The sequence below is a fragment of the Pedobacter sp. GQ55 genome, assembly GCF_059758925.1.
The window spans coordinates 401,632-632,317 of the sequence record NZ_JCAXEI010000002.1 but is presented as its reverse complement, the minus strand read 5'-3'; the positions used below and the strand labels follow the sequence as shown (position 1 = coordinate 632,317).

Below are 230,686 nucleotides of genomic sequence, written 5' to 3'. Positions count from 1 at the left end.
CAGATGGAAAGAAGATTGTAAATGAAAAGGGCGAGAATGTATTATTAAGAGGTGTTGGTCTTGGGGGATGGATGCTTCAGGAGGGTTATATGCTAAAAATAAATAAAGAAGGTCAGCAATATCGTATTCGGGAAAGAATTGAAGAGTTAATGGGGGTCAGACAAACTCAGGAATTTTATGACCTGTGGCTTGCCAATCATACAAGAAAGATTGATGTCGATTCAATGAAAGCATGGGGCTTTAATTCAATCAGGTTACCAATGCATTATAACCTCTATACATTACCTATTGAAAAAGAATCTGTGAAGGGACAAAATACCTGGCTTGACAAAGGGTTTGCGATGACAGATTCTTTACTTTCATGGTGCAAGGCAAATCAGATGTATTTAATTTTAGATCTTCATGCAGCACCTGGTGGACAGGGAAATGATTTAAATATTTCAGATCGGGACCCCTCAAAACCGTCACTATGGGATAGTCAGGCTAATCAGGAAAAAACGATTGCTTTATGGAGGAAGTTAGCAGAGCGATATGCTAATGAGCCTTGGATTGGAGCATATGATATAATAAACGAGCCTAACTGGGGGTTTGAAGACCTTGCAAAAGATAAGAATGGGATAAACGAAAAAAAGAATGAGCCATTAAAGAAATTGATGATTGATATTACAAAAGCAATAAGAGAGGTTGATAAAAAACACATTATTATAATTGAAGGTAATGGTTGGGGTAATAATTATAATGGTATTCTCCCTCAGTGGGACAATAATATGGTTCTAAGCTTTCATAAATACTGGAGCTATAATGATCAGGCATCGGCGGAAAATATGATCAAGACAAGAGATCAGTATAATATTCCTGTTTGGTTAGGTGAGACAGGAGAGAATTCAAATGTCTGGTTTACGGAGGCCATTCGCTTATTTGAAACCAATAATATTGGTTGGGCATGGTGGCCACTAAAGAAAGTAGGAGCTAACAATCCAATGGAAATAAAATCTAACCTGAACTATAATGATGTTGTAGGTTATATTAATGGAAATGGAAATAAACCTAAAGAAAGTAATGTTTATAGTGGTTTAATGGAACTTGCTACATATGCAAGACTTGAAAATACTATTATTCATTATGATGTAATTGACGCAATGATACGTCAGCCTTTTTCTGAAGAAACCAAACCTTTTAAAAAGCATATTGTTGGAGAAACCTCTATTGTGAATGCAGTTGATTATGATTTGGGCAGAAATGGTGTTGCTTATTTTGATAAAGACACGGCAGACTACCACGTCTCTACCGGAAAATATACGGCAGGAAACAAAGGAAGGGTTTATAGAAATGATGGGGTAGATATTGCAAAAGACAGTACCAAATATGAATCTTATTATGTTAATAATATTGAATCAGGAGAGTGGCTTCAGTATACTGTTGACGTAGAGAAAAAAGGAATATATACTATTAAATTAAATGTGGCCTCTGATAACACGAAAGGAAGGATTTCTTTAGCATCTAATGGAGTCTCAATCGCAGAAGAGATTAAGGTATCCAACACCGGAGGATTAAAAACTTTTAAAACAATAGAAGTAAAGAATATTCCACTCAAAGCAGGAAAACAAAGTATAAAGATTTTGGCAGATACAGGTTATTTTAATTTTAATTACCTTCAATTTATTAGACAAATGTAATTGCAAATTAAATTATGAAGCGTAAAGGACGTTTACTCCTTGTGTTCAGTATCATAGCTGTTTTGGTGATTCTATTCTCCCAATGTATGGATACCTCCAAGAATATAAAAGCAACAGAAACATCCATTGCAGGTGCAAAAACATGTGTCCAATGTCATAAAGATGTTTCCAATTCTTATTTAAATGATGCTCATTATGCTGCTTCAAGCCCGGTAGAAACTAATAATCAGATCAACCTAGGTGCAGATTATGTTTATGAGTATGATAAAAACTTAAAAGTTGCCATAGAAAAAAGAGATAGTGGTACCTATCAGGTGGTTTATTTTAATGGCAAAGAAGATCTGGCTAAAAGATTTGATATTGCTATTGGCTCAGGTAAAAATGCTTATACCTATGCCTCATGGAGAGGGAATATATTAAGACAACTCCCGCTCTCTTTTTTTAAGCAAATAAATGGATGGGCTAACAGTCCGGGTCTGCGAACAAGCAGCCCGGATTTTGGAAGAATAATAGACTCACGGTGCTTAGAGTGTCATAGCTCCTTTATAGAAAGTAACAAGGCAAATAGTGGCAGTTTAATTGTTTCTCACGAAATGTTGAAATCCTCCCTTGTTTATGGAATTGATTGTGAGCGCTGCCATGGGCCAGCAGGTAAACATGTCGAATTCCATTTAAAAAATCCTGATGAGAAGGAAGCTAAATTTATGGTGCTTTACAAAACACTTACCAGGAAACAAAGAGTTGATGCATGTGGTATCTGTCATTCCGGTAATGATGCCGAATTACTGAAATCTACATTTTCTTTTAAACCAGGAGAGGATATTAAACAATATTACGCGCATGTTTCATCTTCTCAGGAATCCCAGCTCGATGTTCATGGCCAGCAAAACCAGATGCTAGAGGGGAGTAAATGTTTTACTAAAAGTAATTCGCTAGAATGTTCAACATGTCATAGCCCCCACGATCAGAACAAAGGAAGCTTAACATTGTATTCAAAAAAATGTATAAGTTGTCACGCCACCATAAAGCATACACAGAAAACATTGGAAAACGCTATGGTAAAAACCAATTGTATTGATTGTCATATGCCTTTAAAACCTTCCAAGGCAATTAGCTTTCAACAAGCTGGCATGTCAGAAGTAAGCCCGTATATGCTTAGGTCACACCGCATAACAATATATTAAGTGTAAAAATTTTGTGTCACGATTTGAATTATATTGTTAAATTTGTTTTAAGCAGACATTAAATTCATGGATTACAGGCTCTTATCTGATGACGAATTAATTGTTCTTTTCAAAGGAAGTTGCCAGCATGCGTTTAAGGAAATGTATTTACGGTACTGGCAAAAGGTATATCTGGTCGCTTATAAGAAAGTACACCATAAAGAACTTGCCGAAGAGTTAACACAAAATCTCTTTGTAGAACTATGGAGACGAAGGGAAACAGTAATAATAAATTCACTGGGGGCTTATCTTTTCGGGAGTTTAAAGTATTGTATCATCAATCACTACAAATCATTATTAGTTCAGGAAAACTATCACAATTACGTAAAGGCTTCTGCGAACTATGGAGTAGTAAATAATGCCGATTATCTATTGATGCTTAATGAACTCTCTGATGCACTGGCAAGAGGGATTGCACTGCTTCCAAAAAAAACTGCCGAGGTATTCAGAATGAGCCGAATTGAACACCGCTCGGTTAAAGATATATCTGAGCAGCTTCATATATCCGAAAAAGCAGTTGAATATCACATTACCCAATCACTTAAATCAATTCGGTTTTATCTTAAAGAGTACCTGTTTCTATTGGTTGCTTTTATTATGTTTCTATAAAATTCATTTTTTTTAAAAATTATTTTAGGGATAAGGGCTACTTAGCTTACATATAGTTTAAAGGCTATAAAAATGAGCAGAGAAGCATTTCATCTATTACTGGAAAGATACCTGCAAAACAGGTGTACAGATGAAGAAAAGGAAATAATTGAAAAATGGTATGGAATGCTTGATAAGCATGACATGGAAGATATTGCCCCAACCCAAATAAGTGCATTGGAGCAGAAACTGTGGGACAGAATACATGAAAGTGCCATCACAGAAGATGAAACTCCTGTTCGTAAGCTTAAACCTGAGCGCAAACTATCTAGAGCTTTAATAACTGCTGTTGCGGCCGTAATTTCAGGCTTTGTAATTATTATCGCCTATATATTCTTTAGAGTAGACAGTAAAAAACCTGAATTCATTGTTGCTGCAATTGCAAACAATATTAATTCTATTTCAAATAATACTGCTATACCCATGGTAGTTAGTTTGGAAGACGGAAGTGCTGTTACCTTGCAACCAAAATCTTTATTGAAGTATCCTAAACATTTTTCCAAAACTCTTCGTGAAGTCACACTTGAGGGAGAAGGCTTTTTTGAGATCAGTAAAAACCCAACTAGACCATTTCTGGTATACAACAGCAATGTAATTACAAGAGTTGTAGGAACCAGCTTTATCGTAAAAACAAATAGTACAGCAAGCGAAACCGAAGTAACGGTTAAAACAGGAAAAGTAATTGTTTCTCCAAACTCAGAGAGCCTTTCCTTTAAAATAGATGACCTCTTAAAATCAGGTAAAGGGGTGGTACTTACCCCAAATCAGAAAACTGTATATAGCGCCTCCGAAAATACATTTGCAACCACACTTGTTGATAAACCTTTACCAATAGCAAAAAATAATAAACAGCCTATAAAAGAGAGCTATTCCTTTAATGATAGCCGTGTTGCCGATGTACTAAATCAGCTTCAAAAATCATATGGGATTGAATTTATTGTGGAAGACAAAGAATTGTACAACTATACATTTACCGGCGACCTCTCCGAACAAAACTTATACAGCCAGTTAGATTTTCTATGTGAATCTATTCAGGCAACCTACCAGGTAAAAGAAACTAAAATAATCATCAAAGAAAAAAAATAAAACCTAAAAATCAACCAGAACTAAAAACCTAACCAAACCATCTTATGAAGAAAAGAGAATTTTACTAACCAAATGATCAAAAAAAAACTGACAATGTTGCGGGACATTGCCAGTTAAGAATTCTGTACGAAAAGTTTCATATTAACGAACAAAACTCCTAAAGTTATGAAAAAAAAGCGATTTGTTGCTTTAATAAAAACAGCAATGAGGATATCTATAGCCCAAATATTTCTTGTAGTTCTATTCACATGTGGTGCAGCAGCAAAAAATGCCGGTGCTCAGGGAATATTGAATAAAGAAATTTCCATCAGCATTAATGATGCTAAGATAACCGAGATATTAAATGAAATTCAAAACCAAACAAAAGTTAAATTTATTTATAGTCCGTCGGTAATTAAGTCTGAGCGAAAAACATCGGCAAACTATACCAAGAAACGGCTTGGAGACATCCTTGACGAGACATTAAATCCACTAAGTATCTTCTATAAGGTAATTGACAATAGAATTATTTTGTACGATAAAGATATGTCTAAGAAGATTCATGAACCCAATACCAATAAGGCTCCTCTTCCAATTAAAGGTAAGGTAACTTCAACAAAAGGTGAAACATTGCCAGGAGTAAGTGTCAAAGTAAAAGGTACTACAACAGCTACTATTACAGATGTAAATGGAAATTTTGCCATTAGTGTACCTGATGCTAATTCTGTTTTAGTTTTCTCTTATATCGGTTTTACATCAAAAGAAGTTCCGGTTAATGGCCAGAGCACTTTAAGTGTTCAACTTTTCGAGGAAGAAACTTCACTAGGCGAAGTTGTTGTTCTCGGATACTCAACACAAAAGAAAAAGGATCTTACAGGAGCTGTTTCTGTGGTGAATGTTGCCGACATGATTAAGCAACCCAGCCCATCCATAAATAACCTCTTGCAAGGGCAGGCCTCTGGGGTTACCATTTTGGGGTCCGGACAACCTGGAGAAGAACCTCAGGTGCGTATCAGGGGAGTAAATACTTTTGGTAATAACAATCCACTTTATGTGGTTGATGGTGTTCCAACGCTCAATGTAGCCGATATTAATCCGAATGATATAGAATCGATGCAAGTATTAAAAGATGCAGGATCGGCTTCAATATACGGATCGCGTGCGGCAAATGGGGTTATTGTAATCAGTACTAAAAAAGGCAAGGATAAAGTAAAGGTACAATACGATACCTATTATGGCACACAACGGCCTAAAACAGGAAACGTTTGGAATATTTTGTCGCCACAGGAAATGGCAAATCTGAAAAGACTTGCTGAAACAAATACGGGAGAAACTGAATTTGATGATCCACTATACGGAAATGGTCCAACCTACGTATTGCCTGATTATATCTATCCACTAGGAGCTAAAGAGGGAGATCCATCTGTAAATCCATCCTTGTATAATGTAAAACCATTATTTACCTCTGATGAAGAGTACAATAACTTTTACAGAATTAATAGAGCAAATAAAGCAGGAACGAACTGGTATGATGAAATATTTAATCCGGCGCCAATAACCAGTCAGAACATCTCTGTAAGTGGCGGTTCAGATCAGGGGAGCTATCTTTTCTCCGCAAATTATTTCAATCAGAAAGGAACACTCGATAGAACTTATCTAAAAAGATACACCGTGCGTTCTAATACTCAATATAACATTGGGAAATATGTTAGAGTTGGAGAGAACTTGGCTTATACCATTACAAATAATCCTAAAATAGACGGACTTAGTGGTGATAATGCGATAGGGCATGCTTTTAGAGAGCAACCTATTATTCCTGTATATGATATCATGGGGAATTTCGCAGGTGGTTATGGTGGGAAATTGGGTGATGCCTATAATCCAGTGGCCATGTTGTATCGTACTAAAGATAATAAGGCAACAGATAACAGGTTATTTGGAAATATCTTTGCAGAAGCAGATATTCTGCCTTTTTTAACACTTAGAACTGCATTTGGTGCCGATTCATTTTCAGGTGCATCCAGATCATTTGTTTTTCCTCAATATGAAAATGCAGAGAATACAACTAGTAACAGTTATGCGGAATCTTCAAATACTGGACTAGAATACACCTGGACAAATACCTTATCATTTAACAAAACTTTTAACCTACATAGTTTAAAGGTATTGGTAGGAACTGAGTACAACAAGAACCGGTATAGCACTATGAGCGGAAGTAACAAAGGTTATTTCTCATTTGATCCCGATTATACAAACCTTTCGAATGGTAGCGGCCCAATGGAAACCGTTAGTGAAAGAACCGCTGATGCCTTGTTCTCACTAATAGGACGTGTTGATTATGCATTTAATGATAAATACCTTATCGGAGCTACTATCCGTAGAGATGGTTCATCTAAATTCCTGAAAAACACTTATGGAGTTTTTCCTGCGGTAAGTGCCGCCTGGAGGATTTCGAAAGAAAGCTTTTTATCTGATGTGAAATGGATCACGGATCTTAAAATAAGAGGTGGCTGGGGTATTATGGGTAACCAGGTAAATGTTTCCGGTGCCAACTCCTTTACAACATTTGGTAGTTCAATTGGCCAGTCTTATTACGCAATAGGTGGCGGAAATGCTGTAGTTGCAGGATTTTTTCAAAATCAAACCGGAAATCCGGATGCCAAATGGGAGAAAAATGTAAACTCGAACTTTGGTTTTGATGCAACATTATTTGGTGGTGGTATAGAGATCTCTGCTGATTATTACCAAAAAAATGTTCGTGACCTTTTGTACAATCCGGAAATGATAGGAACTGTTGGCGCTGCTACTGTACCATTTGTTAACATAGCCCAAATGAAAAACGATGGTTTCGATATTTCATTAACCGGTCATAAAGATGTAGGAAGCGACCTTAAACTTAATGCCACCGCTACAATTACTACCTACCGTAATGAGATAAAAAAAGTATCTGGAGATGTAGATTATTACGATGTAGATTCAAGAAGATTTGATGGTAGTCGTATTATTCGTAATGCTGTAGGACACTCAGTTAGTGAATTCTTTGGTTATAAAATAGCGGGATTCTGGAATTCGGACACAGAAATTGAAGCTGCAAATACAAAAGCCCAAGCTGTTACTGGTGATCCAAATACTGTTTATCAGGATGATGTTAAAGCTGGCAGGTTTAAATACGCAGATGTAAATGGTGACGGAATGATTACAGCAGATGACAGAACCTTTCTAGGTAATGCAAATCCGGATTTCAGTTACGGGCTTAATCTTGGCGCCAGCTTTAAAAACTTCGACTTTAGTGCTTTCTTTTATGGTGTTCAAGGTAATTCGATTTGGAATCAGGTAAAATGGTGGACAGATTTTGTGCCTTCTTTTGGTGGGGCAAAAAGCCACATAGCTCTTTATGACTCATGGACACCCTCGCATCAGAATGCAAAGGCACCAATACAGGAAACAACCCAATCTTTCAGCACAAACAGTGTCCCTAATTCTTATTTCGTAGAAAAAGGATCATACCTGAGACTTAAAAACGTACAAATAGGTTATACGCTTGCTGCCAATAAGCTTCAAAAGTTGGGTGTAAATAGGCTAAGGGTTTATATCTCAGCGGCCAATTTATTTACAGTAACAAAATATTCAGGGGTGGATCCGGAAGTCGGAACCTCAAGTGAAACAGGGCAGCAAACAGCTTACGGGGTTGATGATGGTTCTTATCCAAGTCAACGGACTTTTTTACTGGGTTTAAATTTACAGTTTTAATTACCTAACGGTTTAAGAAAATGAAAAGATCAACATATATATTATTAGCTGTGCTGTTGTTTACAGGACAACTATTTTATTCTTGTAAAAAGGCTTTAATACAGCCGCCTCTCGGCTCATTATCAGAAGAGCTTGTTGCTAACAAAAACGGTGTAAATGGATTGCTAATTGGCGCTTATGCCGCTTTAGATGGTATGCAAGGTGGGGATGTTGCATTGGGTGGGGGCGATGCCTGGCAAGCCTCGCCTTCGAACTGGGTTTTTGGCTCTGTTGTAGGTGGCGATGCTTCGAAAGGAAGCGACGGCGCAGATCAGCCGGCTATTGATCCAATTGCCAATTTTTACTCAGGAGCAACCAATGCTTTTTATGATGGCAAATGGAAAGCATTATACGAAGGCGTAACACGTACAAATAATGTTTTAAAGCTGATGGCAAAAGCTACAGATTTGAGCGAAGCCGAACGTAAAAGTATTGGCGCTCAGGCACGTTTTTTACGTGGGCACTATTATTTTGAATTAAAAAAGATGTGGAATATGGTTCCCTGGATTGATGAAACCACAACTAATTTTAATCAGCCTAACAATGTGGATATATGGCCACAAATTACAGATGATTTGAAGTATGCTTATGATAATTTGCTTCCTGCTCAATCAGAAATGGGAAGGGCAAATAAGTGGGCTGCGGGTGCATATCTTGCCAAGGCTTACTTGTACCAGCATAAATATGAGCTGGCCAAACCTGTATTTGATGCGGTTATTTCACAAGGCCAAACCAGTTCAGGTTTAAAATATGATCTGAATAAGAATTTTGAAGACAACTGGTTGCCAAGCAGGGAAAATAATCCGGAAGCAGTTTTTGTAATCCAAATGGCTGCAAATGCAGATCCAACAGGGCCTTCAAATGCCAATAATGGTGATATGCTTAATTTCCCTTATGGGGATGGAAGCCCTTTTAGCTGCTGCGGATTCTTCCAGCCGTCAATAGATTTGGTAAACCATTTTAGGACAAACCCGGCTACAGGATTGCCATACTTAACAACCTTTAATAGTTTTCCTGTAAAAACAGATATGGGAGTAGAGGCTGGTCAGAATTTCACACCAGATGAAGGAACACTTGACCCGCGTTTGGATTGGACTGCCGGTCGTCGCGGTATACCTTATCACGACTGGGGAATTTATCCTGGTAAACCATGGGCAAGAGACCAAAGTTATGGCGGTCCATATGGACCAAAAAAGAACGTTTACTGGAGTGCAACTGCAGATAGCGATGGAGATCAGGGTACCTGGGCACCGGGAACGGCCGTTAACTATTCCATTATCCGTTTTGCAGATGTGCTTTTAATGGCTGCTGAATGTGAGGCACAAGTTGGAAGTTTAGGTAAAGCTCAGGAATACGTAAACAGGGTTAGGGTAAGGGCTGCGGATCATGAAAGCTGGCTTTTTAAATATAAAGATGATGAAGACCCGTCCGCGGGATTCTCTGATGAGCCAGCGGCAAATTACAAAATCAATGAATATCCAGCAGGAAATTTTACAAGTCAGGGTAAAGATTATGCCTTAAAAGCGATCTATTATGAAAGGAAAATAGAGCTGGCAATGGAAGGCCACCGCTTCTTTGATTTGGTGCGTTGGGGTATAGCCGATCAGGAATTAAATGCCTATTTTAGCTATCAGGGAAAAATTACATCTGACGTGAGGAATGGTAAGTTTGTTAAGGGCAAGAATGATTATTACCCAATACCACAGCGCCAGATAGACTTAAGCCAATCTAATGGTGCGCCGGTTCTAAAACAGAACCCAGGATATAATTAATCTGAACATAACCTAAAACAATGAACCAACCACAACGTTTTTTATCACTCGATGTATTTCGGGGCATGACAGTCTGTTTCATGATTATCGTGAACACACCCGGTAGCGGAGCAGAACCTTTTGCCATGCTGAACCACGCAGCATGGCACGGTTTTACACCAACCGATCTGGTATTCCCATCCTTCTTATTTGCTGTAGGAAATGCCATGAGTTTTTCTATGAAAAAGTTTACCCAGATGGAAAATTCAGCAGTATTGGCAAAAATATTTAAGCGTACACTGTTAATATTTTTCATAGGATATCTAATGTATTGGTTTCCTTTTTTCAGTTACAATGAAGGTGGAGGCATTAGTTTCTCGCCTATAGCGAATACGCGAATTTTAGGTGTTTTGCAGCGAATAGCGCTTTGTTATGGTATTGCGTCTTTGCTAATCCATTACCTGAGCACCAGAAGTGTAATCGTTATCAGCCTATTGTTTTTGATTGGCTATTGGGTGGCCTTGTTATTATTTGGCGATGCGACGGATCCATTTAGTATGACAGGAAATGCTGGCCAATACCTTGATTTATATGTGTTAGGAGATAAGCATATGTATCACGGCGAAGGTATAGCTTTTGATCCGGAAGGGATATTGAGTACCATACCTTCATGTGTAAACGTGATTATCGGATATTTTGCCGGTAAATTCATACAAGAAAAAGGAAAAGGATTTGAAACAATTTCGAAACTATTACTTGCCGGTGGCCTGTTAATATTAATAGCCATATGCCTTAACCCGGTATTTCCTATAAACAAAAAGTTGTGGACAAGTTCTTTTGTGTTGGTTACCTGTGGTTTGGATCTGGTAATTATTGCTGCTCTAATTTATGTTATAGAAGTAAAATCCCATACAAAATGGACAAGTTTTTTTACAGTTTTTGGGAAAAATCCGTTGTTCATTTACATTGTTTCAGAGGTGTTGTTAACCATCATAGGGGTGATCGTTCCTGGTTTAGATTTTAAGGAATGGATTAGTACTAAGTTTTTTCAGGTTATCGCACCCGGTCCTGTTGGTTCATTGCTTTTTGCAATTTGTTTTATGCTTACCTGTTGGCTGGTAGGCTATATACTCGATAAAAGAAAAATATACATACGCGTTTAGTTATCAAACAAAATGAAGAAATTCTGTATTCTAATTGCACTGCTTTTTAGTGGTTTAATAAATGCTTATGCACAATCGGCATCGCCATTTAAGATTAGTGACCTCCACATTACCAGAGAGGTCTTGAATAATATTGATGACAAGACCTTATCAGTATTAACCATTATTAATAATGGGAAACAAACATTACCTGCCGGGGGGTGGAGTATTTACTTTAACTCCAGACCTATGGAGGTTACCGGTGCCGACAGTCTTAGTGCTCAAATAAGACATGTAAATGGAGACTTATTTCGTTTGTATCCCTTAAAAGGTTTTGCTGCTTTAAAATCTGGTGCATCAAAAAAGATTCAAGTGCTCTCAACGGAGGTTAAAAATATTACAGACCTCTCATCAGGTTTTTATCTGGTGTGGGACAAAACCCCATCCAAAGGATATAATATCAATCATACAGATATAAATCCGGCTCAGCAGGTTGAAAAAGTAGAGGCTGAAGTGGCGGCTCATGCATTTAGCCAAAACAAACACATACAGGATATTCCTTTTGATAAACTGCCCAAAGTTTTTCCAACTCCTGTGTCATATAAAGAACAAGAGGGATCATTTAAACTAACCCCCGGAGTTTCAATAATAAGCGAAATGGAATTTGAGAAAGAGGCCGATCTATTTGCCGATGAATTATCAGCTATACTAGGTAAAAGACCTTCTTTTGTTCAACCGCCGGCTAAAAACACAATTGTAATTAAAAAAGGAAACGTAAGCGGTAGTGAGTCCTATAAACTAAGTGTTACACCAGAAAGTATAGTTGTAACTGCTGCTGAACCAGCAGGTGCATTTTATGGTATACAATCTTTAAAGACTTTATTCCCTTCCATATCTTGGGGAGCAATCCAAAAGGAAATTGCAGTACCTGCGGTCGAGATTGAGGATGCTCCCCGGTTTGGATTCAGGGGATTCATGATGGATGTAGGACGAAATTTTCAATCTAAAAAGGAGGTGTTGAAAGTTTTGGACGTGATGGCGCTTTATAAAATGAATGTACTTCACTTTCATTTAAATGATGATGAAGGTTGGCGATTGGAGATTGAAGGTTTGCCTGAACTAACAACAGTAGGCTCACAACGCGGTCATACTATTGATGATGGTAAAAATATTCTCCCATCGTACGGATCTGGATCTGATGTAGGTGTAAATTCTGGAAGCGGATTTTACACACGATCAGATTTTATTGAGATCCTTAAATATGCTACTGCAAGGCATATTCGCGTGATACCTGAGATTGAAACCCCAGGCCATGCCAGAGCCGCCATTAAGTCTATGGATGCCAGGTACGAAAGATTAATGAAAGCGGGTAAAAAGGAAGAAGCAGGGCGGTATTTGTTACGAGATTTGAATGATAAATCAATATATGAATCTGTTCAGGGATGGAATGATAATGTAATCAATGTGGCGCTACCATCAGCATATAATTTTCTTGAAAAAGTGGTTGATGAAATACGCATTATGTACACAGAAGCCAATGCACCATTGGCAACAATACACTTTGGTGGCGATGAAGTCCCGCCAGGAGTATGGGAAAAATCTCCTGCTGTAGCAAACTTGTTAAAAACGGATATTTCAATTAAAGGAGTTGATGAAATGTGGTATTACTATTTCAACAAGGTCAATAATATGCTTAAGGCAAAGCAATTGTATTTGTCGGGCTGGGAAGAAATAGGACTAAGAAAAGCACTGGTAAATGGAGAAAAGAAGATGGTGCTTGATGATCGTTTTGCTAAAGAGAATTTTCATGCCGATGTTTGGAATAACCTAAGTGGTAATGAGGATCTTGCCTATAAATTAGCTAATGCAGGATATAAAGTTGTACTCACTTGCGTTACAAATCTTTACCTGGATCTGGCGACCAACAAAAGTTTTAATGAAACCGGTCAGTATTGGGGTGGTTATGTTGGTGTAGATAAACCATATTATTTTGTTCCTTATGAACTATTCAAAAATTTAAAAGAAGATGAAAGTGGTAATCCTATTGATAAAAAGACATTGGAGGGGAAAACCACACTTACTGACATTGGAAAATCAAACATTGTGGGCATACAGTCGCCTTTGTGGAGTGAAATTATTAAAACCCCGGAAAGATTTGAATACATGCTTTTGCCAAAGTTGTTTGGTGTAGCTGAAAGAGCTTGGGCAAAAGATCCTGAATGGGCTACTGAAACAGATTCCCTAAAAAGTAAGGCAATGTATAACAAGGATTGGTCTGAATTTGTAAATATTATTGGCAAAAGAGAAATACCAAGGCTAAATCATTATTCCGGTGGTTATAATTATCGTATTCCAACTCCAGGGGTGGCAATTGAAAATGGTAGGGTGACTGCAAATGTGCAATTGCCTGGTTTTGTAATTCGATATACAACAGATGGAACAGAGCCGACAATAAATAGTAGTATTTACAAATCAGCTATTGATATAAAGGGAACAATACAATTAAAAGTATTTAATACCGAAGGCAAATCTGGGCGTTCGGTTAAAGTGCAAAATAAATAGGAAAGACAAGACAGTACAGGTTGCTTGTTAACTATTATAATTGGATATTTAATCAAGTTATGAGATTTTCGAAAGGCAGAATATTTATTCTGCCTTTCGAAAAATTCATTTTTTTGAGACCAAATATAAAATCTAATTATGTTACAGCACATAGCATTCTGGCTTTGGGATTTTTTAGGCCATCTGCATCCTTTAGCAGTGCATTTTCCTGTAGCGCTGCTTTTATTTGCTGCTATACTGGAGCTATTCACTTTAAAAAACTTTAACTCAAAATTACGTTCAGGTATTGATGCCCTCCTTATTGCAGGATCCCTTGGCGCCATTATTTCTGCTGCTTTGGGGTGGTTGCTGTATCGGGATGGAGATTATAGCGGCGATGTTTTAACGATGCACCAATGGATTGGATTTACAACTGCCGCACTTGGCGTTTTAACGCTTGCTTTTCTCTATCAAATCCGAAAAAAGGACAAGTTTAAACAAATTAAAGTTTACCGGGGCTTATTGTTTTCAACAGCAATAGGTGTTTCTGTAGCCGGACACTTTGGGGCTAATTTAACGCACGGAAGCGATTTCCTCTCCGGCACATTACCCTGGAGCAAGGATTATGAAACAAAGGGCTCAGATAATTTTAGTCTTGTTGCTTTAAAAAGTGATACGGTTAAACTTACAAAGAAGCAGGAAATAGAATTAAATACAGAAGTAAGGGCTATACTTGCGCATAACTGTTATAAGTGCCATGGTTCAGAAAAAGTAAAAGGAGATTTAAGGCTTGACGGGAAACACGTCGCTTTTAAGGGTGGTGAGAATGGACCTGTTATAGTGCCTGGAAATCCTCAGGAAAGTGAAATGTTTAGGCGTATTTCTTTACCTGCAGATCATAAAGATGTAATGCCCTCCAAAGGGAAAAAACTGCCTGAAAAAGATATTGAAATAGTTCGTTTTTGGATAAAAAAAGGAGCCCCGTGGCCAGATGACGGTACAAAGCAAAACGTTTTCAGAGTGGCTAAACTTGAACCTCGAAACCCTGTTCTCCCTGCACCATCAAATAATTTATCTAATCCTGTTGATTTATGGACGAACCAATATTTTGCTAAAAACAAGATTAAGTGGCCTTCATTGGTCGATGATCGTACCTATTTAAGAAGGATTTACCTTGATATCATTGGTCTATTACCTAGCCCGACCGATTTGGAATCATTTTCAAAAGATACAAGACCAGATAAAAGAGCCTTGTGGGTTAAAAAACTATTGAGTCTTGATAACGACTATGCATTGCATTGGCTAAGTTTCTGGAATGATGCTTTAAGAAACGATTATTCGGGAACCGGATACATTACAGGGGGTCGTTTCAATATTACTGATTGGTTGTTCAAGTCATTAAAAACGAATAAACCTTATGATCAGTTTGTAAAAGAATTAATTAGCCCTTCCGAAGAGTCAAAAGGGTTTATAGAAGGTATAAAATGGCGTGGAGTTGTTAATGCCAGTCAAAGAACAGAAATGCAGGCAGCTCAAAATGTTTCGCAGGTATTTTTAGGTCTTAATCTGAAGTGCGCTTCTTGTCACAACAGTTTTATCAGCGATTTAAAGCTGGATGATGCTTATGCTTTTGCCAATATTTTTGCAGATACAACGCTGGAAATTAATCGTTGTGATAAACCAACCGGAAAATATGTAGATGCCAGGATGCTTTGGAAAGAACTTGGTACTATAGACCACAAAGCCCCCGTTAAGGAGAAACGGAAACAGTTAGCCGAAAACCTAATTAAACCAGAAGATGGGCGACTTTATCGTACTATAATAAACCGGATTTGGTCGCAACTTATGGGACGTGGTTTAGTTGAACCAGTTGATGTTATGGACAATGAGCCATGGAGTCAAGATTTACTAGATTGGATGGCATTTAATTTTGTTGCCAACAAAGCTGATTTAAAAGAGCTGATTTATCAGATTACCACATCCAATACCTATCAACTCCCTTCGGTAGGTTTTAAAGAAGTGGCCCAGGTTAGCAACCCGAACTATAAATTTAAAGGAATGGTACGTAAAAGAATGTCGGCCGAACAGTTTACTGATGCTGTAAGCAGCGTGATAACTCCTGTTTTTGCAGATTCAAACATCAGATATAACCCTCAAATTAAGCCATCCTTTATTCGGGCTTCTTTGGTGGCAAACAATAGTTTCCTTACTGCTTTAGGTAGACCAAACCGAGAAACAGTAGCCACGAGCAGAGATTCACAAGCCAATTTGCTGCAGGCTCTTGAACTTACCAATGGCTGGAGGTTTAATTCCGTGCTTAAAAGTGGTGCCGAGCATTGGAAAACAAATTTTAAAAATACCGATTTGCTCATTAAAGATATATATCTAAAAACTTTAAGCAGGGAGCCGGTTCAGAAAGAAATTAAAATAGCCAAACAGGCTCTTGGCAAATCTCCTGGTGTGGATGCTATTCAGGATTTATTCTGGGCGATGGTACTGCTGCCCGAATTTCAGATTATCTACTAACCCGAATTATGCTTAAACTAACTATAATCTTAAAAAGATGAATTGGAATAGAAGAGATTTTTTGAAGAATACAAGCGCAGCAACTTTAGCTGCTATGGCAGCAGGTATTCCTCTTACCAATTTGCTGTCCTCATGCAATTCAAAAAGTAACCATGCAACTGCAGATACTGTTATTTTATTATGGATGGCAGGAGGGATGGCCCATACCGATACTTTTGACCCAAAGAAATATACACCCTTTTCCAAAGGTATGCAGGCAAATAGCGTATTGAGTACCTTTAAATCTGTACCGACCATTTTAGATGGGATTAACTTTTCTGAAGGATTGCAATCTATTGGAAATGTAATGGATAAAGGAACATTGATTCGGTCGTATGTAGCCGCTGATATGGGACATATTTTACATTCACGACATCAGTATCACTGGCATACTTGCTATAAACCGCCTCAATCCGTTTCGGCTCCTCACCTTGGATCTTGGATTGCAAAAGAATTAGGCCCATTAAATCCGGTAATTCCTGCTTTTATAGATATAGGGCAGCGATTTACCCTTGGCGAGGCAGAAGAGTTGAAGGCTTTTCATACTGCAGGGTTTCTAGGTAATGAGTTTGGCCCGTTTTTAATACCCGATCCATCTGCCGGATTAGAAAGCGTGCAGCCACCTGTGGGCATGTCCTCAAGCAGATTTGAAAAACGAAACAAACTGTACTACGATCTCATCAGTAAAAGTCCAATGGGTGAGTATGGCAGTGATTATCAAAAGGAATCCCTAAAAAGATCCATGGAACAAGCATATATCCTGTTAAAATCGCCCGAGGCCAAAGCTTTTGACTTGAGCCAGGAGCCTAAAGAAATATATGATATTTACAACACAGGAAAATTTGGGTTAGGCTGTCTTATGGCACGCAGGCTTACAGAGCAAGGGGCGCGTTTTATTAGTGTAACTACCGAATATGAGCCATTTAAAGGTTGGGATACCCACGACAATGGTTATACTCGTCTGATAGAGATGAAAAAGCAAATAGATGGCCCGGTAGCACAGTTAGTGAAAGATTTAGAGAAGTGTGGACGATTAGATCGTACCCTGGTTATTTTAGCAAGCGAATTTAGCAGAGATATGATGGTTGAGGGACGTCCTGATGCAAAAGTACAGGAGCAGGTAGAACAGCCGGATATTATACAAGATATAAAAAACTATGGCATGCACCGTCATTTTACTGATGGCTGTTCGATGCTAATGTTTGGTGGGGGTATAAAAAAGGGGAGTGTATACGGTAAAACTGCGGATGAAAGACCGTGTAAAACGATAGAAAATCCCATAGTCATAGATCAGATTCACCAAAGCATTTATCATGCACTTGGGATTGCTCCAGATACTAATTATTTGGTCGAAAAAAGGCCGTTTTATACCACCCCAGACGGTTTAGGTAAGCCCGTAATGGATCTGTTTTCCTGAAATTCATCAGTTTACAAGTTAACTGAATAAAAAACGCCCTGTTTGTTATTGCAAACAGGGCGTTTTTCTATTATTTTGTTAAAATGAAAAGTCGTCGTTTTGAACCCTTGTTCCAGCACCTTCGTGGTTCTCAGAGTATTCATAACGTTTTTCTACCACTTCCTGGTGACTTTTAATATAATCAACAGTTTCATTTAGTCCTTCAGCAAATTTCTCGAAATCCTCTTTGTATAAAAAGATTTTGTGTTTTACAAAAACACCATCTTCCAGTCTTTTTTTACTTTCGGTTAAGGTTAAGTAGTAATCTCCTGATCTTGTTGCTTTTACGTCGAAAAAATAAGTTCTTTTACCAGCTCTTACTTTCTTTGAAAAAACCTCTTCTCTCTCTTTGTTGTCAAATTCTCCCATGGTTGCTATAGCTCTTGGTTTTGGTTCGGGTAAATATAAAGGAATAATTACTAAAGTTCAAAATAGAAATTACACAGATTGACTTTCTTCTTCAAGTAATTGGTTCTGATACATTTCTGCATACGCACCACCTTTTTGTAATAACTGGTTATGAGTACCCTGCTCAATGATTTGACCATCATCAAGAACTAGAATTTTGTCGGCATTTTTTATAGTAGAAATCCGGTGAGCAATAAGAATGCTTGTCTTATCATTCATTATTCTACCTAAATTATTCAAAATCTCTTCTTCAGTTCTGGTATCAACAGCCGAAAGGCAATCGTCAAATATCAGGATCTTTGGTTCTTTGATCAGTGCACGGGCTATGGAAACACGTTGTTTCTGCCCACCAGACAAGGTGATTCCTCTTTCACCAAGCATAGTCTCAAATTTAAGCTCAAAATCGATAATGTTGTGATAAACGGCAGCATTCTTAGCAGCTGTTTCAACTTCATGATCATTAACCGTATCAAGACCAAAAGCGATGTTATTTTTGATGGTGTCAGAAAATAAAAACACTTCCTGAGGTACAAAACCTATCTGGTTACGATAATCTTGCAAATTAAGGTCTTTTAAGCTCTTGTCATCAATTATTATCTTCCCGCCGTCTACATCATACATCCGCATCAATAAATTAGCCAGCGTTGATTTTCCAGAACCTGTTCGGCCAATAATAGCCACGAACTGCCCTTGTTCAATTTCAAAGCTTACATTTTTTAAAGCTTCTATGCCGGTATCAGGATAAGTGAAACTTACATTCTCAAATCGGATATTTCCATTTATTGCTCTTTTTTCCTGGGTGTTAGAATTAATATCGGGCTTAAGCTGTAAAAATTCATTAATTCTTTTTTGCGATGCAGAAGCCCTTTGGATAAGAGTAGTTACCCAGCCAAGCATGGAAACAGGGAAGGTTAACTGATTAACATATACAATAAACTCTGCAATGTTTCCGGCTGTTATAGAACCATTAATCACCTGCTTTCCGCCCACATAAATGGTAAGAATAGTACTTAAGCCAACAAGCAGAAGCATGGTAGGGTAAAATAGTGCCTGCACTTTAACCAAACTCATGGCACTGTTCTTATAACCCTCACTCTCGGCCGCAAACACTTTTTTTGTATGTGTTTCACGAACATATGATTTTATGACCCTTATGCCCGAAAACCTTTCCTGTACAAAGCTAGACAGATTTGAAAGTTGCTCTTGTATTAGCTCGCTTTTCCGATTGATCATTGTGTTCACAAAATAAATTATGATAACCAGTGCCGGTAGTGGTAACAAACAAAAGATCGCCAGTGTGGCGTTAACAGAGAACATGGCGTAAATAACCAGTAAAAAGAGGACAGCCGTATTTATGGCGTACATAATTGCCGGCCCCACATACATCCTTACCCTATTCACATCTTCAGTGGCCCGGTTCATCAGGTCGCCTGTATTATTTCTACGATAAAAACCGAGACTTAGTTCCTGATAGTGTGCATAAATTTCGTTTTTCATATCATACTCAATGTGTCTCGACATAAGTATGATCGTTTGGCGCATAAAGAATAGAAACAGTCCCCTTAACAGGTAAAGCACCAAAACAAGTGCACCAAAGTATAGTAAACTGTAAGAGAAAATATCGTAAATAACCTCTCGGCGTTCAAATCCGTAAAACAAACCATAAATCTGGATGTTTTCGGTAATTAAATTGAACGCATGGCCGATAACCTGAGCTGGGATTACACCAAAAATATTTGATATAATCACGAAGAAAACTCCTGGAATAATCCACCATTTATATTTATAAAAGTACTTGTTTAAAAACCGGAGGTGTTTCATGAGGAGGTAAAGTTAGCCAAATGAAGATAAATTTTTTAAAGACTTTAGTTAAAACAATGTAAATAATGTTTTTTTGACTAGTTTTGCGGCTTATCTGATAAACAAAATTATATGTCTGGTAATAGTTCTATCGTAAATTCAGTTTTAGATCAAATTGGTGCCTCTGGGCATAAAAAGGTTGTTTATTGTAATGATCCCGATACCGGTTTAAAAGCGATTATTGCTATTCATGATACTACATTGGGCCCTGCAATAGGGGGAACAAGAATGTGGAATTATGCTACCGAAGCTGAAGCACTGGAAGATGTGCTCAGATTATCGAGGGCGATGACATATAAAGCGGCTATTACCGGCCTTAATTTAGGTGGAGGTAATGCTGTAATCATTGGCGATTCTTATAAAGGGAAATCAGAAGCTATGATGCGTAGCTATGGCCGATTTATCAAAAATCTAAACGGAGAATTTATTACTGCCGAAGATGTTGGTACCAATACAAGAGATATGGAATATATCCAAATGGAAACCAAACATGTTACAGGAGTTCCTGAGTCATTAGGAGGAGCAGGTAATCCGGCACCAACTACTGCAAAAGGGGTTTTTCTGGGTATTAAAGCCTGTGTTAAAGAAGTTTTTGGTACTGATATGCTTGCTGGTCGTTCAGTTGTGGTACAAGGCATAGGTAACGTTGGAGAGCACTTGGTAGAATTACTAAGGGCAGAAAATGTAGAGGTTTACATTAGCGACATCAATGAAGATCGTTTGCAACATGTAGCACGTACTTATAAGGCCAAACCAATTTCTGCAGATAAAATTTTTGGATTAAATGCCGATATTTATGCTCCATGTGCTCTTGGGGCCACTGTAAATTCAAAAACCATTGAAAAAATGAAGTTTGCAATTATTGCGGGTTCTGCCAACAACCAATTAGCTGATGAACAATTGCACGGTAAACTTTTGTTAGATAAAGGAATCTTATTTGCTCCTGATTATCTGATCAATGCCGGCGGTTTGATCAGTTGTTACTCTGAGCTTACAGGGTATGGAAAAAAACGTACAATGCAGCTTACAGAGAACATTTACAATGCTACACGCGATGTAATTAAAATGTCTAAAAAGGATAACATCCCGACAATATGGGCAGCTAACCGCATTGCAGAACAAAGAATAATAGATATAAAGAAAATAAAATCATCATTTTAATAAACAGGTAATTTACCACTCGTTCTTACATTCATGTTAAACAGAAGGCACTTAAGAATTAAAGCTTTGCAAAATATATTTGCTTGGCACATGACAGACAAAAGAGATTTAGCTTCAGCGAAGAAGGCTCTTATGCACAGTATTGATAATGTATATGAAATGTACATATGGATGCTTTCTCTTCTAGTAGAGGTTACGGAATATACCGGTGTTGATGCAATAGAACGTGCTAACAAGCACCTGCCTACTGCAGAAGACCTCAATCCGAACTTAAAATTGCAAAACAATAAGTTTGCGGTTACTTTAAAGAATAATCCGGATTTCGTTGCTGCTGTAAATAAATACAAAATCAACTGGATGTCAGATCCTGAATTTGTAAAAGCAATTTTCAACTCTTTGAAAGTTACCCCAGAATACACTGCTTATCTTGCAGATGAAGTAAATGATCTGGAAGAATCTAAAACCATTATCAAATACATCTTTAGAAAAATTATTCTTAAAAGCCATAATATTATACAGGCATTTGAAGATAAATTTATCAATTGGTCTGTTGATAAAGAGGTAATGCAGGGTATGGTTGCTAAAACCATCAAAAATTTTACATCAGAAGATGCATTTGCAAACAAGCTTACGCCTATTAGTCAGGATTGGGATGAGGATAGTAAATTTGTTGAAGATTTATTTATCTACACCCTTAGGAATGATAAAGATTATCAGGCGCTTATAGCAGAACGTACAAAGAACTGGGAGTCTGAGCGTATTGCTTTAATGGATACAATATTGATGAAGATGGCAATTTGTGAACTGCTAAACTTCCCCTCAATTCCGGTTAAGGTAACTATAAATGAATATCTGGATTTATCAAAAGATTACAGTACACCGAAAAGTAATTCATTTATTAACGGTATCTTGGATAAAATTATGGGAGACCTTAAAAGAACCAACAGCATTAAGAAAATTGGTCGCGGACTTATAGAAGAATAAAAATTTATGAAGAAAATTTTGTTATTGGCGGCAGTTGCTTTAACATTAGCATCATGCCAATCAAAAACTGACAAAAATGTTGATGCAGCTTCAGCTATTACAGACACTTCTGCAATTGCAGTGCGTGCTGATTCTGCTAAAGCGGAGGCAATCCGTCATACAGATGGACCAGTATTAACTTTTGAAACTAATAATTATTATTTCGGTAAAATAGAGAAAGGTGAAAAGGTCTCTTATAGTTTCAAATTCCGGAATACGGGCAAGATGCCGTTAATAATTACTGATGCTATTGCAACTTGCGGCTGTACCGTTCCTGAAATACCAAAAGCACCCATTAAACCAGGACAAGCAGGTGAGCTTAACGTTGTATTTAACAGCGCAGGTAAAATAGGCAGACAAGATAAAGTAGTTTCGGTTAAATCTAATGCACTAAACAGTGCAATTGAATTACACTTAACAGGAGAAATTAAAGAATAATATAAATTTATATAACAATAGTATGATATCAACAATAATATTGCAGGCAGCTGGTGGTAGCAGTATGCTAAGTACTTTAGTACCAATGGTGTTAATCATGGTGGTATTTTATTTTTTCATGATCAGACCACAGGTAAAAAAAGCCAAAGACCATAAAAAATTGGTTGAAGATTTAAAAAAAGGAGATAAAATAGTTACAACTGCTGGCATACATGGTAGAATTGTAGACATGAACGATACTACTTTCCTTATTGAAGTTGAAGGCGGTACAAAAATTCGTTTTGATAAAACTGCAATCTCTTTAGACGCAACAAAAGCAGCAGCTCCGAAAGCTGCAGAAGCTCCAAAGGCGTAGCCTAAATAATGTTTTTAAAGCCGCTTCTATCCGGAAGCGGCTTTTTTGTTTTATTTTTATCTAAGTTTGTTTACTTTACCATTATGCCGTTTATAAAGCTTACAAAAATAGAACGCAAACGCTTCCTGGTTTTAATTACCTGTTTATTATTGGCAATTGGAGCGTGGTTGTTAATGGCGTTAAATAATAAGTACGTTTACACGGCTAAGACAGTATTGGTTTATAAGAATTTTCCTCAAAAACGTGCTTTTCATGCGCTTCAGTCAGATACTGTTGATTTGCAGGTTGAAGGAACGGGATGGCAATTGTTGTTTGCACGCTTAAGGGTTAAACCTCAATCAATAGCCATCAATCTGGAAAAATTAAACAACCGTAATTTCATTCTTTTTTCTGAGCAATTGTTTAATGTTAACAGGCAGTTGGAAACTTCACAAAAGATAATTTCAGTAAAACCGGACACGCTTTATTTTGACTTTTCTGAAAGAACTGTTAAAAGAGTGCCAGTAAAATTGGTGTCTAATTTTAGTTTTGCAAAGCAATACGGTATCTCAGAAGATATTGAAATTACCCCTAAATATGTCACTTTATCAGGGCCTGAAGAGGAACTTAAAAAAATTAAAGATTGGCCAACCGACTCTTTAAAGCTTACGGACGCTCAAAATACAACTGTTTCAAGGATAGCTATGACGCAGAATAAAATGAAGAATGTAAGTATTTTTCCTACCAGTGCAGAGGTGAAAGTACCTATCGATGAGTTCACAGAAAAAACAATTGATCTGTCACTTAGAATCATAAATAATAAAGAGTATTATAGTATTAAACTATACCCGAAGAAGGTTAAAATTACTTTTTTGGTAGCCTTATCAAAATACCAGCAGATCAATGAGAACTTTATAGATGCTGTTGTAGATCTGGATGAATGGAGAGATCTAAAACACAATCAGCTAAGAGTTAAAATAACCCGCTTTCCGGATTATTGTAAATTGGTGAATATTGTTCCCGAGAAGATTGATTTTATAATTGAAAAATAATGTTAAAAGTAGGGATTACAGGAGGAATTGGTAGCGGGAAGACTACTATTTGCAGAATTTTTGAAACGCTGGGTATCCCGGTATTTTATGCCGATACCGTAGCTAAAGAAATTATGGTAAATGATGCCATTCTAATCCAAGGTGTTAAAGATACCTTTGGCAAAGAAAGCTATCTGCCTGGAAACATATTGAATAATAAGCATATCGCTGGTATTGTATTTAACGATGCGGGGAAGCTGGCAAAGTTAAACGCATTAGTTCACCCTGCAGTTTTTAGAGCATTCGATAGCTGGGCTATTCAATTATCTGAAAAGGTTCCCTATATACTTAAAGAAGCTGCTTTATTGTTTGAAAGTGGTTCTTACAAAATGTGCGATAAGAATATCCTTGTAACCGCACCATTAGAACTTAAACTAGACCGCGTAATGAAACGGGATGGGGTAACTGCCGATCAGGTTAAAGCAAGAATGGACAAGCAGTTTACCGACGAAAAGAAAATACAGATGGCTGATTACCTGATCAACAATAACGAAACAGATTCCCTTATTAATCAGGTAATGGATCTACATCAGCTGTTTCTCAATACCAAACCTTAATGATATTAGAAGATTTTATAGAGATCGATAAGACCGGTCTGTTTTGCAGGTATGGTAATTTTTATCTGGACCCAAAAGAAGCGGTAAAAAATGCAGTCATTTCGCATGCCCATGGCGATCATGCAGTTGGAGGTAATCACAACGTGTACTGTACTATGGCAACCTCATTATTTATGCATCATAGATACAAGAAGTTTGCAGGTGGAGAATTCAACATCATGGACTATCATCAAACTTTTGATGTGAATGGGGTTAAAGTAAGCTTTATTCCTGCAGGACATATTTTAGGCTCTGCTATGGTACTAATGGAGTACGAAGGTGTAAAGTATCTTTATACCGGCGATTATAAACTCCAACCCGATAAAACCTGTGAACCAGTGGAATTTGTAGAAGCAGATGTGTTGATAACTGAAACCACGTTTGCTGATCCGGAAACACAACACCCGATTGCCGAGGAAGAAATAATTAAGCTGAGCTCAACGACCAGTAATATTATGCTTGGGGCATACGCGTTAGGGAAATGCCAGCGTCTGATCAGTTTGATGAATGATTACTGTACAGAAAAAAGGATACTTGTGCACTATAGTATGTTGCCTTTTGTGAAAATATATGAGCAAATGGGAATAAATCTAGGTAAGTATGAGGTTTATGACCGTAAGGTAATGAAGAACAATCATACAAACATGGTTTATATGGTTCCTCCAATGGTTTTTAAGAGCTATTTTAAGGCAATTAACGTGATCAGGATATTTGCAACAGGTTGGAAACACCTTCAAAGTAACCATGAAATTCAATTGTACATATCAGATCATGCTGATTGGAATGATATAATTTTAACCATAGAAAAGGTAAAACCAAAGCAAGTTTGGACAAATCATGGCAATGGACAACATTTAAAGAAACATTACGAAAAAAGTTTGGTAGTGAAATTGCTTAACTGATGAAAGAAGGTGTAGATTATTACTTCAATGAAAATGGCTTTATGGTTTTTACAGAAGCTTATCACTTAAAACGTGGTTATTGCTGTAAAAATAAGTGCAAACATTGTCCATGGGGATTTGGAAAGCAAAAAATAAAAGCTACACCACCAAACAAATAAAGAACGGAAAGATGCAGTTGCAGAAAGAAACGCTTACTACAAAATTTGAGAGTATCCATCACCAGGCCATTGTAAACGTGTTGCATACCAGTAATTGGTGTACAGAGAAATTAAAGCAGACGATCCTACCTTTTGAGATTACTACTCAGCAGTTTAATATTTTAAGGATTTTGCGCGGGCAGAATCCTAATCCAGCCACCATAAATCTTCTGAAATCAAGAATGCTCGATAAAATGAGTGATACTTCAAGAATAGTGGATAGACTGGTGCAAAAAGAACTTGTTGTAAAAGAGTCAAACGCTGTAGATAAACGAGCCGTAGATATTAAAATAAGTGATAAAGGCCTGAAATTACTAGAACTGATGGATCAGCAAGTTAGTCTTTCTGTATTGATCTCATCAAATTTAACCGAACAAGAAGCCACAACATTAAATGATTTACTTGATAAAATGAGAGGCTAATGCTTTGTTAATGTGAATGAGCAGAGCTAAAATATCCAATTAATGCAATCGCTATACCACACAATACTGCAATCATTTTACGTTTTGATACTTTATGATCTACGCTCGATTCGAATAATATGGTAGTAGAAATATGTAAGAATATACCGATTACAATTCCCATAATCCTGTTGAAATAATTCTCAATACCGCCAATTGTCCCATTGCTAAGTCCGTAGCTTACATAAAATCCCAAGGGGGCCATTACAGCAAAAATCCCAATGTAAATAATGATATTACTCTTTTTAAATTGGTTTTGCATTAAAATACTGGCTAATGCAAAGGCAGCAGGGATGTGGTGAAGTGAAATCCCAAATATTAAGGCATTATGCTGATCTTTTGCCAAAGGCATTCCCTCCAGAAAGGCATGAAGGCAAAGACTAATCATAATTCCATAGGGAAATACCTGTGTTTCATGATGTTTGTGGATGTGACCATGCTCTACACCTTCAGAAAACTGCTCTAAAAATATCTGTAATAAGAAACCTATAAGAATAAATATTCCAATTTCCTGCGGATCAGAGCCACTGTATGCATCTGGAATTAAATGTAAAACAGTTATCGCAAATAAATAGGCACCACTAAAAGAGAGAATCAGTTTTAAAAGTTGGGATTTGTCGCTTTTAACTAAAAAAATGGCGGATCCTCCCAAAAATGCACTAAGAAATAGAATTAATACCTTCCAGATTTCCATTATAACTGTGGTTGTAGTTTTTTATAAATTTTTGATGTCAATAAGCCTATAAGCGTACCAAGTATTGCGCCTACCATGGTGTCAATAGGGTAGTGAACACCCACATAAATCTGAGAGAACGAAATAATAAATGCCCAGAAAAGTCCAATTGGTAGTATTGGCTTCCATCTGTCGTAAAATACAAAGATAAGAAATACAGCTATTGCAAAATGATTTGTAGCATGTGCAGAAGGGAAGCTATAACCACTTCCGCAAGGCACGCGATGAATGATGTCATTAGCCAGTGTTATTTCATTACAAGGTCTTATTCTTGCCACTGCAGGTTTAATAAGTCTTGATGAAACCATATCACCAATAGCAAAGGTGACAAGTAACATACCAATGATGTACCAGCCTTTCTTTTTATACTCAACAAATGAGAAAATAATAATGAATAAATATAATGGCGCCCAAAAATAACGATTACGCATTAAAGGAAGCAGCCAATCAAAAAATGGATTAGCGAGGCCTCTATGAATCTTAAGAAAAAGTTCTACATCAAATTGTTGTAAACTTTCTATCATGCTTTTTTGCAAATTAATATCAATCTGTCAGATTTGGTTTCATCAAATGGATCTAATCCATAACTGCCAAAGGTAGCTGCGATCTTTAATCCGCTTTTCTCAAACATACGTTCAAAATCTTGAAGAGTAAAAGCCTGTACACGTTCTTCGAACGCATAAGGTTTGTCTCTATGCTCAAAATTAATATGCTTAATAATTTTACCCTCGGCTACAAATTTATGCAGGTGGAATTCAATACCCTCTACGGTTTTTATCTCTTGCTGAGTGAGATTTTTAAGGATCTTTTGTGTATTGAAATAATCTATCACCAAAGTCCCATCTTCTTTTAAGCTTTTTCTGAACGCCTTCATGGCATTTATATGCTCCTTTTCCGTTTCAAAATAGCCGAAACTGGTAAATAGGTTCATTGCAATGTCAAAATAGTTGATAAAAGACAGTTTACGCATATCATGAACAAAGAAATGAAGGTTCTTTTGTTCAAATTGCTGGGCATATTTAATGCTTTGCTCTGATAAGTCAATTCCGGTTACATCATACCCTTTTTTATTAAGGTAAATTGAATGTCGGCCTCTTCCGCATGCGATATCTAAAATTCGGGAATTTACAGCTGGTTTCAGGTAAGCAGAAAGGTTATCAATTAAAAACTCTGCTTCGGCATCGTTACGCTGACTATATAGGATGTGATAGAAAGGAGAGTTAAACCAATATTGGAACCATTTTCGCTGCATAGAGCTTGTATTTTGATGTTTTAGAAAAAAAACAAACTTAGATAAAATTGTTATCATAAAACAATTTTATCGCTACCTCCTCCACGAAAATTTAAAATAGATCGCAAAGTAAATAAAGCGTAATTTTACGAATGCGTGGTGCTGCGTTAACCTGCTTTGCCTATTTTTTGTTATTTTTGGAAAAAAATAATCAACAAATTGACACTAATAAAATCTATTTCTGGAATAAGGGGGACAATCGGTGGTATTGCCGGTAATGGTTTAACCCCAATCGACATTGTAAAGTTCACTGCGGCCTATGGTTCATGGGTAATCAGTAAAACAAATAACAAAAGAATTGTCTTAGGCCGCGATGCCAGAATATCTGGCGAAATGGTTAATAACCTGGTTATCGGTACCTTGCAAGGCTTGGGTATTGAAGTAATAGACCTTGGTTTGTCTACCACCCCAACTGTTGAAATTGCTGTTCCAATGGAAAATGCAGGTGGTGGTATAATCTTAACAGCTAGCCACAATCCAAAACAGTGGAATGCATTGAAACTTCTTAATGAGAAAGGCGAATTTATTAGTGATGCAGATGGAAAGGATGTTCTGGAAATTGCGGAGAAATCTGAATTTGCATTTGCTGATGTTGATGATTTAGGTAAAGTGATAAGTAATGATACTTATTTGCAAAAGCATATTGACGTTATTCTTGCCCTGCCATTAGTGGATGTTGAAGCAATAAAAGCTGCCAATTTTAAAATTGCAATTGATTGTGTTAACTCAACAGGAGGTATATTTGTACCGGCTTTGTTAAACGCTTTAGGAGTTGAAACCGTTTATGAGTTGTATTGTGAACCTGATGGCCATTTCCCTCATAACCCTGAACCGCTTCCTGAAAACTTAACGGAAATCGCTAAAGTAGTACAGAGCAAAAATGCTGATCTGGGTATTGTTGTTGATCCTGATGTAGATCGTTTGTGCTTTGTTTGTGAAGATGGGTCTATGTTTGGTGAAGAATATACTTTAGTAGCGGTAGCAGATTATATCCTTAAAAATACACCGGGTAATTCAGTATCTAACTTATCTTCTACAAGAGCGCTCAGAGATGTTACCGAAAGTGCAGGAGGAACATATAACGCATCAGCAGTAGGTGAAGTTAATGTAGTTAACAAAATGAAAGCTACAAATGCAGTTATTGGCGGAGAGGGTAACGGAGGAATTATCTATCCTGAACTTCACTATGGTCGCGATGCTTTAGTTGGAATAGCATTGTTTTTAACTCATTTAGCTAAATTTGGCAAGTCTATTTCCCTGTTACGCAAAAGTTATCCTGAGTACTATATTTCTAAAAATAAAATCACATTAACTCCCGAAATGGATATTGACGCCTTGTTGGTAAAGGTTCAGGAGAAATATAAAAATCAGCCAAACAGTACAATAGATGGATTGAAAATTGAATTTGATAAGGAATGGGTACACCTTCGCAGATCAAACACAGAACCAATTATCCGTATCTATAGCGAGGCCGGATCTGAAACTGTAGCTGAAGGTTTAGCTGCAAAAATCATCTCCGACATCAAAGAAATATTAAAACTGAGCTAATGCAAAAAATGGAAAGAATTTATTTAGATAATGCCGCAACTACACCCCTGGATGCGGTAGTGATAGAGGAAATGGTTAAGGTGATGAATTCTTATTATGGTAATCCATCATCCATCCATGCCCAGGGACGTGAGGTACGCACATTAATTGAAAAGGCCAGAAAAACTGTTTCCGGGCTTTTAAATGCAACACCTGCAGAAATTTTCTTTACATCGGGAGGTACAGAGGCAGATAATACAGCCATCCGTTGCGGTATTGCTGCCTTTAATATAAAACATGCTATTACCTCTAAAATTGAGCACCACGCGGTAGAACATACACTTAATATGCTTTTAGAACAAGGCGTAATCGATAAGCTGAGCTTTGTTAATGTAGATGAAAAAGGTAATATCGACTATGACCATCTTGAAGAACTGCTTAAAAACAATGAACGTTCTTTTGTATCCTTAATGCATGCAAATAACGAATTGGGAACATTAACAGATATAGAAAGGGTAGGTGATATCTGCGAACAATACAATGCCATTTATCATTGTGATACTGTACAAACCATGGGACATTATGTGCACGACGTAAGAAAGCTGAAAGCTCATTTCATTGTTTGTGCTGCCCATAAATTACATGGTCCAAAAGGTGTTGGTTTCCTATACGTTAATCACGCTATAAAAATCAGTCCGATGATTTTTGGCGGTGCACAGGAACGCAATATGCGTGGTGGAACAGAAAATGTTTATGGTATTGTAGGCCTTGCAAAGGCTTTGCAAATAGCATATGCAGAAATGGAGGCACATCAACAGCATATGCAAGAATTAAAGACATATTTGAAGGATCGGTTAAGTAATGAAGTACCTGATCTCTTTTTTAATGGAGAGACTGAACCCCAAAAAAGTTTATATACGGTTTTAAACGTTTCTTTCCCAGCCATGGACATGGCTGATATGCTATTGTTTAATCTTGATATTAACGGCATTTCTGCATCAGGCGGTAGTGCTTGTTCATCAGGGTCTAATATTGGATCGCACGTGCTTACCGGTATAGCTGCCGATCCTAACCGCCCATCGGTAAGGTTCTCGTTCAGCAAATACAATACAAAAGAAGAACTAGATTTTGTTGTCGAGAAAGTGAAACAGATCGTGAATCAGAATGTGACTGCATAATTAACATTTTGAATATAAATTATTAAAAGCCATCCTCAAAAGATGGCTTTTTTTCGTAACTCTGATCTTTTATTATTACTTTGTTACCATTATCAACTAGGGAATCTTCATTTTATTATGTTTATTTGTGTGCTAAATCGTTTAATTTTTTAGAGTTTAATATGAAACGAACCACAACAGTATTATTTTCTATGGCTTTAACGATGATCTTCAGTCATCATTTAAAAGCTCAGGAGACCGAAACAATTAAAAAAGATGGTCTTACCCTTAATTTTACCAACCAGGATCCAACATTTGATCCTGCCCTAAAAAAGAGAATGATCGAAACGTTCTTTAAAGTTTACCCATTGCTTAGTCAGGAATATAATCAAAACACGAACAAGGAAGTCTATTTTGTGATAGATACAGCTTACGATGGGGTTGCAGCTACGGGGGCAGGAAAAGTAACTTATAGCGCAGCTTATTTCAAGAAATTTCCGGGAGATGTAGATGTGGTAACCCATGAGGTAATGCACATCGTTCAAAATTATGGACGTAGCAACGGACCGGGATGGCTTACCGAAGGTATTGCCGACTATGTACGTTATAAGTTTGGTGTTGATAATCCCGGGGCAGGTTGGGCACTACCTGAACTTAAAAGCACGCATACTTATAAAAACAGTTACAGAATTACTGCAAGATTCCTGGCATGGTTGGAAAATCACGACAACAAAGGAATTGTTAAAAAACTAGATTTAAGTTTACGCGATCATACCTATACAAAAGAAATATGGCAAAAAGAAACAGGTAAATCTTTAGATGACCTGTGGAAAGCATATTCAGAAAACCCAGCATTATAACCACATTTGATATTTTTTAACCATGATTAAACAATTTTTAACCGCCTCATTAGTTCTGGCATCCTCTGCGCTGTTTGGACAGACAGTGGGCAAAGTAACAGATCCTGTTGAATGGATTAATCCGCTAATGGGTACTGCAAGTAAACCAGATTTGTCTAATGGAAACACCTATCCAACAATAGCGTTGCCATGGGGAATGAACTTTTGGACACCACAAACTGGTAAAATGGGCGACGGGTGGGCTTATACCTACGATGCTGATAAGATAAGAGGATTCAAACAAACACATCAGCCATCTCCATGGATGAATGATTATGGTCAGTTCTCGGTAATGCCTGTAACAGGTAAAATGAGATTTAACCAGGATGATAGAGCAAGCTGGTATTCTCATAAATCTGAAACTGTAAAACCTTACTACTATAGTGTTTATTTGGCTGATGCTGATGTAACAACAGAAATCACTCCTACAGAAAGAGCTGCCCAGTTCCGCTTCACCTTCCCAAAAACAAATGATTCTTATGTAGTTATTGATGCTTTTGATAAGGGTTCATACATCAAAATAATACCTGGCGAACGTAAAGTAATTGGTTACAGTACCAGATACAGCCGAGGAAAACTTGAAAACTTTAAAAACTACTTTGTTATTTATTTTGATAAACCTTTTACATCTGCAAATGCATGGAGAGGGAAAAACCTTGCAAAAGATACATTGGAGTTACAAAGTGATCACTCAGGTGCTATCATAGGGTTTAAAACCGAAAAAGGGGAGCAGGTTAATATGAAAGTTGCTTCTTCATTTATCAGCTTTGAGCAGGCAGATATCAACCTGACAAGAGAATTATCAAACGATAGTTTCGAAACAACTAAACAAAAAGGAAAAGCGGTGTGGAACAAAACACTTAGCAAAATCTCTGTTGAAGGCGGAACTATAGATCAGGTTCGTACTTTTTATTCAAGTTTATACCGCACTTTATTCTTTCCTCACAAAATGTATGAGGTAGATAAGAGCAATAAGATAGTACACTATAGCCCATACACTGGCAAAACAGCTCCTGGTTACAGATTTGCTGGTACCGGTTTCTGGGATACATTCAGAGCGCTATATCCATTCCTTAACCTTGTTTATCCATCTATAAACAAAGAAATGCAAGAAGGTTTAGTGAACGATTATAAAGAGGGTGGATGGTTGCCTGAGTGGTCAAGCCCTAGTTATTCTGATTGTATGATTGGAAATAACTCTGCTTCCGTTGTTGCTGATGCCTACATTAAAGGTATGCGTGGTTACGACATCAATACATTATGGGATGCTGTAAAACATGGCGCTAATAATGAAGGTCCTGAAGCCACAGGTCGTCGTGGCGTTAAATACTACAATGAATTAGGTTATGTGCCTTACGATGTAAAGATTAATGAAAATGCGGCAAGAACATTAGAGTATTCTTATGATGATTTTGCCATCTATCAATTAGGTAAAGCATTAGGCAAACCTGCGTCTGAGATAGATATTTATAAAAAACGCAGTATGAACTATAAAAATCTGTTTGATCCTTCAACAGGTTTAATGCGTGGTAAAAATCAGGATGGTAAATTCCAGTCTCCTTTTAACCCATTCAAATGGGGTGATGCATTTACAGAAGGAAACAGCTGGCATTATTCATGGTCAGTATTCCAGGATATTGATGGATTATCTAAGTTAATGGGCGGTAAAGATAAATTTGTTCAGAAACTGGACTCAGTATTTACACTTCCTCCAGTGTTTGATGATAGCTATTATGGTGGGGTGATCCACGAGATCCGTGAAATGCAAATTGCCAACATGGGACAGTATGCTCATGGTAATCAGCCAATCCAGCATATGATTTATTTATATAACTATGCTGGTGCACCATGGAAAACTCAATACTGGGTACGTGAAACTATGGATAGAATGTATAAAGCTACGCCTGATGGATACTGTGGAGATGAGGATAACGGACAAACATCTGCATGGTATGTGTTCTCTGCTTTAGGATTTTATCCTGTAACCCCAGCTGTAGATCAGTATGTTATCGGAGCTCCATTGTTTAAAAAGATTACGCTTAATTTAGAGAACGGTAAAACAATCACTATCAATGCGCCAAAAAACAGTGCTGATAACAAGTATGTACAAACCTTAAAGTATAATGGCAAACCATATTCTAAAAACTGGTTAAGCCACTCTACTTTATTACAAGGTGCCACTTTAGACTTTGATATGTCTGAGACTCCGAATAAAGAAAGAGGCGCTAACGAGTCAGATTTCCCTTATTCACTTTCAACAGATACAGGCAAATAGTATTTGCTAAACAAAAAAGGCCAGGTAAATTTCCCTGGCCTTTTTTGTTATAGTATTTTTCTAGTTCTTCATCATTTTAAGGAAAGCAGCAAGCTTGGCTTTCATCATTCTGCGATCTACAATGAAATCAAGGAAACCATGCTCCAAAACGAATTCTGCCGTTTGGAAACCCTTAGGCAGATCTTTTTTTATGGTTTCTTTAATAACCCTTGGGCCGGCAAAACCGATCAAAGCACCGGGCTCAGCAATGTTAATGTCACCAAGCATCGCATAAGAAGCAGTTACACCACCAGTTGTTGGATCTGTAAGCAAAGATATATAAGGAACTTTAGCCTGACTTAATAGCGCAAGTTTTGCTGAAGTTTTTGCCATTTGCATTAACGAGAATGCAGCTTCCATCATCCGGGCACCCCCAGATTTAGAGATCATTAAAAATGGAACTTTATGTTTTATTGCGTGGTCAATAGAACGGGCAATTTTTTCACCTACTACTGAACCCATAGATCCACCAATAAAATTGAAATCCATACAAGCTATAATGATGTCTTCACCTTCTATTTTACCGTGAGCAGCTCTAATTGCGTCTTTTAAGCCTGTTTTAGTCATGCTTTCTACTAACCTTTCAGTGTAGGGCTTACTATCTGTAAAATTCAAGGGATCTCCTGATGTTAAATTTGAGAAAAGCTCCGTGAACTTATTATCGTCAAATAATACCTGAAAATATTCTTTAGACCCTATTCTTAAATGATAGTCACAATATTGGCAAACATATTTATTCTCTATTTGATCGGCAGTATGTAATGCTTTTTTACAATTCGGACACTTGTTCCATAAACCGTCTGGCGCTTCTTTTTTTTCTTCAGTAAGCGTACTAATACCTTTTTTCTCTCTTTTAAACCAAGCCATGTTATTTCTTGAAAAATGCGATTACAAAGAAACAAAAAAAAATTAGAACAGTTTAAGGATACTTTAGTTAAACGATCATGAGTACCCAAATCATATAAAAAATATATAATAACTCATGATCGCTTCATTACCAAGCCCAAACAATACGGTTTAATTGAAAATAATCCCCTTATTGGTTTGCCCAAAGTGATATTTTTCCTAACTTCGGCAGATATAAAATTATAAAAAATGAGTTTAAAAGGCTACAAGGGCGTAATTTACGGAGATGCCGTTCAGGAATTGTTTGAACAGGCTAAAAAACATCAATTTGCTTTGCCAGCAGTAAATGTTACCGGTACAAATACCATTAATGCAGTAATGGAAACTGCCAAAGCAGTTAATTCACCTGTTATCATTCAACTTTCTAACGGTGGAGCACAATTCTACGCGGGTAAAACATTAAATAATGATAACCTGAATGCTTGCGTATTAGGTGCAGTATCTGCAGCTAAACACGTTCATTTATTGGCTGAACATTATGGTGTTGCTGTAATATTACACACTGACCATGCTGCTAAAAAATTATTACCATGGATCGACGGATTGTTAGATCATGGCGAGAAATTCTTTGCGGAAACTGGAAAACCATTGTTTTCTTCACACATGCTTGACTTATCTGAAGAGTCTATCGAAGAGAACATGGAAATCTCTGCTAAATATTTAGCACGTATGGCTAAATTAGGCATGACCATTGAAATCGAGCTTGGTGTTACAGGTGGTGAAGAAGATGGCGTTGATAACAGCGATGTAGATAGTTCTAAATTATATACTCAGCCTTCGGAAGTAGCTTATGCTTACGAAGAATTAAGCAAAGTAAGTGATAAATTCACTGTTGCAGCTGCGTTTGGTAACGTTCACGGTGTTTATAAACCAGGTAACGTTAAATTACAACCAGTAATTCTTAAAAACTCCCAGGATTTCATCAAAGAAAAATTCAATATTTCTGCTGATAAACCTATTAACTTTGTATTCCATGGTGGTTCTGGTTCTTCTCAGGAAGAGATCAGAGAAGCTATTTCTTACGGAGCTATTAAAATGAATATCGATACAGATATGCAATGGGCAATGTGGGAAGGTATTTTAGATTACTATAAAGCGAATGAAGCTTATCTTCAAGCTCAAATCGGAAATCCTGATGGCGAAGATAAACCTAATAAAAAATACTACGATCCTCGTGTTTGGTTACGTAAAGGGGAAGAAGCCTTTGTTAAACGTTTAACACAAGCATTTGAAGATTTAAATTGCAAAGACGCAAGCGACAAATTATAATCCTTGGGTAAAAGTTACGAAGCGCTACAGGAATTATACTTGTGGCGCTTTTTTTGTTGCATTTAAAAGCTAAAAATAAATAGAAATCATGGACGCACTTCAGGTAATTAAGGTAAACAATCCGCAAGATTTGGATAAGGTATTTGCAATTAGAAAAACCGTTTTTGTTGAAGAACAGAATTGCCCTCCAGAGCTGGAATGGGAAAATGAAGATGTTTCTAAACATTTTCTGGCATTGTTAAACAACGAACCTTGTGGCGCATGTCGTTGGCGCAAAACAGAAAATGGATATAAATTAGAACGATTTGCTGTACTGAAAAAGTTCAGAGGAAAAAGAATAGGGCAGGCCCTGGTAGCAGCAGCCTTATCTGACTTACCTTCTGATGCAGATTACATTTATTTAAATGCGCAGTTGGATGCAATGAGGTTATATTCTAGATTTGGCTTTATAGCAGAGGGTGACCAATTTGAAGAGGCCGGTATACAGCATTACAAAATGGTTAAAAAGCACCATCACGCTTAGTAAGCTTAAGCTAATCCAAGGGGAAAAACCTGTTGTGAAAACAGAACAGCTTCCTGCCACTTGTCCATATTTAGGTTTAAGGCCTCATTCCTGCTTTCTAAGTAGGCAATAAGTTCTTCCGTAGCAAGATTACCTGTCAGGTCATCCGTAGCCATGGGGCAGCCTCCAAATCCTTTTAACGCACTATCAAATCTTCGGCAGCCGCTTTCGTAAGCAGCCTCAATTTTCTCAAAACGCGTGTTGGGTGTACTGTGTAAATGCAAGCCGATCTCTGTGTTTTCAAATCTCTTAACCAGGGGCGGCAAAATCGCTCTGATTTTTTCAGGAGAAGAAACGCCTGTGGTATCCGACAATGAAAGTATCTTCACGCCATTGGTAACCAGTTCATCTGCCCATTTTTCAACTATCTCCACATTCCAGTTATCTCCATATGGGTTTCCAAAACCCATAGATAAATAAACGACTGCTGTTTTACTATTTTTATCGCAAAGTTCAAGCATCTGTTTTACCGTGTCCATTGATTGGGCGATGCTTGAATTGGTATTTCTCTGTTGAAAAGTTTCTGAAATAGAAAAAGGAAAGCCCAGGTAAGTTATCTCATTGTGCACAATCGCTTCTTCAACACCACGTAAATTAGCTACAATAGCCAGGAGTTTAGAATTTGTAATACTCAAATCAAGCTTAGATAGAACCTCACGCGTATCCCGTAACTGAGGAATCGCTTTGGGAGATACAAAGCTACCGAAATCTATGGTATCGAACCCCACTTGCAAGAGCAGGTTAATATATGCCGCTTTAACATCAGTATCTATGAAATCATGAATACCCTGCATGGCATCACGAGGGCACTCAATAAGCTTAATTGCCTTTTGTTTCATCATTAACGGGTTTGGGTTCTACTACTTCAGGTTCTGGATTCCCTCTTAGAAACGGACGGATAATTAACCTTGTTCCCCGATCATAACTAAAATAGCTCCATACCCAATTCACAAATACCACCAGTTTATTTCTAAAGCCAACAAGTGTCATTAAGTGAACAAACATCCAGGTAAACCAGGCAAATATGCCCTGAAACCTAACCTTATGAATATCTACAACCGCTCTGTTTCTGCCAACAGTTGCCATTGCGCCTTTGTCAAAGTATTTAAAGGGTTCTGTGGGTTTGTTGCCAATAATATTGATCAGATTCTCCGCAAGCTGCTTCCCCTGTTGTATAGCCGCCGGTGCAACACCAGGATAACCATTAGGGAACTCTTCTGTAATCATTGCGGCCACATCTCCAATAGCATAAATATTATCATGACCGTCAACTCTGCTGATTTCATTAACCTTTACACGATTTCCCCTGACTACACATTGCGGATTTAATCCGTCAATTACTACTCCTTTTACTCCGGCCGACCAAATTACAGTTGAAGTAGGAATAATCCTGCCATCCACAAGAACTAGCTGCTTCCCGTTATAAGATTGAACACGAGAATTGGTCATAACAGTTACCCCAAGCTCGCCAAGAAACTCTTCAGATTTCTTTTGTGCCTGAACAGACATTGCTCCTAATAATTCGGGAGAACCTTCTATCAAGTAAATATTAACCTTTTTGAGGTCTAATTCAGGGTAGTCATTTTTTAAAACGTGTTTTTTAAGCTCTGCAATTGCACCAGAGGTTTCCACACCGGTTGGCCCACCGCCAACAACCACAAAATTCAACAATTCAGCTTCGGTAAGCTTATCTGTAGCGATTTGTGCAGATTCCAAATTTTGAAGTAATAAACTCCTAAGGTTTAATGCTTCAGGAATTGATTTCATGGGCATGGCATTGTGCTCAATCTCATCCTGCCCAAAAAAGTTACTGGTCGATCCCGTAGCAATTACAAGATGATCGTATTCAAAAATACCAATAGTAGTTTCTACCGCATTTTCAAGAGGCAAAACCTTTTTCACTTCAGTAACCCTAAAAGTTAGGTTTTTTTGGCCTTTAAAGATCTTTCTTAATGGGAAAGCTATTGAATCTGCTTCTAACCCCCCCGTAGCAACCTGATATAACAATGGCTGAAATGTATGGTAATTATGTTTATCGAACATAATTACTTCTATGTCCTTATTTCGCAGTTTCTTTGCCAGCTCAATGCCACCAAAGCCGCCGCCTACAATTACAATTCTGGGTTTGTTGCCTTTAGGAAAACGTTGTTCCATAAAAATCAATTTTGGTAAATATACATAACAAACAAAAAGGCACCCAAAAAGGGTGCCTTTAATTATCATTTGTAAGTAATTACTTATTTGTTTTTACCAAGATCGATAACGATAGGAGTAGAGATACATAATGATGAATATGTACCGATAATACGACCAATTAATAAAGCAAAGATAAATCCGCGGATACTAGCTCCACCGAAGATGAAGATTACTAGTAATACGAAGAACACAGTTAGTGAAGTCAAAATAGTACGACTTAAAGTACTGTTCAATGCAAAGTTGATTAATTTATTACGTTCCTCACCATGAAGATCTTCTTTACCGCTTTCTGCAAGTTTCTCACGGATACGGTCAAACACAACAACTGTCTCAGTCATGGTGTAACCCATTACCGTTAAGATGGCCGCAATGAAATCCTGACCAATCTCTAGTGAGAATGGTAATACACCATCTAAAATTGTGTAGAATGAAAGTACAAGAAGCACATCATGGAACAATGCGATAACGGCACCTAAACCATAGTTTAGTTTCTTAAACCTTACTACGATATAGAAGAACATCACTAAACAAGAGAATAGAATTGCTCCATATGCTCCGTAAACAATATCACTCGCAATAATGGGACCTACCTTTTCATTACTTTCAATAGTATACTTAACACCGGTTTTTGCTAAACCTTCGTGTAATGCTTTCTCAACTAATTTATCAGCACCCTGATCCTGATCAGTAATGTGGTAAGTAGTTGTGATTTTTAATTCATTATCAGCACCTGCAGTTTTAACGATAGTTTCTGATTCAGGGAAAGATGCATTCAGACTAGCTTTAACGTCTTCTGTGTGCATTCCTTTATCGAAGTGAACGATATAAGTTCTACCACCTTTAAAGTCGATACCAAGGTTTAAACCGCCATTTTTGAAGTAGAAAATAAAACCTAAAACAATGATTGCAGTAGAAATAGAGTAATAAAGTTTTCTATGACCAACAAAGTTGAAAGCAATGTTCTTAAATGCGTGGATAGTGTGTTTGTTACCAAACGTGATGTTAGATTTTTTATCTAAAAGGTATTCGAAAACTAAACGTGAGATCAATACCGCACAGAATAGAGATGATAAGATACCGATACATAACGTAGTAGCAAAACCTTGAACCGGACCACTACCGAAGATGTAAAGGATAGCGCCCAACACAAATACAGTAACGTTCGAGTCAATGATAGATGACATTGCATGTTTGAAACCTTCTTTGATAGCTACGGGAGTAGGTTTACCTAAAGTAAGCTCTTCTCTTACACGTTCAAATATAAGAATGTTCGCATCTACTGATAACCCGATTACCAGCACGATACCTGCAATACCAGGCAATGTTAACACCGCACCTAATGATACTAAAATACCCATGATAAAGAACAAGTTGATCACCAATGCAAGGTTAGCAACCCATCCAGCTTTATTATAATATAAAGCCATAAATACAAGAATCACAATAAATGCCAATACGAATGATAATAAACCATTGTGGATAGCAGCCTCACCAAGTGAAGGACCAACAACGAATTCACCAACAATTCTTGCAGGAGCAGGAAGTTTACCCGCTTTTAAGATATTTGCTAAATCCTGAGTATCGTTAACTGTGAAACTACCAGTGATAGAAGAGATACCGTTAGGGATCTCATTTTGTACAGTAGGCGCAGAGTAAACAGTATTGTCTAGTACAATAGCAATAGATTTTTTATTGTTTGGATCAGCAGAAGCTTCAGCAGTAATTTTTTTCCATTTTGCAGCACCCTCCCCAGTCATATACATGGTTACTTCGGGACGACCTTTTTGATCGTAATCATGACGGGCATCGCTAATCGCTTCACCACCTAAATCAGGCTTGCCATCAGAAGACAGAGATTTGATTGCGTACAATTCGAAAATCTTAGCACCACCAGATTGAGCAATGTCCATCGGTTTAACACTCCACATGAATTTGTAACTCTGAGGAATGATAGAAGCAATTTCAGGTCTTTTAAAGTAAGCGTTTACTTTAGCAGTATCTTTTTGAGCAACCCAACCAACAACTGGTCCTGGACGTAATGAAGGCTGTCCGTTCTGACCTTGGTAAGTAGGTACGTTTAATACAGAAAATAAAGGATTAGATTTTGCCAGGTCAGAGTTTTTAACTCCGGCCGAATCTTTAGTGTCCTTATTTTTTGCTAAACCAGCTAATTTACTTTCCGATTTAGCAGCAGTAGTATCTGTTGAAGTTTTTGAAGCGGCACTTGTGTCTGCAACTTTTAAAGTTGAGGCAAGTGTTTTATTGATGTTCTCCATCACCGGATACACCTCTTCGTTGTTATATACTTGCCAGAATTGCAATTCTGCAGAACCTTGTAATAATTTGTGAACCCTTTCTTTGTCCTGAACACCTGGCATCTCAATTAGGATACGATTAGTACCTTCTTGTTTCTGCATGTTTGGACTTACTACTCCGAAACCATCGATACGACTTCTGATGATCACGAATGAACGGTCAATAGCACTAGTAGCTTCTTTAGATAAGAAGTTTTTTACTTCCGAATTGCTGGCATCAGGTTTAAGAAGTTTAGAGTTGTCTTGATTAGAAAAGAAGTCAGCTAATTTTACGTTAGGAGAAAGTTTTTCAAATTCGTTAACAAATAAGTTAATGAAGTCTTTTCCGCCAGCGTTCAATTGAGTTTGAGCAGTAACCAACGCTTTGTTGAAATTAGCATCATCAGTATTTCCGGCTAAAGATTTAACCAGTTCTGATAACGATATTTCCATCGTTACGTTCATACCACCTTTTAAGTCTAAACCAAGGTTGATTTCTTTTTCTTTACAGAACTGGTAATTAAATCCAAAAAGAGGATATACCGGTACTGTTGCCATCGAATCTAAATAAGCTTTTTCCTTATCCAGGTCTCCTTTAGCATAAGCTTTTGCGTCTTTTTCAACTTTAGAAGTAACAAAGTTGAATGAGAGAGAATACACACAGACGATACCTAAAAGTATCGCCATAAATTTTATAAAACCTTTACCCTGCATTTGTTTGTAATTATTAGTCTATATGCTATATATTTTTTTAACAAGTCGGCAAATCTAATTATTTTTTTAATTAATAGGCCACGTTATGAAAGTTTTTATTATAGGCCTCCAACTATTTGCTTTAAAGATTGTTTAATACCGCTCAAGTGTCGAAAATGTGTAAGCTACTACATTTTTTTCATCAGGCTCATGATCTTCAGAATTTATTACTTTCCAGGTCTGTTTATCAATTTCCGGAAAGAAGGTATCTGCATCATAAGTCTGGTGTACGGTGGTAAGATAGATGCGATCAGTTTTGCCAAGTGCATACTCATAGATTTGCGCACCACCTACAATAAACACTTCTTCATCTTTGTCACAAAGTGCTAAAGCTTCATCAAGAGTAGTTACTACCTCAACGCCTTCAATGGCAAGGTCAGTATTTCTTGTAATCACGATGTTACGTCTGTTGGGTAGTGGTCTGCCAATAGAATCATAGGTTTTTCGGCCCATAATAATGGTATGTCCGCTGGTTATTTGTTTAAAATGCTTTAAATCGGCTGGTAAATGCCATAATAACTGATTGTTTTTACCGATGGCATTATTTTGGGCAATAGCTACTACAATTGAAACGATCATACTGCAACTACTCCTTTAATATGCGGATGAGCTTCATAAGCTTTCAATGTAAAGTCTTCAAACTTAAAATCAAAGATGTTTTTAACCTCAGGGTTTATTTCCATTACAGGCAATTTTTTAGGATCTCTGCTCAGCTGCAGTTTTGTCTGCTCAATATGATTGTTGTATAAATGAGCATCGCCAAGGGTATGAATAAAGTCTCCATACTCCAAACCGCACACTTGGGCAACCATCATGGTTAGCAGGGCATAAGAAGCAATATTAAAAGGGACACCTAAAAATATATCGGCGCTACGCTGATAAAGCTGACAGCTTAATTTTCCATTTGCAACATAGAACTGGAAAAATGCATGGCAGGGAGGAAGCGCCATATGTTCTACCTCGGCAACATTCCATGCCGATACAATGATCCTTCTGGAATCCGGGCTGTTTTTAATGGTGTTGATGATCTGCGCTATCTGATCGATATGTCCGCCGTCAGGTTTAGGCCATGAGCGCCATTGCGATCCGTATACAGGGCCTAAATTGCCGTCAGCATCAGCCCATTCGTCCCATATTCTTACCCCATTATCCTTTAAATATTTAATATTGGTATCCCCGGTTAAAAACCAGATCAACTCATGGATGATTGATTTTAAGTGCAGTTTTTTTGTGGTAACCATAGGAAAGCCTTCCTGCAGATTAAACCGCATCTGATATCCAAATACACTGATGGTGCCGGTTCCGGTACGGTCATGTTTTTGTGTGCCATGATCAAGCACATGCTGCATCAAATCTAAATACTGTTTCATCTGATTAATTTAAAAAGGCTAATTGTTACAAAAGTACATATTATATGGAATCTTTAAAGCTATAGTTCTACACTATGTTTTTGATTTTTGTAAGTTTGCCAGCCTAACAATAAACGCAAAAATCAATGCTTGCATTTGCTAATGCCAAGATCAACCTTGGTCTGTATGTAACTGAAAAAAGATCTGACGGATACCATAATCTGGAAACGGTATTTTATCCGGTAAAAATAAATGATGTTATAGAAATTACAGATGCTATGGAAACAACTTGTCAGATTAAAGGAATCGATATTCCAGGGATCATTGAGGATAATATCTGCCTAAAAGCATTTGAATTGCTTAATAAAGATTTCGATTTGCCAGCTCAGCAAATTACGCTGCTTAAAAATATCCCAGTTGGGGCCGGCTTAGGTGGTGGTTCATCTGATGCTGCATTTCTGATCAAGTTACTGAACGATAAATTTCAATTGAACTTAAATACCCATCAAATGGAAGATTATGCAAGGCAGCTAGGTGCTGATTGTGCTTTTTTTATTAATAATAAACCTGTTTTTGCAGAGGGGAAGGGCGATGAGTTTAGCGAAGTTAAAGTTGATCTTTCTGGCTACAAGATTGTATTGGTTAAGCCCCCAGTGCATGTATCTACTGCCGATGCTTATAGTGGAATTGTGCCTCATAAATCCGGTGTTTCATTAAAGGAGTTAATCCAATTGCAGTTAAAAGACTGGAAACCGAACCTGAAGAATGATTTTGAAAGCACTGTGTTTTTGAAATACCCGGAAATAGCTGCGGTAAAACAAGCACTTTATCATGAGGGAGCAATATTTGCTGCCATGAGTGGGAGTGGCTCGTCAGTTTTTGCAATATTTGAGGATCATGTTAGATTGCCCGAACTGGAAAGGAACAATAAGGTGTTTTATAACATTTAGTACCAAAGAACATATTTACAAGCATAAGATATTTACAAATGGAAATTAACCTGATACGTAAAAACAATAAATTTAATTTTGAAGCGCAGAATCCAAGCGGTCAAACTGTAGAACTGGATGCTAAGCCTGAAATTGGTGGAGAAGGTAAAGGTTTTAGACCAATGGAGATGCTGTTGATTGGCCTTGGAGGCTGCAGTGGAATTGATGTTGTGAATGTGCTAACCAAGCAAAAGGAACCCTTAAACGATGTTAAGATCAATATTAAGGCTACCCGTAAGGACCAGGAGATGCCGCCAATATTTGATGTAATAAACATACATTTTGATCTTTATGGTCCATTGAATGTTCAGAAAGTGGAAAGAGCACTTGCTTTAACTTTCGAAAAATATTGCTCAGTATCTAATATTTTAGAACGTTCAGCTACGCTGAATTTTACATACGAAATTCATCAGTAACGAAGTAGTGATGGCTGCCGTCATTTCAATAGCCCCGTCATCTCGGCGATAGGAGAGAATCTCTTAGCTATGCATGTTCAAGAGATCTCCTATTGTCGAGGACGGCTAATCTTCTAGCTAATATAATCGCGATCCTCATCGCTCAACGTTTTCTTGCGGTCTTCGGGTTTTATCGGGGTGTCAATCCTGTCGTAGGTGCTTAAAGTAGTCCTGGGTCTGCCGGCCCAATAGCCCAGTATGAATCCAACAAAGGTACATACACCCACTACCAGCAGTTTAGAAATTTCTTTCTTTACAAAAATGAAGTTAAACTCTACGGCGTCTGTATTTATCATTAAAAAGATGGTAATGATTGCTGTAAATGCGATGATGAAAATGGTTTTGGTCTTCATGACTTAAAAGCTATAGTTTAAAATTAATTCTAATATAGGATTTTGGTTATACACTTTGTTTACAAAAACACACCTGGCGCCCACATCCACTATCGGCTGATAACGCAGCAGGTTCATACTACTACGTAATTCGAAACCAAAAGTTTTAGGTTCTGCTAAATTTGTTTCTGTGCCAATGTTTTCATAATGGCAAAACATACCTGCCCTCAGGTTTCTGATGTATGCAAGCGGACCGATTTCTGCATCGGGGAAAACGATAGGGAAACGGTAGTTGAAAAGCAAAGTATTTCTTAGAACGCTTTTTGCCCTGATGTTACTGTAGCCATAAACAGTGTTTATTTCCTGGTCGTACAATCTTATGCCTGATGTATTTTGATAATTGAAATTGGCAAGGAAAGAGTGATTTTTTAGCAGACCAGGGAAATACAGAAATCCTTCAACGGCGAACAATCGGCCGGCAAGGTTGTCGTCAAATGGTTGGTGCATGTAAGAAATTCTCAATATCTGGGCCCATTTTGGTGCAATGTCTCTTGCAGCCTGTGCGGTGCTGTGGTTAAAGGTGAAATTATATTCCATCGGGAAAATTAATTTGCTGATGAAATTTTTGGGTAAGTTTTCGGGCTGGTACCTCTGGGTGTAACTGGTTAGTGCGTTAAATGAAAAGTTGTAAGTCTCATTTAGCACATTTAAGCTTATTGGAACTGATGCCTGGAGCTGGACGTTGTTTTCTCTCCAATCGCCCTGCAGAACGCCTGATTTTGTGTTATAGAAAGTTCTTCGGGGGCGGTTCCTGTAGGTGGCTCTTATGATTGGGTAAAAACTTTTTAAAGTAAAGCCTGCATTGTACTCGAATTTTTTCAGGTCACGGTAATAATCCACTCCTGCAAAAAAACCGAAAGTGTTAAGCAGGTTATCGGAATTTAGTTGTAGCCCGCCGCGGTACTCGTTTTCAATAACCGGAATTATGCTGTGTACATTGAACAGGTTTGTTAGCGCGTGGTATGGTTTTGAGGTATAACTGCTGTCTGGGATATTGTCGAAAACATTTGTTGTGTTCTCTTGTTTTTGGACGGCGCTGCCGAAATAAACGAAATTGTTATCGCCTGGGGGCTTTGGCTGTAGCGGCATCTCCGAAATTCCATAACCGCTTAGGGTGTAATTGTTAAAAATAATGGGAGTAGTGCTGTCGGCTTGAGTTGGATTAAAGGCGCCGTATTTAGAAGCGCTCAGGGCGCTTATCTTTTTTGAAACGGTATCTATGCTGTAAATGTTATCGATTCCGTTGTAGTGCGCGTTAAAAGCTATTCCTCGGTTAATGTATATCGGTCTGCTTATCTGCTGCTGTGTTTCCTTTATCAACTTCTCTGTTTTTTCTTCCTTGTCAGTTACCCACAAGGCTTTTCCTTTTTCGCCAACGCTAATGTAGGTGATTAGGTTTCCGCCGGCGTTGTAAGCTGGAGTTTGCAGTATCAGGTTTTCGGGATTAGGAATGGTGTTTAGAACTGCGCCTGTTTCTGCGTCAAGTTCTATCAGGTTACATTTGTTGCTCAGGTCAAATTTTACTGCGATTATTTTTTTTCCGTCGGCAGAAAGAGCAGGTGAGAAGATCCGGCTTCTGGTGGTTAATTTTTTTTGCTGACCGGTTTTCAGGTTGTAGCTGCAAATTACGCTGTAACTGCGTTGTCGATATCTTGGGTCGTAACGGATCTCATCCCAAACCACAATGTCGTTTGCGTAACTAAACCATGGCTGCTCCTGGTAGCCGATGCTTAGCAGTTTTGTTTCTTTTTTTGCGCTGTCGATTATTGTGAAGTGTGCTGTCTCTGCCTTGCTTTGTTTCAGTGCCAGAATTCTGCCGTCTTTGATTTTTACAGGGAGGAAGTAGTTGGTCGCAAATTTTGAATCGTTGTTCAGTATAGGGTAGTTTTCTGTTTTGGTTTTTTCAGATTGCGCTGTCCATTCTTTTTTTAAAGTTTCGGTTGTTTGGTTAAACCATTTTTTTGATCCGCTCTTGGTGAACTTTTTCAGGCTGTTTGAAAAGGGGTATAGCCTGACTGGCCTTTTGCGGATGTCGGTAAGCAGGCTGTCGAAAATATTTTTTCCAAATTCTTTTCTAATGTTCGATGCCATCAGGTAGCCGAGTTGGTAGTAACCGGGGGTGATGTCTTTTTCTGATCCAAAGCTGACTTTGCTGTATGAGAAATTTTTGCCTTCGAGCAAACTTGTTCGGTAAGGCATGATCCATGAAGGCTGTCTTCCGCGACCGGCATTTGTAAGTGAGGTTTCGGTGGTCACGGCATCGCCTTCAAAAAACCAAAGTGGTATGCTAACTCCGAACCAGGCGAAGTAAACATACTCTGGAAAGGGGTAGGCTTTTCCGCCTGTTAATTTGTCGTATTGAGCAACGTGTCTGAGCTCATGAACAGCAAGGTTATTTAGCCAATCCTGACTGTCGAATTGCTGAGGAGGAGTGGTGTAAAATTCCGATTTTTTTGGAGCAAGTTGAACGAAGCCATTTGCGACCACTCCACGATTTTGAAGGACCAGTGGGATAGTGGTTTTTTGCCTTCCAAGACTACCGCCAACACGGGGGTAAATATAGCCCAGAGTATTGGCCATTCTTTGGGCTTCTTTTTCGAGCTCGTCCGGAAAGATGATCCTGAAGCCAGATGCTTTTATTTGTCGCCATTTTACACTAAGTGGGTTTTGTTCTCCGCCAAAAAGTTGCGCAAAAGCAGTATGTGAAATTATACTTAATGTTAATGTTATTATAGATTTGATTATCAGTTTGTTGAACTCTTTATTTGATGTCATTTTTATGATTTACTAAAATAATTAGTATTTGTAAATTTTGGTTGGCTAATTTTGATGATTTTTTAATTTATGTATATGTATATAATTTTCTGATTATCAAATAAATATACTAATCAACTAAAGAACTGATAATTCTGATTTTTGTAAATTTTTAGCCTAGAAATGGAGGTTTTTGGATTTCTGGAGCTAATTAATTTCAGGTTGTCGGAATCTGCTGTTAAGGTACACTAATTAAGCTTAAAATCCAACAGAATTTATTTGTTAAAATTTCGTGATGTATACAGAAATGAGAAATATTCCGGGATAAAATACTTGCGAAATGTGTCGTGTGTTGAGGGAGAATTGACTTGAATTTGGGGTTTAAGACGCCCCTCCTATCTCCTGTTCGAAAAGGTGATTTGCTACTGTAAATTCTTTCTTTTTTTGTAGATAGGATAAAGGAAAACTGAACCTAAAATGAGTGCCGCCCCGAGGTAAAATCCGGACGACATTGCCTCTTTAGTTCCAAAGAAAATGAAGGCTAAAAGGATGCCATAAACAGGTTCAAGATTAGTGATGAGTGCTACCCTAAAAGCCGACAAAGTTCGCATCACAGATACGCCGGCAACGTATGCAAGTGCGGTGCAAATGGTGCCCAAAACGGTAAGGTAAATCCAGTCGGTCACGCTTAAATTGAACGCCTCGGTAAGTAAGCTTTGGTCGGCAAAACGATACAAAGTGATCCAGAAAAAGGCACCTGCAATCTCATAAAATCCAATGATTTTATGGTCGCTCTTTTGAACCAAAGTAGAATTTATGGTGGCAAATAAGCTGGATGCAAGGGCCGAAGTAAGCCCGAAAATGATGCCTAAAGTATACTTCGACTCGAATTTAAAGATCAGATATATGCCTAAAATGATGATTAAGCCGACGATGACATCAGGTATCAGGATTCGTTGTTTCTTTATTAGAGGCTCTAAAATAGCCGTAAAAAGGGTAAAAGAAGAGAGGCATACCAGCGTTACAGATACTGTAGAAACCTTGATGGCATGAAAGAATAATATCCAGTGTATGGCCACTATACTGCCGGTAAAGAAGAACTGTAAAAACTGCTTTTTGGTTACTTTAACACTGGTTTTGGTAGCCATAAAGTAGATAAACAGGGTTATGCTCGCTATCATTACTCTATACCATACCATTTGTACCGCATCTATTGATATTAATGCCCCCAGGATGCCCGTAAAGCCCCATATGAACACAGTAAAATGCAGGATTAATAGGTTTCTGGTTACAGATGTTTCTGATGTAACCGGGGTCATTATTTAGGCGCTTTTCTCAGTAAATAATAGCCCAGCAGACCAAAAAATATTGTAGGTGCCAGCACTGCAAATAGTGGAGAAGTGCCTCCTTTTAGAGAGAACATTTTGGCAAATTGGTTCATTACAATATACCCAAAGCTTAATAATATGCCTATTCCAAGGGGTAAGCCAACACCTCCACGAACCTTTCTGGAAGATAATGCAACACCTATGAGGGTTAAAACAAACGCAGAAAGGGGGTGTAGGTAGCGTTTATATTGCTCAAATAGTAGGTCATTCCAAATACCTGTACCTCTTATCTTTTCTTTTCTGATTTTATCTGATAACTCTTTGTTACTCAGGTTTTCAAATATATTGTCATAGGCTGAGAAATCATCTGGTCTCATATCCAATACAGTATCTTTAGGTTTTACTAATTCCCTTACAAAAGTCTCTTTAAGGCCATTAATATACCTTACAGAGTAGTTGGTTAGTTTCCATGATCTCTTTAAAGAATCGTACGATATTTCTTCTGCAACAAGCTTTTTTGTCAATACATCCCCTTTGAAATTATCTAATGAGAACCTGCTTCCTTTCTTTGTTTTATTGTCAAAACTATCCATGTAGATGTACGTATTTGCATCTAATTTCATGTGGATATTGTTCTTGCTTGGCGATGCATTCTTCTTTACGTAAGTATTCTCAAAGCTGTTTTTAAGCTGATTTGTATAAGGCAGAATGAAAAGATTAGAAGCTAGATTTAGTGAAAATATGATAAATGCTGATATGAAATAAGGTAAAAGGAAGCGGTTAAAGCTTACTCCACCACTTAGGATAGGCACAATTTCGGTTTGATCAGCCATCTTTGCTGTAAAGAAGATTACCGCAATAAAATTGATCAATGGCGAGAGCATGTTAACGTAAAAAGGGATTGAACCTGCATAATACAGGGTTACAACCTGCCAAAAAGTAAGGTTTGCGCTTAGAAAATCGTCTAGCTTTTCCGACAAGTCAAAAATAACGATGATCACTACAAATAAGGTCAGGGTGTACAGAAACGTACCCAGATACTTACTGATAATGTACCAGTCGATGATTTTAACCCTGTCTTTTAAGAAACTCATTTATAATTTATTCCCTAAGATAGTTACCATTTTGTTTTTCCATGCATAAAACTCACCTGCAATGATTTTTTCACGGGCTTGTTTAACCAACCAAAGATAGAAATGTAGGTTGTGCAAGGTAGCTATTTGTGCACCCAGGATCTCTTTTGAATGCATTAAGTGTCTTAAGTATGCTTTTGAATATACCTGGTCTGCATGCAGGTCACTCTCGGCCTCAATTGGCGAGAAATCATTTGCCCACTTCTTATTACCTATATTAATGATGCCATTTTTAGTGAAAAGCATACCATTTCTGGCATTTCTTGTAGGCATTACACAGTCAAACATATCTACACCTAACGCAATATTCTCTAAAATATTGATAGGAGTGCCTACACCCATTAAATAACGAGGCTTTTCGTATGGTAAAATATCACATACTATTTCAGTCATCCCATACATTTCTTCGGCAGGTTCACCAACAGAAAGGCCGCCTATTGCATTGCCCTCACGGTCCATAGATGCAATAAATTCAGCAGATTTTTTCCGTAGGTCTTTATAGACTGAACCCTGTACAATAGGGAAAAGTGTTTGGTTAAAGCCATATTTTGGCTCTGTTGAGTCAAAACGTGCACAGCAGCGCTTTAACCAGCGATGGGTCATGTTAATAGAAGATGCTGCATATTTATAATCGCAGGGATACGGTGTACATTCATCAAACGCCATGATAATGTCGGCCCCGATGGTACGTTGTATATCCATTGCATATTCAGGTGTAAATAGATGCTTTGAACCGTCGATATGTGAATTAAATGTAACGCCTTCTTCTTTAATTTTTCTTACTTTGCTCAAAGAATACACCTGATAGCCACCACTGTCGGTTAAAATAGGACGATCCCAGCCAATAAATTTGTGTAATCCACCGGCTTGTTCCAGTACATCTAACCCTGGTCTAAGATATAAATGGTAGGTGTTTCCAAGAATTATTTTGGCATCGATATCATTCTTAAGCTCTCTTTGATGTACTGCTTTAACTGTCCCTGCAGTACCTACAGGCATGAAAATTGGAGTTTGTATCTCTCCGTGATCCGTTGTAATTGTTCCTGCTCTTGCTTTTGAATGTATATCTTTTGCCTCTAAACTAAACTTCATCTGTGTATGTTTATTGTTTTTTGAATGGAGTAAGTTAGTGTGTAATCTTCCTCTACAAAAAATCAGGGCAAAAGTAGCAAAAAACCAGCTATTTACGGGCTAAAATTTTTATCAACATAAATGTGCATTACTGATTAAAAATGAGAAATTTGCCAGTTACAAAAATACATCGTGGAATTAACCTTAATTGAGAGTTGCCTGCTCGGCGCTTTAATCTTTTGCTTCTTAATACAGCTATATTTTAGCCTCTTTGTTCACTTAAAACTTGCGCTGGTAAAAGTCGATCCTATCCCCGAAACAGGTAGGAAGCCGCTAAGTGTTGTGATTTGCGCACGCAATGAAGTGAATAACCTTACAGAATACTTGCCTTCTGTTTTGGAGCAGAATTACCCTGATTATGAGGTTGTTGTTGTTAACGATAGGTCGTGGGATGGTACACGTGAATTATTGGAAACCTTTGAAAAACAATATAGGCACCTTAAAGTTGTTCAGGTAAATGAAGGAGAAAAGTTTATAGCCGGTAAGAAATTTGCAGTTACAATGGGTATTAAAGCAGCCATAAACGAATGGCTTGTTTTTACAGATGCCGATTGTTTGCCTGCCTCACAAGATTGGTTACTGGGTATGCAGCAACCTGCAAATGAGCATGTGGATATCCTTTTAGGTTACTCACCTTACATAAAAAAGAGAGGGATATTAAATGCTTTAATTCGTTTCGAGACATTTTTCACAGCAGTAAATTACCTTTCATTTGCATTAAAAGGTATGCCTTATATGGGGGTTGGCCGTAATATGGCATATAAGAAATCATTGTTTTTTAAGAAAAAAGGGTTTGCTGCACACATGCATATACCTTCGGGTGATGATGATCTTTTTGTAAACGCCCATGCAACCAGAAGTAATACAGCAATTTCTATTAATAAGGATGCTCATGTTTGGAGCGAGCCAAATACAAGCTTTGGTGCTTATCTGAGACAGAAGAAAAGACATTTTGGAGCAGGTAAAATGTATAAAGGAAAACATAAGTTCATCCTCTCGTCGCAGATTATTATTCAATTCCTGTTTTATGCTTTCTTTGTCGCATTGTTGTTCTTTAAGGCTACCTTATATATATCACTTGGTGTTTTTGTGTTGAGTATTATAATAAGGTGTTTTGTTTACCCACGCCTTTTAAAGCGATTAAGTTATGGTAATTTGAGCATTTGGTTTCCAGTTTTGGATATTCTATTGTTCATTTTTCTAGTGTTTAACGGCATTGTGTCTATATTTGTTAAAAAAGTACAGTGGAAATAAAGTCTACTCTAATACAGAAATATTTTAAGGAGCTAACTGATCAGCAGATAGCTCAGTTCGATCAATTGTACGAATTGTACAGTTTCTGGAATTCCCAGATCAATGTAATTTCAAGAAAAGATATTGATGAGTTATATGAACGCCATATCCTTCATTCGCTGGGAATTGCCAAATTTTGCATTTTCAAAGCAGGAGAACGAGTGTTGGATGTTGGTACCGGAGGTGGGTTTCCTGGTATTCCGCTAGCTATTCTTTTTCCCGAAACTCAATTCCATCTGGTTGATTCTATTGGTAAAAAGATTAAAGTGGTTACTGAGGTAGCTGCGGCATTGGGTTTAAAGAATGTTAAAGCGAGTCATTTAAGAGCTGAGCAGATTGCTGACAAGTACGATTTTGTGGTTTCCAGGGCGGTTACCAGGCTTATTGATTTTTATCCCTGGGTAAAAGGGAAGTTTAATAAAGACTCTAAAAATGCCATTCCTAATGGTATACTCTATTTAAAAGGTGGTGATTTAAAAGAAGAGATTGCTGAATCACAACTGAAAGCGGAATTATATCCGCTTTCAGCTTACTTTGAAGAAGAGTTTTTTGAAACAAAATACGTGGTTTATATACCGCAGTAAGGTTTAATTGGTAAGTCTGAAATCTTAAAGGGCAGCTTCCCTTTTTAGTTCTTTAAATATTAAGTCTGCATCTCCAACCCTGGCTACTAATCCTTTTTTATTGATAATAAGGTGCGTAGGGTATGTATTTATCTTTAAAATATTAGAAAGATAGGGTTCTTGATCGGGAACAACAGCATAGTCAAATCTGTTTTTTTTTAGAAAATCACGAAGGTTTTTTTTGTCGTCTAATGCAAGACTTACAAATAGAATATCTTTTCTGTTTTTATAATTCGCAACCAATTTGTTTAATCCTGGCATTTCCTGTCTGCAGGGAAGGCAAGCAACGAACCAAAATTTAAAGACCACTATTTTGCCTTTTGTGGATGCTTCATTGTATTTTTTACCATTTAGATCGACAAAATTAAAGTGAGGAAGTTTCTTTCCCTCTTTTTGATAATATTTGTAACGAGTTGCCCCATAGTCTTTAATGACAGCTCTAACGTCTGATTTTGGAAAGAGGCATTTTATAAAGTTTGTATATGATGGCCCCGTTGTTTGATATTAATCTTAGGGGAAGATAGCCGCCTGATGCTACTTTTTCTAAAAGCCGATCTTTAGTGATCGGCTTTAAAGTTTGATCGTAAGCAATGAAATCTTCTGATAATCTTAAGTAATCTCGATCATAATATAGCCAATGCATTACATCATCAAGAATTTTAGAAGGTTCAATAACTGGCTTTCCAACTTTTACTTGTTGCGCTTCCGCATGAATAAATAGTATTAGAAGTATCGAAGTACTTGCTAATATTAATTTTATTTTGGCTCTTGTGTTGATCATAAAGCTTTTTGATAAATCTATGAGGGGTTTAATCAGTTGGTTTTGCTTCGAAATTATTAGTACGATATCTAATTTCTCTTACGGTTTTGGCGCCTTCTTTTGTAGGTTTTCCCTCTAGTTTACTTGCTGCGGGGTTGTTTTTAGAAGGACCTAATTCGCCTCTACCAGCAAAAGTTGTTTTTTGCCCACTTATTACCTTAGCAGGTTCTCCATTCTTGCTATTTGAAACATTTTCGTCATTTACCCGAATGTTTATTGACTTTACCTCATCTTTCACTGGCTCAACAGGGGGTGGAGGAGGTGGTGGTACTGGTTTATCAGGAACTACAACTGGTGGCGGAAATTTTATTTTCTTAACTGATACAGCTTTTTTAGGAGCTTTGGGCGCATCAGGTGTTACTATTGGTGGTGGGAATTTTACTGTTCTAACTTTAGGCGGGGGTGGTACGACTGTGATTTTTGTTATCGGATCTCCTTTTGCTGTTTTAGATTTTGCATCTGATTTGATCCTAACTTTTTTAATACTCTCTACTTTTACTGGTTTTTCTAGCTTTTTTTTAATGTTTTCTACTTTAACTGGTTTTTGTTCCTGTAATACCGTTTTGGCAGACTCGTATTTCTCCGGATACAGGTCTATCATCGCATAATCTTTAGTAAACGCCATGGTGGATGCGCAGAGCATTCCTCCGGCAATTGGCAATGCAAACAGGAGTTTGAGCCGCGCTCTTCCCGTTGATTTTTCTTTGTTTAACATGTTAATTCTCCTTTTTAATATTGATTGATTGAATATTTGATTGGTAAGCTGATTGGGCACAATACCAAAGGAGTTTTGAATCAGAAACATCGCGTACTGATGTTTGTGGATGTCCTTATCTGTTGTGATGTCATCAGCGATGTATTCGTGCAGAAGTTTAATTTCTTTTTTAATGAAATAGGTAATGGGATTAAACCATGATACGATTTGAATGATTTCAAAGAAAATGATATCTAAACTATGTCTCTGCTGTATATGTACCATTTCATGTTTAAGAATGGTGTTTTTCTCCTGTACGGATGGATTTAAGAACAATAGGTTAAAAAAGGAGAAGGCAGCATGTGATTCACCTAGTTCTACGTATGTAATCTTTCCAGATTTCTGTTTTTTAGCGTTAATAGAAAGTAAAATGATCTTATATATACTCATTGCCATTTTTATCGCAAAAAATAAGGCCGTAAAGAGATAGCAATACATCAACAGATCGTTTACCGTAAGTGCGTTAGTTTTTTCGGTTACTGGTGCTAATTGAATAGCTAAGATCCTGACTTCCTTTTGATTGTTTAATAGATTATTTAGGTAGCCTACCTGCAAAAGTGGAATAATAAAAGCTATAATACTTGTTATAATAAGGTAATACCTATTTAAGGAATAGAAAGTTTCCTTATGCAAAAGCAAACGGTAGAACCCGTAAAACGCAGCTAAGTATAGATTAGCCTCCAGCAGATAGTACAACCAGTTCATCATTTCTTGTTTTTAAGTTTTTCAGCAAGTTGGATCAATTCGTCAAGCTCATCCATGTCCATGTTTTTCTCTTTTACAAGGAAGGATACCAGGCTCTGATAAGAATTTTCGAAGTAATTGTTCATTACTTTATCAAATGCGAAGTGTTTGTATTCGTCTTCAGTTATTATAGGAAAGTAGATATGGGTATTTCCAATTGCTTTATGATCAATAAATCCTTTGCCTTCTAATACTCTAATTACCGTTGATGCCGTATTGTATGCTGGTTTTGGTGGGGTCATTTTATCTATAACATCCTTTACCAAGCCCTCTTTTATTTCCCATAAAATTAGCATTACCTGTTCTTCCGCCTTTGTAAGTTCTCTCATTATGTATTAAATATTGTTGTTAATTAAAGTTACTACTATTTTTATAGTTTACAAACTATTTTTGTAGTTTGTTTTTAATTGATTGATTTACAGCTATATATTTTAGTGTGTTGGTTGGTAGGTAAATAAATATATAATTTAGCCCATGAGTTTAATCCACAAAATAGGCCTCACATTAAATGAGAGTATGGGGCATGTAACGGCCAAAAGTTTGCTGGAATATTTGGTAACGCAGAGGCTGTATTTAAAGCAAGTAGAAAAGAATTATTGCAAATTCCAGGAATTGGGCTTGCAACAGCAGATCAAATTCTGACTAATGACATTATTTGGGACGGGATGAAATAAAGACAAAAAACTGAGCAAACCCAATTGCTAATCGGACTCTCCAAATAAGAACAGAAAATTGTTGACCTTTTACAGGTATCGGATTTAAGGATCGATGACTGTCCATTCGGTCAGAAATTCCTCAAAGAGGCTCGCCATGCATTTGTTAAACCTTGAAATGCAGGGGATTCTGATTTCTTTACGAGGTAAAACATATAAATTGAGTGGTTAAGGTTTTGTGTTTACCTATATATTTCATTGTTTGTAAGTCTATTGGAGTACTAGATTAAAATAATATTCTATATTTTATGTTATTTCAATATTAAATTACGAATATTCATTTATAAATAAAATTCCAATCTTCAATCTGTATTTTTGTGTCATGTGGTACAACAATATTTTAGAAACCATTGGTAATACACCATTGGTAAAATTGAATAACATTACAAAGGATATTCCGGCTACGATATTGGCTAAAATTGAGACAACCAACCCTGGTAACTCAATAAAAGATCGTATGGCCGTTAAGATGATAGAAGACGCTGAAAAAAGTGGTAAACTGAAACCTGGCGGTACCATCATAGAGGGAACATCCGGGAATACCGGTATGGGGTTAGCTATGGCTGCCATTATAAAAGGTTACAAGTGTATTTTTACTACTACCGACAAGCAATCAAAAGAAAAGGTAGATGCTTTGCGTGCGTTTGGTGCAGAGGTAATAGTATGTCCAACTAACGTTGAACCCGAAGATCCAAGGTCTTATTATTCGGTATCTACACGTTTAGAGCGTGAGGTTCCAAACTCATGGAAGCCCAACCAGTATGATAATTTATCTAACTCGCAGGCCCATTATGAGCAAACTGGCCCTGAAATTTGGGCGCAAACTGAAGGAAAGATCACTCACTTGATAGTGGGTGTTGGTACAGGAGGCACAATTTCTGGTACCGGGAAATACCTTAAAGAACAGAACCCTAATATTAAGGTTTGGGGCATTGATACTTATGGGTCGGTTTTTAAGAAATATAAAGAGACCGGAATATTTGATAAAAATGAGGTCTATCCTTATATAACTGAGGGTATTGGAGAAGATTTTCTTCCTAAAAATGTAGATTTTGATATCATCGACCTTTTTGAAAAGGTAACAGATAAAGATGCGGCTTTAATGACCCGTGATATAGCACGCAAAGAGGGGATTTTTGTTGGTAATTCAGCAGGTTCTGCAGTTGCCGGACTGCTGCAATTAAAAGGTAAACTGAAGCCTGAAGATGTTGTTGTGATCATATTTCATGATCATGGCAGCAGATATATGGGAAAAATGTACAATGAGGATTGGTTAAGGGAGCGTGGCTTTTTGAAAGACGAAAAGCTTACTGCTGCTACTATTATCGATAAAAAAGACAAAACAGAAATTGTAACTATTGATTGTGAAAAGACTATTCTTGAAGCAATTAATACAATGCATATGTTAAATATATCGCAGATTCCTGTTACGCAAAAAGAAATGGTTGTTGGTAAGCTGGCCGAAGGTGATATTTTAAAGGCTTTAATGGAAAATCCATCACTTAAATCAGCTAAGGTTCAGGAGATTATGTCATCCGGATTTCCTTTTGTTGACCTCAACACATCAATTGACAGGATTTCTGCGTTAATAAATATAGAAAACAGCGCGGTACTGGTTGAGACTGAGGGAGGTAAGATTGAGATTATCACCCAGTATGATATTATTAATGCTATTTCTGCTTAAATAAGCAACCGAGACAAAAACCACTATACAGTAAAAAAGCCCCAATTGGGGCTTTTTTACTGTATAGTGTATATGCTAAATAGCATAATAAACTACAAAAAATTAGTGAGAAGGAGCAGAAGCTTCGATACGTTTAATTTGTGCACCTAATGCACGTAAACGAATGTCAATGTCTTGATAGCCACGCTCAATCTGCTCAATATTAAAGATGGTAGATTTTCCTTCAGCAGATAGGGCTGCAATTAATAAAGAAACTCCGGCACGTATATCAGGAGAAGTCATGCTGATACCTCTAAGTTTATATTTCTTGTCAATGCCGTTAACTGTTGCTCTATGCGGATCGCAAAGAATGATCTGGGCACCCATATCAATCAATTTATCAACAAAAAACAGTCTGCTTTCGAACATTTTCTGGTGAATAAGCACGTTTCCTCTTGCTTGTGTAGCAATAACCAACACAATGCTTAAAAGATCCGGAGTAAAGCCCGGCCATGGAGAATCGGCAATAGTAAGCATTGAACCATCTATAAATGACTCAATTACATAATGTTTTTGAGAAGGAATATAGATGTCATCACCTCGTAATTCAAATTTGATACCCAGCTTTCTGAATACATCAGGAATTACACCAAGCTCAGAATAGCACACGTTTTTTATGGTGATTTCAGACTCGGTCATTGCTGCTAAACCTATGAATGAACCAATTTCAATCATATCAGGAAGCATTCTGTGTTCAGTGCCACCTAGTTTTTCTACGCCTTCAATAGTAAGCAGGTTAGAGCCAACACCGGTGATTTTTGCACCCATGCGGTTCAGCATTTTACAAAGTTGTTGCAGGTAAGGCTCACATGCCGCATTATATATGGTAGTAGTACCTTTGGCAAGTACAGCCGCCATAACGATATTGGCAGTTCCTGTTACAGAAGCTTCATCTAATAATATATATGCGCCTTTAAGATTTGTAGCATCTACATTAAAAAACTCTTTTTTAGAGTCGTACACAAACTTAGCACCTAATTTTTCAAAGCCTAAAAAGTGGGTATCTAATCTTCTTCTGCCTATTTTATCGCCTCCCGGCTTAGGAATTGCAGCAGTACCAAAACGGCCTAAAAGTGGGCCAACTATCATGATGGAGCCTCTTAAGCCACCGCCTTTAGCTTTAAAAGCGTCGGATAAGAAGAATTTAAGGTCAATGTTTTTAGCTTCGAAGGTGTAAGTGTCTTTAGATAAGCGCTCTACGGTTACCCCCATATCGCCCAGCAATTCAATAAGCTTGTTTACATCTTTGATATCTGGAATATTACTGATGGTAATTTTCTGATCTGTTAATAAAACAGCAGCAATGATCTGTAAGGCCTCATTTTTTGCTCCCTGAGGATGAATTTCACCCTTTAACTTCTTTCCACCAATTATTTCAAATGCGTTCATACTACTGTTAAGGATCTAAATACTAAAATTGGTAAGAATTAATGTCTCTGCTTAGGGTTATTGTTACGTTGCTGACGGTTGTTATTATTTTGTCTGCCTTTATTGTTATTGTTGTTTCTACCGCGGTTGTTGTTATTTGTAGGTCTGCTTACAACAGGCTTAAATTCAACTTTGTTTAGGTTAACATTGTCATCCAGTTCAAGCTGACCACCAGATAGTTCACGTAAATTTTTGAAGATTGTTTCATCAGCTACGCTATCTTTATTCCAGGTAACATAGGCCATTTTCATGAAGTTTGCTATGCCTTGTACCATAGCAGCTCTGCGTTCTGGTTCATCAACAGCTTTAGCCTTTTCAATCATTACTTCAACTGTTTTGCCGTAATGCTTGTATTTGATTTTTTGCTGAGGATATCCAATGTGGTCAGGTTTTATTAAGGCTGCTTCAGGAGTAGGCTTAGGATAAGGGCTGTCCACATCTATTTGATATCCAGATATGATGTGTAAATGGTCCCAAAGTTTATGTTTAAAATCGGCAACATCGCGCAAATGAGGATTTAAGAATCCCATTAAGTCGATTACTGCTTGTGCATATTTATTGCGTTCTTCTCGATCGGGTAATTCAATAATGTACTTAACCATGTTTTGTACATTACGGCCATATTCGGCCAGAATTAATTCGTTTCTAGTGGTATTATAGTCGAAATTCATTTAATTTATTTCTATCAAGTAGTCGTTCAGGAATAACGGCTAAATTTCAATTTTTATATAATTCTCGTTATTGATTATTTATAAGCCTTATGATTCTCTGCCTAAGTTAATACAGATTTAGCAAATATATATCTTATTTAACAATTCGCAATTTAGCAAATTTTAATAATAACTGCTTATTACCCAGTCCCTGAAAAAATACAGTTGCTTTTACGTCAGGTAATGTACCTTCTAAGGCAACTATTTTACCGAAACCGAACTTTTCATGCTCCACATCCATGCCATTTTGGAATAGATTGGCGGCATCAGGAGCGAAACCAGGTGTTGGTACGTGTGCCTTTGGGAGCAATGAGGTAGTTTTCGGACGAGGGGCGGGGGAGCTAGTTCCTGTAGCTGTACCCGAACCTGAGCTTGACATTGCAGGTTTTGGTTTGCTAAAGCTATCCCTTTGCTGTGTCCAGCTTCTACGTTCGCCATCAAAACTGTCTTGTCCTAAATTGCTTTTAGCTGGTTTTACCACTTCAATTTCTAAATAGCGGGCATTAATTTCATTTATGAACCGACTTGGTTCACAATTGGTTAAAGTTCCCCAACGGTATCTGGAAGTAGCATAAGTTAAAGTCAGCTTTTTCTCTGCCCTTGTTATGGCAACATAAAATAATCGTCGTTCTTCCTCCAGGTCGGTACGCGAATTTAAACTCATTTGCGAGGGGAACAGATTTTCTTCTAATCCTACTACAAATACGTTTTTAAACTCCAATCCTTTTGCAGAGTGTATGGTCATTAACGAAACAGTTTCTTTATCTTTTTCATCCTGTCTATCGTCATTGGTTAACAACGCGATATCCTGCATAAAAATAGCAAGGCTTCTGTCTTCAATATCTTCACGCTCAGCAAATTCTTTGATACCATTTAGTAACTCCTGAATGTTTTCGTATCTGCTGCGACCTTCAATACTATCGTCAGTATGTAATTCTTTTAATATGCCTGAGTGCTGTGCAATATAGAGTGCGGTTTCGTACGCATCCAATTTTTTAGATTCTGCAGCAAAGCTTTGTATCAGCATGGCAAAATCATTCAATTGGTTTGCTATTCTTCCTTCTATATACTGTTGTGGACTGCATATTACCTGCCACATGGTGATGTCATGCTTATCGGCGGCAACTATGATCTTCTCAACCGTAGTATCACCAAGTCCGCGACGAGGGTAATTAATTACTCTTTTTATAGCCTCTTCATCACTAGGATTAAAGGTTAAACGGAAATAGGCAATTAAATCCTTTATCTCTTTACGTTGATAGAAGGAGAGGCCTCCGTATATTTTATAAGGAACATTTAGTTTCCTTAAAGCCTCCTCCATAGCCCTTGATTGGGCATTTGTTCTATATAGGATGGCGAAATCGTTAAACTTAAGTCCTTTTGAACTGCGATCCTGAACAATAGCTTCGGCAACCAGTTTACCTTCTTCGTTATCTGTAAATGCGCGCTGAACTTTAATTCTATCGCCAGCTTCATTGTCAGAAAATACATTCTTCTCCAGCTGATTTTTGTTATTTGCGATGATGCTGTTGGCTACCTCAACAATGTTTTGTGTAGAGCGGTAGTTCTGCTCTAATTTGTAGACCTGCAACTCAGGATAATCACGCTCAAAGTTTAATATATTCTGAATGTTTGCACCCCTAAAGGCATAGATACTTTGGGCATCATCACCTACAACACATATGTTTTGGTATGCAGCAGCCAGTTTTTTTACAATTGTATATTGCGAAAAGTTAGTATCCTGGTACTCATCAACCATTAGGTATTTAAATTTCTGCTGGTATTTATTTAGTACATCCGGATGGTTTTTAAGCAGGACATTGGTTTTGAAAAGTAAATCATCAAAATCCATTGCTCCGGCTTTAAAACACCGTTTAGTATATGTTTCATAAATAGAACCCATTAAAGGGCGTTTATTGCTGACATCTTCAGCCTGAATTTCAGCGCTTTGAAGATACTCTGAATAAGAAACCAGGTTGTTTTTAGCAGATGAAATCCTGTTGTAAACAAAGTTGGGGTTATACAATTTGTCATCAAGCTGCATCTCTTTTAATATAGATCTGATCAGACTTTTACTGTCGTCCGTATCATATATTGTAAAGTTAGATGGATACCCAATTTTTTCAGCTTCAACCCTTAATATCTTGGAAAATACAGAGTGAAAAGTGCCCATCCAGATGTTTTTTGCTTCTGGGCCAACTACTTTCATAATCCTCTCACGCATATCTTTAGACGCCTTATTGGTAAAGGTAAGTACAAGGATATTAAAAGGATCCACACCCTTTTCAATCAGGTGGGCTACTCTATATGTAATTACACGTGTTTTACCGGAACCAGCACCTGCAACTATCATTGCCGGGCCTTGTGTGTTTTCTACTGCTGCGCGTTGTTGGGGGTTTAAACCTGCTAAATAATCCAAAATCCGTTCCTGTTTCTGCTTTTAGGGTATAATATTTAAGATATAATCTTTTTAGGTTACAAAGCTACATTTTTTAGGAGTTGTTTCAAAAAGTATCTGGTACTGTTTCCAATTGTTGCAGAGGAAAGTTTATAGTATGAGCGATCTCGTCCTTTTAGATTTGACCAACAGTCTAGAATCTAAAAAACAAATTACATCCAATCTTTTTTGGAAACCTCGATCTTATACGTCCAATAGTTTACAAGACTTTTAATGTGAGTGTAGTTTCCATATTTGAAGTGAATTACACCGGCTGCGGTATGGATGATTAAATGCCCCGTGTCTGCAGCTTTATGCCAAAAATATTGTTTGGCAGTTATTGCCTGGATTTTATGGGGCTCAATGATCTCGTGTTCCACATCCCAGATCCCACTTTTTTTAATGATGAAATGCTCATCAACATATAATCTGTGGCGCTTGAATTCGAAATACAGCATTGTGCCAACCACTATTATATAAGGTACAACCATAAATAAATAGTTTCTGAGAAAGGGGAGGGCATAGCTGATTAACAATACAAATAGTAATATTGGAAACACAATCCAGATCATGGTTTGCAGAAAGATGAAACGGTAGTTTGGTTTTAGTTCTGCACCTTTTGTTGCTGCCCTACTAAGAATCATCTTTAAAACTTCATTACGCTCTATTTCGCTGCAACCGGGTATTTCAATGTCCGATTTTTTACTGTCTTCCTTATCAGCAGAATCAAATGAAGCCTGCTTAATTTTCATGTTCAGCAGATCGAATTTTTTCTGGAAATAATTCTGACTGTAGGCACTTAACTGAACTTTATTAGGAGTTAGCAATACATTTTTGTGCGTAAATAGGCCGGAACTGACAGCGAGCGCACCTTTTTGCTTAATGATTTTAAAGTTGAAATACTTTACAAATGTTCTGATGATGTTTGTTGCCAGGATGATAATTAGAGCAAATACCACCACAAAACACAAAGAGAAAAGGGTGATGCCTTTGCTGAGCATCTGAGTGAATTGTTCCCTTTCTATTTCCAACGCGTCTGTATAGTCTTTAAACAATTGGAAAGCTCCGAAAATAAAACCTGTTAATAATAACAAACTGGCTCCATAATTAGTGGTTATACCTATTTTAAGCAGTGTATTGGTGCTTAGTTTAAGAAGAGGCGAAGTGGACTCTACAACCTGATTGTCTGCTTGAATATTACTGGTTTCGCTCTCTGCCAGGTCACGACTCAATAGCTTTTGCTTAAGAATAGTCGCTGTAGCATGATCTATAGCTTTAATACTTGCTTCTTTCTTTTCGCTTCCAGCCGTGTCAATTTCCAGACTATACACCCCAACAACCTGCTGTAACAGGTTCTGATTTATATTTACCTGCTGTATTTTATTGAGTTGAATAGTGAGGGAGGTTTTGCTGAAAATGCCACTATTGATAATGAATTCTTGCCTCTTCTCGTCCAGAAAAAAAGTGAATTTTTGATAGCTGAAATAAGCAAATAGTGCCAGAATTATTGTTAACAAACATAAAAAAGCAATCAGTATCAGTGCCAGGTTGCCCGAATCTTTTGATTTAACTATAATTAAGATAAGAGGAAGTGCCAAAGCCCTAACTACCTTTTGAAAACTATTGGCAAACATGATAATAATACCTGAAGCTGATTGTTTTCTGGGCGCTGAAAAATCGTATGTTATATTAGGTTCTTCAGACATCGTTAATCAGCCTCATTTATCTGCTTCATGAGTAATTCTTTAATGCTTTTTGCATTGTCTATCTCAATTCCTGGAATATGTAAACTACCCGAGCTTCCTCCGGCAGTAAAAATTCTTAATTCGCCTAAGCCGTATATTCTTGAAAATAAGCCTTCGTCTAAAGCAATGTGTTGTATTCTGGAAAAAGGAACAATAGTGGTTGATAAGGCAATAATTCCGCTGGTGTATAGAATGTCTTTTTCTCGAACTGCAAATCCTCGTTTTTTAAAGCTGGCTCTGTACAAAATGAATAACAGGACTGCAAACACGATATAAATGCCAAGTAACACATACAGGTAAGCTCTTGCATTGGCATTAAGTATTAGTAGTGTAGCCAATCCAGCCGCTACGATAAATAGGAATAAAAAGATATTGATGAGCATTACATTCCAGTACTTGCTGTTTAGTGGGTTTAGATGTACTTCTTCATACTTGGGTAATGAATCTGTATTTATGGTTTCATTAGTGAATTCCGTCATTCCTGCTTTTTTGATGATGTACTGAACGAAGTTAGGGAATTATTTTTCTTGTCAACAATAGCCATCACAAAACAATCGAAGTATTGTTGCCTAAATAAATTTGAAATAATAGTTGCGACTATGTAACATAATAGTTACCTTTACCGTGAGAGCGTTAATTTAAGGGGGTAAGCAGAAATGTTTATCCCTTTTCTTTTTAATGCCATTCTAAAAAAGTATTTCAGCTAAGTATAAATAGAGTCTGTGAATACTACCAACTGGTATAATTTAATTAGTTTTGCTATCACTAAGTAAGGCCTATTTTCTGCAGAAAATTGTAAAAAATCCTAACATAAAGGTGCCTTTAAACTAACTTAAAATAAATTCGTAAAAACTAATTTGTTATGCAAGAAATCAAAAAATATGTTGAAGAAAACAAGCAACGCTTTTTAGATGAGTTGTTTGAATTGTTGCGCTTCCCATCGGTTAGCGCCGACCCAAAATATAAGGGAGATGTGCTGAAAACTGCTGATTATGTTGCCCAAAAACTTAAAGATGCAGGTGCCGATAAAGTAGAGATCTGTGAAACTGCTGGCTATCCAATTGTTTACGGAGAGAAAATTGTTGACGAAAGTCTTCCTACAGTATTAATTTACGGCCATTATGATGTGCAACCAGCAGATCCTTTGGAATTATGGAAAACGCCTCCGTTTGAGCCTACCGTGCGCGATGGAAAGATTTATGCCCGTGGTGCTTGCGATGATAAAGGCCAGTTTTACATGCATGTAAAGGCTTTTGAGTTGATGATGAAAACCAACACGCTGGCATGTAATGTGAAATTCATGATTGAGGGTGAGGAAGAAGTAGGTTCTGCAAATCTTGGCATCTTTGTAAATGCTAATATAGAGCGTTTGAAAGCTGATGTGGTATTGATTTCTGATACTTCAATGATCAGCATGGAGAATCCTTCAATTGAAACTGGCTTGCGTGGTTTAGCTTATATGGAAGTTGAAGTTGTTGGTCCGAACCGCGATTTGCACTCTGGTGTATATGGTGGTGCGGTAGCAAACCCAATTACCATATTGTGTAAAATGATTGCGTCCTTACATGATGAAAATAATCACATTACCATACCTGCTTTTTATGATAAAGTAATTGAACTTACAGATGCGGAGAAAACTGCTTTAAATGCAGCTCCATTTGATTTAAAGGAATATAAAGAGGATCTTGAAATTGCCGCTGAATGGGGTGAAAAGGGCTATTCTACACTTGAACGCACCGGAACCAGGCCTACTTTGGAGGTAAACGGAATTTGGGGCGGTTATATTGGAGAGGGTGCTAAAACAGTGCTTCCTTCAAAGGCAAATGCTAAAATTTCTATGCGCTTGGTACCTCATCAAAGTTCAGATGAAATTGCAGAGATCTTTACCAAACATTTTGAAAGTATTGCACCAGACTATGTTAAGGTTAAAGTTACTGCACATCATGGTGGTGAGCCAGTAGTTACACCTACGGATAGTATAGCTTACCGTGCTGCGGAGCAAGCCATTGTTGATTCTTTTGGTAAAAGACCTATTCCTACACGTGGTGGTGGAAGTATTCCTATTGTTGCTTTGTTTGAAAGTGCTTTAGGTATTAAATCTGTGCTTTTTGGCTTTGGTTTGGATAGCGATGCGCTACACTCACCAAATGAAAAGTATGATATTTACAATTACTACAAGGGAATTGAGACGTTGCCTTTGTTCCATAAGTATTTTGCGGAATTGAGCAAAAGATGATTAGCTTTTGACTTCGGTCTGCCTATTTAATAAAAACACCAATATTCCTTCTCTCCTCGGATTTAGAAGTAAAATCCGCATGTCGATCAGGAACATTGGTGTTTTTATTTATAGTGCTATAAATGCTTTATTGCCCACTTTACATTGTCTCTTTCGTGACAATAACAATTAGTCCTTTTCTGGCACTTTCATTGTATTCAGCAACAGCCTCATCGCCCTTAAATACACGGATTGTTTTTACACCCCTTGGGTATATTACCTCATCAAGTTTAAATGCGTCTTTAAGTCCCATTTTTGTTTTTTTGTAAGTAGTTTCTTTACCATCAACAAGTACCACAGGGTCTGTCAGTGGAGTTTCGGCGAGGTAATTCACAATTTTTCCTGCTTCTCCTTTAGTTTCATCAATGGCGATAAATGATGGCATTTGTGCGATGTATCCACCAAATAGCATGTTTTTTATTGTGCCATTTAATAATTCTTTTTCGCTTGGATATTTCTCTTCGTTACCGGCGTATATATAGCATTTGTAAAAGTGATAGGTTCCTTTTACCAGCGAGACTGTATCATTAAATTTGTTTAGATAGGTCAAATAATCATCCTGCCATTCAAAATTATCAGATTTTGATATTTTAAAATTACTAGTTTTCTTATTCTCATTAACATCAAAGGATATAAAAATCATGCCTTCTTTGAACTTTTGGCCACTGCCATTCTTTTTGAAATTACTGGCATAATCGAAAAGGTTTTCTGGACGATTCCGGCGCTGGGATTTTAACTCCATGACAGGTGAAACATTCTTTTTTTTCTTGCTTTTTTTTACTTTAGGGGCATAGATCGGTTCTATTTTGCGCTTTAAGTCTCCTATTGGCTTCAAGTCAGCGTTTGGGTAGTTTGCAATGATAGGAACTACCTTCTCTGTAATCTTATTGATGATTTTTGTTTCCGCACCGGTGGCCGACGAGAAAATAACCATACCTGCAAAAAGAGGTACTGAGAGCCCATACTTCAGTATGGCAACCTTGCGAGATTTTGTTTTGTGTAACATAATGATTCTCCTTTTTAATAATGATTGATTATAAAAACTGTTTGTTAATTGCTCAGGTTGGGTATCAAAAATATTCGAAACCAGCAAGAGCGCATATGCTGATTTATTTTCCAATGTTGAGGCGGCAGTTTCATCTGCAATGAATTCATGTATGTTTTTAATTGCATTTTTATAGAGGTAAACAACCGGATTAAACCAGTTCATTGCAGTAAAAAGCTCAAAGAAGATCACATCAGCAGAGTGCCATTGTTTTGCATGCACCAGCTCGTGTTTCATTATGGTTTCCTGGCCTTCTAATTCATTATCTACAAAAATTTTATTGAAAAAACTGAATGCCTGACCCTTATTCCCTTTCTTTAGAACTTTATTCAACAGATAGAGTTTTCTTAAAAAATTGACTAGAAATACCAGTGTTACTATTCCGTAAACGAGCCAAAACCATTCAGTGGAGGTTAATAAAGATTGTTTTTGAGCTTTTATAACTGTAAAGGTAATATTGTCTGTTTGTGGAACGGAAGTATTCACTATTTGAGCCAGCTGTTTTACTTGTTCTGTAACAAATAGCTCCTTTATCCAATCTGCCCGCAGAAGTGGAATAAAGAGTGCGAGTACTCCTGAACCCACTAAATAGAAACGGTTCAACCTAAAGAAAGTCTCATGGCGAAGTAATACAAAATAAAACAGATAAAAGAGAAGCAGGTACAGGTTTACCTGCAAAAGATAGGTTAGAGCGTTCATTTTTGGTCTTTTTTAAGGTTCTCAATTAGTTTTAGTATTTCATCAGCTTCCTTTAAGTCTACCTTTTCCTGTTTCAAAAAAAAGGAAAACATTTTCTCAACAGAATTATCGAAATAGCTATTCAATAATTTTCCGGCAGCAAAGCCTTTATAATCATCTATACTGATAATAGGGAAGTAGCGGTGAGTGGTGCCAAAAGCCTCATGATTTACAAAACCCTTGCCCTCTAATATTCTGATGATTGTAGATACTGTTGTAGTTGCAGGTTTGGGATCTGGAAGTTGTTCAATTACATCCTTTACAAAAGCTTGTTTCAGTTCCCATAATATTTGCATGATCTGTTCTTCTGCCTTGGTCAATTCTTTCATGATAGGGGATCGTATATTATATATGGTTAATGTTTAATTTCAATTCTAATTCAAAGTCTTAAGATATAGCTGTTTAGATTGTAAATCTAATATAGAACTAATATTTTAGTTGCGCAACTAAAATATTAGTTTCGTCAAATATTTTTTTTGCAATCCTTCAAAACTGACGATATAATGTATTTTTGTCGTATCATGCCACCAGCACAAAGAAAAACACCCGTTTCCCAAAAGACTTCTATTCCACGAAAAACTACCGTACCACGTAAAAAGGCCGTTCCCCGAAAAAGGCAAACAAAGAAAAAACCCTGGTCCATGCAAGTTAAGTTCATGCTTGTTGCTGTGCTGCTGGTTCTTTTATCTCCTTTTTACTACGCCTACATTATTAGGGGGTTTACATCAACATGGAGATGGCTAAAGGATTTGGGTGAGGATCCTGCATATCGTACATATCGCAGCTTTAATATTCGGATACCAAAGGATTACAACATACATGGTATAGATGTTTCTTATTATCAGGGTAAGATAGACTGGAAAAGGGTTAAGGCGATGGAAGAAGACGATGTACGCGTACATTTTGCGTTTATAAAGGCAACAGAGGGGATGCTTAGTGTTGATCCTTATTTTCAGCGAAATTGGCGCGAGGCTGCTAAAGTCGGTATTGTGTGTGGAGCATATCATTTTTTTAGACCGCAGAAATCGGGCAGCTGGCAAGCTAAGTTCTTCCTGCAAACTGTAAAATTCGAGGCTGGTGATCTTCCCCCTGTTGTAGATATAGAACAATTAAATGGTACTTCGCCTGCAAATATGCGAGCGCAACTGAAAGAGTTTGTTTCTTATATAGAGAAAAGAGAGCAGGTAAAACCAATTATTTATACTGGACTGTCGTTCTATAATGACTATTTGAAAGGGTATTTTGATAATTATCCTTTATGGATTGCCCATTATCATCAGCCAAAACTTAAAGTTAATGAGGCTACCAAATGGTTCTTCTGGCAACACTCTGATAAAGCAAGAATCTCAGGTATTAATCACGCAGTAGATTTTAATGTTTTTAAAGGTGACAGCACAACCTTTTCACAAATGTTGATTAAATAAAATCCTTTCTGTTAATGGTTAGCTTAAGTTATTTAAAAGAAAAATAACCACAGTTATAAATATATAATGAATCATTATTTCTAATATTACTAAAAATTATTTTTAAATATTGGGGGTATGCAGGAGCTGGTCATTCGCATTCGGGAAAATGAGGACGAATCTGCATTTAATGAGCTTTACGAGGGATATGCAAATAAGTTTTTCCGGTTCGCACAATCATTTGTGGGAGAGCGTGAGATTGCCGAAGAAATTGTAAATGATGTGTTGGTAAGGCTCTGGACTGAGCGTAAGGAAAACTTGCGCATCAAAAATATGCAGGTTTACCTTTATACATCAATAAAGAATGCATGCCTAAATCATGTGCGTAGCATTACCTCTAAAAAGAATAATGAAGTAAAGGTAACCGAAGCGTATTATTTTCATTTGTCGGTTGATCCATCCCAGATTCTGATCAGTAAAGAGTTGTCAGATAATATGCTGAGGGCTATTAATGACTTACCTGCTAGATGCAAACTCATCTTTAAAATGGTAAAGGAAGATGATTTGTCCTGTAAAGAAGTAGCAAGTATTCTTGGGCTTTCTGATAAGACAGTATTTGCGCAGTTATCCATTGCACTTAAAAAGCTTAATTCGGCAATTCATAGTAAGTAGAATTTCAAAAATATTTTTATTTCTTTTAGGAATATCGATACCCTCGCGTGTCTTTACCTTAGACACTATTTATATATATGATAAAATCCAGGTTTATTGAATTAATGGCCAAAAGCATATCTAAATCTTCCACACCAGAAGAATTAGCTGAGCTGGAGGAGTTTTTTATTCATTTTCCGGAATATAGAAAAATGCAGGCTTTTACAGATGCATTGACCACAGAGGAAAAGCAACCAGACACTTTAGTAAAACAAAAAGATATTAAGCAAAAGATTGATGGGCTTTGGGATAAAATCAGAACAGAGGAAAACACGATTACACCTATTAAAGAAGCTAAGATAAGTTCATTAATATATTGGAAGTGGATAGCAGCAGCGTTGGTTATGGGCATTTTAACTGTGTTTTTTTTCTATGGAAGAAAACCAGCTGTTCCGGATCAGTTTGCAGGTTCAGAAATGCACCGGATCTATGTTCCTTTTGGGAAAACCAGAGATTTGAAATTGTCTGATGGCACAAAAGTTAAATTGAATGCAGGGAGTACGTTTACTTATCCGGAAGTGTTTTCTGCTACAAGTAGAGAAGTGAGCCTGAAGGGCGAAGGTTTTTTTCAGGTAGAAAAAAATCCTAAAAGACCTTTTCTGGTTCATACCGAGAAGTTCATTGTAAAAGTATTAGGGACTGTATTTAATGTTAAGGCCTATACCACAGATAAAAAGGTTGAAACTACATTGCTTAGCGGAAAAATTCTGGTTGAGTTAAATGATAAGCCAGAAAAGAAGATTGTGATGCTGCCCAATGAAAAACTTACGGTAGCTAATGATCTGGAGCAGGGCGGAAATGCTGATAAAAAAGCAGCAGTACTGGAGTATCAGCTGGAGAGGCTGTCTGAAGCCAATACACAGGATGTTAAAGAGATTGCCTGGCTGAGCAATAAAATGATTTTTACGAATGAAAGTTTTGAAGAGGTAGGTAAACAGATTGAGAGACGATTTGATGTAAAAATGGTATTTGATAATGAAACCTTGAAAAAGGAAGAAATTAGCGGAGTATTTGAAGAAGAATCGTTGGAACAAGCACTCTCATTAATAAAAATGACCACTCCATTTAAGTTCAGAAGGGATAAAGGAGTAGTTCACCTCTCTGCACCATAAGAAAATAATTAACCGATAATAAAAACCAAATTAAACTAAAAAAATGAAGAAATTTTATCTAACCGATTCCTGAAAATCCACAAATAAATAAGGGAAGAATTGCAGTTCTTCCCCTTAAAAATCCGGATTTAATTCACAAGAGTAAGCGTTGTAATGGACTTACTCTATTCCTTAATTTTCAAAAACAAATGTAATGAAAAAGATTACAAAAGCTTTTGCGTGGCTTTATATGCAACCACCTTTTAAAATAATTTTGCTAATGAAAGGAGCATTATTACTAATTATGTTCACCTGTTTACAGGTTTCGGCGAATGTTTATTCTCAGGAAAAGTTCTCACTTGATTTAAAACAGACGGAAGTAAGCAACATTCTCACAAAGATTCAAAGACAAAGTAACTACCGCTTTTTTTACAATTACGCCAGCTTAAAGAAGCTGGGTAAAGTAGATCTGCAGGTAAAAGATGCGGGCATCCACGCCATTATGGATGCATTAATGGGCAGTAAATTGCCATATAAAATAGCTGATGATCATGTGGTAATCATCGGTGCGCCAGAAGCCCAGATTGCCATAAAAGGTAAAGTTGTAGATTCAAAAGGAGAGACGCTTATAGGGGTTAGTGTTAAATTACAAGGAACTAATATTGGGGCTACAACTAATGTTAATGGTGAATTTGTAATTAATGCTCCTGAAAACGGGGTTTTAGAGTTTAGTTATGTTGGCTATGAAAAACAGATAGTTAATATAGCCGGACAAACTAACCTGACCATTACTATGGTTGAAACGAATTCCAATTTGGATGAGATTGTAGTGGTAGGTTATGGTACCTCTAAAAAAATAGATGTTACAGGATCAATAGCCAGTATTAAAGGTAGTGACATTCAGAATTTACCCGTAAGTACAGTTGCCCAGGCATTGGAGGGCAGAGCGACGGGTGTTAATATTGTTCGTAATGATGGAACTCCCGGTGCTGCACCAAGTATCCGTATCCGTGGTACCGGTACTATAAATGATGCTAACCCTTTGGTAGTAATTGATGGAGTACCTTCAGGTAACCCTGACGCTTTAAGTGATGTTAACCCTAATGACATTGCTTCAATAGAGATATTAAAGGATGCATCTTCAAGCGCTATTTATGGTACAAGAGCTGCGAATGGAGTAGTTTTGGTAACTACTAAAAGAGGTAGTTACAGTCAGAAATTAGCTACTTCTATCAATGCGTATACGGGGGTTTCTAAATCAACCAAGTACATTGACTTGCTTACGGCTCCTGATTTGTATACACTTAAAAGGGAAAGATTTACTAACGATGGGGCTGCTATTGAAGCACCATGGAATGATGCGTATTATTCGACCCAGCGTACAGACTGGCAGAAAGCCATTCTGGGAAGCGGAAAAGTAAATAATATTGATCTTAATCTTCAGGGAGGCAATGAGGTTTCTACCTATTATTTTTCTACCTCTTTTTATGACGAAAAAGGAATCATCGACAAATCTTACTTTAAACGCTTTAGTACCCGCATTAATTCGGAGCATAAAATTAAACCCTGGTTAAAATTAGGGCAAAACCTGCAGGTAACTTATGGAGAAACCAATGGTTTTAATAATAATGATTCTCAAACGGGCCTTCTCTTTTCGGCATTGAGGTTTAATCCTGCAATTCCTACAATGAATGATGATGGAACATATGGAACCTCAAAAGCTTTTGCCAACCAGTTAGGCGATATCAATAATCCTTATTCAACCATTCAGCAGGCCGATGCTTACAACCGTAAATATAGGGCTATTGCCAATGTGTTTGCTGAGGTGCCAATTTATGCAGATTTAAAATTCCGCGCCAACTATGGTTTCGATGGTACAATTGGTCGCAGTTATTCTTTTAATATAGAAGACAGAATCCAAACAAGAGAAACAACAAGTTCAACATTAACACAGGCAGAGGCAGAGAACTACTCGCATTTACTGGATCTGGTGCTTACTTACGATAAAGTAATTAGCAAAAGTCATATCACTTTCACTGGTGGATATTCTTCACAAAGTTTTAGAGGAAGCTATTTCTCTGCTGGTAGAGTGGGGTATGATGATACTTCTAAAGACCAAAGGACTTTAAGGAAAGGAAATGCCTTTTTAACTGCCGATGGTAGTTATGATGATCCATCGGGTCTGGAATCTGTTTTTGCAAGGGGATTTTATGATTATGATGGCAGATTTTTAGCAACCCTGACCTTTAGAGCAGATGGTTCATCAAAATTTGCAGATGGAAATCGTTGGGGTTACTTTCCGGCATTCTCTTTAGGATGGAGAGTGTCTAATGAGAAATTTATGAAGGATGTGAGCTGGATAAGCAATTTAAAGATAACCGGGGGATGGGGTGAGCTGGGTAACCAGAATATACGTGGTTTCCAGTACGCGAGTTCAATAGTTGTTGGTAATACTTATGGAACAAATGGCTATACTTTTGGTGGTTTTGGTGTTAATGGTTCTGCAGTGACAATAACTGCTAATCCGGATATTACATGGGAACGTGCAGCAATGACCAACGTGAGTTTGGAGGCAGGCTTTTTAAACAATAAGCTAAGCACTACAATTACCTATTTTGATAAAAACACCAATAAAATGCTTGTGCCCGCTTTATTGATAGGAACAGCGGGAAGAGTAACTGCTCCTGATATTAACATTGGGAATATGAACAACCGAGGGATAGAAGCAGAGGTGAATTACCAATCGGGCGATAACTTTAAATACTCTTTTGGACTTAATGGCTCATTCATCAAAAATGAAGTAACTAAGCTTTATGGCGTAAATGCCTTTATTCCTTCTACAGTATATGGTCGTTCAAGTCAGGAAATTTCAAGAACCTATGAAGGTCAGTCTATAGCTTCTTTTTATGGATGGAAAACAGCAGGATTGTATCAAACTCAGGCTGAGGTTGACAATGATCCTTATTTGAAAAATGATTCAAGAAGAGGTGCTATTAAGCCAGGAGATGTGCGTTTTGTTGATATTAACGGAGATGGGATGATTGATGGAGGAGATAGGACCTATCTTGGAAATCCTAATCCAAAAGCAACTTTGGGTTTTCAAACTAGCCTGTCTTACAAAGGATTCGATCTATCTGCAAACTTAACAGGTGTATTTGGTGTGAGTTTGTATAATGCAGACAGGATGCAAGGCACTGATCCAACCTATTCTTTTAACCTTTATGCCGAAACATTAAATAGATGGACAGGGCCAGGAACAAGTAATTCAATACCAAGGATGTCACTTGATCGTGCAAATGAGAACTATCGTACTTCAGATCTGTTTGTTGAAAATGGCAATTACGTTAGCTTAAAGAATTTAACAATAGGCTATACACTACCTGATTTTATTGTGAAAAAGGCCACCTTCAATAGTTTAAGAATATATGTGACTGGCCAGAATTTATTCATGATCACCAATTATTCGGGTTATACCCCTGAACTGGGATATACAAATGGCAATAGACAAAGAGGTGTTGATGTTGCTCAATATCCATCTGTACGCTCGTTCACATTTGGTTTAACCCTTAAAATCTAATCTCCATGAAAACAAAATATATAATATGTACATGTCTATTTGTTGTGGCTTTTTCCACTGCATGTAAGAAAAATCTGGACCTCACTCAGAAAGGGGTTTACAATACAGATAACTATTTCAGAAATGAAACAGATGCTGTAAATACAATTTCTGGTATTTATAACTTATTAGCGCAGGAAGATTACATTTCTCATGCTGAAACTACATTTGATGTAGCATCAGATGATTACTGGCGTTCAGGAGATCATGCTGAGGATGAGGCAATAGAGAATTTGACTTACAATGCTTCAAATGCACAGCTAAATTTTAGCTGGACCTATAAATATGAGACGGTCAACCGCTCAACAAATGCAATTATCAACATCCCAAAAATCACTGATATTACTCCTGCCATAAAAGACCGTAGCATGGGAGAAGCTTATTTCTTCAGAGCGTTTGGCTATTGGCGATTAATGGTGATCTATGGTGATGTACCTATTGTTACTGAGGAAGATTATGCTAAAAGTAACTTCAATATACCAAAATCATCTATTGAGGAAGTTCGTAAACAAATAGAAGCAGATCTTTTGAAAGCCGTAGACCTTTTACCGGAAAACTATGGTGCCGCAGACTTTGGAAGGGTAAGTAAGGGTACAGCTTTAGGGTTGTTAACTAAATTGTATATGTATTGGGAAAAGCTGCCTGAAGCAATTACAACCGGCGAAAAATTAATAAACAACAGTAAATATGCATTGGCAGCTACTTATGCAGAGAACTTTACGAGGGCTAATAAAAACAGTACTGAGCTTCTGATGTCTGTACAGGGATTACAAAATGTAATGTCTAATGATTATACGATTTATTATATTCCAAGAGCTTGGGGAGGATACGGATTTAGCCAGCCATTAAAAGGACTCGCAGATGAATTTGAATTAAATGACCCACGTAAATCTGCCACATTATTAAGTGTAGGAGATAAGATAGATTTAGGGGATGGCAAAGGTGATACAGAATTTACCTCAGATCTGTCATCAACTGGGTTTAGCTTCCGTAAATATGCAGTGTTTTTCCCAGCTGGTTCTTCAGAAGGAAATGGTGTAGACCATAATTATGCAGTTCCTTTAATGCGATCATCCGATATTTATCTTTTAGTTGCTGAAGCAAAAATCCGTACTCAAGGGACTGGAGCTGGTGATGCATTGATTAACCAGGTTAGACGCAGAGCTTCAATGTTATTACCTCCTGTTGTAAATGCAGGAATGAAGGAATTGATCCATGAAAGGCGTGTTGAATTGGCAGGAGAAGGTGAAAGACATCAGGATTTGATGAGATGGGATAAAAAGAACTTAGTTGATATAGCTGCAATATATAATCTTGCGAAATCAAAAGCCCCGGTAGATCAGGGCAAAACAGTGACTTTTGTACGTCCTAAGCATTATTATTATCCAATTCCTCAAGTTGAAATAGATAAAAGTAATGGGGTGTTAAAACAAAATCCGAATTACTAATAAAATATATAATAGGGCTGTTTCTAGCACCATCGTCATTCTGAAATAAATTCAGAATGACGATGGACGAAATAAAGATTTATTTTGGGACAGCCCTTATTTTATATGTCTGAAATTAAACGAACTCATTTATGAAAGAAAGATTTACCACGCTGGATATTTTTAGAGGAATGACCATTTGTTTTATGATCATTGTAAATTCTCCGGGTTCGGGAGCCACACAGTGGGCTCCTTTAGATCATGCCGCATGGTTTGGTTTTACACCCACTGATCTGGTTTTTCCATCGTTTCTTTTTGCTGTTGGTAATGCATTGAGCTTTTCAAAAAAGAAATTTGAAAGTGACAGCAGTTTTTTGATGAAGATATTTAAAAGATCTGCTATCATCTTTTTACTGGGTTATTTAATGTACTGGTTCCCATTTATGCATAGAGACGATGGTAACTGGGTGTTTAATGCGATTAGTAATACAAGAATAATGGGGGTATTACAGCGTATAGCACTTTGTTATTTGTTTGGGGCGCTAATTGTTCATTACTGTTCAAAAAAATCTGCCTTGATCATTTCAATAGCCCTGCTTTTAGGTTACTGGGGATTTTTATTGCTATTTGGAGAACAAGGTCAGGAATACACCATGCTGGGCAATGTAGGTACTCGTTTGGATATTTTTATTTTGGGTGATGCTCATTTGTATCATGATAAAGGAGGACCAATTGCATTTGACCCCGAGGGCCTGCTCAGCACGTTAACAGGTATTGTTAATGTGATCGGCGGATATTTGGCAGGAGCCTATATTCAGGAAAAAGGAAGAAATTATGAGTCTGTGGCTAAGCTACTGTTAGTGGGTGCCTTGCTTATCTTTCTTTCATTGTTTTGGGGCCAATTTTTTCCAGTAGCTAAAAAGCTTTGGACCAGTTCATTCGTATTGCTTACAGTGGGTTTGGATCTGGTGATCATAGGAGTTCTTATTTACTTTGTAGAGATAAAGAAGATCAACTGGGGGAACAACTTTTTTCTGGTATTTGGGAGGAACTCTCTGGCTATTTATCTTTTGTCGGAACTCTTGCTGGTCGTTTTTCAGTTAATATGGGTAAAACCCGGGTTGAGTTTTTACAACTGGATCAACAATGTTTTTTATCAGCCTTTATTTCCCGGAGCTTTTGGAACACTGGTTTTTGCGCTGAGTTTTATGATGCTTTGCTGGCTGATTGGGTATATAATGGACAAAAAGAAGATCTATGTTAAAATTTAAGTATGACCTAAAAGTTATAGATTAGACTTTTATTTCTAATAAGGTTATGAACATCAGGAAAGCAGAACTTAAGGACGCCAGCGCTATTCGGATTTTAATGGAACAACTTGGTTATCCTACCGAAGAGGGATTTATTGCGAAAAGACTCATTGATCTTTCTAAATCATCTGATCATTGTGACCTTGTTTATGACCTGGAAGGAAAGGTGTTAGGTTTTGTATCCCTTCATTTTATTCCTCAAATAGCTTTTGAAGCTGACTATGCAGTAATTAGCTATTTTGTGGTTGATGATAATTCCAGAAGTATGGGAATTGGTAAAGCTTTAGAAGAGCATTGTACTGCATTAGCTATTGAAAGGAAATGCAAAAGAATTATGGTTCACAGCAATGCAAGGCGCACAGATGCACACCGGTTTTATTTAAGACAGGGTTTTGTTGAATATCCGAAAGATTTTGTAAAATTCTTATAGTCACTTAACGGGCTTTAATCATAAATCCAGAACAGCACATCTTTCTCTCCTGATTTAATTAGCCTATCTATTTTACGCATAGTTGCATTTGCAATTACTGGGCAGCCATAACTAACATTAAATAAAGGTAGAGGGTAGCTTTCAAAGGCAGGTACCGGTGTGTAAGAATGTAAAACTACGATCCTTTTAAACGCATTGTTATTTGTTTTTTCGAGGCCATGCATTTTATAATGGATATTGATCCCCCAATTGCTGTATGCCCTTTGGCCTAGTTTGTATTTGCCAAGTGAGGTGCAGTTACTTCCAATCTTATTACTGTAAACCGGTTTGTATGCTGTACTGCCACCGCCATTTCCATGAGCACAGATACCTTTAATAATCACTTCTTTTTTCTTGAAGTCATAAACAAAAAGACGGTTTTTGCCAGAATGGATACTCATATCAACCATGATACAATAAGAAGTATTCATTTTATGAGCTTTTGAGTATTTCAGTGCTTCGTTAATTTTACTTTCAAGCTTCGCATTACTGTTTAAAAAATGTTTGGTTGGTTCAGCTCTTCCTGATATAAATATGGCCAGGCCAATTAGAAGCAAGATTATACCCTTTTGTTGCATAGAATAAATATACGACTTTGCTTTAAATATGGGCACTGTTTAAGCCTTATCGGCCTTAATGGCATAGAGATTGCAGTTCTATTGTTTTGACTAATAAATTTAATAGGATTATGAAATTTTCCAGTTTAATACCGGTAGTACTGATAGCAGCTGTGGTTTCCCAGGGTTGTGTGAGTAACAAAAAGTATAACGATCTCCAATCTAGTTATGATCAATTAAAAGAAAAGACTAAGGATTTGAATCAGAAATATCAGTCCGGTCAACAGGAGCTCTCTGGAACAACATCACGAGTAAAGAGCTTAGAAGAGCAGATTGCCTCAGAAAAAGCAAACTCAGCTTCTTTGCAGGCCGCGCTTGATAAGTGCCTGAGCTCTACAAATCAAGGGAATGTAAATATCTCTAAATTGGTAGATGAGATTAATGCCTCAAATAAATACATCCAACACCTTGTGAATACTAAAAACAAAAGTGATTCACTTAATTTGGTGTTAACCAATAATCTTACGCGTTCGTTAAGCAGAGAAGAAATGAGGGATGTGGATGTAAAAGTACTTAAAGGAGTAGTTTATATCTCTTTGTCGGATAACATGCTTTATAAATCTGGAAGCTACGAAATCTCTGATAAAGCGGGTGAAACGCTAAGCAAAATTGCTAAAATCATTAAGGATTACCAGGGGTATGATGTATTGATTGAAGGTAATACGGATAACGTGCCTATTTCGCAAACAAATATTCGTAACAACTGGGATTTAAGTGCTTTAAGAGCATCATCGGTAGTTCAGTCGTTGCAGAATAATTATGGAGTAGAACCGAAACGCTTAACCGCAGGAGGTAGGGGTGAGTATAACCCAATTGCAGGAAACGATACGCCAGACGGTAAAGCAAGAAACAGACGTACGCAAATTATTATAACACCTAAATTAGATCAGTTTATGGAGTTAATCGGTAAAGCTCCGGAACAAGCTAAAGAACCTGTAAAAGAATAAGCAGAATAGTGTTATCAGATTTGCAAAAGATCGCAAATCAGAATAAAGAAGCATGACTTTACTAGGATAAATATTTTTATTTTTATCTTACGTTATTGTTCATGCTTTTTTTATGCCAAATGATAAACCAAATCAAGTCCTGCAGAGCCGTATCCTGTTTTTTAATCATCTTTTTGAACATACCTGTTTTGTTTGCACAGCCAACAAAGAAAGAACCCGATGGGAAAGTAGAAAAATTAAGTAAGGAATTGGATGCCATCATAAATCATGATGCTAAGGTTGAAGTGATCGCCGACGGTTTCGGCTGGGTAGAAGGACCACTGTGGATAGAAAGCAAAAGGATATTGTTGGTTTCAGATGTTTTAAACAATACTGTTTACAAATGGACACCCGAAAAAGGTAAGGAGGTCTATCTTGAACACTCAGGCTACACCGGAACTCAGCCCAGAACAGAAGAACTAGGATCGAACGGGTTAGTGCTTAATCATAAAGGACAATTGCTATTGTGCCAGCACGGCGACAGGAGGGTAGCGCTTATGAATGCTTCATTAGATAATCCTAAGGCAGAGTACATTACACTGGCCAATGAATATAAAGGTAAAAAATTCGATAGCCCGAACGATCTGATTGTTAAAAGTAACGGTGATATTTATTTTACAGACCCACCTTATGGGCTAGAAAAAGGTGTCAATAATCCATCAAAAGCAGCACCCTATCAGGGAGTATATAAGATTTCTAAAAATGGAGAAGTAACCTTATTAGTAGACTCGATTTCAAGACCAAATGGAATTGCCTTCTTTCCGGGTGAGAAAAGCTTATTAATAGCAAATTCAGATAGTGAAAAGCCCTATTTGTACCTGTATGATCTGGATAAAGAAGGATTATTGATAAATGGAAGGATTTTTCAAAATGACAGAGGTACTGATGGTATCAAGATTGATAAGCAAGGAAATGTTTTTACAACTGGCCAGGGCGGAGTTTGGATCTACAATAAGAAGGGTATGCTGCTTGGAAAAATAAAGATTGAAGGCAGCACGTCCAATTGTGCCTTTGCAGATAATTATAAAACACTTTTCATTACTGCCGATAACTATTTATTAAAAGTTGACCTAGCCAAAAAAACAGGTCAGTAATTATATTCCTATGTCCACATTATCTCAAATCTTAGAACATAAAATTATTGCCATTATTCGCGGTGCTCATCCTGCTGACGTGATAAAAATAGCCGGAGCATTATACGCAGGTGGGATTCGTATACTCGAAATTACAATGAACTCGGCACAGCCACTTACCGTTATAAAAGAGCTTAACGATAAATTTGGTAGCAGGATGATCATTGGTGCAGGTACTGTTCTTGACGTTGAATCGGCAAAGAAGGCCGTTGCTGCAGGAGCAAGTTTTATCCTTTCGCCAATAGTGGATGCAGAGGTAATTAAAATAGCAAAAAGTCTTGGTGTAGTGAATATTCCGGGGGCATATACCGCTACTGAAATATACTATGCTTATAAAAATGGGGCTGATATTGTAAAAGTATTTCCGGCCACTTCTCCTTCTTATCTAAAAGACATAGCAGGGCCATTGCCTCAAATCCCACTATTGCCTACGGGAGGTGTTACGCTCGAAAACATTAAAGACTTTAAAAATGCTGGTGCTGTTGGATTTGGAATAGGCAGTGCACTGGTTAACACCAAACAAGAAGTTACAGTAGAATATCTTTCCAAACTTACTGCTAAAGCTCAAGAGTTTGTTCAGGCAGTTAACTTATAAATATCCCAAAATGAAAATTAGAAGCTACGAATTGTTCCAGGTGCCACCAAGATGGCTGTTTTTAAAAATTGAAACTGATGAGGGGATTGTTGGATGGGGTGAACCAGTTATTGAAGGGAAAGCGGCAACGGTAAAGGCTGCGGTTGATGAATTAATGGAATATCTTATAGGTAAGGATCCTATGAATATTGAAGATCATTGGAATGTGATGTATAGGGCTGGTTTTTATCGTGGCGGCCCGATTCTGATGAGTGCGATAGCAGGTATAGATCAGGCATTATGGGATATTAAAGGGAAGTTTTATAATGCTCCGGTTCATCAGCTATTAGGTGGAAAGGCCAGAGATAAGATGAAAGTATATTCCTGGATTGGGGGGGATCGTCCTGCTGATGTGGGGCTTGCCGCAAAGAAAATGGCTGAGCAAGGTTTTTTAGCGGTAAAAATGAATGCTACTGAAGAACTTCAGTATGTGGATAGTTATGATAAAATTGATGAGGCTATAAAACGTATAGCTGCGGTAAGAGAGGCAGTTGGACCTGCATTTGGAATTGGAATAGATTTTCATGGCCGTGTGCATAAGCCTATGGCTAAAATTTTGGCGAAGGAGCTGGAACAATACCGTCCAATGTTCATTGAAGAACCGGTATTGCCCGAAAATAATGAAGACCTTAGGGAGATAGCCAATCATGTTTCTATTCCTATTGCTACAGGTGAAAGGATGTTTTCGAAGTGGCAGTTTAAAACGCTACTGAAAGAGGGATACGTTGATATTATTCAGCCGGATGTTTCCCATGCAGGTGGAATTACGGAGTGTAAAAAGATAATCTCTATGGCAGAGGCTTTTGATGTTGCTGCTGCACCACACTGCCCGCTAGGGCCCATTGCTTTGGCGGCATGTTTGCAGGTTGATGCGACTTGTCATAATGCCTTTATTCAGGAGCAAAGTCTGGGGATACATTATAATCAGGGAAGTGACCTGCTAGATTATTTAACCGATAAAACAGTTTTTGAGTATGAAAATGGGTATGTGAAGATTCCGGATAAGCCGGGGTTAGGAATTGAAATTAATGAAGAGCATGTAAGAAAAATGGCCGCGATTGGACATAACTGGAGGAATCCTGTTTGGAGACATGAGGATGGCAGTATTGCTGAATGGTAAGAAACAGATTATGAACGCAACCACATCATCCGTTAAGCCAACAAAAATTCGCTATCAGATTCTTTTTTTGATTTTTGTTAATGTAGTTATCAATTACATGGACAGGAGCAATCTGGCAGTTGCAGCCTCTGATATTGGTAAAGAGTTTAAATTCTCGTCTGTGCAGATGGGACTGATCTTTTCTGCTTTCAGCTGGACATATCTGTTGTTTCAAATTCCAGGTGGGATATTGGTGAATCGCTTTAGTCCACGTACTCTATACGCGGTTAGTCTCATCACCTGGTCGTTTGCCACCATCGTGCAGGGCTTTGCCAAAGGTTTTGTTACGCTATTTGGCCTTAGAATGGCAACCGGAGCATTTGAGGCCCCTGCATTTCCCATTAATAACAGGGTAGTGAGTAATTGGTTTCCTGATAATGAAAGGGCATCGGCTATTGCAATTTACACTTCGGGCCAGTTTCTGGGGCTGGCTTTTTTAATGCCAGTGCTTTCGAAAATTCAATTTTATGTGGGTTGGAAAGGTTTATTTGTGGTAACCGGTTTAATAGGTGTGTTGTGGGGAATTGTATGGTATATTTTTTACCGTGATCCTTTAAAACATTCAAAGGTAAACGAGGCCGAACTTAAACTTATAGAGAGTGGTGGCGGTTTAATGGATGGAAAATCTGTTGCCGATGCGGATTCAAAAAAGAAGTTTAAGTGGGCTGATTTAAAAGAAGTATTGTCGCACCGAAAATTATGGGGGATATACATAGGTCAGTTTGCGGTCAATTCCACTTTGTGGTTTTTCCTTACCTGGTTTCCAAAATACCTGGTTGATTACAGGGGGCTGGATTTTATAAAATCAGGATACTGGGCATCAATACCTTACCTCGCAGCTTTTGCCGGTGTGCTTTGCTCTGGTTTTTTGTCTGATTATTTAATAAAAAAAGGAGTGTCTGCCGCAAAAGCACGTAAAAGACCAATCATTATCGGACTGTTAATTTCTGTATTTATTCTGGGAGCCAACTTTGTTGATACACCAGAGTTAATCATTTTCTTTATGGCTTTATCCTTTTTTGGAGTAGGCTTTGCATCCATTACCTGGATCTTTGTTTCCAGTCTTGCACCTAAGCACCTCATTAACATAACGGGTGGGGTATTCAATTTTATAGGGCAGCTTTCGGGAATAGTTGTACCAATTGTTATCGGTTTTCTGGCTAGTGGTGGGAATTTCGCCCCGGCATTGATCTTTATTGCGGTTTTAGGATTTATGGGGGCATGCTCATACATCTTTCTGGTTGGGAACGTGGAGCGTATTAAATCGAAGAATTGATGGATTATTTTTTTAGCTGTGATTGGGGGACAAGTTCCTTCAGACTTCGTCTGATTCAGGCGAAAGATCTTGCCATTCTTGCTGAAACAAAGAGTAGCCACGGAATTTCGGATACGTATAAACTTTGGCAGCAAAAAGGAGGGACTCTTTTGTCGCGGGCAGATTTTTATGCATCTATCGTAAAAGATGAAATAAGATCATTGCAACAAAATTTAAATATGGCTACTGATGGTATCCCTGTTCTGTTTTCGGGGATGGCTTCATCTACCATTGGAATGGTGGACTTGCCTTATAAGAGATTGCCATTTAATCTTGACGGTTCTGATCTGAAAACAGAGTTTATGGCTGATAGTACGGAAGCTAACCCGTTTGTAATTATATCTGGAGCGATGACTGATTGTGATGTAATGCGTGGGGAGGAGACTAAAGTTGTGGGCTGCGATGCGCTTTTGGATAATAAAGATCAGGAGCAATTGTTAATTCTGCCGGGTACACATCCTAAGCACATTGTGGTAAAAAATAACCAGGCCGTTAGCTTTAAGACCTATATGACCGGTGAATTTTTTAATCTTCTTTCTGTGAATAGCATATTATCGGCTTCGGTAGAGGAAGGAGGAGATTTTGGTGATCCTAAAAATCAGGAACGCTTTAAGGAAGGAGTTAGAGCAAGCCGGCACTCAAATCTCTTACATGCCAGTTTTATGGTGAGAACCAATCAGGTGCTTAAAAATATTCCTTCTCAGCAAAACTTGCACTATTTAAGTGGTCTACTGATTGGGACTGAGCTGGGTGGATTAAAACCAGATGTACCAATTTATTTGGTGGGTGGGGCAGTGCATGCTTCTTTGTATAAATTGGCCTGTGATGAACTTGGTTTAACGATTAATAAGGAAATTGATGCAGATCTTGCGCTTATTAAGGGGCAACAGCTAATTTTTTCGAGATTTATGAACTTAAATTAAAAAATGCCTGATGAAATTATTCATCAAGCATTTTTTCTAACTACCGCATTGAGATTTCTTTATTTTTGGCTTTGTTCAAAATTCACCAGCCATTGCACGCCAAATTTGTCTTTAAAACTTCCAAAATAAGCACCCCAGAAAGTATCTTCAAGAGGCATTTCAACGTTTCCACCTGCTGATAGTCCATTAAAAAGATGCTCTGTTTCTTCTCTGCTTTCTGGATGAAGTGATATTTGAACATTGTTACCTTCATTTAAAATATGTCCGCAAGAAGGAAGTATATCTGAAGCCATTAGTGTAGTATGTCCGTCAATTGGCAATGCAATATGCATTATTCCGTTTCTTTCATTCTCAGGAAGTTGCGAAGATTCAGGTGCTTCGGTCATTCTATGGACGGCACTAAATTCGCCTCCAAAAATAGATTTGTAAAAATTAAAAGCTTCTTCGGCTTTGCCGTTGAAGTTTAAGTAAGGATTCATTTTAGCCATGTTTTCTAAGTTATGTAAGTTTAAAAACTGTTGTTAAACAAATTTATAGATTAGACATGGGTGCAGGGAGGTGCGAAAAGGTCAATTTTAGGGGCTGTTTGCGACAAGTTTTTCTCTATATATTGATTAACGTTAAAATAACATTTTAGAACTACCTTTGGTTCTTAATTTCGCCTTGCTTCATGATTAGATTAAATAACGAAACACCATCGAGTGTATTACAAGATGTAAAAATTGGTAATCTGGTTACCGATACATTTAGTAAAACCGGCTTGGTTGAGAAAATAGAAATTACTGATGATGGCCTATACCGGATTTACAAGTTTATTCTTGTAACAGGAAGAAGCATTACCGTAAAGAAGTAAATTCTATTTGTCGATTAGCCGACTTATGGTATGATAAGACAGATCTTTATAATCATCGATGTATAAATTGCAAGGAGGAAGCTCCTCTTTAGTATGAGAGGTAAGCACGCCAACTACTTTCATCCCTGCATTTAAAGCGGCCGAGACTCCAGAAAAAGAATCCTCAAACACGATACATTGATCAGGTGATATACCAAGGTTTTTGGCTGAAGTAAGGTAAACCTCAGGATCAGGTTTATGGTTTTTCACATCTTCGCTGGCCATTATAGAACCTAGTATTTCTCTAATGGGCACTTTGTTGAGTATCAGTTCCAGATTGGCATATGGGGCCGAAGTAGCCACACCTAATTTTGCACCATTGTTTTTTAGGTTGGTTATAAACTCAACTAAACCTGAAATGGGTTCTACATTGGGTTCGTATATTTTTCTGAAAAGACCTTCTTTTTCCTGTTCTAATTCTAGTAGTTCTTCGCCTTCAATTTTTCTTTTTAAGAAGTGGCTGAGGATATAGCTATTCGATTTGCCAAACATGTGTTGCGCAAACTCTTCATCTGTAGGGGCTAGATCTCTTGTCGAAAAAAACTCACGGAAGGCAAGGGAATGGTAAGGGTTGGTATGGCAGATCACACCGTCCATGTCAAAAATGACAGCAATTTCTTTATTCATGCAACAAAGTTAAGAATTTTAAAAGAGCATATCGCTCTTAAAGCTACCGTCATCTCCTTTGGTTAGCCAAAGGAGATGACGGTAGCTTTATAACATGAAGTCATAAAGCAACTTTGTTATTATTCAGCTTTTTTTGGAGCTTCTTTTTTGTTTGCTTTCTTCTCTGCTTTAAACTCTTTGTAAGCTTTGCGCTGAGTGTCATTCAAGACTGCGTTTATTTTGTTATCTCTTTCATCTTTAGCGGCTTTAATAGCAGCTTTATCTTTCTTTTCGCCTTTAGGATTGCTATCCTTTACTTTTTTAAAGCTTTCGAGGTTTATTGCCTCAATTTTTGACTTTTGATCGGCAGTTAGCGATAGCTTTTTAGTCAACTCCTCTGTTGCATACTGAGCCTTTTGTTCAGGTGTTTTTTTTACCTTTTTATCACTTTGTGCAAATGCCATAGTACCCATACTAATGAATAATATCGCTGTGAAGATTAATTTTTTCATATACAATTTTTGTTATTCTAGAGCTATAGAGGGACAAAGATAGGAATGGTTTAATCAAATAAAGTAATTTGGTGTGTTTATTGCTATGCAGAAGTTTTAAAAGATTTTATATATTAAATACATGCTTAAAAAGATATCAATTGTTGTAATCGGTTTATTTGTTGTTTTATTCGCCGCTGCGGCTGCAATTCCTCTGTTCTTTAAAAAGGAGATTGATGCAAAGATTAAATCGTCGATTAATGAGAGTGTAAATGCTAAAGTAGATTTTAGGGATCTGGATTTAACTTTAATCCGTTCGTTCCCTAATCTGGGGATAAAGATCAATAACCTAACAGTTTTGGGTATTGATAGCTTTGCTAAAGATACTTTAGCGAACATTAAGCAACTTCAATTGAATGTGAACTTAATGAGTGTGATTAAGGGTGAAAAGTATGAGATAAAATCAATTAATCTTGATGAACCAAAGATTCTGGCCAAAGTATTGAAAAGTGGTCAGGCCAACTGGGATATTGTAAAGAAAGATAGTTCTGCCATTGAGAGAACAGATACTGCTAAAACTGCTTTTAAAGTAGCCTTACAAAAGTATGCAATTGAAAAAGGTAAAGTTGTTTATGATGATGCCTCTTTAGGTTTTTTCATGGAGATGGATAATTTAAACCATACAGGTACTGGTGATTTTACGCAAGATTTGTTTACCCTTAAAACCCAGTCTGACATAGAAAAATTAACAGTTAAATATGGCGGTATTCCTTACCTGAACAAGGTAAAACTTGATGCTGATCTTCCTATTGATATCGATATGAATAATATGAAGTTCACTTTTGCCGAGAATAGGATTAAACTTAATGAATTATTGTTGTCGGCCATGGGATACCTCGCCATGCCAAATGATAAGGATATAGTTATGGATTTTAAGTTTGATGCAAAGCAATCTGAACTTAAAAATTTCCTTTCTTTAATACCTGCAATCTATGCCAGTAATTTTAAGGACATGGATGCTACAGGTAAATTTGCAATGGACGGAAGTGCAAAAGGCACTTACAATGAGAAATCATTACCTGCATTTAATGTTAATCTTTCTATAGAAAATGGCAAGATAAAGTATCCTTCTTTGCCTTCTGCCATTAATAACATACAAGTGAAATCGCAAATCAGTAATCCCGATGGTGTAATGGATCATACCGTTGTAAATGTACCTGCATTTCACATGGAATTTGGTAATGCACCAATTGATGGAAGATTGTTGTTGAAAAATCCGACAACCGATCCATTTGTGGATATGGCACTTAAAGGAAAGCTCGATTTAAAACAGCTGACGACAATTTTCCCGATGAAGGACATGACCTTAAGTGGTATTCTGGATGCAGATGTGCAGGCGGCAGGACGTAAATCATCTATAGATAAAGGGCAGTATGAAGCGTTCAAAGCATCAGGACAAATGCTGGCAAGCAATTTCAATTATTCAGGTAAAAATGTGCCAATGTCTGTTAGCGTTCCCTCGGCAAAGATGTCTTTTAGCCCTAAAAATATCACTTTAAGTAACCTTACAGCTAAAGTTGGTAAAAGTGATTTCGCTGCAAATGGTACGGTAAATAACTACCTAAGCTACTTCTTTAAAAAGAACCAGGCCTTACAAGGAACATTCAACGTGGCTTCGAACTTAATTGATGTTAATGAGTTGATGGGGCCAAAAAGTACAGAGGAAACAGCGAAAAAAGGTGATTCGAAATTAACTGTATTTGAAGTGCCCGGAAATATCGATTTTGATATGACCGCAAAAGCGGGACGTGTGTTATATGATAATTATGATATCACTAATGCAAAGGGAGCTTTAGAAGTTAAAAACAAGACCATATACTTTAAGGATATGGGTATGAACATGCTTGATGGTACGGTGAAGATGAACGGATCGTACGCCACAATAGATCCTAAAAAGCCAAAAGTTGATGTTGATTTCGGAATAGAAAAAATGGATATCCAAAAGGCATTTACTGCTTTCAATACGGTAAAGTTATTGGCCCCGGTTGCCAAATTTGCAAAAGGAGTATTCTCTACTAATTTAAAGTTCAATTCTGATCTGGATCAAAACATGATGCCTGTTTACTCTTCTATAAATGCTGAGGGTTTAACTAACATTATTCAGGCAGTACTTGATGGATTTGAGCCATTAAATAAACTGGCTTCTGCTTTAAGTTCCGATAAATTTAAAAAGCTGGAATTAAACAATGTTCTTACTAAGTTCAAGATTAAAGACGGTCGTTTAAATGTTGCGCCTTTTGACATTAAAAAAGAAGGTATTTTGATGAATGTTCAGGGTTCAAACGGCTTGGATCAGAGCATGGATTATCAGCTTGGGCTAAATGTACCGAGAGCTATGCTTGGAGCAAAAGCAAATGAGACGGCAAATGCCTTTATTGCGAAGCTGAATAACAAGGCCGGAACTAATGTTGCTATGAGTGAAACTATAAAAGTAAATGCGGTATTAGGTGGTACAATTCTAAAACCTACTATTAACCTAAAATACGGCGCAGGAGATGCAAAAGCGGGAGCTAAGGAAGCCGTTAACCAGGTAGTTGCCGAGAAAAAAGAAGAGATTAAAGCGGTTGCTCAGGCTAAAGTTGATACCATCAAAGCACAAGCAACAGAAAAAGCTAAAAATGCGATTGCCGATAAGCTAAATGGCCTGTTTAAGAAGAAAAGCCAATAAGATATCATAAGGTATACAGTCGTCATGCTATAGACCTCACGTCTCGAAGATAGGAGGGATCTTTCCTATCTTCGAGACGACGAGAGTTTTCAGGATGACGGAATTATCCATTTTTCACATGTTTTCAGGAATTTAGGATCTACATCAGCTCCAATTCCAGGAGTATCAGGGACATCAACAAAATATCCGTTGTATGTAATGCCACCGGTTACGGGGTCAACGAGATGCCCAAGTAAACAGGAATCCAAATCGAAGAAAATCACATTAGGACTTGCCAAAGCAAAATGCATATTTGCACTGATCGCTATTCTACTTTCAAGCATTCCGCCTATCATACATTTTGTGCCGGTTTGTAAAGCAGTTTCGTGAATCTTTTGGGCCTCAAGTATTCCTCCGGATTTTGAAAACTTAATATTAAGGTAATCAACCGAGCCACTGTTTATCAGCTTTCGCGCGTCGTGATGGTTGTAGCAACTTTCATCTGCCATAATTTTGATAGGAGAGTTAGCTCTTAGTTCCGGCAGTTTATCATCAAACCAGGTACGCATGGGTTGTTCGCAAAATTGAATATCAAAATTCTCCAGTGCCCCCAGTGCATATAGTGCATCATCAAAGCTCCAGCCCTGATTTGCGTCGAGCCTCAGAATCATTTCGGTTCCAACTGCCTGCCTGATTAAGCCCACCCGTTCTATATCGCTATGCACATCTTTACCAAGCTTTATTTTGATGATACGGCAGCCTTTAGCTTTAAAACCTATTGCAGCAGTTGCCATGTTTTCAGGGGTATCGATACCTATGGTCATGTCGGTTTCTACAATACGCTTTTCTCCACCTAAATATTTATAAAGTGGCTGTTTACTATGCTTTGCGGCAATGTCAAACAAGGCCATGTCAAATGCACTTTTGATGGTGCTGTTGTGTGCAGCGTAACCCAGCAGCTCGTTCATTCTTTCAGGTATATCAAGAGGGTCTTTTCCAATAAGAATCCTGGCAAACTCTTTTGCCATTGCAAGGCAGGTTTCCTGACTTTCTCCAACAATCATAGGAAACGCTGAGCATTCCCCAAGCCCATAAATATTATTGCTGGTGTAAATTTTAATGAGCACATTCTGAGCGAAATACATAGTGCCAGTAGCAATTGCAAATGGTTCTGTTGGTATGCTGAAACGATAAATTTCGATATATGTAATCTTCATGTTATCAGAGCTATACTGTAAAAGTACAACTTATCTTTTTACCTTTATAGCATGAATTTAGAACCCAATAATTTAATTAAAGCCTCATCACCTTACTTATTGCAACATGCCCATAACCCCGTAAATTGGTATGAATGGGGAGAAGAAGCTTTGCAAAAGGCGAAGGAGGAAAATAAGTTAATATTGGTTAGTATAGGATATTCTGCATGCCATTGGTGCCATGTTATGGAGCGCGAAAGTTTTGAAAAACACGAAGTTGCCGAAGTAATGAATCAGCACTTTGTGTGTATTAAAGTGGATAGAGAAGAGCGGCCTGATATTGATCAGATTTACATGATGGCCATACAGTTAATGACTGGTAGTGGTGGCTGGCCTTTAAATTGTATTTGCCTGCCAGATCAAAGACCAATTTATGGTGGTACTTATTTTAAAAAGGACGATTGGATCAGCGTTTTATTGAGCGTTGCCAACTTATGGGCAAATGAACCTGATAAAGCAAAGCAGTACGCCGACAGGCTTACCGATGGAATTCGGAACTCTGAAAAGGTGATTCCTAATCTTAAGGTTGATGAATATACCAAAGCCCACTTAACAGAAATTATAGAGCCCTGGAAAAGATATTTTGATATGGCTGAGGGTGGTTACAATCGTGCCCCTAAATTTCCATTGCCAAATAACTGGCAGTTTATGCTAAGGTACAGTCACCTGCTGGAGGATGATGCTACTCACGTATCTGCTTTACTTACTTTAGAGAAAATGGCACTTGGAGGTATTTATGATCATGTTGGAGGAGGATTTGCCAGGTATTCTGTAGACGGTAAATGGCATGTTCCTCATTTCGAGAAAATGCTTTATGATAACGGACAGCTGATAAGCCTTTATGCTGAAGCTTACCAATATTCTAAATCTCTCCTGTTTAGGGATGTAGTAGTGGAAACTATTGATTGGCTTGAAAGAGAAATGACTTCGCCTGAGGGCTTATTTTACTCCGCTTTGGATGCCGATAGCGAAGGTGTTGAAGGTAAATTTTATGTTTGGAACAAGGAAGAATTTGATGCCGTAGTAGGAGAGGATGCCCACCTGCTGGCAAATTATTATAACGTTACGGATGATGGGAATTGGGAAGAAGAAGAAACCAATATACTTTTAAGGAAATTTGAAGAAGAGGAATATGCAGATGTAAAAGGAATAACGGTAATGGAGCTTCAGGAAAAGATAAGAGGAGCGAAGGTTAAATTATTACAGGCACGTAGCAAAAGGGTACGTCCGGGATTGGATGACAAATGTCTAACTGCATGGAATGCGATGGCTATTAAAGGCTTAGCTGAAAGCGCTGGTATACTTGGTATTTCACATTATTATGAATTGGCAAAAAAAGCTGCCGATTTTATTCTGGTAAATTTACGTACCCCTGATGGTGGCTTGTATCGTAACTTTAAAAGCGGAAAGGTAACCATTCCAGGGTTTTTAGATGACTATGCTTTCTTTATTGAAGCTTTGATTGCACTTTATCAATCAGATTCTGAGGAACGCTGGCTTACTGAAGCAAAGCAGTTAACTGATTATGTGTTGGCAAACTTTGAAGATCCGGATAGTCCAATGCTGTTTTATACCTCTGCTAGTGGCGAAACTCTGATTGCCCGTAAGCATGAAATAATGGATAATGTGATTCCATCTTCAAACTCAGCAATGGCACAGAATTTACATGTTTTGGGATTGTTATATGATAGTGAGCAATATTTGAACAAGGCTGCAGCAATGCTTACATCCGTCCATCCTCAAATAAAAACATACGGTTCAGCCTATTCTAACTGGGCTATTCAATTGCTTAATGAAGTATTCGGAATTAATGAGATTGCTATAACGGGTGATAAGGTATCAGAGATAAAAAGGGAACTGAATATGCATTACATCCCTAATAAAATTACATTGGCCGGAACAAATTCGAGCTTACCTTTGTTAAAAGATAAGCAAAGCATTGAAACAAAAATCTATATTTGCCGAAATAAAGCGTGCCAGTTGCCGGTAGCGACCGTTGATGAAGCATTACAATTGATAACTAAATAACATCATAATGAGTATTAAACCCAATACAGTAGTATCATTAACGTACGAATTGCATACGACTAATGAAGAAGGACAACAAGTTTTTGTAGAGAAAGCGGATGAGCAAAACGCATTAGTATTTCTTTATGGTACAGGAATGATGTTGCCAAAATTTGAAGAACATTTAGATGGTCTGAATGTTGGAGATGAATATAGCTTTGAACTTACCGCAGCTGATGGTTACGGTGAATTAGATCCGGGAGCTTTTGCAGACTTACCTAAAGACATGTTTAAAGATGTTGAATTACCTTCGGTAGGTGATGTTATCCCTTTACAAGATAATCAAGGTAACCACTTCAGAGCTGGCGTTACAGCTGTTCATGAGGATGTTATTTCTGTAGATTTAAACCACCCAATGGCTGGTAAAAATTTAATATTTGCTGGTAAAATTTTAACTGTACGTGAGGCTACTCAAGATGAATTGAGTCATGGTCATGCGCATGGTGCTGATGGTCATTCTGGTCATTAATAGCTAATTGCTTAAAAACCCTTGATTTTCGAAAAGAAGATCAGGGGTTTTTTATCAGTGAACCTCGCTGCTATTGCATTTTTCGCACACCCCAAAAGCTGTTGAGGTTATGGTTGTGGCTGTAAAACCTTGAGGCATTTTAATTCTTGGGACATTAACCTCTAAACAATAAATCTTAAAGCAGTTTGTACAGTTAAAATGTACATGCTCATCATGATGATGGTGTTCTGTACAAGAAGCTGAGCAGATTGCGTAATTAGCTGTTCCATTCATATCCATTATCCTATGAAGGATGCCCTTATCTTCATAGGTATTTAATATCCTGTATAGTGTAACCCTATCTATTTCTTTACCGAGCTTTTTCTCGAGTTCCGGTTGCGAAACAGCAGCTTTATCCAAAGCAATTTCTTCGAGTACGCGAACCCTTTGTTTGGTGTGTTTTAAATCGTGCGTTCTTAATATGTTGGCTGGATCTATCATTTTGATTGATTTATATAGGTTTGGCTGCAGTTAGCACAATTGGAGGGTTATCCATTGCATTGCCGGTATTTAACTTTAAAGTTCCCTTAACAGTTATGGTTTGATAAGTGAATTTTATAGGTTCAGCTAACTCTACCAACACCATAATAGGTACTCCGTTTTTACCGCAAAAATAACATTGATTAATGGGTAAGGTAGAAAGCATGAATTTAGTTTGTTTCATCCCATCTTTAATTGGAACAATATAGCCTTCGAGCTCAAACGGCTTATTTGCAAATTTCTTTATGTTGTTGTTGTAAACCGCAAACATCTCTGTATCCTTAACTATTTTGAAATCTACACTGCCAATAACATCCCAGTTATCAGACATTATCTGATCATCAGGATTGTGCTGTGCCTTAACAGCGAGACCAGTAAAAAGTAATAAGAAGAGAACAATATTTTTTATCATAAAAGTGTGTTTTAATTCTTTGATAATATTTTAGAGATATTTGATCTATACGCTTGTACAGCAGGTATTATAGCTGCAAATATACCAATAGCAAGTCCGGCTACAAATAAATATGCCTCATCACTAAGTAAAATCAACCCGGTTAATCGGGCCTGACTACTTTCCTGATTGCTTCCAATAAACTCTAATGCCAAATGCCCTAATGCTATTCCAATAATTGTACCCGCTAAAGTAAGCATAATCCCTTCTGCAATTACAATAAGAAACAGCTTAGCTCTGGAGGCTCCCAGTGTACGCATAATAGCTAAATCATAACTTCTTTCTTTTAATGAGTTGTACAGATTTACAAATACACTTATTGCTGCAATGAGCATAATAAGTAAGGCAAACCATTGCAAGGTATCCACACCAACGCCTATTAAAGAAAACAATCTGGTGCTTTCCTGAGCGGGAGAGGCAGCCTGCATATTTGTAGATTCATTTACCATACGAGGAAACATAACCACCGACATTGGTGAACGGTACTGGATCAGTAAAGAAGTAATTTCTTTATTCTGAATTTCAGGTGCTTCCTTTTCTTTGTGTTTTGAATCATGATCATGTTCTTCTTCTTCATGATCGTGCATCTTCCAGACGCTTGAAATGTTCGTTAATATTAGATTGTCTGTTACATTTCCTTGTGGTGTTAAAATGCCGGCAACTTTATAGGCATGGGTTTTATGAACATCAGTACTTCCCGTAAGACCATGTGCACCATAAAAAGTATCACCTATTTTAAGCTTTTGATTTTTAGCTACCGAGCTTCCAATAGTGGTTTCAAAATCGCCTTGCCAGAATTTACCTTCTTTAACCTTAAGTTTATAAATGCCAACAAAATTACTATCGGTGCCCACGATGCGGACGCCATTATAATTATCTCCAAGTGCTAATGGCACTGCTTTTTTAACAAAAGGACTTCTGGCTAGTTCCTGGGCCTCTTTTAAAGGGATATTGCCTGTGGGGAAATCAATGTAATAAATGCTGCTCAGTATAAGCTGCAAAGGACTGCCTTTGGCGCCCACTACCAGGTCAATATCCTTAGAGTTGTTTTCCAGCTTATCACTAATTTGCTTTGAGGCAAGTAGTAATATGGTTAATATACCAGTTCCAAAAGCAATCAGGATAATGTTCAATACTGATGATAATGGTTTAGACCAGATGCTTTTCCAGCTTATCTTTAAAGGACTCATGATAATTCGTAGGTGTTTGTAAATGCATCTTTAACTCTTTTGTCGTGCGTAGCTACAATAAGTGTAGCCTGATTGATGCTCGATTGGGTTATTAAAAGCTCCAGCACTGCTGCGGCATTTTTGTCATCTAAACTTGAGGTTGGTTCATCTGCGATCAGTAATGTTGGGCTGTTAATTACCGCCCTTGCAATAGATACACGCTGCAACTGTCCCTGACTCAGCTCACTTGGATAAGCATCCTTTTTATCGGCTATACCTAGAGAAGCTAAAACTTCCTGTACCCTGTTTAAGTTGGTTGGAAGATTTGCAAAACTCTGCGCCATGACAAGGTTCTCCTTTATCGTAAGACTTTTTATAAGGTGTGGACGCTGGAAAATGATTCCAATGTTTCTGCCTCTAAACTGATCCAGGTGCTTTGAAGACAAATCGTAAATAGAAGTGCCATTAATCACGACACTACCTTGCAAGGGCTTTAAAATTCCTGTTAAAATATGAAGCAGTGTGGTTTTACCACTTCCGGATGCACCAAGCAATAGCCATTGAGATCCATCATCTACCTGCCAGTCTTTAAAGCCTATTCTTTGGCCATTCTCATAGTTATGAGCTACCGCATTTAATGCAATCATACTTAATCCTAATTTTTAATGTGGCTTTTTAAATAGTTCATGTAAAGCTGCTTGCCATTTACTTTATCATGTTTGCAACCTGGGTTTATCATGCTTATAAAAAGCAAAAACGTACCAAATATTAATTTTCTGTTCATCACTTCCGTGGTTTGTAAAGTTAGCAAATGCAATTTTATTTATGCGCGCAGCTGCGGCTGTATTTCCAGTTTATATAATGGGCAAGGGCAATGGTAAAGCCTCCCATTGGGATTAATACGGCCTCTATGTTTTCTACCAGGTAATGCCCTGTTGCTATCATTGCAAAGCCCATTACCAGAATTATTATAGGTAGTAGTCTTTTATGTTTTGGATAGGAGGTACTTAGTGAATATACACCAATAAGGAGTGATAAGCCTATCATGCTCATCTCTACCCAGCTATGGGCTAAAAAACTAAGGCCAAATAATGGTAATGCAGTAAGCACAAAGGGCAACACTGCACAATGAATTGCACAGGCTAAGGAGGCGGTCATTCCTAACTGATCTAATTTTTCGGATTTAATAAAGTGCTTCATGTTGTTTAAATATATTTTTTGTGCCAGTTCCAACTGGTTTTGAATTGTGATTACAAATATAAACGCAATTTTGTTGCATTTGTAATAATAAATGAAATATATTTGCAACACAATTGCATTTATGAAACAGAGAAAATTACCCGTAACCGTACTTAGTGGCTTTCTTGGTAGCGGTAAAACCACTTTATTAAATCATATCCTTAATAATAAGCAGGATTTAAAAGTTGCATTGATAGTGAATGATATGAGCGGGATTAACATTGATGCGAGAACTGTTCAGAACGAACATAAACTATCGAGAACAGAAGAGCGGCTTGTGGAAATGAGTAATGGATGTATCTGCTGCACGCTAAGAGAAGACCTGATTACCGAAGTTGAAAAACTGGCTAAAGAGGATCGCTTTGATTACCTGATTATTGAAAGCACAGGCATTTCTGAACCAATTCCGGTTGCCCAGACCTTTAATTATGTGGATGAAAACCTGGGCATAGACCTCAATAAGTTTAGCAGACTAGATACAATGGTAACGTTGGTAGACTGCTATAATTTTAAAAAGGATTTTGGGACTGATGAACTTTTGCTGGATAGGGACTGGGTTGATGATCAGGTAGACCGCAGAACTATTGTAAACTTGCTAACAGATCAGATTGAGTTTGCAAACGTGATCATCCTTAATAAAACCGATCTGGTTAGTGAAGAAGATTTGAAGCTGATAAGGGCCGTGATCAGAAAGTTTAATCCCTCTGCAAAACAAATAGAAAGTGTATATAGTAAAATTGATCTTAAAGAAATCCTCAATACAGGATTGTTTGATTTTGAAACTTCATCGCAAGGCGCGGGTTGGATTAAGGAATTAAATACAATTCACGGGCCTGAAACGGAAGAATATGGTATAAGTAGTACTGTGTTTCGCTCATCAAGACCGTTTCATCCACAGCGTCTATGGAATTATCTAAATGTAGATTTTCCAAATAACATTCTAAGAACCAAAGGACTGTTCTGGATTGCGGCTCTGCCAGATTATGCACTCAACTTCTCGCAGGCAGGTGGCTCCCTTAAAATCGAAAGTGCAGGAAATTGGTGGGCAAGTATGTCTTTGCAAGAAAGACTCAGCTATACTGATTACCTGGAAAACCGGCAAGACATAGAAAGCAGATGGGATATGGGTTTTGGAGATCGTTTAAACGAGCTTGTTCTTATTGGACAAGATATGGATAAAGAACGGTTGAATAATGAACTAACCTCATGTTTATTGAACCATAAAGAGCTGATTTGCTTCTGGCAGGGAGAGAAATTTGAAAATCCCTTTGAAAGGGTCCTTTAAAGCCTGTTTTTTTATGCTGAGAAGATTACTCTTAATTCCTGCCTTTATCTTTCTGTTTGCCGGATATACACAAGCTCAAGTCCTAATTGATTCTATTAAACTAAAAGAGGTAAGTATTGTTGATAAGCTGAAGCCTGTAAGCAGAACCAGTATTTCTGTAACGCTATCTGAAAAGCAGCTTCAGCAAACTAAGGGTTCCGGACTGGCCGAAACCATTAAAGAGGTTCCGGGTGTAAGTATATTAAGAACAGGCTCAACCATTTCCAAGCCTGTAATAGAAGGAATGCACGGCAACAGAATACTGATCCTAAATAATGGAATCAGGCTCGAAGCTCAACAATGGGGCCTAGAACATGCTCCTGAAATAGATCCCTTTCTTGCCAGCAGGATTCATGTGATAAAAGGAGCAGAGTCAGTAAGGTATGGAGCTGAAGCAATTGGTGGAGTGATTATAGTAGAGCCTCCTTCTTTACCCAGTTCCGCCGGTATATCAGGAGGACTTAATCTTATAGGCGCATCAAATGGCAGATCGGGTACCACATCAGGAATGCTTAATGGTGGATTAAAATCATTACCAGGCTTCGGCTGGCGATTACAGGGAACACTTAAAAAATCGGGTAATGTACGCTCAGCCGAATATTACCTTGGGAATACCGGAGTTCAGGAGTCAAATTATTCAGCAGCAGCAGGGTATCATACAGGCAAGGCTTCATATGAAATTTATTATAGTCGATTTGGTACAGAGCTGGGTATTTTATATAGCGCGCATATAGGCACAAGGGAAGATATTGATGCCAGAATAGCAATAGGAAGACCACTGGAAAACTACGGATTTACCTATAACATTTCTGCTCCACGCCAAAAAGTTGTACATGATTTATTCAAAGCTAAAGCTCATTATAACTTTATTGATCGACAGTCTTTAGATATAACGTATGGCTTTCAAAAGAATCAGCGTAAAGAGTATGATTTCAGGAGGGGCGATAGGGAAGCGTTGCCTATTACAGATCTGATTTTGAATACCCATACGTTGGACTTGGTTTTTGAAAAGCAAAATCTGAACGGAGCAAAACGCTTATATGGCTTCAATGGGATTTTTCAGGTGAATAATAACATTCCCGGAACATTGGCAAATACATTTATACCAAACTATGATAGTTTTACCGGAGGTATTTTTCTGATTCAGCGCTGGTTAAAAAACGATTTTGAAATTGAAGCTGGACTGCGATACGACTTTAAACTATTTGATGCTGCGGGATACAGATACACTAACAATGGTGATGAAAGTTCTGAGATTACAGAACAATATTACGGAGGGCGGAGCAGGTTTCATAATGTTACCGGGTCGTTCGGTATGCTTTGGAAAATTAACGGATACTGGGAACTAGGGACCAACTTGGGTTTAGCCTGGAGAGCACCTACTGCAAATGAATTGTTTGGCAACGGATTACATCATGGTGCCGGATTATATGAAATAGGCGACCCTAATATTAAAACTGAGCAAGGGTACAAATGGATAAACGCTTTAAAATATTACAGAGAAAAACTAAATTTTACCCTTGATGCTTATGCTCAGTATATCAATAATTACATTTATTCTGAACCTGATAAAACTTTCAGACAAACCGTAAGTGGTACCTATCCAATATTCAGATATAAACAAACCAATGCATCATTTTTTGGTACAAACCTTTCAGGGGCTTATCGCTTTTCTGAGGTGCTGTCCTATAAAATCAATGCTGCATTAATCAGAGCGCGAGATCTTGGCAATCGTAAATATCTGCCTTACATCCCGTCGGACAGGGTAGATCAGCGTATTCATCTCGATTTTCAATTTAAAAACTTAAATAATGCCTGGATACAGGTAGGTCACAGCTTCATTCGTCGGCAAACCCGTTACGAGCCTGAAAGCGACTATGCCGCTCCCCCTGGAGCTTATCATCTTTTTCAGTTTTCGGGCGGAACAACCATTAAGCTTGGGGAGCAAGAGATGGACTTAAACCTCAGTGTAGACAATTTATTTAACACCCTTTATAAAGAGTATATGAATCGATACAGATACTATACTCATGATATGGGAAGGAATATTACCATACGATTTGCCTACAACTTTTAATCGAATAAATCTTATCAATTACATATAATAATTTACAATTATGAACAAATTACGCAATTACTCATTAGCAATTTTAGTCGCGATTATCGCACTCACATTTAATGCCTGTAAGAAGGATCCCAAGCCCGAAGTGCCAGAAGAAGAGATTGGCAAAGCAGAACTCGCTTTTCTTGAAGTTGAACGCGAGGAACATGGGGATCATTATCATTACAATCCTATTGCCGAAGCAAAGCCAACCATCATAACCTTTGATAGTAAAGGCTTGCCTCCTGTAGGTACGCACCTTCACCTTACAGAAGGTAAAACTTACAAACTAACACTTAAATCATTTGATTTTGCGAACCGCGAAATGCAGCAGGAATTCCTGGAAAAACACGACATCCACCAGGCGTTTATATTAGGTGCACCGGATGGGATTTTAACTTATGTTTATGCCGATAGGGATAAGGAGAATAAGAAAATAAATGTTGGAGTAACAGGATATTTAACGGTTGATGAGCATACAGAAACAGGCTTTACCTTCCGTTATGTACTTCGCCATCTTAATCCGGGAGTAAAGGCCAGCATCACGGCAGCGAACTGGAATGACATCAATTTTGCCTCAAAGTTTGCGGGGGCAAACGATTTGGATTTGAAATTCGAATTGCACCCAGTGCATGAAGGGGAACATGAACATTAAAAAATAAAATAACTATAATTCTCTTTTGCCCCCATTAACGTCCACAGAATTGGCAAGCACGATTTTTCGTCGCTTGCCAATTCTTTTCAAATTAATTTATTAATATTGAGTTTAAAACGAACTCGGATTCGAAAGGGGAGATAAGGATTTATGATCAATTACAGCACATGCTTTGACCAGGAGCTTGTCCTCTTATTAAAAGATGACGATGATGCTGCTTTTAAGGAGATCTATCTACGCTATGATAAACTTCTTTTGATCTATGCTTATAAGAAATTGCGGAATAGGGAAGAGGCAAAAGATCTTGTTCAAGATGTATTTACCTGGTTGTGGAATAGCCGCAAAGATTTCTCTTTAAACACAACCCTGTCGGGTTACCTTTATAAATCTGTACTTAATCGAATCTTCGACGTCGCTAAGCATAAGGGTATCATTAGAAAATATGTGGATAGCGGAAAACATTATGTTGAGATAAGTAATGAGGATACAGATTATTTAATCCGTGAAAAAGATATTACACTGCTAATAGAGAAGGAAATATTAGCGATGCCCCCCAAAATGCGTGAGATCTATACCCTGAAGAAGAAATACTTTCTAAGTACCAAAGAGATTGCTACCGAACTCAGCCTTTCAGAACATACCGTTTCAACCCAAATGAAGCGAGCACTTAAACACCTTAAAGTTAAACTTGGTATTATAGTTTTATTCGTAACTGTCGGTTTTTGATTTATTTTAAATCTTTTTTTTGTCAGTGTACCTAATGGCTTCTTTTAAATCGTCTTAGTCTTTAATAAGGGTTAAACCGAGAATAAAAAACAATGCAAAAAGACATACAAGCCATATTAGATAAAGTGAGTTCGGGAAATGGAACGGCTGAAGAACAGCAGATTGCCAAGTACTGGTTGCACCAACTTCACCAGGATGATGATTCGGAGTTTTCTGAAACGGACCTGGATGCGCTTAGCTCTGAAATGTGGAACGAAATTCAGAAGAAAAGAAAAGCAGAAAGCCCAAGAAGACGTTTTTTATGGCCGGCAGTTGCTGCTGCCTGCCTGATTTTAGCTTTCTGTTCTGTAATGTATTTTTATTACAATGGTACATCAGACGGCAATAAAATTGCACGAGTATTATTTCAGGATATTCCTGCTGGAGGAAATAAAGCTTATTTAACTCTTGCAAATGGCAAAAAAATTAGTTTAACCGATGCATCTAGCGGTACAATAGCTACGCAGGCAGGTATACAAATTACCAAAACATCGAGTGGACAACTTGTTTATACGATTGCCAATCAAAAAGCAATAGGAAAAAACGACTATTATAATCGTATCGAAACACCCAAAGGCGGACAATATCAGTTAAACCTTCCTGATGGTACTAAGATCTGGCTCAACTCAGCCTCCTCTTTAAAATACCTTGTCAATTTCTCTTCAAAGAAAGAGCGAATTGTTGAATTGACAGGGGAAGCTTATTTTGAAGTAGCAAAAGATAAAAACCATCCGTTCCTGGTACGCAGTGCAGGTCAGGAAGTTAAAGTTCTTGGTACTCATTTTAACATAAATGCATATGACGACGAGAAAGGAGTTAAAACTACATTGTTAGAAGGATCTGTAAAGGTGAATAACAATGTTGTTCTGGTTCCAGGGGAGCAATCTGTATTTATAGAAGGTAAGCTTAATGTAAAAGTTGTAAATGCCGGTGATGCGATAGACTGGAAAAATGACGAGTTTGTTTTTAATAAAGATCCGCTGACTGATATTTTAAGAAAGGTATCGAGATGGTATAATGTAGATATTGTCTATGTACGCAATCTCGGTTCACCACTGGATGTTCCTACTTTTAGTGGCTCCGTCTCCCGATTTGAAAATGTATCCGTCATATTGAAAATGCTTGAAGAAACCAGTAATGTGCGCTTTGCTATAGAAGGCAAGACGATAAAAGTAAAATAACCTAACCACAATCAACAACTAAACAAAACCAAAATGAAAAGAATCAAAGGCAAAGCAAGCTGATATTTCCGCACAGGTTTTTAAGAAAAAAGCTATGAAAGTGTTTCAGCACTTCCATAGCAATATCTGAGTTAACCATAAAAAACAAATTCCAGATCAGTTTAACGTATTAACCCAAGCTTCAAAGGTATGAAATTATATACTTTTAACCTAGGTGTGCCATGCCAATGGCTACCTCCAGAATTTTTATTAATTATGAATTCGGTTGTCCGGCAATTTGCTGCAGCCGAGAAAAGAAAATTACTAATGAGAATTAACTTGATCATAATTATAATGACCAGCTGTTTACTGCAAGTCAGTGCAACCAGTTTTGCGCAGCGATTTAGTTATAATAAACGACAGGTTGCCCTACGTCAGGTTTTTCAAGAAATCAAAAAACAGACCGGATATAAAGTGCTGTATTCAGATCAGAACGTCAACGGAAATCTTTTAATTAATGCGGAATTTAATAATGCAGAGTTAGAAACTGTACTGCAATCTTTGTTGAAGGACCTGCAATTGACATACAAGATAGATCAGAAAGTAATTCTTATCAAATCGTTGGCAAAGCCTGCGTTTAAACAAATAACAGCTTTGCCAGTTAGAGTTGATATCAGCGGAAAAGTGGTAGATAATAAAGGGAAGCCTCTTCCCGGAGCATCAGTAAGTGTAAAAGGAGGAGGTAAGGTTGTAAGTACAAACGACGAAGGCATATTCCTTTTAAAGGATGTACAGGAGCCTGCAACATTGATTGTTTCATTTATAGGTTACATCCGCAAAGAAGTTGAGGTTGTTAAAAACCAGCAATTAGTTATAACGCTAATGGAGGATGTTGGTCAGCTAAACAATGTCATCGTTGTTGGTTACGATAGTAAGAAGCAGAATGAACTGACAAGTGCTGTTGCTGTTGTCTCATCAGTAAAATTAAAAGATGTAACAGCTAATAATATAGGTACGATGCTCCAGGGTAAAGTGGCAGGTTTGCAAGTAGTAAACAGTTCCGGTGCACCAGGCTCTATTCCTGAAATAAGATTAAGAGGAGTGTCTTCTGTGAATGCCAATCAAAGTCCTCTTACAGTCGTAGATGGGATTATTGGAGGGAATTATGATCCTAATGACGTTGCTTCAATTACGGTGCTTAAAGACGCCGGAGCTACAGCTTTGTATGGTTCTCAGGCAAACGCAGGTGTTATTATTATAAATACAAAACGGGCTACGTCGGGAGAAACCAACTTTGAGTTTAAGGCTACATCTGGATTTAGGACAGCTGATTTTGGTAAACTGGATGTGATGAACAGCGCTGAGCTATATGACTCCCAAAAAGAATTTTACCGGGATTATATTGTTGGTGCCACAGATAATTCATATAAGATAGATCTAATTAAATTTTATAGTGAACGCCCATTATCACTCTTGAATCAGGATTATGACTGGTCAAAAGAATCCTTTAAACCTGCTCCGGTGAACGCATTTTATCTGTCGGCCAGTGGAAGTACAGAAAAGAATAATTATTATGTAGGAGCATCTTATTATAATGAGAAGGGAACTTTTCTGAACACAGGTTTTCAACGCATTAACCTTCGTGCCAATTCAACCTACACGTTCTCTAAGAAATTAAGTATTACCAATAATATCAACCTGAGTGCATCAATGGGTAAAAGTTATGATTACAACGATGTGTATTATTCCTTTTTAAATCTGCCGTGGGACAATCCATATGATGAAGATGGTACGCCTATATATGTAGATGGAAATTCGGCCTTTAAATGGTGGTCGCGGGATAAAATCAATCCAATCCATACGGTGAAGAATTCTGAACATCCTTACAAAGGGTTTGATGTAAATTATGATTTTGGATTAAACTATAACATTAGCAGTTGGTTAACTTTCTCTAGTACAAATAGAGGCTCTGCAGGTTTTAATAAGGGGAAAAATTATTTCTCTCCAATGGTAGCAGGCACTTATCATGGAACTGGCTTTATTGATGAGCTGAATACACTGAATTATGGTGTTATTTCCAATAATCTGTTTAAGTTTAATTTTCAATTTGGTGATCATTCTATTACAGGATTGGCGGGGATAGCCCTGGAAGCTGGACAAACAGAATACTCCGGGGCTTCGGGTAAGGGTTTGCCCGAAGGACTGAAGGTACTTAACGTTGTATCTAACAATCAACTTGTAAATGGGTTTACTGATAAGAGTTACCTGCAGTCTGGATTATCGCAGATCAACTACAACTATAAAAGCCGCTACTTTTTATCGGGTTCATTCCGTATAGATGGCTCCTCTGCCTTCCCGGAAGGAAATAGGTACGCTTCCTTTCCTTCGGTGTCAGGGGCCTGGTTAGCAAGTAATGAAGATTTCTTGAAAAACAGTACCCTCATTGATAATTTAAAGCTAAGGTTAAGTTATGGTATTACGGGAACGCAGGATATTGGTTCATCGAGATATCTTGGTCTGTATTCTTTAACCACGCAATACAATTCATTAACCGGAGCTGTGCCTTATCAGCTCGCGAGTCCTAATTTAACTTGGGAAAGTAAGCATCAAATTAATGCGGGCATTGATATCGGCTTATTTAAAAGAGTTAACCTTACCGTTGACGTGTACCGTAATAATACCAAAGATCTGCTTCTGCAAGTTTCGCAGCCTTTGTCTGTTGGCTTTGAAACGAAATGGGAAAATGCTGGAAATGTAATTAACAAAGGGATTGAATTAGGGATTAATACTACAAACATAAAAACAACGGATTTCGAATGGACTACAGATTTTACAATAAACCTTAACAGCAATAAATTATACGGTTTACCGGCCGACATTGTGAAGACAGGATCGTGGAGCATTTCCCAGATTTATCGCAATGGAGGTAATCTTTACGAATTTTATATGCCTAAATGGCTTGGAATAGATAGTCAGACCGGAGCACCTGTCTGGGAAAAACTGATTTATAATGAAGAGGGCAAAGCGGTTGCGAGTGAGAAAATACTAAATTATGCTGAAGCTACTACTCAGGAATCAGGATCGGCACTGCCCAAATATCAGGGCGGTTTCAATAATAGTTTAAGTTATAAAGGTTTTAATTTACGTGTAAGTACGTACTTTAACTATGGCAATAAGGTGTTTAGCAACAACCTTCGTTTTATGATGAACGATGGACACGAACCTTATTATAACCAGATCAGACTACCCGATGGCGCCAAGATCTGGTCTGGCCCTGGTGATACTGATGCTACTGAACCAAGCCCTCAGAATTCAGCAAATTCTACAGAAACATCTACCCGTTACCTTAAAGACGGCAGTTATTTTACGATCAGAAATATCTCATTTAGCTATGCATTGCCTGCGTCGTTGGTAAAGAAACTGCACTTTAAGGCAATCACCTTAGGGGTTACAGCCGATAATGTGGCTACATTTTCGAATTTCTTAGGTCAGGATCCGCAAACAACGATTAGTTCAGGAAGTTTTATAACACCAGGGGTGTCAGACTTCAAATATCCCAACAACAGGCAATATTTATTTACCGCTAACTTCAACTTTTAAGCATATGAAAAAGTATTTATTCTCCATAATTGTTCTCCTGCTCATCTTTGGGAACAGCTGCAAAAATCTTGATGTTGCACCAAGTGATGCCATTAGTACGGAAACATTGATTACTACTACTGACGGTTTAACCAATGCCTTAAATGGTGCTTATGCTTTATTTAAAGATCATATTGCATTTAACGGTACAATAGATCAGAACAATATGTATTTGCGTCAGTTTTATCATTTGTCTGACTTTGCCAGTGATGATATTGTATGTGGACAAGTCACTACCGACCCTCTGTTTTATAGCTTTAGTCTTGGTCATTCACCTTCACAAGGCAATACCAGGTATTTCTGGTACGTGTCTTACAAAATAATTACTGGTGTCAATACAGTAATTGAAGCTGTAGAGAAGTCGGGAACACAGGATCCGGCAAAGCTGCAGCTGCTTGGCGAATGTTATTTTCTAAGAGCGTTTTGTCATTTTAACCTGGTCAGGTTGTTTGGTAAACCTTATAGCGTTGACCCTAATGCTGATGGGGTTATCCTGCGGACGAACCTTACTGATCCATCTAAAAAGAAGCGGTCTACGGTGGCAGAAGTATATGCTGCTGTTATTGCCGATGCTGAGAAAGCGGCCTCTTTAATGACCCAGCCAAGAACAGTGCAGTATGCGTCAAAAGAAGCCGCTTGGGCATTGTTATCAAGAGTGAACTTATATAAAGAAGATAATCAGAAAGCTATTGAATATGCCAATATGGTGATCAATTCTAACCGGTTCAGTCTTGCGACTGCTGCAGCCTATCCTTCCTTGTTTGCAAATGCACAAACAAGTACCGAAACAATTTTTTGTATAGCCTTTACTCCAGTTGACGACTATGGTAAATTCGGATCTATCGCCTCGATGATCTACTCTGATGGGAATTCTGGATGGGGCGAGGAGTATGCTTCTTCTTCTTTGAGAGATGTGATGTTAAAACATCCTGAAGATGTTCGCTGGTCTTATATCGTCCCGCTGAAAGATGGCAATGGAATCATCCAGAAGAAAAATGGCATTGAAGTATATTATATAAGCAAGTTTTCTTTCCAGGGTGGTCTTCCAAATCTAAGTTCTCCAATTATGTTCCGTTTATCAGAAATGTATTTGAATAGGGCAGAAGCAGAAGCTAAGTTAAGCAATACTGGCGCCGCTCTTGACGATGTGGATCTGATTCGTAAAAATCGCGGGCTGGAAAATTCTTTATACAATAAAATATTGCCACCGGGGTATTCGGCATTAGACGTTGTTCTGGAAGAGAAACGTATAGAAATGGCTTTTGAGGGGCATAGAGCCTATGATATTTATCGCAATAAGAGGGCTATGAGTAAAGCCTACTGGGGTTATCATCTTGCCGGATTAAAAGAAACTGATATTGATTTGAGTAAAACACCAACTGGTTATGCTAACCTGTCTGTGAACTACTCTAACCCAAGGGTCATTTATTTTGTGCCTATTGATGAAGTGCTGAGTAATACGCTTGCTACTCAAAATCAATAATCCAATGTTAAAATGTCGATTATAAATATTTTATTGATATGAAGAAATTAAAAAATAACATATTCCGGTTGCTGATCATGATCGCAGCGGTTACCATATTATACGCCTGTAAAAAGGATACTACCCCCAAATTGACCGATTTGCTGTATGACCTTACAGTGGATGGTAATCAAGTTGCCTTTAAAACAATAACAACAGGTATTTCATCATACAGGTGGGACTTTGGTGATGGAGGTTCTTCTACTGATGCTAATCCTGTACACGAGTATTCAGGTAAAGGTAAATATGTAACAACACTTTATGCAACAATAAATGGGAGTGTAGCGGAGGCCTCTACCGTTATCAGAATTGCTAAAACTTCACCTGTTAAGCTTGATGACAATACCTTGAGTGACTGGGATAAAGTGACTACCAATATCCTTACAGCCGGTCCGGAGGGTGGTATTTTCCGATCAGCTAAATTTGATTACGATGGCAATTTTATTTACATATATGTAGAGATGAATTCTAGAAAAGCCAATGGCGATATCTTCGATTTCTATATTGACTCAGATAATAGTGCGGGCACGGGTTTATTAAGTGCCTATGCGGATGGTGGGTTTGATATTCTGCTGGAGGGGCAACTGTTGAACTCAGGTGTAGATATCTTCTATCATAATGGTGCACAAAATAGCTTTAGCTTTGTTCAACAGTCCATTTCAGAGGCTTATAATGTAGGTGCTATTATTGAAACGGCTGATGTTTTAAAATTTGAAATGCGTATTGCCCGTGGAAAGCTGAAGGGACTAACAGGCACTGGAATGCGAATAGGAATTATGGCCACAAAAAGTGATTGGTCGGTAACCCTTGGGAGTATTCCTGATGCGGGAGCTTCGGCATTTCTGCTTGATATGAGTGAGTAATTTTTAAATAATTTTTTATGGCTAAAAATACAACAAATCAATTTGTTGCCGGACGTGTGGTATCCCTTGATGTGATGAGGGGATTAATCATGTTGTTGCTTTGTGCAGAGAGTTGTCATTTATATGGGGCCCTGAAAGGTCTTAATCCGGTGCAGCCGGCAGCAATACTTATTGAGCAGTTTTTTCATCATCCATGGCATGGATTGCGGTTTTGGGATCTGGTACAACCGGCATTTATGTTTATGGCAGGAGCGGCCTTGTATATCTCCTATAGCCGCAAACTGGAAAAGGGCAGTACCTGGGAAAAGAACTGGGGTCATATCTTATTCCGGAGTTTTAAGCTTTTCCTTTTTGGTGTTGGACTTCACTGTGTGTATGCGGGGAAGCCAGTCTGGGAACTTTGGAACGTGCTTACTCAGTTGTCTTTTACCACTTTACTTGCCTATCTTATGATTGGCAAATCCTATACCTGGCAGATCATCTGCTCACTAGGATTGCTTTTGCTTACGGAAACAATGTACCGTTTGATACTGATGCCAGGTTTTGATCAGCCATTTGTAGCAGGCCATAATTTTGGATCGTATGTAGATACACTTCTCATGGGTAAGATCAATCCGGATGGTTGGGTAGCCATAAATGCAATGCCGACTGCCGTGCATACAATTTGGGGTGTGCTGGCAGGAAAACTTTTAATTTCAGCGCGATCAGCGTCTTATAAAATAAAGATGCTGATCGGGTTTGGCCTGCTGGCTCTGCTAATTGGATTCGGATTGGATGCTTTACAGATCAGCCCAATTATAAAAAGAATAAGTACCAGTTCTTTTGTGTTTGCATCGGGCGGCTGGGTATTGATCATGCTGGCTGCGGCGTACTGGTTGGTCGACGTAAAGCAATTTGTAAAATACGTATGGATATGTACTGTAATGGGAATGAATGCCATATTTATCTATATATTTTTCGAGACAATCGGTGTCCAATGGTTGAATGGAACTGCGGGAATCTTTACGGGTGGTATTCTAACAATGTTGTTTGGATTGCCGGCTAATGTTAGTGCCGTAGTTACCGCTTTAAGTACGCTTTTGGTTGAATGGGCCCTCTGCTACTGGCTCTACAAACGCAATATCTTTTTTAAGCTTTAAATAATTTCATAAAAAAGCTGCGGAAACCCACTTATCGTCTAAGCGCGTGTGGGGGGGAAGCATAGACCCGAGTACAGCATCTGTTTGGCTAATAACAATGTTTGGGGAGCTTCAACAGGTTACAATACACTTAATCATATTGTAACCATTAATTAGTTTCAGTCCCATATTATTCACCATGATAATCAATATCCAGGTTGTATTGGTAAAGCAGGCCAGAAAGGTTCAGTGCAGAAAATTTTGCCTGCTTTACTTTATTGACAGACGGATCCAGGCTGAAGTTCTTTGCCGTACGGAAATCTGTTTTCTCTAAAACAGACCTGACAAATGTTGCGCCTGAAAGATCACAGTTATGGAATACGCTTGAGGTTAAATCCGATTCTTCAAAATCAGTTTCTTTGAGTGAACAATCTGTGAATTTGGTTTTCCTAAGCTTTGTGCCATAAAAGGTTGAATAATCCAGATGGCTCCTTTCGAAATGGAAAGAAAACAAAAACTTATTGCATTTCGAAAAGTCAATTCCCAGTATTTTACAGCCGGTAAAAGTAACATCCTTAAATCCGGTACCTGTAACCACAGTAAGTGAGAAGTTGCATTGATTAAAATGACAATCCATAAAATCATTATGGCTTAAATCACTCTTAGAGAAATCACAGTTTACAAATTCACATTTGATAAATTCTCGGTTCTCCAGTCTCTTTTCTGCATAATTGATACTATTAAATGTTTTGCCTTCGTGGACTGTAGTCTCATTAGAATTGTTCATGAAATTAGTTTAAGTTGAGTAATTTGTTAACGATCTGCTCTTTCTTTTCGTCGCTGATGCCATAAAGGCCAAGGTTATCAGCGTACCAAAGTCCATCTGTAACAAGGATAATAATCAGGCCGTTTACATCCAGATTCGCTACTGATCCACCGGCAATATGCTTGGTAAGCCATTCATCCCACATTTCCTTGTAGTGCTCATTAATAAGTGCCGCTTGTAAGATGACTTTCATGGTTCTCCTGTAATGGAGATCACTGCTCTTTTTGATAACGAAGCGAAGAAAGGCAATGGGGGCGATGTCATTTCCTGAGGCCTTTTTTTCTTCAATGGTCCACTCGGTCAGTTCAACCAGGCTTTGGCGTACCAATTCTTCCATCAGCTCTTCTTTATTACGAAAATGATGGATAATGCCACCCTTGCTCAATCCGGTTTGATCGGAAATGGCTTGGAAAGTAACCTGATGCCAGCCAGCTGAAGCACCGATTTCGGCTGCTATATTAAGGATTAGCTGTTTACTGGCTTCCGGATCTTTCTTTCTTTTATATGGATTTTCCATTCTTCAAAGATACCGAACGATTGGTTTGTTTTCAAATTATTTTATACATTTGTTATCTCAATTAGTTAGTTCCCATGTCCAGATATGTTATTATTCTATCCCCTGTAATTAATACCCCAATTGATTTAAGGCATGTTTTCGAGGTTATCAATATTTTTTCTGATATTTCAGAATGGTCTGTTGATCTGGATGATTGCGATAAGATTCTCCGAGTTGTTTGCAGCGAGGATATTGGTCAGGAATTGGTCAAAAGTCTGGAACGAGTAGGAATCAGTTCGTCGGTATTAGAGATTTTTGATGAAAATGGGATTTCTATTATATAAATAGTGCATTAGCATCGTACCTTTATTGGATAAAAAAAAAGCAATATGAATACAGAAAAAGCCATTCTGGCGGGCGGTTGTTTTTGGGGGGTAGAAGAACTTATCAGACATCAGCCGGGTGTTATTTCAACGGTGGTTGGATACACTGGAGGCGATGTTCCCAATGCAACTTACCGGAATCATGGAACACATGCTGAAGCCATTGAAATCATATTTGATTCGGAACTTTTATCCTATCGTTCGCTCCTTGAATATTTCTTCCAGATCCATGATCCAACAACACGGAACAGGCAGGGAAACGACATAGGAACCTCTTATCGGTCAGCCATTTTTTTTATGGATGAAACACAAAGGGAAACTGCTAAGGCTTTAATCGCAGATATGGAGGCTTCTGGTAAATGGCCAGGACAAATTATAACGGAAGTTGTTCCTGTAGCCGATTTTTGGAATGCGGAAGAAGAACACCAAAATTACTTGCAAAAGCAGCCATACGGATATACCTGCCACTTTGAAAGACCCGAATGGAAACTAGATTAGTTGATTTAACTTTCTGTGTTTTGAACCCCAACTGCTCAAAGTTTCCCATATTGGAATAAGTTCAATACCTATTTCGGTTAATTCGTATTCTACTTTGGGTGGAACTGAGGAATGGAGTGTCCTGGAGATGAGCCCATGATATTCCAGTTCTTTTAGTTGCAAGCTTAAAATCCGTTCGGTAATTTTTGGCATTGCATTTTTAAGTTCAGTAAATCGCATTTTTCCTCCCTCAAGTTCTCGCAGAATAAGTACTTTCCATCGACCTCCAAATATTGCTATAGCATATACAAGATCAGAACAATCGCTGATGATTTTGTAATTAATGCTATTGGTTGAATTTTCTTTCCTTAATGCCATGGCTTACATTTTTGTTAGTTCCCTACATTGGGTTGTAAAGAAGGCAAATCTATTAGTTAAGATTTATTTTTGACCGAAAATAAAATCAATAATGAAGAAAATTGCATTTGTAGGATGTTTGGGGTTAATTGGAATTATTACAACCGAATTTGGGGTTATTGGCATTTTGCCTCAGATTGCCGACCACTACCATATTTCCATCGATAAAGCGGGTTTGCTACTTAGTGCATTTGCCCTTGTAATTGCATTAACAGGTCCTTTTATGACCTTGTTTACTTCTGGCTTCGACCGGAAAAAAATCATGATGATCAGTATTGCGATGTTTTTGCTTACCGGAATAGTATCTTCTTTTGCTCCGCCTTTTTGGTTGCTGATCATAGTGCGGATGTTGCCTGCATTTTTGCAGCCTGTATTTATTTCGAATGCTATAGCAGCAGCTGTTGCAAATGCGGATAAATCGCAGGAATATCGATTGGCAGGGATTGTTGTAGGTGGCATTGCAATAGCAATGGTGACTACTGTTCCGTTTGCTACTTATATGGCAAGTGCTTTCAACTGGCAGGCATCTTTTGGGGTACAAGCGGTAGTAACTGCAATTGCTTTATTGGGTATTTACAAGATTTTGCCTCCTATGCATCCGCAGGAAAAGAAATCGTATGGAACACAATTGAAGGTGCTAACCAATAGTCGTTTTTTGATTAGCTCTGCAATGAACTTTTTTATGATCGCGGCCTGGTTTTCTACTTATAGCTATTTTGCAGATTATTTGGGCAAGGTAAAAGGGATGGATACTCAAACCATCAGTTATATGATGTTCCTTTTTGGTATTACAGGGATAGTATCTAATTGGCTGGCGGGTAAAATGATGAGCAAAAATATTCCAGCAACGATCGCTTTGTTTCTAAGTGGGACGATATTGATTCCTGTGATGTTGTTTTATTCGGGTGCCAATACTTGGTCTACTGTATCGGTAATTGCGTTGTGGGGTTTTCTATACGCGCCTTGTTTTCTGAGTGGGTTTGCCTACATGACTTCTGCTGCCCCTCATGCTCCTGAGTTTGCTAATAGTTTGGCTATCTCATTTGGGAATCTTGGCGTAACGGCGGGTACTGTTGTAAGTGGTTGGTTCATCGCCTCTGTTGGGGTTTCTCAAAGTCCATGGGTGGGTATGGCATTTGGAATTCTGGCTTTTTTAATGATTATATGGAGGACTTTGCTGGAGCGCAGAAGTCAATTTATTAGTAAACCAAATCAATGTACGGCATAGCTCATTAGTCGAAATCTATACAATCATGATACGTTGTTCTTTCAAGTAGCTTGGTTATTATTCTAAAATTATTTATTAAGTCTACTATCGAAATCAACAGTTAAACCAATGAAACATAAAGCAATATCCATTAGGCCATTTATCGGGGCCAAAGATTTTGAACTTTCAAGGAGTTTCTACAGAGACCTTGGTTTTGATGAAACAGTTCTTACACCTGATATGTCTGTTTTTAAAACAGAGAAGATCGCATTCTACCTTCAGAACGCCTATGTAAAGGATTGGATAGATAACACTATGATTTTTTTAGAGGTTGAAGATGTTGACAAATATTGGCAAGAGCTTTTGGCTCTTGATCTCACCACTAAATATAAAAATGCAAAGCTCGTTCCGATGCGGATTGATCATTGGGGCAAAGAGTGTTTTTTGCATGATCCCTCCGGAATTCTCTGGCATTTTGGTGAATTTTTTAAAAGTTAATCACTCCCCCCTTAAAGAAAAATTTGTGACATAATTTATATTACTTACATTTGCATAACTGATTATGTAATTAATTATATATATGAAACTATTTGAGAAAACGGGGAAAATGGCTCTTGGCAGCCGGTTAAGATTACTGACTTCAAAAGTAACTGAAGACGCAGCTCAGATTTATGAATTATATAAAGTAGAATTTTCTCCAAAGTGGTTCCCCGTGTTTTTTGTTCTTTCAGAAGAGGGAGAAAAAACCATAACTGAAATTGCGACGGAGATAGGTCATTCACAGCCTTCAGTTAGTAAAATAATTCAGGAAATGACGGTTGTCGGCCTGGTTCAGGAAAATAGAGAGTCGTCTGATAAACGCAGAAACGTTGTCGCATTAACCACAAAAGGGATAGCGCTGTCCTATAAGATAAAGGTGCAATGTGTAGATGTAGATGCCGCTGTTGAAAGCGTTATTTTGGAGGCCAGGCACAACCTTTGGGAAGCGATAGAAGAGTGGGAATTCTTGTTGGAGCAAAAGTCATTGCTTAGAAGAGTGCAGGAACAAAAGAAACTTCGTGAAAGTAAAGATGTGCGGATTGTGGCCTATAAAGACCAGTATCAAGCTGCCTTTAGATCCCTTAACAAGGAATGGATCTCTACATATTTTCAAATGGAAGAGGCAGATTATAAGGCTTTAGATAATCCAAAGGAATACATTTTGAATAAGGGCGGAAAGATATTTGTGGCTCTATACGAAAATGAACCTGTGGGTGTTTGTGCACTTATCAAAATGAACGATCCAGATTATGATTTTGAATTGGCAAAAATGGCAGTTTCACCTAAAATCCAGGGAAAAAGTATTGGCTGGTTGCTTGGTCAAACAGTTATTAATGCCGCAAAGGAATTGGGGGCGTCGAAAATTTATCTTGAAAGCAATACTGTATTGAAACCTGCTATTAATCTGTATCATAAGTTAGGATTCAAGAAAGTAGTAAGCCGGGCAACACCCTATGAGCGATGCAATATTCAAATGGAATTACAGCTGAAATAACATATCAGTTTTAATTTAAATCCAATAGTATTTCTTCAAAATGGCCTGAACGTTGAAAAGATCTGGGTAATTAAGGGCTCTGCTGAAGAGCTATATGATATTGTTGAAACGCTAAATACAGCTGGTTTTTCTTTCCGATCCGAAGCTGATATCCAAACTGTTATCTGGAAAAAAGTGATCAGTAACTGTATATTTAATTCCGTTTGTCCCTTATTAGAAGTAGACAATGGAGTGTTTCACAGGAGCGATGCCGCATTGCAAATTGCGAAAACAGTAATTGAAGGGTGTTTAGCTGTTGCTAAAGAACATGATATTCAAATAACTACCGATGTGAACTGATAAAAATCAAGTCTGAATTATCTTACTAACATGGCTTTCATCTGTTAATCCAAATTCAGCTGCAATTTGTTTTAAGCTGTACTTTCCACTTGTCATTCTTTGTTTTATCAGTGTTCTTCGGTAATTTTGAATATACTCACGTAAGGTTGTTCCAGTGTTTCTTTTGAAATAAGGCCCCATATAGTCTGCTGTTATATTAAAATGCTCAGCCATAATTGTAGCCCTAAGCTGATCAGGTGAATAGATGTATTTATGTATATAGCAAAAAATCGCCTGCATATCCTTACTGCGGTTACCAAAGGACATTAGTTCTGGCATATTTCTTTTTAAAATATGTGATAATGCGAGAATCTGCATCCAGATCAGCTCTTCGTTATGAAGCGGTTCGCTTTTTAATGTGATCAGCACATCAAATAGAAGAGCTACCGTACGTCGGTCATTGTCGGACAATTTAAACCCTGCCAGATGCGTTTCTCTGCTTTTTATTAAGTATTCCAGGTTCTGTACGTAATTATTAATATTACTTACATCTTGGTGGAGATATAAATCGGTAAATTTTAAATAGACAAAATGACTAGGTATATCAATTTCAAAGTAATGAGCTTCCTCTGGACCTAATAAGAAGATGTCCCCAGCGTTATAGGGGATAGCCATCTGATTAATCACATGCCTTCCTGATCCTTTTTTAATATAGATTATTTCATAGTGATTATGATTATGCTCTGGATGTTGCCAATTAGAGGCTTCAAAATCAGAAATCAGTAAAGGTTCAAATTGCCTGTAACGATTCATGTAGGAAATATACAATATTATACCAGAATTATACCATTTTCTCCGACCTAATAAGGTGAACTTTGACTAGCGGTTGATTAAACTTAAATAATAGACAACTTAATATGAAAGCGAATAGAAAAACAGCACTAGTAGTTGGAGCCAATGGAGTAATTGGAACCAATCTAATAAATTACCTCGAAGAATTAGGAACCTGGGACATTATTGGTTTGTCCAGAAGAGGAGGGACAGACACCAAGAAAATCCGATATATAGCTGTTGATTTACTCGATCCTATATCATGCAACACGCAGCTTAGTTCATTATCTGAAGTTACTCACATATTTTACGCAGCCTATCAGGATAGGGCGAGTTGGGCAGAACTGGTTGAACCTAATCTGGCTATGTTAGTGAATGTATTGACAGCAATTGAACCTGTGGCAATCAATTTGGAACACGTTAGTCTGATGCAAGGATACAAAGTTTATGGTGCCCATCTAGGCCCTTTTAAAACTCCGGCAAAAGAAAGTGATGCAGGTCATATGCCACCTGAATTTAATGTAGATCAACAGAACTTCCTTGAAAAACAACAGAAGAACAAACGTTGGACCTGGTCTGCTATTAGGCCTTCAGTGGTTGGTGGAACCTCAACAGGTAATCCTATGAATCTTGCAATGGTAATTGCGGTGTTTGCTACTATTTCTAAGAAAATTGGGATTCCCTTACGTTTTCCCGGAAAATTGGGGGCCTATGATAAATTGATGGAAATGACAGATGCAGGACTTCTGGCCAAAGCCACCGTATGGGCTGCTACAAATCCACAATGTGCAAATCAGGCATTCAATATCAACAATGGCGACTTGTTTAGGTGGAATGAGCTTTGGCCCAAAATTGCTGCATATTTTAATATGGAAGTTGCGGCGCCTTTGCAAATGCCTCTACAAACAGTTATGGCGGACAAGGAAGAGCTCTGGAGGTCCTTACAGGAGGAACATGGATTGAATTATAGCTATAAAGATTTATCTTCATGGGCATTTGGTGACTTTGTGTTCTCCTGGGACTATGATTTTTTTGCTGATGGAACAAAGGCAAGAAGAATGGGTTTTCACGAGTTTATTGATACAGAAAAAATGTTTTACGATTTGTTTGATGAAATGCGGAGGAGAAAGATAATACCAGAAATAATATAATGGTTAAATCAGATTTTGTAGCGTAGCGTGTCTTATTAAATCGGCAACATTTTTGGCTTTGAGCTTTTGTAGTAAGTTTTTTCTGTGGTTTTCTACAGTAAACTTGCTTAAAAATAACATTTCAGCAATGTCATTGGTGGTTTTGCCATGTGCAATTAGCTTTAAAATTTCTTTTTCGCGTACTGTAAGTTTGGCAAAATCTTGAGATTCGCTTAACTGCGGTCGGGCGATAATTTCTTTAACTATGTTACTAAAAGTTATCTGACCATTTAAAGCTTCATTGATACAGACAACAATTTCTTCCATGGAGGATTCTTTAAGTAAATATCCGCTGGCGCCGTTGGCTAACATCTGCAAAATTGCGCTACGCTCGTAGTGGTTGCTAAATGCCAATACAACCGTATCCGGAGATATGGTTTTTATTGTTTTGCACAAATCCATCCCATTTATGTCAGGAAGCATAATATCGAGTAAAACAATTTCTGCCGATGCTTTTTTTAAAAACGAAATAAATTCCTCGCCTCGGGTAAAGCCACCGACAATTTCATATTCCGGTTTTTTACTTAAAAGCCTAATCAATCCCTCTATTACTATCGGATGATCATCAACAATGGCGATGGTGTTTTTATGCTGTAACATAAAGTTCTATATTGATGGAGGTGCCTCTTTTATTTCTTTCCGATAGGATTTCAATTTTGCCTTTTAGGTATTCTACCCGGCTTTTGATGTTGCTAAGGCCTATGCCTTCAACCTTATCCAAATGTGTCGCGTCAAAGCCTTTTCCGTCATCTTCAACGGTTATAAAAAACACATCTTCATTTTGTGAGCATTGAAGCAAAAGGTTTTGTGCCTGGGCATGTTTGGTTGCGTTGGTAATGGCCTCTTGTATAATGCGATAAATGTTTATCTGTTCTTGCGCAAGCAGGTTGTTTTTGATGCCAAGATATTGAAAATCCACTTTCAGTGCTGCAGAAGCTGCGGACTCGCATAAGTCTTTTAGCAGTGCCTTAAGGCCAAGTTTTAATAGCATTTCAGGCATCATGTTGTGGGATATACGTCTAAGTTCAGCTATGGAAGTATCCAATTGCGCAACGATATTTTGCAGCTCATGATTGTTATTGTTGCCCTGTTCCTGTATATAATCTGTCAGGTTTAATTTTATTATTGCGAGCATACACCCCAGTCCATCATGCAAATCGCGAGCAAGCCTGTTTTGCTCGTCTTCTTTAGCATTCAGCATTACCTGCACTAGTTTTATCTGCTGTTGCCTGTCAACATCTTTAAGTTCCTGTTGGTGGTTCAGATCTTTTTGTAAAGCTAATTTGTTGCTATTGCGGTAAAATAACCAGCCAAAAAATGCAACAATAAGTAAAAATACACTGGCCAGCCCCAATAGCCAGTTCACTAATCGACTATTTTTTGCGGCAAGTTTTGCCTTTTCATTCTCGGCGTTAAGCGCCACAATTTTCTTTTGGTTTTCTGCTGTTCTATATTTTACTTCGAGGAGGTTTGCAGTTTCTTTTAGTTTGCTGTTACTCAAACTGTCACTCAACCCGCTATAAAGTTTTAACCATTTGTAAGCACTTTGCTTATTTTTCATGCCCTCATAACTAGTTGCCAGCCCATGGTAAATCTGCAACTTGTTTGTTTCCCATGCCATAAATTGTTTGTCCTTAACCAAAGCCAGTGCTACATTCGTTGCTCCAGGGAAATCTTCTTTACTATGAAGAGCATAAAATTTTTGCAGTAATATACGTTTTTCGGCATAAGTACCTTTGAATCTTTTTGACAGGACTACCCCCTTTTCTACTACAGCCAGTGCGCTGTCGAACTGCAAGGCAGTATTAAGGCGTAAAGCTTCGCCGGCACAATATTCTAACCACATCTCGGACTGTGGATACGGCTTAAGTAAGGTCATCATGCTGTCTAAATTTGATTTGGCCTCTTCTAACTTACCTAATGAAATATAATTTTCTCCAATAGATTGATAAATCATGGCAAGATATTGAGGTGCATTAGCTTTTTTAAGTATTGAAACTGCTTTTGTTAAATAGATTTTTTCTTTAGTGTGCTGACCCAGATTTTTGAATCCCGCCGAAAGGAGAAAATAGTTTTTTCCTAAGAAACCCAGATCGCCTGATTGTATAGCCAATGGAATTGCCTTATGCAGTATAATTTCTATAGATTCTTTAATTTCGTTTCTAAGATGATGGCGAAATGCATAACTGTGCCAGCACATTGATCTAACCAGAAGAGCATCCTTTGTTTTGAAATTTTTTAGTGAGGCATCTGATTGCAAAAGCATTTTTTCAGCAAGTTCTGGATTTTTAGCCATCATCTGCAAAGCTTTATAATATAAAGAGACTGCTTCCATAAAGCTATTTCCTTCGCTGTATGCTAATCCTTGTTGCAAATACTGCTCAGCTTTTGCTGTATCTGTTCTTAAGTAAAATTCTGAAAGTAGAAAACTACTTTTTGCTTTTGTGGTATTCGGTAGCTCTTTTTTTAACTGCTGAGCAAGGCTGTCGGCATAATGGCCTCCATTTAATGGCATCTGCGAAAGCGCACTAAAAAAGGAAAATATCAAAAACAAGGTGTAACCGTATTTTTTCATTGTAGCGTAGATAATTAAGCTAATGTAGCTAGAATGCCTGCCTGTTATTAAGATAATATCAAAAATAGCTGAAAACAGCTATATAAAAAAGGCTGGTTATGGTTGAAGGACTTGATGATGGAGAAATATTGGTAAATATTAAAAAGTAGAATATTAAAGCTTAAATTTACAGCTTTAAATAGATTCATGATTAAATTATTTGTGGTGGGCTATCCACTTGATATACAGGAAGCTGAACTGATTGAGATATTCAGTGTCCATGGAATGTTGCACAGTGTGCATCTACTGACCGATAAAGTAACCCACAGACATAAAGGCTTTGGCTTTATAGAAATGGTGGACCAGGCAGGTGCCGATAGAGCAATTGCAGCCATAAATGGTATGGTTTTAAAAGGCAGAAAGATAAGTGTTAAACTGGCTGATGAGAATAGGGCAGAGAAACCAAGAACTTTTAAACCCAACCGGTTCCACTCTGAAGAAGGGCAAAGTAATGCAAGCGGTGGAGAGCAGCTTAAAAATAAGCGCCCTAGAAAATTAGTGTCCAATACATTCAGGGCCGAGAAGTAAACGATATTTCTTAAATTAGTAGGTATGGACTACCTGCAGAAAATAATCGGTGATATTGAATGCCATGATGTGGAGGGGATCAGATCATGTTTTCAGCATGGAGTTCACCCCAACGATATCTTCAATGGTTATCCCCTAATCTATGAACTCACCAGCGAATATGCCAGAACAGACCGCTTTAAAGAATGTGTCAGGGCATTCATCGATTATGGGCTGGAGTTTAATGACCCGGCGCTTCTAGCCGTCCTCTCAGATGATGCTCAGATTTTAGCGCAACATTTGACTACAGATCCTGGTGCACTTAACCGACCGGTTAGTTTGCGGTGTGCCTATACGCCTTTACATGAGGTTAGCCTGCTTCATGTCTGCGCTGAGTTTAATCATCTTTCCTGTGCAGAAGTTCTGGTGAGGAATGGAGCAGACGTAAATGCAAAAGCAGGAACTGATGAACATGGGTTTGGTGGACAAAGCCCTATTTTTCATACCGTCAATCAAAATTCCAACCATTCCGCTTCGCTATTGAACTATCTGCTGTCGGAATCTGCTGATCTTAACACTACAGTAAAAGGGTTGATATGGGGTAAAGGTTATCCCTGGGAGACACTTATTCCGGCAGTAAATCCAATCAGTTACGCTATGATGGGGCTTCTGCCTCAAATGCATAGGGATGAGAGAACCATCGCAGTTGTTGTATCCAAGTTAATGAAGGCTGCTTTTGGAATTGATTATGTGTCAGTAAACGTGCCATGTGCTTATCTGAAATAAAAAAATATAATTTTCCCGTTATCGGGATAATTAATACATTTGGTTTCTATGTAACCAACCTCATGACTAACAATAAATTATACGCTTCGCTATTTCTATTTTTCCTGATTACCACATTTAACCTTGCCCATGCGCAAACGAAAATAGGCGTAAGGACTGGTGTGAATTTTTCAAACGCAATTATGGAAGATGAACAAGGAAATAAGGGTGAAACCGAATTAATTCCAGGTTTTCACCTAGGGCTTACAGTTGACATTCCTATATCTGGTGCTTTTTATGTTCAGCCAGCCGCTTTGTATTCCTCTAAAGGATTTAGACAAAAAGGAGAAGGCCTTGGCTACAGTAATGACTTTAAAGTTAATGTTTCCTATATAGAAGTACCGGTTAATTTACTCTATAAACCCAAGTTGGGAACTGGGAATTTAATACTTGGTGCAGGGGGTTATTTAGGATATGGAACAGGAGGGAAGTGGAAGTCTGCCTCTGGTGTTTTAATTGGGGATATTCAAATTGGAGACAATGGAGAGGTGAACTTCAAAAACGATGCAGAAAAGGGTGAATTTGGAACTTATTTATATGGAAAGCCCCTGGATTATGGGGCTAGTTTTTTAGTAGGTTATGAGCTCTTTAATAAATACTCCATCCAATTCAATAGTGAAATAGGACTGGCAAATTTACAAACAGCGTATAGCGGGATAAAACGGAAAGGTAAAATGAAAAATACCGGCTTTAGTATTTCACTCGGTTATAAGTTCTGATAAAAGGTTTCCTATTATTTATGACTGGGTCCTATTACGGTAAGCGCATTCCAAAACCCGGCTTATCGCTTCTTTGACTCTTTTCATCCCTTCAGGTTTATTGATGTCAATTTCACAGAAAAGACTGTCGGTAGTTTTGGCGTGAAGTACCATATAATAAATACCCGCTACCAATAGACCAGATATCGCTCTAAGATCGACATCCTTTCCCTTCAATTCCTTATCTGCTAATGCAAAGAATATGGAACTAAGTTGTTCTCGTTCTTCGCATATCTGATACATGATCTGGCTTCTCTGGCTAATTTGCCAAAGTACAATCTTTTGCATCTCTTCATTCCCATAGAAATAATCTAATTGATTGAGCAGCAGATTTTCCAATATTTGTTTCGTGTCTTTCCCCTGGCTATTTTCGATCATGTTACCTGCATTACCCGCTGCAGCTACCCAATAGTCCTTGCTTTTTACATAAATTTCAATCAGGTTATCAACAGAACCAAAATAAAGTGTAATTAATTTACGGTCTAATCCTGCAGCTTTTGAAATGTTTGTAACGGTTAATCCGGTATACCCTTTGTCTTGGATTACAATTCCAACAGCCTGGATCAATTTCTGCTTTGATCTATCCTTATCGTTTAGTGCTCCCTGGTATCTTTTCTTCTCCATAGCAAACCTATTGTAGTAGCTAAATTATGGAGAAAGTCTGAGTTTCCAATCCTACTATTTCAACATGTTAGGAATGTTTATTGTAAAAAGTTAAATTACCTACAGAGATATCGTACATGGCAGGTATGATCTTTATTTCTCTGCTGTCCACGCGTTGTCGTATAATGCTGCTTTGCTCAAGTATCTGCTGCACAGAACGGTAAACATTAAGTAAAGAAACCTTATTTACAAAAGATTCATTGTGGCCTGTTCTGTCGCTTATTTCTGTAAGCTCTTGTGAGATGCAGACTTTTACTTCTCTTAGCAAACCTGAAAGATTTTCCATCATCACATCGTCGCAAGCACTCCTTACCGCCCCACAACTGGTGTGACCCATTACTACGATCAGTTTTGAACCTGCTGTAGCTATTGTATACTCCAACGAGCCTAACACATGTGGAGATATGACATTGCCTGCAATGCGAATGTTAAAAATATCACCAATACTCTGGTCAAGAATCAATTCAGTTGGAACCCTGGAATCCATGCAGCTCAATATTGCTGCAAACGGCTTTGGATTATCTTTTGCTTCCTGTACTTTCTGTAGCAAGTTGCGATGTTTACTGCGCTCATTAAGAAATCTTTCATGACCATCTTTTAATAATTGTAAGGCAATATCCGGAGTCATTTCAGTTTTGTAATTTATATTGGCATCCATAAGTTCAAGTGATTAGGGTTTATTATTCGCTGGCTTTCCCTTTGTCTTGCTGTATCATTTGCATCAATTGCAGGCCCATTAAGCCACTTAGGCTACCATCGCTGCCATTGCCGCCACTTACAATTAAATCTGGGATGATTTTAATTTTTCCTTTTCCAATTTCTTCGGTTATTTTAAACTTGGTAAAGTTGTCGCCTCCCATGGCTTTTACCTGCAAGTCGTAAGCATCAGCTGTAGATTTACCTATGGCCATAATTTTTTCTGCTTCGGCCAATCCGGTTTTGGCTATCTTCTCTGCGTCGGCAGTAGCATTAAGTTTGGTAGCTTCAGCTTGTGCACCGGCACGGGCTTTAGTTGCTTCAGCTTCTGCGTTTGCACGCATTTTAGTTGCAGTGGCTTCAGCATCAACCTGCAGTTTTAAACTATTGGCATCACCTTCTGCTTTTTTTACCGTTGCATCAGCTGTACGTTGAGCAATTTCAACACTTTGCTGTGCTTTTACAATTTCCTTTTGCATATCCGCAATGGCAGTCTCTTTCTCCATGCCCTGACGCTGTTCCTGTGCCATTTTCTGGGTCTGATAAGTTTTTTGTTCCTCTTCTGCAATCTTACGATCGGTCAGGGTTTTCATCAATGCTTCCGGTGGATGAATATCTCCTATTAAAGTATCTACAGCATTCACATTGTAATCGTCCAAGACAGCTTTAATGTGTTCTTTTGCTGATTGTTGTCTTTCTTTACGACTAATCAGAAAGCTGATTACATCGCTGTCTTGTGCGGAATTTCGAAAATAATTGCCAATAGTAGGCTCTAATACCTGACTTACTAAATTGCTCATGCTACCGAAACGGGCTATTACTTTGGGTGCCTCGGTTGCGGGAATATGAATGATCTGAGATACATCTAAATTGAAAGGGAAGCCATCTCTGGAGCGGACAGTGATAGTACTCAGATTCTTATCTAACTCATGAGATTCGTTCCTGGCGTTAGCCCAGTTCAATACCAGATTCGTGGTAGGCACCAGTTCCACCTTCATAATGTATTTGTTGAACGGATATTTGCCAGGGCCATAGGCTTCCATCCATACCCCACGTTGGCCTTTGCTTACAATATTACCATGCTTGAAGCTCTCTCCGGTTAAATCTTTGCCGTCTTCGCCAATGTAGCTGATCACAACACCCACAAAACCAATGGGTACGTCGGTCATAGGTATTTCTTCAATTTGAATGGCCCATGGATTAATGTTGTAACTGCCTGCTAAAATGATTGATGGCTGCAAACCACGATTACCATCATTTTTCAGAAAAACATCAATATCCTGAAAATTATTGTGACCAGTAATTTGCTTGCCGGCAATTTGCCCGCTTTCAATTGGATGCCCGTCAAGCGTGGTTACAATGCCTACCATATTTTCATGAATGATAACCATGTCGGCAATTGTAATGGTAAAGGCAAACAAGTTGATACGATAAGTACCTGCGGTGATATAAGAGGTTTGTCGACCTTTTTGTCCATTGTTGTTTAAGAATTTCTCTGCATCCTGAAAATTATCCGATTCCACTCTTCGGGCAAGGATCGCACCTGTTGGTATTTCTGCACCATCATTAGCCAGGATCAGTCCTATTTTACCTTCGGGTATAATGGTAAACCCGTGCATGTTCACATTGTATTGCCAAGGCCACATACCCCAGTAAAGTCCGGGAGCCAGTGCTTTTGCCTGAAAACCAGCTTCGCCTTTAGTCGCAATAATACGTCCGTCTGGTAATTCTTTATTGCTGCCAAAAAGCACAAATTTCTTGGTAACCAAGCCTATCTTGTTTTCGGGTACGATAACCATGCCTAGGAAAACTCTTAATATAAACTTGTAAAATAGGAGGGTGAACAGGATAGCGAATACCCACCAGTAGATGAAAAAGATTTGAGAATAGTCCATGATCAATTAGTTTTAGGTGTGAGATATAATTTGATATTTATGATATAATTCATGACTGCGTTTTGAACAAACTTCCAGAAACATGAAAATATAAAAGTCTTATATACGTATTATATGGTGTTATTTTTATCTTATATTCGTATTATGAATAAGGAAGACCTGCTGCATCTTGAGAAGCTAATGAATTTTTTAGCCAGTAATTTTCTAAAGAAAAAGACATGGAAAGATGTCTCTAAGTCTGAATGGACTTATATTGTAGAAGAATTAAACGGGTTATTGCTGGATCGTAACAGAAAGCAAAAAGTAAAAAAAGAAACCGATTTATTTGGAGCAAATTATTTGTATGAACATCTTATTATTAATAAACTAAAGGCATACGAAAATCGGAAAGACCTCACAGGATCCAGTAAACCGAACCTTAGCAAACTAAGTCGGATAGTGCAGGTGTTGGGCTATGATAACTACATCGATTTTATTAATTCGCACAGCGAGGCATTTAGTTTTAATGATTTAAAAATTGATATCCCTAGGGTTACGGTTAACTATAAGTTATTGGACGAATTGGTAGGGCTATGGTATTCTTTTAACCGTAATTTGCCTGATAACCCAGAAGAAATTAATGAAGAAAGAATCTGGCGTTCGTCTGTTGAAATCTATAAATCTGAATCTTCGGGCGAATACCTGATAGAGAGAAGTGGGGGAGATAATCATAAGTATTACGGAAAAGTAACTTCTTATGCAGATTACATTTTCATTATTATGAACAGCAATACTTTTATCAGACAGCGGCACTTTATTTCACGTTTAAAAGATATTAATGAGAAATTAAAGCAGTCAGACCATAGGATAGAGGAAATGCATTTTATTAGTACCTGCATTAGTTTCAATCAGGAACCAATTGCCTTATTTGAAATTTTTCAAAAAGCATCTAGTACAAAAAACTACGTTGCGGATTCTATTAGTTTCCCAATAGAGAGTGAAGAGCTTCCTGCAGGGGTTGTTGCTTATTTAAAGGACACTGAAAGGAATCGAATAAATTATAAGTAGAATCTAAACATAAGCGCTTATTGCTTGTTAATGATATATGGAAAATGTAGTTCAAAAGGAGTGGGATATTGTTGAAAATAAACTGCACAAAATATTAATATTCAAAGATTTTAGAGAAGCTTTCGCTTTTATGGTTAAGGTAGCATTTTTAGCAGAGAAGAATAATCATCATCCCAAATGGTGTAATGAATGGAATAAACTGGAATTTTGGCTAAGTACTCATGATGCCGGTGATACTATTACTGAAAAAGATAGGAACTTGGCTAAGCAGATTGATGAATTGTTATAGGTATAAACTGCAAAGAATGAATTTCAAAAAATCTGTCCTTCTGTTGCTCTTATCAGCTTGCTCCTTATTTTGCACTGCACAGGAATATATTTTTTTTCTTCACAATAAGTTTGCTGAAGACCATCCGCTTTCAGAAGCGCATCCTGAATATGGAAAAACGGAATATGTGGAGGTTTTAAATAAATTTAAACAAGCAGGATTTCAAGTGATAAGTGAAAGAAGGGCTTCCAATACAGATGTAGGGGCCTATACAAAAAAAGTTGTCCTGCAAATAGATAGTTTATTGAAATTAGGCATTAAATCAGATCACATTACAGTTATTGGTACTTCAAAAGGGGGATATATTGCGCAATATGTATCCAGTACCTTAAAAAATCCAAATCTTAATTTTGTATTTATTGGTTGTTACAGAGATAAGGATCTAACCTCTTTCCCCGGAATTAATTTCTGCGGAAATATTTTAACCATATACGAGCGATCAGATGAATATGGCGTTTCTGCGATTAAAAGGAAAGAAACATCTAATTTAAAGGTTTCAAATTATAAAGAAATAGAGCTAAACACGGGTCTAAAACATGGTTTTTTATTTAAGCCTATGCCAGAATGGATTGAACCATGTATTAAATGGGCCAGGCGTAATTATAAGTAGCTAAAATTTTAGCAAATAATCTGTTTATTTAGTATATTAGTATATCAAAAGTTTTTTATGAAAAAGCAGGATGTAACCGCTCTAAGTGAGACAGTTGAAATGATAAAAGACGAAGTGATTCTGACTACTGAAAGAGATATCGAAACATTCTTTAATGCATTGATGTATCCCCCAGATCCACTAAAAGATTTTTCAAAACTGGCAGACTATTATGAACAGATTCTTCATCAGGTTCATAAGAATTTGGTTATTCGATAGTTCAGAAGATATTCGTTTCTTGAAAAAATATTTATCTTTGTCGTATAAACGACTAATTACTCCATTGAGAACATTTATGTAAGATAATGGCAAATGCTATTTTATCTATGTTGGTGTAATTCACTAAGAAGAATGTAAGATCTTATAAACAGAGCAGTAGCTTTTCCTTTTTTGCTCAAATGCTAAACAGTACCGCTGTACTTGTCTAGCGTCTCGTGCTTGCGCATAATTTAAATCTTATTTTTTTACTTTTTACCAATGATGCTTTATGGGTGTTGTAGTTAAACAAATTTCATATGTGCATTCCAACAAGGAATGCCTGTTCCGCGATATAAATTTCTCTGTTTCTAAAGGGCAAAAGATCGCCTTAATAGGTGCCAATGGTTCTGGAAAATCTACTTTACTGCAGATTCTTGCAGGTCGAGTTGAGCCCGCCTCAGGGGATGTTGCATCAACAAGCAAACCTTTTTATGTCCCTCAACATTTTGGCCAGTACGACGATTTAACCATTGGCCAGGCCTTGGGTATTGACTGTAAAATGGGAGCATTGTACGCAATACTTAATGGCGATGCTTCTTTAACCAACTTCGCCCAATTAGATGACGACTGGAATGTTGAAGAGAGGGCTCTGGCAGCGCTTAGGTTGTGGAATATACAACACATTGAATTAGCTCAGCCGATGAGAACAATTAGTGGAGGAGAGAAAACCAAGGTGTTTTTATCAGGTATTGCAATTCATTCACCATCGGTTATACTTTTTGATGAACCATCAAATCATCTTGATGTAGAGAGCCGGGCACAATTATATAATCTGATACAGACAAGTAAAGCAACGACTATAGTTGTGAGTCATGATAGAACTTTACTTAACCTTCTTGATATTACTTTTGAACTGGATCAAAATGGGATAGCAACTTATGGAGGTAATTATGAGTTCTATAGAATGCAAAAAGAAGAGAAATTAATGGCATTAGGAGCTCAGGCAGATCACAAAGAGAAAGCCTTACGGCAAGCTAAGCAAGTGGCCAGAGAAGCAGCTGAACGCAAACAAAAGGAGAATTCAAGAGGGAATCAGAAACAGATAAAGAAGGGTGTTCCCCGGATTTTTATGAATACGATTAAAAACAGATCAGAGCAAAGTACATCCAAATTGCAGGAAGTACATTTTGATAAGGTAAACGGGATTTTTCAAAACCTTCAGCAGCTTAAGCAACAATTGCCTGAGGTAAAGGAATTGAAAATGATTTTTGAAAATTCAAATCTGCATACAGGGAAAATATTGGTAACGGCAAAGGATGTGAATTTTGGTTACAGTTCACAGTATTTATGGGAAAATCCATTGAACTTTCAGATTAGAAGTGGCGAAAGGATTGCCATTTCGGGCAGAAATGGCTCAGGGAAAACTACACTTTTGAAATTGATAATGGGGGAGATAAAACCATCAGCGGGCGCATTGACCATGGCTAATTTTAAACACCTTTATATCGATCAGGAGTATTCGCTGCTAGATAATAGACTAACAGTGTTTGAACAAGTGCAAGAATTTAATTCACATCACTTGCCAGAACACCGACTTAAAACATTGCTACATCAATTCCTGTTCAAAATTGATATGTGGGATAAGGCATCCAAACAACTTAGCGGAGGGGAGGTGATTAAATTAATTTTTTGTTGCCTAATGGTCAGCAATAGTTCTCCTGAACTCATTATTTTAGATGAGCCTACCAATAATCTCGACGTTCAAAGTCTGGAGGTTATAACCTCAGCAGTAAAAGATTACAAAGGAACTTTACTGGTGATTTCACATGACAAGTATTTCATTAATGAAATAGGAGTAAATGAAAGGATCGCACTTTAGGGTTTGGCACGGTTAAATACAAACAGGTCTTTGAATGCCCATTTGCCATCTTGCAGGTTGCCTCTGGCAATTACAAATTGATTAGCAGAACGTTTTTCATATAGAATACGTAAGCTTTCGCCCTCTTTTTCAAAGATAGCACGGTCTTTACTTGCCTCTACAAAATTGTAACGATCGTGTTTGTCTTTCTCTTCAAGGCCCAGAAGACCTGGTTTAAAATGTTTTACCATAGAGACCAATCCCTGTTCGGTTTGCTCATAAGCTAATATTTCGTAAAGATCAGCTTTACCGGCTTTCATCATACGCATAAAACCTAGTATGTTTTCACCTTCTGGTTGTAACCAAACTCCTTCAATTGATTGCCCTTGAGAAGTAGTTGCTTTCCAATGACCTTGAATAAAAGCAACATCGGCAACGGAACCTCCTTTGGGTTGGGTTTGAGCAAACGTTTTAGGCAAAAAGCCAACAAATAGCAAAAGCAGGGCGTAAGCGTGTTTCATAGGAGTTAATAATGATAATTTAAGGAATTTAAATATACATATTCATTTTAATTACCAGTAGAATTTGGTAATAATGACAAATACAATGAAACGAGATTTTCCCATTCTTTTTCCAGAGTAACATTCGGTCTCGATTGCCCTGCCCGGTTGTACCAGTAATCAGCATTCCATACATCTCCCTCTTTTCTGTGCAGATAGGCGTGTACGTGAGCAGATTGTTTATTGCTTAGGTGATCTACCAGATCGTGTGCTGTTTTCCAGTCTCCTTTTCCCTCATACCAAAGCGCCTGCAAATGTGCAGGTAAGTTTGAAGGTATCTTTCCGCTGGCTAAAGAATCTTTAAAATACTGAATACTGATCATATTATCTTCCCTGGTGCAGACTTAACCTATTACCATCAGGATCTTTTACGGCGGCAAAACGACCCCATGGGGTTTGGTCAATGTCTCCAACTGTGATTCCTTTTGCCGTTAGTTCTGCTTTGTCTTTATCAAGATCATCAGTTTTTATCACAAGACCATTAATGCAACCAGCAGGCATATTGTCAAACCAGGTAACCAGAGTAATGGAAACAGGGCTGCCGGGAAATCCCATCTGAATCCATTTTTTATTACCTTCAAAAGGGGCCTCTACAATCACTTCAAATCCCAATTGCAGATAAAATTCTTTTGACTGCAACTGGTCGGTGACGGGAATGGAAATAATTTCAATTGATTTCATAATTAGATCAATTTTGATGGCTTTATTTTATGATAGCAAATTAGCTTTGCTTCCGTACATATTTGGTAAGAATAACAATCAGCTGACCTTCAACACGGCCTTCTATCTGTTCCTTATTGTCATCAACTAATTTAATGTTTTTTACCACTGTTCCAAGTTTTGCGCTTATACTGGATCCTTTAACATCAAGTGTTTTTATAATCACCACTGTATCCCCGTTTTCCAATACATTATTATTAGAATCTTTATGGAATTCAACTGCCGAATCATTTTCATGATCACCGGTAGCTTTGGCCCAGGCCAAAGTTTCATCATCAAGATACATCATATCCAGATTGTCAATTGCCCAGCTTTCCTGCCTTAATCGGTTTAACATGCGCCAGCTCACTACCTGTACTCCGGGAACTTCACTCCACATACTTCCACTAAGATACTGCCAGTGTTTGCTGTCTAATAGCTCTTTTTTTTCAATCTGCGCTAAGCACTTTCCACATGTCACAACACATTCTTCGGCTGTATTTTGAGTTTGAGGAGGGACCTCATAAATGCTAAGATTGTCCTCAGATCCACATAATTCACACTTATTCTCACTTCTTTCAAGCAGCTGTTCTTCCAGTTTCATATTCATAGTTGACAAAACGCGAAGATAATCATTTTAATTTGCTGGGGCTCGGGTAACCTGCGATAAATATTGCCAATTGCCATAAAACAAGAAAGGCCATTTTGTATTACAAAATGGCCTTTCTTGTTCGAAATTAAATAGAATTTCTCTATTTAATTTTATATAATGAAGCACGCAAAGCTGCTACATCTTCACTTGAAATATATTCATCGTAGGTCATCATCTTATCAATTGTTCCGTTAGGGGTTAATTCAATGATTCGTGTTGCTACTGATTCTGTTAATGCATGATCTCGCGAGGTAAACAATGCTGTTCCTTTAAAATCTTTTAAACCATTGTTTAATGCAGTAATAGATTCAAGGTCAAGGTGATTGGTGGGCTCATCAAATAACAATAGATTCGCATGTCTTAACATCATTTGTGAGAACATACAACGCATTTTCTCACCACCTGATAACACCTTTACATTCTTAAGCACTTCTTCACCAGAGAAAAGCATTCTGCCAAGGAAACTTCTTACAAACTGCTCATCCTGATCCGTTCCTGAATATTCACGAAGCCAGTCAACCAAATTCTCATCCTTACCCGCAAAATATGGCGTGTTGTCATTAGGGATATCGGCAACGTTAATGGTTACTCCAAATTTAAACTCACCTGTGTAGTTTTTCTCACGTCCGGTTAACACATTGTAAAACGCAGTGGTAGCAAGACTGTTTTGAGAAAGAACGGCGATCTTATCACCTTTATTAACCATGAAGTTGATGTTTTTAAACATCACATCACCGTTTAAAGTGCAAGAAAGATTTTCTACCTGTAAAATCTGATCTCCAGCTTCTCTGCCAAGATTGTTAAATAGAATGGCAGGATATTTTCTACTTGAAGCTTTAATTTCAGAGATATCAATTTTATCTAAAGCTTTTTTACGTGAAGTTGCTTGTTTTGATTTAGAAGCATTGGCACTAAAGCGCTGAATAAATTCCTGAAGCTCTTTAACCTTCTCCTCTAATTTTTTATTCTGATCACTGCGTTGTTTTAAAGCAAGCTGACTTGATTCGTACCAGAAAGTATAGTTACCAGAGTAAATGCTCATTTTGCTGAAATCGATATCGACAATGTGCGTACAAACTGCATCTAAAAAGTGCCTGTCGTGGGACACAACTAACACAATGCTTTGGTAATCAGCTAGGAAGTTTTCCAACCATGCAATGGTGTCGATATCCAAATCGTTGGTAGGCTCATCAAGTAATAAGATGTCAGGATTTCCAAATAAAGCCTGTGCCAGTAACACACGTACTTTTTGGTTACCATCAAGTTCTTTTAATTGTTTATAATGGTGTTCTTCTTTAATACCCAAGTTACTAAGCATGGTAGCGGCATTACTTTCCATATTCCATCCATCCATCTCGGCAAATCTATTTTCCAGTTCACCTGCGCGCTCACCATCTTTATCAGAGAAGTCCTCTTTTAAATAGATCGCATCTTTTTCCTTCATGATTTCGTACAATTCCTTGTGACCCATCATTACAGTTTCAATAACACTAAAATCATCAAACTCATAGTGGTTTTGTTTTAAAACGGCCATTCGTTCTCCGGGAGTAAAAGCTACACTACCAGTAGTTTGGTTTACTTCGCCAGAAAGAATTTTAAGAAATGTTGATTTACCAGCCCCGTTGGCGCCAATTACACCATAGCAGTTGCCATGATTGAATTTTAGGTTAACATCTTCGAATAAAGTGCGTTTTCCGTAACGGAGTGATAAATTTGAAACTGAAATCATATTGCTGAAAAATAAGTTGCAAAGGTAGGCATTATTTATAAAATCATTAAGATTTTTAGCGATCTGCCGGATGCCTGGTGGTTTTATATAAGTTTAAAGTTCAAAATTTCTAAATTAGAAAATCAGATGCTGATTTAAAATAATTAATGTGGATAAGGAAGAGTTAATAGTAAGGCTTAGTACATCAATGGAGTTTCAGATGGTGACCAATTTAACCGGTATTATTGAAAGTAATGATCTAAAAATAAGTGACCTGCTGGGTATTAGTTTTCATAAGAAAAAAGAAGTTGCTTTTAGGGCTGCCTGGATGTTAGAGTATTTGATGACACATAAGCCTGATCTGTTTGTTGCTTATATACCAGAGCTTATATCATTATTGGCCAAACAAAAGAATCCTTCGGCGATGAGGCATTACGCTAAAATTATTGCTTTGCTAACTGATAGAAAGGCCCCCCATATATATAAAGATAAAGCTGCGACAACTGATTTTGAACTTGTGATTGATGTTTTGTTTACCTGGCTTGTAGATACAGAAGTGCTTGTGGCTACCAAAGTACACTGTATGCAAACCCTGGCAAACCTGGCACCCCGGTACGATTGGATTAAAGACGAGTTGCTTGATACTATAGATCACCTGGTTGATATTGAAAGTGTTGCTTTTTTTGGCAGAGCCAAGCAAATTAGAAAGCAATTAAAGAAGGTTCAGAAGAAAGTTTAATGCTAAAACTATTACACGGCACAAACATTTCCATTGGGTATAAGTTCTATTTTTGCCATTTACGTGCTATAATTAAAAAGTTAGCATAGCATTTGGAAGAGATATTGGAATGGAACAAGAAATAGAAATTTTAAGCAGGATTATTAAGCGCAGACGGAGTATTTTCCCGGTGAGTTATACTACTCAGGAGATACCTATTGCGGTAATACAGCAAATTTTGGAAAGTGCAAATTATGCACCTACTCATAAATTAACACAACCCTGGCGCTTCATCGTTTTCAGAAACGAGGGGAAAATTAAGCTTGGTAAAGAGCTCGCCCGCCTGTATAAGGAAACTACACCAGGTCATCAGTTTTTACAAAAAAAGTACGATAGCATTCTTGAAAAGACAGAACAAGCCAGTTGCATAATTACATTAAATGCCGAATTGCATTCAGATAAAGTGCCCGAATGGGAGGAACTTGCAGCCCTGGCCTGTGCAGTTCAGAATATGGCACTTACTGCCGAGGCCTTAAATGTGGGCGCTTACTGGAGTTCACCAGGAATGATTGCAGATCTGAAGGATTATCTTAACTTAGGGGAACAGGAAAAATGTTTTGGGCTTTTTTATATGGGATACCATAACGAAGAATCCCGAGACGCAATGCGTACTCCTATTGAAGAAAAGATTAAATGGATAGAATCATAATTTATGCAGGATATTAAAGAAACACTATATCGACTTTGTTTAAACTTTATAGAGCAAAGAATTCAGACCGCTGAAGTTGCATTGCAACAGGCACGCGAAGCGAGTAACGATGATACTAAAAGCAGCGCGGGTGATAAGTATGAAACCAGCAGAGAAATGATGCAGCAGGATATTGACAGAAACAAGCGCCTTCTTATAGATGCTCAGGAAAATTTAAGATTGCTAAAAAGTATTGAGATAAATCCTGAGTCCGAAATTGTAAGACATGGCAGTTTGGTGTATACCAACAACGGGAGCTTTTACATTAGTGTTAGCGCAGGTCAGCTAACTCTTAATGGTAAGGCTATTTTTGCTATTTCCCCTTCGTCTCCCATAGGCAAATTGCTTTTGGATAAGAAGAAAGGGGATGCGTTTAGCTTTAACGATAAGAAATTTGTTGTTGAGGCCGTTGCCTAAACTATTTAAAACTCTTATTTATACTATGATAAAGGTTCTTAGCAGTATAAGTTCCCGGATCAATAATGCGTCGGATGGTAAAAAGCGGATTAGTCTCATCTCTCTTTGTTGATAAGATGAATGCCGCTTTAAACCCGTGCTCTTTTAATTTATGTAAGGTTTCTGGTTTCCATACCCCATATGGATAGGCAAAATATTCAACCTTTTTGCCTGTAATTGTTTCCAGTGTTTTGGTCGGCTTATCTATTTGTACTTCCCAATCTTCATCAGTAAACTCAGTGAAGTTTTTGTGATTCCAGGTATGGCTTGCAATCGCATGGCCCTCATCTGCAAGGGTCTTTATTTGCGATTTGCTCATGTATCTTGGCCTTCCTATAGATACTGTCATGATAAAAAATACACCCTTAAAATCATATTTTTTTAACTCGGGTGCAGCAACAGTAAACTGATCTAAATCCGTATCATCAAAGCTAATGATGATTGGTTTTTCAGGAAGTTTAACCCCATAATTCAGATAATCATAAAGCTGGTCGGGCAAAATGGTATGATACCCGCTATCAGCAAGCATTTTAATATGCTGTTTGAAATTTGTAGGAGGAATAATGTCATCATGTGCCCGTTTCGAATCACTTGTTTTCCAATCTCTAATTTGATGATAACAAAGAACAGGAACTTCCTTTCGGCTTAAAACCTCGGCCGGGGGAGCGTCCTTTTTAGGTGTATTATTAGTTTGGGTAGTGTCTTTATCGGGATTAGCTGAAGCAGAACTAGTTCGACTTTGGCCGGCATTTGTGCAGGCTGAAGCTAATATCATTAAGCCGGCACCCAGACTTAAAAGTAGTTTCATTAGAAGCTTTTTACTATGCTGTTATGTAGGGTTTTAGGACTCCAGTAACCACTCGCAATAATCCTTCTTACCGTATACAACGGATAATTCTGATCGCGTTTATCAGCAAGAGAAAAGGCCATCCTAAATCCACGTTTTTTTAGCTCAGGGAAACCTTCAGCATTCCATAAACCAAAAGGATAAGCAAATTCAGTCATTTTTTTGCCGGTAATCTCTTCCAGTTTTTTAGTAGGCTTATCCAGTTGTTCTTCCCAGTCTTTTCCTTGGTATTTCTTGAAATTCTTATGATCATAAGTGTGACTTCCAATTATATTTCCATCATCAGAAAGTTGTTTTATCTGCTCTTTGGTCATGTAATCCACAAACTTGCCCTTACGGCCAATAGATACTGTCATGATAAAATAGACTGCTTTAAAACCATATTTTTTTAGAGTTGGGGCAGCAATTGTAAACTGATCCATGTCTGTATCATCAAAAGTAAACATGATCGGTTTGCTCGGTAATGGAGCGCCAGTATTTAAATAGGCATATAACTGATCAGGTAATATAGAGTGATAACCACTATCGGCAAGCATTTTAACCTGATCTTTAAAGTTTTGTATTTCAACAATGTAGTCTTTACCTACCTTGCCATCTGTTGGTTTCCAGTTACGAACCTGGTGGTAGCATAAAATAGGTACCTGTTTGCGGGCAAGTATGGTTTTAGCATCAGCAACTTTAATTTTGCTTGCATCAATTTTAGCGGCCTGTACTTCTTCCTTTGATGAGGTTTGCGTTAAAGTATCTTTAACATCCGCGTTATCGGTGTTAGTTTGTGATTTAGACTGGCAACTGGCAGTAAAAATTGCCGCTGCAGCTAATAAAGGTAGAAGATGCTGTTTCATTTATGATTATTTGTGGCAAAACTATGAAATCAACTGCTATTTTATTGTATTAACTATCATATTTATTACAAATAAAGATTCATTCTTCTTTAGTATTAATCAATAATTTAGCCGTTTTAATTAACAGTTCAAATGAAGAAACTTTACATTGTATTTTTATTGCTTATTAGTGCAGGTTTTAGTGCGGTTTCGCAAACCAAAACTTTTACAATAACAGAAGCCACCACCCAGGCACCGAAGGCAAATTATCAGCTTGCCTCCCGGTTTTCGCCCAACAAACTTAAAAAGATCATTTACTCAACAGCTGTTGATCCGCACTGGTTAAAATTAAGCAATCGTTTTTGGTATGAGTATGAAACACCAAACGGTAAGCTTTGGTATCTTGTTGATCCGGCAGCTAAAAGCAAAAAGAAGATTTTTGACAATGCAACGCTTGCTGCGGAAATTACCACCATCATTCGTGATCCTTTTGATGCCCAGCACCTGCCTTTAGAAAATTTTAAGTTTTCAAGTGATGAGAAGCAAATCAGTTTTGAAATAAAAAGTACTATTGATGAATTGAAGAAAGACCGAAAGGATAAGAAAGATGCAGATTCTATGCAGAAAAAGGTGTTCTACTTTAACTATGATATTGCAAATGCAAAGCTTAGCGAGGTGCCAAATTATACCAAGCCTAAAGCAAAACCCTCGTGGGGCTCAGTAGCACCAGATTCTTCGGCGATCATCTTTAGCAGAAATTACAACCTGTACTGGATGGATAAGGAAAACTATAAAAAGGCAGTAAAAAATGATGATGATAGTACCATTGTAGAACATCAGCTAACAAAAGATGGGATTAAGTTTTATTCTTATGGTAGTGATGGAGATGGCGAAAATAACGAAGAACAGGAGAAAAATAATAAGAAGAGACGTAGAGCTTACGTGCTATGGTCGCCAAATGCAAAATATTTTGTGATCGACAGAACAGATTCCCGTAAGGTAAAAGATCTCTGGGTGGTAAACAATATTACTGCCGGCAGGCCTACATTAGAAACCTATAAATATCAAATGCCAGGTGAGTCTGATGCCCCAATTGATGAACTTCTTTTATTCAATTTTGGAAGCAAAACTTTTAAGAAACTAAACACTGCCGCTTTTAAAGATCAGAGTGTATCTGTTTGGGCAGCGCCTTCTTTAAATAAAGACCGTGATAATGAATTCAGACCTTCAATATGGCTGGGTAATAACAGTAAAATTTATCTTTCACGAACCAGCAGAGATTTAAAACGAGTTGATGTGTGTACTGTTGATATCAATACCGATGTGGTAACTCCGGTAATTGATGAACGTTTTAATACTTATGTTGAAATTAACCGTCCGGGTTTGGTAAACGACGGAAAAGAAATTATCCATTGGTCTGAAAGAGATGGATGGGCACATTTTTATCTTTTTGATGGCAATGGCAAATTAAAGAACCAAATTACAAAAGGCGACTTCCATTGCGAAAGCATCGTGAACATCGATGAAAAAAACAGAGTATTGTATTTTACAGCAAATGGCCATGAGGCTAAAGAAGATCCGTATTACCTGCATTTATATCGCATTAATTTTGATGGGTCTGGAATGAAACTGCTAAATCCGGGAGATTTTGACCATGCCATAAACATGAACGACGAGAACAAGTTTTTTGTAAATAACTTCTCTAGAGTTAACACAGTCCCTAAATCTGTACTAATGGACAATACAGGTAAAAAGGTGATGGACCTTGAAACAGCCGATCTTTCTTTATTGATGGCTACCGGTTATAAATTTCCGGAACCCTTTAAAGTAAAGGCTGATGACGGTGTTACTGATATTTATGGGGTAATGTATAAACCTTTTAATTTTGATCCCACTAAAAAATATCCAATTATAGAATATGTATACCCCGGCCCTCAAACCGAAGCCGTAAATAAATCGTTTAGCAAAAGCATGGATAGAACTGATCGTTTAGCGCAGTTTGGTTATGTGGTAATTACTGTAGGCAATAGAGGAGGAAACCCAGCAAGATCTAAATGGTACCATACCTACGGTTATGGAAACTTACGTGACTATGGCTTGGCTGACAAAAAGGCTGCTGTAGAGCAACTGGCAGACAGGTATTCATTTATCGATGCCAGCAAGGTTGGTATTACCGGTCACTCGGGTGGTGGTTTTATGTCTACAGCTGCTATGCTTGTTTATCCTGACTTCTTTAAAGCTGCGGTATCAAATGCAGGAAACCACGACAACAGCATTTATAATAGGTGGTGGAGTGAAAAGCATCATGGCGTAAAAGAAATTGTTTCGGCCAAAGGCGATACTACATTTAAATATAGCATTGATAAAAATCCTGATCTTGCTAAAAATCTGAAAGGTCATTTAATGTTGATGACAGGCGATGTTGATAATAATGTGCATCCGGCAAATACCATTAGAGTAGCTAATGCCTTAATGAAAGCCGGCAAAAGATTTGAATTTGTCATCATACCGGGGCAACGCCATGCGTTTGGTGATTTAACCGAGTATGCTTTCTGGAAGCTGGCCGATCACTTTAATAAGTATTTGATTGGCGACTTTTCTCAATCTGATCATGTAAATGTACTGGAGATGGATAGGGAGGTCGAGCTGAAGAAATAAAATAAAAAGGGAGCAATTAGCTCAGTTATGGTCGGAAGAAATTCTGGCCATTTTTTTTGTTAAAGTGCTATCAACCCGAATAAGGCTATATTTCTCTCTTTCGGTTAGGGAGTACAATTCGGAAAACTGATCATAAATGCATTCATAGATCTGCTTGAAATAATCGGGGTCTATTTTGGAAAGCCGCTCTGAAATGAAACTTCTACGTATCCTTTCATCCTCATCAAGCTTGAAAAGCATTTTAAATACAGAATAATCATTAAAGGTATCCTCTAGTGTTCGCTGACTCAGCTTTTCGTTATCCAAAATGCCGTAAAGCAGTAATAAAACAACTTATTTCCGTGCAGCACTTTCGCGTAGTGATCGATCTTGGTTGTCAGAGACAAATTTGCTATTAGCGGTTCGGGGATGTATCCTGACAGCTGTTTTATGCTAGTGTTATGGTCTTTAAAAATGGCCAGATCTTATTGATTGTCAGCTGTTAAGATACAAATAAAAAGCAAGAAAATCAATATAGATATCTGATAATCAATTGTTTATTAAAATAAAATCAAACCACTTGACACAAAAAAGTCGGAAGAAAAATCTTCCGACCATGACTGAGCTAATTGCTCCCTTTTTTGTTTTATGAATTGGCATTATTTTATGCCTAACTTGCTTTTTAGTTCCTTTGTAAGTGCTGCTTTGGGTACTACAAGACTTACTGTGTTAATTGCAAAATAAGGTTCAGATACTTCTATGTAACCTTTAAAAGGTCCAACATCTCCCCATGAGTTTTTAACCTTAAAGAATAGTTTCCCATTTGCTGATTGCGCAAGACCAATTAAATGCATCAGGTGGTCATCCTGAGTGGTTAAGTTCTCGTACAATTGCTGACGTAGCTCCGGTGTATATGCCATCTCTTTTACATCAGGGTTTAATTCAGTTTGTTTCGCATCCGCTGTATCAGCGAATAACATAGCATACCCTTTTTTCTGCTGAAAGTTTCTGCTGCTCACATCGGCGTCCCACATAATGGTGTATCCATTTTTTACTGCAGTGGTTGTCATGTTTACCATTTCTGCCAGTGGAAGGTTGTAAAACGATCCGTTTGCGAAATTGTCCGGTGCTTCCAGAACAAACTGGCTATAGTAAGGGTGGTGAGTAAAAGAAGTGATGTTTACATAATCGTTAGCATCAAATTTTAATACCTCTTTAGCAAAGGTTTGTGCAGTGTAGCTTTTGCCTTTATAGTCAAAATTAGCTGGTGGAATTCCAACTTTCTGATCAAGAATTTGTTCGTAGCCTTTTAGCCATTCATTATCTAGCGGGCGTTTTTTAAGTACGCCATCAAGATATGTTTTTAATGCCGTTTCCAAGCCGGTGTGATCAGGTGTTTCACCGCTAACACCCTGAAAAGCTTCCTGAGGCATTGCACCATAAAGAGATATAGAGCGTACTAAATCATGACCAAGACCACCTTCACCAAACTGAGTTTTTCCCTGACGAAGAATGTAATTCTTAGCTTTTTCTATGTAAACGTTGCGTGCAGTAAACATTTCCGATAGGTTCAGTTCTCCTAAACCTTTGCGCAGTCCTTCTGATTCAATCAGGGATGTTGTAGAATAGTTCCAGCAAGTGCCAGACTGACCTTGATTTTTAACCGAAGTAGCAGCGTTTTCTTTTAAAGTTTTTAAAGTGCTATTCTGTGCTTGTGCAGATAAAATAAATCCGAACCCGATTGCAAATAATATAGTTTTTTTCATTTTGTTAAGCTAGTTTTCCAAAAATAGTAAACCATTATGAGTTTTTAATAAAAAAGATGGTCATAAAAAAAGCCCTCGCTAAAGCGAAGGGCTCTTTATCTAACCAAATGTAAAGTTTATTAAAAGTGGAATTGGATACCCAATTTAGGTTGGAAAAAGTTAGCTCCAAAGCTAAATGAATCGGAACCAGCACCTTTTATTTTATCGCCATCACCGTTTTCTAAACGGTAGTTGTTATAGCTTAATCCGTTTACTGCAAACTCGATACCGATTTTTTTAGTTGGGAAGAAAGCAAAACCCGGAGACAATGCTACACCAATTTCAGTACTAGAGCCAACTTTATCGCCTACTTTACCAGCAGCATCTACAGCTTTAGCAGTTCCGAACTCCATTGGTACAGATAACTGACCGAAGAATTTGAATGATTCAGATAAGTTAGCATAGTAACGGCCAAAAGGACTTACTACAAAGGCTTGGTTTTCTAGCTTACCAACTTGTTTGTCATAGCTATAACCTACGCCTGTACCCACTGCGATGTTATCGCTTACAAAGTATCCTACGCTAGGTACAATTGCAAAACTTGTATTTGATTTAGCACCATCTGCATCAGATTTGTTTGTGTCAAATGCTACGTTACCACCAACAATAATTTTTCCTTTTTCAGTTTGTGCTTGAGTAGTAAATGCTAATGCAGAAACTGCAACTAATGATAATAATAATTTTTTCATTTTCTTATTTTTTAATTTATAATCTGGTCGTCCGTTAGTTTTTATATTCTGACCATTTACGTTCTATAGTCAACAGCTGTGCCAAAACATAATCTGCTTTATTTCGCTGGAATCGTAATTTTTTGTAACTCGCTAATTGATAGTGAAATAAAATTAATGCGGGACTTCAATATTATTTTAGGCTGACAATTAACAATTAATTGTCATTTAATTAACATGGGTATGTATAGTCAATTTGACTATTATTGTATAATTGTCAGTAGTTGTAAGGGCATTCTGGCAGAATTTACATCAGTTTATTTTAAATGTGCCAAACCATAACGGCGCTTTCGTTAAAAAAAATTATATTCATAAAATCATTGTACCTACTAAAGTGTTATAACACTATGAGATTATTAATAGAACGAAAGCCCGTAAAGGTTTATCCCGATCCAAAGCGCGTAATTGCACGATTCTTTTTTAATGGTGATGAACGGGCAATAGAAGTTATCAAAAAGGTAATGGAGCTGACAGAAACTGAAGTTTTTGATATTATATCACCCTTACTTCAAGAGTATTCCAAAAGACATAGAAGCATTACCAAAATCCTGAATAGACATTGTAAAAAGGTAAAAGAATGCATCGAGAGTGCTGGATTCGATTACGAAGAACTTGATAAATACCACAAGCTGCTTATTGGTTCCTATTTTACTCATGAATATTCTATAGAATCTGCAGCTTTTTTTAATCCATCGGTTGTTGAAGATCCTGACCAGTCTGATTTGGTAGAAGGTGAAAGAAGAGTGATTATTAGTTTTAGGGCTGTAGGCGAGGGGCATATTTCCTCGGTGGTATTTAGAAGAGCACTGATCGATCGCAATCACGACATTACAGTAATCCCTGCGGGGAATTATATTGATGAGGCGGAAGTAGTAAAAAATGCCATTTATAATAAAAAGCTTTTCCTTAAAAAAGCGGCAGATTCCAAGATAGATCTTGAAGTGTTGGATGAGGTAGGTTTAAAACTAGAAGATAAGTTTGATTATGCTACGCTGCGAAGAATTATTCTGGATTCTAAAAGTCTGCAGGAAACGGATTTAAAAAAACTGGAATATGATAAGGTACTCTGGTTATCTGATACTTATCATGAGATTAGTTTTTCAAGAGATACTGATATTTCAGATCGTGTAATTTTTCCCATTTCTGAGTTCGAACGTAAAGGCATAGAAGATGCAAGGTTTGTTCGCTTTGTTAAGGAAGACGGCGCTGTAATTTACTATGCCACCTACACGGCGTTTGATGGAGCTATGATTATGCCTAAGCTGCTGCAGACTACAGATTTTTACGATTTTAAAATCAGCCCGCTCCATGGGATAGGAGCACAGAATAAAAATCTTGCGTTGTTTCCAAGAAAGATCAATGGTAAGTATGCAATGATGTCGCGTATTGATGGTTTTAATAATTATTTGATGTACTCCGATAGGCTTACCGTTTGGGATAATCCCGTTAAACTTCAGGAACCTAAATTCTCCTGGGAATTTATACAGATAGGGAATTGCGGCTCCCCAATTGAAACTGAAGCAGGCTGGTTGGTTATTACACATGGTGTTGGCCCAATGCGCAGGTATTGCTTAGGGGCAAGTCTTTTCAATTTAGATGATCCATCTATAGAAATTGGCAGGTTAAAGGAACCATTGGTAATTCCGAATAATGATGAGCGCGAAGGCTATGTACCCAATGTACTTTATTCGTGCGGTTCTATCATCCATAATGGAGAGCTGATTATTCCTTACGGATTGTCCGACTATTGTTCGTCATTTGCAGGCGTCAAAATAGATATTTTACTGGAAAAACTTAAAGGCTCCAAATAATAGAAGGAGTCTATAAAATCTGATGGTAAAGGCTGATGTAATCGGCCACCATCTTTTCCTGAGAAAAGTTCTCAATCGCCCATTTGTGGCATTTTGAGCGATCAATGATGGATAATTCTGAAACAGCTTCAATCGCTTCATTAACATTTTTTACCAGGAAACCTGTTTCCTGATCTTTTATCAATTCAGGCATTGCTCCTCTATGAAAAGCAATAACTGGCGTTCCACAAAGCATTGCCTCTGCAACACTTAACCCAAAAGGTTCTTCAAAGCTAATTGGATGCAGAAGTGCATATGCTTTTCGTAACAAATTATTTCTTTTTTCTGGACCGGCAGAGCCAATAAATTTAATATCGTCGCTTAAAAAAGGTTCAATCTTTTCTTTGTAATAGTTCTGGTCTTGTATAATGCCTGCAATAATCAGCCTGCGCTTTGTTTTTATCGCAATTTGTATGGCTTCGGAAGTCCCTTTGTCGGGATGTATCCGCCCGAAAAATAATAAATAGTCCTCTGGATTGGCATTGAAATCAAAATTATCAGTTTGAACGCCATTGTATACGGTAGCCAGGTATTTTAAAGAAGCATGCCTGTTGGTGTTGCTTATAGAAACATAATGACCCGAAGCATTGTACTTTTGATATACAGACAAGATTTTCTCTGAAGAGAAACCATGAATGGTTGTAATTAAAGGTGTTTTTATGAGTCCGGAATAGGTTAGGGGCAAAAAATCAAAGTGATTATGAATAAGGTCAAACTGATCCGCTTTTTCCATAAGGTTACTGATATGCAGGCACTCTGCAACCTTAGCATCTAAGGTTTTATCTTCCTCATATCCTTCGTTAATTACAGCATCTAACTTAGCAGTAGTAATTGAGTCGGCAGTAGCAAACAAAGTTACTTCTATGCCGGCTTTCACTAATCCTTCTGTTAAATTAGATGCCATTTGTTCCCATGGCCCGTAGTGCCTGGGCGGAGTTCTCCAGGCTACGGGTGCCAGAACCGCTATCCTCATAACTTAAAAAGTTTGTTTTTGAGCTGCAGTAAGGTCGCTGCTTTGAATAAACTCGTATTCAGATTCCAATGCTTTAAGGACAATAAGATGCGAAATCCAATAAGCTAGTGTACTTTCAGCACCTTGATTCCGGTTTACGCCATAAGTTTGTAAACCATCTGCGCAACCCTTGGTTTCATAGTCATACAATGGAATGTGTAAGGAGTTTTCTCCTAAAAACCACTGGTAGCTTAAGTACATCTGTTTAATATAAGTTAAATCGCGGGTAATCTCGTATGCTTTAAAATAGACCATTACCATTCCCATAGTTTCGATAGCCTGCTGATCATATATGGCCATTTCTCCGCCATCCTTATAAAGCCAGCCATCATTGCCAACCGGATTTAAATAACCCTTTATCAGCGTTTTTTGAGTTAGATATTCCAAACTTTCAAAAGCAATTTCTCTCGATTCAGGATCTTTGCTGATCTCGTAATGATACATCAAGGCAAGTGGAAGTATGGCATTATCGTAGGTTAACTTGTTCTCAAACCAGTTCCAATGACCCTCTTTATGGGTACGGTAAGCCGCCTTCAAAGGCTCAGCAAGCTGATCCAACTGACTTTTAATGTGTTCATCATAAGGATGGGCATTTATAAAATGAGTTAAGCCAATCATGGTGTTTGCAATTCCTCTTAAATGCGTTAGGTGTTTAAAATGCGGAATAGATTTAAGAAACAATTCTTTTGCAAATTCACGGTAGGAATTATTAGGTGCATTGTTAATTAAATATCCTAAAGACCAAATTGTTCTACCAAATGAATCTTCTGTGCCAACCTCATCCAGATATTCTCTTTTGAAACTTAAAAAGTTTCTAAAGTTCCCATCATCACATTGCATGTATTGAATGTAGCTTAAATAGATAGGCAATAAATCCAATGCGGCTTTACTCTTGTTTTGCTGATAGGCCAGGATGGTTAATATCAAAGCCCTGGAGTTGTCATCTAAACAATACCCTTCCTTAAGATTTGGTATCCCATATTTAGCATGCTGCACAATCCCGGTGTCATCTGTTAAACGTTGTATATGTGCCAGGCTAAAAGCAGGCATCATGTCTGGATCTATAATAGGTTTGTTGCCAATTTCTTTGTCTGAAAGAAATTTAGAAATGGCTTCTGTGAGTACATCAACAAAAACTGCTCCCGTTGTAGGCCAGCGCAGGTGTAAACCGTATTCATATGCATTAGACCTTAACTGATTGAGTTTCTGATCGCTCTCAAATAATTCATTTACAATTTCAGCAAGACCATCGGTATCTTTAAAGTCGAATAACCTGCCACGGTGGTCTGCAAGTAGTTCCTGTGCATGCCAGTAAGGGGTTGATAGTATAGCTGTACCTGCCCCAACAGCGTATGAAAGTGTTCCGCTCGTAATTTGTGCCTCATTTAAATAGGGAGTAATATACATGTCGCAGGCCGTCAGATAGTCGAACAGCTCTTCTTCTGATACAAACTTATTAATGAAGGTAAGATTATCTTCCACATTAAGTTTTCTTGCCAGTTTTTTTAGACCATCCCGATATTCTTCTCCTGAGCTACGTATAACCCCAGGGTGGGTTGTTCCTAAAATAACATACATCACATCCGGATTTTTAGCCACTATTTTCGGCAGCGCCTCTATTACCGTTTCCAGGCCTTTATTTCTACTAATAAGGCCAAAGGTGAATAATACCTTTTTGTTTTTGAATGCGAGGGTGTTTTTTACAGGATTAACTTGCTTAGGTTCCAAATCTGGAACTCCATGCTCAATCAGTTGAATCTTATCAAAAGGAATCCCGTAAATGCTGGTTAAAAAGCCTACCGCTCTATGGCTCATTACTATAATTCTGGATGAGTGCTTTGCGATCTCGCGCAAAACAGTAAGCTGCATATAATTAGGGTCTTTTAGTATGGTGTGGAAAATAGTGATAAGTGGTTTCTGGAGCCTGGCAATTAGTGGCAGAATATAAACCCCACTTTCTCCTCCATAAATGCCATATTCATGCTCTAAGATACAAACATCAGCAATACTGGTGTTTATGTAATCTGCAGCGCGTATATAGTCTTTCTGGTTTTCTTGTCTTATTACATATTTAACCTCTTTAGGGTATTCATATTCAGCTAAGGAATCTGAATCATTCATCGCTACCACGAAGCTGTCTTCCGATACCGTTTTTTTATTGGAGCCGATCGCCTTTAGTAGGTTGTTGTTGAAAGTGGCGATGCCACATTCACGGGGCGGATAAGAAGATATATAAGCAATTTTCATAATTACACAAGAGTTGTTGCTTGTATAACAATAGTTAGAGAGGAATGTTCTGTTGTTTTTTTATTTTATTTAGGAAAATAACGAAAATGTTAAACAAAATTTATGGGGAATAAATGAATTGTTTAACTTTTTTAAGAAAAAGTAATAAAGTTGAGTGCTTTATAAAAGAAAAAGAGTGAGATTAATACAATAGTCTCACTCTTTTTCATGTGCTTTTGTAATCCTTAATGATAGATTGTTTAAAGCTGTCGTCCTTTGGTTAACCAAAGGAGATGACGAAGAAAGAATGGCGGCGCACTTGCCCTTCATCACATACCTCTTATTTGTTGTTTAAAAAGACAAACTTATGATCGAACATATCCAGTTTAATTTTACTGTCTTTATCAATTTTGCCTGCAAGAATCTCTTTTGACAATTCATTCAATATACGTTTCTGGATTACGCGTTTTAACGGGCGTGCACCAAACTGAGGATCATATCCTAATTCCGAAAGCCAATCCAGTGCTTCAGGTGTTGCCTCTATCTCGATTCCCATTTCAGCAAGCGTATCTTGTACATGTTTAAACTGCAAGGTGACAATGTCTCTAAGTTCGTTGCGGTTGAGCGGCGTAAACATGATCAGTTCATCTATACGATTTAAAAACTCTGGCCTTATCGTTTGTTTTAGCAACTCAAACAATTCGCTTTTAGTTTTAGCAATCACCCCATCACGGTTCTCATCATTAAGATCTTTAAAGTTATCCTGTATTAAATGAGATCCAATGTTAGACGTCATGATAATGATGGTGTTTTTGAAGTTAACCACACGACCTTTATTATCGGTTAGTCTTCCATCATCCAATACCTGCAGCAATATATTAAACACATCAGGATGCGCTTTTTCAATCTCATCCAGCAATACCACCGAATAAGGTTTTCTACGCACAGCTTCAGTTAGCTGACCACCTTCATCATATCCTACATATCCCGGAGGAGCTCCAATTAATCGTGAAACCGCATGGCGTTCCTGGTATTCACTCATATCTATCCTGGTCATGGCATTTTCGTCGTTAAACAGAAACTCTGCTAACGCTTTTGCTAATTCTGTTTTACCAACACCTGTTGTTCCAAGGAATATGAATGATCCAATTGGTTTGCGCTTATCCTGTAAACCAGCTCTTGACCGACGGATTGCATCAGATATAGCTTCAATGGCCTCGTCTTGTCCTGCAACACGTTTATGCAGCTCGTTTTCAAGATTCAGTAACTTATCACGCTCACTTGAAATTAATTTAGTAACCGGAATACCGGTCCACCTACCCACAACGCCTGCAATATCATCGGCAGTTACCTCTTCTTTAAGCATTCTGCTTTCGCTTTGCATGCTTTCCAATTGCGCTTTTAACTTTTCAACGTTATCCTGCGATTCTTTTATTTTGCCATAACGGATCTCTGCTACTTTGCCATAGTCGCCGGCACGTTCTGCCTGTTCGGCTTCCAGCTTATAATTTTCTATCTGCTCTAGCTCATTGTTAATATTGTCGACCAGATCTTTTTCACCTTGCCATTTGGCTTTAATCTCATCGCGTTCGGCCGACATATTGGCAATTTCTTCGCCCAGAGCTTTAACTTTTTTACTGTCATTCTCTCTCTTAATTGCCTCACGCTCTATTTCCAGCTGCATGATCTTTCTGTTCAATTCATCAACCTCTTCTGGTACACTATCCATTTCCAAGCGTAATTTAGAAGCGGCTTCGTCCATTAAGTCGATGGCTTTATCCGGCAAGAAACGATCAGAGATATAGCGTTGCGATAGTTCTACCGCCGCAATAATGGCTTCATCTTTAATCCTCACTTTATGGTGGGTTTCATATCTTTCCTTTAATCCACGGAGGATAGAGATTGCATCCTGTGTATCAGGTTCATTAACCATTACCTTTTGGAAACGACGCTCAAGTGCCTTATCCTTTTCAAGATATTTTTGATACTCATCTAATGTAGTTGCACCAATTGCACGTAGTTCTCCACGGGCAAGGGCAGGCTTAAGGATGTTTGCTGCATCCATAGCGCCTTCACCACCACCGGCACCAACCAGGGTATGGATCTCATCTATGAATAAAATAATGTCGCCATCACTGTGTGTAACCTCCTTAACTACAGCTTTTAACCGTTCTTCAAATTCACCTTTATACTTCGCTCCGGCAATTAATGCACCCATATCAAGTGAGTAAACGGTTTTTGTTTTCAGGTTTGTAGGCACATCGCCTTTAATAATCCTGAAAGCAATACCTTCGGCAATTGCGGTTTTACCTACACCGGGCTCACCGATCAATATCGGATTGTTCTTGGTACGCCTGGAAAGGATTTGAATTACCCTCCGGATCTCTTCATCTCTACCAATAACCGGATCCAGCTTGCCTGATTCGGCATATTCATTCAGGTTGCGTGCATATTTATTCAGCGCATTGTAAGTCGCTTCGGCATTCTGATCAGTAACATGACTGTCGCCTCTTAAAGAAATGATCGCTTTTTTAAGGTCTTTCTCATTTACACCCTGATCTTTTAAAAGTTTTGAAGTATTGTCGTTAACAGATAGAATACCCAACAAAAGATGTTCTACAGAAACAAACTCGTCTTTAAATTCTTTAAGGTATGATTGCGCTTTTTGCAAAGCAGAGTTGGTTCCTGATGTTAAATAGGGATTACTACCGCTAACTTTAGGGAATTTCTCAATTTGAGCATCTAACTGCTGACCGAGAACATTCAGATTTACATTTAATTTTTTTAAAACGTACGAAACTACGTTTTCATCAACAGTAAGCAAACCCTTTAATAGATGTGCTGTTTCAATAGCCTGTTGCTGATTGCCTTGGGCTATTTCAGAAGCCTGTTGAATTGCTTCCTGGGCCTTTATAGTAAAGTTGTTGAAGTTCATGTCAGCAATTAAACAAAGCAAATGCCATCTTGGTTTTTAGTTGTTAATCGGAAATTTTGTCGGTACTTTTTATTTTAAACTGCATAATTGTCTGATAAATAGTGTCTTATGATGAAAAAATGTCTGGCTCTAAGATTTCTGATTTAATTTTCCGTCCTTTGTAGCACCTCCCTAAATGAAAGAATTTATACAATTATACTTAGATGCTTACCGAGGGTTATCTACCCCGGCATGGATGCTTGCGTTGGTTATGCTTATAAACAGGAGTGGAGCAATGGTTATTCCTTTTTTAGGAGTTTACATGATCAATCACCTTCATTTCTCATTAGCAGATACCGGTACGGTGTTAAGTTGCTTTGGATTAGGGGCGGTTTCCGGAAACTTCTTAGGTGGCTGGCTTACCGATAAATCCGGACATTTTAAAGTTCAGCTGATCAGTTTAATTTTAACTGTACCCATGTTTGTTTTGTTACCTCAGTTAGATACCGTGGTTAAGCTTGCTGTAGGTGTTTTTACTTTAAGTCTTGTTTCTGAGACATTTAGGCCTGCAAATTCCGTTTCTATTGCCTATTATTCTAAACCGGATAATATCATAAGGTCATTTTCACTAAACAGGATGGCTATGAATCTTGGGTTTTCAATTGGCCCCGCCTTAGGCGGTTTTTTAGCTGCCATATCTTATGCGTTTTTATTTTACGGTAATGCAATAGCAGCCCTTTTATCGGCCACGCTATTTTTCATCTATTTCCGCAATCGTAAAGGCAACGAGAAGAAGAAAGACGAAGTGGTAGAAGAAGAGGGGGACCAAGCCAATTTGTCGCCCTATAGGGACGTACCGTTTATGTTTTTTAGTGCACTTTCCTGCATTTTTGCCATATGCTTTTTACAATTGTTAAGTACACTTCCTTTGTATTACAGAAATGTTTACAAAATGACAGAGGCCGAGATAGGAGTTATACTTGCCTTTAGTGGATTAGTTGTGTTCTCGCTGGAGATGCTGGTGGTTCATGTCGCCGAAAAGAGATTTACTGCCCGAACCGTAATTGTAGCCGGTACAGTATTGTGTGCTGTATCATTTCTGGTTTTAAATCTTGCTAAGGGTATTCCTGTACTTTACCTTTCTATGTTTATAATATGTTTGGCAGAGATCCTGGCTATGCCTTTTATGGCCACAGTTACGCTTCAAAGATCATCATTAAAAAAGAGAGGTGCATACATGGGTATTAATGCCTTGTCCTTTTCTGTAGCCCATATATTTTCTCCTCTGGTAGGTACAAGAGTTGCCGCCGAATTTGGATTCGAAACTTTATGGTGGGGTACGGTAGCTGCACTAACCCTTGCTTCAATAGGGTTCTTCTTTGTAATGAAACAAATGAAGTTATCAGCATAATGTCATTCTTTTATTGTTAATAGGAATATCGGGAAAAGTCGATATATCTTTGTGCCATGGATCAGTTAGAGATTTTTAAAGCACTATCAAATAAAACACGACTGCAGATTTTACAGTGGCTCAAAGAGCCGGAAAAACATTTTCCGCCACAGGAGCATGCCGCGTTTGATGAGGTAGGGGTTTGTGTGGGACAAATACAACAAAAGGCAGGTTTAACCCAGTCTACCGTTTCAGAATACCTATCTATACTCCAAAAATCAGGACTGCTGGAATCAACCAGGCTTGGGCAATGGACTTATTACAAGCGTAATGAGGAAGCCTTCGCTGCACTAAGCAATATCATTAAATCAGAAATATAGCATTTATTAAAATACAATTATATGAGTACAGAAACCTTGTTCAGACCATTTAGTTTGAAATCATTAAATATAAAAAACAGAATCGTGATGGCACCGATGACACGCTCATTCTCGCCAGCAGGAGTGCCAACGGCTGATGTTGCTGCATATTATTCTAGAAGGGCAGCCGGAGAAGTAGGCTTAATCCTTTCAGAAGGAACGGTCATTGATCGCGTTTCATCATCAAATGATGCCAATATTCCACATTTTTATGGCGATGCAGCTTTAGCAGGATGGAAAGATGTAATCAATAGTGTTCACCATGCCGGTGGAAGCATGGGGCCGCAAATATGGCATATGGGTGTAATGGACAACCATCATTCAGGATGGGTTCCTTCGGCACCTTTTGAAGGACCATCGGATTTAAACAGACCTGGATTTTCAAATGGTGTGGCCATGACTCAGGATGATATTGAAGCCGCAATTAAGGCTTATGGAAGCGCTGCGGCAGATGCTAAAAGATTAGGTTTTGATTGTGTTGAACTTCATGGTGCTCATGGTTATTTAATTGATCAGTTTTTCTGGGAAGGTACTAATAACCGTACCGATAGCTATGGCGGTAAAACATTAAGAGAGCGTACCAAATTTGCTGTAGAAGTAGTAAAAGAAGTGAGAAGACAAGTTGGTGAAGATTTTACGATTATTCTAAGATTATCACAATGGAAACCGTCGGATTACAATTTACAATTAGCTAAAACACCAGAGGAAATGGAACAATGGCTGCAACCTTTGGTTGATGCCGGAGTAGATATTTTTCATTGTTCACAACGCCGTTTCTGGGAGCCTGAATTTGAAGGTTCAGATCTTAACTTTGCAGGCTGGGCTAAAAAAATTACAGGAAAAGCAACCATTACTGTGGGATCTGTTGGCTTATCAGGAGAATTCCTTGCCGCATTTAAAGGTGAAAGCTCTGAGCCAAGTTCATTAGAAGAATTGCTAAGAAGAATGGACAGAGGAGATTTTGATTTAGTTGCTGTAGGTAGGCCATTGCTTGCTGATGCTAAATGGGTTCAGAAAATCCGTGATGAACGTACTGCTGAATTAAAAGGATTTTCCAGAGAAGCATTAATGCAGTTATTGTAAGGGTATTCTGCTTAATTGAATATACCTCTGCATATACCAAGTGACTTGTGGGTTTGGTGTGAAGGAGGTGTGAACAATGAATGAAGAAATATCAAAAAAAAGCTGGCCATAGGGCCAGCTTTCGGACGATTATTAAGGGTATACTACTTACAACAAGTGTAAGTATGTATTATTTTAATACTTCTGTTAACCTTTGAGTCTGATGATCAGCAAGGTTTTGCAAAGGCTTTACAGCAAGCATTTTCATCATCATATTAAGATCTGCAGAGATAATATGTTTTGCAGTAGTTCCGCCGTTACCATTATCAGTCACTGTCCATTTTAATTCAACATCAAAAGGAGGTTTTTCTGTTGGTATAGCAGTTAGTTCCTTGTTTTCTACGCGATCAGATATCTTGATTGCTAGTTTCGCCATGTTCTGGATGGTAAAGCTAGCTTCATCTGTTGTAGAAGACCAGTTGTAAATGTTCTCTGGCATTAATTGCTGATGATTGTTCATGTCAGCCAAAAATGAATATACCTTTTCAACCGGTAGGTTTAACTCTACGGAGCTTTCAATAACTGTCATTATAATTTTAAGTTAATTGTTCTAATTCTTTTCCCCAGTCGGCTGGGTTGCTACGCCATTTAGTAAGCAAATCAACATCATTTTGTGCAATGAAGCTGTGCTCAGCAGCATATTCTATTAGTGTATTATAGTTAGAAAGGGTTGAGAAACGACATTTTGCTTCTTTGAAGTTTTCTTCGGCCTGATCAAAACCATAGGTAAAGATTGCAACTAATCCTGCTACAGAAAGGCCTGCATTTCTTAAAGCATCAACAGCCTGAAGACTGCTTTTTCCCGTTGAAATTAAATCTTCTATAACAACAACGCGTTGTCCTTCAACTATTTCTCCTTCAATTAAACTTCCTGTTCCATGCTCTTTTGCTTTCGATCTAACATAAGCAAAAGGCAAACCAAGTTCTTGAGCAACCAATGCACCTTGAGGTATACCAGCAGTGGCAACACCAGCTATTAAATCTACAGAACCATATTCTTCCTGTATTAATTGCGTAAGCTTTTGTCTGATATAAGTTCTAACAGAAGGATGGGAAAGTGTGATCCTATTGTCACAGTAAATAGGAGATTTCCAACCTGACGCCCACGTAAACGGATTGTTAGGTTGTAATTTTATTGCTTTTATTTGTAATAAAAATTCAGCTACTTTTAATTCAATATCACTTTTATTATACATGTCTCAAAATTACGGAATTTCTGGCGTTTTGCCTGTAAGCGTAATAAAATTTTTATCCATCGCTTATGAGAAAAATGCTGAAAACTCTTGTTTAATTCATTCTAGAACTGGCAAATATCCGTAATAAAAATCAATGCTGAAAGTCTTTTCTGTGATCGCCTGTGAATCAGTAGTATCTGAGATTTATTTTTTGTTTTTGCTATAAATATAAGAGCAGTATGTTATAATTCTGTATTTTTAAACCTCGATTTTATTACGGTAACAACCGGATTAAAAAGGACGCTTTAATAGTATTGCTGCGGAGAACTAAATGATAACGAAAACGACCACCTTCTGATGAAGAATTACAGAATTTATATTAACGATAATACTTTGTTTATTGCGGACTTGATGCCTAAACAGATAAAGAAAGTTCAACAGCTTGATAAGCAGGATTTTGATTTCGAACTCTTCTATAAAAATTTAGAAAAGGTATCAGGAAAAGACTATATCCTACTTGATCCAGATCCCAAACAATTATTCAAAAAGATAAAAAAAAGCTGTGAACTTATAAAGGCCGCTGGTGGTTTAGTGAAAAATGCGAAAGGCAAATATCTCTTTATTTTTAGAAATAAGAAATGGGATTTGCCCAAAGGTAAGGTAGAAAAAGATGAGAAAATGAAGGAAGCTGCTCTTCGCGAGGTTGAAGAGGAGTGTGGGGTAAAGATTTTTACAAACGATGAAAAGCTATGTAAAACTTATCATGTTTATACGCTTGGGAGTAGGTTGGTGCTTAAAAAAACCAACTGGTACAGCATGACGGTAAAGGGAGAGCCTAAACTGATCCCTCAAAAAGAAGAAGGAATAACCAAAGCAAGCTGGCTAAGCAAACTGGAACTCAATCAGGTATTAAAGAATACCTACCCTTCAATTGTTCAGGTAATGGAAGTTGGAGGCCTTTTAGAAGATAATATTGTAGTAAAACCAGTTTTACAGGCTATAAAAAAGGTATAGCCTGTGTCGGTAAAAACTTACTTACATCACCATTGTTGCGCAAAATATCGCGCACAATGGTTGAACTTATAGCCGAATATTCTGGTTTGCTCAGGATAATTATGGTTTCTACTTCAGGCATCATCGTCTGATTGATCTGCGCAATTGCTTTCTCGTATTCAAAATCAGAAACTGAACGCACCCCTCTAACCATGTATTGAGCATTGATCAGTCTGCAGAAATCAACTGTAAGCCCTTCGTATAGTTCTACTTCCACTTTTGGCTCATGTTCAAAAACCTTTCTTACAATTTCTTCGCGTTTATCGGCCGACAGGAACCCTTGTTTGGAACTGTTTAAGCCAATACCCACTACAATCTTATCAAATAAAGGTAAAGCGCGCTTTAAAATATCTACGTGAGCTATGGTAATTGGGTCAAATGAGCCAGGAAATAATGCAATTTTCATGGTTAAATATACTAATTGGAGGGCTTTTCAAAAAAACTAAATGAAGAGTTGCCATATCTTCTGGTTTCGGTGTATCCCTGCTGATTGTTTAATTTTAATAGCGATGGATGTTCTACTATAAGCAAACCATTATCTGTTAAAAGGTTATTTTTCATTATCAGCTCCGGAATTAATGGAATGGTTGACAAATCATAAGGTGGATCTGCAAAAATGATCTGATAGGATTTGGTGTGACTTTGCAAAAACTTAAATACATCGGCTTTTTGCACATCAATTTCATTTAACTGATATTTTTCTACAACAGATTTTACCCAGTAAATGCAACCAGAGTGTTTATCAACCGCTGTTACCTGTTTAATGCCTCTTGAGGCAAATTCAAAACTGATGTTTCCTGTTCCACAAAATAGATCAAGAACGGTACAGCTATCAAAGTCGTAAGTGTTATAAAGAATATTGAAAAGGGCCTCTTTGGCCATATCTGTTGTTGGCCTTACTGGCAAGCTTTCGGGTGCATTAAAGCGAATGCCCTTTAATTTTCCACCAATTATCCGCATTGATCAAGGGCTAATAGACTGCTGTAATAATGAGCAGGCATGTCATCTAAAATTTTGTTGTCAACTTCATTACCGGTTGTCGGAATGAAATTGATGGTTTTGAAATACTTTTCAATGCATTTGTATTGACTATCTCCGTTGTTGATGATTCCACTAAGGTAGATGTCAGTTTTTGAGGTGTCTATATTAAGCTGATTGATAATGAAAAGCAGGTAGTAGTTAAATTCCTCAGCGTTTTCGATTTGAAAATAGTTTTGGAATATCAGTTTACCACCATCGGTATATATTACATTAAATGAACCAACAGTAAAATCAAGTATCAGGCTAAGCTTTTCATTGTCTTTGGAAAGCGCTAAAACAGGAGCTGCATGATCAAATAGTCTGCAGTTTGACAGCGAAACATTTAAGGTTTCTTCTAAAAACTTATTTAGTGTAAAGATGGACGTGAAACCAAAATTGGCAAAAGGTTGGGTGTAAAGATTATTAGATTGTTCTTCGGTAAAGAATTTTGCGTAGTCGTTTAAATTCTGTTCATTGAACAAATCATTAGGTATGGCTATTGAATTTTCAGTATGTACCGAAGCCTTAATCTCTTTAAATGGCAAACTTAAATAGCTGTCTATTCTTAGTTTTTCGGAAAGCGCCTTGCTTACATTCTGGCACTCCTGCTGGTCGTAAACTGCCTTTAACTGATTGTTGCTCTTGTCTATAATGGCATACGAAAAACTATCGGTAGTAATTTTTATTAACAGGTTGCAGTTTGCCGCTGTATTCGGGTCAAACTCCGGATCAACTAATAATATGCTATTTTTGCTGTTCATATGAACAAAATTAATCCTTTTTTCTATAACATCACCATCGCATATTTGTTAAATGGATAAAGCGACCCTAATAGCCCAGTCTTATCAATTTACTCCTACCGCAGAACAGTTTACTTTTTGCAGTGAAATGGCCTCTTTTTTATCACGTCAATTAGATGGTCAGTGTTTCATACTAAGAGGGTACGCGGGTACAGGTAAAACTACCTCGGTAGCCGCGCTGGTAAAGGCTTTGCCCAAGTTTACTTTACGTGCTGTTTTGTTGGCTCCGACAGGAAGAGCTGCAAAGGTTATGAGCAACTATACCGGCAGAAAAGCATTAACCATCCATAAAAAGATCTACAGAAAGAAAACTGCAGTATCTACGGATATGTCATTCCAGTTGGCCCCGAACATGGCAGAGCATACTTTATTTATCATTGATGAGGCATCTATGATTGCCGACGAGTGGAATACGCAAACAGGTTCATCGTTTTTAAAAGACCTGATGGAGTTTGTGTATAATGGAAAAAATTGTGCAGTTGTTTTTGTCGGAGATACTGCCCAGTTGCCACCGGTTGGAAGTCTGGATAGTCCGGCATTAAATAAAGAATACATTGCCTCAAATTTTGGGATGCGGGTAACGGCTGTGGAGCTAAAAGAAGTTGTGCGTCAGGAAAAGAAATCGGGGATATTGGCCAATGCTACTATGCTTAGAAAACGGATTAATGATGATAGTGAAACAGAAAAGGTTGAGCTGCCAAAGTTCATTACTAAAAACTATAAAGATATTTTTAGAATGACAGGTGTAAAACTGGTTGAGGGATTGGAGTATGCCTATAACAAGTTCGGTATAGAAAATTCACTTGTAGTTTGCAGGTCTAACAAATCTGCGAATGTTTATAATCAGCAGATCAGGGCCAGACTATTGTACCGTGAAGAAGAGCTGACAGGGGGGGATCAGATCATGGTAGTTCGGAATAACTATTTCTGGTTGCCGGAGAATGAGTCGACCGCTTTTATTGCAAACGGAGACATGGCCAGGATACGCAGGGTAAGGGGTATTGAAGAACGCTATGGTTTTCGGTTTTGCGAAGTTCAGCTGGAATTTCTTGATTTCCCGGAAGCAGGTGAGGTTACCTGCAAAGTTATATTGGATACACTGACTGCAGAAACACCAAACCTTTCTTATGAGCAAAGCAATAAGCTTTTTGAGGGTCTTAACCTTGATTATGATCATATAAGTAACAAAAGAGATCGTTTAAATAAAATTAAAGAAGATCCATACTATAATGCACTACAAATTAAATTCGCTTATGCGGTAACCTGCCATAAGGCTCAGGGCGGGCAATGGGATGCTGTGTTTGTGGATCAGGGTTATTTAACAGAAGAGATGATCGATATGGATTTTTTAAGATGGCTTTATACTGGGGTAACAAGAGCGAAAAAAGAATTATTTTTAGTAAATTTTGCACAAAACCTATTCTCTTCTCCTGCTGAAGAACAATTTTAGATGCTAACCTGAACGTACTGATATGAGATTTGCTTACTCTATTAAACAAAAAATGAAAATTGCAGTGCTGTTATTCTGTATAATGGCGTGCACAATACTGATCAGGTTTCTGGAAGATAAAAGTGTTAAAAGCATGAATGAGTCATTTGTTTCTATGTATAACGACCGCCTTATTCCGGCTACAGATCTATTTTACGTTGCCGAGAATGCCTATGCAAAGAAATCGATGATCGAGGATTTTTTGAATACTGCTTATGAGCAATCTTTTAACCCTGCTGTTTTTAAAGCCCAACTTGCTTCGTACAACAGGGCAATAGATTCTTTAATTAAAAAGTATGAGAAAACTTTTCTGGTTAAGCAGGAAAAGGAAAAGCTGATTGTTTTAAAAGATGGCCTTGAAAGTACCGGGAAGATTGAAGATCAAATTATGACATTTGCTGATAAAAGAGATATTTCAAGTGCCAGGAAACTTTATGCGCAAGAGGGAAGAGCTTCGTCAAAAGGCACAATTCAAAAATTATCTGAGTTAATGAGGATCCAGACCCAGGTTGGTGAGGAACTAATTAAAGATTCAGCGTTTATGGTTTCGGGTAGCAAACTGTATTCGACTTTACAAGTCGCATTGGCTATTCTTATTGGTGTTTTAATAGTTGGAATTGTTTTTACATCGAATGTTGTAAAGATCAATAATGATAAATTTAACCTTAATTAATCATTTATTACAGGCTTTTCCATAACAGATTATTATGTTTGTTTCTGCAAAAAGTAACAACATGACACCAATAGCGGCCATTGAATTTAATAGTGCTTTCTTTTTCAAGTTTTTAAAATTCGGGTTGGTAGGTTTCTCAGGTCTTATTGTTGATTTTGGTATTACTTATCTTTGTAAAGAAAAATTAAAGATCCATAAGTATATATCCAATTCATTGGGTTTTATAGTAGCAACAGGATCAAACTATACACTTAACAGGTATTGGACTTTTGATAATCATAATCCCGCTAGCATTATTCAGTTTGGTAAATTCTTTGTGATTTCATTAGTGGGATTGGCGATTAGTAATATGATTATTTATTTGCTGAACGATAAGTTGAAATGGAATTTTTATGTTGCCAAAGCCTGTGCAATAGTATTGGTTTCATTGTGGAACTTTTTTGCGAACTATCTTTACACATTTACCGGATAAACCCTACTGCTAATGCTGCAAACAAAAAAAAGTTCTGAACAGATATTGTTTATATTTCTGGGGGTATGGACCGTACTTAATATCATTCAGGCAGGTTTTGTAGATGTTCATGCGGATGAGGCTTATTACTGGGTTTATTCGAGATTTTTAGACTGGGGGTATTTTGACCATCCTCCAATGGTTGCCCTGTTTATTAAAATAGGCGATGCACTGTTGCCTTCTACCCTTGGATTGAGGATGTTAACGGTTATTACAAGTACGCTCTCTGTTTATTTGCTGTGGCAAATTGTAGGTCGTTATGCCCAAAATATAAAGCTCTTCATTCTGCTGTTTTCAGCAATAGTACTATTCCATGTTTATGGGTTTATCACCACACCAGATTCTCCTTTGTTCTTTTTTACGGTACTGTTCTTTTATGTATATCAGCGTTACGAAGCTGAGAATAAGATTAAGTGGGCCTTACTATTGGCCCTGGTTATAGCCTGCTTACTTTATAGTAAGTACCATGGCATACTGGTCTTATTTTTTACCATATTGTCTAATCTTAAATTATTAAAAAGGCCATCTTTTTGGCTTATTGTAGTCATATCTGTAGTTGCTTATCTGCCGCACATAATGTGGCAGGTTCATAATAATTACCCGTCGTTTTATTACCATGTTATAGATCGTTCTGCGGCCATTTATACGTTTAATTTTACTTCAGAATACTTCCTTGCACAGCTGGCACTTGCGGGCCCGCTTATCGGCTGGTTTTTATATAAATCGGCCGTAGCTCTAAAGTCTTCAGATACTTTTTTAAGAGCAGTTAAATTTAATTTTTACGGGATATTTATATTCTTTTTGTTTAGTACACTAAAGGGAAGAGTAGAGGCACACTGGACATTGCCTGCCATGTTATGCCTGTTTATTCTGGCCTATATCGCTATGGCCAGAAGGCCTGTGCCTAAATGGTTTGAGAAACTTGCTATCGTTAATATTGCATTAATTGTTTTGGTACGGCTGGTACTGGTCATTCCAACAGATGCTTTAATGAAGGTAAATGTTGTTGCATATTATTTTGGAACGGAGAAGTGGGCTAAACAAATCCATGAAAAGGCAGGTGATTATCCTGTGATATTTTATAACTCATTTCAAACCCCATCGAGATATAATTATTATAACCGGAGCACAAAGGGTTTTAGTTATGATTCAAGATATTACAGGAAAAACCAATACGATATATGGCCTTTGGAAGATAGCCTTAGAAACAAGAAGGTTTATTTTGTGATACCTGATAGCCATGGCGATCAGGCTAAACAAGATACGATTAACACAAGTAAAGGCGTGTTTTATGGATCTTGGATAGATAAGGTAAGGATGTATCAGAAGGTATCTGTGAATCCGGTTATAGCCCCAGGAGATTGGAAGAGTGGAGAGGTTAAGACTTTTAAATTGAAAATAACTAATCCTTACAATGAGCTTATTTCATTGGGCAATACAGGGGAAACCTGGAAGTGTTACCTGGAATACGGATTTAAAAAGGATGATACTCTAAGTGAGTTTAAACCTGTTGTAGCGGATTTGGAGCATGTTCGTATTGGAGCTGGTGAGTCTATAGAAATAGAGGGAGCGATAAAAGCGCCAACTGAAGTGGGTAAATATAAGTTGATTTTGTCACTAAGGACAGAGCCTTTTTTAGGAGGCAGAAACAGCAATATGATTGGTGTTGAAGTGAGATAGATTACCCAGTTGAAGACAAGCGGCTTATTGAGAGGTCGTTTTTAAAGCGATCGTTTTTAAGCTATCGTCTCGATAGGAGAACCTTTTGGTTATGCCTATTCAAAAGATCTCTCCTATCGAGATGATGACACATGTTTAGATGACGGCGCGTGTCGGGATTATGGCATGTACTGCGATGACGCAGTATTATCACACACGGTCATTACCACTTCTTTGAATTGCTGTGCATCGAATTACTGTGCGTCGTATATGATTACTTTTTCAAAAAGACTGCGGAATTCATCTAAAAAGGCGGTGTGCAAGTGGTGTACCTGATAAACATCGTGTCCGGCAAGATCCTCAAAGAAGATGCTAAGTGAAAAGGTATAAGTAATATCAACAACTGCGCGTTCAATAGGTGCAGGTGTGCCGATATGTAGTGTTTTAACAGATTCAACACCCTTAAGGGTTTCCAGGCTTTTTCTGAAAGCAACTTTTTGTTCTTCGGTAGTGTCGGCTTTAAGCCAGAATAAAACGTGATGAGCTAGCATATGATATTTTTTTCGGTAAATATAAAAAAGAATCGGAGATAGGTCCTAAGATCTATCCCCGAAATCTAACTAGCGTGCACAATAGAAACGGGATAAGATACTGAAACGCTACAGTGCCTATAAACTAAAATTAACGAGGTTAAATATGAGTTTTAACATATTTTAACAATAAACAGGTGTTTAGGGGCTTGCGAAAGGGTTAAGGTTTGTCTAATTTTCGCAGTGAAAATAAATGGTCTAAATGGAAGAAGTAAATAATACCACTGAAAGCTTGGCGTATGGGACTGATATCCGTGCGCTGAACGAAATGATACAAAAGGAAAGCGCATTTATCGATCTGCTTTTTATGGAGATGGATAAAGTGATTGTTGGCCAAAGATATATGGTAGAGCGCTTAATGATCGGTCTGCTTGCAGACGGACATATTTTGTTAGAAGGTGTACCCGGACTTGCAAAAACGCTTGCAATCAATACCTTATCTAAAACTATTGATGCAGGCTTCAGCAGAATCCAGTTTACACCAGATCTTTTACCGGCCGATTTGGTAGGTACTATGATCTATAATCAGAAAAAAGAAGAATTTATAGTTAGAAAAGGTCCTTTGTTCTCTAATTTCATCCTTGCCGATGAGATCAACAGGGCACCGGCAAAAGTGCAGAGCGCTTTATTAGAGGCTATGCAGGAGCGGCAGGTGACTATTGGAGATACTACCTTTGAATTACCTAAACCCTTCCTGGTTTTAGCAACCCAGAACCCAATAGAACAAGAAGGAACTTATCCGTTACCAGAGGCGCAAGTTGATAGGTTTATGCTTAAAGTAGTGATCGGCTATCCTAAAAAGGAAGATGAAAAACTGATCATGAGAGCAAATATTGCCCCTCAGGGAATGCCAAAACCTAAAGCTATCCTGCATCCTGATGATATCATCAGAGCTAGAAAGGTTGTAAGGGAAGTGTATATGGATGAAAAGATTGAGCAATATATTATCGATATCGTTTTTGCTACCCGCTACCCGGATCAATATAAACTGGCAGATTATAAAAACCTGATCAGTTTTGGAGCTTCACCAAGGGCAAGCATAAATCTTGCTTTAGCTTCAAAAGCCTATGCTTTTATAAAAAGAAGAGGATATGTGATTCCAGAAGATGTAAGAGCTGTTTGTCATGATGTTTTAAGACATAGAATAGGTTTAACCTATGAGGCTGAGGCGGAAGATATTAATACAGAAACTATCATTACAGGAATATTGAATGCAGTAGAAGTACCATAGCTTATGGATACCAAAGATCTCTTAAAAAAAGTAAGAAAGATTGAAATTAAAACCCGTGGGTTAAGTAACCAGATCTTCTCGGGAGAATATCAATCGGCATTTAAAGGCCGGGGCATGGCCTTTAGTGAAGTCAGGGAATACCAGATGGGTGACGAGATTCGTACCATCGATTGGAATGTTACTGCCCGCTTTAACCACCCTTATGTAAAGGTGTTTGATGAAGAAAGGGAAATGACCGTGATGTTGCTTGTTGATGTTAGCGGGTCTAAGAATTTTGGAACGCAGACCCAGCAAAAACAAGAACTGGCGACTGAAGTATGCGCTGTACTGGCATTTTCTGCTATACAGAACAATGATAAGGTAGGTGTATTGTTTTTTAGCGATAAGGTAGAAAAGTTCATCCCCCCTAAAAAGGGAAGAAGTCATATTTTGATGATCATCAGGGAACTGATAGATTTTAAACCTCAGAACAGGGGTACAAATGTAGCTGAAGCTTTAAGGTACTTTACCAGCGCGATTAACAAAAGATGCACTTCCTTTCTGATTTCTGATTTTATGAGTAATTCTTTTGAGAATGAGCTTAAAATAGCCAATAGAAAACACGATCTTATCGCACTTAGGTTATATGACTTACACGAGGAAGAATTTCCAAATCTGGGACTTATCCCTGTTAGGGACGAAGAAACCGGTGAATATGAGTGGGTAAATACTGGGGATAAACGTGTTAGACAGGCTTATAAAGTAGCAGCAATGGAGAGAAATGGGAAACTAGAAGATCTTTTTAAGAGATCAGGAGTAGATTTTACGAAAATTGGAACCCATCAGTCATATATTAAACCATTAATGACATTATTTAAAAAACGCGAAGCCAGAAGGTAGAAATATGAAGCAATATTTTAATTTTAGCTGGTGTTTAATACTATGCCTGGCTTGCTTTACTTATAAAAGTAATGCCCAAGACATAAAGGTAGAGGCTAAACTAGATAAATCGACCATTGTTTTGGGAGACCAGACAATTTTGCGCTTAAGTGCCCGGTTGCCAGTAAATGAGAAAATCAGTTTTCCTGCATTAGCAGATACCATTTCATCTAAAATACAGATTGTAGAGGTAGGAAAAACAGATACTATAGCTGATAAGACTAATCCTAAAGTAATTACAATTAGTCGCCAATATACAATCACTTCTTTTGACGCAGGATTACAGGCCATTCCTGCTTTCTTATTCCAGGTAAACGCGCAAAGTCTTAAAACAGATCCTTTGCCCTTACAGGTTACTGCTGTTGCTGTTGATACTACAAAGGCCATTTATGATATTAAGCAGCCACTTGCCGTAAAATATTCTTTTTTAGATTGGCTAAGGGACCATTGGCAGTGGGTAGTATTGTCGTTGTTGGTGATTTTACTGATTGCAGGGGTGATCTATTACCTATGGCAAAAAAGGAAGAACAAGCCGGTTAAGGTGGAGGTTAAACCATTGGTGCCTGCAGATGTAACCGCATTAAATAAGCTTGCCGTTTTAAGGGATAAAAAATTATGGCAGCAGGATGAAGTTAAACAATACCATATCGAACTTACCGATATATTGAGAGAGTATCTTGAAAAACGCTATTATGTTAAGGCACTTGAGCAAACCTCTGAAGAGATTTTTGCGGGTTTAAGACATATGGAAATTACGGATCAAAACAGAAGTAAATTGCGTCAGATATTAATGCTGGCCGATCTTGTGAAGTTTGCTAAAGGGATACCTTTAAATGTAGAAAACGAGCAAAGTATCGAGAATGCCATCAGTTTTATAACCAACACTAAAGATATTAATCAATTACCCGATAATAAAGCGCAAAATGAAACTGTTTAGTGGAATCGAATTTGCTAACCCAGGGTTTTTCTGGTTATTACTGCTGGTACCTTTAATGATTGCCTGGTACATTTGGCGCAATAAGAAGCTTCAGGGTACAATGCGCATATCATCTGTTAAGGCCTTTATGGGTGTTAAGAAAAGCGGCTATGGTGTTTTAAGGCATTATAGTATTGCATTGAAATCATTAGCCCTTATTGCAATAATTATAGGCTTGGCCAGACCCCAAAGTGCATTAAGTTGGCAAAATACAACAACAGAAGGAATAGATATCGTTATTGCTACTGATATTTCCGGAAGTATGCTTTCGGAGGATTTAAAGCCAAACAGACTGGAGGCAGGAAAGAATATTGCCATAGACTTTATAAAAGATAGACCGGATGATCGGATAGGTCTTGTCGTATTTAGTGGCGAAAGTTTTACTCAGTGCCCGCTTACAATTGACCATGATGTATTAATTAACTTATTTAAAGGAATTAATAATGGAATGATTGAAGATGGTACGGCGATAGGAATGGGGCTTGCAACAGCTGTTAATCGCTTAAAAGATAGCGAGGCAAAAAGTAAGGTAGTCATTTTACTTACGGATGGGTCCAATACGGGTGGTTCAATACCTCCGGTTACTGCTGCCGAAATTGCCAAACAAATGAACGTGCGTGTTTATACAGTTGGAGTGGGTACTAAAGGATATGCACCTTATCCTGTAAAGACACCTTTTGGTATACAGTATCAGCAAGTTCCTGTAACCATTGATGAAGGAACGCTTTCAAGTATCGCAAAAATTACCGGAGGTAAGTACTTCCGTGCTACAAATAACGATAAGCTAAAAGAGATTTATCAGCAAATTGATCAACTGGAAAAAGCAAAGATCGCTGTTACACAGTATCATAAGAAAACAGAACGTTTTCTGCCTTTTGCATTGATTGCGCTGGCCCTTTTGCTGGTTGAATTTGGATTAAGAAATACATTGTTTAAAGGAGCTTTAACTTAATATATGTTACGTTTTGAACACATAGCGTTTTTATGGGGGCTAGCTGCCATTCCATTGTTTATCCTGATTTTTTTTCTGGTGCGCCGGTGGAAAAAAAAGGCGCTGGCCAGTCTTGGTGATAAAGCTACAGTCAGGAAAATGATCCCAGAGGTTTCTTTTACCAGACCTGGATTAAAGTTTATCTTTTTTACCGTTGCTTTTGCATCTTTAGTTATTGGTGCTGCCAATCCGCAGATTGGAACTAAGGTGGAAGAGGGTAAAAAGAACGGCGCTGATTTAATGATTCTGCTGGATGTTTCCAATAGTATGCTTGCGGGAGATCTTTCTCCGAACAGACTTGAGAATGCGAAAAGAGCGATATCACAATTAATTGATAACCTGCATAACGACAGGATAGGGATTATCATTTTTGCAGGAGAGGCTTATGTTCAGTTGCCCATAACAACCGATTATTCTGCTGCTAAATTGTTCCTAAATAACATTAGTACAGATATCGTTCCGACACAAGGAACTGCAATTGGTGCTGCAATTGATATGGGGATGAAATCTTTTGATTTTGTGAATGGAACAAGTAAAGCAATGGTATTGATGACCGATGGAGAGAATTTTGAGGATGATGCTATTGCCGCTGCAAAAAGAGCAACCGAAAAAAATGTTGCAATACATGTTATTGGCCTCGGTTCTGTTGAAGGGGCTCCGGTTCCGATTTATCAGAATGGCAATCCAACGGGTTTTAGAAAAGATGAAAAGGGCCAGACAGTTATCACCAAGCTAAATGAGCAAATGTGTAAGGAGATTTCTGAAACTGGTAACGGTGTTTATGTCAGGGCCTCGAATGCTAATAGTGGATTGGGAATTGTGATGAATCAGATCAGTAAAATGGAACAAAAGACATTTGACAGTAAAGTGTTTAAGAATTATGAAGACAGGTTCCAGTTTTTCCTGGGGTTTGCTTTAATACTATTGGTTATAGAATTCTTTATCTCAAGTAAGAAGAACCTGAAATTAAGTGAGTTGAATTTGTTTGAAGTAAGAAAATAATGAAGCAGTTTATCATCATCATATTTATATTATTACAAGGTACTTTGCTTTTTGCTCAGAAAGAGAAGAAGTACATCCATAAGGGGAATCAGTTGTATCAGGAAAAGAAATATGCTGAGGCCGAGGCAAACTACAGGGAATCGGTAGAGAAATCGAAGGCATCTGTAGAGGGAAACTTTAATCTTGGTGATGCTTTGTATAAGCAGAAGAAATTTGATAATGCCGCTCAGAAGTTTACAGATATTGCATCCTCATCTGAGAATAAAGCGGTTAAGGCCAAGGCATATCACAATCTCGGCAATTCATTATTAGAGTCTAAAAAGCTGGAAGAAAGTATCGAAGCCTATAAAAAATCATTGATCAATAATCCTAAAGATGATGAGACAAGGTATAATCTCGCTTATGCTCAGGAAAAGTTGAAACAGCAGCAGCAACAGAATAAGGATAAAAACAAGGATAAAAATAAAAAGGACCAGGATAAAAAAGACCAAAACAAAGATCAAAATAAGGATAATAAGGATCAGCAAAATAAAGATCAGCAGAACAAGGATAAGGACAAGCAGGGTCAGGATAAAAAGGACCAGAAAGATGGGCAACAGCCACAACCTGATAAATTGTCGAAAGAAGATGCTGAAAGAATGCTTGAAGCCCTAAAAAATGAGGAAAAGAACACGCAGGATAAGCTGAAAAATAAAAAAGCAAAAGGTGTAAAAGGCCGTATTGTTAAAGACTGGTAGACTGAGTATTTTTGCGCTAAAATGAAAATGAAACACTATATATTGTCGATGTTACTGCTGTGGACAGGCTCCTTGTTTGCCAATGGAATTAAACCCCAGGATGTAAAAGTTACTGCAACGGTAAGTAAAAATGTGGTGGGTACAGGAGAAGCATTTGAAATTAGTTTTTCTGTAAATGGAAATATAGAGTCGTTTAACCCACCAGCCCTTAGTGGCTTTCAGGTTGTAGGGGGACCAAATCAATCTTCAAGTTATTCCTCTATTAATGGGAACACAACGGCTAGTATGTCTATTAGTTATGACCTGGTTGGTGTTAAAGAGGGTGAATATGTTATAGGGCCGGCAGCCGTTGTGGTAAATGGAAAACAGGTTAAATCAAATTCTGTTAAAATAAAAGTGGTAAAGGGTAAGGCTGTACCTCAGGGGAATCAGCGAAATGCGGCACCTCAGGGAGATAAGGTTGCGGAAGGAAACAGTACAGATATTTCAAAACGATTATTCCTTAGAGCGGTTGCAAATAAAACCAATGTTTATATAGGGGAGCAGTTTTCGGTTTCTTATAAATTGTACACCAATATTGATCTGGTAGACAATGCACTTGATAAATTGCCGGATTTTAATGGTTTCTGGAGTCAGGAGATAAAAAACAATAGCCAGAATGTACAGTGGGAGATTGAAAGTTATAATGGCGAAAAATATCATGTTGCAACCCTTAAACAGATCATTCTTTTTCCGGAGCGGTTTGGCAAGCTCACGCTTGATCCGTTGGCAATGACTTTCGTGGTAAGGCAAGCTGCACCTTCAAATGACCCTATTGAACAGTTCTTTGGAGGTTCTTATAAGGATACAAAATACAAGATTAAAAGTACACCAATTACCATTAATGTGAAACCTTTGCCGGAAGCAGGCAAACCAGAAGGTTTTAATGGTGCTGTCGGAAACTTTTCCATTGGGGCTAACTTAGATAAATCATCAGTTAAAGCCAATGAAGCGTTAAATTATACGCTTAAAATTACCGGGTCTGGTAATTTAAAGTTGTTAAAAGCCCCGGAATTGACCCTTCCGGCGGATATAGAAAAGTATGATCCAAAGGTAAATGACGATATTAAAGAGACTATGGGCGGAGTTTCGGGTAGTAGAGAATATAGCTTCCTGCTTATTCCAAGACACGAAGGGAATTATACCATTGAGCCTTTAAAGTTCTCTTACTTTAATCCGGTTACAGGAAGATATGTGAGCCTAACATCCGGATCATTTCCCGTAAAGGTTGCAAAAGGTGATCCGGGTTCGAATGTTACAGCTTATGCAACAGGCGGGCAGCAGGATGTTAAAATGCTGGCAAAAGATATTGCTTATATTAAAACAGGAAACCCTGGTTTAACAAAAGACGGAGAAGGTTTTTATGGCTCGGCTTTATATTATGTGCTCCTTTGCACAGGACCTGTTTTGTTTTTAGTGGCATTTGGGTATAGGAAATGGTATAGAGAAAATAACAGTGATGTTGTGAAAGTTAAGGGAAGAAATGCCAATAAGATCGCTGCAAAACATTTGGCAAATGCCCAGAAGCAATTGATCAGTGGAGATAAAAAAGTTTTTTATGAAGATGTTTACAGAGGGCTCTATGGCTATTTAAGCGATAAATTAAATATCTCGGCTGCGGATTTAAATAAGGAAAACATTAGGGAGCAACTTAAATCAAGGGCTGTTAATGAATCCATAATTGATCAATTAACGGAAACACTGGACCTTTGTGAAATGGCGAGATATGCACCTGTTTCGGGTATATCTGAGCGGGAAGTATTTGATAAGGCGAAAACTATTATTAACGATATAGAAGACAATGCATAATCGCTTGAACCACTTTTTTTATAGTTTTATACTGCTGGTAATATCACCTTTGTTTTTATGTGCCAAGGGGAATCCTGAGGCGCTGTTTGCGAAGGGGAACAGCCAGTATGCGAAAGGACAATATAAAGAAGCAGCACAATCTTATCAGGAGGTATTAAATGATGGGTATAAATCAGCAGAGGTATATTTCAACCTTGGTAATACCTATTATAAAATGGCAGAAATGGCCCCTGCTATTCTTTATTACGAAAAGGCATACAAGATTACGCCAGGTGATCAGGAAATCAGCTTAAATCTTCAGTTGGCCAATTTAAAGATTGCTGATAAAATAGAAGCAGTACCAGAATTTTTCCTGACAAAGTGGTGGAAATCTTTTGTCCTGTTTTTTTCTGCGGAAGCATTGTCTGTATTTGCGGTTGTATTTTTAATGCTGGGTTTTGCTTTATTGATTGTATATCTTTTTGCCATTTCGATCTCAATTAAAAAACCGGCGTTCTACGCTGGTATTACCTTACTTGTTTTGGGGTTGTTTTCTGTTTTTATAGCAGGTACACAAAGTGATTACCTTAACAGTAGCAGTCAGGCTATTGTATTTAATGGCACTGTGAATGTAAAGAGTGGTCCTGATGATAAGTTAAAGACGCTTTTCGTTATTCATGAAGGAACCAAGGTTACCATTAAGCAAAACGACGACAACTGGATTAAAGTAGAGTTGCCTAATGGAAACATCGGTTGGATTGAGGCTATTGCCGTAAAGGAAATTTAAACCCTTCTGAAAATCAAAATTGATTGATCCTATTTTGTTTCCGGATGTTCCTTTCCATTATGGCACGTAATGCAGGAAATGGCTAATAATGCCTTCCCTTCTTTGTCTTTGCTGCCAATTGGGTGAAAATATTTTTTGTTAATCTTCATCGTCATACGCATCATATCTCTTGCAGTTTCTTTTTCAGGTTTTTCATCGCTGGCAAAATCAAGTTTTTTAGGATCGTCTTTTCTTGCAGCATGGCAGAAGTTACATTTTACTCCTAAAGCTGTTTTAAAGCCATCCATAACTTCCTTAAGTTGATCACGACTGATGTCTTTAGGAAGAACCTTTAGGTTTGTAGGCTTTTCGTCTGCCTGCGGCATAAATGCACTTAGCACAAGAACTGTACTTAACAATACAGATAATGTGATGGTTTTTTTGTAGGTCATTTTAAGAAGTTTGATAAACTAATATACTAAAGATCAATTAAAATATATTCGGGTTGAAGGGTTGAGAAGTATAATCGTTACAAAGAATTATATTTACATCTTCTGATTACAACGGGACTATACAGTTAGATAAAATGAAATATAAAAAACGCCTCTACTATTCCGCTATATTAATTTTACTTGTGCTTTTTGGTAGTTTTCTATATTTCAAACCGGTAATCAAAACAATGGTTGTCAATGAATTTAGAGATAGGTCGTATGAGAAATTAGTTGGCGTATATGATGAACAGAAAGAGGTTCCGTCTGATATCATAGACAACATTAAACATATCTCGATCAAATGGAAATCTTTTGCATTAAGCTCTAATAAGCAAGCTTTGCAAAATGCAATAGTAGAAAATAAGAACATTCTAATCACTGTTGAAACATGGCCAAGTTTCAAAAACGAAAATACTTCTGTTCTGGATGAGGTTCTGAAAGGCAGTTATGATGAGGAGATCAAAGCATTAGCGAATGTAGTGAACCTGAGTAAAGGATCTGTTTTTGTACGGTGGAACCCAGAAATGGAAGTGCCTGTAAAACAATATCCCTGGCAGTACCAATCCCCATCAACCTATATAGATGCATTTAACTACTTTTCGGATCATTTAAAAATACTTGCCCCCAAGGTTAAGATTGTCTGGGCTCCTAAAGGATATCCCGGTGATTCAGAATTCTGGCCTGGAAAAAGTAATGTTGATTTAATTAGTGTATTATTATCCGATTTAGATGATCTAAGATTAAAGCTTCATAGGCTGCGCTTCATGGATAAGCCGGTATTTATATTGTCGACAGATGGTATGGGTAATATTAAAAGAACAGATTCTCTTCTTAAAAAGATTGAAATAGAAAGAAGTTTATATAGGAATACCATTTATTCGAAAGAGAATTTAAATGAGCCGTTCATTAACAATCAAATCAGGAATCACTTAGCCTTAGGAGTGTTCGATCCTATGAAGAGATTGATTTATGAACCTGAAATAAACGTAGAACATATATTTACCGACTGGGGCGAAATACAGAGGGATGAGCTTCCAAAGAAATTTATGGATGCTATAGACCGAAAGCATGATGTTATTTTAACAATGGAGCCATGGAAAGATACAAGTAAGATTGTGGATCCAAATGTGCTTCAGAGCACTTTAAACGGGAAATATGATAATGAAATCTCCAAACTTTATAGCATCATTTCCAATGTTAAACAAACCGTATACCTGCGCTGGGCGCATGAAATGGAAATACCTATCCATCGTTATACCTGGCAGAGTCAGGACCCTGTTGTATACATAAATTCATTCCGGTATTTTATGAATTTCTTAAAGGAGAAACCTAAAAATATTCAGCGGGTATGGGGGCCAGCGGGAGACAGAGGTTCAGCAGATTGGTATCCTGGTAATGATGTTGTAGATTATATCAGTATTGCTATATATGGTTTACCCGATAAAAATATTACCGATGAAAACATGCAGGAGTCTTTTAGTGCCATATTTCATCGCAAAAGTTATAGGATGAGGTTTTTCAATAAGCCAATATTTATAACGGAATTTGGTGTAAAGGGCTCAGAAAAATATCAGGATAAATGGTTAATAGATGCGGCAAAAATCATTCAAAATAACAAACAGATTTTCGGTGCATGTTACTTTAATTTATACGACAATCCAAAAGCGTGGGGTCACATAGAAGCTCCGGATTGGAGTATAAGTAAAAGATCATTAAATAAATTCAATTCTGAATTAAAATAAACTTTTGCTTTAAGATAATTAAAGTTTCAAGTGTTTATGTGGATTTGTTATATTTAGCATGTTATTAATTAGGGATGCTCTTAGCTATAAGAAATTACTTCTTTTTTTTGCTCTTCTTAAGCACTTTATATGCTTGTTCTAACAACCAATCAAAACGATCTGGTAAGGTTTTTATTGAGCAAAAAGAAGGGAATTTCACATTATTTAGAAACGGAAAACCCTTTGAGGTCAAAGGGGCCGCTGGTTCTGCACATTTAGACTTATTGTCTGAACTTGGGGGAAATACGATTAGAACATGGGATACAACTCACATCGATTCCGTCTTAAGAAAGGCCAACGAGGGAAATATTGCAGTCATAATTGGTTTGCCAATACCCGAAAGTAAGCATATGTATTTTTATAACGATGATGCAAAGGTCGCTAAGCAGTTTAAGTCGATACAAACCCTGGTGAATAGGGTTAAAAATAATCCTTCCGTATTAATGTGGTGCGTAGGCAATGAGCTTGTTTTTCCTCATAAACTGTCTTATAATAAGTTTTATAAGGCATTTAATGATATTGTTGATATGATCCATAGTGATGATCCGGATCATCCGGTTACAACTACAATGATAAACTTCCAACGGAAAACCATTTTTAATCTTAAAATGCGTACGAATGTAGATATTGTATCCTTCAATATTTTTGGCCGAATCGGATCTTTAAGTCAGGAGTTAAAGGACTTTTCCTGGTTTTGGAAAGGACCTTATCTGTTAACTGAATGGGGCATTGATGGTCCATGGGACGGGACACCAGAAACGGCCTGGGGTGCCAAAATAGAACCAACAAGTACAAAAAAGGCTGAGCAATATTATTCTAGATATAAAGAAAAAATGCCTTTAAATGACGGAAGAATGTTGGGCTCATTTATTTTTTACTGGGGACAGAAACAAGAAACCACGCATACCTGGTTTAGTATTTTTGATGATGCAGGAAACAAGACTGAAGTAGTAGATGCTGCCGAAGCTATCTGGAAAGGAAAACAATTGAACAGCACAGCACCGAAAATAAATTATATGCTCCTGAACAGTAAGGGGGCAAAAGATGATATATTTCTAAAGCCAAATGAAAAAAACACAGCAGAAGTATTAATGTTAAATGGTGATGCAAATGTTAAAAGAATTGTTTGGGGAATTTATCCTGAAGATTGGTATAAAATCAACAATGTAAATAACACTAAAAAACCTTTACTTATTAAGGGGCTTATTGAGCACACTCAGGATTTGAAGATTATCTTTAATACTCCAGTCAAAGAGGGGCCATATAGAATATTTGCAACAGTATATGACGATAAAGGTTATGTGGCAACATGCAATACACCATTCTACGTATTAAAAACAGATGAAGATAGTAGCGCCAGTAATTAATCCAACGAGAAAACAGACTTTCACTTTACGCCTAATGATTGTCATTGGCATGATTTGCATGTTTTTGTTTCTTAGGGAACTTCTGCTAACTGATGCTGAGAATATTCCATTGTACTGGATGTTGATGGCCACGCTAATTTTCATGTGCCTTAAAATTATGCATGAATGGATACACTACTTTTATATAACTGTACCGGATACCCCTAAAGAAGAAAAAATATATACTGTAGATATATTTACGACGTTCTGTGCTGGCGAGCCCTATGAAATGATTAATGAAACATTAATCGCTATAAAAGCAATAAAATATCCTCATAATACCTTTTTATGTGATGAAGCTGATGATCCTTATTTAAGGAGAATATGTGAGGATCTCGGTGTAATTCACGTTACCAGAATAAAAAAAATCGATGCAAAGGCAGGGAATATCAATAATGCATTAAAACATTCATCAGCAGAACTTTGCGTGGTATTGGATCCTGACCACGTACCTTTTCCGGATTTTCTGGATCCAATAGTAAGTCATTTTAATAATCCTGAGGTTGGGTTTGTACAAATAGTACAATCTTATAAAAACTATGATCAGAGTTTAATAGCTAAAGGGGCGGCTCAGCAGACATTTCAATTTTATGGCCCGATAATGATGACCATGAATAAATACGGAACTGTGCTTGCTATTGGAGCAAATTGCACTTTTAGACGTTCCGCATTGGATTCTATTGGTGGACATGCAGCTGGATTGGCAGAAGATATGCACACTGCAATGCAGTTACATGCGAAGGGGTGGAAATCAGTATATGTTCCCGCAGTATTAGCGCGAGGCTTGGTGCCAAGTACTTTATCTGCATATTATAGCCAGCAATTAAAGTGGTCGAGAGGTGTTTTTGAACTATTAGTTACTTCTTATCCAAAGTTATTTTGGAATTTTACCTGGCAGCAAAAGTTACACTACGGTATCATACCAATGCATTACTTATCGGGAGTCATTTTCCTTATTAATTTTTTAATACCAATATTTTCTTTGGTTTTTAATACCAGTCCAATAAACATTGTTTTCTTTAATTTCATAACAATCAGTTTTCCATTGGTTATGTCAATAATCCTGATAAGGCATTTTGTACAACGATGGGTAATGGAAGAAGAAGAGCGTGGATTCCATGTAGTTGGGGGACTGTTGATGATCGGGACATGGTGGATATTTATTATTGGGTTATTCTATACCATTTTACGTAAAAAGGTTCCTTATAACCCGACACCTAAAGACGGAAGAGATGAAAATAACTGGGGTCTAAATATTCCAAATGCAGCTGTAATTGCAATTTCTCTCTTTTCAATAATATTTGGATTGTATAAAGATTGGAACCCCTACAATTTAATTATGGCGGGGTTTGCAGCAATTAATTGCATTATATTGTCATTTACAATTGTTGCAAGCAGGCAAAGCCAATTTAGGAGGTTAAAGCGGAAAGTGCCAGTGCTAAATTCCACAATGAGTTATGTTTCAGAATTTAAAGCGCGCTTCTGGAAACTTCGGAGAAAAATATATAGTGGAGTTAGGAGTACTGCCTTAATGATTACTACCCTTATTGTTTGTGGGGCAGTCTATTTTGTGAATACACGCTCTGGTAATGATATAGAAACACCTCCTGATAACTATAATAAAGACATATTTATTTCAGGGATATTTGCTCCTGAGAAAAGCAATGGGATAACTTCCTTAAAGCTTGTTAAGGAATATGAGGGTCAAAGTAAATTACATTTTGGTATAGTTTCTCTTTACATTCCGTGGGGCGACCATGCTGAATCCCAACTGCCCATTGCACTGATGGATTCAATTTATCAATCCAATGCTATTCCGATGATTAGCTGGGAACCCTGGCAGAGTTTGTTTGATAAATTGAAAGATATTGAAGTGGGACAAAGAGAAGAAAAAGTATTCTCACGTATCCTTAAAGGCGATTACGATGGTTATTTAAAAGCGTTTTCTGAGCAAATAAAATCGCTTAAACGCCCTGTTTTTATCCGGTTTGCCCATGAGGCAGACAATCCGCAATATCCATGGTCAGCTAAAGGCGGGAATAGTGCGGAAGACTTTAAAGAAGGTTGGAAGTATGTTCATGACTATTTTAGCAAAAATGGTGTTTATAATGGAATATGGGTTTGGAATCCATGGAAACCCGATGCTGTGTCTGGTTATTTTCCCGGCAGGGAATATGTAGACTGGATAGGAGTTACTAATCTAAATTACGGCACTAGAAATGGCAGTAAGGATTGGTATAGCATGGAACAACTTTATCAACCATTCCACAAAAATCCAGTGTTTAAGACTGACTTACCTGTGATGCTTGCAGAGATGGGTTCGTTGCCATCCGAAGGTAAACAGGATCAATGGTTTCAAAATGCATTTAAAAGTATTAGAAATAAATTTCCAGAAATTAAAGCTGCTGTATTTTTTAACAGTAGCCTTGATAGAAACATAGTTGATACGGCCATAGGTAAACCTTTAAATTGGAAAATTGAAGATTTTACCAAAGTAGGTGTCGCAATAAAAAAATATAACAAAAAAAGAAGCTGGATAGATTATACAAAGGCTGTTGGAATTCCGGTCGACAAAATAGAGAATTCTGTTAATAATAGAAATATTCAGATTCTGCCAGAGATAAGAGGGGTTAATTATGCAAAAGGCCAAAACTGGTCTACCAATTATCATGCTTTAAAGAAGAAAGAAACTGTAGCTGATATATTGGAAATGAAAAGCATAGGCTTTAATACTATAAAGTATTTTGGACCAAGCATATATGACCGGAATTTACTAAATGTTGCTGAAGACAATGGATTTAAAATAGCCTACAGCTATTGGCTACCGGATAATGGCGACTTTATCGCCGACAGAAAAGCTCTAAATAGCTACGCTGATAAAGTATTAAATACTGTAGCGGACTTAAAGGGTAGAAAGGAAATCATTTTATGGAATATTGCAAATACTCCTCTACGTAAACTGGAACAAGATTACTATATGCCCGATCTGTTTTTCCCCAGAGAAGCATATATTTCATGGCTACATAAGTTAGTAAAGGATATTAAAAAAATAGATCCGAATAGGCCGGTTACCGTAGATCTGTATGCAAACAATAATTTGAGTAAGAATATAGCCATGCTTCATAGCCGGATTCCTGATATAGACTATTTTGGTCTGGTTGCAGATAAGCATTCTGACTCTCTGGCTATGACAGAAATAAAGAATTTTAAAGAACCTTATTTCTTTAGTAGGGTAAATACTTCAGACTATTTAAAACACAAGAATAACAAAGCTGGAGTATTTATAGCTAACTGGCAAGATGAAATGACTAATCAATTCGTAACATTTGATGGTCTTAAAGATTACTCCGGAAAGAATAAATTTGAATTTTATGAGCTGTCAAATCAATGGACAGGTTCAAAGTTGCCTTCAAAGATGCCAATGATAAAGGTATTGTTACCTTCGGTAACCATATTTGCGAATACACCTGTAACATACCGCGCTTTGGTGTTTAATTCAAATGAGTGGAGTTTACCAAAGCCTGAGGCAAACTTGAGGTTTAAATGGAATCTTGTGAAAACTGACTCCTATGGGAACCCTGTTAACGTGATAGAACTAGGAGAGGGGAGTAGTATGACCTTAACTATTCCAGAGAGTCCCTCAAGTTATAAATTATACCTCTATGCAATGAATGATAGTGAGGTCCAGATTGTAAGCACTAAACTTAATATTCCATTGAATTAGAGATAAAACATAAAAGGCTACCGTTACAGTAGCCTTCCACCCCAGATTATATAACTACAGCAGATTTGCAATCTGCGGACAAAACAAAAGAGCCTCGGCTATGTCGATAAAAGTTAAGACTTTGTCAACAAATTTCGAACTAAAAATGACCAGACTGTAGCTCACACGGGGTTGGATCTGAACTATTTCATGGATGAGTTGAAATTGATTGCCTCATTAATAGTGCAGTGATAACTGTGTATTTCGCCAAAAAAGTGGTTCTTCGGCACTTTTGGTCTGCGATCCGTTAACACTTTCCTGCTGAGACAGCAGGAAAGTGTTAAACGCAGTGATGCGTTTAACTATAGTTCTGTATTGCCTGTTTGATAAATAGTCGTTGATTTCTTTCTCCACTAACTCTGGCTCTATATCAAACTGTCTTTTTATATTCAATTTTAGTTTGATATATTATCGTCGTTGGTATTTGATCATATGTCTATAGTTTTTGTTGATAATATGGATCTAATGAAACACGGCCTAGATCTTCTTATTTACCAATAATCACTTTACGATGTTCTATTCCCCATTCTGCCAGGTTGTTTATGATGGTCTTTAACGTCAAACCATATTCTGTTAATTGATATTGAACAGATATAGGTTGAGTATCCAATACAGTTCGTTTTAACAGTTTATTGAGCTCCAGCTCCTTTAATTCTTTACTCAGCATTTTATTTGATATTCCTTCTACATCATTCAGAATGTCAGAAAATCTTCTTTTGTTATAATAGCAAATGGAAGAAATAATGGATATTTTCCATTTCCCGTTCAAAACGTCCATAGCATCGTGGACGGCCATAATCTCTCTTTTGTGCCCTAATTGGCATTCATTTTCAGTCATAAGTTACTTGGTTACGCAAAAGTTACTGTTACTTTTGGTTACAAAGTAACCTAAATAAATTTAGCTATTCTAACTTTGTACCATAAAGATTTAAAAAAATAATCATGGATTTTACAAATAAAAACGTCGTCATTACAGGTGGAACAACCGGAATAGGCCTTGCAACAGCAAAAGCATTTATTATCGCAGATGCAAACGTATGGATTACAGGTAGAAATGCCAGCAATCTGCAGAAAGCAGCCGCAGAAATAAACAATCCGAAATTGTTTACTGTAGTATCAGACACTTCAAAACTCGAAGACATTTCGATCCTGGAAAAAGCAGTAGCAGAAACTGGAAACAAATTAGATGTTCTGTTCCTGAATGCGGGAATTGCGACCTTTGAGCCAATAGAAAAAGTAACTGAGGCAAATTTTGACGCACAATTCAATACCAATGTCAAAGGCCATTTCTTCACATTGCAAAAACTACTTCCCTATCTGGCAGATGGAGCAGCGGTAATTTTCACTTCTTCAACGGTTGCTACAGCTACTAATTTGGGAGCCAGCGTATATTCTGCAACCAAAGGAGCATTGAATAAAATTGCCCAAATTGCAGCAAATGAACTGGCGGGAAGAAAAATACGTGTAAACATCGTTAGCCCAGGCCCCATTTTAACCCCTGGTTTGGAAGGCGCCGTACCTGCAGAGGCAAAAGAGTATTTGGCTGGTGCTACAGCGCTACAACGGATTGGTGATCCTGATGAAATTGCAAAAACAGTATTGTTCCTGTCTTCCAGTGACGCAAGTTTTATTACAGGAACAGAGGTTGTTGTGGATGGTGGCTACCTTAATTACGCATTAAAATAATCGGTAATCCCATTATTCAACACTAGTAACAGAAAGCGGCATTCGTCGCTTTTTTCTTTTTTTACATCATGCAAAAGCGTATATATATCCTGTACTATCATAGAAAAATGTTTCCATCAATTCTTTGCCTCTTAGGTCTCTTGCGAGGATTTTACCTTTAGGTCCAATCAGGAAATTGGATGGAACTTGCTCTAGCCCATATTTCTTATAAATCAGTTTTGCATCATCTAGAATTTGAGTCCAGTCTAGCTTATCATTGTTTACGGCTTCAATCCATTGCTCTCGTTTGTCATCAATCGAAATACTAACAACCTTCTCGTGTCCGAAGAGTTCACATTCGATGAGGTTTGCCGGAAGCAATGTACAGTCAACTACAATCAGTGGACGGTTTGACCGACCAGATAATCTGTGGATACTTTTAGCAACCTTTTCCTTCCCCGTAAGTTTTATGGGATTAAAAATGGCCTACCATCAAGGGTTGTTCAGCTTCCGGTTCTCTTGCTGAAGTGTTTTTAGCTCCTAGTTGGCAAATTACGGTATAGGCATTTCCTATATCTAGTCCAACCGCCTGAAAGGGGCTAGCTGGACCAGACCATTGTGCAGAACGTATCGCATAACCGATACTTGCCATATTTTCAGCCTGTTCAGGTACGATGATGTTTAGAATTCCGTCAAATTCCTGCTTAAAACAATCCACCAAATCTGCATAACGAGCACCACCACCAACCAGGTAAAGCGTGTCGGTTTTCTCAAAATCATTGTCGGTAAAGGCTTTTTTTAATGTCGGCGAAATGACTTCGTCATAGTAATTAGCTAGGTGGTTACGTCTGATCTCGGCGAGGTCTTTACGTTTGCGCTCTACTACAATTTTCCCGTGCTGAAAGCTCTGGTTCACCATGTGTTCATTTTTCATACCCAGGTTATGACTTTTGCTCAGTTCCACATGGAGGTTATTGACTGCATAACGCAAGCCCGATGCGCTCATACAGGTACGGGTTACCAGGCCTGTATCCAAACTCAATGCGGTTTCACAGGTGCCATAACCCAGGCTGACTATAAAGAAATTACCTTGCTGGGCCAACCCTTTACGAATGGCGGTGATACAACCCAGTATCTCTGGCATAATTTCCAGATGCTTAATGGTCAGCTGTATCCGTTTATGACTGTTGGTCGCATTGGTGTCTGAGTTGAATTCAATAAAAATATCCTTTGGACTAAAAAAATCAATTGCCTGTTGTTTGTAAAGTTCGTAGGTGGTGTAGGGGAAACCGGTAGTCAACACCAGTTCTCCTGATTTTCCGCCCGAGGCAATCAGCAGTCCGGCTTTGGCAAGTAATTGGTAATCCAGATCAGCAGGGGAGCTGTTGAGGTTACGATAAGGGGCATGGCCCTGGCTGAGTGCGAGCTCGCCGATCAGATAGCCTACACCAGTTTCATACAGCTGAATACATTTTTCAGGATCAGCGGATACCTGCATTAAAGATTGGCTATAGCGTTCAACAACACTTGGAATACTGGTGGATTGAAAATTCATACCTGATATTTTAAACCACAAGGTAATCCCTGTCGATTAGTAAAGTGTTAAATTAGCAAAAATTAAATGTTATTATATTTAGCGTTTAAACTCTGTTGAAAACCGTATGACAGAATACCTTTTGTGTACTAAGGCTATTCGAAATCGAACACAGAACTGTGTTTTTCCTGATATTCCTGAAATACAAACCGGTTTTATCATTGCAGGAGCGGTATAAGCCAAGGTATGATATCAGAACCCATCGGTTTGGAGGATATTGCGCCTAACGCTGCGAAAATTTTAGGAATAAAATTTAGTGCCCCTGATGGAAAGGTTATCACCGGATTGATAAAATCCAAATAAGGTTGATTTATAAACTCAAGGTTGAGAAACAAGAAGAGGGTAAAATGATCACCCTCTTCTTTTGTGGTGGGAACTTTACAAATCTCGAACTATTTCCTGTTTGATTTGCGTTTAATCGTTGATTTAAATTTATGATCAAGCTACACTCGGCTGTAGCACTCGCTTACTGCCCATACACCTGAGCTCCGGCTGGGGCAGCGGTAATCAACACGATAGTGATTGTGTTTTTAATCATGCTCAAAAATTTAATGATGTGCGATTATACGTCGGGGTTTTATAAGTTCTTTGTGTTTTGTAAGTTCTGCAAAATCAGTGTGTTATTGCAATCCAAATTGCATAAATTTGCCATACAGTTTAAATGATTATTCTGTTAAATTTATCATTGGATTAGCCTGTTTGCGGCATCAATTACCGCTAAAGCCGGAAGTGTTAGTCGCGCTTCCGGCTTTTTTGCTTATGCTGTTACAGGGAATCCATGATTGGAGAACTTACTGTATGGACCATCCGGACCTTGGAGCATAGTACTGCAGGCCATACCATAGTAGATCCGGAGTTCCTTCGTTATAAGGATTTTCCGCACCTATTTTCACGGCAACGTTTATGATGGGATAAAAAGCCCAATCGGTACCGCCGTCGGCCCTACCAAGCATATTTCTATGCTGCAGGGTCTCTTTGCCATCTACAAAATGCGTAATCCAGTCGGCTTCAATCACGCAGGCATAATCGTGGGGTTTAGCATTCAGGTCTACGTTAAGCTCGAAGCCCGGGACACGGTCCAATTCACTTTTCAATCCATTTACCATATCGCGCTGATTGGAGCCATGCACACCTATGTGTTGTGCCGAACTTGTAGAGCGGGGCGTGTAGGCTGCCCCGTAAGCTCCGTTGAAGCTCTCGAAGAAGTCAATCTCTGGCGGCCATTGGCTAACGCCTGTACTGAGATTGCTTCCTATAGCCCAAAAAGCAGACCATGCTCCACGACGGCTTGGGGTTTGTATTTGAGCTCGATAAACGCCTAGGCGATGCTTCCAGTCTGGAAGGTACGAGGCCTGCAATACAGACGCCTGAAAAGGAAATATTTTACCGCCAAAGGCAACGGGCTCTTCAAACTTTATCGTATGCAACCGAACAAATGGTCTCCCTTCGCCATCTACCTCTCGTGTCTGGGGATTCACCGCGTCTTCCGGAAATGCTTCAACATTTGTATACAGGCCGGTCTCACTATTACCGGACTGCGAATAACCATGAGATAGCCGGGAACGCCAGACTGGCTTACCATCAGCGTCATAACCACTATCCGACCATTTAATGGCAGCCATATCCAAGTTCATGGTTGGGGTTACCCCGTCTGCATGCAACACAAGAGGATTACGGTGGAAGGGCATTTTATCCGGAAGCTCATTGACTGCGCCTTCCTGGATCTGGAAAATACAAGCAACAGGGCCGGCGGTGCCTTCGCCGGGAAAAGTTATCTTGAATTGATCACCAAGGGTGTGCCTCGGATTAATAATATCAACCGTAATCCAAAGGTTAGCACTGTCACCAGGACGCCAATATTGATATTTGAAAGGAGTGGATATGTCTCGATTGACATTAAAGCCCTTTGCTCCACCTGTACTCGTATTGACCTGTACATAAGCAGTGCTCATAATCGCACCAGCTAGCGTCAGCCGGACGTGAGCCTTGGTAGCACCGGGAGGGATGCCAATTGGTTCTTCCAACGTGGTGTTTGGATTAAGTTCAACGCCGTTGATTGACAAACGTCGATCTGCTATTACAGGTATATCCTCCAACGGAATCTCTGGATTAGGATTCTCAATATACTTGCCACAACTTACCGTTAAACTGATCACAAACATTGTGATGACCAATCCAATATTACGCATACTTTTTTTCATAGCAATAAATATTACAGTTCTTATAAAATGATTATTCTGTTAATTTTTGTCAATTGGCACTTACCAACTAACCATTGGATTAGCTTTTTGCGGCAACATTTCAACTCCGGCCGAAAGCATTAGCCGCACTTCCGGCTTTTTATGGCTAATCTGGGTAAAGATTCAGGTTACAATATCATCCGAACCTCCTTTCCATTGCGTTCAAATTTAACATTGCTGACCAATTCCAAGTTGGCCAGCAGTTCATCGATTCCAGCGGTGATCGGAAAACATCCTCCAAAGCGCTTTTTGGGGAGATTTGCTTCGACGACTATTTGTACATCATACCACCTCGCCGGGCTGCGCATGTCCAAAACGACATCCATATTGTCAAACAGAAAGTAACCATTTTTCCAAGCCATTGCCTGCTCCAAATTGCCCTGTTGCTTGACTAACTTCTCATCCGCCGAGGAAACAGCCTCAAAACCAGGAGTTAACGAATGTGTCTTGCCTTGATAGCGCACATCTAGACCACCTTCCAGTAACGTAATGTGACCTCACCATCTAATGCATATCCAGAAACCTTGAAATCCGTACCCGTCACCTTGATTTCTCCGCCGTGAGTCATCACCTTGAACGGCTTAGACTGGTCAGGCATTACTTCAAAATAGACCTCCCCTTTTTCCGAATCATCAATCAGTTTGTTGCTGTAAAATACGGTAAGGCCTGTTTGATTTTTAATGTTTCGGAATATAGAGGCGAAAGTGATGTTTCTAGCTTCAATGCTGATTTTTCCTGTGGCCTGAGCACTCGCTCCGGTAGCCAAAATGAAAAGCTGCATGAATACAACCGGCAAGGAATGCCGACCCGTTCGGGTAAGATTTTTTCTCATAACAGTTAAAGTTTATATTGGTTTTCCTTAAGACGCAACTTTAACCTAAATGGGTGAACGGCACTTAAAAAAATTACCTGAAAGTCAGTGTGCCGTTTGTCAGTTTGGCCTTTATTCCTGAAGTTAACTCCACATCAGTCCGGAAACTGCTAGTAATGAAGCTGCAACACCTCCATACCATAGCCTTATAGATCTGGCAGACCTACTTACATGATGCCGCTTATCAAAGATAATTGACATCATCTGCTACATATACAAGGCAAGGCCGTCCGTATGGTTTGCCAGGTCGAGAAGGGTAAACTCATATTTAATATATCCCATACATTGAGAAGAACTGCATCATCTTCAATCTACAAAGGCAGGAGTATTGGTAATAGATATTCTGATTTTGGCAGTACCAGTTTCCTTAACTGTCTCGTCCGGCGTACAGTTCTTAAACTCGAAATGCTCTAGTGTAAAATCCGGTAAAAATAATTTGAGTAAAGATGCGGTATCTGAAGCCTTAAATGTAAGTCTTTAAAAACCGCATAGTTAAATTTTTAATCCCTGCTCCACAACATTTGGCATTGAACCCTTTTTATGGCGAATAATTGAATAATCTGGTAAAGTCTTTAAACGAAAAAACCCCTCAAATTTATCATTTTAGGGGTTTTTAAACATTTTTACATCGATTTTGTGGACCCGAAGGGAGTCGAACCCTTGTCCAGTTGTGTGATAAATTATGCTTTCTTCATGCTTATTTTCCAATTAATTGTAGGGATCTGGCGGGCTGGAAACCGACCTAACCTTTCACCTTAGGTACTTTATCTCACAAATGTAGCATACCTTACAAATGCCAGCTTCGTTATTTCGATGCTCCGGATTCTAACCTAACGATGCAGCAGCTAGAGGAACAAAAGCTTATCTAATTCTAAATTAGGCAGCTAAGGCGTAGTTATTTTCGCCAATTATAGTTTGAACGTTATCTTTTAAGTGCTCTCCGTACAACGCACTGCATGCTTACATACTCAGCGCCACCCTGTCAAATCCAGAACGAGCCCATTATATGCGCTAATGGTGTTTGGTTAACTATTCCTTTCCAACCATCAGCTAGATACAAAAGTACTAAAATTATGCCATAGTTCTACCAGGATATTGTTTTAATGCAATATCCAGACAATCCATAGCACTGTTAAGGTCGGCAGTATTTAAAACATAAGCCATTCTAACCTCGTTTTTTCCATAACCTTCAGTCGAATAAAATCCGGTAGCAGGAGCCATCATAACGGTTGTGCCATTATGAGTAAAGCTTTCCAGTATCCACTGACAGAATTGATCAGCATCATCTATAGGTAATTTGGCAACTACATAAAAAGCACCACCAGGATTAGGGCAGAACACACCTTCTATAGCATTTAACCTTTTCACCAATGTATCTCTTCTTAAGGTATATTCTTTGTTTACCTCTTCAAAATAGCTATCAGGGGTATCAACTGCTGCGGTTCCGGCAATTTGTTCAACCATACCCGGACTTAATCTAGCCTGAGCAAATTTTAATGCCGATTGGATTACCTCTTTATTCTTAGTGATGATGCAACCTAATCTTGCACCACAAGCACTGTAGCGTTTAGAAACGGTATCTATTACCACAACATTTTCATCTATACCATCCAGGTATAAAGGAGAGATAAATTCTCTGCCATCATAGCAAAACTCTCTGTATGCCTCGTCAGAAAACAAGAAAAGGTCATATTTCAAGCAAAGCGCTTTAAGAGCTTCAAGCTCTTCTCTTGAGTATAAATAACCGGTAGGATTATTAGGATTGCAAATAATAATACCCCTGGTTTTGTCAGTTATTAATTTTTCAAAATCAGCTACAGGAGGAAGTGCAAAACCATTTTCAATATGTGATAATATTGGTTTTACCACCACATTGCTCATACATGCAAAGCCATTATAGTTGGCATAAAAGGGCTCAGGAACAATAATTTCGTCGCCTTCGTTAATGCAGGTTTGCATGGCTATAGTGATGGCCTCAGATCCACCTACAGTTACCAGAATGTCTTCGGGGGTAATGTTGTACCCAAGTTTATTATAGTATTCGGCAAGTTTAGTTCTATAAGTGAGTGTACCCTCAGAAGGAGTGTAAGCCCAAACATTAAATGTAATATTTTTGATGGCATTTAACATCACCTCCGGCGTCGCTATGTCAGGTTGTCCAATATTTAAATGGTACACCTTTTTTCCGTCCCTCTTTGCCTGATCAGCAAATGGGGTTAATTTTCTAATTGGCGAAGCGGGCATTTGTACCCCTTTCTCTGAAATCCTTGGCATGGTACAAAAGTAAAAAACCTCGTTGATTAACGAGGTTTTTTATTAGAAATATCTTTATTAGATTCTATTTAGTGCTTCCAGCTACAGTTTCGCCTTTAATGTAAAGAACTTTAGTAGTCGTTTTAGCATTAGAAGTTATAGTAATGCTTTTGCTAAATGGAAGTGCTGCAGTAGGGTTATAAGTAACTTTGATTGTTCCTGTTTCTCCTTTTTTGATTGGAGTTTTGGTGTATTCAGGTACTGTACAGCCACAAGTTGTTTCAACTTTGCTAAGGATCAATGGTTGATCTCCTATATTAGTGAATTTAAAATCTACAGAAGCAGGTTTGTTCAAAGGGATTTTTCCAAAGTCATAAGTCTCTTTGTCAAATTTAAACTCCGCTGGTTTAGATTGAGCATTTGAGGCAACACTTATTCCTAAAATTAATGTAAATAGTAATAATAACTTTTTCATCTTATGTGGGTTTTAAAACAAATTTAATGTTTTAAACGATAATTCAAAAAGTATTCCAATATATAAATTAACTCACACCGTTAAGTCATACTTTAGAATTTATGTATCTTTGCCCCATAACTGATTTGCTTATGACGCCAAATAGTAAACTTACAACGAACCCAATTGATGCTTCAGAGTTAAGTTTTGATGATTTCAAAACGATTGTTATTAACGACTATAAAATAGCTTACGAGAGTAGACAGGCTAGTTTATTAGGACGTAAAGAAGTGTTGACGGGTAAGGCGAAGTTTGGGATATTTGGTGATGGTAAGGAGATTCCTCAGATCGCAATGGCCAAAGCTTTTAAGAATGGCGATTGGCGATCTGGATACTATAGAGATCAGACTTTTGCATTTGCAACCGGAATTTGTACACTAAAAGAGTTTTTTGCTCAGTTATACGCAAATCCAAGTGTTGAGGCTGATCCTGCATCCGCAGGGCGACAAATGAATTGTCACTTTGCAACCCGCTCACTTAATGAAGACGGTAGCTGGAAAGACCTGACGGAGATGAAAAACTCTTCGTCTGATATTGCGCCTACTGGTGGACAAATGGCCCGTTTAGTAGGTTTAGCCTATGCTTCTAAATTATACAGACAAAATCCTGAATTAAGTTACCTTAAAAATTTCTCGGTTAACGGTAATGAAGTCGCGTTTGGTACCATAGGTAATGCATCTACTTCAGAAGGTGTGTTTTTTGAAGCCATTAATGCTGCAGGTGTTCTACAAATCCCAATGGCTATGTCTATCTGGGATGATGCTTATGGAATCTCAGTTCCTGCCAAGTATCAAACCACTAAAGAAGATATTTCCGAAATTCTGAAAGGATTTCAAAGAGATGAAGATTCGGCCGGTTACGAAATATTTAAAGTAAGAGGCTGGGATTATCCGGCACTGTGCGAAACTTATCAGCGTGCTGTAGATGTATGCAGAACAGAGCATGTTCCCGTTTTGATACATGTTACAGAGGTCACTCAACCACAAGGACATTCTACTTCTGGTTCTCATGAACGTTATAAAGATAAAGATCGTTTGGAGTGGGAGCGTGAATACGATTGTAATCTGCAAATGCGTAAGTGGATGCTTGAATCGGCTATTATTTCCGAAGAAGAAATAACTGAACTTGAGGCAAACGCAAAGAAACTTGTACGTGAAACGCAGAGAGAGGCGTGGAATGAATTCCTGGCGACTATTAAAGTTGAAAAGGAGCAGGTAATAGATATGATCAGCAGAATTGGCAATGGCAATCCTGTTATCAGTAAAATAGCTTCGCTACTTGCAGGTACACCTGATGCATTACGTAAGGAAGTTGTTTCTTCGGCAAGAAAAGCATTGCGTCTTAGCATCCATAACCCCTCTCCTGAAAGAGACAATCTGATAAACTGGTATAATAGCCAGGCTTCATTAAATGACGACAGGTACAATTCTAAGCTGTTTACTGATGGCATAGAAAGTCCATTCTTAGTTAAACAGGTCGCGGCAGAATATACCGAAGAAAGTAAAATGGTAGATGGCCGTGAGCTGCTGAATGCCTGCTTTGATGCTAATTTTGCACGCGATGAGCGCTTAGTTGCCTTTGGTGAAGATCTGGGCGCAATCGGCGACGTAAACCAAGGCTTTGCAGGCTTGCAAGCTAAGTATGGTGATTTAAGGATCACGGATACCGGCATTAGAGAAATGACAATTATTGGTCAGGGTATTGGTTTGGCTCTGCGCGGTTTAAAACCAATTGCAGAGATTCAGTACCTTGATTATTTACTATATGCACTTAATATTTTAAGTGATGATCTGGCCAGTTTATCTTATAGGACTAAGGCTGGTCAGAAGGCTCCTGTTATCATCAGGACCCGCGGACATAGGTTAGAAGGAGTATGGCATTCCGGATCTCCAATGTCAATGATTCTGGGGTCATTAAGAGGTTTGCATATATGCGTTCCACGTAATATGACACAGGCTGCAGGTATTTACAATACGTTATTCAGATCTGATGAACCTGCTCTGGTTATTGAGTGCCTGAACGGTTATAGGTTAAAGGAAAAACTACCGGAAAATGTTGGCGAATACACTGTTCCTCTTGGAGAGGCAGAGATCGTAAGAACAGGAACTGATGTTACAATTGTATCTTATGGGGCTACTTTAAGGGTTGTTGAAGAAGCAGCAGACGAATTGGCCCAATTAGGAATTTCAGTTGAAATAATAGATCCTCAAACATTACTTCCTTTCGATACAAAACAGATTTGTGCAGAATCGTTAAAGAAAACAAATAAGCTATTAGTAGTTGATGAAGATGTTCCCGGTGGTGGTGCTGCATTTATTTTACAGCAGGTACTGGAAGCGCAAAACGGTTATTACCATTTAGATGGGCAGCCAAGAACACTTACCGCTAAAGCTCATCGTCCGCCGTATGGATCAGATGGTGACTATTTTAGTAAGCCCTCTGTTGATGATATTATTGAAACTGTGTACCAAATTATGCATGATAACAACGCATCAAAATATCCTTCGATATTTTAGATGTTCAATATTCTAAATGAAAAGAGGGCGTTCATGCCCTCTTTTTTATGCTAATTTGCTTGACCTGTTTCGAAGTAAATGATCGGCTAGCACTAATGCTGCCATTGCCTCAACAATCACAACTGCACGAGGCACAACACATGGATCGTGTCTGCCTTTTCCTTTAATCTCCGCGGCTTCGCCTGCAGCATTTATGGTTTGCTGATTGTGCATGATCGTTGCAACCGGTTTAAAGGCTACTGTGAAATTGATTTCCATTCCATTGGAAATACCTCCCTGGATTCCGCCAGAGAAATTGGTAAGCGTTTTAGGCTGACCTTCATTTGCTAAAAAGATATCATTGTGCTCTGATCCCCTCATTTCGCTTCCGCTAAATCCAGATCCGTATTCAAAACCATGAACCGCATTAATGCTTAACATGGCTTTACCCAAATCCGCATGAAGCTTATCAAATACAGGTTCACCTAAGCCAACAGGACAGTTTTTAACAATACAATTGATCTTTCCGCCTACTGTATCACCATCCTTGCGAACACCATCAATAAATTCGATCATTTGATTTGCTATAGCCGGATCTGCGCAGCGAACGATGTTTTCTTCGCGGATAGCTAGCAAATCAGCTATGTTTTTACTTTCAAGATTAGGTGCTTCGATTTTACCTACTGAAGACACGTGAGCAAAAACTTCAATGCCGTGGTGTTTTAACAACAACTTAGCAATGGCTCCCGCTGCAACGCGGGCAGCTGTTTCACGAGCTGATGAGCGTCCGCCGCCACGGTGATCACGAATGCCATATTTAGCGTCATAAGTATAATCAGCATGGGAGGGGCGATAAACATCAGTATTATGACTATAATCTTTACTGCGCTGATCTTCGTTTGGAATAAGCATCGCAATTGGCGTACCTGTACTTTTTCCTTCAAATGTTCCTGAAAGGATTTGCACAGTATCGCTCTCTTTGCGTTGGGTAGTAATCTTAGATTGCCCTGGTTTGCGTTTATCTAACTCTGATTGTATAAAATCAAGATCGATGGGCAATTGCGCAGGACATCCATCTAGAATAACACCAATGGCCACACCATGTGATTCCCCAAAGGTAGTGATGCGAAATAATTGCCCGAATGTGTTGCCTGCCATTTTAGAATTATTTTATGTTTTTAATTAAATCTCTGTAACTGTAAATCCTGCTTTTACTAAATCTTTCCAGAAATCAGGATAAGACTTTTCTACAACATCCATTTCTTCCAGAACAACTTCGTTTATAACCAAACTTAGCGGGGCAAAAGCCATCGCCATTCTATGGTCTTCGTAAGTTGCAAAAGACACCCTTTCAGGGAAGCTTAGCTGGTCGCAGTTCAGTGTATAAATAAAGTTGTCTTCATTTAAAGTTACACCAATCTTTGAAAGTTCATTTTGTAAAGCCAAAACACGATCAGTTTCTTTGATCTTTAAGGTTTCCAGACCAGTGAATTTAAGGTTTTTTCTTAAAGCAGCGGCACATACAATAATGGTTTGTGCTAAATCCGGACAATCTTTTAGATCAAGAATATCATCATTAAAGTTTGTCTCAGTGGTTGTCAGGTTAATTCCTTTATCAGTTTTAGCTGTTTTTACCCCAAAGGAAGTCATAATTTCTCTGATACGACTATCGCCTTGCAGGCTTTTATCTTTTAGATAAGGCAAACCGATCTGAGCATTTTGAGCAAGCGCAGCAATGCTATACCAATATGAAGCTGCACTCCAATCGGGTTCTACTGCAAGTGTAGCCGGTTTAAAAGTTTGCGGCTTAATGGTGATGTTGTTCCCAGACCATTCATGCCTAATGCCAGCTTCCTGAAGCATGTCTAACGTCATTTTAACATAAGGAAGAGAGGTTAACTCACCTTCAATCTGTAGCGTTAAACCTTGCAGTAAAGTAGGCGCAATCATCAATAAAGCTGAGATGTACTGACTACTTATATCACCTTTAATTTTAACGGTGTCAGCACTTTGCTTTAAAGGACCATTGATGTTTAATGGAGGGAATCCATCTTGTTCAAGGTAAGTAATATCAGCACCGATGTTTTTTAATGCTTCAGCAAGAATGCCAATAGGGCGTTGTTTCATTCTTTCTGTTCCTGTTAATAAAAAACTACCAGGTAGGGTAGAGAGCATGGCTGTTAAAAAACGCATTGCAGTACCCGCAGGGCCCACATCAACGGCTTGTTGATGTGGGTTGTTTTGCGAGATATTATTTAATATACTGTTTAAAGTAACAGTATCGGCAGCATTAGACATGTTATCAACCTTTACAGTCCCCTTACTCAAAGAGCTGATAATTAATGCTCTGTTACACTCACTCTTAGAGCCTGTAAGTGTAATTTCTGTATCTATTTGTTTGTTTCCTTTAAAAGAAACAAGCGCATGTTTACTCATTATTAAGACTTAACTTCTGTGTGTGCTTCTGCTGCAATTCCTTTTTCGGCTTTGCCTGCGTTCATGATCTCAGTTTGTTTACGGATAGATTCACCATGAACAAGTTCTAAAAATTTCTCAGTAAAGTTTAAATCTAATTTTAGTGCTTTTGCAAACGAGATACCTTTTTGAATGATGGCATCCCAACGGTTAACCTGTAAAATTGTAACCTGATTATCGCGTTTGTACTCACCGATTTTAGCAACGATAGACATACGCTCACCTAATTTTTGCAATAAGATGTCGTCAATTTTATCGATTTGCTTACGGAATTCAGCTAATTGATCAGAGATCGCTTCATTTTTAGTTTCTGGTTCGCGAACGGTTAAGCGGTCAACCAACTCAGCTAAAGCAGCTGGAGTTACTTGTTGCTTAGCATCAGTCCATGCAACAGAAGGATCAACATGTGACTCGATCATTAAACCCTGCATATCTAAATCTAATGCTTTTTGAGAGATGTAAGGAATTAACTCTCTGTTACCACAGATGTGACTTGGATCGTTAATGATTGGCAACTCAGGACATAATGTTTTCAACTGGATAGCAAGTTCCCACATTGGTTCGTTACGGAACGAGCTTTTCTCGAATGAAGAGAAACCACGGTGAATTGCGCCTAATTTAGTGATACCAGCGCCATTGATACGTTCTAAAGCACCAACCCATAGCTGTAAATCAGGGTTTACAGGGTTTTTAACTAATACCGGAATGTCAACACCTTTTAAAGCGTCAGCAATTTCCTGAACTGTGAATGGGTTTACTGTTGAACGTGCACCAATCCAAAGGATATCTACGCCAGCAGCTAAAGCTTCTTCAACGTGTTTAGCATTTGCAACCTCTACAGCTGTTGGTAAACCAGTTTCTAATTTAGCTCTTTTTAACCACTCTAAACCTATACTTCCAATTCCTTCGAATTCTCCCGGACGAGTACGTGGTTTCCAGATACCTGCTCTTAAAACAGATACTTTTCCAGTAGCAGCCAATAAATGAGCTGTAGTTAATAATTGTTCTTCAGTTTCTGCACTACAAGGTCCTGAGATGATCAAAGGCTCATTGTTGATGTTAAGCCAGGTGTTAAGCGGTTGAATGTTTAATTGTAATTTCATTGTTTTGGGGTTATATGTGTTAATATTTTATTTTAATTGGAGTATTTATGCTAATTATACTTTATCGTTTTTCTGATACTCGCCCATGATATTAAAGTTCACGGTGTATTTAAGGGCCTGACGGACAGCTTTATCATAAGCCTCCATGTTTTTCCATTCCATATCTACATAGAAGTAATATTCATTTCTTTTTCCAAGTACAGGCATGCTTTGTATTTTACTTAAGTTAACCTGCTGATCAGCAAAGATGTTTAACACCTTAACCAGTGCACCAACATGGTTACTTACCTGGAAGCAAATAGATGCTTTATTGATTGGAGTGCCTTCATCCGCTGTACCTTTTTTAAGAATCAGAAAACGGGTAAAGTTTTTCTTGTTAGATTCAATTCTTCTTTCAATGATATTTAGTCCGTACAGTTCGGCCGCAAGCGTATTTGCTATAGCAACTGTATCTGTAAGCTGTTCTTCTTTAATGCGCTTAGCACAAGCCGCAGTATCATTACTCTCTATGATTTGGATCTGTGGGTAATCTTCAAAAAAATCAACACATTGGCGAATAGCAATAGGGTGGGAAGTAGCATATTTAACATCCTCAAACTTTACACCTGGCAGTGCCATCAGGTGTAGCTGAATAGCTAGGTAAACTTCACCAACTACAGCGAAATTGTATTCACGTATTAAGGTGTAGTTGGGTAGAAGACTTCCAGCTATTGAATTTTCAATTGCCATTACCACGAAGTCTGCGCCGTCGTTTTCTAAAACCTCGCAGGTGTGCTTAAAGGAAGTACATTCAATGGTTTGAATGTCTTTTCCGAAAAACTTGAATGCGGCCTCTTCGTGAAATGAAGCTTTAATGCCTTGAATTGCTACTCTTGTTCCTTTTTTCATTAGAATATTTTCCCTTTTTAATGGTTATGAAATTATCATAACTGTTATTTTCTCTAAACGAAAAAAGTCCCGGCTTTGGACCGGGACTTTTCGTATACATTTATCTTATTAGATTCTAGTGCATATTAGTCCCGGCTCTTACTAAAGTAGTAGAAGTAACCAAACCAATATGTAGTGCTATTTTTCAAAATTTTCTTTTCGTTTTGCCAAATGTACTAACAAAATTTAATTTGTCAATAGTTAATTTAAAAAAATTATTTATTGTTTGTTATAAGGTTCTTGTAGCGGTTCAAAATATTAGGCATTTTGTGGCTTGGAAGTTAAGGTGTTCAGGTAAGCAAAACTATCCAAAATGTCGGTTTTTGATACTCTACAGTTAAAATCACAGCCTCCAATGCGGCTCAATAAAGAGAACATAATCTGTCCGTTTTCATTCTTTTTATCGCTTTGCATAAATTCCAATAACTGGTCAAAGCTTTCCTCCTTAATGTGGTATTTGGGATATAGCTTTAAAATATAGGTACTGATATCGTTAAGTTCATCCTTGCTAAGCGTGTTGTTTTTGGTAGATAAGTAGCCTTCGCAAATCATACCTATGGCTATTGCCTCGCCGTGTGTTAAAGGGTTTTTGTCGTTTATTAAAGAATAGGTTTCAACCGCATGGCCGATGGTATGCCCGTAGTTTAATATTTTTCTTAATCCTTTTTCATGAGGGTCTTCTGTTACAACCTCATTTTTTATCTCTACCGAACGGTAAATGGCACTTGCCTCTATTTGCTCGTAATTACTGTTTTGCAATTCTGCATAATAGCCTTTGTCTACAATTAAACCATGTTTAATCATTTCAGCAAAACCAGAAAGCAGTTCTCTTTTAGGTAAGGTTTTAAGGAAAGAAGTTTCAATAAATACAGCTTGAGGAAGGGTAAATGTTCCAACCATATTTTTTACATTATCCACATCAATACCAGTTTTACCACCTACCGATGCATCAACCTGAGAAAGAAGGGTAGTAGGGATATTAATAAAATCAATTCCACGTTTGTATGTCGAAGCTACAAAGCCACCCATATCAGTAATCACGCCTCCACCTAGATTTATCATCAGGCATTTGCGGTCTGCTTCAAAATCCAATAGCGTTTTCCAGATGCCAATACAAAAATCAATGTTTTTGTTTTCTTCGCCGGGATCTGTTTCAATCAGATCAAATCCTGTAAAATCTCCCAGCATTTCCTGGAACTGGGGTAAACACAATTCTGCGGTATTGCTATCTACAAATACAAAGATCTTGCTGTATTTGTTGCTTTCTATAATTTCTACCAGAGGGGCAAGATTCGTTTCAAAATGGATGGTATGTCCGGCACTGTTTAATTTGTTCATTAAATGATTGTTATTTTCTGCCCCATAAAATCAATTACATCTCCAACCCGCACCTTCAATCGCTTGCGGTAATCAACCTTGCCGTTATATTTTACAAGACCGTCTTCAACAACAGTTTGGGCTTCGCCACCGCTTTGTACAAGTGCAGTTGCTTTTAACAACTGAATAAGGGGAATGAATTCGCCTTCTAATTTAAATTGTATCATTATAAGACAAACTTAGATAAAATTTTTTACTGCCGAAATTACAATTATTTATCGTGTGTTCTACCAGTGGTAGCTATGGAATTTATACTTTTGCAAGCGATTTGACTAACTGACATTCACTAATGGAGACATTCCCCAAAAAATCATTGAATTTTGATGATACTGAAGTTGCTTTCCGCAACAAATCTAACTCTGAATTAAACGCCGCCTATTGGCTTTTTAAAATAATAAGCAGTAATTTTTTAACTAAAGTTGGCCCTCCGGTTACCAATCTATTTTTAAATATTGGCTTACCAATTAAGGGTATTATTAAAGCTACCATTTTTAAACACTTTTGCGGAGGCGAAACCATTGCCGAATGCGCAGAAACAATTACGCAACTTCATTCAGGTAAAGTAGGCACCATTCTGGATTATTCTGTTGAGGGTGAAGATGAAGAAGCTGTTTTTGATTTTACCTGCGAGGAGATTATCAGAACTATAGATGAGGCTGCTAAAGACAAACGTATTCCAATTACTGTATTTAAAGTTACAGGTATTGGTCGTTTTACTTTGCTTGAAAAGTTAGATGCAAAACAAGCGTTAACAACAGCACAAGAAGCTGAATACGAAAAGGTAAAGCAACGTTGCGAAAAGATCTGCAGAACTGCCTTTGATAAAAAGGTGCCTGTAATGATTGATGCTGAAGAAACATGGATTCAGAAAACAATTGATGAGCTTGCAGTAGATATGATGCGTTTGTTTAATAAAGAAACCATTATTGTTTACAATACTTACCAGATGTACCGTCATGATAAACTTGCTGATTTAAAAGCGGATCACCTAATTGCAAAGGCTGCCGGTTATATTTTAGGGGTTAAAATGGTTAGAGGTGCTTACATGGAAAAGGAACGCAAAAGAGCTGAAGAAATGGGTTACCCATCGCCAATACAACCTACCAAAGAAGCATCTGATATTGATTACAACGAGTCGTTGAGGTATTGCATGGCTCATATTGATGAAATCGCTTTTGTTTGCGGAACTCACAATGAAGAAAGCAGCAGGTTATTAGCTGAGTTGCTTGATGAAAATCAGATCGCCCATAATCATCCTCATGTTTATTTTGCTCAGTTATTGGGAATGAGTGATAATTTAAGCTTTAACTTATCGGATGCTGGTTATAACGTAGCCAAATACGTGCCTTATGGCCCGGTTAAAGCGGTAATGCCGTATCTTTTCAGAAGAGCTCAGGAAAATACTTCCATAGCCGGACAAACGAGCCGCGAGCTTGGGTTAATTATGAAGGAAAAGAAAAGAAGAAGGTTGTAAGGCGTCATTGTAGTACATGTCTTCGGGACACGGCCTTTCACAGGGTACTTTGTTAAGCACATCCCGTCCTGAGTAATCCGTCATCTTAAGGATAGGAGATCTCTTGCTTAGACATGATGCGAGAGATCTCCTGTCGTTGAGACGGATTGTGCTGCAATGACCGAGTCTGCTGCAATGACGGAGTGAAATAAAATTCACTTCTTTACTTTAAAAGGCTGGCTCCCGGTTAGTAAGTCCCAAAATAAAATGAAATCGCAGGCCAAACTATAGGCTGGATATTGAAAAGTAGCAGGTTTATTTTTTTCGAAAAAGAAATGCCCTACCCAGGCAAAGCCATATCCAACTATTGGAATGCCAATCATAAAGCGTAAGTCGTGAAACAATACTGCCGTAAACAATAGCAATACGGCAAGCAGGCTTCCGATAAAGTGTAATATTCGACTAGTAAGATTACTATGTTCGCTCAGGTAGAAAGGATAAAATTCCTTAAGAGATTTAAATCTTTTTTCAGTCATGCCACAAATTTAACTATAAGATATGATGATCAGTTAAAAATTGCTCGAGATCTTTAGGGTGTTTATCCATTAGAAGTGTATTAAGTCCTGCCAGTTTAGCTCCAACAAGATGCTGCGGACTATCGTCAATAAACAAAGTTTCCTCTGGAATAAGGTTGTTTTCTTTGATGACCTGTTCAAATATCTCAACATTTGGTTTGCGAAGGAACATTTGCTGAGAGTAATATGTTTTTTCAAACAGGTGGTTATTATCGTCAACATTATATTCCCGTTTCAGGTAATCCACAATCCAGTTGTAATGAATTTCGTTATTGTTGCTAAGTAGAAAAGTGCGGTATTTTTCTTTTACTTTAAGCAGTGTGTTGTGTACTGCTGGAGAGGGAACTCCAATCAACAAACTGTTCCATGCGCTGTCAATTTGTTCGTCGGCCAGCCCTGGATTGTTGGCTGCTTCACGTATTTTACTGCGAAACTGAGCCGGAGAGATAGATCCTGTTTCAAAATCATTAAAAATTTCATTATGATTTTTATGGGCAAAGAACTGTTGAACATCGGTTATACCTAATTGTAAAAGAGCATTTTGAGTCCTTACAAAGTCTATTTCGAATATAACATTGCCATAATCGAAAATAATATTTTTTATTTTTTGTGCTAAAACTGTTTCCATAATTGGATACAAATATGTAACATTGCACTCGCAAAATCTAATAAGATTTTCAGGGCCTATAGCTCAGTTGGTTAGAGTAGAAGACTCATAATCTTTTGGTCGCTGGTTCGAGCCCAGCTGGGCCCACAAACCCTCTTTACAACCCGTAAAGAGGGTTTTGTTTTTTTATTGGAAAATTAATCGGCTTTAATATTAGTGTAAAGGCCGTTTTTTGATTCGAGCCCACTTGGGTTTTTTCTCTTTTAATAGATCAGTTCAATTGCTGAGTAAATATCGGTACCAGGTATATTTACGGACGTCTGGAAGAGAACAATCAGATATAAGCGATTCTTTTTAAAAGTTTAGTATCTGAAATTAATACAAAGGTGCATTTTAGAAAACGACCGTTATTTGAGTATATGATGAGATGGGTTTTTGATATGAATTGCATTTCACCCACAATACCTTCTTTACTAGCGCTACTCATAGTCATAGGTGCCATCACAACTCTTGCATTGAAATAACAATCTTACAGGTGTTAAAGATTACCTTTGTTATGGATTACAGTAACCTAATTTAGGATGAATAGTTCGGAAATTAATATATTTTATGATCAGTATGTTGATAGCCACCGTCCTCCTGAGGATGGCTTCCTAGGACATTTTGATTTCTTATTATGGAGAGATCTCCAAAAAGACCTTTCAGCTTGTGAGCGGCTTCAAAGGAAACCTTTTTATAAGATTGCCCTTGTCAGTGGAAATGCAATTTACCAATCAAAGTCAGCACAAATCCCTATCTCAGGATACAATATCATCTTTAGTGACCCCTTGTCAAGATTTTCATTTACAACAAATGATGAACAATTTGAAGGGCAATATTGTGTCTGTAGCGAGACGTTTCTTAGGGGAACGAGTCAGTTCAGTTTAGCTACACTCCCTATTTTCCAAAGCAGAGACCTCTACGTCAAGCCACTATCTGACGTCCGATATGATGATTTGCTGATCCTGTTTGAACAAATTCAAAATGAGCACATATCAGTCTATCCATATAGGGAACAATTAATCAGAAATCGGATTTTGGATGTTATTCATTATGTGCAGAAGTTGGATAAGAAATTTTATAAAGTTGAAACAACCAGCGAGGAAAGCCTTGAAGAACGTTTTCTGAAAATGCTGGAAAATGCTTTCTTTAACATCAATAAGGATAAGTTACTTGAAAGTAAATCTCCTTCCTATTATGCAGGGCTACTGAACACCACGGTGGACAATCTTAATAGAGTACTAAAAGCTTCAAGGGGTAAGACTACGCAAGCCATCATTCAGGAAAGGATCATAGAGGAAGCCAATGTGCTCCTAAGATATACTAGTCTGAGTGTCAAGGAAATTGGCTGGTGTATGCATTTTCTAGAGACCTCTCATTTCCAAAACTTCTATAAAAGACTAACGGGATTTACCCCTATTGAATACAGAACCAGATAAGTTTTTTTGCAATTATTAGCCGTTTTTTTGCACGGAAATAGCTCTGCCGCCACCATAGCTTTGTGAAAAATTTAATATGGCTATGAAAAAATCATTTTTAGTTATCGGTACTGGCGAGGTAGGAATCGCCATGTTAGACAGTCTTTATAAATATATGGCAACAAGTACACAACAGTTCACTGTTGGAGCATTAGTTCAACCTTCGAGTGCCAGCAATAAAAGCGCGCCACATTCAATATATGCGGGTCTTGCCATCGAAGCGGTGGATTTGGTGTCGGAAAGCATTGAAAACCTGGCAGGCATTTTAAGAAAATATGATACGGTAATATGTTGCAGTGGGTTTTCAATCGGGGTTGGTATGCAGGTAAAGATTACAAAAGCTGTCTTGGAGGCTGGAGTAAGAAGATATGTGCCTTGGCAATTTGGCGCTGATTACGATAAGATCGGCCGCGGCAGTGCACAGCCGGTTTTTGATGAACAGCTTGATGTTCGGGATCTGCTTCGCGCACAAAATAAAACACATTGGATTATTGTGTCTACAGGCATGATCACAAGTTTCTTGTTTCGTGAAGACTTCGGTGTTATTAACTTATCTGAAAAGGTCATACATGCGCTCGGTGACTGGCAACATTCTTTAACCTTAACCTCGTGTGAGGATATCGGTGCTGTTACAGTTGAGGTCTTATTCCATCAACCAGAAATACTGGACCAAGTCGTATTTGTTTCTGGTGATTCGGTAACCTTTCAAGAAATCGCAGATAAAATGGAGGGCTTGTTTGAGGAAAAATTTGAGCGTGCATTATGGGATCGCACTTACCTTGAACAAAAACTGAATGATGAACCCGATGATATATTCAACCGTTATCGGTTAGTATTTACACATCCTGGCGTAACTTGGCCTATGAACGAGACGTTTAACCAGCGTAACAACATCCCGACAACTGGAATTGTAGAGTGGGCTAAAACTCATATTGCAGCTATCTAAATCTCAAAATATTTTATGAAAGCTCATTTAGAATCTTGAAGAGTTGGTGATAATTAAGCGGTTTAGCACTATGAGTATGTAATCGTTAAAGCATTTATCTAAAATTCAAGGCCTGGTTCTTGGTTAATCCAGGCCTTGAATTTTAACATCACTTTGTGGCTAGACAAACTCTAAACCTGTAACATTGATGGCTATTCCAATATGGAGCAAAGCATACTAAATACACGTATCTCCAGAGGGCCAAAAATTATCATTATTCCCTCATTTTTTAATAAAAGCATTACTTGAGAGATAATTGAATTTAATTCGCCTTATAAGTCCTGCAGCATTGTTGTTTTAATTATGGATTACCATAAACTCATTCCATTAATCAAATCTAATTTTTCGTTGAAGGGCAATGGGCCTGATACTGGACTCAATTGAGTTATTATCTATATTTAGCAACTCATTTTCAATTTTTGTAGGATCTTGGGATATTTTTGAATATTATTAAAATATTTTTTTGGCATTAAGTGTAAGCGTATGAGGCAAGAGAAGTTGCTATAAGCTACCGCACGCTCGTCTTTGCTTCAAAAATGGCTGGACCATTCATTTATCTAATTAAACAAAGCCCTGAAAGCCATAGGCGATTGATCGGTTTTTTGTTTAAATAATTTACTGAAAGACTGTGAATGTTCAAAACCGAGTTCGTAGGCAATTTCACTTACGGACAAATCTGTGGTGGAAAGTTTTTCCTTTGCTTTTTCTATCAGTTTGTAATGAATATATTGTTTGGCATTCTGACCGATTAATGAACGCAACAAATCACTTAAATATCCGGCAGAAATGTTTAGTTGGTCTGAGATATACATAACAGTAGGCACGCCCAAATCAAATGTTTTTAGTTGATTGAAATATTCGTCCAAAATGGATTCCGTTTTTTGAAGGATATCTTCGTTGACCATTTTTCTGGTGATAAACTGACGCTTATAGAATCGGTTTACATAACTCAATAACAATTCCAACTGTGCCACAATGACTTCCTGACTAAACTCATCGATTCGATTACCCAATTCCTTTTCAATAATATCGAACATAGCAACCATCGTTTGCCGTTCTTCATCCGACAAATGTAAGGCTTCATTTACTGCGTAAGAGAAATAACTATACTCCTTAATTTTTTGCGCCAATGGATAGCCCTGAAAAAAATCGGGATGAATTAACAGCAGATATGCGTAGGTCTCTCTATTGTATTCCGTTGTTCCAACTAGCTGATTGGGTGCGATGAAAAGCATGCTTCCTTCATTGAAATCGTAGTAATCTTGTCCGTATTTCAGCTGACCGCTATTATGGGTGATAAAGGTAATCTTATAAAAATCCAAAACATCGTAGATGGCAACCATATCCGTATTAAATGGATTTTTCTCATTAAAATGTACCAAACTGATCAACGGATGTTGTGGTTTTGGCAATCCAAACGCTTGATGGCTTTCTGAAATAGACCGAAACCGAACGAGATTTTCTTTCTTGTTTTTCATTAGTTATTATCTTGTAGGCTGATACTATTTTCGAATAGAACCTATTAACATATATCTCCTTATTGCTGAGGAATTATAACAACCATTTCATTGTTTAAAATTACAAAAAAAAACTACGACAATTGGTTTGCCGTAAGTTTTTATACTTAACAAGATCACCACGCGATGATATGGTCGGGTCCTGCAAAGTCAGCTGGCCCTGTAAAACTACCAGTAGGCAGATCCTCTGCCAATGCCACACGAATAGGTTCTAGTGAGCCATACTCCACCGTATCTGTTCCCTGAAAATTATTGAGTGCCGTTGCCGTAAAACCAGGACTCACCAGGTGCACTTTGATATTCGTTTTTTCTAGTTCAATGGCCAAAGAAAGAAAAATTCCGTTCAGAGCGGTCTTGGAAGCACCATAAACTGCATCAAATCCGGAGCGGTATGGGTTTGCAGGATTTGCATTGATAGTCAATGAACCCAAAGCACTCGAAACGGTAACAATACGGGCTGAACCGGAATTTTTCAGTAAAGGCAAAAACGCTTGTGTTACCGCCAATGTGCTGAAAACATTGGTATCCCAAACCATACGCAATTCGTCAATGGGTACAATGCTTGGCATTTGTGATCCCAGTACCTGTTCCATGGTTTGACCTTCTTTCCCAATATTAGAAATCGCAGCATTGTTCACCAAAAGGGAAAGATAGCCGTACGTTTCTTGAATCTTCTTTACCCCAGATTGAATCTGCGCCGAATCAGTTATATCCAGTTGGATAGCTATGGCATTTTTACCCAATTTGGCTGCCGCCTTTTCTCCTTTTTCGATATTTCTTGCACCTACAAAAACCGTGTAATGGTTTTCTACCAAGGCTTTTGCAATTTGAAATCCAATTCCTGTATTGGCACCTGTCACTAAGGCTATTTTCTTTTGTTCTGCTTGCATAATACTTATTATTTTTTTGTCGAACAAAGATCATCAGGAGCCATTTAGCATTTGTAGCGAAAATGAGAAATTATGTAGCCAAATTGAGGAATATTTATTTTTTCAATTAAAACTTGCCCGAAACTCTAAAGGCGTTTGCTGGGTTTTGGTTTTGAATAGTTTGCTGAAAGATTGCGGATGCTCAAAGCCGAGTTCGTAAGCAATTTCGCTAACAGATAATGTGGTTGTGCTTAGTTTTTCTTTTGCAGATTCTATGACTTTGCTTTGAATATGTTGCTGCGTATTCTGTATGACCTAATCATTAGTTCTATATTTAATTTACCGGGGTCCATAAGAGAGTAACGCTACAAAAGAGATTCTAGTTGAAATTTTATTATTAGAACGAATACAAAAGTACATGTCACAGAACGACCGTTTTTGATGGAGGACGAAACGCCTGGGGCTTCATTGGTAGGACTATAGAACGGTATGCCTTTAACAGCCTTGCTTGGCTTTGTGAAGCGTATTATAAACAATCAGTCAATATAATTTTTGCACGTAGATTCCCAAAAGGAGGTAAAGTTTGAACTTTAATGCGAAAAGCTTAATTTAGAGAATATTACGGCTTCTTTCGTTATCAAGAACTTAGATCAACTTAAATGATTAATGAACGTTTCGAATGTGAAATTTTAAGAGCTAGCAGAACTAGGCTATTGCAATTAATGGAAACGAGTAATTACGAAATATTATTTAAAATTCCAGAGGGTTTCAACAATAATATAATTTGGCAAATTGGTCATTGTATTACTTCTCAACAGAGACATATGTATATGCGTAGCGGATTACCAATGTATATATCTAAAGAATTCATGGAGTCCTTCAAAATTGGATCGTCTCCAGGTTCTTGGAAAATTACTCCAGATGTTAATGAGGTGAAACATTTATTGATTGATACAGTTAATCACCTTGAATCAGATCTGGAATCCAGATTATTTGTCAACTATGACCCCTTTGAGTTACCCATAGGATTTCAAGTGAAAAATCATGTTCAGGCACTACAAGCCGCTAACTATCACGAAGCGGAGCACAGTGGGAAGATTTTTACGTATTTGAAGCTGCTATTCAAAGAATGAAGTACATCAGTGAAGAATCACATCCTAAAATCAGGTAAACCACTGCCATGCTTACAAAGGACACAGCCTATCAAATTCAAATGGGGTAATATTAATTTCATTATTCCCTCATTTTTTAATAAGAACCTGGCTTACGAGATAATTGGATTTAAATGGTCTTATAAGTCCTCCTGCATTGTGTTTTAATTATAGATTATCATAAACTCATTCCATTAATCAAATCAATTTTTTCGTTTTGATGATGAGTATTTGATAAGTTGAATGCTTTTAAATTATCCACTCTTAAGTTTCCTTTAGACACTATATGCAAGATCACTCGTAGTAAGGTCTATACAATTTTTTTTGCTAAATCGGCTATTAAACATAAATCAGATAGGAAATGGTTCGAGAAGCACCCACTTGGGGCCACTATAAAACCGTCTTACAAAGAAATTTGGAGATGGTTTTTTGCTTTTTATGATGCTGATTGCCGTCAGCAACTATGCCTTTCGGAAGCCTCTTAAAGGCAGGTGGATGCTGTTTCTTTATCGAATAAGAAAGCGATAAGAGGCAATAAGTGTGACCTAGTTCTTTTATTCACTGGTGTACTCGGTAAGCTTGCTCATATTTTGTAAATTTGATTTGCTGGCGATAAATTAAATATGGAAAGAAACAATAAAGAGGTAGGCTCACTTTATGACTTATATCTCCAATTAAATGTGAGTGGAAACCTCCTGCCAAATCCGGATGTTTTTACAATTCTTAATCTTGTAGATGTTGGCTTTGATCTTCCTTACCAATCGGAACCCTTCAGGCCAAATTACTTTTCATTTCTATTCGTGAAAAATGGTATAGGGGCCTATACAATTGATGAGCAGACTTTTCAGGTGGATCCGTATTCCATTTACTTCACTAACCCTTCAAACTACCGCACATTTGGATGGAAAAAAATAGAAGAGGTTTATCTCATCACGTTTGACGAAGAATTCCTCAGGAAATATGTAAATGAAAATGTATTTGACAATTTCCCGTTTCTATTAACTGAAACTTTGAGCCCGAAAAAGGCCAGCACATCTTTTTATAAAAAAGTGGAGGAGATTTATTTACTGATCTATCGGGAATACAATTCCGATGGCAAACATAAATACAAAATCATTGGCAATCTCATTTCTATATTATTATTTTATATAAAAGAATATTTTTGGGAGGAATATAATCCTTTTTATGAAGGGAACAGAAAATCACAGATCGTGAAATCTTTTAAGCAACTGCTTGAAAAGCACTATCGTGAATTAAGTGCCGGTAAGGTAGAACTTGTGTATCGTGTCCAGGATTACGCAAGTGCTCAACAGTTAAATTCAAGCTACCTCAGTAATGTGATCAAGAGTAAAACAGGTAGACCGATAGCATCCTGGATTGCAGATAAAACAACATCGGTCGCGAAAGCCTTGCTTCAAAACTCTCATGTGCCCATAAAAGAAATAACATATAAGTTAGGCTTTTCAGAAACTGCACATTTCAGTAATCATTTCAAAAAACACACCGGATTTTCTCCCTCTCAGTATAGGGAAAACCATCAGCAAGAGAAATTTACTTAATATTTACAACGTAAACTGTAAAATACGCAACAATCAGAAGGACGTTGCCCGCTAATTTTGTTCTGTACAAATTAAAGATACAGAAAATGGAAATTTTAGAAAACAAAACTGCGTTAATTACCGGCTCAGCCAGAGGTTTGGGTAAGGCTATTGCTGAAAGATATGCTGCCCTGGGTGCAAACATTGTCATCAATTATTCCAGGGATAAAAGTTCAGCCGATCAGGTGGTTTCAAACATTCAGGCTATGGGTGCAAATGTTATTGCCATCCAGGCAGACGTCAGCAAAGTAGCTGAAATAAAGCGTTTATTCGATGAAGCAAAAAAAGCATTCGGAAAAATAGACATTGTTGTCGCCAATGCTGGCGTTGAGATGGTAGAAACACCAGTAACCGAATTTACTGAAGAGCAGTTTGATAAATTGTTCGCTATCAACACCAAAGGTTCATACTTTACCATGCAGATGGCTGCCAAAACAGTGGAAGATAATGGTCGTATCATTTACATTGCTTCCAGCACTACTGCTTTTCCGATACCAGGTATGGCTGTTTATGGAGGAAGTAAAACCACACCTCGCTATATGGTTGATGTACTGTCAAAAGAGATCGGCCACAGAGGTGTTACGGTTAACTCTATCATCCCATATGCCGTTGACCACTCCGGTATTTTTGTTGACGCAGATAGCTATCCAGAACTTCGCAGATCATTGCTGGAAAGTTGCCCAATGGGACGACTTGCAGAAGTTGAGGATGTAGCCAATATTGCTGAATTCTTTGCAAGTAACCTTTCCTCATTTGTCAATGGCCAGCATTTACTGGTTAACGGAGGTGCAACGTTATAGAGATATCTCTAATCGTTAACCACTTATTGAATATTTTCAAGCTTAACATATAATTAAACAAAAAAATGAATAAACAAAATAAAATTGCCCTTGTAACCGGAGGTAGCCGCGGTTTAGGGAAAAATGCAGCACTAAAAATTGCAGCTAAAGGAATTGATATTATCTTAACTTATCAATCGAAGAAAGAGGAAGCAGAAAACACTGTTGAAGAGATCAAAAAGCTAGGTGTCAATGCCGTAGCTTTACAGTTAAACGTTGCAGATGCAAAAAGCTTTGATGCTTTTTTTATAGAAATTGCTTCAGTGCTTCAATCGGCTTTTAAAGCAGATAAGTTTGATTTCTTAATTAACAATGCGGGCATAGGTATTTACGCTCCTTTCGCAGAAACCAGCGAAGAACAATTTGACACCCTGGTTAATATTCATTTAAAAGGAGCATTCTTTTTAACACAAAAAGCCTTACCCTTATTAAATGACGGGAGCGGGATCATCAACGTCTCTTCAGGCCTGGCTCGTTTTGCTACTCCTGGACATTCTGCTTATGCAGCTATGAAAGGCGCTATGGAAGTTTTAACAAGATATCAAGCTAAAGAACTAGGTGAAAGAGGAATTAGGTCAAATATTATTGCTCCTGGAGCAATTGAAACTGATTTTGGGGCTGGTATTGTTCGTGATAACGAACAAGTTAATGCAGGTGTCGCATCGGTAACAGCACTAGGCAGAGTTGGTTTACCCGATGATATTGGCGGTGTGGTTGCCTTTTTATGTACCGAAGATGCGAGATGGATTAATGCACAACGTATTGAAATATCAGGCGGCATGTTTTTATAAAGTATTGAAATAATTAGGGTGTATTACTGCAACAAAGGTAAGCTGATGGTTTCGGATACTGGCTTACTTTAATCACGCTTAGCTTTTACTTATTCGGGGCTTAGATATTTAAGTAAAGGTTGGGTTGAAATCGTAATATTTCACCTTTTACTACTAGAGGGGGCGATTCTCTTTGCTGAGGATGTCTTCAAACCATTGAATATATAAAAACCATAACACCTATGAAGATATCCATTGTATTGGCCGGGTCAATGATAAATCAAATATATTGAGCCAATGCGGATGTTGGAGCACACCTACATTTAGTTACATTTATGGTTTTAGAATTTGTTATGTTCATCTGGCAAATGGCACGCTAATGTTACCGGCCAAAGGATAAACATAGAGGCTGGTATTGCTTATTACTATTTCTATTAGTTCTTTTCAATATAACAGGCGGCTTTTTTCCCGACCCCGAGTTACCCATATCCCTACGTTACAGTATATGATCGCCAACGGGACTGGTTTTTTGATAGCATCCTACTTTCCTTTTTATTTTTACAAGGAATTTGAATTGGCATCACTTCGTTTGCATGCTACTACTGGTATTCTCATATTTCTATTGTTGCCCTTTCTAATTTTTTTGTAATCTTAACAATTAGTGGTGACGCCGTACTTGATGGACGATCACAAATAGCAGTTTGAGATTTCTTTGACAAAATGCCGCTTAAAATGTAACTTTATGATATAAGCAGAATATTCCATATTGAACTCCTTCTGATTGAGCTTTATTCGTAGCAGTTCTCTATTCCCCCCAACAATTCCGCTCCAATTCAACCTCTGAGCTTCTAAGATTAAATGACAAAGCAAAGGTTGTATCATACGTTTGATAACAACCTTTGCTTTATTCACATATCTGGTAACGTTTCATAAAATCTTAAGACTTATTCACCATAAGTGACTTTCAGGAATTCCCTTAATTCCATTGGTTTTCTTCCCAATAAATTTTCAAGATCACTGCGGTTGGTATCGAATTCACCATTTCTTATTGCTGTGGAGAACGCGCCTAAGAATCCAACAACCTCTTTGGGAACGCCGGCATTGATAAGCGCATCGTTGTAAGTATCAAGATCAGGCTTCAAATAGGTTACCTTTTTACCGGTAATGTCTGTCAGCAAGCCTGCTATATCTTCAAACGAATAAGCGTTGCTGCCGGTTATCGCGTAGGTCTTATACTCATGTCCGGGAGTGGTAAGCACCACGGCTGCGGCTTCTCCAATATCCGTCCTGGGAACAAAGGGAACCTTGCCATTACCGGCTGGAAAGAAAATACCGTTTTCCAAAAATGCTTCCCCGGAAAACTTTCCTATCGAATCAGCGTAAAGCGAGTCGTTAAAGATGGTATAAGCAATTCCGGTTTCTTTGATATATTCAGCTGTTGCTCTATGAACCTGAATTACGAATGGAATGGCTGTAGTCTCATCATCATTAATTTCCTGACTGATATAAACGATGTGCTGAATACCATTCTCTTTAGCGGCGTTGATCACGTTCTTATGTTGCAAAAGCGTATCTGCCGTCACATCATTGGAAGAGATCAGAAAGAGCTTATCTACACCTTGAAGTGCCTTTTTAAGAGAATCATAATCATTATAATTCCCGATTTTGATCTGAATACCCTGATCCTTTAAATGAACTGCTTTGTTTTCGTCTCTCACCAAAGCCGTAATTTCATTAGCCGGAACACCTTTTTCTAAAAGTGATTGGATTGCTGCATTTCCTAAATGCCCTGTTGCACCTGTTACTAAAATCATAATTTGTCTACTTTAAATTTAATATTTACTTTTGTTACGTAAAGTTACTAATGATAATTTCAAAAAGTAACTGTTACCTTTTGGTAACAATGGAAAATAGTGGTAACCTAAAAGTGACTAATGGAAAATAAAGTTCAAAATCCCCCTTGCCCGGTTACGGCTACGATAACTTTGATCGGTGGAAGATGGAAACCAATCATTCTTTTTCATCTTTCAGACCATACCAGGCGCTTTGGTGAAATAGCCGTACGGATTCCGCCCATTTCCCGAAAAGTGTTAAGCGAACAATTGAAGGAACTGGAAGCGGACGGATTAATCAACCGTCAACAATTCAAAGAAATCCCGCCGCGCGTAGAGTATTCTTTAACTGAGCTGGGGAAAAGCGTCAGGCCATTATTAATACATATGGCAACCTGGGGCCAGGAGATGGTATTGAATGCGCAACCGGTTAACGTTGGATAATCGATTATTAGATTAGGCCGTTAAGTGATGATCATTTGACAGACAAAGATGACCCTCTTTGGTCATCGGCGGCAGCATCAATTTGTGCGTCCAGTTCTTCTACTGCACGCGACAGCGCGTAATAGATCATGTATATTTCTAGAGTCTAAAAAGAGACTCATTTCCGTCTTGTCGCTTAGTTGAAGTTTTTCAGTCAGATCGGTTATGACTATAGTTTTTTTCTGGCTGTTTCTTTGGATGATCGAATTCCTAAGTAAGCCGCTTCCTATAATACCGTCAGCATTCCAGCATTTAAAAAAGTTGGGAACTCCGACAATCGCTGGTATACCCTGAAGTTAAGGTTACCTAAGTGAATATCCTTAATGATGACTGTCGGGCTAGATGTATTGTTGCCATTTACATCTTTTACCTGATCATTCTGAACTTTATCTGCATTTACTGCCGTTAAAATTTTTGGAGTTAGGCACATCGGAGCGCCTGTATCAAACAGCAAGTTGTAATCGATCCCATTGATCCAGAACTCGAATTCTCGGAAGCAGGACATATTAATGGTTTGCCCAATTATGAAGGAACAGATAAATATAAAACGATTGTGCAGCTAGTAACTTCTCCCAGAACTGGATAAGAAAAATACTTCATGTACGAGAAAAGTTGTTAAAGTGGTGATCGGATAAGACTTTGTTTTGACGATCGTATAGCAGGATGGGAAGTTTGATCTGATCTTCATTTTTGAACGCTTGAAATTCGATCATGAGTCCGTCTCCTATAAGCGTTATTGGACATTCGTTAAGCCGAATTTGTTGCCCTAGTAATGGTTACTATACTATATTTTTAGAAGGAGTTGTTGACAAATTCCCCCTTTTCTGATATTATCTGATTCCCCCACTTAGTAATTGTTTCTAAGACCGGTATAAATGTTTTTCCAAAATCCGTTAAACTGTAAACAACTTTAATAGGGGGCTTTTTGCCGTATACTTTCCTCAATACTAAGCCATCGTTTTCTAATTGTTTCAACTGTAAACTCAATGTCATTTCGGTAATATTTGGCACTTCTTTCCGAAGCTCACTATAACGTTTTTCAGTATCTTTTAAATGATACAGAATCACCGCTTTCCATTTGCCACCTACCAAATCCATCGCGAGGCTTATCGTACAGGGATAGACTTTCCCTTTTAGTTTTACGTAATCACCAATACATTCTGTCTTCATCCTGCAACTTTTTAACCTATCTGTTTGGATAGTTATTGCAAATGTAATATACTAAAAATAGTTTTGCAACTATAATTTTTATAGTTTAAAAATTCACTTACATAATAAAGAAAGAATGGTATCGAATTCAAAAACAAATAAGGCAATGAAACAAAAAGATAAGCCGCTCATCACTATCGTCGGGATTTTGGGCAAGCAGGGACTCAGTTCTGCTCGTACGCTATTACAGAGCGGGCGTTATCGTGTACGCGGCATTACTCGACGCGTTGACTCACCAGAGGCGCTTAGTTTGGCTGAACAAGGAGCTGAACTTGTGAGTTTGCCGCTTAATCTGGGATATAAAAAAGATTTCGTGGAAGCATTCCGAGGCTCGGACGGTATTTTCATGATGACGCCAAGTATTGTCCCTCCCCAAACTCACGAGATGGAGTTGGGTAAACAGTTGGCGGACGCGGCGGTTGAAGCAGGAGTTCAGCACATTATCTTCAGCAGTTTGGAGAACGTAAATAAAATTACAGAGGGGAAAAAGTTTGCTCCTCATTTTACGGATAAGGCCATGATCGAAGAATATATTCGCACGCTTCCAATCACAAGCTCGTTTATCTACATGGCTTTTTTTTACACTAATCTTATGGAGTTTTATCCTCCTGTTATAGAGGGCGATACACTTGTGTTTCCGATTTATTTGCCAAAGGATCTTCGTGCGCCGTTTGTTGATCCCCTTACTGCCACAGGGCCGGCTGTTTTGGAAATTTTTTCGAATCCAGGTCAATATTCCGGTAAGTCCTTGCCAGTAATTGGCGATATTATTTCACCCCAGGAAATGGTAGATACTTTTGTCTTGGTCACAGGCAAGAAGGCTGTGTATAGTTCCGCATTCACACGGGAGAACATGCTTCATCATTTTCCGGAATTTAGATCAAACGAGCTTTTAGTGAGTGAGGTTTTGGGGATGGCAGAGTACGCAGTTGAATATGGTTATTTCAGGAAAGATCGTGATTTGCTTTGGAGCCGCCAAGCAAACCAGAATAGCCTTACTTGGGAACAATTTCTGCGCACTACTGGTTGGCAAGGTGAAAAACTTTCATATTGATTGGTTTTGAAGGCTTTTGTAGAGCATGAGTATGGTGATATTTATTTAAAAATTCGATGTTATGCTGTTTCTTTAGCCAAATCAGCAAGTAAACGCAAATCAGATAGGAAATGATTCGAGAAAGGCCCAGTTAGGCACCCGAGTGGGTAAACACGTTTCGACGATGTTTGCTCATTTTTTTTTGCTCTGTAATTCACTGAAAATCATGCGGATAATGGCAGTATTTAGCCCGAAGGAAAAATCCTGAGCTTGCACATTAGCCACATATATAGATATGATGGCAGCAATACCGATCTGCTGACTAATCCGCAAAACCCCAGATGCTACACCGGCGTCCTGATCATCAACATCATCAAAAATCACGATGCTTCCTGGTAAAAATATTAAAACAATGCCTATACTGTGCACGAGTAAAGGGGAAAAGCACTGGAGTTAGCTAAAAAAGTTCTTAAAAATGGAAGCCTGGAACCATTAGGGATTGCACGGTTACAGAATATGAAACCAAATCGAAAAGTTATCACACTATGGTTAATAGGGAAAACAACGTTATATTTATCATTGGGAATGGGAGTTTTTTTGAGCGTTTACGACACTATAGTTAAACAAGTAATCAATGACAACGCATAATACCTTTTTTAAATATTTGAATATTAGTGAAAGGGAAGAAAGGTGGGGGATGTACATCACGTCGGTTGGCTACTCAAAAGTTGAACCCAACGAAAATTATCCTAATCAACCCCATCCTCAAAGCCATGAACTGACTTGGAATAAAGGACGCATCTTGAATGACTTTTATATTGTCTTTATTTCCAGAGGTAAAGGGATGTATGGCTCCAAAAGTACACCTCCCAAAGATATCAATGAAGGTACTTGCTTTTTTCTTTTTCCAAAGATCTGGCACCGCTATAAACCTGATATTAAATCAGGCTGGGAAGAATACTGGGTTGGTTTCAATGGTTCATATGCCCAACAGCTTATGGCAGATTTTTTCAGTGCTAATGACCCTCTAGTAAACATTAAACTTAATAGAGATATCCTTGTCCTCTTTAGGCGCTTACTAGATACTGCAAAGGAATCGTTAACAGGATACCCACAGCAGCTTGCGGGTATAACCATGCAGCTTCTTGGTTTGGTAAATACTATTTCTCAGCATATCGAGTTTGACAATGACCCTGTTGGCCGCCTGATTTCGAAAGCGAAATTCTTGCTAGAAGAATCCTTTGAAAATCAACTGGACATGGAACATCTGGCAAATCAGTTGCCTATGGGTTATTCATCGTTCAGAAAAGCATTCAAAAAAATCACGGGCGAGTCTCCAAATCAATATCACCTTAACCTAAGACTAAACCGTGCAAAAGATCTCCTGTCATCTACAGCTTTGAATATAAATGAAATAGCAGATCAAACAGGATTCGAAAATGTCTTTTATTTTTCAAAGCTATTTAAAAAAAAGAATGGAGTATCACCGAATTCATTCCGTAAAACGAATCATCAATCTGATTATCAGGTTCTGTAACGTCCAATAAGAAAGTTTTTAATAAAGAGATTTAGTTTGTCTTGTCCGCAGATTCTGCTGCCAGATCAACGCGTATTGTATGTCCTCGCAAGGTGAAATGATCATGCTCCGTATGTGAATCAATAAGGTTTCCAAACTCAAAGCTATAACCTTCCAGTAGAGCTAAATAGTAAACAAATGACAACATTTTGTACTTTTTGATATTTCTGTTGTACAAGATACAGTTTGCTCCGAGGTCTCGGATTTCTAAAACATGATTTATCAAAAAGTATAAAAAAAAGTCAATTTAAGATATACGGCAGATTTTAACTGTCAATACTTTTGATGTATTCAAAGCAGTGTTCAAAACATAGGTAATAACCAAACCTATGTGTTTTTATACATCTTGTCAAATTGCAAACTATTGCTAACCAAATATTAAACCTAATGATGATGAAAAAAAGATTTCTACAAATCACTGATTGGCGGAAGGTTCTGCTACTTGGAATGGCTTTCTTCTATGGGAATGTAGCTATTTCCAATACATTGACCGGAGCACATTCTGTCGGAAAGCTAATACGTTCTGCCTACCAATTGATAACGATCAAAGGGAAAGTGACGGACGAGCAGGGGATGCCAATTCCGGGGGTCACGGTACGTCACAAAGAAACTGGGGCAGCCACAGCAACAAATACTGATGGTGAATATAATATTAATGTGCCTCAAACCTCTGGTACCTTGATCTTCTCTATTGTTGGCTACCAAACAAAAGAAGTAGCGCTTAAATCTAATACAATTCTTAACATTTCCATGGAGGCGGTTGCGGGAAACCTGAATGAAATAGTGGTTGTTGGTTATGGTACGCAGAAAAAAGTAACTGTTACCGGTTCCGTAGTAGCGGTTAAGGGCAGTGAGATTGTTAAAAGTCCTTCCATTAATGTGGCAAATTCATTAGCTGGCCGTTTACCGGGTGTTATCGTTAATAATCGTTCGGGTGAACCAGGACGCGATAATCCGTCAATCAGTATCCGCGGACGAAGTACAACGGGGAATTCATCTGCACTGGTTATTGTAGATGGTGTGGAGCGGAGTGGTTTGGGGCAAATCAACCCGAATGATATTGAAAGCATTTCGGTACTTAAAGATGCGTCAGCGGCAATCTACGGAGCGCGCGCAGCTAACGGAGTGATATTGGTGACTACTAAGCGCGGAAGTGCTAATGCTGCACCTTCGGTTAATTTATCATTTAATCAGGGTTTCACAGGGCCTACAAGAAATCCTGTAATGGCAGATTCTTATACCTTTTTTAATGTTTACAATGAAATTGAAGAGGGGGAGGGTCGTCCTGCAAAGTATAGTGCAGAGGATCTGGGGAAATTTAAAGCCGGAACAGATCCCGATTATGCAAATTTTAACTGGTATGACTTCATTGTGAAAAAATGGACTCCTCAGCACAGAACTGATCTTTCTGTTTCTGGAGGTAGTAATGGTACACAATATTTTCTTTCATTTGGTGAAGTGATGCAGGATGGGCAGTATAAGTTTGGATCAACTAAAGTAAAGCAGTATAATTTGCGGTCAAATATAGATGTACAAGTCAACGATAATTTAAAAGTTGGAATGAATTTGGCCGCGCGCTTTGATGACAATCATTTCCCTTACAGGAGTATGAATGAGCTCAATAGTCATATCTTTCTGTACCAGCCCAATTGGGTGCCATATTGGCCCGGAACAGATTTTATAACGCCCAATCGTGCCAATGATAATATCATCAATTTCGTTAGCGATGATAACGGCTATCAGCGTGTTAAAACAACCACTGTCCAAACAACTTTATTTGCTAAATGGACATTGCCCTGGGTTAAAGGTCTATCTTTAAGTGGAAGTGGAAGCTATGATCCTAATACGCAATTTAGAAAAACATGGCAGCTACCTACTTATGTTTATTACAAGAACTCAACGGGTGACGGTTATACCCGGGCAAGATCAGGTTTTGGTGTGGATAACGCAGACCTGCTGGATCGTACAGACATGGGCTCATTGTTTTACTTAACCGGAAGGTTAAATTATGACCGTAAGTTTGGTAAGCACAATTTTGCCGGCTTGTTGGGTTATGAACAGCAAACAACTAAAAGTAATTATGTAGCTGCCTATCGTAGTGATTTCGTGTCAACGGCCCTGCCAGAGATTTTTGCCGGTAGCAGTGATAAGTCTAAACAAGGCAATGACGGATCAGCAGGGCAGGGAGCACGCAAAAATTATTTTGGAAGGATTACCTATGATTATGACAGCAAATACCTCGCTGAATTTACGATGCGTCGGGATGGTTCGCCCAATTTTCCATCTGCTAAAAGATGGGGTAATTTTCCAAGTGCATCAATCGGATATAGGATATCTGAAGAAGCTTTCTTAAAAAAATACGAATTTATTAATGATTTGAAAATCAGAGCTTCCTATGGTGTTTTAGGGAACGATCTGGTCAACTCTTTCCAGTATCTTCAAACATATGGATACGGTAATAATTTTGTTATCGGCAATAATGACGTTACTGGTCTAATTCAAACGGGTGTTCCAAACCCGAATATCACATGGGAAACTGCGAAAACGGGAAACATCGGCCTGGACGCAAACCTTTGGAATGGGAAATTAGGTATTACGTTTGAATATTTTAAAACCAGAAGGGCTGATATCCTGACGAAACGTTCAGCCATTATTCCTGGCTACACAGGATTGGTATTACCCGATGAAAATATTGGTATTGTGGACAATAAGGGCTTTGAATTGGTGCTAACCCATGTGAATAATGATCACGCATTTAAATATGACTTTTCCGGAAATATAGCCTTTGCCAGAAATAAGGTGGTTTTTAGTGACGAGCAACCAGCGGCTGAGCAATACCAACTGGCTACGGGACGCCCAATCGGCGCCGGGCTTTACTACAACGCCATAGGCGTATTTAAAGACGAAGCAGAGGTAGATGCCTATCCTCATTTTGTGAGTGCAAGGCCCGGAGATTTGAAATATGAAGATGTTAATAAGGATGGTGAATTGAATTCCAGGGACCAGATTCGTGTGAATCAAACCAATGTTCCCGAGATTACTTTTGGTTTTAGTGCAAATTTCCGTTACAAAGGCCTCGACCTTTCTATATTGTTGCAAGGCCAGGAAAATGCAAAATCCTACTTCGGGGGCTATTTTCCTGTTATGAGTTATTCCCTGGGGAATTTTCTCTCATGGCGAGCAGAGGACCGATGGACACCGCAAAATGCCAATGCGACTATGCCCAGAGCGTCGTATGAGCTTTTTAATAATAACACCAACAACTCTACTCAATGGCTGCTGAATGCTGGTTTTTTAAAGGTAAGAAATGTCGAATTGGGATATAATCTTCCAAAAGACCTGTTGGCAAAAATTAAAGTGAAAAATGTACGGGTATCCGTTAGCGGAAGCAACCTGTTTATCATCTATGACCATATGAAGGATCTGGGATTTGATCCGGAAACAACCGACTATTGGTATTATCCTCCACAACGGGTAATTAACTTTGGTATCAATGTTACATTATAAACCTAACGAAATGAAAAAGATAATCTATATAATATTGATATTAATTACTGGTAGCTCCTGTAATAAACTCGAGTTAAAACCTTTGGATAAACTATCAGAAGCAGACATATGGAACGATCAGTTACTGATCACCTTATACGTAAATGCCACCTATAATACGCTTAAACATGGTTTTCAGCAAGATTTACTTTCAGCAACTACCGATGAAGCATATAATATCCATAATTGGGAAGATTTGCGAACAGTTCAAACTGGAGCAGTTACTGCTGATAACATCGGTGGCATTGGTGGCAAAGTCAATTACTTTAATTTTGCCTATAACAATATCCGGAATATCAATGTATTCTTTGCCAGGATTGATGGGGCACCCGGCGATGATACTTTTAAAAATGGTGTAAAAGGTGAAATGAGGTTCTTGCGCGCTAATTTGTACGCCAATCTTATCTGGCGTTACGGAGGTGTACCTTTGATAACCAAAGTATTTGAACTTAATGACGACTTTAAAGTCTCCCGGGCAAGTTATGATGACTGTGTGAAGTATATTGTTAGTGAACTAGACAATGCTGCGGGTTTGTTGCCACCCGATCAGCCCAATGATCAGCAGGGGCGTGCATCTGCCAATGCCTGTAAAGCATTAAAGAGCCGTGTGCTTTTATATAGTGCTAGTGCGCTAAATAACCCGACACATGACCAGAGTAAATGGAAGGCGGCGGCCGATGCGAGCGAAGCATTGCTGAATGCAGGTTATAGCCTTAATGCTGATTACCAGGGTACATTTCTGGCTAACAATAAAGAAATAATCTTTGCCCGATACTTTACCCAGGCCAATAGTACCAATTTTAATTTGGAGCAAGGACGCAATGGGTCAGATGGTTGGGGTGCCCACAATCCAACCCAGAATCTCGTTAATGCTTATGAAATGAAGGCTACAGGAGAATTGCCCTATATCGAACAGCCCGACGGTTCTTTGTTATTAAATCCGGCTTCTGGTTATGATCCAAATAGGCCGTATGAAGGAAGAGACCCACGCTTTGATGCATCCATTTTACATGACGGATCTGTTTGGGCCGGCAGGGAAACAGAAAGTTATCATGGTGGAAAAGACTCGCCCGAAGGTAATCAAGGCTTCAATGCATCTCTTACTTCCTATTATCTGAAGAAGTTTCTAATAGAAAGTATACCGCCGTCCGGCTCTACAGTCAAACCTACAAATCCCTGGATATTTTTCAGGTATGCCGAAATTTTACTAAATTATGCAGAAGCCAAATTTGAACTGGGTGATGAGGCCACTGCCCGTGAATATTTAAATAAGGTCCGTTCGCGCCCAAGTATTAATATGCCAGCTGTAAATGATAGCGGTGAAAAATTGAAGAAACGCATTCAGAATGAAAGACGTATAGAATTGGCCTTTGAAGAACACCGCTTTTTTGATGTTCGTCGCTGGAAAATTGCCAGTTCTACAGAAAGTAAAGCTCTACAGGGAATGAATATACAAAAGAACGGTCCGGTTAAAACCTATACATTTGTCAAAATAACCGATAGAGTATTTAAAGATGCCAATTATCTGTTGCCTATTCCACGTGCGGAAGTTGATAAAAGTCAAGGTTCACTACCACAAAATCCGGGCTATGAATAGATTGAAATATGCGCTTATAATCAGGAATATCCTGATGTTAATTCCCTTATTGATAAATATGCAGGTATTTGCTCAGGAATTAAAGTCCGGCACGATTAACCGAAAGGTATTGGTTCAAAGGCATAACATAAAGCTTACTGATCTGGAAGCCGCAGGGCCAACACAGGTGGGTAACGGGAATTTTGCCTATGGCTTTGATGTCACCGGGATGCAAACCTTTAATGATAAGTTCACGACCATGTCGCATTGGAGCTGGCACAATACTGAACCTCCAAAGGGTCTTACATCTGCTGATTTCATTAAAACAGAGAAAGACACACATGGTCGTATGGTGGCTTACGATTTACCGAATCCGAAACAACCCGAACTTACCAAATGGCTGGCCAGTAATCCCCATCGTTTTAACCTGGGGCGTGTCGGTCTTTGGGTAAAGAAAAAGAATGGGGATATGGTCAATAAATCTGATATCAGGCAGCCAGTTCAATATTTCGACTTATGGACAGCAATGGCCGAAAGCAACTTTACCATAGAGGGAATACCGGTTAAAGTAATTACTGTGGGCGACCCGCAAAAGGATATAGTTGCGTTTAGGATAGAGTCGCCGCTTATCGCCGCCGGGCGACTTGGTATCTTCATAGAGTTTCCATATGCGAGTCTTGAATATTTTAGTACGGGATCGGATTATCGAAATCAGAATGCACATCAAACAACGATACATACTGAGGGGCATAATCAGGTTAGTTTTAACAGACAACTGGATAGTACGACATACCAGGTAAAGGCGCAGTGGACAGGAGTAGGGAAAGTAGAAAAAGAAAAGGAACATTATTTTAAATTCAGTCCTAAAGGGTCGAATTCTGTTGAATACGTGTTTTGTTTTTCACCTGACAGCATTACTTACGCTATACCGACTTTCAAACAGCTTTGTTTAAACAGTGCTGCGGCATGGCCGGAGTTTTGGAAAAGTGGTGCTGCCATTGATCTGTCCAGGAGTAAAGATAGCCGATGGATGGAGTTAGAGCGACGAATTGTGTTGTCACAATACCTGATGAAAATAAATGCATCGGGGAAATACCCGCCACAGGAAACGGGCCTGGTTAACAACAGTTGGTATGGTCGTTTTCATTATGAAATGTACTGGTGGCATTCGGCTCATTACGCGTTATGGGATCGTTGGTCTTTACTGGAAAATAGTTTGAATGTTTATGCCGATAACTTATCCGCATCGCTGAAAAGAGCTAAATTACAAGGGTATGAAGGTGCCAGGTGGCCCAAATGTACAGGTCCTGACGGGCGGGAATGGCCAGACCAGACACATGCCTTTTTAATCTGGCAGCAACCTCATCCCATTTTCTTTGCTGAATTGGATTACCGTGCACATCCTACTTTGCAAACGCTAAAGAAATGGGACAATATCATACAAGGGACAGCGGATTTTATGGCCTCCTATGCCTATTTAGACAAAACCAGGAATGAATATATACTAGGCCCGCCTATAAAATCAGTTCCGGAGAACAATACTTCATATACTACACAAAACCCTGCTTTCGAAATGTCGTATTGGCGATTTGGCCTGCAGACAGCACTGCAGTGGAAACACCGGTTAAAGGTAACGCCAAAGCCTGACTGGGAAAGGGTATTGAATGGATTGGCTCCAATACCGACAAAAGACGGCCTGTATGAACAATGGGAAGGCATAGACAGCATGTGGACAAAATTTAACTTTGAACACCCGGCGATGACAGGAGTGTTTGGCGTTTTGCCCGGTAATGGCGTTGATCTGAAGGTAATGGAAAAGACTTACCAAAAAGTACAGTCTGTATGGAAATATGATACAGGTTGGGGCTGGGATTTTCCTATGGTAGCAATGTGTGCGGCCAGACTTGGACATCCAAAAGATGCGGTGGATATGCTTTTACATCCATCTAAAAAATTCGGGTTTGATCGTCATGGCTTTGTAGGAGGCGGCAATCCTTATCCTTATATTCCTTCTAACGGGGGCCTGTTATATGCAGTAGCTATGATGACCGCCGGTTGGGATGGCGACAAAAATATTCAACAACCCGGATGGCCAAAAGATGGTTCCTGGGTAGTAAGATGGGAGAATTTCAAAAAAGCGCCATGAAATAATGTATTTTTAAAAGAAAAATATTACAAAACCTATGAACTTTAGAGAAGCAAAAATTGAAGATATAGAACAAATTCATAGTGTCCGAAATTCTGTAACTGAAAATACACTATCCAATCCTGATTTAATCACTTATAATGATTATGTAGCATTTTTAACTATAAGAGGGAAGGGTTGGGTATGTGAAATTGATAATAAGATAGTTGGGTTCTCTATAGCTGATTTAACAGAAGAGAACATCTGGGCCCTGTTTTTATTGCCAGATTTTGAAGGGAAAGGCATCGGAAGACAATTACATGATCTAATGTTGAACTGGTATTTTTCTAACCAAAAAGATCATATTTGGTTAGGAACCAGTCCTAAAACAAGGGCAGCAGAATTTTATCGGAGAGCTGGCTGGACAGAAACCGGAAAGAATGGCGAGAAGGAAATTAAATTTGAAATGAAGAGAGCGGAATGGATGAAAAGTAAAATTATATAAAATGATACAGGAATACCACATTCCCCGTATAAGCTGGTTTTGGTTGGTCTTTAATGATAAGCGTAGCTTCAATAACAACTTTGGTAACACCTCTTAAGTTTGCTATGGAATTAAGCTTAGCCTTTAGTTGTACTTCACTGTCAACTAAAACAGCCTGGCCAAACCTGAAAGACTCTATACCGTAGTTTATTTCCATTTTAATGTTGCGAACATCGGCAATCTGCTTCCATAAGTATGGAATTAATGATAAGGTTAAATACCCATGTGCTATTGTAGCCTTAAATGGGCCTTCACTTTCCGCTTTTTCTTTATCAACATGGATCCATTGGTGATCCAGCGTTGCATCAGCGAATTTATTAATCTGTTCCTGATCTATTTTATGCCAATTAGAAATGCCTAACTCTTTGCCTAAATGCGATTTATATTCTTCAAAACTATTGATTATTAACATATATGTATTTATTTATCAATTAAGAGCCATTTCTATACCTTAGACAAAAGCATCAACACTGCCAAGTTAACAATAAGTTGATTTGAACAAAACTTCTTTCTAAGAATATTTTACTGTTTGACTTTCTTCAGGATAATTTAGCTAAATAAATGCACTTCTGAATTCTAAAGGCGAAAGATTAGTTTTCTTTTTAAATAACTTGCTAAATGACTGTGAATGCTCAAAACCTAAGGTGTAGGCAATTTCACTTACAGATAAAGTTGTGGTAGATAACCTTTCTTTTGCTTTTTCAATCAGCTTTTCATGTATATGTTGCTGGGTACTTTGACCTGTTAATGTTTTAAGCAACCCGCTTAAATAACTTGGCGACACGTTTAATGTTTGCGCAATATATGCTACAGTAGGCAGGCCTCTTTTTATCAGGTCATCGCTGTTAAAATATACGGTAAGTAGGTCCTCCAGTTTATTTAGGGTTTTATGGCTGCTTATTTTTCTGGTAAGGAACTGCCGGTGGTAAAACCTTCCTGCATAGGTTAGTAATAACTCAAGTTGAGCTGCAATGAGGTCCTGACTGAACTTGTCAATATTGGCACGATACTCCTGCTCAATGTTTAGCATAATGGCGGCAATCATTTCCTCTTCTTTTTCAGATAGAAACAGTGCCTCATGTACTGAATAATCAAAGTATTCATATTCCTTTATTTTTCTGGCCAGTGGGGTGTTCCAAAGAAAATCGGGATGGATATAAAGTATCCATCCCGAATGTTTCAATTTCTCGTTATTGTTCACCTCAATACTAAAAACCTGGCCCGGCGACATAAAAGTCATAATGCCCTCATCAAAATCATAAGCTTGCTGGCCATATTTCATTTTGCCATTAAAATTTCTTTTTAGCGCAATACAGTAAAAATCCAGTACCAGACTAACCGGTTCACTGTCTTGCAAACGCGATATAGCCTCTACGTTAATTACACTAATCAGCGGATGTTCGGGCTTTGGTAGCTCCCTGAACTTATGAAATTCACTGATCGTTTTAAACCTATGGGGTGCCGTACTTGCCATATCACAAATTAATCATTTTTAGTTAAAGGCTGCGGCAAATTCCTTTGCAAAATCACTCAGTTTTACTTTTCCCATAACTGCCGGTTTATTGCGGTTATAGTCTTCTGCCAGCAGACCATTATGCAGACTTGCATACATTTCAACCAGGCCGGCCGCAATACGGGGGTTCATTCCAATTGACTCCAAACTGTTTTGCGTTTCTTCATCAGAAATGATCACCCATTTCAACTCAGGCTTGCCTATAGCACTTCCTAAAATACGTGCAGTTTCGTCGCCTGTAAGTTCTTCGCTGGCTACATAGCGTACTTTTCTGCCGGTAAATGGTGTCACTAGTTCCTCAGCAACCGCGACAGCAATGTCTATTGGCGAAACCCATGGAATCATACTTTCTGCACCGTAATTTGCTGCTATAAAGCCGCCGTTTTTGATCATATCTGTATAGCCGTATAGGTTATAAAAGAAAGATGTAGGGCGGATGTGGGTAATTGCTACTTCTGGCGACAACCCATTAAGGATACCTTCAACGTTGTGTGCACCAATCAGAATTCCTGAACCTTTCTCCAAATGGGCGCCAATAGTACTCAGGTTAACTACTCGCCTTACACCAGATCTTTCAATGGCATCGGCATAATTTTGTCCAAGTTGGCGATAGTAAGCCAGAAGATCAAGGCTATGGTCAAAGTAATTGTTGGGTGGTACCATTGTGTACACCGCATCTGCGCCGGTAAAAGTTTCAGTTAAAAAATTAACGGCTTCTAATGAGCCTATAGCAGGTATTGCACCTAAAGTCGCTATCTCAGTTTTTTTGTCTGGCTTACTGCTTATTACGGTAACCTCATGACCTTGTTGTACTAATGTTTTGGTTAGTGGCCTGCTAATGTGACCTAACGAACCTGTGATTGTTATTTTCATCGGAGTATAATTTTATTGATACTCCAAAGGTCTGCAGGATAAAGCGTGGGTATGTAGCCGAATCTACTTTTGTTGTAGTCAGATTTAAGTACCCTTCTTCCTCAATTCGTTTGCTAAACCTTTAATAAACAAATAATTGATAGTTCCGCCAATCACGCCACCTGCAACCGGTACTAAACGTCTGCTTAATTTAGATCCTAAATTCATCAGGATTTTCTCCGCAACCTCTTCCATAATGTTTTTGCTGATGGCCAATTTGGCATCGGCCTTAACAGATGAAGCTACAATCTTAAAAAAGTCATCAAAACTGATTTTATATTTACCGGTATTGTGGTAGGAAATGGCCAGTGTAACCCTAAATTGCTGAGTGATAATGTTAATCACATCCAAGGGCGTGCCAATAAGCATGGTTCCAACGCCACCTACTCCGGTAATTAATCCAGAGCCTGCTGCCAATAAAGCGCATTGATTGGTAAACTTATCGATCCCCATGGCGTCAACACCTTTTTTGATGTTCAGCTGGTCAATCTGATTAAAAATCTGCTTAAAGCCACCTGCTGCAAGTTGTTTAAAACTTCCATGGATGTCGGTTTTTACTTTTTTAAAATTGATCCGCTTAAACGATGGTAAATTCATTCCTTTTTAGTTTAGTACAAATGATAGTGCCACTTTCATGCCAGAGCAGAAATTCAAAAAAAGTAAATAGATTTGTTTTCCTTCAAAAACCTGTTTTCATAATGAATAGCGCTTTAAAGCAACATATAGAAAAAATCACTCCATTAACTGATGTCGAATTCGAATATGTTTCTTCGATGTTCAGCAGTAAAAGGCTTAAGAAACATCAATTTCTGGTACAGGAAGACAGCGAAGTTCATAACGAGTATTGGGTGGTGAAGGGATTGCTCAAAGCCTACCATACAGATGAAGACGGGAAGATACACATCCTTCAGTTTGCCATGGAAGATTGGTGGATCACTGATTTTCAGGCTTACATGAATTGCACTCCAGCAACAATAGCCATAGATTGTATAGAAGATTGTGAATTACTTGTGCTATCAAGAGATAATAAGGAAAAGCTCTGCAACGAATTACATAGCATTGCCAATTTCTTTCGTAAAAAATCCAATGTTGGGTATGTAGCACTGCAACAACGTATCCTGCTGCTGCTCAATAAAAATCCTCAGGAAAGATATAACCGTCTTTTTAAACTGAATCCAAAATTGCTCCAACGCCTTCCTAAAACTTTATTGGCATCTTATTTAGGGGTGTCAAGAGAAACCCTAAGTCGGTTAAGCCACCCATAGTGTGCGTGTAATCACACCTATTTTGTGATTAGCATCCTTTTTGCTGTTGTATTATTGCTCCAACTTTGCATCATTATATTTTATCTCATATAGAATGAATTTGATCAAAAAAGGAATAATGGCGCTTGCCGCGTGCGCTATTTTAATACCCCTAACCTTGTCAGCAGCGGCACAGTCAAAAATTAAAACAACTACTATGAAAAAGAAAATTCTGTTTGTGGTTACCAGCCACGATAAAAAAGGAAGCACTGGTGAGCCTACAGGTTATTATCTGGGCGAAGTAACTCATGCCTGGAAAGTATTGAAAGATGCCGGCTATGAAATAGATTTTGTTAGTCCAAAGGGAGGTCAACCTCCGGTTGATGGTCTGGATTTAAGTGATGCAGTAAATAAGGAATTCTGGGACGACCAATACTATCACAATAAAATCAATCATAGTTTAAAACCTGCTGAGGTAAAACCTAAAGAATATGCAGCTATTTATTATGCAGGCGGACACGGAGCGGTTTGGGATTTTCCAGATAATGAAGAAATTTCGGCAATAGCCACTAAAATATATGAAAATAACGGTATTGTCAGCGCAGTTTGTCATGGTCCGGCAGGGATCGTGAACATCAAATTGAGCGATGGCAAGTACCTGATCGCTGGTAAGAAAGTGAACGGCTTTACCAACGAGGAAGAGGTAGCCGTTAAATTGGATAAAGTTGTTCCTTTTTTATTGGAAGATAAGCTGATTGAGCGGGGTGGTATTTACGAAAAATCAGCACCCTGGCAAGAGCATGTTGTAACTGATCTGCGATTGGTTACCGGACAAAACCCTCAGTCTGCACATGCAGTTGGTAAAGCGGTTTTGGCATTACTTTCAAAATAAATCCAAAGCTAATGCAGCTATGACGGCAGGAGCATAGTTGCATTAAAACTCCTTGCATATCAATTATTTTTAGTAATTTCAACTCACTGATAATATAGGGATTAGCTCGTTACGGTAACCTCGTAGCAGGCATTTATCAGGACCAAACGAACCACTATATTTTAATTTATTAGCATAGCTATGTTTATATCGATTATCACTCCTGCCTATAATCGTGCTGAAACGCTTCATCGTTGTTATGAATCGTTGAGCAAACAATCCTTTAAAAATTTTGAGTGGATTATTGTTGATGATGGTTCTACAGATGATACCGCAGAAACCGTATCAGCATGGCAGCGTGAGTCGCCTTTAAATATTAATTATTATCAAAAGCCCAACGGAGGCAAGCCCTCTGCCGTGAATCAGGGGGTAAAGCTTGCAAGTGGCGAAATGTGTGCGATACTTGATTCCGATGATGCCCTTTGTCACGATGGCCTTAAAACTCTGGTTGATGAGTGGGAAAGCCTCTCGCCAGATGTAAGGGACAAGTATTGGTGTGTATGTGCTTTGGTAGAGGATTCGGTTACAAAACAGATTGTCGGCGACTTATTTCCATCAGATCACATCACCATTACAGGAGGGGAATTTCAGTTTAAATATAAAATACAAGGCGATAAATTTGGCTTAATGCGTACCGCATTGCTGAAAAAGAATCCATATCCCGAAGCCGAGGGCTATAAATTTGTACCCGAAAGTTATATCTGGAACAGGTTGGGCCGACAATACAAGTACATCTGCATCAATACTGTAGCGTTAACTTATTTTATGCCAACTGGCTCTGGTTTTGGCAATCTGAGTGGCAAAGCAAATAGAATCCGAAATGCCAAAGGCTTAATTATGTGTGATGTTGATGTAATGAATGAAGACCTGCCACATTGGTTTTTCAGTTCGCCTGTATTCTTTTTTAAAAGAGCTGCTCAGCTCTCCCGTTATGGAATGCATTCTGCATCCTTTTTGCGTCAATATAATAGTATAGGAACCGGATGGGGTAAGGCGCTTGTTTTACTCTCGTTTCCGCTTGGCTTTACACTTTATTTAGGAGATAAGCTATGGTTTAAATATTATTACGCCCCAGCCAAGGCTAAATTATTAAGAGATACCGTTTCCTAAAAGAAAATTATAAACATAATTGCCCAATAGTACAGACAATACTTATATTCGTTTTCATCACCAATATAAAATTAAATGTACCGTAGTATTAATGATTTTCTGACCGACTGGAAATACGAGTCAGAAGGCACAGCTAAGATTTTTTCCTTAGTTACCTTAGAAACTAGTAAAGAAAAGATCCATGAAAATGTACGTTCCCTGCAAAGACTTGCCTGGCACTTAACGCAAACCATTACTGAGATGGGTACCCGTGCGGGTTTACTGGAACAGGATACCCTGGAGCATGAACAAGCGCCAGAAAGTATGGATACTTTGATAGAAGTTTACAACAATTTCAGCACTTTGCTTAGCAGGGCAGTTCATTTAAAATGGACAGATTCATCATTATCAGAAAAAGTAACTATGTATGGCGAATCCTGGGAGAAGGGCAAAATCTTAAGGGTATTGGTTTCGCATCAGAGTCATCACCGTGGCCAAATGACCGTAATTATGCGGATACTGGGTTTGCCGGTTTCCGGATTATATGGTCCATCAAAAGAGGAGTGGGTTGAGATGGGTATGCCGGCTATGGATTAAACAGAGAACGTTTCTAAATTAAAATGATCTTGCCGGGTCTGTCTACTTTGTTTTAGCTTTGGCCAAAATTAAAAATAGATGTCAAAAACGAAGCTTACAATTAATAATAACGGGTCGGTAAAGATAGAAGGTGATTTTGAAATCGTTGATAGGAATGGCGAAGTGTACGGATTACAGGGTAGAACTACACTTTCAATTTGTCGCTGTGGACTTTCAAAAAATAAACCATTTTGCGATGGCTCCCATAATGGTCATTTTGAGCATGAGGCCGTAGCATTTGATCTTCCTCCTAAAAAGGTTTAATTATCCGCAGAAAGGGTATAGACGTATAAAAAAGAGGGCAGGGCAACCTCTTTTTTTGCCCATATTACTTTACTTCTTTCACCAGCAAGTTGTCAATGCTTGCCAGCGAATCGAATGCCCTAACACCAATCATACCGCTTTTAAATTCTGAATCTGTTACAGCTATCAATGGCTCTGCTGCTCCGTTAAAGTATACTTTAATGTCACTGCCTTTGGCTTCTATTTTAATCTTGTACGGCTTTCCTATCTCTAATTTTTGCTGTTCTGATGCAAGTGTCACCCATTTCTGATCAGATGATTTACCCAATTGGATCGTACCTGTTTCTGCATCAATTCCCAGGTAATAGCCCTTATACATATCTGCGCCAAGCACCGCATCGGTAACCCTGAAAACCAGGCCGGCGTTGCCTTTTGAGTTTAGCTGTACGGTTGCTTCGTAGCTCAGGTCCTTAAACATGGTGCTGCTTGCAATGGCTTTTGAACCATGTATTCCATATCCCCATGAGCCTTTGTTAGATGCAGCGTGGATTGCTCCATCTTTAATAAACCAGCTGCCACCATACAACAGCCAGTCTTTAACTGTAGCATTGTCAAAGTTTTCTTTAAACAGCTTGCGCGGACTTTCAGGCGTGCCAATTACAGGGAAATTACTGATCCTGATGTTTTCACTTCCAAAAGGGGTAAGGGTTATTTCTTCGGTCTGTTCCGAGGAAGCAACCGGACTCCTTGGTACTTCAAAAGCATGCATCTTATTATAAGCCATGGTCCACGAAGGTATTTTCTTTGCCGAAACTTTCAGTTTAACAGGCGTAGTGGCCTGAATAAACGGATTCTCCGGCATTGCTGTGTTTTGAACTTTTACAGAGGCTGCAAGGTTCTTACGATCTATAACCAATCCATAGTTCCAAGGCGAAGTTGAAGATACCTCATAATCAAAAAAGCCCTCTACGGGATGTTTTTTGCGGATGCTGTATTTAGCATCCATCTGCAATCCATATACCAACGGACCGCGTTCCACAGTAACCGATTGGTTTACCTGATCTGATACTTTTACCTCCATTGGGAAATTAAGTACGACCTCGTCGTTGCTGCTCCATGACCTATTGATGGTATAAATCTGACCGGTTTTAACATTCGATAACGCCTTGCCATTCACCGCTATCTGTGGTTTTTTACACCATTCGGGTATTCTTAGCTTTAACGGGAAGGTGGCGGTTTTTGCCAGATCTATTTTAATTCTGATCTGCTCTTCAAAAGGGTAATTGGTTACCACATTCAATTTAACGGGAACTGCATCGGCTACAAAAGTATTCAGCTCAACCGGTGCATAGGCAATTACTGCCAAACCCTTATCGGGTGTTGCTGCCCAACTGTTTTTCACAAAATAGGGCCATCCCATGTGCATGTTATACCTGCAGCAACCCATGCCAGAGTACGGACTTAAAAGTATTCCGCCGTCGTAATCCTCATCAAAACCAGAGTTACCATGCTTACATACCACCTGATTGGGCTGGGTATAATATAAATGAGATTTAATGTCTCTGCTAAATTGCGATGGTAAAGTGTTAAAAGCAATTTTCTCTAACCTGTCGCCAATCTGTGCGTTATGAACTATTCTGGCAGTGGTTTCCAGACTTTGCATCCATTCTACCACCGTGCAGGTCTCCGTTCCCTGAAATGAGCTTCTGCCGGCCAGGAATTCTGTTCCCGATGCTATGCCTGATGCCTGTCCATGGTCCCTCATCAAATTGCTGATTCCTTTTTCAGTTGCATCTCTGTAAAATGGCGTGTTGTTCAACTGTGAGTAAATTGCCGGAAGTTTAAGCGCCTGGCCAACGCTAACGCTGTGCTTGGTATGGAAATCATCTCCATAATGGTAGAACTGGTTATTTGTATAGATATCTGCCCATGGATAGGCCTGCGATTTTAGTTTTTCGGCTAAGACTAGCAAAGACCTTTCACCAGTTCTGTTGTACAACCACAATACCAATTCTATGTTGTCGCCGGTCCTTGATTTGCTCCATTCGGTTAACGGTTTTTTAGCAAGGTTTTCTAGCTGATATTTAAAATATTTGGTGAAAAAGCCAAGTACGCGTTCATCGCCAGTAGCCTCATAATAACTTTGTATGGCATACATCATTGGCATTCTTGGCCACCAGTCGTTCATTTTTGCAGGGCCAAAAGCTCCATTAGCTTGTTGATGATCCAATGTCCAGTTTATCCATTTCTGCGATTTTGCTTTTAATTCAGGATTATCCAATGTATAAGCCAGA

General features: G+C 38.1%; 212 protein-coding genes, 1 tRNA gene, 1 other RNA gene and 1 pseudogene (2 of these 215 running past the window's edge). 119 read left to right on the top strand and 96 right to left on the bottom strand.

Annotated features, from left to right (window positions below; all coding sequences use genetic code 11):
- The 10 genes from AC6CH7_RS07610 to AC6CH7_RS07565 form a co-directional block, all read left to right on the top strand.
- Window positions 1-1,676, top strand: partial view of a cellulase family glycosylhydrolase gene (locus tag AC6CH7_RS07610; protein WP_498262105.1) — the 3' portion only. 94 nt of this gene lie to the left of the window's left edge; the window shows 1,676 of its 1,770 coding nt (coding positions 95-1,770); its start codon lies off the left edge, out of view; it ends in the stop codon at window positions 1,674-1,676.
- 14 nt (window positions 1,677-1,690) lie between these two features.
- Window positions 1,691-2,860, top strand: a complete 1,170-nt coding sequence (locus AC6CH7_RS07605; protein WP_498262104.1) for a multiheme c-type cytochrome — start codon at window positions 1,691-1,693, stop codon at window positions 2,858-2,860.
- 66 nt (window positions 2,861-2,926) lie between these two features.
- On the top strand, window positions 2,927-3,508 hold the full coding sequence (locus AC6CH7_RS07600) for a sigma-70 family RNA polymerase sigma factor (protein ID WP_498262103.1): 582 nt from the start codon (window positions 2,927-2,929) through the stop codon (window positions 3,506-3,508).
- Between the two features lie 72 nt (window positions 3,509-3,580).
- Window positions 3,581-4,633, top strand: coding sequence for a FecR family protein (locus tag AC6CH7_RS07595; RefSeq protein WP_498262102.1), 1,053 nt, complete (start codon window positions 3,581-3,583; stop codon window positions 4,631-4,633).
- A 165-nt stretch (window positions 4,634-4,798) separates the two neighbouring features.
- Window positions 4,799-8,362, top strand: coding sequence for a SusC/RagA family TonB-linked outer membrane protein (locus AC6CH7_RS07590; RefSeq protein ID WP_498262101.1), 3,564 nt, complete (start codon window positions 4,799-4,801; stop codon window positions 8,360-8,362).
- 20 nt (window positions 8,363-8,382) lie between these two features.
- The gene (locus tag AC6CH7_RS07585) at window positions 8,383-10,173 is read left to right on the top strand and encodes a RagB/SusD family nutrient uptake outer membrane protein (RefSeq protein ID WP_498262100.1); all 1,791 of its coding nucleotides are present in this window, start codon (window positions 8,383-8,385) and stop codon (window positions 10,171-10,173) included.
- Window positions 10,174-10,193: 20 nt separating this feature from the next.
- A complete protein-coding gene (locus AC6CH7_RS07580) occupies window positions 10,194-11,315 on the top strand; it encodes an acyltransferase family protein (protein WP_498262099.1) in 1,122 nt (373 codons plus the stop codon).
- 12 nt (window positions 11,316-11,327) lie between these two features.
- A complete protein-coding gene (locus AC6CH7_RS07575; RefSeq protein ID WP_498262098.1) occupies window positions 11,328-13,856 on the top strand; it encodes a family 20 glycosylhydrolase in 2,529 nt (842 codons plus the stop codon).
- 138 nt (window positions 13,857-13,994) lie between these two features.
- Window positions 13,995-16,361 (top strand): DUF1549 domain-containing protein, encoded by a 2,367-nt coding sequence (locus AC6CH7_RS07570; protein ID WP_498262097.1) that lies wholly within the window; start codon window positions 13,995-13,997, stop codon window positions 16,359-16,361.
- Window positions 16,362-16,398: 37 nt separating this feature from the next.
- Window positions 16,399-17,817 carry a DUF1501 domain-containing protein gene (locus AC6CH7_RS07565; protein WP_498262096.1) on the top strand — a complete coding sequence of 473 codons (1,419 nt, stop codon included), beginning with the start codon at window positions 16,399-16,401 and terminating at the stop codon, window positions 17,815-17,817.
- A 78-nt stretch (window positions 17,818-17,895) separates the two neighbouring features.
- Here AC6CH7_RS07565 and AC6CH7_RS07560 read toward each other — a convergent pair whose 3' ends face one another.
- Both AC6CH7_RS07560 and AC6CH7_RS07555 read right to left on the bottom strand, forming a co-directional pair.
- Complete coding sequence (locus AC6CH7_RS07560; RefSeq protein WP_048906949.1) at window positions 17,896-18,225, bottom strand: DUF3276 family protein; 330 nt, start codon at window positions 18,223-18,225, stop codon at window positions 17,896-17,898.
- A gap of 69 nt (window positions 18,226-18,294) precedes the next feature.
- Window positions 18,295-20,085, bottom strand: a complete 1,791-nt coding sequence (locus tag AC6CH7_RS07555) for an ABC transporter ATP-binding protein (RefSeq protein WP_498262095.1) — start codon at window positions 20,083-20,085, stop codon at window positions 18,295-18,297.
- Window positions 20,086-20,196: 111 nt separating this feature from the next.
- On the opposite strand from AC6CH7_RS07555, the gene AC6CH7_RS07550 reads away from it, so the two are divergent.
- The 9 genes from AC6CH7_RS07550 to AC6CH7_RS07510 all read left to right on the top strand — a co-directional run bounded on the left by AC6CH7_RS07550 (window position 20,197) and on the right by AC6CH7_RS07510 (window position 26,288).
- Window positions 20,197-21,285, top strand: coding sequence for a Glu/Leu/Phe/Val family dehydrogenase (locus tag AC6CH7_RS07550; protein ID WP_048906948.1), 1,089 nt, complete (start codon window positions 20,197-20,199; stop codon window positions 21,283-21,285).
- 90 nt (window positions 21,286-21,375) lie between these two features.
- Complete coding sequence (gene nusB / locus AC6CH7_RS07545; protein WP_498262094.1) at window positions 21,376-22,269, top strand: transcription antitermination factor NusB; 894 nt, start codon at window positions 21,376-21,378, stop codon at window positions 22,267-22,269.
- Between the two features lie 6 nt (window positions 22,270-22,275).
- Window positions 22,276-22,746, top strand: coding sequence for a DUF1573 domain-containing protein (locus AC6CH7_RS07540; RefSeq protein ID WP_498262093.1), 471 nt, complete (start codon window positions 22,276-22,278; stop codon window positions 22,744-22,746).
- Window positions 22,747-22,768: 22 nt separating this feature from the next.
- Window positions 22,769-23,101 (top strand): preprotein translocase subunit YajC, encoded by a 333-nt coding sequence (gene yajC, locus AC6CH7_RS07535; protein ID WP_172659592.1) that lies wholly within the window; start codon window positions 22,769-22,771, stop codon window positions 23,099-23,101.
- Window positions 23,102-23,184: 83 nt separating this feature from the next.
- Window positions 23,185-24,132: a CdaR family protein gene (locus AC6CH7_RS07530; protein WP_498262092.1), complete on the top strand. Its 948-nt coding sequence runs from the start codon at window positions 23,185-23,187 to the stop codon at window positions 24,130-24,132.
- The gene (coaE, locus tag AC6CH7_RS07525) at window positions 24,132-24,728 is read left to right on the top strand and encodes a dephospho-CoA kinase (protein ID WP_498262091.1); all 597 of its coding nucleotides are present in this window, start codon (window positions 24,132-24,134) and stop codon (window positions 24,726-24,728) included. The genes AC6CH7_RS07530 and coaE overlap by 1 nt, the downstream gene beginning before the upstream one ends.
- Entirely contained in the window at window positions 24,728-25,669 is a 942-nt protein-coding gene (locus AC6CH7_RS07520) for an exonuclease (protein WP_498262090.1), read from the top strand. The genes coaE and AC6CH7_RS07520 overlap by 1 nt, the downstream gene beginning before the upstream one ends.
- Window positions 25,669-25,827, top strand: a complete 159-nt coding sequence (locus AC6CH7_RS07515) for a C1orf53 family protein (protein ID WP_172659596.1) — start codon at window positions 25,669-25,671, stop codon at window positions 25,825-25,827. The genes AC6CH7_RS07520 and AC6CH7_RS07515 overlap by 1 nt, the downstream gene beginning before the upstream one ends.
- A gap of 11 nt (window positions 25,828-25,838) precedes the next feature.
- Window positions 25,839-26,288, top strand: coding sequence for a MarR family winged helix-turn-helix transcriptional regulator (locus AC6CH7_RS07510; protein ID WP_498262089.1), 450 nt, complete (start codon window positions 25,839-25,841; stop codon window positions 26,286-26,288).
- A gap of 7 nt (window positions 26,289-26,295) precedes the next feature.
- On the opposite strand, the gene AC6CH7_RS07505 is transcribed toward AC6CH7_RS07510, so the two are convergent.
- The 3 genes from AC6CH7_RS07505 to AC6CH7_RS07495 are packed head-to-tail and all read right to left on the bottom strand — an operon-like array spanning window position 26,296 to window position 28,312.
- Window positions 26,296-27,021 carry a ZIP family metal transporter gene (locus tag AC6CH7_RS07505; RefSeq protein ID WP_294872670.1) on the bottom strand — a complete coding sequence of 242 codons (726 nt, stop codon included), beginning with the start codon at window positions 27,019-27,021 and terminating at the stop codon, window positions 26,296-26,298.
- A complete protein-coding gene (locus AC6CH7_RS07500) occupies window positions 27,021-27,584 on the bottom strand; it encodes a phosphatase PAP2 family protein (RefSeq protein ID WP_498262088.1) in 564 nt (187 codons plus the stop codon). Before AC6CH7_RS07500 ends, AC6CH7_RS07505 begins: the two co-directional genes overlap by 1 nt.
- Complete coding sequence (locus tag AC6CH7_RS07495; RefSeq protein WP_498262087.1) at window positions 27,581-28,312, bottom strand: class I SAM-dependent methyltransferase; 732 nt, start codon at window positions 28,310-28,312, stop codon at window positions 27,581-27,583. The genes AC6CH7_RS07500 and AC6CH7_RS07495 overlap by 4 nt, the downstream gene beginning before the upstream one ends.
- A 198-nt stretch (window positions 28,313-28,510) precedes the next feature.
- Between AC6CH7_RS07495 and glmM the strand changes: the two genes are divergently transcribed.
- The 4 genes from glmM (at window position 28,511) to AC6CH7_RS07475 (ending at window position 34,209) form a co-directional block, all read left to right on the top strand.
- Window positions 28,511-29,899, top strand: a complete 1,389-nt coding sequence (glmM, locus tag AC6CH7_RS07490) for a phosphoglucosamine mutase (RefSeq protein WP_498262086.1) — start codon at window positions 28,511-28,513, stop codon at window positions 29,897-29,899.
- Between the two features lie 8 nt (window positions 29,900-29,907).
- Window positions 29,908-31,056, top strand: a complete 1,149-nt coding sequence (locus AC6CH7_RS07485; RefSeq protein WP_498262085.1) for a cysteine desulfurase family protein — start codon at window positions 29,908-29,910, stop codon at window positions 31,054-31,056.
- Window positions 31,057-31,217: 161 nt separating this feature from the next.
- Window positions 31,218-31,895: a basic secretory protein-like protein gene (locus tag AC6CH7_RS07480; protein WP_498262084.1), complete on the top strand. Its 678-nt coding sequence runs from the start codon at window positions 31,218-31,220 to the stop codon at window positions 31,893-31,895.
- A gap of 22 nt (window positions 31,896-31,917) precedes the next feature.
- Window positions 31,918-34,209 carry a GH92 family glycosyl hydrolase gene (locus AC6CH7_RS07475; protein WP_498262083.1) on the top strand — a complete coding sequence of 764 codons (2,292 nt, stop codon included), beginning with the start codon at window positions 31,918-31,920 and terminating at the stop codon, window positions 34,207-34,209.
- A 60-nt stretch (window positions 34,210-34,269) separates the two neighbouring features.
- Here the strand turns inward: AC6CH7_RS07475 and accD are convergent, their stop codons facing one another.
- Window positions 34,270-35,115 carry an acetyl-CoA carboxylase, carboxyltransferase subunit beta gene (gene accD / locus AC6CH7_RS07470; protein WP_498262082.1) on the bottom strand — a complete coding sequence of 282 codons (846 nt, stop codon included), beginning with the start codon at window positions 35,113-35,115 and terminating at the stop codon, window positions 34,270-34,272.
- 228 nt (window positions 35,116-35,343) lie between these two features.
- Between accD and fbaA the strand changes: the two genes are divergently transcribed.
- Window positions 35,344-36,423 carry a class II fructose-bisphosphate aldolase gene (gene fbaA, locus AC6CH7_RS07465; RefSeq protein WP_048906924.1) on the top strand — a complete coding sequence of 360 codons (1,080 nt, stop codon included), beginning with the start codon at window positions 35,344-35,346 and terminating at the stop codon, window positions 36,421-36,423.
- Between the two features lie 88 nt (window positions 36,424-36,511).
- Window positions 36,512-36,946 carry a GNAT family N-acetyltransferase gene (locus AC6CH7_RS07460; RefSeq protein ID WP_498262081.1) on the top strand — a complete coding sequence of 145 codons (435 nt, stop codon included), beginning with the start codon at window positions 36,512-36,514 and terminating at the stop codon, window positions 36,944-36,946.
- A 5-nt stretch (window positions 36,947-36,951) separates the two neighbouring features.
- Here the strand turns inward: AC6CH7_RS07460 and AC6CH7_RS07455 are convergent, their stop codons facing one another.
- From AC6CH7_RS07455 to AC6CH7_RS07435, 5 genes are all read right to left on the bottom strand, one after another.
- A complete protein-coding gene (locus AC6CH7_RS07455; protein ID WP_498262080.1) occupies window positions 36,952-37,827 on the bottom strand; it encodes a hydroxymethylglutaryl-CoA lyase in 876 nt (291 codons plus the stop codon).
- Window positions 37,805-39,139, bottom strand: coding sequence for an NAD(P)/FAD-dependent oxidoreductase (locus AC6CH7_RS07450; protein WP_498262079.1), 1,335 nt, complete (start codon window positions 39,137-39,139; stop codon window positions 37,805-37,807). Before AC6CH7_RS07450 ends, AC6CH7_RS07455 begins: the two co-directional genes overlap by 23 nt.
- 83 nt (window positions 39,140-39,222) lie before the next feature.
- Window positions 39,223-42,189 carry a protein translocase subunit SecDF gene (gene secDF, locus AC6CH7_RS07445; RefSeq protein WP_498262078.1) on the bottom strand — a complete coding sequence of 989 codons (2,967 nt, stop codon included), beginning with the start codon at window positions 42,187-42,189 and terminating at the stop codon, window positions 39,223-39,225.
- A 132-nt stretch (window positions 42,190-42,321) separates the two neighbouring features.
- On the bottom strand, window positions 42,322-42,807 hold the full coding sequence (locus AC6CH7_RS07440; protein ID WP_498262077.1) for a dihydrofolate reductase: 486 nt from the start codon (window positions 42,805-42,807) through the stop codon (window positions 42,322-42,324).
- The gene (locus tag AC6CH7_RS07435; RefSeq protein ID WP_498262076.1) at window positions 42,804-43,598 is read right to left on the bottom strand and encodes a thymidylate synthase; all 795 of its coding nucleotides are present in this window, start codon (window positions 43,596-43,598) and stop codon (window positions 42,804-42,806) included. The genes AC6CH7_RS07440 and AC6CH7_RS07435 overlap by 4 nt, the downstream gene beginning before the upstream one ends.
- A 125-nt stretch (window positions 43,599-43,723) precedes the next feature.
- Here AC6CH7_RS07435 and ispE point away from each other — a divergent pair, with 125 nt between their 5' ends.
- On the top strand, window positions 43,724-44,527 hold the full coding sequence (ispE, locus tag AC6CH7_RS07430; RefSeq protein WP_498262075.1) for a 4-(cytidine 5'-diphospho)-2-C-methyl-D-erythritol kinase: 804 nt from the start codon (window positions 43,724-43,726) through the stop codon (window positions 44,525-44,527).
- Window positions 44,528-44,565: 38 nt separating this feature from the next.
- Window positions 44,566-44,982 carry an OsmC family protein gene (locus AC6CH7_RS07425; protein ID WP_498262074.1) on the top strand — a complete coding sequence of 139 codons (417 nt, stop codon included), beginning with the start codon at window positions 44,566-44,568 and terminating at the stop codon, window positions 44,980-44,982.
- A 113-nt stretch (window positions 44,983-45,095) separates the two neighbouring features.
- On the opposite strand, the gene AC6CH7_RS07420 is transcribed toward AC6CH7_RS07425, so the two are convergent.
- From AC6CH7_RS07420 to tgt, 5 genes are all read right to left on the bottom strand, one after another.
- Entirely contained in the window at window positions 45,096-45,374 is a 279-nt protein-coding gene (locus AC6CH7_RS07420) for a LapA family protein (RefSeq protein ID WP_498262073.1), read from the bottom strand.
- A gap of 3 nt (window positions 45,375-45,377) precedes the next feature.
- Entirely contained in the window at window positions 45,378-48,188 is a 2,811-nt protein-coding gene (locus AC6CH7_RS07415) for a TolB-like translocation protein (protein WP_498262072.1), read from the bottom strand.
- Window positions 48,189-48,589: 401 nt separating this feature from the next.
- The gene (locus AC6CH7_RS07410) at window positions 48,590-49,486 is read right to left on the bottom strand and encodes a DMT family transporter (RefSeq protein ID WP_498262071.1); all 897 of its coding nucleotides are present in this window, start codon (window positions 49,484-49,486) and stop codon (window positions 48,590-48,592) included.
- The gene (locus AC6CH7_RS07405; RefSeq protein WP_498262070.1) at window positions 49,486-50,589 is read right to left on the bottom strand and encodes an LptF/LptG family permease; all 1,104 of its coding nucleotides are present in this window, start codon (window positions 50,587-50,589) and stop codon (window positions 49,486-49,488) included. The genes AC6CH7_RS07410 and AC6CH7_RS07405 overlap by 1 nt, the downstream gene beginning before the upstream one ends.
- Window positions 50,590-51,720 carry a tRNA guanosine(34) transglycosylase Tgt gene (gene tgt / locus AC6CH7_RS07400; protein WP_498262069.1) on the bottom strand — a complete coding sequence of 377 codons (1,131 nt, stop codon included), beginning with the start codon at window positions 51,718-51,720 and terminating at the stop codon, window positions 50,590-50,592. It abuts the gene before it with no gap.
- Between the two features lie 171 nt (window positions 51,721-51,891).
- Between tgt and AC6CH7_RS07395 the strand changes: the two genes are divergently transcribed.
- Both AC6CH7_RS07395 and rsmG read left to right on the top strand, forming a co-directional pair.
- Window positions 51,892-53,013: a glycosyltransferase gene (locus tag AC6CH7_RS07395; RefSeq protein WP_498262068.1), complete on the top strand. Its 1,122-nt coding sequence runs from the start codon at window positions 51,892-51,894 to the stop codon at window positions 53,011-53,013.
- Window positions 53,004-53,636 (top strand): 16S rRNA (guanine(527)-N(7))-methyltransferase RsmG, encoded by a 633-nt coding sequence (gene rsmG, locus AC6CH7_RS07390; RefSeq protein ID WP_498262067.1) that lies wholly within the window; start codon window positions 53,004-53,006, stop codon window positions 53,634-53,636. The genes AC6CH7_RS07395 and rsmG overlap by 10 nt, the downstream gene beginning before the upstream one ends.
- Before the next feature lie 24 nt (window positions 53,637-53,660).
- On the opposite strand, the gene AC6CH7_RS07385 is transcribed toward rsmG, so the two are convergent.
- The 4 genes from AC6CH7_RS07385 to AC6CH7_RS07370 are packed head-to-tail and all read right to left on the bottom strand — an operon-like array spanning window position 53,661 to window position 56,289.
- Window positions 53,661-54,107 carry a TlpA family protein disulfide reductase gene (locus tag AC6CH7_RS07385; protein WP_498262353.1) on the bottom strand — a complete coding sequence of 149 codons (447 nt, stop codon included), beginning with the start codon at window positions 54,105-54,107 and terminating at the stop codon, window positions 53,661-53,663.
- Window positions 54,108-54,114: 7 nt separating this feature from the next.
- Window positions 54,115-54,456 (bottom strand): hypothetical protein, encoded by a 342-nt coding sequence (locus AC6CH7_RS07380; RefSeq protein ID WP_498262066.1) that lies wholly within the window; start codon window positions 54,454-54,456, stop codon window positions 54,115-54,117.
- A gap of 28 nt (window positions 54,457-54,484) precedes the next feature.
- A complete protein-coding gene (locus AC6CH7_RS07375; protein WP_498262065.1) occupies window positions 54,485-55,957 on the bottom strand; it encodes a M56 family metallopeptidase in 1,473 nt (490 codons plus the stop codon).
- Window positions 55,954-56,289, bottom strand: coding sequence for a BlaI/MecI/CopY family transcriptional regulator (locus AC6CH7_RS07370; protein ID WP_498262352.1), 336 nt, complete (start codon window positions 56,287-56,289; stop codon window positions 55,954-55,956). Before AC6CH7_RS07370 ends, AC6CH7_RS07375 begins: the two co-directional genes overlap by 4 nt.
- Before the next feature lie 252 nt (window positions 56,290-56,541).
- Here AC6CH7_RS07370 and AC6CH7_RS07365 point away from each other — a divergent pair, with 252 nt between their 5' ends.
- Together AC6CH7_RS07365 and AC6CH7_RS07360 are read left to right on the top strand one after the other, a co-directional pair.
- Window positions 56,542-56,667, top strand: coding sequence for a hypothetical protein (locus AC6CH7_RS07365; RefSeq protein WP_498262351.1), 126 nt, complete (start codon window positions 56,542-56,544; stop codon window positions 56,665-56,667).
- Window positions 56,668-57,028: 361 nt separating this feature from the next.
- Entirely contained in the window at window positions 57,029-58,390 is a 1,362-nt protein-coding gene (locus AC6CH7_RS07360; protein WP_498262064.1) for a pyridoxal-phosphate dependent enzyme, read from the top strand.
- A 102-nt stretch (window positions 58,391-58,492) separates the two neighbouring features.
- Here AC6CH7_RS07360 and murA read toward each other — a convergent pair whose 3' ends face one another.
- The 5 genes from murA to AC6CH7_RS07335 form a co-directional block, all read right to left on the bottom strand.
- On the bottom strand, window positions 58,493-59,818 hold the full coding sequence (gene murA / locus AC6CH7_RS07355) for a UDP-N-acetylglucosamine 1-carboxyvinyltransferase (RefSeq protein WP_294874950.1): 1,326 nt from the start codon (window positions 59,816-59,818) through the stop codon (window positions 58,493-58,495).
- A 38-nt stretch (window positions 59,819-59,856) separates the two neighbouring features.
- A complete protein-coding gene (locus AC6CH7_RS07350) occupies window positions 59,857-60,528 on the bottom strand; it encodes a DUF4290 domain-containing protein (protein WP_048906902.1) in 672 nt (223 codons plus the stop codon).
- A gap of 133 nt (window positions 60,529-60,661) precedes the next feature.
- Complete coding sequence (locus tag AC6CH7_RS07345; RefSeq protein WP_498262063.1) at window positions 60,662-62,986, bottom strand: ATP-dependent helicase; 2,325 nt, start codon at window positions 62,984-62,986, stop codon at window positions 60,662-60,664.
- Window positions 62,987-63,177: 191 nt separating this feature from the next.
- Window positions 63,178-64,710, bottom strand: coding sequence for a PH domain-containing protein (locus AC6CH7_RS07340; RefSeq protein WP_498262062.1), 1,533 nt, complete (start codon window positions 64,708-64,710; stop codon window positions 63,178-63,180).
- A gap of 2 nt (window positions 64,711-64,712) precedes the next feature.
- Complete coding sequence (locus AC6CH7_RS07335; RefSeq protein WP_498262061.1) at window positions 64,713-65,228, bottom strand: PH domain-containing protein; 516 nt, start codon at window positions 65,226-65,228, stop codon at window positions 64,713-64,715.
- A 383-nt stretch (window positions 65,229-65,611) separates the two neighbouring features.
- Between AC6CH7_RS07335 and AC6CH7_RS07330 the strand changes: the two genes are divergently transcribed.
- Window positions 65,612-66,985, top strand: coding sequence for a dipeptidase (locus AC6CH7_RS07330; RefSeq protein ID WP_498262060.1), 1,374 nt, complete (start codon window positions 65,612-65,614; stop codon window positions 66,983-66,985).
- A gap of 139 nt (window positions 66,986-67,124) precedes the next feature.
- Here AC6CH7_RS07330 and AC6CH7_RS07325 read toward each other — a convergent pair whose 3' ends face one another.
- Both AC6CH7_RS07325 and AC6CH7_RS07320 read right to left on the bottom strand, forming a co-directional pair.
- On the bottom strand, window positions 67,125-68,768 hold the full coding sequence (locus tag AC6CH7_RS07325) for a M56 family metallopeptidase (RefSeq protein ID WP_498262059.1): 1,644 nt from the start codon (window positions 68,766-68,768) through the stop codon (window positions 67,125-67,127).
- Window positions 68,765-69,136 carry a BlaI/MecI/CopY family transcriptional regulator gene (locus tag AC6CH7_RS07320; RefSeq protein WP_498262058.1) on the bottom strand — a complete coding sequence of 124 codons (372 nt, stop codon included), beginning with the start codon at window positions 69,134-69,136 and terminating at the stop codon, window positions 68,765-68,767. The genes AC6CH7_RS07325 and AC6CH7_RS07320 overlap by 4 nt, the downstream gene beginning before the upstream one ends.
- A gap of 312 nt (window positions 69,137-69,448) precedes the next feature.
- Between AC6CH7_RS07320 and AC6CH7_RS07315 the strand changes: the two genes are divergently transcribed.
- The 7 genes from AC6CH7_RS07315 (at window position 69,449) to AC6CH7_RS07285 (ending at window position 78,795) form a co-directional block, all read left to right on the top strand.
- Window positions 69,449-70,231, top strand: a complete 783-nt coding sequence (locus AC6CH7_RS07315; RefSeq protein WP_498262057.1) for a glycoside hydrolase family 25 protein — start codon at window positions 69,449-69,451, stop codon at window positions 70,229-70,231.
- Window positions 70,232-70,348: 117 nt separating this feature from the next.
- The gene (locus AC6CH7_RS07310; protein ID WP_498262056.1) at window positions 70,349-70,882 is read left to right on the top strand and encodes an RNA polymerase sigma-70 factor; all 534 of its coding nucleotides are present in this window, start codon (window positions 70,349-70,351) and stop codon (window positions 70,880-70,882) included.
- A gap of 77 nt (window positions 70,883-70,959) precedes the next feature.
- Window positions 70,960-72,033 carry a FecR family protein gene (locus AC6CH7_RS07305; protein WP_498262055.1) on the top strand — a complete coding sequence of 358 codons (1,074 nt, stop codon included), beginning with the start codon at window positions 70,960-70,962 and terminating at the stop codon, window positions 72,031-72,033.
- Between the two features lie 193 nt (window positions 72,034-72,226).
- On the top strand, window positions 72,227-75,589 hold the full coding sequence (locus tag AC6CH7_RS07300) for a SusC/RagA family TonB-linked outer membrane protein (RefSeq protein WP_498262054.1): 3,363 nt from the start codon (window positions 72,227-72,229) through the stop codon (window positions 75,587-75,589).
- 5 nt (window positions 75,590-75,594) lie between these two features.
- Complete coding sequence (locus AC6CH7_RS07295) at window positions 75,595-77,076, top strand: RagB/SusD family nutrient uptake outer membrane protein (RefSeq protein WP_498262053.1); 1,482 nt, start codon at window positions 75,595-75,597, stop codon at window positions 77,074-77,076.
- 131 nt (window positions 77,077-77,207) lie between these two features.
- Window positions 77,208-78,326: an acyltransferase family protein gene (locus AC6CH7_RS07290; protein WP_498262052.1), complete on the top strand. Its 1,119-nt coding sequence runs from the start codon at window positions 77,208-77,210 to the stop codon at window positions 78,324-78,326.
- A 46-nt stretch (window positions 78,327-78,372) separates the two neighbouring features.
- A complete protein-coding gene (locus AC6CH7_RS07285; RefSeq protein ID WP_498262051.1) occupies window positions 78,373-78,795 on the top strand; it encodes a GNAT family N-acetyltransferase in 423 nt (140 codons plus the stop codon).
- Between the two features lie 14 nt (window positions 78,796-78,809).
- Here AC6CH7_RS07285 and AC6CH7_RS07280 read toward each other — a convergent pair whose 3' ends face one another.
- The gene (locus AC6CH7_RS07280) at window positions 78,810-79,448 is read right to left on the bottom strand and encodes a murein L,D-transpeptidase catalytic domain-containing protein (RefSeq protein ID WP_498262050.1); all 639 of its coding nucleotides are present in this window, start codon (window positions 79,446-79,448) and stop codon (window positions 78,810-78,812) included.
- A gap of 74 nt (window positions 79,449-79,522) precedes the next feature.
- Here AC6CH7_RS07280 and AC6CH7_RS07275 point away from each other — a divergent pair, with 74 nt between their 5' ends.
- The 6 genes from AC6CH7_RS07275 (at window position 79,523) to AC6CH7_RS07250 (ending at window position 85,601) form a co-directional block, all read left to right on the top strand.
- Complete coding sequence (locus AC6CH7_RS07275) at window positions 79,523-80,398, top strand: OmpA/MotB family protein (RefSeq protein WP_498262049.1); 876 nt, start codon at window positions 79,523-79,525, stop codon at window positions 80,396-80,398.
- Between the two features lie 173 nt (window positions 80,399-80,571).
- On the top strand, window positions 80,572-81,531 hold the full coding sequence (locus tag AC6CH7_RS07270) for an SMP-30/gluconolactonase/LRE family protein (RefSeq protein ID WP_498262048.1): 960 nt from the start codon (window positions 80,572-80,574) through the stop codon (window positions 81,529-81,531).
- Between the two features lie 10 nt (window positions 81,532-81,541).
- Window positions 81,542-82,165, top strand: a complete 624-nt coding sequence (locus AC6CH7_RS07265; protein ID WP_498262047.1) for a bifunctional 4-hydroxy-2-oxoglutarate aldolase/2-dehydro-3-deoxy-phosphogluconate aldolase — start codon at window positions 81,542-81,544, stop codon at window positions 82,163-82,165.
- Window positions 82,166-82,175: 10 nt separating this feature from the next.
- Window positions 82,176-83,324, top strand: coding sequence for a galactonate dehydratase (dgoD, locus tag AC6CH7_RS07260; protein ID WP_498262046.1), 1,149 nt, complete (start codon window positions 82,176-82,178; stop codon window positions 83,322-83,324).
- Window positions 83,263-84,639, top strand: a complete 1,377-nt coding sequence (locus tag AC6CH7_RS07255) for an MFS transporter (RefSeq protein WP_498262045.1) — start codon at window positions 83,263-83,265, stop codon at window positions 84,637-84,639. The genes dgoD and AC6CH7_RS07255 overlap by 62 nt, the downstream gene beginning before the upstream one ends.
- Window positions 84,639-85,601, top strand: a complete 963-nt coding sequence (locus AC6CH7_RS07250) for a 2-dehydro-3-deoxygalactonokinase (protein ID WP_498262044.1) — start codon at window positions 84,639-84,641, stop codon at window positions 85,599-85,601. Before AC6CH7_RS07255 ends, AC6CH7_RS07250 begins: the two co-directional genes overlap by 1 nt.
- 59 nt (window positions 85,602-85,660) lie before the next feature.
- Here AC6CH7_RS07250 and AC6CH7_RS07245 read toward each other — a convergent pair whose 3' ends face one another.
- The gene (locus AC6CH7_RS07245; protein ID WP_498262043.1) at window positions 85,661-86,089 is read right to left on the bottom strand and encodes a VOC family protein; all 429 of its coding nucleotides are present in this window, start codon (window positions 86,087-86,089) and stop codon (window positions 85,661-85,663) included.
- A 182-nt stretch (window positions 86,090-86,271) separates the two neighbouring features.
- Between AC6CH7_RS07245 and AC6CH7_RS07240 the strand changes: the two genes are divergently transcribed.
- The gene (locus tag AC6CH7_RS07240; RefSeq protein WP_172659644.1) at window positions 86,272-86,454 is read left to right on the top strand and encodes a hypothetical protein; all 183 of its coding nucleotides are present in this window, start codon (window positions 86,272-86,274) and stop codon (window positions 86,452-86,454) included.
- 3 nt (window positions 86,455-86,457) lie between these two features.
- On the opposite strand, the gene AC6CH7_RS07235 is transcribed toward AC6CH7_RS07240, so the two are convergent.
- Window positions 86,458-87,120: an HAD family hydrolase gene (locus tag AC6CH7_RS07235; RefSeq protein WP_498262042.1), complete on the bottom strand. Its 663-nt coding sequence runs from the start codon at window positions 87,118-87,120 to the stop codon at window positions 86,458-86,460.
- 119 nt (window positions 87,121-87,239) lie between these two features.
- Window positions 87,240-87,611 (bottom strand): DUF4890 domain-containing protein, encoded by a 372-nt coding sequence (locus tag AC6CH7_RS07230; RefSeq protein WP_498262041.1) that lies wholly within the window; start codon window positions 87,609-87,611, stop codon window positions 87,240-87,242.
- A 121-nt stretch (window positions 87,612-87,732) separates the two neighbouring features.
- On the opposite strand from AC6CH7_RS07230, the gene AC6CH7_RS07225 reads away from it, so the two are divergent.
- The gene (locus tag AC6CH7_RS07225) at window positions 87,733-90,318 is read left to right on the top strand and encodes an AsmA-like C-terminal region-containing protein (protein ID WP_498262040.1); all 2,586 of its coding nucleotides are present in this window, start codon (window positions 87,733-87,735) and stop codon (window positions 90,316-90,318) included.
- 89 nt (window positions 90,319-90,407) lie between these two features.
- On the opposite strand, the gene AC6CH7_RS07220 is transcribed toward AC6CH7_RS07225, so the two are convergent.
- A complete protein-coding gene (locus AC6CH7_RS07220; RefSeq protein WP_498262039.1) occupies window positions 90,408-91,514 on the bottom strand; it encodes a mandelate racemase/muconate lactonizing enzyme family protein in 1,107 nt (368 codons plus the stop codon).
- Between the two features lie 51 nt (window positions 91,515-91,565).
- On the opposite strand from AC6CH7_RS07220, the gene AC6CH7_RS07215 reads away from it, so the two are divergent.
- Together AC6CH7_RS07215 and AC6CH7_RS07210 are read left to right on the top strand one after the other, a co-directional pair.
- On the top strand, window positions 91,566-93,581 hold the full coding sequence (locus tag AC6CH7_RS07215) for a thioredoxin domain-containing protein (RefSeq protein ID WP_498262038.1): 2,016 nt from the start codon (window positions 91,566-91,568) through the stop codon (window positions 93,579-93,581).
- 7 nt (window positions 93,582-93,588) lie between these two features.
- On the top strand, window positions 93,589-94,089 hold the full coding sequence (locus AC6CH7_RS07210; protein ID WP_048906873.1) for an FKBP-type peptidyl-prolyl cis-trans isomerase: 501 nt from the start codon (window positions 93,589-93,591) through the stop codon (window positions 94,087-94,089).
- 54 nt (window positions 94,090-94,143) lie between these two features.
- Here AC6CH7_RS07210 and AC6CH7_RS07205 read toward each other — a convergent pair whose 3' ends face one another.
- The 5 genes from AC6CH7_RS07205 to AC6CH7_RS07185 all read right to left on the bottom strand — a co-directional run bounded on the left by AC6CH7_RS07205 (window position 94,144) and on the right by AC6CH7_RS07185 (window position 97,428).
- Window positions 94,144-94,569: a Fur family transcriptional regulator gene (locus AC6CH7_RS07205; RefSeq protein WP_498262037.1), complete on the bottom strand. Its 426-nt coding sequence runs from the start codon at window positions 94,567-94,569 to the stop codon at window positions 94,144-94,146.
- A 10-nt stretch (window positions 94,570-94,579) separates the two neighbouring features.
- Window positions 94,580-95,020: a hypothetical protein gene (locus AC6CH7_RS07200; RefSeq protein WP_498262036.1), complete on the bottom strand. Its 441-nt coding sequence runs from the start codon at window positions 95,018-95,020 to the stop codon at window positions 94,580-94,582.
- 11 nt (window positions 95,021-95,031) lie between these two features.
- The gene (locus AC6CH7_RS07195; protein ID WP_498262035.1) at window positions 95,032-96,249 is read right to left on the bottom strand and encodes an ABC transporter permease; all 1,218 of its coding nucleotides are present in this window, start codon (window positions 96,247-96,249) and stop codon (window positions 95,032-95,034) included.
- Window positions 96,246-96,875 (bottom strand): ABC transporter ATP-binding protein, encoded by a 630-nt coding sequence (locus AC6CH7_RS07190; RefSeq protein ID WP_498262034.1) that lies wholly within the window; start codon window positions 96,873-96,875, stop codon window positions 96,246-96,248. Before AC6CH7_RS07190 ends, AC6CH7_RS07195 begins: the two co-directional genes overlap by 4 nt.
- Window positions 96,876-97,047: 172 nt before the next feature.
- Window positions 97,048-97,428, bottom strand: coding sequence for a MerC domain-containing protein (locus tag AC6CH7_RS07185; protein WP_498262033.1), 381 nt, complete (start codon window positions 97,426-97,428; stop codon window positions 97,048-97,050).
- A gap of 121 nt (window positions 97,429-97,549) precedes the next feature.
- Here AC6CH7_RS07185 and AC6CH7_RS07180 point away from each other — a divergent pair, with 121 nt between their 5' ends.
- The 9 genes from AC6CH7_RS07180 (at window position 97,550) to AC6CH7_RS07140 (ending at window position 110,635) form a co-directional block, all read left to right on the top strand.
- Window positions 97,550-98,752 carry a GTP-binding protein gene (locus AC6CH7_RS07180; protein ID WP_498262032.1) on the top strand — a complete coding sequence of 401 codons (1,203 nt, stop codon included), beginning with the start codon at window positions 97,550-97,552 and terminating at the stop codon, window positions 98,750-98,752.
- Between the two features lie 13 nt (window positions 98,753-98,765).
- Window positions 98,766-100,868, top strand: a complete 2,103-nt coding sequence (locus tag AC6CH7_RS07175; protein WP_498262031.1) for a TonB-dependent receptor — start codon at window positions 98,766-98,768, stop codon at window positions 100,866-100,868.
- 40 nt (window positions 100,869-100,908) lie between these two features.
- Window positions 100,909-101,547 (top strand): hypothetical protein, encoded by a 639-nt coding sequence (locus AC6CH7_RS07170; protein ID WP_498262030.1) that lies wholly within the window; start codon window positions 100,909-100,911, stop codon window positions 101,545-101,547.
- 150 nt (window positions 101,548-101,697) lie between these two features.
- Window positions 101,698-102,273, top strand: coding sequence for an RNA polymerase sigma-70 factor (locus AC6CH7_RS07165; RefSeq protein WP_498262029.1), 576 nt, complete (start codon window positions 101,698-101,700; stop codon window positions 102,271-102,273).
- A gap of 92 nt (window positions 102,274-102,365) precedes the next feature.
- Window positions 102,366-103,493, top strand: a complete 1,128-nt coding sequence (locus AC6CH7_RS07160) for a FecR family protein (protein ID WP_498262028.1) — start codon at window positions 102,366-102,368, stop codon at window positions 103,491-103,493.
- Between the two features lie 189 nt (window positions 103,494-103,682).
- Window positions 103,683-107,072: a SusC/RagA family TonB-linked outer membrane protein gene (locus AC6CH7_RS07155; protein WP_498262027.1), complete on the top strand. Its 3,390-nt coding sequence runs from the start codon at window positions 103,683-103,685 to the stop codon at window positions 107,070-107,072.
- 4 nt (window positions 107,073-107,076) lie between these two features.
- Window positions 107,077-108,594: a RagB/SusD family nutrient uptake outer membrane protein gene (locus AC6CH7_RS07150; protein ID WP_498262026.1), complete on the top strand. Its 1,518-nt coding sequence runs from the start codon at window positions 107,077-107,079 to the stop codon at window positions 108,592-108,594.
- 38 nt (window positions 108,595-108,632) lie between these two features.
- A complete protein-coding gene (locus tag AC6CH7_RS07145; protein WP_498262025.1) occupies window positions 108,633-109,496 on the top strand; it encodes a PKD domain-containing protein in 864 nt (287 codons plus the stop codon).
- A gap of 17 nt (window positions 109,497-109,513) precedes the next feature.
- Window positions 109,514-110,635: an acyltransferase family protein gene (locus AC6CH7_RS07140; protein WP_498262024.1), complete on the top strand. Its 1,122-nt coding sequence runs from the start codon at window positions 109,514-109,516 to the stop codon at window positions 110,633-110,635.
- Between the two features lie 169 nt (window positions 110,636-110,804).
- On the opposite strand, the gene AC6CH7_RS07135 is transcribed toward AC6CH7_RS07140, so the two are convergent.
- Together AC6CH7_RS07135 and AC6CH7_RS07130 are read right to left on the bottom strand one after the other, a co-directional pair.
- On the bottom strand, window positions 110,805-111,401 hold the full coding sequence (locus AC6CH7_RS07135; RefSeq protein ID WP_498262023.1) for a pentapeptide repeat-containing protein: 597 nt from the start codon (window positions 111,399-111,401) through the stop codon (window positions 110,805-110,807).
- Between the two features lie 4 nt (window positions 111,402-111,405).
- On the bottom strand, window positions 111,406-111,957 hold the full coding sequence (locus AC6CH7_RS07130) for a TetR/AcrR family transcriptional regulator (protein ID WP_498262022.1): 552 nt from the start codon (window positions 111,955-111,957) through the stop codon (window positions 111,406-111,408).
- A 74-nt stretch (window positions 111,958-112,031) separates the two neighbouring features.
- Here AC6CH7_RS07130 and AC6CH7_RS07125 point away from each other — a divergent pair, with 74 nt between their 5' ends.
- A complete protein-coding gene (locus AC6CH7_RS07125; RefSeq protein ID WP_498262021.1) occupies window positions 112,032-112,280 on the top strand; it encodes a hypothetical protein in 249 nt (82 codons plus the stop codon).
- Window positions 112,281-112,325: 45 nt separating this feature from the next.
- Window positions 112,326-112,817, top strand: coding sequence for a peptide-methionine (S)-S-oxide reductase MsrA (gene msrA, locus AC6CH7_RS07120; RefSeq protein WP_498262020.1), 492 nt, complete (start codon window positions 112,326-112,328; stop codon window positions 112,815-112,817).
- Here the strand turns inward: msrA and AC6CH7_RS07115 are convergent.
- Complete coding sequence (locus AC6CH7_RS07115; protein ID WP_498262019.1) at window positions 112,809-113,174, bottom strand: winged helix-turn-helix transcriptional regulator; 366 nt, start codon at window positions 113,172-113,174, stop codon at window positions 112,809-112,811. The genes msrA and AC6CH7_RS07115 overlap by 9 nt on opposite strands.
- Window positions 113,175-113,265: 91 nt before the next feature.
- On the opposite strand from AC6CH7_RS07115, the gene AC6CH7_RS07110 reads away from it, so the two are divergent.
- From AC6CH7_RS07110 to AC6CH7_RS07095, 4 genes are all read left to right on the top strand, one after another.
- Window positions 113,266-114,441 carry an MFS transporter gene (locus tag AC6CH7_RS07110; protein ID WP_498262018.1) on the top strand — a complete coding sequence of 392 codons (1,176 nt, stop codon included), beginning with the start codon at window positions 113,266-113,268 and terminating at the stop codon, window positions 114,439-114,441.
- A 108-nt stretch (window positions 114,442-114,549) separates the two neighbouring features.
- Complete coding sequence (locus tag AC6CH7_RS07105; RefSeq protein ID WP_498262017.1) at window positions 114,550-114,918, top strand: VOC family protein; 369 nt, start codon at window positions 114,550-114,552, stop codon at window positions 114,916-114,918.
- Window positions 114,919-115,000: 82 nt separating this feature from the next.
- On the top strand, window positions 115,001-115,954 hold the full coding sequence (locus AC6CH7_RS07100; RefSeq protein WP_498262016.1) for a bifunctional helix-turn-helix transcriptional regulator/GNAT family N-acetyltransferase: 954 nt from the start codon (window positions 115,001-115,003) through the stop codon (window positions 115,952-115,954).
- A gap of 3 nt (window positions 115,955-115,957) precedes the next feature.
- The gene (locus AC6CH7_RS07095) at window positions 115,958-116,293 is read left to right on the top strand and encodes a ketopantoate reductase family protein (RefSeq protein ID WP_498262350.1); all 336 of its coding nucleotides are present in this window, start codon (window positions 115,958-115,960) and stop codon (window positions 116,291-116,293) included.
- Window positions 116,294-116,299: 6 nt separating this feature from the next.
- Here AC6CH7_RS07095 and AC6CH7_RS07090 read toward each other — a convergent pair whose 3' ends face one another.
- Window positions 116,300-117,085, bottom strand: a complete 786-nt coding sequence (locus AC6CH7_RS07090) for a helix-turn-helix domain-containing protein (protein WP_498262015.1) — start codon at window positions 117,083-117,085, stop codon at window positions 116,300-116,302.
- A 104-nt stretch (window positions 117,086-117,189) separates the two neighbouring features.
- Here AC6CH7_RS07090 and AC6CH7_RS07085 point away from each other — a divergent pair, with 104 nt between their 5' ends.
- Window positions 117,190-118,254: an SDR family oxidoreductase gene (locus AC6CH7_RS07085; protein ID WP_498262014.1), complete on the top strand. Its 1,065-nt coding sequence runs from the start codon at window positions 117,190-117,192 to the stop codon at window positions 118,252-118,254.
- A gap of 3 nt (window positions 118,255-118,257) precedes the next feature.
- On the opposite strand, the gene AC6CH7_RS07080 is transcribed toward AC6CH7_RS07085, so the two are convergent.
- On the bottom strand, window positions 118,258-118,893 hold the full coding sequence (locus tag AC6CH7_RS07080) for a response regulator (RefSeq protein WP_498262013.1): 636 nt from the start codon (window positions 118,891-118,893) through the stop codon (window positions 118,258-118,260).
- On the bottom strand, window positions 118,880-120,868 hold the full coding sequence (locus AC6CH7_RS07075) for a sensor histidine kinase (protein WP_498262012.1): 1,989 nt from the start codon (window positions 120,866-120,868) through the stop codon (window positions 118,880-118,882). Before AC6CH7_RS07075 ends, AC6CH7_RS07080 begins: the two co-directional genes overlap by 14 nt.
- Window positions 120,869-121,054: 186 nt before the next feature.
- Here AC6CH7_RS07075 and AC6CH7_RS07070 point away from each other — a divergent pair, with 186 nt between their 5' ends.
- The 3 genes from AC6CH7_RS07070 (at window position 121,055) to AC6CH7_RS07060 (ending at window position 122,958) form a co-directional block, all read left to right on the top strand.
- Window positions 121,055-121,435 (top strand): RNA recognition motif domain-containing protein, encoded by a 381-nt coding sequence (locus AC6CH7_RS07070; RefSeq protein WP_498262011.1) that lies wholly within the window; start codon window positions 121,055-121,057, stop codon window positions 121,433-121,435.
- A 24-nt stretch (window positions 121,436-121,459) separates the two neighbouring features.
- The gene (locus AC6CH7_RS07065; protein WP_498262010.1) at window positions 121,460-122,200 is read left to right on the top strand and encodes an ankyrin repeat domain-containing protein; all 741 of its coding nucleotides are present in this window, start codon (window positions 121,460-121,462) and stop codon (window positions 122,198-122,200) included.
- A 62-nt stretch (window positions 122,201-122,262) separates the two neighbouring features.
- Complete coding sequence (locus tag AC6CH7_RS07060; protein ID WP_498262009.1) at window positions 122,263-122,958, top strand: outer membrane beta-barrel protein; 696 nt, start codon at window positions 122,263-122,265, stop codon at window positions 122,956-122,958.
- An 18-nt stretch (window positions 122,959-122,976) separates the two neighbouring features.
- Here AC6CH7_RS07060 and AC6CH7_RS07055 read toward each other — a convergent pair whose 3' ends face one another.
- The 3 genes from AC6CH7_RS07055 to AC6CH7_RS07045 all read right to left on the bottom strand — a co-directional run bounded on the left by AC6CH7_RS07055 (window position 122,977) and on the right by AC6CH7_RS07045 (window position 126,251).
- Window positions 122,977-123,621 (bottom strand): TetR/AcrR family transcriptional regulator, encoded by a 645-nt coding sequence (locus tag AC6CH7_RS07055; RefSeq protein WP_498262008.1) that lies wholly within the window; start codon window positions 123,619-123,621, stop codon window positions 122,977-122,979.
- A gap of 67 nt (window positions 123,622-123,688) precedes the next feature.
- Window positions 123,689-124,318 carry a carbonic anhydrase gene (locus AC6CH7_RS07050; protein WP_498262007.1) on the bottom strand — a complete coding sequence of 210 codons (630 nt, stop codon included), beginning with the start codon at window positions 124,316-124,318 and terminating at the stop codon, window positions 123,689-123,691.
- 22 nt (window positions 124,319-124,340) lie between these two features.
- The gene (locus AC6CH7_RS07045) at window positions 124,341-126,251 is read right to left on the bottom strand and encodes an SPFH domain-containing protein (RefSeq protein ID WP_498262006.1); all 1,911 of its coding nucleotides are present in this window, start codon (window positions 126,249-126,251) and stop codon (window positions 124,341-124,343) included.
- 144 nt (window positions 126,252-126,395) lie between these two features.
- On the opposite strand from AC6CH7_RS07045, the gene AC6CH7_RS07040 reads away from it, so the two are divergent.
- From AC6CH7_RS07040 to AC6CH7_RS07020, 5 genes are all read left to right on the top strand, one after another.
- Entirely contained in the window at window positions 126,396-127,298 is a 903-nt protein-coding gene (locus AC6CH7_RS07040) for a hypothetical protein (protein WP_498262005.1), read from the top strand.
- 37 nt (window positions 127,299-127,335) lie between these two features.
- A complete protein-coding gene (locus AC6CH7_RS07035; protein WP_498262004.1) occupies window positions 127,336-127,587 on the top strand; it encodes a 4a-hydroxytetrahydrobiopterin dehydratase in 252 nt (83 codons plus the stop codon).
- Between the two features lie 16 nt (window positions 127,588-127,603).
- The gene (locus AC6CH7_RS07030) at window positions 127,604-128,236 is read left to right on the top strand and encodes a hypothetical protein (protein WP_498262003.1); all 633 of its coding nucleotides are present in this window, start codon (window positions 127,604-127,606) and stop codon (window positions 128,234-128,236) included.
- Window positions 128,237-128,293: 57 nt separating this feature from the next.
- The gene (locus AC6CH7_RS07025; RefSeq protein ID WP_498262002.1) at window positions 128,294-128,494 is read left to right on the top strand and encodes a hypothetical protein; all 201 of its coding nucleotides are present in this window, start codon (window positions 128,294-128,296) and stop codon (window positions 128,492-128,494) included.
- A 268-nt stretch (window positions 128,495-128,762) separates the two neighbouring features.
- The gene (locus AC6CH7_RS07020) at window positions 128,763-130,352 is read left to right on the top strand and encodes an ABC-F family ATP-binding cassette domain-containing protein (protein ID WP_498262001.1); all 1,590 of its coding nucleotides are present in this window, start codon (window positions 128,763-128,765) and stop codon (window positions 130,350-130,352) included.
- Here the strand turns inward: AC6CH7_RS07020 and AC6CH7_RS07015 are convergent.
- The 5 genes from AC6CH7_RS07015 to AC6CH7_RS06995 form a co-directional block, all read right to left on the bottom strand.
- Window positions 130,349-130,852: a DUF6265 family protein gene (locus AC6CH7_RS07015; protein ID WP_498262000.1), complete on the bottom strand. Its 504-nt coding sequence runs from the start codon at window positions 130,850-130,852 to the stop codon at window positions 130,349-130,351. The two genes, AC6CH7_RS07020 and AC6CH7_RS07015, sit on opposite strands and share 4 nt — an antisense overlap.
- Window positions 130,853-130,899: 47 nt before the next feature.
- A complete protein-coding gene (locus AC6CH7_RS07010; RefSeq protein WP_498261999.1) occupies window positions 130,900-131,214 on the bottom strand; it encodes a hypothetical protein in 315 nt (104 codons plus the stop codon).
- 1 nt (window position 131,215) lies between these two features.
- Entirely contained in the window at window positions 131,216-131,572 is a 357-nt protein-coding gene (locus AC6CH7_RS07005) for a VOC family protein (RefSeq protein WP_498261998.1), read from the bottom strand.
- Window positions 131,573-131,612: 40 nt separating this feature from the next.
- The gene (locus AC6CH7_RS07000; protein WP_498261997.1) at window positions 131,613-132,200 is read right to left on the bottom strand and encodes a PhnA domain-containing protein; all 588 of its coding nucleotides are present in this window, start codon (window positions 132,198-132,200) and stop codon (window positions 131,613-131,615) included.
- A gap of 142 nt (window positions 132,201-132,342) precedes the next feature.
- Window positions 132,343-133,971 carry an ABC-F family ATP-binding cassette domain-containing protein gene (locus AC6CH7_RS06995; protein WP_498261996.1) on the bottom strand — a complete coding sequence of 543 codons (1,629 nt, stop codon included), beginning with the start codon at window positions 133,969-133,971 and terminating at the stop codon, window positions 132,343-132,345.
- Window positions 133,972-134,119: 148 nt separating this feature from the next.
- Between AC6CH7_RS06995 and AC6CH7_RS06990 the strand changes: the two genes are divergently transcribed.
- The 3 genes from AC6CH7_RS06990 to AC6CH7_RS06980 all read left to right on the top strand — a co-directional run bounded on the left by AC6CH7_RS06990 (window position 134,120) and on the right by AC6CH7_RS06980 (window position 135,833).
- Window positions 134,120-134,689, top strand: coding sequence for a HEAT-like fold family protein (locus tag AC6CH7_RS06990; RefSeq protein WP_498261995.1), 570 nt, complete (start codon window positions 134,120-134,122; stop codon window positions 134,687-134,689).
- Between the two features lie 109 nt (window positions 134,690-134,798).
- Window positions 134,799-135,377, top strand: a complete 579-nt coding sequence (locus tag AC6CH7_RS06985; RefSeq protein WP_498261994.1) for a nitroreductase family protein — start codon at window positions 134,799-134,801, stop codon at window positions 135,375-135,377.
- A 3-nt stretch (window positions 135,378-135,380) separates the two neighbouring features.
- Complete coding sequence (locus AC6CH7_RS06980) at window positions 135,381-135,833, top strand: 3-oxoacyl-ACP synthase (RefSeq protein ID WP_498261993.1); 453 nt, start codon at window positions 135,381-135,383, stop codon at window positions 135,831-135,833.
- Window position 135,834: 1 nt separating this feature from the next.
- Here the strand turns inward: AC6CH7_RS06980 and AC6CH7_RS06975 are convergent, their stop codons facing one another.
- Both AC6CH7_RS06975 and AC6CH7_RS06970 read right to left on the bottom strand, forming a co-directional pair.
- On the bottom strand, window positions 135,835-136,680 hold the full coding sequence (locus AC6CH7_RS06975; RefSeq protein ID WP_498261992.1) for a polysaccharide deacetylase family protein: 846 nt from the start codon (window positions 136,678-136,680) through the stop codon (window positions 135,835-135,837).
- The gene (locus AC6CH7_RS06970) at window positions 136,680-137,564 is read right to left on the bottom strand and encodes a polysaccharide deacetylase family protein (protein WP_498261991.1); all 885 of its coding nucleotides are present in this window, start codon (window positions 137,562-137,564) and stop codon (window positions 136,680-136,682) included. Before AC6CH7_RS06970 ends, AC6CH7_RS06975 begins: the two co-directional genes overlap by 1 nt.
- Before the next feature lie 132 nt (window positions 137,565-137,696).
- On the opposite strand from AC6CH7_RS06970, the gene AC6CH7_RS06965 reads away from it, so the two are divergent.
- Window positions 137,697-140,201, top strand: a complete 2,505-nt coding sequence (locus AC6CH7_RS06965) for a S9 family peptidase (RefSeq protein ID WP_498261990.1) — start codon at window positions 137,697-137,699, stop codon at window positions 140,199-140,201.
- A gap of 21 nt (window positions 140,202-140,222) precedes the next feature.
- Here AC6CH7_RS06965 and AC6CH7_RS06960 read toward each other — a convergent pair whose 3' ends face one another.
- From AC6CH7_RS06960 to AC6CH7_RS06950, 3 genes are all read right to left on the bottom strand, one after another.
- The gene (locus AC6CH7_RS06960) at window positions 140,223-140,507 is read right to left on the bottom strand and encodes a hypothetical protein (protein ID WP_498261989.1); all 285 of its coding nucleotides are present in this window, start codon (window positions 140,505-140,507) and stop codon (window positions 140,223-140,225) included.
- A 332-nt stretch (window positions 140,508-140,839) separates the two neighbouring features.
- Window positions 140,840-141,946: a C1 family peptidase gene (locus AC6CH7_RS06955; RefSeq protein ID WP_498261988.1), complete on the bottom strand. Its 1,107-nt coding sequence runs from the start codon at window positions 141,944-141,946 to the stop codon at window positions 140,840-140,842.
- A gap of 119 nt (window positions 141,947-142,065) precedes the next feature.
- A complete protein-coding gene (locus tag AC6CH7_RS06950) occupies window positions 142,066-142,674 on the bottom strand; it encodes an outer membrane beta-barrel protein (protein WP_498261987.1) in 609 nt (202 codons plus the stop codon).
- A gap of 386 nt (window positions 142,675-143,060) precedes the next feature.
- On the opposite strand from AC6CH7_RS06950, the gene AC6CH7_RS06945 reads away from it, so the two are divergent.
- Window positions 143,061-144,524, top strand: a complete 1,464-nt coding sequence (locus AC6CH7_RS06945) for a glycoside hydrolase family 130 protein (RefSeq protein WP_498261986.1) — start codon at window positions 143,061-143,063, stop codon at window positions 144,522-144,524.
- 10 nt (window positions 144,525-144,534) lie between these two features.
- On the opposite strand, the gene AC6CH7_RS06940 is transcribed toward AC6CH7_RS06945, so the two are convergent.
- From AC6CH7_RS06940 to clpB, 3 genes are all read right to left on the bottom strand, one after another.
- On the bottom strand, window positions 144,535-145,536 hold the full coding sequence (locus tag AC6CH7_RS06940) for a glycosyltransferase family 4 protein (RefSeq protein ID WP_498261985.1): 1,002 nt from the start codon (window positions 145,534-145,536) through the stop codon (window positions 144,535-144,537).
- 3 nt (window positions 145,537-145,539) lie between these two features.
- Window positions 145,540-147,822 (bottom strand): glycosyltransferase family 4 protein, encoded by a 2,283-nt coding sequence (locus AC6CH7_RS06935; protein ID WP_498261984.1) that lies wholly within the window; start codon window positions 147,820-147,822, stop codon window positions 145,540-145,542.
- A gap of 319 nt (window positions 147,823-148,141) precedes the next feature.
- Window positions 148,142-150,736: an ATP-dependent chaperone ClpB gene (gene clpB, locus AC6CH7_RS06930; RefSeq protein WP_498261983.1), complete on the bottom strand. Its 2,595-nt coding sequence runs from the start codon at window positions 150,734-150,736 to the stop codon at window positions 148,142-148,144.
- Between the two features lie 175 nt (window positions 150,737-150,911).
- Here clpB and AC6CH7_RS06925 point away from each other — a divergent pair, with 175 nt between their 5' ends.
- The 3 genes from AC6CH7_RS06925 to AC6CH7_RS06915 are packed head-to-tail and all read left to right on the top strand — an operon-like array spanning window position 150,912 to window position 153,607.
- The gene (locus AC6CH7_RS06925) at window positions 150,912-152,126 is read left to right on the top strand and encodes an MFS transporter (RefSeq protein WP_498261982.1); all 1,215 of its coding nucleotides are present in this window, start codon (window positions 150,912-150,914) and stop codon (window positions 152,124-152,126) included.
- A 56-nt stretch (window positions 152,127-152,182) separates the two neighbouring features.
- Window positions 152,183-152,485, top strand: a complete 303-nt coding sequence (locus AC6CH7_RS06920) for an ArsR/SmtB family transcription factor (RefSeq protein ID WP_048906747.1) — start codon at window positions 152,183-152,185, stop codon at window positions 152,483-152,485.
- A gap of 21 nt (window positions 152,486-152,506) precedes the next feature.
- Complete coding sequence (locus AC6CH7_RS06915; protein ID WP_498261981.1) at window positions 152,507-153,607, top strand: NADH:flavin oxidoreductase; 1,101 nt, start codon at window positions 152,507-152,509, stop codon at window positions 153,605-153,607.
- 169 nt (window positions 153,608-153,776) lie between these two features.
- Here AC6CH7_RS06915 and AC6CH7_RS06910 read toward each other — a convergent pair whose 3' ends face one another.
- Both AC6CH7_RS06910 and pyrE read right to left on the bottom strand, forming a co-directional pair.
- The gene (locus AC6CH7_RS06910; protein ID WP_498261980.1) at window positions 153,777-154,175 is read right to left on the bottom strand and encodes an SRPBCC family protein; all 399 of its coding nucleotides are present in this window, start codon (window positions 154,173-154,175) and stop codon (window positions 153,777-153,779) included.
- A 7-nt stretch (window positions 154,176-154,182) separates the two neighbouring features.
- Entirely contained in the window at window positions 154,183-154,842 is a 660-nt protein-coding gene (gene pyrE / locus AC6CH7_RS06905; protein WP_498261979.1) for an orotate phosphoribosyltransferase, read from the bottom strand.
- Window positions 154,843-155,178: 336 nt separating this feature from the next.
- Here pyrE and AC6CH7_RS06900 point away from each other — a divergent pair, with 336 nt between their 5' ends.
- Entirely contained in the window at window positions 155,179-155,835 is a 657-nt protein-coding gene (locus AC6CH7_RS06900; RefSeq protein ID WP_498261978.1) for an NUDIX hydrolase, read from the top strand.
- Here AC6CH7_RS06900 and coaD read toward each other — a convergent pair.
- Genes coaD through AC6CH7_RS06885 form a run of 3 tightly spaced genes read right to left on the bottom strand, consistent with a single transcriptional unit; the run spans window position 155,819 to window position 157,655 of the window.
- A complete protein-coding gene (coaD, locus tag AC6CH7_RS06895; RefSeq protein WP_498261977.1) occupies window positions 155,819-156,280 on the bottom strand; it encodes a pantetheine-phosphate adenylyltransferase in 462 nt (153 codons plus the stop codon). The genes AC6CH7_RS06900 and coaD overlap by 17 nt on opposite strands.
- A gap of 11 nt (window positions 156,281-156,291) precedes the next feature.
- Window positions 156,292-156,834: an RsmD family RNA methyltransferase gene (locus AC6CH7_RS06890; protein ID WP_498261976.1), complete on the bottom strand. Its 543-nt coding sequence runs from the start codon at window positions 156,832-156,834 to the stop codon at window positions 156,292-156,294.
- On the bottom strand, window positions 156,825-157,655 hold the full coding sequence (locus tag AC6CH7_RS06885) for a DUF3822 family protein (protein WP_498261975.1): 831 nt from the start codon (window positions 157,653-157,655) through the stop codon (window positions 156,825-156,827). The genes AC6CH7_RS06890 and AC6CH7_RS06885 overlap by 10 nt, the downstream gene beginning before the upstream one ends.
- A 52-nt stretch (window positions 157,656-157,707) precedes the next feature.
- Between AC6CH7_RS06885 and AC6CH7_RS06880 the strand changes: the two genes are divergently transcribed.
- The 4 genes from AC6CH7_RS06880 to AC6CH7_RS06865 are packed head-to-tail and all read left to right on the top strand — an operon-like array spanning window position 157,708 to window position 162,047.
- Complete coding sequence (locus AC6CH7_RS06880) at window positions 157,708-159,144, top strand: ATP-dependent DNA helicase (protein WP_498261974.1); 1,437 nt, start codon at window positions 157,708-157,710, stop codon at window positions 159,142-159,144.
- A 22-nt stretch (window positions 159,145-159,166) separates the two neighbouring features.
- On the top strand, window positions 159,167-159,856 hold the full coding sequence (locus AC6CH7_RS06875; protein WP_498261973.1) for an MCP four helix bundle domain-containing protein: 690 nt from the start codon (window positions 159,167-159,169) through the stop codon (window positions 159,854-159,856).
- A 34-nt stretch (window positions 159,857-159,890) separates the two neighbouring features.
- Entirely contained in the window at window positions 159,891-160,328 is a 438-nt protein-coding gene (locus tag AC6CH7_RS06870; RefSeq protein ID WP_498261972.1) for a GtrA family protein, read from the top strand.
- Window positions 160,329-160,340: 12 nt separating this feature from the next.
- A complete protein-coding gene (locus AC6CH7_RS06865) occupies window positions 160,341-162,047 on the top strand; it encodes an ArnT family glycosyltransferase (RefSeq protein ID WP_498261971.1) in 1,707 nt (568 codons plus the stop codon).
- A gap of 233 nt (window positions 162,048-162,280) precedes the next feature.
- Here AC6CH7_RS06865 and AC6CH7_RS06860 read toward each other — a convergent pair whose 3' ends face one another.
- On the bottom strand, window positions 162,281-162,577 hold the full coding sequence (locus tag AC6CH7_RS06860) for a Dabb family protein (RefSeq protein ID WP_498261970.1): 297 nt from the start codon (window positions 162,575-162,577) through the stop codon (window positions 162,281-162,283).
- Window positions 162,578-162,818: 241 nt separating this feature from the next.
- Here AC6CH7_RS06860 and AC6CH7_RS06855 point away from each other — a divergent pair, with 241 nt between their 5' ends.
- The 8 genes from AC6CH7_RS06855 to AC6CH7_RS06820 are packed head-to-tail and all read left to right on the top strand — an operon-like array spanning window position 162,819 to window position 171,085.
- The gene (locus tag AC6CH7_RS06855) at window positions 162,819-163,847 is read left to right on the top strand and encodes an AAA family ATPase (RefSeq protein WP_294876704.1); all 1,029 of its coding nucleotides are present in this window, start codon (window positions 162,819-162,821) and stop codon (window positions 163,845-163,847) included.
- Window positions 163,848-163,850: 3 nt separating this feature from the next.
- A complete protein-coding gene (locus AC6CH7_RS06850) occupies window positions 163,851-164,726 on the top strand; it encodes a DUF58 domain-containing protein (RefSeq protein WP_172659723.1) in 876 nt (291 codons plus the stop codon).
- Window positions 164,727-164,730: 4 nt separating this feature from the next.
- The gene (locus AC6CH7_RS06845; protein WP_498261969.1) at window positions 164,731-165,702 is read left to right on the top strand and encodes a hypothetical protein; all 972 of its coding nucleotides are present in this window, start codon (window positions 164,731-164,733) and stop codon (window positions 165,700-165,702) included.
- Window positions 165,689-166,693, top strand: a complete 1,005-nt coding sequence (locus AC6CH7_RS06840; protein ID WP_200869908.1) for a vWA domain-containing protein — start codon at window positions 165,689-165,691, stop codon at window positions 166,691-166,693. The genes AC6CH7_RS06845 and AC6CH7_RS06840 overlap by 14 nt, the downstream gene beginning before the upstream one ends.
- 3 nt (window positions 166,694-166,696) lie before the next feature.
- Window positions 166,697-167,734, top strand: a complete 1,038-nt coding sequence (locus tag AC6CH7_RS06835; protein ID WP_498261968.1) for a vWA domain-containing protein — start codon at window positions 166,697-166,699, stop codon at window positions 167,732-167,734.
- Window positions 167,734-168,471 carry a tetratricopeptide repeat protein gene (locus AC6CH7_RS06830; protein WP_498261967.1) on the top strand — a complete coding sequence of 246 codons (738 nt, stop codon included), beginning with the start codon at window positions 167,734-167,736 and terminating at the stop codon, window positions 168,469-168,471. The genes AC6CH7_RS06835 and AC6CH7_RS06830 overlap by 1 nt, the downstream gene beginning before the upstream one ends.
- 27 nt (window positions 168,472-168,498) lie before the next feature.
- The gene (locus tag AC6CH7_RS06825) at window positions 168,499-170,319 is read left to right on the top strand and encodes a BatD family protein (protein WP_498261966.1); all 1,821 of its coding nucleotides are present in this window, start codon (window positions 168,499-168,501) and stop codon (window positions 170,317-170,319) included.
- 4 nt (window positions 170,320-170,323) lie between these two features.
- Window positions 170,324-171,085 carry a tetratricopeptide repeat protein gene (locus AC6CH7_RS06820; RefSeq protein WP_498261965.1) on the top strand — a complete coding sequence of 254 codons (762 nt, stop codon included), beginning with the start codon at window positions 170,324-170,326 and terminating at the stop codon, window positions 171,083-171,085.
- 29 nt (window positions 171,086-171,114) lie between these two features.
- Here AC6CH7_RS06820 and AC6CH7_RS06815 read toward each other — a convergent pair whose 3' ends face one another.
- Window positions 171,115-171,516 (bottom strand): c-type cytochrome, encoded by a 402-nt coding sequence (locus AC6CH7_RS06815; protein ID WP_498261964.1) that lies wholly within the window; start codon window positions 171,514-171,516, stop codon window positions 171,115-171,117.
- A gap of 134 nt (window positions 171,517-171,650) precedes the next feature.
- Between AC6CH7_RS06815 and AC6CH7_RS06810 the strand changes: the two genes are divergently transcribed.
- The 3 genes from AC6CH7_RS06810 to AC6CH7_RS06800 all read left to right on the top strand — a co-directional run bounded on the left by AC6CH7_RS06810 (window position 171,651) and on the right by AC6CH7_RS06800 (window position 178,466).
- The gene (locus tag AC6CH7_RS06810) at window positions 171,651-173,297 is read left to right on the top strand and encodes a glycoside hydrolase family 26 protein (protein ID WP_498261963.1); all 1,647 of its coding nucleotides are present in this window, start codon (window positions 171,651-171,653) and stop codon (window positions 173,295-173,297) included.
- A 74-nt stretch (window positions 173,298-173,371) separates the two neighbouring features.
- A complete protein-coding gene (locus tag AC6CH7_RS06805) occupies window positions 173,372-174,703 on the top strand; it encodes a glycoside hydrolase family 2 TIM barrel-domain containing protein (protein ID WP_498261962.1) in 1,332 nt (443 codons plus the stop codon).
- Entirely contained in the window at window positions 174,678-178,466 is a 3,789-nt protein-coding gene (locus tag AC6CH7_RS06800) for a glycosyltransferase family 2 protein (protein WP_498261961.1), read from the top strand. Before AC6CH7_RS06805 ends, AC6CH7_RS06800 begins: the two co-directional genes overlap by 26 nt.
- A gap of 216 nt (window positions 178,467-178,682) precedes the next feature.
- Here the strand turns inward: AC6CH7_RS06800 and AC6CH7_RS06795 are convergent, their stop codons facing one another.
- A complete protein-coding gene (locus AC6CH7_RS06795; RefSeq protein WP_498261960.1) occupies window positions 178,683-178,898 on the bottom strand; it encodes a hypothetical protein in 216 nt (71 codons plus the stop codon).
- A gap of 94 nt (window positions 178,899-178,992) precedes the next feature.
- A complete protein-coding gene (locus AC6CH7_RS06790; protein WP_498261959.1) occupies window positions 178,993-179,343 on the bottom strand; it encodes a winged helix-turn-helix transcriptional regulator in 351 nt (116 codons plus the stop codon).
- Between the two features lie 104 nt (window positions 179,344-179,447).
- Between AC6CH7_RS06790 and AC6CH7_RS06785 the strand changes: the two genes are divergently transcribed.
- Entirely contained in the window at window positions 179,448-180,191 is a 744-nt protein-coding gene (locus tag AC6CH7_RS06785; protein WP_498261958.1) for an SDR family oxidoreductase, read from the top strand.
- Window positions 180,192-180,257: 66 nt separating this feature from the next.
- Here AC6CH7_RS06785 and AC6CH7_RS06780 read toward each other — a convergent pair whose 3' ends face one another.
- From AC6CH7_RS06780 to AC6CH7_RS06745, 8 genes are all read right to left on the bottom strand, one after another.
- A complete protein-coding gene (locus AC6CH7_RS06780; protein WP_498262349.1) occupies window positions 180,258-180,641 on the bottom strand; it encodes a TlpA family protein disulfide reductase in 384 nt (127 codons plus the stop codon).
- 4 nt (window positions 180,642-180,645) lie between these two features.
- Window positions 180,646-181,746: a ParM/StbA family protein gene (locus AC6CH7_RS06775; protein ID WP_498261957.1), complete on the bottom strand. Its 1,101-nt coding sequence runs from the start codon at window positions 181,744-181,746 to the stop codon at window positions 180,646-180,648.
- 809 nt (window positions 181,747-182,555) lie between these two features.
- Complete coding sequence (locus AC6CH7_RS06770; protein ID WP_498261956.1) at window positions 182,556-183,452, bottom strand: glycoside hydrolase family 16 protein; 897 nt, start codon at window positions 183,450-183,452, stop codon at window positions 182,556-182,558.
- A 680-nt stretch (window positions 183,453-184,132) separates the two neighbouring features.
- Window positions 184,133-184,468, bottom strand: a complete 336-nt coding sequence (locus AC6CH7_RS06765) for a FecR domain-containing protein (RefSeq protein ID WP_498261955.1) — start codon at window positions 184,466-184,468, stop codon at window positions 184,133-184,135.
- Window positions 184,469-184,470: 2 nt separating this feature from the next.
- On the bottom strand, window positions 184,471-184,785 hold the full coding sequence (locus AC6CH7_RS06760; RefSeq protein ID WP_498261954.1) for a FecR domain-containing protein: 315 nt from the start codon (window positions 184,783-184,785) through the stop codon (window positions 184,471-184,473).
- Window positions 184,786-185,509: 724 nt separating this feature from the next.
- Window positions 185,510-185,876: a transfer-messenger RNA gene (ssrA, locus tag AC6CH7_RS06755) on the bottom strand.
- A gap of 70 nt (window positions 185,877-185,946) precedes the next feature.
- The gene (locus tag AC6CH7_RS06750; protein WP_498261953.1) at window positions 185,947-187,149 is read right to left on the bottom strand and encodes a pyridoxal phosphate-dependent aminotransferase; all 1,203 of its coding nucleotides are present in this window, start codon (window positions 187,147-187,149) and stop codon (window positions 185,947-185,949) included.
- A gap of 64 nt (window positions 187,150-187,213) precedes the next feature.
- Window positions 187,214-187,603 (bottom strand): DUF1573 domain-containing protein, encoded by a 390-nt coding sequence (locus AC6CH7_RS06745; RefSeq protein ID WP_068891054.1) that lies wholly within the window; start codon window positions 187,601-187,603, stop codon window positions 187,214-187,216.
- 131 nt (window positions 187,604-187,734) lie between these two features.
- Between AC6CH7_RS06745 and AC6CH7_RS06740 the strand changes: the two genes are divergently transcribed.
- A complete protein-coding gene (locus tag AC6CH7_RS06740) occupies window positions 187,735-190,158 on the top strand; it encodes an alpha-ketoacid dehydrogenase subunit alpha/beta (protein ID WP_498261952.1) in 2,424 nt (807 codons plus the stop codon).
- Window positions 190,159-190,203: 45 nt separating this feature from the next.
- Here the strand turns inward: AC6CH7_RS06740 and aroC are convergent, their stop codons facing one another.
- The 6 genes from aroC to AC6CH7_RS06710 form a co-directional block, all read right to left on the bottom strand.
- Entirely contained in the window at window positions 190,204-191,295 is a 1,092-nt protein-coding gene (gene aroC / locus AC6CH7_RS06735; protein WP_048906722.1) for a chorismate synthase, read from the bottom strand.
- 24 nt (window positions 191,296-191,319) lie between these two features.
- Window positions 191,320-192,573 (bottom strand): 3-phosphoshikimate 1-carboxyvinyltransferase, encoded by a 1,254-nt coding sequence (gene aroA / locus AC6CH7_RS06730; protein WP_498261951.1) that lies wholly within the window; start codon window positions 192,571-192,573, stop codon window positions 191,320-191,322.
- A 2-nt stretch (window positions 192,574-192,575) separates the two neighbouring features.
- Window positions 192,576-193,715, bottom strand: a complete 1,140-nt coding sequence (locus tag AC6CH7_RS06725) for a chorismate mutase (RefSeq protein WP_172659741.1) — start codon at window positions 193,713-193,715, stop codon at window positions 192,576-192,578.
- A 54-nt stretch (window positions 193,716-193,769) separates the two neighbouring features.
- The gene (locus tag AC6CH7_RS06720; RefSeq protein ID WP_498261950.1) at window positions 193,770-194,603 is read right to left on the bottom strand and encodes a prephenate dehydratase; all 834 of its coding nucleotides are present in this window, start codon (window positions 194,601-194,603) and stop codon (window positions 193,770-193,772) included.
- A 297-nt stretch (window positions 194,604-194,900) separates the two neighbouring features.
- Window positions 194,901-195,980, bottom strand: coding sequence for a 3-dehydroquinate synthase (aroB, locus tag AC6CH7_RS06715; RefSeq protein ID WP_498261949.1), 1,080 nt, complete (start codon window positions 195,978-195,980; stop codon window positions 194,901-194,903).
- Complete coding sequence (locus tag AC6CH7_RS06710) at window positions 195,980-196,186, bottom strand: RNA-binding S4 domain-containing protein (protein ID WP_048906717.1); 207 nt, start codon at window positions 196,184-196,186, stop codon at window positions 195,980-195,982. Before AC6CH7_RS06710 ends, aroB begins: the two co-directional genes overlap by 1 nt.
- A 122-nt stretch (window positions 196,187-196,308) precedes the next feature.
- On the opposite strand from AC6CH7_RS06710, the gene AC6CH7_RS06705 reads away from it, so the two are divergent.
- A complete protein-coding gene (locus AC6CH7_RS06705; RefSeq protein WP_498261948.1) occupies window positions 196,309-197,493 on the top strand; it encodes a proline dehydrogenase family protein in 1,185 nt (394 codons plus the stop codon).
- A 194-nt stretch (window positions 197,494-197,687) separates the two neighbouring features.
- Here AC6CH7_RS06705 and AC6CH7_RS06700 read toward each other — a convergent pair whose 3' ends face one another.
- Together AC6CH7_RS06700 and AC6CH7_RS06695 are read right to left on the bottom strand one after the other, a co-directional pair.
- On the bottom strand, window positions 197,688-198,008 hold the full coding sequence (locus tag AC6CH7_RS06700; RefSeq protein WP_498261947.1) for an Mpo1-like protein: 321 nt from the start codon (window positions 198,006-198,008) through the stop codon (window positions 197,688-197,690).
- A 13-nt stretch (window positions 198,009-198,021) separates the two neighbouring features.
- Entirely contained in the window at window positions 198,022-198,675 is a 654-nt protein-coding gene (locus AC6CH7_RS06695; protein WP_498261946.1) for an HAD family hydrolase, read from the bottom strand.
- 52 nt (window positions 198,676-198,727) lie between these two features.
- Here AC6CH7_RS06695 and AC6CH7_RS06690 point away from each other — a divergent pair.
- From AC6CH7_RS06690 to AC6CH7_RS06680, 3 genes are all read left to right on the top strand, one after another.
- Window positions 198,728-198,801, top strand: a tRNA-Ile gene (locus AC6CH7_RS06690).
- Between the two features lie 434 nt (window positions 198,802-199,235).
- A complete protein-coding gene (locus tag AC6CH7_RS06685) occupies window positions 199,236-200,132 on the top strand; it encodes a helix-turn-helix domain-containing protein (RefSeq protein WP_498261945.1) in 897 nt (298 codons plus the stop codon).
- An 82-nt stretch (window positions 200,133-200,214) separates the two neighbouring features.
- Window positions 200,215-201,117: an aromatic alcohol reductase gene (locus tag AC6CH7_RS06680; RefSeq protein ID WP_498261944.1), complete on the top strand. Its 903-nt coding sequence runs from the start codon at window positions 200,215-200,217 to the stop codon at window positions 201,115-201,117.
- Between the two features lie 596 nt (window positions 201,118-201,713).
- On the opposite strand, the gene AC6CH7_RS06675 is transcribed toward AC6CH7_RS06680, so the two are convergent.
- The 3 genes and pseudogenes from AC6CH7_RS06675 to AC6CH7_RS06665 all read right to left on the bottom strand — a co-directional run.
- Window positions 201,714-202,634 carry a helix-turn-helix domain-containing protein gene (locus AC6CH7_RS06675; protein ID WP_498261943.1) on the bottom strand — a complete coding sequence of 307 codons (921 nt, stop codon included), beginning with the start codon at window positions 202,632-202,634 and terminating at the stop codon, window positions 201,714-201,716.
- A gap of 155 nt (window positions 202,635-202,789) precedes the next feature.
- Window positions 202,790-203,563, bottom strand: coding sequence for an SDR family NAD(P)-dependent oxidoreductase (locus tag AC6CH7_RS06670; RefSeq protein ID WP_498261942.1), 774 nt, complete (start codon window positions 203,561-203,563; stop codon window positions 202,790-202,792).
- A 102-nt stretch (window positions 203,564-203,665) separates the two neighbouring features.
- A pseudogene (locus AC6CH7_RS06665) lies at window positions 203,666-203,851 on the bottom strand (helix-turn-helix domain-containing protein); the annotation flags it as partial.
- Window positions 203,852-204,201: 350 nt separating this feature from the next.
- Here AC6CH7_RS06665 and AC6CH7_RS06660 point away from each other — a divergent pair.
- The 4 genes from AC6CH7_RS06660 to AC6CH7_RS06645 all read left to right on the top strand — a co-directional run bounded on the left by AC6CH7_RS06660 (window position 204,202) and on the right by AC6CH7_RS06645 (window position 207,921).
- On the top strand, window positions 204,202-204,675 hold the full coding sequence (locus tag AC6CH7_RS06660; RefSeq protein WP_498261941.1) for a DinB family protein: 474 nt from the start codon (window positions 204,202-204,204) through the stop codon (window positions 204,673-204,675).
- A gap of 641 nt (window positions 204,676-205,316) precedes the next feature.
- Window positions 205,317-206,252 (top strand): helix-turn-helix domain-containing protein, encoded by a 936-nt coding sequence (locus AC6CH7_RS06655; RefSeq protein WP_498261940.1) that lies wholly within the window; start codon window positions 205,317-205,319, stop codon window positions 206,250-206,252.
- Window positions 206,253-206,338: 86 nt separating this feature from the next.
- Window positions 206,339-207,091 carry an SDR family oxidoreductase gene (locus AC6CH7_RS06650; protein WP_498261939.1) on the top strand — a complete coding sequence of 251 codons (753 nt, stop codon included), beginning with the start codon at window positions 206,339-206,341 and terminating at the stop codon, window positions 207,089-207,091.
- A 65-nt stretch (window positions 207,092-207,156) separates the two neighbouring features.
- Complete coding sequence (locus tag AC6CH7_RS06645; RefSeq protein ID WP_498261938.1) at window positions 207,157-207,921, top strand: SDR family NAD(P)-dependent oxidoreductase; 765 nt, start codon at window positions 207,157-207,159, stop codon at window positions 207,919-207,921.
- Window positions 207,922-208,844: 923 nt separating this feature from the next.
- Here the strand turns inward: AC6CH7_RS06645 and AC6CH7_RS06640 are convergent.
- Window positions 208,845-209,714 (bottom strand): SDR family oxidoreductase, encoded by an 870-nt coding sequence (locus AC6CH7_RS06640; RefSeq protein WP_498261937.1) that lies wholly within the window; start codon window positions 209,712-209,714, stop codon window positions 208,845-208,847.
- 120 nt (window positions 209,715-209,834) lie between these two features.
- Between AC6CH7_RS06640 and AC6CH7_RS06635 the strand changes: the two genes are divergently transcribed.
- The gene (locus AC6CH7_RS06635) at window positions 209,835-210,176 is read left to right on the top strand and encodes a winged helix-turn-helix transcriptional regulator (protein ID WP_498261936.1); all 342 of its coding nucleotides are present in this window, start codon (window positions 209,835-209,837) and stop codon (window positions 210,174-210,176) included.
- A gap of 265 nt (window positions 210,177-210,441) precedes the next feature.
- On the opposite strand, the gene AC6CH7_RS06630 is transcribed toward AC6CH7_RS06635, so the two are convergent.
- Window positions 210,442-210,720: an aspartyl protease family protein gene (locus AC6CH7_RS06630; protein WP_498261935.1), complete on the bottom strand. Its 279-nt coding sequence runs from the start codon at window positions 210,718-210,720 to the stop codon at window positions 210,442-210,444.
- Window positions 210,721-211,007: 287 nt separating this feature from the next.
- Window positions 211,008-211,385: a winged helix-turn-helix transcriptional regulator gene (locus AC6CH7_RS06625; protein WP_498261934.1), complete on the bottom strand. Its 378-nt coding sequence runs from the start codon at window positions 211,383-211,385 to the stop codon at window positions 211,008-211,010.
- A 145-nt stretch (window positions 211,386-211,530) separates the two neighbouring features.
- Between AC6CH7_RS06625 and AC6CH7_RS06620 the strand changes: the two genes are divergently transcribed.
- Window positions 211,531-212,478: an NmrA/HSCARG family protein gene (locus AC6CH7_RS06620; RefSeq protein WP_498261933.1), complete on the top strand. Its 948-nt coding sequence runs from the start codon at window positions 211,531-211,533 to the stop codon at window positions 212,476-212,478.
- A 171-nt stretch (window positions 212,479-212,649) separates the two neighbouring features.
- Here the strand turns inward: AC6CH7_RS06620 and AC6CH7_RS06615 are convergent, their stop codons facing one another.
- Window positions 212,650-212,886: a hypothetical protein gene (locus AC6CH7_RS06615; RefSeq protein WP_498261932.1), complete on the bottom strand. Its 237-nt coding sequence runs from the start codon at window positions 212,884-212,886 to the stop codon at window positions 212,650-212,652.
- Window positions 212,887-213,091: 205 nt separating this feature from the next.
- Between AC6CH7_RS06615 and AC6CH7_RS06610 the strand changes: the two genes are divergently transcribed.
- The 5 genes from AC6CH7_RS06610 (at window position 213,092) to AC6CH7_RS06590 (ending at window position 221,785) form a co-directional block, all read left to right on the top strand.
- Window positions 213,092-213,994: a helix-turn-helix domain-containing protein gene (locus AC6CH7_RS06610; RefSeq protein WP_498261931.1), complete on the top strand. Its 903-nt coding sequence runs from the start codon at window positions 213,092-213,094 to the stop codon at window positions 213,992-213,994.
- 432 nt (window positions 213,995-214,426) lie between these two features.
- Window positions 214,427-217,540, top strand: a complete 3,114-nt coding sequence (locus AC6CH7_RS06605) for a SusC/RagA family TonB-linked outer membrane protein (RefSeq protein ID WP_498261930.1) — start codon at window positions 214,427-214,429, stop codon at window positions 217,538-217,540.
- Between the two features lie 10 nt (window positions 217,541-217,550).
- Window positions 217,551-219,176 carry a RagB/SusD family nutrient uptake outer membrane protein gene (locus AC6CH7_RS06600; RefSeq protein ID WP_498261929.1) on the top strand — a complete coding sequence of 542 codons (1,626 nt, stop codon included), beginning with the start codon at window positions 217,551-217,553 and terminating at the stop codon, window positions 219,174-219,176.
- Window positions 219,169-221,301: a hypothetical protein gene (locus tag AC6CH7_RS06595; RefSeq protein WP_498261928.1), complete on the top strand. Its 2,133-nt coding sequence runs from the start codon at window positions 219,169-219,171 to the stop codon at window positions 221,299-221,301. Before AC6CH7_RS06600 ends, AC6CH7_RS06595 begins: the two co-directional genes overlap by 8 nt.
- Window positions 221,302-221,338: 37 nt before the next feature.
- Window positions 221,339-221,785, top strand: a complete 447-nt coding sequence (locus AC6CH7_RS06590; RefSeq protein ID WP_498261927.1) for a GNAT family N-acetyltransferase — start codon at window positions 221,339-221,341, stop codon at window positions 221,783-221,785.
- Here the strand turns inward: AC6CH7_RS06590 and AC6CH7_RS06585 are convergent.
- The 4 genes from AC6CH7_RS06585 to AC6CH7_RS06570 all read right to left on the bottom strand — a co-directional run bounded on the left by AC6CH7_RS06585 (window position 221,778) and on the right by AC6CH7_RS06570 (window position 224,846).
- On the bottom strand, window positions 221,778-222,236 hold the full coding sequence (locus AC6CH7_RS06585; RefSeq protein ID WP_172659750.1) for a MaoC family dehydratase: 459 nt from the start codon (window positions 222,234-222,236) through the stop codon (window positions 221,778-221,780). The two genes, AC6CH7_RS06590 and AC6CH7_RS06585, sit on opposite strands and share 8 nt — an antisense overlap.
- Before the next feature lie 141 nt (window positions 222,237-222,377).
- Window positions 222,378-223,298 (bottom strand): helix-turn-helix domain-containing protein, encoded by a 921-nt coding sequence (locus AC6CH7_RS06580; protein ID WP_498261926.1) that lies wholly within the window; start codon window positions 223,296-223,298, stop codon window positions 222,378-222,380.
- Window positions 223,299-223,316: 18 nt separating this feature from the next.
- Window positions 223,317-224,210: an NAD(P)H-binding protein gene (locus AC6CH7_RS06575; RefSeq protein WP_498261925.1), complete on the bottom strand. Its 894-nt coding sequence runs from the start codon at window positions 224,208-224,210 to the stop codon at window positions 223,317-223,319.
- Window positions 224,211-224,294: 84 nt separating this feature from the next.
- On the bottom strand, window positions 224,295-224,846 hold the full coding sequence (locus AC6CH7_RS06570; RefSeq protein ID WP_498261924.1) for a hypothetical protein: 552 nt from the start codon (window positions 224,844-224,846) through the stop codon (window positions 224,295-224,297).
- Between the two features lie 101 nt (window positions 224,847-224,947).
- Between AC6CH7_RS06570 and AC6CH7_RS06565 the strand changes: the two genes are divergently transcribed.
- The 5 genes from AC6CH7_RS06565 (at window position 224,948) to AC6CH7_RS06545 (ending at window position 228,413) form a co-directional block, all read left to right on the top strand.
- Entirely contained in the window at window positions 224,948-225,514 is a 567-nt protein-coding gene (locus tag AC6CH7_RS06565) for a Crp/Fnr family transcriptional regulator (protein ID WP_498261923.1), read from the top strand.
- A 196-nt stretch (window positions 225,515-225,710) separates the two neighbouring features.
- Window positions 225,711-226,385 carry a type 1 glutamine amidotransferase domain-containing protein gene (locus AC6CH7_RS06560; RefSeq protein ID WP_498261922.1) on the top strand — a complete coding sequence of 225 codons (675 nt, stop codon included), beginning with the start codon at window positions 225,711-225,713 and terminating at the stop codon, window positions 226,383-226,385.
- A gap of 180 nt (window positions 226,386-226,565) precedes the next feature.
- A complete protein-coding gene (locus AC6CH7_RS06555) occupies window positions 226,566-227,534 on the top strand; it encodes a glycosyltransferase family 2 protein (RefSeq protein WP_498261921.1) in 969 nt (322 codons plus the stop codon).
- Window positions 227,535-227,609: 75 nt separating this feature from the next.
- Window positions 227,610-228,110 (top strand): DinB family protein, encoded by a 501-nt coding sequence (locus AC6CH7_RS06550; RefSeq protein WP_498261920.1) that lies wholly within the window; start codon window positions 227,610-227,612, stop codon window positions 228,108-228,110.
- A 78-nt stretch (window positions 228,111-228,188) separates the two neighbouring features.
- Window positions 228,189-228,413, top strand: coding sequence for a CDGSH iron-sulfur domain-containing protein (locus tag AC6CH7_RS06545; RefSeq protein WP_048906715.1), 225 nt, complete (start codon window positions 228,189-228,191; stop codon window positions 228,411-228,413).
- 64 nt (window positions 228,414-228,477) lie between these two features.
- Here AC6CH7_RS06545 and AC6CH7_RS06540 read toward each other — a convergent pair whose 3' ends face one another.
- Window positions 228,478-230,686: the 3' portion of a beta-L-arabinofuranosidase domain-containing protein gene (locus AC6CH7_RS06540; RefSeq protein ID WP_498261919.1), read on the bottom strand. It continues 314 nt past the right edge of the window; 2,209 of the gene's 2,523 nt are visible here — the last part of the coding sequence; its start codon lies beyond the right edge, outside the window — the gene reads right to left on this strand; its stop codon occupies window positions 228,478-228,480.

Bases quoted from the DNA above. Each gene is read 5' to 3' on its own strand.
- AC6CH7_RS07065 (WP_498262010.1), top strand. From the start codon at position 121,460: ATGGACTACCTGCAGAAAATAATCGGTGATATTGAATGCCATGATGTG.
- AC6CH7_RS07020 (WP_498262001.1), top strand. From the start codon at position 128,763: ATGGGTGTTGTAGTTAAACAAATTTCATATGTGCATTCCAACAAGGAA.
- AC6CH7_RS07515 (WP_172659596.1), top strand. From the start codon at position 25,669: ATGAAAGAAGGTGTAGATTATTACTTCAATGAAAATGGCTTTATGGTT.
- AC6CH7_RS07440 (WP_498262077.1), bottom strand. From the start codon at position 42,807: ATGATCGTTTCAATTGTAGTAGCTATTGCCCAAAATAATGCCATCGGT.
- AC6CH7_RS06565 (WP_498261923.1), top strand. From the start codon at position 224,948: ATGAATAGCGCTTTAAAGCAACATATAGAAAAAATCACTCCATTAACT.
- AC6CH7_RS06985 (WP_498261994.1), top strand. From the start codon at position 134,799: ATGGAACAAGAAATAGAAATTTTAAGCAGGATTATTAAGCGCAGACGG.
- AC6CH7_RS07595 (WP_498262102.1), top strand. From the start codon at position 3,581: ATGAGCAGAGAAGCATTTCATCTATTACTGGAAAGATACCTGCAAAAC.
- AC6CH7_RS07325 (WP_498262059.1), bottom strand. From the start codon at position 68,768: ATGAACGCTCTAACCTATCTTTTGCAGGTAAACCTGTACCTGCTTCTC.
- AC6CH7_RS07320 (WP_498262058.1), bottom strand. From the start codon at position 69,136: ATGAAAGAATTGACCAAGGCAGAAGAACAGATCATGCAAATATTATGG.
- AC6CH7_RS07575 (WP_498262098.1), top strand. From the start codon at position 11,328: ATGAAGAAATTCTGTATTCTAATTGCACTGCTTTTTAGTGGTTTAATA.
- AC6CH7_RS07425 (WP_498262074.1), top strand. From the start codon at position 44,566: ATGGAAATTAACCTGATACGTAAAAACAATAAATTTAATTTTGAAGCG.
- AC6CH7_RS06805 (WP_498261962.1), top strand. From the start codon at position 173,372: ATGCTCTTAGCTATAAGAAATTACTTCTTTTTTTTGCTCTTCTTAAGC.
- msrA (WP_498262020.1), top strand. From the start codon at position 112,326: ATGAATACAGAAAAAGCCATTCTGGCGGGCGGTTGTTTTTGGGGGGTA.
- nusB (WP_498262094.1), top strand. From the start codon at position 21,376: ATGACAGACAAAAGAGATTTAGCTTCAGCGAAGAAGGCTCTTATGCAC.
- AC6CH7_RS07160 (WP_498262028.1), top strand. From the start codon at position 102,366: ATGCAAAAAGACATACAAGCCATATTAGATAAAGTGAGTTCGGGAAAT.
- AC6CH7_RS06860 (WP_498261970.1), bottom strand. From the start codon at position 162,577: ATGCTAGCTCATCACGTTTTATTCTGGCTTAAAGCCGACACTACCGAA.
- accD (WP_498262082.1), bottom strand. From the start codon at position 35,115: ATGGCTTGGTTTAAAAGAGAGAAAAAAGGTATTAGTACGCTTACTGAA.
- AC6CH7_RS06550 (WP_498261920.1), top strand. From the start codon at position 227,610: ATGTACCGTAGTATTAATGATTTTCTGACCGACTGGAAATACGAGTCA.
- fbaA (WP_048906924.1), top strand. From the start codon at position 35,344: ATGAGTTTAAAAGGCTACAAGGGCGTAATTTACGGAGATGCCGTTCAG.
- AC6CH7_RS07000 (WP_498261997.1), bottom strand. From the start codon at position 132,200: ATGAATATGAAACTGGAAGAACAGCTGCTTGAAAGAAGTGAGAATAAG.
- coaD (WP_498261977.1), bottom strand. From the start codon at position 156,280: ATGAAAATTGCATTATTTCCTGGCTCATTTGACCCAATTACCATAGCT.
- AC6CH7_RS07585 (WP_498262100.1), top strand. From the start codon at position 8,383: ATGAAAAGATCAACATATATATTATTAGCTGTGCTGTTGTTTACAGGA.
- AC6CH7_RS07130 (WP_498262022.1), bottom strand. From the start codon at position 111,957: ATGGAAAATCCATATAAAAGAAAGAAAGATCCGGAAGCCAGTAAACAG.
- AC6CH7_RS07040 (WP_498262005.1), top strand. From the start codon at position 126,396: ATGAATAAGGAAGACCTGCTGCATCTTGAGAAGCTAATGAATTTTTTA.
- AC6CH7_RS06705 (WP_498261948.1), top strand. From the start codon at position 196,309: ATGGAGACATTCCCCAAAAAATCATTGAATTTTGATGATACTGAAGTT.
- AC6CH7_RS06790 (WP_498261959.1), bottom strand. From the start codon at position 179,343: ATGACTGAAAATGAATGCCAATTAGGGCACAAAAGAGAGATTATGGCC.
- AC6CH7_RS06545 (WP_048906715.1), top strand. From the start codon at position 228,189: ATGTCAAAAACGAAGCTTACAATTAATAATAACGGGTCGGTAAAGATA.
- AC6CH7_RS06645 (WP_498261938.1), top strand. From the start codon at position 207,157: ATGAATAAACAAAATAAAATTGCCCTTGTAACCGGAGGTAGCCGCGGT.
- AC6CH7_RS06610 (WP_498261931.1), top strand. From the start codon at position 213,092: ATGACAACGCATAATACCTTTTTTAAATATTTGAATATTAGTGAAAGG.
- AC6CH7_RS06625 (WP_498261934.1), bottom strand. From the start codon at position 211,385: ATGAAGACAGAATGTATTGGTGATTACGTAAAACTAAAAGGGAAAGTC.
- AC6CH7_RS07010 (WP_498261999.1), bottom strand. From the start codon at position 131,214: ATGATCAGTATTCAGTATTTTAAAGATTCTTTAGCCAGCGGAAAGATA.
- AC6CH7_RS06635 (WP_498261936.1), top strand. From the start codon at position 209,835: ATGGAAAATAAAGTTCAAAATCCCCCTTGCCCGGTTACGGCTACGATA.
- AC6CH7_RS06950 (WP_498261987.1), bottom strand. From the start codon at position 142,674: ATGAAAAAATTATTATTATCATTAGTTGCAGTTTCTGCATTAGCATTT.
- AC6CH7_RS06920 (WP_048906747.1), top strand. From the start codon at position 152,183: ATGGATCAGTTAGAGATTTTTAAAGCACTATCAAATAAAACACGACTG.
- AC6CH7_RS06970 (WP_498261991.1), bottom strand. From the start codon at position 137,564: ATGAAACAGCATCTTCTACCTTTATTAGCTGCAGCGGCAATTTTTACT.
- ispE (WP_498262075.1), top strand. From the start codon at position 43,724: ATGCTTGCATTTGCTAATGCCAAGATCAACCTTGGTCTGTATGTAACT.
- AC6CH7_RS07510 (WP_498262089.1), top strand. From the start codon at position 25,839: ATGCAGTTGCAGAAAGAAACGCTTACTACAAAATTTGAGAGTATCCAT.
- AC6CH7_RS07060 (WP_498262009.1), top strand. From the start codon at position 122,263: ATGACTAACAATAAATTATACGCTTCGCTATTTCTATTTTTCCTGATT.
- AC6CH7_RS07200 (WP_498262036.1), bottom strand. From the start codon at position 95,020: ATGATAAAAAATATTGTTCTCTTCTTATTACTTTTTACTGGTCTCGCT.
- AC6CH7_RS07025 (WP_498262002.1), top strand. From the start codon at position 128,294: ATGAAAAAGCAGGATGTAACCGCTCTAAGTGAGACAGTTGAAATGATA.
- AC6CH7_RS07600 (WP_498262103.1), top strand. From the start codon at position 2,927: ATGGATTACAGGCTCTTATCTGATGACGAATTAATTGTTCTTTTCAAA.
- AC6CH7_RS07435 (WP_498262076.1), bottom strand. From the start codon at position 43,598: ATGAAACAGTATTTAGATTTGATGCAGCATGTGCTTGATCATGGCACA.
- AC6CH7_RS07310 (WP_498262056.1), top strand. From the start codon at position 70,349: ATGCAGGAGCTGGTCATTCGCATTCGGGAAAATGAGGACGAATCTGCA.
- AC6CH7_RS07235 (WP_498262042.1), bottom strand. From the start codon at position 87,120: ATGAATAAAGAAATTGCTGTCATTTTTGACATGGACGGTGTGATCTGC.
- AC6CH7_RS07315 (WP_498262057.1), top strand. From the start codon at position 69,449: ATGCAAGTTAAGTTCATGCTTGTTGCTGTGCTGCTGGTTCTTTTATCT.
- AC6CH7_RS07410 (WP_498262071.1), bottom strand. From the start codon at position 49,486: ATGACCCCGGTTACATCAGAAACATCTGTAACCAGAAACCTATTAATC.
- AC6CH7_RS07265 (WP_498262047.1), top strand. From the start codon at position 81,542: ATGTCCACATTATCTCAAATCTTAGAACATAAAATTATTGCCATTATT.
- AC6CH7_RS07330 (WP_498262060.1), top strand. From the start codon at position 65,612: ATGCAAGAAATCAAAAAATATGTTGAAGAAAACAAGCAACGCTTTTTA.
- AC6CH7_RS07290 (WP_498262052.1), top strand. From the start codon at position 77,208: ATGAAAGAAAGATTTACCACGCTGGATATTTTTAGAGGAATGACCATT.
- pyrE (WP_498261979.1), bottom strand. From the start codon at position 154,842: ATGTATAATAAAAGTGATATTGAATTAAAAGTAGCTGAATTTTTATTA.
- AC6CH7_RS07240 (WP_172659644.1), top strand. From the start codon at position 86,272: ATGATTAGATTAAATAACGAAACACCATCGAGTGTATTACAAGATGTA.
- clpB (WP_498261983.1), bottom strand. From the start codon at position 150,736: ATGAACTTCAACAACTTTACTATAAAGGCCCAGGAAGCAATTCAACAG.
- AC6CH7_RS06890 (WP_498261976.1), bottom strand. From the start codon at position 156,834: ATGCGGATAATTGGTGGAAAATTAAAGGGCATTCGCTTTAATGCACCC.
- AC6CH7_RS06850 (WP_172659723.1), top strand. From the start codon at position 163,851: ATGGATACCAAAGATCTCTTAAAAAAAGTAAGAAAGATTGAAATTAAA.
- AC6CH7_RS07480 (WP_498262084.1), top strand. From the start codon at position 31,218: ATGAAACGAACCACAACAGTATTATTTTCTATGGCTTTAACGATGATC.
- AC6CH7_RS06750 (WP_498261953.1), bottom strand. From the start codon at position 187,149: ATGCCAAGGATTTCAGAGAAAGGGGTACAAATGCCCGCTTCGCCAATT.
- AC6CH7_RS07580 (WP_498262099.1), top strand. From the start codon at position 10,194: ATGAACCAACCACAACGTTTTTTATCACTCGATGTATTTCGGGGCATG.
- AC6CH7_RS07405 (WP_498262070.1), bottom strand. From the start codon at position 50,589: ATGAGTTTCTTAAAAGACAGGGTTAAAATCATCGACTGGTACATTATC.
- AC6CH7_RS06685 (WP_498261945.1), top strand. From the start codon at position 199,236: ATGAATAGTTCGGAAATTAATATATTTTATGATCAGTATGTTGATAGC.
- AC6CH7_RS07035 (WP_498262004.1), top strand. From the start codon at position 127,336: ATGGAAAATGTAGTTCAAAAGGAGTGGGATATTGTTGAAAATAAACTG.
- AC6CH7_RS07275 (WP_498262049.1), top strand. From the start codon at position 79,523: ATGAAATTTTCCAGTTTAATACCGGTAGTACTGATAGCAGCTGTGGTT.
- AC6CH7_RS07520 (WP_498262090.1), top strand. From the start codon at position 24,728: ATGATATTAGAAGATTTTATAGAGATCGATAAGACCGGTCTGTTTTGC.
- AC6CH7_RS06810 (WP_498261963.1), top strand. From the start codon at position 171,651: ATGAAATATAAAAAACGCCTCTACTATTCCGCTATATTAATTTTACTT.
- AC6CH7_RS06650 (WP_498261939.1), top strand. From the start codon at position 206,339: ATGGAAATTTTAGAAAACAAAACTGCGTTAATTACCGGCTCAGCCAGA.
- AC6CH7_RS06980 (WP_498261993.1), top strand. From the start codon at position 135,381: ATGCAGGATATTAAAGAAACACTATATCGACTTTGTTTAAACTTTATA.
- AC6CH7_RS07150 (WP_498262026.1), top strand. From the start codon at position 107,077: ATGAAAAAGTATTTATTCTCCATAATTGTTCTCCTGCTCATCTTTGGG.
- AC6CH7_RS07505 (WP_294872670.1), bottom strand. From the start codon at position 27,021: ATGGAAATCTGGAAGGTATTAATTCTATTTCTTAGTGCATTTTTGGGA.
- secDF (WP_498262078.1), bottom strand. From the start codon at position 42,189: ATGCAGGGTAAAGGTTTTATAAAATTTATGGCGATACTTTTAGGTATC.
- AC6CH7_RS07140 (WP_498262024.1), top strand. From the start codon at position 109,514: ATGGCTAAAAATACAACAAATCAATTTGTTGCCGGACGTGTGGTATCC.
- aroC (WP_048906722.1), bottom strand. From the start codon at position 191,295: ATGGCAGGCAACACATTCGGGCAATTATTTCGCATCACTACCTTTGGG.
- AC6CH7_RS07205 (WP_498262037.1), bottom strand. From the start codon at position 94,569: ATGATAGATCCAGCCAACATATTAAGAACGCACGATTTAAAACACACC.
- AC6CH7_RS06680 (WP_498261944.1), top strand. From the start codon at position 200,215: ATGAAAAAATCATTTTTAGTTATCGGTACTGGCGAGGTAGGAATCGCC.
- AC6CH7_RS06865 (WP_498261971.1), top strand. From the start codon at position 160,341: ATGCTGCAAACAAAAAAAAGTTCTGAACAGATATTGTTTATATTTCTG.
- AC6CH7_RS06555 (WP_498261921.1), top strand. From the start codon at position 226,566: ATGTTTATATCGATTATCACTCCTGCCTATAATCGTGCTGAAACGCTT.
- dgoD (WP_498262046.1), top strand. From the start codon at position 82,176: ATGAAAATTAGAAGCTACGAATTGTTCCAGGTGCCACCAAGATGGCTG.
- AC6CH7_RS07550 (WP_048906948.1), top strand. From the start codon at position 20,197: ATGTCTGGTAATAGTTCTATCGTAAATTCAGTTTTAGATCAAATTGGT.
- AC6CH7_RS07570 (WP_498262097.1), top strand. From the start codon at position 13,995: ATGTTACAGCACATAGCATTCTGGCTTTGGGATTTTTTAGGCCATCTG.
- AC6CH7_RS07015 (WP_498262000.1), bottom strand. From the start codon at position 130,852: ATGAAACACGCTTACGCCCTGCTTTTGCTATTTGTTGGCTTTTTGCCT.
- AC6CH7_RS06595 (WP_498261928.1), top strand. From the start codon at position 219,169: ATGAATAGATTGAAATATGCGCTTATAATCAGGAATATCCTGATGTTA.
- AC6CH7_RS06605 (WP_498261930.1), top strand. From the start codon at position 214,427: ATGAAAAAAAGATTTCTACAAATCACTGATTGGCGGAAGGTTCTGCTA.
- AC6CH7_RS07230 (WP_498262041.1), bottom strand. From the start codon at position 87,611: ATGAAAAAATTAATCTTCACAGCGATATTATTCATTAGTATGGGTACT.
- AC6CH7_RS06630 (WP_498261935.1), bottom strand. From the start codon at position 210,720: ATGTCCTGCTTCCGAGAATTCGAGTTCTGGATCAATGGGATCGATTAC.
- AC6CH7_RS07055 (WP_498262008.1), bottom strand. From the start codon at position 123,621: ATGGAGAAGAAAAGATACCAGGGAGCACTAAACGATAAGGATAGATCA.
- yajC (WP_172659592.1), top strand. From the start codon at position 22,769: ATGATATCAACAATAATATTGCAGGCAGCTGGTGGTAGCAGTATGCTA.
- AC6CH7_RS07175 (WP_498262031.1), top strand. From the start codon at position 98,766: ATGCTGAGAAGATTACTCTTAATTCCTGCCTTTATCTTTCTGTTTGCC.
- AC6CH7_RS07530 (WP_498262092.1), top strand. From the start codon at position 23,185: ATGCCGTTTATAAAGCTTACAAAAATAGAACGCAAACGCTTCCTGGTT.
- AC6CH7_RS07090 (WP_498262015.1), bottom strand. From the start codon at position 117,085: ATGAATCGTTACAGGCAATTTGAACCTTTACTGATTTCTGATTTTGAA.
- AC6CH7_RS06945 (WP_498261986.1), top strand. From the start codon at position 143,061: ATGAGATTATTAATAGAACGAAAGCCCGTAAAGGTTTATCCCGATCCA.
- AC6CH7_RS06640 (WP_498261937.1), bottom strand. From the start codon at position 209,714: ATGATTTTAGTAACAGGTGCAACAGGGCATTTAGGAAATGCAGCAATC.
- AC6CH7_RS07220 (WP_498262039.1), bottom strand. From the start codon at position 91,514: ATGAAGATTACATATATCGAAATTTATCGTTTCAGCATACCAACAGAA.
- AC6CH7_RS06570 (WP_498261924.1), bottom strand. From the start codon at position 224,846: ATGAATTTACCATCGTTTAAGCGGATCAATTTTAAAAAAGTAAAAACC.
- AC6CH7_RS06845 (WP_498261969.1), top strand. From the start codon at position 164,731: ATGAAGCAATATTTTAATTTTAGCTGGTGTTTAATACTATGCCTGGCT.
- AC6CH7_RS07565 (WP_498262096.1), top strand. From the start codon at position 16,399: ATGAATTGGAATAGAAGAGATTTTTTGAAGAATACAAGCGCAGCAACT.
- AC6CH7_RS07210 (WP_048906873.1), top strand. From the start codon at position 93,589: ATGAGTATTAAACCCAATACAGTAGTATCATTAACGTACGAATTGCAT.
- AC6CH7_RS07070 (WP_498262011.1), top strand. From the start codon at position 121,055: ATGATTAAATTATTTGTGGTGGGCTATCCACTTGATATACAGGAAGCT.
- AC6CH7_RS07105 (WP_498262017.1), top strand. From the start codon at position 114,550: ATGAAACATAAAGCAATATCCATTAGGCCATTTATCGGGGCCAAAGAT.
- AC6CH7_RS06585 (WP_172659750.1), bottom strand. From the start codon at position 222,236: ATGTTAATAATCAATAGTTTTGAAGAATATAAATCGCATTTAGGCAAA.
- AC6CH7_RS07420 (WP_498262073.1), bottom strand. From the start codon at position 45,374: ATGAAGACCAAAACCATTTTCATCATCGCATTTACAGCAATCATTACC.
- AC6CH7_RS07170 (WP_498262030.1), top strand. From the start codon at position 100,909: ATGAACAAATTACGCAATTACTCATTAGCAATTTTAGTCGCGATTATC.
- AC6CH7_RS07340 (WP_498262062.1), bottom strand. From the start codon at position 64,710: ATGTCTGAAGAACCTAATATAACATACGATTTTTCAGCGCCCAGAAAA.
- AC6CH7_RS07085 (WP_498262014.1), top strand. From the start codon at position 117,190: ATGAAAGCGAATAGAAAAACAGCACTAGTAGTTGGAGCCAATGGAGTA.
- AC6CH7_RS06940 (WP_498261985.1), bottom strand. From the start codon at position 145,536: ATGAGGATAGCGGTTCTGGCACCCGTAGCCTGGAGAACTCCGCCCAGG.
- AC6CH7_RS06840 (WP_200869908.1), top strand. From the start codon at position 165,689: ATGAAACTGTTTAGTGGAATCGAATTTGCTAACCCAGGGTTTTTCTGG.
- AC6CH7_RS06855 (WP_294876704.1), top strand. From the start codon at position 162,819: ATGGAAGAAGTAAATAATACCACTGAAAGCTTGGCGTATGGGACTGAT.
- AC6CH7_RS07540 (WP_498262093.1), top strand. From the start codon at position 22,276: ATGAAGAAAATTTTGTTATTGGCGGCAGTTGCTTTAACATTAGCATCA.
- AC6CH7_RS06835 (WP_498261968.1), top strand. From the start codon at position 166,697: ATGTTACGTTTTGAACACATAGCGTTTTTATGGGGGCTAGCTGCCATT.
- coaE (WP_498262091.1), top strand. From the start codon at position 24,132: ATGTTAAAAGTAGGGATTACAGGAGGAATTGGTAGCGGGAAGACTACT.
- AC6CH7_RS07165 (WP_498262029.1), top strand. From the start codon at position 101,698: ATGATCAATTACAGCACATGCTTTGACCAGGAGCTTGTCCTCTTATTA.
- AC6CH7_RS06700 (WP_498261947.1), bottom strand. From the start codon at position 198,008: ATGACTGAAAAAAGATTTAAATCTCTTAAGGAATTTTATCCTTTCTAC.
- AC6CH7_RS07190 (WP_498262034.1), bottom strand. From the start codon at position 96,875: ATGATTGCATTAAATGCGGTAGCTCATAACTATGAGAATGGCCAAAGA.
- AC6CH7_RS06740 (WP_498261952.1), top strand. From the start codon at position 187,735: ATGACGCCAAATAGTAAACTTACAACGAACCCAATTGATGCTTCAGAG.
- AC6CH7_RS07300 (WP_498262054.1), top strand. From the start codon at position 72,227: ATGAAAAAGATTACAAAAGCTTTTGCGTGGCTTTATATGCAACCACCT.
- aroB (WP_498261949.1), bottom strand. From the start codon at position 195,980: ATGAACAAATTAAACAGTGCCGGACATACCATCCATTTTGAAACGAAT.
- AC6CH7_RS07560 (WP_048906949.1), bottom strand. From the start codon at position 18,225: ATGGGAGAATTTGACAACAAAGAGAGAGAAGAGGTTTTTTCAAAGAAA.
- aroA (WP_498261951.1), bottom strand. From the start codon at position 192,573: ATGAGTAAACATGCGCTTGTTTCTTTTAAAGGAAACAAACAAATAGAT.
- AC6CH7_RS06815 (WP_498261964.1), bottom strand. From the start codon at position 171,516: ATGACCTACAAAAAAACCATCACATTATCTGTATTGTTAAGTACAGTT.
- AC6CH7_RS06995 (WP_498261996.1), bottom strand. From the start codon at position 133,971: ATGATTTCAGTTTCAAATTTATCACTCCGTTACGGAAAACGCACTTTA.
- AC6CH7_RS07450 (WP_498262079.1), bottom strand. From the start codon at position 39,139: ATGGAACAACGTTTTCCTAAAGGCAACAAACCCAGAATTGTAATTGTA.
- AC6CH7_RS07460 (WP_498262081.1), top strand. From the start codon at position 36,512: ATGGACGCACTTCAGGTAATTAAGGTAAACAATCCGCAAGATTTGGAT.
- AC6CH7_RS07350 (WP_048906902.1), bottom strand. From the start codon at position 60,528: ATGAATTTCGACTATAATACCACTAGAAACGAATTAATTCTGGCCGAA.
- AC6CH7_RS07360 (WP_498262064.1), top strand. From the start codon at position 57,029: ATGTGGTACAACAATATTTTAGAAACCATTGGTAATACACCATTGGTA.
- AC6CH7_RS07135 (WP_498262023.1), bottom strand. From the start codon at position 111,401: ATGAACAATTCTAATGAGACTACAGTCCACGAAGGCAAAACATTTAAT.
- AC6CH7_RS06575 (WP_498261925.1), bottom strand. From the start codon at position 224,210: ATGAAAATAACAATCACAGGTTCGTTAGGTCACATTAGCAGGCCACTA.
- AC6CH7_RS07370 (WP_498262352.1), bottom strand. From the start codon at position 56,289: ATGCTAATTTTATGGGAAATAAAAGAGGGCTTGGTAAAGGATGTTATA.
- AC6CH7_RS06745 (WP_068891054.1), bottom strand. From the start codon at position 187,603: ATGAAAAAGTTATTATTACTATTTACATTAATTTTAGGAATAAGTGTT.
- AC6CH7_RS07245 (WP_498262043.1), bottom strand. From the start codon at position 86,089: ATGGCTAAAATGAATCCTTACTTAAACTTCAACGGCAAAGCCGAAGAA.
- AC6CH7_RS07180 (WP_498262032.1), top strand. From the start codon at position 97,550: ATGAAACAGAGAAAATTACCCGTAACCGTACTTAGTGGCTTTCTTGGT.
- AC6CH7_RS07555 (WP_498262095.1), bottom strand. From the start codon at position 20,085: ATGAAACACCTCCGGTTTTTAAACAAGTACTTTTATAAATATAAATGG.
- AC6CH7_RS06560 (WP_498261922.1), top strand. From the start codon at position 225,711: ATGAAAAAGAAAATTCTGTTTGTGGTTACCAGCCACGATAAAAAAGGA.
- AC6CH7_RS06580 (WP_498261926.1), bottom strand. From the start codon at position 223,298: ATGGCAAGTACGGCACCCCATAGGTTTAAAACGATCAGTGAATTTCAT.
- AC6CH7_RS07500 (WP_498262088.1), bottom strand. From the start codon at position 27,584: ATGATAGAAAGTTTACAACAATTTGATGTAGAACTTTTTCTTAAGATT.
- AC6CH7_RS06655 (WP_498261940.1), top strand. From the start codon at position 205,317: ATGGAAAGAAACAATAAAGAGGTAGGCTCACTTTATGACTTATATCTC.
- AC6CH7_RS07080 (WP_498262013.1), bottom strand. From the start codon at position 118,893: ATGTTACAGCATAAAAACACCATCGCCATTGTTGATGATCATCCGATA.
- AC6CH7_RS06875 (WP_498261973.1), top strand. From the start codon at position 159,167: ATGAGATTTGCTTACTCTATTAAACAAAAAATGAAAATTGCAGTGCTG.
- AC6CH7_RS06800 (WP_498261961.1), top strand. From the start codon at position 174,678: ATGAAGATAGTAGCGCCAGTAATTAATCCAACGAGAAAACAGACTTTC.
- AC6CH7_RS06620 (WP_498261933.1), top strand. From the start codon at position 211,531: ATGAAACAAAAAGATAAGCCGCTCATCACTATCGTCGGGATTTTGGGC.
- AC6CH7_RS07030 (WP_498262003.1), top strand. From the start codon at position 127,604: ATGAATTTCAAAAAATCTGTCCTTCTGTTGCTCTTATCAGCTTGCTCC.
- AC6CH7_RS06935 (WP_498261984.1), bottom strand. From the start codon at position 147,822: ATGAAAATTGCTTATATATCTTCTTATCCGCCCCGTGAATGTGGCATC.
- AC6CH7_RS07455 (WP_498262080.1), bottom strand. From the start codon at position 37,827: ATGATGAAACAAAAGGCAATTAAGCTTATTGAGTGCCCTCGTGATGCC.
- AC6CH7_RS07195 (WP_498262035.1), bottom strand. From the start codon at position 96,249: ATGAGTCCTTTAAAGATAAGCTGGAAAAGCATCTGGTCTAAACCATTA.
- AC6CH7_RS07215 (WP_498262038.1), top strand. From the start codon at position 91,566: ATGAATTTAGAACCCAATAATTTAATTAAAGCCTCATCACCTTACTTA.
- AC6CH7_RS06695 (WP_498261946.1), bottom strand. From the start codon at position 198,675: ATGGAAACAGTTTTAGCACAAAAAATAAAAAATATTATTTTCGATTAT.
- AC6CH7_RS06880 (WP_498261974.1), top strand. From the start codon at position 157,708: ATGGATAAAGCGACCCTAATAGCCCAGTCTTATCAATTTACTCCTACC.
- AC6CH7_RS07485 (WP_498262085.1), top strand. From the start codon at position 29,908: ATGGAAAGAATTTATTTAGATAATGCCGCAACTACACCCCTGGATGCG.
- AC6CH7_RS07100 (WP_498262016.1), top strand. From the start codon at position 115,001: ATGAAACTATTTGAGAAAACGGGGAAAATGGCTCTTGGCAGCCGGTTA.
- AC6CH7_RS07125 (WP_498262021.1), top strand. From the start codon at position 112,032: ATGTCCAGATATGTTATTATTCTATCCCCTGTAATTAATACCCCAATT.
- AC6CH7_RS06710 (WP_048906717.1), bottom strand. From the start codon at position 196,186: ATGATACAATTTAAATTAGAAGGCGAATTCATTCCCCTTATTCAGTTG.
- AC6CH7_RS06955 (WP_498261988.1), bottom strand. From the start codon at position 141,946: ATGAAAAAAACTATATTATTTGCAATCGGGTTCGGATTTATTTTATCT.
- AC6CH7_RS07605 (WP_498262104.1), top strand. From the start codon at position 1,691: ATGAAGCGTAAAGGACGTTTACTCCTTGTGTTCAGTATCATAGCTGTT.
- murA (WP_294874950.1), bottom strand. From the start codon at position 59,818: ATGAACGCATTTGAAATAATTGGTGGAAAGAAGTTAAAGGGTGAAATT.
- AC6CH7_RS07335 (WP_498262061.1), bottom strand. From the start codon at position 65,228: ATGACGGAATTCACTAATGAAACCATAAATACAGATTCATTACCCAAG.
- AC6CH7_RS07045 (WP_498262006.1), bottom strand. From the start codon at position 126,251: ATGGACTATTCTCAAATCTTTTTCATCTACTGGTGGGTATTCGCTATC.
- AC6CH7_RS06915 (WP_498261981.1), top strand. From the start codon at position 152,507: ATGAGTACAGAAACCTTGTTCAGACCATTTAGTTTGAAATCATTAAAT.
- AC6CH7_RS07185 (WP_498262033.1), bottom strand. From the start codon at position 97,428: ATGAAGCACTTTATTAAATCCGAAAAATTAGATCAGTTAGGAATGACC.
- AC6CH7_RS07375 (WP_498262065.1), bottom strand. From the start codon at position 55,957: ATGATGAACTGGTTGTACTATCTGCTGGAGGCTAATCTATACTTAGCT.
- tgt (WP_498262069.1), bottom strand. From the start codon at position 51,720: ATGAAGTTTAGTTTAGAGGCAAAAGATATACATTCAAAAGCAAGAGCA.
- AC6CH7_RS07115 (WP_498262019.1), bottom strand. From the start codon at position 113,174: ATGGCATTAAGGAAAGAAAATTCAACCAATAGCATTAATTACAAAATC.
- AC6CH7_RS06830 (WP_498261967.1), top strand. From the start codon at position 167,734: ATGAAGCAGTTTATCATCATCATATTTATATTATTACAAGGTACTTTG.
- AC6CH7_RS07155 (WP_498262027.1), top strand. From the start codon at position 103,683: ATGAAATTATATACTTTTAACCTAGGTGTGCCATGCCAATGGCTACCT.
- AC6CH7_RS06770 (WP_498261956.1), bottom strand. From the start codon at position 183,452: ATGCCCTTCCACCGTAATCCTCTTGTGTTGCATGCAGACGGGGTAACC.
- AC6CH7_RS07075 (WP_498262012.1), bottom strand. From the start codon at position 120,868: ATGAAAAAATACGGTTACACCTTGTTTTTGATATTTTCCTTTTTTAGT.
- AC6CH7_RS06925 (WP_498261982.1), top strand. From the start codon at position 150,912: ATGAAAGAATTTATACAATTATACTTAGATGCTTACCGAGGGTTATCT.
- AC6CH7_RS07250 (WP_498262044.1), top strand. From the start codon at position 84,639: ATGGATTATTTTTTTAGCTGTGATTGGGGGACAAGTTCCTTCAGACTT.
- AC6CH7_RS06885 (WP_498261975.1), bottom strand. From the start codon at position 157,655: ATGAACAGCAAAAATAGCATATTATTAGTTGATCCGGAGTTTGACCCG.
- AC6CH7_RS06965 (WP_498261990.1), top strand. From the start codon at position 137,697: ATGAAGAAACTTTACATTGTATTTTTATTGCTTATTAGTGCAGGTTTT.
- AC6CH7_RS07285 (WP_498262051.1), top strand. From the start codon at position 78,373: ATGAACATCAGGAAAGCAGAACTTAAGGACGCCAGCGCTATTCGGATT.
- AC6CH7_RS06660 (WP_498261941.1), top strand. From the start codon at position 204,202: ATGATTAATGAACGTTTCGAATGTGAAATTTTAAGAGCTAGCAGAACT.
- AC6CH7_RS07225 (WP_498262040.1), top strand. From the start codon at position 87,733: ATGCTTAAAAAGATATCAATTGTTGTAATCGGTTTATTTGTTGTTTTA.
- AC6CH7_RS07005 (WP_498261998.1), bottom strand. From the start codon at position 131,572: ATGAAATCAATTGAAATTATTTCCATTCCCGTCACCGACCAGTTGCAG.
- AC6CH7_RS06675 (WP_498261943.1), bottom strand. From the start codon at position 202,634: ATGAAAAACAAGAAAGAAAATCTCGTTCGGTTTCGGTCTATTTCAGAA.
- AC6CH7_RS06825 (WP_498261966.1), top strand. From the start codon at position 168,499: ATGAAACACTATATATTGTCGATGTTACTGCTGTGGACAGGCTCCTTG.
- AC6CH7_RS07590 (WP_498262101.1), top strand. From the start codon at position 4,799: ATGAAAAAAAAGCGATTTGTTGCTTTAATAAAAACAGCAATGAGGATA.
- AC6CH7_RS06900 (WP_498261978.1), top strand. From the start codon at position 155,179: ATGAAGAATTACAGAATTTATATTAACGATAATACTTTGTTTATTGCG.
- AC6CH7_RS07380 (WP_498262066.1), bottom strand. From the start codon at position 54,456: ATGATCAACACAAGAGCCAAAATAAAATTAATATTAGCAAGTACTTCG.
- AC6CH7_RS06590 (WP_498261927.1), top strand. From the start codon at position 221,339: ATGAACTTTAGAGAAGCAAAAATTGAAGATATAGAACAAATTCATAGT.
- AC6CH7_RS06725 (WP_172659741.1), bottom strand. From the start codon at position 193,715: ATGAAATTACAATTAAACATTCAACCGCTTAACACCTGGCTTAACATC.
- AC6CH7_RS07305 (WP_498262055.1), top strand. From the start codon at position 70,960: ATGATAAAATCCAGGTTTATTGAATTAATGGCCAAAAGCATATCTAAA.
- AC6CH7_RS07295 (WP_498262053.1), top strand. From the start codon at position 75,595: ATGAAAACAAAATATATAATATGTACATGTCTATTTGTTGTGGCTTTT.
- AC6CH7_RS07110 (WP_498262018.1), top strand. From the start codon at position 113,266: ATGAAGAAAATTGCATTTGTAGGATGTTTGGGGTTAATTGGAATTATT.
- AC6CH7_RS06870 (WP_498261972.1), top strand. From the start codon at position 159,891: ATGTTTGTTTCTGCAAAAAGTAACAACATGACACCAATAGCGGCCATT.
- AC6CH7_RS07495 (WP_498262087.1), bottom strand. From the start codon at position 28,312: ATGCAGCGAAAATGGTTCCAATATTGGTTTAACTCTCCTTTCTATCAC.
- AC6CH7_RS06910 (WP_498261980.1), bottom strand. From the start codon at position 154,175: ATGACAGTTATTGAAAGCTCCGTAGAGTTAAACCTACCGGTTGAAAAG.
- AC6CH7_RS07050 (WP_498262007.1), bottom strand. From the start codon at position 124,318: ATGGATGCCAATATAAATTACAAAACTGAAATGACTCCGGATATTGCC.
- AC6CH7_RS07475 (WP_498262083.1), top strand. From the start codon at position 31,918: ATGATTAAACAATTTTTAACCGCCTCATTAGTTCTGGCATCCTCTGCG.
- AC6CH7_RS06785 (WP_498261958.1), top strand. From the start codon at position 179,448: ATGGATTTTACAAATAAAAACGTCGTCATTACAGGTGGAACAACCGGA.
- AC6CH7_RS07415 (WP_498262072.1), bottom strand. From the start codon at position 48,188: ATGACATCAAATAAAGAGTTCAACAAACTGATAATCAAATCTATAATA.
- AC6CH7_RS06600 (WP_498261929.1), top strand. From the start codon at position 217,551: ATGAAAAAGATAATCTATATAATATTGATATTAATTACTGGTAGCTCC.
- AC6CH7_RS07145 (WP_498262025.1), top strand. From the start codon at position 108,633: ATGAAGAAATTAAAAAATAACATATTCCGGTTGCTGATCATGATCGCA.
- AC6CH7_RS06720 (WP_498261950.1), bottom strand. From the start codon at position 194,603: ATGAAAAAAGGAACAAGAGTAGCAATTCAAGGCATTAAAGCTTCATTT.
- AC6CH7_RS06670 (WP_498261942.1), bottom strand. From the start codon at position 203,563: ATGCAAGCAGAACAAAAGAAAATAGCCTTAGTGACAGGTGCCAATACA.
- AC6CH7_RS06975 (WP_498261992.1), bottom strand. From the start codon at position 136,680: ATGAAACTACTTTTAAGTCTGGGTGCCGGCTTAATGATATTAGCTTCA.
- AC6CH7_RS06760 (WP_498261954.1), bottom strand. From the start codon at position 184,785: ATGCAGCTTTTCATTTTGGCTACCGGAGCGAGTGCTCAGGCCACAGGA.